The organism is Mycolicibacterium iranicum (assembly GCF_014190915.1).
Lineage (GTDB): Bacteria > Actinomycetota > Actinomycetes > Mycobacteriales > Mycobacteriaceae > Mycobacterium > Mycobacterium iranicum_B.
The window spans coordinates 340,460-571,145 of record NZ_JACHVU010000002.1; the positions used below are offsets into that span (position 1 = coordinate 340,460).

At 67.6% G+C, this 230,686-nt stretch carries 180 protein-coding genes, 4 tRNA genes, 1 pseudogene and 1 riboswitch (2 of these 186 cut by a window edge); of the genes and pseudogenes, 95 read left to right on the top strand and 90 right to left on the bottom strand.

Annotated elements, in window-relative coordinates; all coding sequences use genetic code 11:
- Positions 1–2,296 carry the 5' end (the start) of a RecQ family ATP-dependent DNA helicase gene (locus FHR72_RS05485; RefSeq protein ID WP_183466925.1) on the bottom strand. Its footprint begins 2,936 nt before the window's first position, so only the first 2,296 of its 5,232 coding nucleotides appear in the window; it begins with the start codon at positions 2,294–2,296; its stop codon lies beyond the left edge, outside the window.
- Between the two features lie 803 nt (positions 2,297–3,099).
- Here FHR72_RS05485 and FHR72_RS05490 point away from each other — a divergent pair.
- Genes FHR72_RS05490 through FHR72_RS05505 form a run of 4 tightly spaced genes read left to right on the top strand, consistent with a single transcriptional unit; the run spans position 3,100 to position 19,105 of the window.
- The gene (locus tag FHR72_RS05490; protein ID WP_311736063.1) at positions 3,100–5,880 is read left to right on the top strand and encodes a helicase-related protein; all 2,781 of its coding nucleotides are present in this window, start codon (positions 3,100–3,102) and stop codon (positions 5,878–5,880) included.
- Between the two features lie 9 nt (positions 5,881–5,889).
- A complete protein-coding gene (locus tag FHR72_RS05495; RefSeq protein WP_183466926.1) occupies positions 5,890–10,557 on the top strand; it encodes a DNA methyltransferase in 4,668 nt (1,555 codons plus the stop codon).
- Positions 10,558–10,559: 2 nt separating this feature from the next.
- The gene (locus FHR72_RS05500; protein WP_183466927.1) at positions 10,560–16,895 is read left to right on the top strand and encodes a DEAD/DEAH box helicase family protein; all 6,336 of its coding nucleotides are present in this window, start codon (positions 10,560–10,562) and stop codon (positions 16,893–16,895) included.
- Positions 16,895–19,105 carry a 3'-5' exonuclease gene (locus FHR72_RS05505; protein WP_183466928.1) on the top strand — a complete coding sequence of 737 codons (2,211 nt, stop codon included), beginning with the start codon at positions 16,895–16,897 and terminating at the stop codon, positions 19,103–19,105. Before FHR72_RS05500 ends, FHR72_RS05505 begins: the two co-directional genes overlap by 1 nt.
- Here FHR72_RS05505 and FHR72_RS05510 read toward each other — a convergent pair whose 3' ends face one another.
- Positions 19,106–20,593 (bottom strand): DUF726 domain-containing protein, encoded by a 1,488-nt coding sequence (locus FHR72_RS05510; RefSeq protein WP_260155830.1) that lies wholly within the window; start codon positions 20,591–20,593, stop codon positions 19,106–19,108.
- Positions 20,594–21,040: 447 nt separating this feature from the next.
- Between FHR72_RS05510 and FHR72_RS26715 the strand changes: the two genes are divergently transcribed.
- From FHR72_RS26715 to FHR72_RS05525, 3 genes are read left to right on the top strand one after another with little or no spacing between them, the layout of a single operon-like run.
- Complete coding sequence (locus tag FHR72_RS26715; RefSeq protein ID WP_311736064.1) at positions 21,041–22,273, top strand: DUF6361 family protein; 1,233 nt, start codon at positions 21,041–21,043, stop codon at positions 22,271–22,273.
- Positions 22,266–24,134: a phospholipase D family protein gene (locus FHR72_RS05520; protein ID WP_183466930.1), complete on the top strand. Its 1,869-nt coding sequence runs from the start codon at positions 22,266–22,268 to the stop codon at positions 24,132–24,134. Before FHR72_RS26715 ends, FHR72_RS05520 begins: the two co-directional genes overlap by 8 nt.
- Entirely contained in the window at positions 24,131–27,250 is a 3,120-nt protein-coding gene (locus FHR72_RS05525; RefSeq protein ID WP_183466931.1) for a helicase-related protein, read from the top strand. The genes FHR72_RS05520 and FHR72_RS05525 overlap by 4 nt, the downstream gene beginning before the upstream one ends.
- Before the next feature lie 133 nt (positions 27,251–27,383).
- Here FHR72_RS05525 and FHR72_RS05530 read toward each other — a convergent pair whose 3' ends face one another.
- On the bottom strand, positions 27,384–30,305 hold the full coding sequence (locus FHR72_RS05530; protein WP_311736065.1) for a helicase-related protein: 2,922 nt from the start codon (positions 30,303–30,305) through the stop codon (positions 27,384–27,386).
- Positions 30,306–30,378: 73 nt separating this feature from the next.
- On the opposite strand from FHR72_RS05530, the gene FHR72_RS05535 reads away from it, so the two are divergent.
- The 3 genes from FHR72_RS05535 (at position 30,379) to FHR72_RS05545 (ending at position 37,249) form a co-directional block, all read left to right on the top strand.
- Positions 30,379–31,308, top strand: coding sequence for a hypothetical protein (locus tag FHR72_RS05535; RefSeq protein WP_221193159.1), 930 nt, complete (start codon positions 30,379–30,381; stop codon positions 31,306–31,308).
- A 3-nt stretch (positions 31,309–31,311) separates the two neighbouring features.
- Positions 31,312–34,065 (top strand): AAA family ATPase, encoded by a 2,754-nt coding sequence (locus FHR72_RS05540; RefSeq protein WP_183466934.1) that lies wholly within the window; start codon positions 31,312–31,314, stop codon positions 34,063–34,065.
- A 91-nt stretch (positions 34,066–34,156) separates the two neighbouring features.
- Positions 34,157–37,249, top strand: coding sequence for a DUF3427 domain-containing protein (locus FHR72_RS05545; RefSeq protein WP_183466935.1), 3,093 nt, complete (start codon positions 34,157–34,159; stop codon positions 37,247–37,249).
- 357 nt (positions 37,250–37,606) lie between these two features.
- On the opposite strand, the gene FHR72_RS05550 is transcribed toward FHR72_RS05545, so the two are convergent.
- The 4 genes from FHR72_RS05550 to FHR72_RS05565 all read right to left on the bottom strand — a co-directional run bounded on the left by FHR72_RS05550 (position 37,607) and on the right by FHR72_RS05565 (position 40,969).
- Complete coding sequence (locus FHR72_RS05550; RefSeq protein ID WP_311736066.1) at positions 37,607–37,810, bottom strand: antitoxin; 204 nt, start codon at positions 37,808–37,810, stop codon at positions 37,607–37,609.
- A 102-nt stretch (positions 37,811–37,912) separates the two neighbouring features.
- Positions 37,913–38,557, bottom strand: coding sequence for a vWA domain-containing protein (locus tag FHR72_RS05555; protein WP_183466937.1), 645 nt, complete (start codon positions 38,555–38,557; stop codon positions 37,913–37,915).
- A gap of 22 nt (positions 38,558–38,579) precedes the next feature.
- A complete protein-coding gene (locus FHR72_RS05560; protein ID WP_260155831.1) occupies positions 38,580–39,086 on the bottom strand; it encodes a hypothetical protein in 507 nt (168 codons plus the stop codon).
- A gap of 122 nt (positions 39,087–39,208) precedes the next feature.
- Positions 39,209–40,969: an ADP-ribosylglycohydrolase family protein gene (locus tag FHR72_RS05565; protein WP_396888397.1), complete on the bottom strand. Its 1,761-nt coding sequence runs from the start codon at positions 40,967–40,969 to the stop codon at positions 39,209–39,211.
- A 175-nt stretch (positions 40,970–41,144) separates the two neighbouring features.
- Here FHR72_RS05565 and FHR72_RS05570 point away from each other — a divergent pair, with 175 nt between their 5' ends.
- Positions 41,145–42,698 carry an SIR2 family protein gene (locus FHR72_RS05570; RefSeq protein WP_183466938.1) on the top strand — a complete coding sequence of 518 codons (1,554 nt, stop codon included), beginning with the start codon at positions 41,145–41,147 and terminating at the stop codon, positions 42,696–42,698.
- Here FHR72_RS05570 and FHR72_RS05575 read toward each other — a convergent pair.
- From FHR72_RS05575 to FHR72_RS05585, 3 genes are all read right to left on the bottom strand, one after another.
- Positions 42,664–43,746 carry a DUF8808 domain-containing protein gene (locus tag FHR72_RS05575; protein ID WP_183466939.1) on the bottom strand — a complete coding sequence of 361 codons (1,083 nt, stop codon included), beginning with the start codon at positions 43,744–43,746 and terminating at the stop codon, positions 42,664–42,666. The two genes, FHR72_RS05570 and FHR72_RS05575, sit on opposite strands and share 35 nt — an antisense overlap.
- 123 nt (positions 43,747–43,869) lie before the next feature.
- Positions 43,870–44,478 (bottom strand): hypothetical protein, encoded by a 609-nt coding sequence (locus FHR72_RS05580; protein WP_183466940.1) that lies wholly within the window; start codon positions 44,476–44,478, stop codon positions 43,870–43,872.
- A 33-nt stretch (positions 44,479–44,511) separates the two neighbouring features.
- Positions 44,512–44,623: riboswitch (SAM riboswitch) on the bottom strand.
- 41 nt (positions 44,624–44,664) lie between these two features.
- Entirely contained in the window at positions 44,665–45,654 is a 990-nt protein-coding gene (locus FHR72_RS05585) for a metallophosphoesterase (protein ID WP_183466941.1), read from the bottom strand.
- Between the two features lie 163 nt (positions 45,655–45,817).
- On the opposite strand from FHR72_RS05585, the gene FHR72_RS05590 reads away from it, so the two are divergent.
- From FHR72_RS05590 to FHR72_RS05605, 4 genes and pseudogenes are all read left to right on the top strand, one after another.
- Complete coding sequence (locus tag FHR72_RS05590) at positions 45,818–46,471, top strand: NUDIX hydrolase (RefSeq protein ID WP_183466942.1); 654 nt, start codon at positions 45,818–45,820, stop codon at positions 46,469–46,471.
- A gap of 181 nt (positions 46,472–46,652) precedes the next feature.
- Positions 46,653–48,299, top strand: a pseudogene (locus FHR72_RS05595) (nuclease-related domain-containing DEAD/DEAH box helicase); the annotation flags it as partial.
- Between the two features lie 1,310 nt (positions 48,300–49,609).
- A complete protein-coding gene (locus FHR72_RS26465) occupies positions 49,610–50,308 on the top strand; it encodes a hypothetical protein (RefSeq protein ID WP_260155833.1) in 699 nt (232 codons plus the stop codon).
- A gap of 59 nt (positions 50,309–50,367) precedes the next feature.
- Positions 50,368–50,829, top strand: coding sequence for a hypothetical protein (locus tag FHR72_RS05605; RefSeq protein ID WP_183466943.1), 462 nt, complete (start codon positions 50,368–50,370; stop codon positions 50,827–50,829).
- A 9-nt stretch (positions 50,830–50,838) separates the two neighbouring features.
- Here the strand turns inward: FHR72_RS05605 and FHR72_RS05610 are convergent, their stop codons facing one another.
- On the bottom strand, positions 50,839–51,264 hold the full coding sequence (locus tag FHR72_RS05610; RefSeq protein ID WP_183466944.1) for a hypothetical protein: 426 nt from the start codon (positions 51,262–51,264) through the stop codon (positions 50,839–50,841).
- Between the two features lie 239 nt (positions 51,265–51,503).
- Positions 51,504–52,844, bottom strand: a complete 1,341-nt coding sequence (locus tag FHR72_RS05615) for a hypothetical protein (protein ID WP_183466945.1) — start codon at positions 52,842–52,844, stop codon at positions 51,504–51,506.
- A 440-nt stretch (positions 52,845–53,284) separates the two neighbouring features.
- Between FHR72_RS05615 and FHR72_RS26345 the strand changes: the two genes are divergently transcribed.
- The 3 genes from FHR72_RS26345 to FHR72_RS05625 all read left to right on the top strand — a co-directional run bounded on the left by FHR72_RS26345 (position 53,285) and on the right by FHR72_RS05625 (position 55,034).
- The gene (locus FHR72_RS26345) at positions 53,285–53,419 is read left to right on the top strand and encodes a VanW family protein (protein WP_221193063.1); all 135 of its coding nucleotides are present in this window, start codon (positions 53,285–53,287) and stop codon (positions 53,417–53,419) included.
- 131 nt (positions 53,420–53,550) lie between these two features.
- Entirely contained in the window at positions 53,551–54,339 is a 789-nt protein-coding gene (locus tag FHR72_RS05620; RefSeq protein ID WP_183466946.1) for a maleylpyruvate isomerase family mycothiol-dependent enzyme, read from the top strand.
- Positions 54,336–55,034, top strand: a complete 699-nt coding sequence (locus FHR72_RS05625; RefSeq protein ID WP_183466947.1) for a mycothiol-dependent nitroreductase Rv2466c family protein — start codon at positions 54,336–54,338, stop codon at positions 55,032–55,034. Before FHR72_RS05620 ends, FHR72_RS05625 begins: the two co-directional genes overlap by 4 nt.
- Before the next feature lie 470 nt (positions 55,035–55,504).
- On the opposite strand, the gene FHR72_RS05630 is transcribed toward FHR72_RS05625, so the two are convergent.
- Entirely contained in the window at positions 55,505–56,530 is a 1,026-nt protein-coding gene (locus FHR72_RS05630) for an EspA/EspE family type VII secretion system effector (protein WP_183466948.1), read from the bottom strand.
- Positions 56,531–56,824: 294 nt separating this feature from the next.
- Here FHR72_RS05630 and FHR72_RS05635 point away from each other — a divergent pair, with 294 nt between their 5' ends.
- The gene (locus FHR72_RS05635; RefSeq protein ID WP_183466949.1) at positions 56,825–57,157 is read left to right on the top strand and encodes a hypothetical protein; all 333 of its coding nucleotides are present in this window, start codon (positions 56,825–56,827) and stop codon (positions 57,155–57,157) included.
- Complete coding sequence (locus FHR72_RS05640) at positions 57,154–57,447, top strand: hypothetical protein (RefSeq protein ID WP_183466950.1); 294 nt, start codon at positions 57,154–57,156, stop codon at positions 57,445–57,447. The genes FHR72_RS05635 and FHR72_RS05640 overlap by 4 nt, the downstream gene beginning before the upstream one ends.
- 118 nt (positions 57,448–57,565) lie before the next feature.
- Here the strand turns inward: FHR72_RS05640 and FHR72_RS05645 are convergent, their stop codons facing one another.
- Complete coding sequence (locus tag FHR72_RS05645) at positions 57,566–58,558, bottom strand: hypothetical protein (RefSeq protein WP_183466951.1); 993 nt, start codon at positions 58,556–58,558, stop codon at positions 57,566–57,568.
- 118 nt (positions 58,559–58,676) lie between these two features.
- Here FHR72_RS05645 and FHR72_RS05650 point away from each other — a divergent pair, with 118 nt between their 5' ends.
- A complete protein-coding gene (locus tag FHR72_RS05650) occupies positions 58,677–60,425 on the top strand; it encodes a VanW family protein (RefSeq protein WP_183466952.1) in 1,749 nt (582 codons plus the stop codon).
- 29 nt (positions 60,426–60,454) lie between these two features.
- Here the strand turns inward: FHR72_RS05650 and FHR72_RS05655 are convergent, their stop codons facing one another.
- Both FHR72_RS05655 and FHR72_RS05660 read right to left on the bottom strand, forming a co-directional pair.
- Entirely contained in the window at positions 60,455–61,105 is a 651-nt protein-coding gene (locus FHR72_RS05655) for a hypothetical protein (RefSeq protein WP_183466953.1), read from the bottom strand.
- A gap of 444 nt (positions 61,106–61,549) precedes the next feature.
- Positions 61,550–62,470: a ribonuclease HI gene (locus FHR72_RS05660; protein ID WP_183466954.1), complete on the bottom strand. Its 921-nt coding sequence runs from the start codon at positions 62,468–62,470 to the stop codon at positions 61,550–61,552.
- 268 nt (positions 62,471–62,738) lie between these two features.
- On the opposite strand from FHR72_RS05660, the gene FHR72_RS05665 reads away from it, so the two are divergent.
- From FHR72_RS05665 to FHR72_RS05675, 3 genes are all read left to right on the top strand, one after another.
- The gene (locus tag FHR72_RS05665) at positions 62,739–64,886 is read left to right on the top strand and encodes an EAL domain-containing protein (protein WP_183466955.1); all 2,148 of its coding nucleotides are present in this window, start codon (positions 62,739–62,741) and stop codon (positions 64,884–64,886) included.
- 10 nt (positions 64,887–64,896) lie between these two features.
- Positions 64,897–65,592 (top strand): hypothetical protein, encoded by a 696-nt coding sequence (locus FHR72_RS05670; RefSeq protein ID WP_183466956.1) that lies wholly within the window; start codon positions 64,897–64,899, stop codon positions 65,590–65,592.
- A 67-nt stretch (positions 65,593–65,659) separates the two neighbouring features.
- Positions 65,660–66,625 (top strand): GGDEF domain-containing protein, encoded by a 966-nt coding sequence (locus tag FHR72_RS05675; protein ID WP_183466957.1) that lies wholly within the window; start codon positions 65,660–65,662, stop codon positions 66,623–66,625.
- A gap of 21 nt (positions 66,626–66,646) precedes the next feature.
- On the opposite strand, the gene FHR72_RS05680 is transcribed toward FHR72_RS05675, so the two are convergent.
- The 3 genes from FHR72_RS05680 to FHR72_RS05690 form a co-directional block, all read right to left on the bottom strand.
- The gene (locus FHR72_RS05680; RefSeq protein ID WP_221193064.1) at positions 66,647–67,882 is read right to left on the bottom strand and encodes an alpha-hydroxy acid oxidase; all 1,236 of its coding nucleotides are present in this window, start codon (positions 67,880–67,882) and stop codon (positions 66,647–66,649) included.
- 152 nt (positions 67,883–68,034) lie between these two features.
- Positions 68,035–69,435: an MFS transporter gene (locus FHR72_RS05685; RefSeq protein WP_311736067.1), complete on the bottom strand. Its 1,401-nt coding sequence runs from the start codon at positions 69,433–69,435 to the stop codon at positions 68,035–68,037.
- A gap of 26 nt (positions 69,436–69,461) precedes the next feature.
- Entirely contained in the window at positions 69,462–70,574 is a 1,113-nt protein-coding gene (locus FHR72_RS05690) for an FAD-dependent monooxygenase (protein WP_183466958.1), read from the bottom strand.
- Between the two features lie 131 nt (positions 70,575–70,705).
- On the opposite strand from FHR72_RS05690, the gene FHR72_RS05695 reads away from it, so the two are divergent.
- Positions 70,706–71,311 (top strand): TetR/AcrR family transcriptional regulator, encoded by a 606-nt coding sequence (locus FHR72_RS05695; protein ID WP_183466959.1) that lies wholly within the window; start codon positions 70,706–70,708, stop codon positions 71,309–71,311.
- 5 nt (positions 71,312–71,316) lie between these two features.
- Here FHR72_RS05695 and FHR72_RS05700 read toward each other — a convergent pair whose 3' ends face one another.
- The 3 genes from FHR72_RS05700 to FHR72_RS05710 all read right to left on the bottom strand — a co-directional run bounded on the left by FHR72_RS05700 (position 71,317) and on the right by FHR72_RS05710 (position 72,850).
- Positions 71,317–71,460 (bottom strand): hypothetical protein, encoded by a 144-nt coding sequence (locus FHR72_RS05700; protein WP_183466960.1) that lies wholly within the window; start codon positions 71,458–71,460, stop codon positions 71,317–71,319.
- 135 nt (positions 71,461–71,595) lie between these two features.
- Positions 71,596–72,174 (bottom strand): TetR family transcriptional regulator, encoded by a 579-nt coding sequence (locus FHR72_RS05705; protein WP_396888407.1) that lies wholly within the window; start codon positions 72,172–72,174, stop codon positions 71,596–71,598.
- A 70-nt stretch (positions 72,175–72,244) separates the two neighbouring features.
- The gene (locus FHR72_RS05710; RefSeq protein ID WP_183466962.1) at positions 72,245–72,850 is read right to left on the bottom strand and encodes a TetR/AcrR family transcriptional regulator; all 606 of its coding nucleotides are present in this window, start codon (positions 72,848–72,850) and stop codon (positions 72,245–72,247) included.
- A 342-nt stretch (positions 72,851–73,192) separates the two neighbouring features.
- On the opposite strand from FHR72_RS05710, the gene FHR72_RS05715 reads away from it, so the two are divergent.
- The 4 genes from FHR72_RS05715 to FHR72_RS05730 all read left to right on the top strand — a co-directional run bounded on the left by FHR72_RS05715 (position 73,193) and on the right by FHR72_RS05730 (position 75,917).
- Positions 73,193–73,861, top strand: coding sequence for a DJ-1/PfpI family protein (locus FHR72_RS05715; RefSeq protein WP_183466963.1), 669 nt, complete (start codon positions 73,193–73,195; stop codon positions 73,859–73,861).
- A gap of 2 nt (positions 73,862–73,863) precedes the next feature.
- Positions 73,864–74,175 carry a hypothetical protein gene (locus FHR72_RS05720; protein ID WP_183467244.1) on the top strand — a complete coding sequence of 104 codons (312 nt, stop codon included), beginning with the start codon at positions 73,864–73,866 and terminating at the stop codon, positions 74,173–74,175.
- Positions 74,176–74,234: 59 nt separating this feature from the next.
- Positions 74,235–75,197 (top strand): GlxA family transcriptional regulator, encoded by a 963-nt coding sequence (locus FHR72_RS05725; protein ID WP_183466964.1) that lies wholly within the window; start codon positions 74,235–74,237, stop codon positions 75,195–75,197.
- 69 nt (positions 75,198–75,266) lie between these two features.
- The gene (locus FHR72_RS05730; protein ID WP_183466965.1) at positions 75,267–75,917 is read left to right on the top strand and encodes an HD domain-containing protein; all 651 of its coding nucleotides are present in this window, start codon (positions 75,267–75,269) and stop codon (positions 75,915–75,917) included.
- On the opposite strand, the gene ilvD is transcribed toward FHR72_RS05730, so the two are convergent.
- On the bottom strand, positions 75,909–77,753 hold the full coding sequence (ilvD, locus tag FHR72_RS05735; RefSeq protein ID WP_183466966.1) for a dihydroxy-acid dehydratase: 1,845 nt from the start codon (positions 77,751–77,753) through the stop codon (positions 75,909–75,911). The two genes, FHR72_RS05730 and ilvD, sit on opposite strands and share 9 nt — an antisense overlap.
- A gap of 79 nt (positions 77,754–77,832) precedes the next feature.
- On the opposite strand from ilvD, the gene FHR72_RS05740 reads away from it, so the two are divergent.
- Positions 77,833–78,669 carry a helix-turn-helix transcriptional regulator gene (locus tag FHR72_RS05740; RefSeq protein ID WP_311736068.1) on the top strand — a complete coding sequence of 279 codons (837 nt, stop codon included), beginning with the start codon at positions 77,833–77,835 and terminating at the stop codon, positions 78,667–78,669.
- Here FHR72_RS05740 and FHR72_RS05745 read toward each other — a convergent pair.
- Positions 78,652–79,227 carry a TetR-like C-terminal domain-containing protein gene (locus FHR72_RS05745; RefSeq protein ID WP_183466968.1) on the bottom strand — a complete coding sequence of 192 codons (576 nt, stop codon included), beginning with the start codon at positions 79,225–79,227 and terminating at the stop codon, positions 78,652–78,654. The genes FHR72_RS05740 and FHR72_RS05745 overlap by 18 nt on opposite strands.
- Positions 79,228–79,331: 104 nt before the next feature.
- Entirely contained in the window at positions 79,332–79,685 is a 354-nt protein-coding gene (locus FHR72_RS05750; protein WP_183466969.1) for a hypothetical protein, read from the bottom strand.
- Positions 79,686–79,782: 97 nt separating this feature from the next.
- Between FHR72_RS05750 and FHR72_RS05755 the strand changes: the two genes are divergently transcribed.
- The gene (locus FHR72_RS05755) at positions 79,783–80,322 is read left to right on the top strand and encodes a TetR/AcrR family transcriptional regulator (protein ID WP_311736069.1); all 540 of its coding nucleotides are present in this window, start codon (positions 79,783–79,785) and stop codon (positions 80,320–80,322) included.
- Between the two features lie 5 nt (positions 80,323–80,327).
- Here FHR72_RS05755 and selD read toward each other — a convergent pair whose 3' ends face one another.
- Positions 80,328–81,332, bottom strand: coding sequence for a selenide, water dikinase SelD (selD, locus tag FHR72_RS05760; RefSeq protein WP_183466971.1), 1,005 nt, complete (start codon positions 81,330–81,332; stop codon positions 80,328–80,330).
- A 40-nt stretch (positions 81,333–81,372) separates the two neighbouring features.
- Between selD and FHR72_RS05765 the strand changes: the two genes are divergently transcribed.
- The 4 genes from FHR72_RS05765 (at position 81,373) to nhaA (ending at position 85,859) form a co-directional block, all read left to right on the top strand.
- A tRNA-Sec gene (locus FHR72_RS05765) sits at positions 81,373–81,467 on the top strand.
- An 87-nt stretch (positions 81,468–81,554) separates the two neighbouring features.
- The gene (gene selA, locus FHR72_RS05770) at positions 81,555–82,853 is read left to right on the top strand and encodes an L-seryl-tRNA(Sec) selenium transferase (RefSeq protein ID WP_183466972.1); all 1,299 of its coding nucleotides are present in this window, start codon (positions 81,555–81,557) and stop codon (positions 82,851–82,853) included.
- Positions 82,844–84,535: a selenocysteine-specific translation elongation factor gene (locus tag FHR72_RS05775; RefSeq protein WP_183466973.1), complete on the top strand. Its 1,692-nt coding sequence runs from the start codon at positions 82,844–82,846 to the stop codon at positions 84,533–84,535. The genes selA and FHR72_RS05775 overlap by 10 nt, the downstream gene beginning before the upstream one ends.
- A gap of 85 nt (positions 84,536–84,620) precedes the next feature.
- Entirely contained in the window at positions 84,621–85,859 is a 1,239-nt protein-coding gene (gene nhaA, locus FHR72_RS05780) for a Na+/H+ antiporter NhaA (protein WP_396888398.1), read from the top strand.
- On the opposite strand, the gene FHR72_RS05785 is transcribed toward nhaA, so the two are convergent.
- The 5 genes from FHR72_RS05785 to FHR72_RS05805 all read right to left on the bottom strand — a co-directional run bounded on the left by FHR72_RS05785 (position 85,853) and on the right by FHR72_RS05805 (position 88,564).
- Complete coding sequence (locus FHR72_RS05785; protein WP_183466974.1) at positions 85,853–86,869, bottom strand: TerC family protein; 1,017 nt, start codon at positions 86,867–86,869, stop codon at positions 85,853–85,855. The genes nhaA and FHR72_RS05785 overlap by 7 nt on opposite strands.
- Before the next feature lie 79 nt (positions 86,870–86,948).
- On the bottom strand, positions 86,949–87,203 hold the full coding sequence (locus FHR72_RS05790) for a lipopolysaccharide assembly protein LapA domain-containing protein (protein WP_183466975.1): 255 nt from the start codon (positions 87,201–87,203) through the stop codon (positions 86,949–86,951).
- 116 nt (positions 87,204–87,319) lie between these two features.
- The gene (locus FHR72_RS05795) at positions 87,320–87,490 is read right to left on the bottom strand and encodes a CsbD family protein (protein ID WP_183466976.1); all 171 of its coding nucleotides are present in this window, start codon (positions 87,488–87,490) and stop codon (positions 87,320–87,322) included.
- 103 nt (positions 87,491–87,593) lie between these two features.
- Positions 87,594–88,028, bottom strand: a complete 435-nt coding sequence (locus FHR72_RS05800) for a hypothetical protein (protein ID WP_183466977.1) — start codon at positions 88,026–88,028, stop codon at positions 87,594–87,596.
- Positions 88,025–88,564, bottom strand: coding sequence for an RNA polymerase sigma factor (locus tag FHR72_RS05805; RefSeq protein WP_183466978.1), 540 nt, complete (start codon positions 88,562–88,564; stop codon positions 88,025–88,027). Before FHR72_RS05805 ends, FHR72_RS05800 begins: the two co-directional genes overlap by 4 nt.
- A 136-nt stretch (positions 88,565–88,700) precedes the next feature.
- Here FHR72_RS05805 and FHR72_RS05810 point away from each other — a divergent pair, with 136 nt between their 5' ends.
- From FHR72_RS05810 to FHR72_RS05845, 7 genes are all read left to right on the top strand, one after another.
- Positions 88,701–88,850 carry a hypothetical protein gene (locus FHR72_RS05810; RefSeq protein ID WP_183466979.1) on the top strand — a complete coding sequence of 50 codons (150 nt, stop codon included), beginning with the start codon at positions 88,701–88,703 and terminating at the stop codon, positions 88,848–88,850.
- 76 nt (positions 88,851–88,926) lie between these two features.
- Positions 88,927–92,193, top strand: coding sequence for a formate dehydrogenase (gene fdh, locus FHR72_RS05820; RefSeq protein WP_311736070.1), 3,267 nt, complete (start codon positions 88,927–88,929; stop codon positions 92,191–92,193).
- A 29-nt stretch (positions 92,194–92,222) separates the two neighbouring features.
- Positions 92,223–93,128: a 4Fe-4S dicluster domain-containing protein gene (locus FHR72_RS05825; RefSeq protein ID WP_183467246.1), complete on the top strand. Its 906-nt coding sequence runs from the start codon at positions 92,223–92,225 to the stop codon at positions 93,126–93,128.
- Positions 93,128–94,099, top strand: a complete 972-nt coding sequence (gene nrfD / locus FHR72_RS05830) for an NrfD/PsrC family molybdoenzyme membrane anchor subunit (protein WP_183466982.1) — start codon at positions 93,128–93,130, stop codon at positions 94,097–94,099. Before FHR72_RS05825 ends, nrfD begins: the two co-directional genes overlap by 1 nt.
- Positions 94,100–94,116: 17 nt before the next feature.
- Positions 94,117–95,046, top strand: a complete 930-nt coding sequence (locus tag FHR72_RS05835) for an NAD(P)/FAD-dependent oxidoreductase (protein ID WP_183466983.1) — start codon at positions 94,117–94,119, stop codon at positions 95,044–95,046.
- Between the two features lie 21 nt (positions 95,047–95,067).
- Positions 95,068–95,616 carry a YceI family protein gene (locus tag FHR72_RS05840; protein WP_183466984.1) on the top strand — a complete coding sequence of 183 codons (549 nt, stop codon included), beginning with the start codon at positions 95,068–95,070 and terminating at the stop codon, positions 95,614–95,616.
- Positions 95,616–96,314, top strand: a complete 699-nt coding sequence (locus FHR72_RS05845) for an aspartate/glutamate racemase family protein (protein ID WP_183466985.1) — start codon at positions 95,616–95,618, stop codon at positions 96,312–96,314. Before FHR72_RS05840 ends, FHR72_RS05845 begins: the two co-directional genes overlap by 1 nt.
- Before the next feature lies 1 nt (position 96,315).
- Here FHR72_RS05845 and FHR72_RS05850 read toward each other — a convergent pair whose 3' ends face one another.
- From FHR72_RS05850 to FHR72_RS05870, 5 genes are all read right to left on the bottom strand, one after another.
- Positions 96,316–97,908, bottom strand: coding sequence for an MFS transporter (locus FHR72_RS05850; protein ID WP_183467247.1), 1,593 nt, complete (start codon positions 97,906–97,908; stop codon positions 96,316–96,318).
- A 333-nt stretch (positions 97,909–98,241) separates the two neighbouring features.
- On the bottom strand, positions 98,242–99,660 hold the full coding sequence (locus FHR72_RS05855; protein WP_183466986.1) for a hypothetical protein: 1,419 nt from the start codon (positions 99,658–99,660) through the stop codon (positions 98,242–98,244).
- A 361-nt stretch (positions 99,661–100,021) separates the two neighbouring features.
- Positions 100,022–103,384, bottom strand: a complete 3,363-nt coding sequence (locus tag FHR72_RS05860) for an ATP-binding protein (RefSeq protein WP_183466987.1) — start codon at positions 103,382–103,384, stop codon at positions 100,022–100,024.
- Positions 103,377–104,078, bottom strand: coding sequence for a DUF4194 domain-containing protein (locus FHR72_RS05865; protein ID WP_183466988.1), 702 nt, complete (start codon positions 104,076–104,078; stop codon positions 103,377–103,379). The genes FHR72_RS05860 and FHR72_RS05865 overlap by 8 nt, the downstream gene beginning before the upstream one ends.
- Positions 104,075–105,529, bottom strand: a complete 1,455-nt coding sequence (locus FHR72_RS05870; protein ID WP_311736071.1) for a DUF3375 domain-containing protein — start codon at positions 105,527–105,529, stop codon at positions 104,075–104,077. The genes FHR72_RS05865 and FHR72_RS05870 overlap by 4 nt, the downstream gene beginning before the upstream one ends.
- 379 nt (positions 105,530–105,908) lie before the next feature.
- Between FHR72_RS05870 and FHR72_RS05875 the strand changes: the two genes are divergently transcribed.
- The gene (locus tag FHR72_RS05875; protein WP_183466990.1) at positions 105,909–107,555 is read left to right on the top strand and encodes a hypothetical protein; all 1,647 of its coding nucleotides are present in this window, start codon (positions 105,909–105,911) and stop codon (positions 107,553–107,555) included.
- A 40-nt stretch (positions 107,556–107,595) separates the two neighbouring features.
- On the opposite strand, the gene FHR72_RS05880 is transcribed toward FHR72_RS05875, so the two are convergent.
- A complete protein-coding gene (locus FHR72_RS05880; RefSeq protein WP_183466991.1) occupies positions 107,596–108,558 on the bottom strand; it encodes an NAD(P)H-dependent flavin oxidoreductase in 963 nt (320 codons plus the stop codon).
- A 46-nt stretch (positions 108,559–108,604) separates the two neighbouring features.
- Between FHR72_RS05880 and FHR72_RS05885 the strand changes: the two genes are divergently transcribed.
- A complete protein-coding gene (locus FHR72_RS05885; protein WP_183466992.1) occupies positions 108,605–109,354 on the top strand; it encodes an alpha/beta fold hydrolase in 750 nt (249 codons plus the stop codon).
- Between the two features lie 7 nt (positions 109,355–109,361).
- On the opposite strand, the gene FHR72_RS05890 is transcribed toward FHR72_RS05885, so the two are convergent.
- From FHR72_RS05890 to FHR72_RS05900, 3 genes are all read right to left on the bottom strand, one after another.
- Positions 109,362–110,276, bottom strand: a complete 915-nt coding sequence (locus FHR72_RS05890; protein WP_183466993.1) for a quinone oxidoreductase family protein — start codon at positions 110,274–110,276, stop codon at positions 109,362–109,364.
- Positions 110,277–110,372: 96 nt separating this feature from the next.
- A complete protein-coding gene (locus FHR72_RS05895; RefSeq protein WP_183466994.1) occupies positions 110,373–111,233 on the bottom strand; it encodes a CHAD domain-containing protein in 861 nt (286 codons plus the stop codon).
- A 57-nt stretch (positions 111,234–111,290) separates the two neighbouring features.
- On the bottom strand, positions 111,291–112,415 hold the full coding sequence (locus FHR72_RS05900) for a baeRF11 domain-containing protein (protein ID WP_183466995.1): 1,125 nt from the start codon (positions 112,413–112,415) through the stop codon (positions 111,291–111,293).
- Positions 112,416–112,574: 159 nt separating this feature from the next.
- Between FHR72_RS05900 and FHR72_RS05905 the strand changes: the two genes are divergently transcribed.
- Positions 112,575–113,537, top strand: coding sequence for a prenyltransferase/squalene oxidase repeat-containing protein (locus FHR72_RS05905; protein ID WP_183466996.1), 963 nt, complete (start codon positions 112,575–112,577; stop codon positions 113,535–113,537).
- Here FHR72_RS05905 and FHR72_RS05910 read toward each other — a convergent pair.
- Positions 113,506–114,573, bottom strand: coding sequence for a threonine aldolase family protein (locus FHR72_RS05910; RefSeq protein ID WP_183466997.1), 1,068 nt, complete (start codon positions 114,571–114,573; stop codon positions 113,506–113,508). The two genes, FHR72_RS05905 and FHR72_RS05910, sit on opposite strands and share 32 nt — an antisense overlap.
- Before the next feature lie 64 nt (positions 114,574–114,637).
- Positions 114,638–116,980: an AAA family ATPase gene (locus FHR72_RS05915; protein ID WP_183466998.1), complete on the bottom strand. Its 2,343-nt coding sequence runs from the start codon at positions 116,978–116,980 to the stop codon at positions 114,638–114,640.
- Between the two features lie 44 nt (positions 116,981–117,024).
- On the opposite strand from FHR72_RS05915, the gene FHR72_RS05920 reads away from it, so the two are divergent.
- Entirely contained in the window at positions 117,025–117,345 is a 321-nt protein-coding gene (locus FHR72_RS05920) for a DUF732 domain-containing protein (RefSeq protein WP_183466999.1), read from the top strand.
- A 13-nt stretch (positions 117,346–117,358) separates the two neighbouring features.
- On the opposite strand, the gene FHR72_RS05925 is transcribed toward FHR72_RS05920, so the two are convergent.
- On the bottom strand, positions 117,359–118,066 hold the full coding sequence (locus FHR72_RS05925) for a TVP38/TMEM64 family protein (RefSeq protein ID WP_183467000.1): 708 nt from the start codon (positions 118,064–118,066) through the stop codon (positions 117,359–117,361).
- 40 nt (positions 118,067–118,106) lie between these two features.
- Here FHR72_RS05925 and FHR72_RS05930 point away from each other — a divergent pair, with 40 nt between their 5' ends.
- The 6 genes from FHR72_RS05930 to FHR72_RS05955 all read left to right on the top strand — a co-directional run bounded on the left by FHR72_RS05930 (position 118,107) and on the right by FHR72_RS05955 (position 125,799).
- Positions 118,107–118,739, top strand: coding sequence for a hypothetical protein (locus FHR72_RS05930; RefSeq protein ID WP_183467001.1), 633 nt, complete (start codon positions 118,107–118,109; stop codon positions 118,737–118,739).
- Positions 118,739–121,861 (top strand): helicase HerA domain-containing protein, encoded by a 3,123-nt coding sequence (locus FHR72_RS05935; protein WP_183467002.1) that lies wholly within the window; start codon positions 118,739–118,741, stop codon positions 121,859–121,861. Before FHR72_RS05930 ends, FHR72_RS05935 begins: the two co-directional genes overlap by 1 nt.
- Positions 121,858–122,925 (top strand): ketopantoate reductase family protein, encoded by a 1,068-nt coding sequence (locus FHR72_RS26720; RefSeq protein WP_183467003.1) that lies wholly within the window; start codon positions 121,858–121,860, stop codon positions 122,923–122,925. The genes FHR72_RS05935 and FHR72_RS26720 overlap by 4 nt, the downstream gene beginning before the upstream one ends.
- Positions 122,922–123,758 carry a sulfurtransferase gene (locus FHR72_RS05945; protein WP_183467004.1) on the top strand — a complete coding sequence of 279 codons (837 nt, stop codon included), beginning with the start codon at positions 122,922–122,924 and terminating at the stop codon, positions 123,756–123,758. The genes FHR72_RS26720 and FHR72_RS05945 overlap by 4 nt, the downstream gene beginning before the upstream one ends.
- Positions 123,759–123,916: 158 nt before the next feature.
- Positions 123,917–125,470, top strand: a complete 1,554-nt coding sequence (locus tag FHR72_RS05950) for an FAD-dependent oxidoreductase (RefSeq protein ID WP_183467248.1) — start codon at positions 123,917–123,919, stop codon at positions 125,468–125,470.
- Positions 125,467–125,799 carry a 4Fe-4S dicluster domain-containing protein gene (locus tag FHR72_RS05955; protein WP_183467005.1) on the top strand — a complete coding sequence of 111 codons (333 nt, stop codon included), beginning with the start codon at positions 125,467–125,469 and terminating at the stop codon, positions 125,797–125,799. The genes FHR72_RS05950 and FHR72_RS05955 overlap by 4 nt, the downstream gene beginning before the upstream one ends.
- Before the next feature lies 1 nt (position 125,800).
- Here the strand turns inward: FHR72_RS05955 and FHR72_RS05960 are convergent, their stop codons facing one another.
- Together FHR72_RS05960 and FHR72_RS05965 are read right to left on the bottom strand one after the other, a co-directional pair.
- Positions 125,801–127,099 carry an MFS transporter gene (locus tag FHR72_RS05960; protein ID WP_183467006.1) on the bottom strand — a complete coding sequence of 433 codons (1,299 nt, stop codon included), beginning with the start codon at positions 127,097–127,099 and terminating at the stop codon, positions 125,801–125,803.
- A complete protein-coding gene (locus tag FHR72_RS05965) occupies positions 127,096–127,926 on the bottom strand; it encodes a sulfurtransferase (RefSeq protein WP_183467007.1) in 831 nt (276 codons plus the stop codon). Before FHR72_RS05965 ends, FHR72_RS05960 begins: the two co-directional genes overlap by 4 nt.
- Before the next feature lie 222 nt (positions 127,927–128,148).
- Between FHR72_RS05965 and FHR72_RS05970 the strand changes: the two genes are divergently transcribed.
- The 8 genes from FHR72_RS05970 to FHR72_RS06005 all read left to right on the top strand — a co-directional run bounded on the left by FHR72_RS05970 (position 128,149) and on the right by FHR72_RS06005 (position 138,170).
- A complete protein-coding gene (locus FHR72_RS05970; RefSeq protein ID WP_183467008.1) occupies positions 128,149–128,991 on the top strand; it encodes a sulfurtransferase in 843 nt (280 codons plus the stop codon).
- Positions 128,992–129,002: 11 nt separating this feature from the next.
- A complete protein-coding gene (locus tag FHR72_RS05975; protein ID WP_183467009.1) occupies positions 129,003–130,412 on the top strand; it encodes an NtaA/DmoA family FMN-dependent monooxygenase in 1,410 nt (469 codons plus the stop codon).
- A 16-nt stretch (positions 130,413–130,428) separates the two neighbouring features.
- Positions 130,429–131,466, top strand: a complete 1,038-nt coding sequence (locus FHR72_RS05980) for an ABC transporter permease (protein ID WP_183467010.1) — start codon at positions 130,429–130,431, stop codon at positions 131,464–131,466.
- A complete protein-coding gene (locus FHR72_RS05985; protein WP_183467011.1) occupies positions 131,466–132,326 on the top strand; it encodes an ABC transporter permease in 861 nt (286 codons plus the stop codon). The genes FHR72_RS05980 and FHR72_RS05985 overlap by 1 nt, the downstream gene beginning before the upstream one ends.
- The gene (locus tag FHR72_RS05990) at positions 132,323–133,972 is read left to right on the top strand and encodes a dipeptide ABC transporter ATP-binding protein (RefSeq protein WP_183467012.1); all 1,650 of its coding nucleotides are present in this window, start codon (positions 132,323–132,325) and stop codon (positions 133,970–133,972) included. Before FHR72_RS05985 ends, FHR72_RS05990 begins: the two co-directional genes overlap by 4 nt.
- Before the next feature lie 146 nt (positions 133,973–134,118).
- Positions 134,119–135,738, top strand: coding sequence for an ABC transporter substrate-binding protein (locus FHR72_RS05995; RefSeq protein WP_183467013.1), 1,620 nt, complete (start codon positions 134,119–134,121; stop codon positions 135,736–135,738).
- Positions 135,722–136,705 carry an LLM class flavin-dependent oxidoreductase gene (locus tag FHR72_RS06000; RefSeq protein ID WP_183467014.1) on the top strand — a complete coding sequence of 328 codons (984 nt, stop codon included), beginning with the start codon at positions 135,722–135,724 and terminating at the stop codon, positions 136,703–136,705. The genes FHR72_RS05995 and FHR72_RS06000 overlap by 17 nt, the downstream gene beginning before the upstream one ends.
- A 118-nt stretch (positions 136,706–136,823) precedes the next feature.
- Positions 136,824–138,170, top strand: a complete 1,347-nt coding sequence (locus FHR72_RS06005; protein ID WP_183467015.1) for an aminotransferase class I/II-fold pyridoxal phosphate-dependent enzyme — start codon at positions 136,824–136,826, stop codon at positions 138,168–138,170.
- A gap of 48 nt (positions 138,171–138,218) precedes the next feature.
- Here FHR72_RS06005 and FHR72_RS06010 read toward each other — a convergent pair whose 3' ends face one another.
- Genes FHR72_RS06010 through FHR72_RS06020 form a run of 3 tightly spaced genes read right to left on the bottom strand, consistent with a single transcriptional unit; the run spans position 138,219 to position 142,196 of the window.
- Positions 138,219–139,568 (bottom strand): APC family permease, encoded by a 1,350-nt coding sequence (locus tag FHR72_RS06010; RefSeq protein ID WP_183467016.1) that lies wholly within the window; start codon positions 139,566–139,568, stop codon positions 138,219–138,221.
- A 10-nt stretch (positions 139,569–139,578) separates the two neighbouring features.
- Positions 139,579–141,219, bottom strand: a complete 1,641-nt coding sequence (locus tag FHR72_RS06015) for an amidohydrolase (protein WP_183467017.1) — start codon at positions 141,217–141,219, stop codon at positions 139,579–139,581.
- Entirely contained in the window at positions 141,216–142,196 is a 981-nt protein-coding gene (locus FHR72_RS06020; RefSeq protein WP_183467018.1) for a nitrilase-related carbon-nitrogen hydrolase, read from the bottom strand. Before FHR72_RS06020 ends, FHR72_RS06015 begins: the two co-directional genes overlap by 4 nt.
- Positions 142,197–142,270: 74 nt before the next feature.
- On the opposite strand from FHR72_RS06020, the gene FHR72_RS06025 reads away from it, so the two are divergent.
- Entirely contained in the window at positions 142,271–142,903 is a 633-nt protein-coding gene (locus FHR72_RS06025; RefSeq protein ID WP_183467019.1) for a TetR/AcrR family transcriptional regulator, read from the top strand.
- Here FHR72_RS06025 and FHR72_RS06030 read toward each other — a convergent pair.
- Both FHR72_RS06030 and FHR72_RS06035 read right to left on the bottom strand, forming a co-directional pair.
- Positions 142,900–143,661, bottom strand: coding sequence for an SDR family NAD(P)-dependent oxidoreductase (locus tag FHR72_RS06030; RefSeq protein ID WP_183467020.1), 762 nt, complete (start codon positions 143,659–143,661; stop codon positions 142,900–142,902). The two genes, FHR72_RS06025 and FHR72_RS06030, sit on opposite strands and share 4 nt — an antisense overlap.
- 19 nt (positions 143,662–143,680) lie before the next feature.
- A complete protein-coding gene (locus tag FHR72_RS06035; protein ID WP_183467021.1) occupies positions 143,681–144,694 on the bottom strand; it encodes an acetamidase/formamidase family protein in 1,014 nt (337 codons plus the stop codon).
- A 148-nt stretch (positions 144,695–144,842) separates the two neighbouring features.
- Here FHR72_RS06035 and FHR72_RS06040 point away from each other — a divergent pair, with 148 nt between their 5' ends.
- Positions 144,843–145,259 carry a pyridoxamine 5'-phosphate oxidase family protein gene (locus FHR72_RS06040; RefSeq protein ID WP_183467022.1) on the top strand — a complete coding sequence of 139 codons (417 nt, stop codon included), beginning with the start codon at positions 144,843–144,845 and terminating at the stop codon, positions 145,257–145,259.
- A 22-nt stretch (positions 145,260–145,281) separates the two neighbouring features.
- Here the strand turns inward: FHR72_RS06040 and FHR72_RS06045 are convergent, their stop codons facing one another.
- The 3 genes from FHR72_RS06045 to FHR72_RS06055 form a co-directional block, all read right to left on the bottom strand.
- Positions 145,282–146,304: an esterase family protein gene (locus FHR72_RS06045; protein ID WP_221193173.1), complete on the bottom strand. Its 1,023-nt coding sequence runs from the start codon at positions 146,302–146,304 to the stop codon at positions 145,282–145,284.
- A gap of 129 nt (positions 146,305–146,433) precedes the next feature.
- A complete protein-coding gene (locus FHR72_RS06050) occupies positions 146,434–147,150 on the bottom strand; it encodes a phytanoyl-CoA dioxygenase family protein (RefSeq protein WP_183467024.1) in 717 nt (238 codons plus the stop codon).
- 87 nt (positions 147,151–147,237) lie between these two features.
- On the bottom strand, positions 147,238–148,464 hold the full coding sequence (locus FHR72_RS06055; protein WP_183467025.1) for a multidrug effflux MFS transporter: 1,227 nt from the start codon (positions 148,462–148,464) through the stop codon (positions 147,238–147,240).
- 65 nt (positions 148,465–148,529) lie between these two features.
- Between FHR72_RS06055 and FHR72_RS06060 the strand changes: the two genes are divergently transcribed.
- Positions 148,530–148,976 (top strand): MarR family winged helix-turn-helix transcriptional regulator, encoded by a 447-nt coding sequence (locus FHR72_RS06060; protein WP_183467026.1) that lies wholly within the window; start codon positions 148,530–148,532, stop codon positions 148,974–148,976.
- Positions 148,977–149,024: 48 nt separating this feature from the next.
- Here FHR72_RS06060 and FHR72_RS06065 read toward each other — a convergent pair whose 3' ends face one another.
- Positions 149,025–151,550, bottom strand: coding sequence for a glycogen/starch/alpha-glucan phosphorylase (locus tag FHR72_RS06065; protein WP_183467027.1), 2,526 nt, complete (start codon positions 151,548–151,550; stop codon positions 149,025–149,027).
- 150 nt (positions 151,551–151,700) lie between these two features.
- On the opposite strand from FHR72_RS06065, the gene FHR72_RS06070 reads away from it, so the two are divergent.
- On the top strand, positions 151,701–153,593 hold the full coding sequence (locus FHR72_RS06070; RefSeq protein WP_183467028.1) for a sensor domain-containing diguanylate cyclase: 1,893 nt from the start codon (positions 151,701–151,703) through the stop codon (positions 153,591–153,593).
- Here FHR72_RS06070 and FHR72_RS06075 read toward each other — a convergent pair.
- From FHR72_RS06075 to FHR72_RS06095, 5 genes are all read right to left on the bottom strand, one after another.
- Positions 153,522–154,544: an NAD(P)/FAD-dependent oxidoreductase gene (locus FHR72_RS06075; protein ID WP_183467029.1), complete on the bottom strand. Its 1,023-nt coding sequence runs from the start codon at positions 154,542–154,544 to the stop codon at positions 153,522–153,524. The genes FHR72_RS06070 and FHR72_RS06075 overlap by 72 nt on opposite strands.
- Positions 154,541–155,056 carry an isoprenylcysteine carboxyl methyltransferase family protein gene (locus tag FHR72_RS06080; protein ID WP_183467030.1) on the bottom strand — a complete coding sequence of 172 codons (516 nt, stop codon included), beginning with the start codon at positions 155,054–155,056 and terminating at the stop codon, positions 154,541–154,543. The genes FHR72_RS06075 and FHR72_RS06080 overlap by 4 nt, the downstream gene beginning before the upstream one ends.
- A 2-nt stretch (positions 155,057–155,058) precedes the next feature.
- Positions 155,059–156,132 carry a type III polyketide synthase gene (locus FHR72_RS06085; protein ID WP_183467031.1) on the bottom strand — a complete coding sequence of 358 codons (1,074 nt, stop codon included), beginning with the start codon at positions 156,130–156,132 and terminating at the stop codon, positions 155,059–155,061.
- The gene (locus FHR72_RS06090) at positions 156,129–158,378 is read right to left on the bottom strand and encodes an MMPL family transporter (RefSeq protein WP_183467249.1); all 2,250 of its coding nucleotides are present in this window, start codon (positions 158,376–158,378) and stop codon (positions 156,129–156,131) included. Before FHR72_RS06090 ends, FHR72_RS06085 begins: the two co-directional genes overlap by 4 nt.
- Before the next feature lie 99 nt (positions 158,379–158,477).
- Entirely contained in the window at positions 158,478–159,212 is a 735-nt protein-coding gene (locus FHR72_RS06095) for a M15 family metallopeptidase (RefSeq protein WP_183467032.1), read from the bottom strand.
- A 162-nt stretch (positions 159,213–159,374) separates the two neighbouring features.
- On the opposite strand from FHR72_RS06095, the gene FHR72_RS06100 reads away from it, so the two are divergent.
- Positions 159,375–159,596, top strand: a complete 222-nt coding sequence (locus FHR72_RS06100; RefSeq protein WP_183467033.1) for a hypothetical protein — start codon at positions 159,375–159,377, stop codon at positions 159,594–159,596.
- A 27-nt stretch (positions 159,597–159,623) separates the two neighbouring features.
- Here the strand turns inward: FHR72_RS06100 and FHR72_RS06105 are convergent, their stop codons facing one another.
- Complete coding sequence (locus FHR72_RS06105; protein WP_183467034.1) at positions 159,624–160,190, bottom strand: TetR/AcrR family transcriptional regulator; 567 nt, start codon at positions 160,188–160,190, stop codon at positions 159,624–159,626.
- 94 nt (positions 160,191–160,284) lie between these two features.
- Positions 160,285–161,454: an acyl-CoA dehydrogenase family protein gene (locus FHR72_RS06110; protein WP_183467035.1), complete on the bottom strand. Its 1,170-nt coding sequence runs from the start codon at positions 161,452–161,454 to the stop codon at positions 160,285–160,287.
- Positions 161,455–161,588: 134 nt separating this feature from the next.
- On the opposite strand from FHR72_RS06110, the gene FHR72_RS06115 reads away from it, so the two are divergent.
- A complete protein-coding gene (locus FHR72_RS06115) occupies positions 161,589–162,248 on the top strand; it encodes an NAD(P)H-dependent oxidoreductase (RefSeq protein ID WP_183467036.1) in 660 nt (219 codons plus the stop codon).
- Positions 162,249–162,331: 83 nt separating this feature from the next.
- Here the strand turns inward: FHR72_RS06115 and FHR72_RS06120 are convergent, their stop codons facing one another.
- Genes FHR72_RS06120 through FHR72_RS06145 form a run of 6 tightly spaced genes read right to left on the bottom strand, consistent with a single transcriptional unit; the run spans position 162,332 to position 170,209 of the window.
- Positions 162,332–163,891: an MCE family protein gene (locus FHR72_RS06120; protein ID WP_183467037.1), complete on the bottom strand. Its 1,560-nt coding sequence runs from the start codon at positions 163,889–163,891 to the stop codon at positions 162,332–162,334.
- Between the two features lie 2 nt (positions 163,892–163,893).
- Positions 163,894–165,030, bottom strand: a complete 1,137-nt coding sequence (locus FHR72_RS06125) for an MCE family protein (RefSeq protein ID WP_183467038.1) — start codon at positions 165,028–165,030, stop codon at positions 163,894–163,896.
- Positions 165,027–166,571 carry an MCE family protein gene (locus FHR72_RS06130; RefSeq protein WP_396888401.1) on the bottom strand — a complete coding sequence of 515 codons (1,545 nt, stop codon included), beginning with the start codon at positions 166,569–166,571 and terminating at the stop codon, positions 165,027–165,029. Before FHR72_RS06130 ends, FHR72_RS06125 begins: the two co-directional genes overlap by 4 nt.
- Position 166,572: 1 nt before the next feature.
- A complete protein-coding gene (locus FHR72_RS06135; RefSeq protein WP_183467040.1) occupies positions 166,573–168,006 on the bottom strand; it encodes an MCE family protein in 1,434 nt (477 codons plus the stop codon).
- Positions 168,003–169,043, bottom strand: coding sequence for an MCE family protein (locus FHR72_RS06140; protein ID WP_183467041.1), 1,041 nt, complete (start codon positions 169,041–169,043; stop codon positions 168,003–168,005). Before FHR72_RS06140 ends, FHR72_RS06135 begins: the two co-directional genes overlap by 4 nt.
- Entirely contained in the window at positions 169,040–170,209 is a 1,170-nt protein-coding gene (locus FHR72_RS06145) for an MCE family protein (RefSeq protein ID WP_183467042.1), read from the bottom strand. Before FHR72_RS06145 ends, FHR72_RS06140 begins: the two co-directional genes overlap by 4 nt.
- A gap of 260 nt (positions 170,210–170,469) precedes the next feature.
- Here FHR72_RS06145 and FHR72_RS06150 point away from each other — a divergent pair, with 260 nt between their 5' ends.
- On the top strand, positions 170,470–171,699 hold the full coding sequence (locus tag FHR72_RS06150) for a cytochrome P450 (RefSeq protein WP_183467043.1): 1,230 nt from the start codon (positions 170,470–170,472) through the stop codon (positions 171,697–171,699).
- 2 nt (positions 171,700–171,701) lie between these two features.
- On the opposite strand, the gene FHR72_RS06155 is transcribed toward FHR72_RS06150, so the two are convergent.
- The 9 genes from FHR72_RS06155 to FHR72_RS06195 all read right to left on the bottom strand — a co-directional run bounded on the left by FHR72_RS06155 (position 171,702) and on the right by FHR72_RS06195 (position 186,747).
- On the bottom strand, positions 171,702–172,898 hold the full coding sequence (locus FHR72_RS06155) for an SfnB family sulfur acquisition oxidoreductase (RefSeq protein ID WP_183467044.1): 1,197 nt from the start codon (positions 172,896–172,898) through the stop codon (positions 171,702–171,704).
- Complete coding sequence (locus FHR72_RS06160) at positions 172,895–174,070, bottom strand: LLM class flavin-dependent oxidoreductase (protein WP_183467250.1); 1,176 nt, start codon at positions 174,068–174,070, stop codon at positions 172,895–172,897. The genes FHR72_RS06155 and FHR72_RS06160 overlap by 4 nt, the downstream gene beginning before the upstream one ends.
- A gap of 81 nt (positions 174,071–174,151) precedes the next feature.
- A complete protein-coding gene (locus FHR72_RS06165) occupies positions 174,152–176,539 on the bottom strand; it encodes a lysylphosphatidylglycerol synthase transmembrane domain-containing protein (protein ID WP_183467045.1) in 2,388 nt (795 codons plus the stop codon).
- A gap of 131 nt (positions 176,540–176,670) precedes the next feature.
- A complete protein-coding gene (locus FHR72_RS06170; protein ID WP_183467046.1) occupies positions 176,671–176,964 on the bottom strand; it encodes a hypothetical protein in 294 nt (97 codons plus the stop codon).
- Positions 176,965–177,072: 108 nt separating this feature from the next.
- Positions 177,073–178,749: an exodeoxyribonuclease V subunit alpha gene (gene recD, locus FHR72_RS06175; protein ID WP_183467047.1), complete on the bottom strand. Its 1,677-nt coding sequence runs from the start codon at positions 178,747–178,749 to the stop codon at positions 177,073–177,075.
- Positions 178,746–182,069 (bottom strand): exodeoxyribonuclease V subunit beta, encoded by a 3,324-nt coding sequence (gene recB, locus FHR72_RS06180; RefSeq protein WP_183467048.1) that lies wholly within the window; start codon positions 182,067–182,069, stop codon positions 178,746–178,748. Before recB ends, recD begins: the two co-directional genes overlap by 4 nt.
- Positions 182,066–185,368: an exodeoxyribonuclease V subunit gamma gene (gene recC, locus FHR72_RS06185; RefSeq protein WP_183467049.1), complete on the bottom strand. Its 3,303-nt coding sequence runs from the start codon at positions 185,366–185,368 to the stop codon at positions 182,066–182,068. Before recC ends, recB begins: the two co-directional genes overlap by 4 nt.
- Positions 185,369–185,390: 22 nt before the next feature.
- On the bottom strand, positions 185,391–185,987 hold the full coding sequence (locus FHR72_RS06190) for an HD domain-containing protein (protein WP_183467050.1): 597 nt from the start codon (positions 185,985–185,987) through the stop codon (positions 185,391–185,393).
- Positions 185,988–186,012: 25 nt separating this feature from the next.
- A complete protein-coding gene (locus FHR72_RS06195) occupies positions 186,013–186,747 on the bottom strand; it encodes a DUF3060 domain-containing protein (RefSeq protein ID WP_183467051.1) in 735 nt (244 codons plus the stop codon).
- A gap of 134 nt (positions 186,748–186,881) precedes the next feature.
- On the opposite strand from FHR72_RS06195, the gene FHR72_RS06200 reads away from it, so the two are divergent.
- Positions 186,882–187,985: an NAD(P)/FAD-dependent oxidoreductase gene (locus FHR72_RS06200; protein WP_183467052.1), complete on the top strand. Its 1,104-nt coding sequence runs from the start codon at positions 186,882–186,884 to the stop codon at positions 187,983–187,985.
- Here FHR72_RS06200 and FHR72_RS06205 read toward each other — a convergent pair.
- The 3 genes from FHR72_RS06205 to FHR72_RS06215 form a co-directional block, all read right to left on the bottom strand.
- Positions 187,963–188,955, bottom strand: coding sequence for a magnesium transporter CorA family protein (locus FHR72_RS06205; RefSeq protein ID WP_183467053.1), 993 nt, complete (start codon positions 188,953–188,955; stop codon positions 187,963–187,965). The genes FHR72_RS06200 and FHR72_RS06205 overlap by 23 nt on opposite strands.
- A gap of 106 nt (positions 188,956–189,061) precedes the next feature.
- Positions 189,062–189,763, bottom strand: a complete 702-nt coding sequence (locus FHR72_RS06210) for a crotonase/enoyl-CoA hydratase family protein (RefSeq protein WP_183467054.1) — start codon at positions 189,761–189,763, stop codon at positions 189,062–189,064.
- A gap of 44 nt (positions 189,764–189,807) precedes the next feature.
- Positions 189,808–190,527, bottom strand: a complete 720-nt coding sequence (locus tag FHR72_RS06215; RefSeq protein ID WP_183467055.1) for an MBL fold metallo-hydrolase — start codon at positions 190,525–190,527, stop codon at positions 189,808–189,810.
- Positions 190,528–190,640: 113 nt separating this feature from the next.
- Here FHR72_RS06215 and FHR72_RS06220 point away from each other — a divergent pair.
- The 11 genes from FHR72_RS06220 to rplA all read left to right on the top strand — a co-directional run bounded on the left by FHR72_RS06220 (position 190,641) and on the right by rplA (position 195,427).
- Positions 190,641–190,713, top strand: a tRNA-Thr gene (locus tag FHR72_RS06220).
- Positions 190,714–190,764: 51 nt separating this feature from the next.
- Positions 190,765–190,838, top strand: a tRNA-Met gene (locus FHR72_RS06225).
- A gap of 35 nt (positions 190,839–190,873) precedes the next feature.
- On the top strand, positions 190,874–191,041 hold the full coding sequence (gene rpmG / locus FHR72_RS06230) for a 50S ribosomal protein L33 (protein WP_003929651.1): 168 nt from the start codon (positions 190,874–190,876) through the stop codon (positions 191,039–191,041).
- 63 nt (positions 191,042–191,104) lie between these two features.
- Positions 191,105–191,584 (top strand): (3R)-hydroxyacyl-ACP dehydratase subunit HadA, encoded by a 480-nt coding sequence (gene hadA / locus FHR72_RS06235; protein WP_183467056.1) that lies wholly within the window; start codon positions 191,105–191,107, stop codon positions 191,582–191,584.
- Positions 191,571–191,999 carry a (3R)-hydroxyacyl-ACP dehydratase subunit HadB gene (gene hadB, locus FHR72_RS06240; protein WP_183467057.1) on the top strand — a complete coding sequence of 143 codons (429 nt, stop codon included), beginning with the start codon at positions 191,571–191,573 and terminating at the stop codon, positions 191,997–191,999. Before hadA ends, hadB begins: the two co-directional genes overlap by 14 nt.
- Positions 192,000–192,012: 13 nt before the next feature.
- Entirely contained in the window at positions 192,013–192,558 is a 546-nt protein-coding gene (gene hadC, locus FHR72_RS06245) for a (3R)-hydroxyacyl-ACP dehydratase subunit HadC (RefSeq protein WP_183467058.1), read from the top strand.
- A gap of 124 nt (positions 192,559–192,682) precedes the next feature.
- Positions 192,683–192,755: transfer RNA gene (locus FHR72_RS06250), tRNA-Trp, on the top strand.
- Between the two features lie 73 nt (positions 192,756–192,828).
- Positions 192,829–193,272 carry a preprotein translocase subunit SecE gene (gene secE, locus FHR72_RS06255; RefSeq protein WP_183467059.1) on the top strand — a complete coding sequence of 148 codons (444 nt, stop codon included), beginning with the start codon at positions 192,829–192,831 and terminating at the stop codon, positions 193,270–193,272.
- 53 nt (positions 193,273–193,325) lie between these two features.
- Positions 193,326–194,177 (top strand): transcription termination/antitermination protein NusG, encoded by an 852-nt coding sequence (nusG, locus tag FHR72_RS06260; protein ID WP_183467060.1) that lies wholly within the window; start codon positions 193,326–193,328, stop codon positions 194,175–194,177.
- 43 nt (positions 194,178–194,220) lie between these two features.
- The gene (rplK, locus tag FHR72_RS06265) at positions 194,221–194,649 is read left to right on the top strand and encodes a 50S ribosomal protein L11 (RefSeq protein ID WP_011895939.1); all 429 of its coding nucleotides are present in this window, start codon (positions 194,221–194,223) and stop codon (positions 194,647–194,649) included.
- A 64-nt stretch (positions 194,650–194,713) separates the two neighbouring features.
- Positions 194,714–195,427, top strand: a complete 714-nt coding sequence (rplA, locus tag FHR72_RS06270; RefSeq protein ID WP_183467061.1) for a 50S ribosomal protein L1 — start codon at positions 194,714–194,716, stop codon at positions 195,425–195,427.
- 267 nt (positions 195,428–195,694) lie between these two features.
- On the opposite strand, the gene FHR72_RS06275 is transcribed toward rplA, so the two are convergent.
- A complete protein-coding gene (locus tag FHR72_RS06275) occupies positions 195,695–195,991 on the bottom strand; it encodes a hypothetical protein (protein WP_183467062.1) in 297 nt (98 codons plus the stop codon).
- Positions 195,992–196,390: 399 nt separating this feature from the next.
- Between FHR72_RS06275 and FHR72_RS06280 the strand changes: the two genes are divergently transcribed.
- Positions 196,391–198,001 carry a PE-PPE domain-containing protein gene (locus FHR72_RS06280; RefSeq protein ID WP_183467063.1) on the top strand — a complete coding sequence of 537 codons (1,611 nt, stop codon included), beginning with the start codon at positions 196,391–196,393 and terminating at the stop codon, positions 197,999–198,001.
- Positions 198,002–198,070: 69 nt separating this feature from the next.
- On the opposite strand, the gene FHR72_RS06285 is transcribed toward FHR72_RS06280, so the two are convergent.
- From FHR72_RS06285 to FHR72_RS06305, 5 genes are all read right to left on the bottom strand, one after another.
- Positions 198,071–198,967 carry a cyclopropane mycolic acid synthase family methyltransferase gene (locus FHR72_RS06285; protein WP_183467064.1) on the bottom strand — a complete coding sequence of 299 codons (897 nt, stop codon included), beginning with the start codon at positions 198,965–198,967 and terminating at the stop codon, positions 198,071–198,073.
- A 140-nt stretch (positions 198,968–199,107) separates the two neighbouring features.
- Positions 199,108–199,983 (bottom strand): cyclopropane mycolic acid synthase family methyltransferase, encoded by an 876-nt coding sequence (locus FHR72_RS06290; RefSeq protein ID WP_183467065.1) that lies wholly within the window; start codon positions 199,981–199,983, stop codon positions 199,108–199,110.
- 110 nt (positions 199,984–200,093) lie between these two features.
- Entirely contained in the window at positions 200,094–200,996 is a 903-nt protein-coding gene (locus tag FHR72_RS06295; RefSeq protein ID WP_183467066.1) for an alpha/beta fold hydrolase, read from the bottom strand.
- Positions 200,996–202,360, bottom strand: a complete 1,365-nt coding sequence (locus FHR72_RS06300; protein ID WP_183467067.1) for an ABC1 kinase family protein — start codon at positions 202,358–202,360, stop codon at positions 200,996–200,998. Before FHR72_RS06300 ends, FHR72_RS06295 begins: the two co-directional genes overlap by 1 nt.
- A gap of 70 nt (positions 202,361–202,430) precedes the next feature.
- Complete coding sequence (locus FHR72_RS06305) at positions 202,431–203,429, bottom strand: oxygenase MpaB family protein (protein WP_183467068.1); 999 nt, start codon at positions 203,427–203,429, stop codon at positions 202,431–202,433.
- 93 nt (positions 203,430–203,522) lie between these two features.
- Here FHR72_RS06305 and FHR72_RS06310 point away from each other — a divergent pair, with 93 nt between their 5' ends.
- Together FHR72_RS06310 and FHR72_RS06315 are read left to right on the top strand one after the other, a co-directional pair.
- On the top strand, positions 203,523–204,131 hold the full coding sequence (locus FHR72_RS06310) for a TetR/AcrR family transcriptional regulator (protein WP_183467069.1): 609 nt from the start codon (positions 203,523–203,525) through the stop codon (positions 204,129–204,131).
- 192 nt (positions 204,132–204,323) lie between these two features.
- Entirely contained in the window at positions 204,324–204,623 is a 300-nt protein-coding gene (locus FHR72_RS06315; protein WP_183467070.1) for a hypothetical protein, read from the top strand.
- A gap of 81 nt (positions 204,624–204,704) precedes the next feature.
- Here FHR72_RS06315 and FHR72_RS06320 read toward each other — a convergent pair whose 3' ends face one another.
- Both FHR72_RS06320 and FHR72_RS06325 read right to left on the bottom strand, forming a co-directional pair.
- Entirely contained in the window at positions 204,705–205,304 is a 600-nt protein-coding gene (locus tag FHR72_RS06320; protein ID WP_183467071.1) for a DinB family protein, read from the bottom strand.
- Position 205,305: 1 nt separating this feature from the next.
- Positions 205,306–205,836 carry a DinB family protein gene (locus tag FHR72_RS06325; RefSeq protein ID WP_183467072.1) on the bottom strand — a complete coding sequence of 177 codons (531 nt, stop codon included), beginning with the start codon at positions 205,834–205,836 and terminating at the stop codon, positions 205,306–205,308.
- Positions 205,837–205,898: 62 nt separating this feature from the next.
- On the opposite strand from FHR72_RS06325, the gene FHR72_RS06330 reads away from it, so the two are divergent.
- Positions 205,899–206,849: a helix-turn-helix transcriptional regulator gene (locus tag FHR72_RS06330; RefSeq protein WP_183467073.1), complete on the top strand. Its 951-nt coding sequence runs from the start codon at positions 205,899–205,901 to the stop codon at positions 206,847–206,849.
- 15 nt (positions 206,850–206,864) lie between these two features.
- Here the strand turns inward: FHR72_RS06330 and FHR72_RS06335 are convergent, their stop codons facing one another.
- A complete protein-coding gene (locus FHR72_RS06335) occupies positions 206,865–207,206 on the bottom strand; it encodes a hypothetical protein (RefSeq protein WP_183467074.1) in 342 nt (113 codons plus the stop codon).
- A gap of 121 nt (positions 207,207–207,327) precedes the next feature.
- Between FHR72_RS06335 and FHR72_RS06340 the strand changes: the two genes are divergently transcribed.
- From FHR72_RS06340 to FHR72_RS06385, 10 genes are all read left to right on the top strand, one after another.
- On the top strand, positions 207,328–211,458 hold the full coding sequence (locus FHR72_RS06340) for a glycoside hydrolase family 38 N-terminal domain-containing protein (protein WP_183467075.1): 4,131 nt from the start codon (positions 207,328–207,330) through the stop codon (positions 211,456–211,458).
- Entirely contained in the window at positions 211,455–212,054 is a 600-nt protein-coding gene (locus FHR72_RS06345; RefSeq protein WP_183467076.1) for a DUF7158 domain-containing protein, read from the top strand. Before FHR72_RS06340 ends, FHR72_RS06345 begins: the two co-directional genes overlap by 4 nt.
- 16 nt (positions 212,055–212,070) lie before the next feature.
- Positions 212,071–212,979 carry an ROK family protein gene (locus FHR72_RS06350; protein WP_183467077.1) on the top strand — a complete coding sequence of 303 codons (909 nt, stop codon included), beginning with the start codon at positions 212,071–212,073 and terminating at the stop codon, positions 212,977–212,979.
- Positions 212,980–213,237: 258 nt separating this feature from the next.
- Positions 213,238–213,777 (top strand): 50S ribosomal protein L10, encoded by a 540-nt coding sequence (rplJ, locus tag FHR72_RS06355; RefSeq protein ID WP_183467078.1) that lies wholly within the window; start codon positions 213,238–213,240, stop codon positions 213,775–213,777.
- A gap of 39 nt (positions 213,778–213,816) precedes the next feature.
- Entirely contained in the window at positions 213,817–214,209 is a 393-nt protein-coding gene (rplL, locus tag FHR72_RS06360) for a 50S ribosomal protein L7/L12 (RefSeq protein WP_183467079.1), read from the top strand.
- A gap of 216 nt (positions 214,210–214,425) precedes the next feature.
- Positions 214,426–215,508 carry an ABC transporter ATP-binding protein gene (locus FHR72_RS06365; RefSeq protein ID WP_183467080.1) on the top strand — a complete coding sequence of 361 codons (1,083 nt, stop codon included), beginning with the start codon at positions 214,426–214,428 and terminating at the stop codon, positions 215,506–215,508.
- A gap of 403 nt (positions 215,509–215,911) precedes the next feature.
- Positions 215,912–217,648 (top strand): alpha/beta hydrolase, encoded by a 1,737-nt coding sequence (locus FHR72_RS06370; RefSeq protein WP_183467081.1) that lies wholly within the window; start codon positions 215,912–215,914, stop codon positions 217,646–217,648.
- 70 nt (positions 217,649–217,718) lie between these two features.
- Positions 217,719–219,548 (top strand): alpha/beta hydrolase family protein, encoded by a 1,830-nt coding sequence (locus FHR72_RS06375; RefSeq protein WP_183467082.1) that lies wholly within the window; start codon positions 217,719–217,721, stop codon positions 219,546–219,548.
- Positions 219,549–219,808: 260 nt separating this feature from the next.
- The gene (rpoB, locus tag FHR72_RS06380; protein WP_183467083.1) at positions 219,809–223,315 is read left to right on the top strand and encodes a DNA-directed RNA polymerase subunit beta; all 3,507 of its coding nucleotides are present in this window, start codon (positions 219,809–219,811) and stop codon (positions 223,313–223,315) included.
- A gap of 58 nt (positions 223,316–223,373) precedes the next feature.
- On the top strand, positions 223,374–227,324 hold the full coding sequence (locus tag FHR72_RS06385; RefSeq protein ID WP_183467084.1) for a DNA-directed RNA polymerase subunit beta': 3,951 nt from the start codon (positions 223,374–223,376) through the stop codon (positions 227,322–227,324).
- A gap of 80 nt (positions 227,325–227,404) precedes the next feature.
- Here FHR72_RS06385 and FHR72_RS06390 read toward each other — a convergent pair whose 3' ends face one another.
- On the bottom strand, positions 227,405–227,728 hold the full coding sequence (locus FHR72_RS06390) for a DUF732 domain-containing protein (RefSeq protein WP_183467085.1): 324 nt from the start codon (positions 227,726–227,728) through the stop codon (positions 227,405–227,407).
- A gap of 120 nt (positions 227,729–227,848) precedes the next feature.
- Here FHR72_RS06390 and FHR72_RS06395 point away from each other — a divergent pair, with 120 nt between their 5' ends.
- Positions 227,849–228,601: a deoxyribonuclease IV gene (locus FHR72_RS06395; protein WP_183467086.1), complete on the top strand. Its 753-nt coding sequence runs from the start codon at positions 227,849–227,851 to the stop codon at positions 228,599–228,601.
- A gap of 21 nt (positions 228,602–228,622) precedes the next feature.
- Here FHR72_RS06395 and FHR72_RS06400 read toward each other — a convergent pair whose 3' ends face one another.
- Positions 228,623–229,666, bottom strand: coding sequence for a class I SAM-dependent methyltransferase (locus tag FHR72_RS06400; protein WP_183467087.1), 1,044 nt, complete (start codon positions 229,664–229,666; stop codon positions 228,623–228,625).
- Positions 229,667–229,788: 122 nt separating this feature from the next.
- Here FHR72_RS06400 and FHR72_RS06405 point away from each other — a divergent pair, with 122 nt between their 5' ends.
- Positions 229,789–230,686, top strand: partial view of an acyl-CoA dehydrogenase family protein gene (locus tag FHR72_RS06405; protein WP_183467088.1) — the 5' portion only. 752 nt of this gene lie beyond the right edge of the window; only the first 898 of its 1,650 coding nucleotides appear in the window; its start codon is at positions 229,789–229,791; its stop codon lies beyond the right edge, outside the window.

Genomic DNA, 230,686 nt, shown 5'->3' on the forward strand with positions numbered 1-230,686 from the left:
CGAGGTAGTCGAAGCGTTGTTCCACGGTCAGCGTCGCTGAGCACAGCACAGTGGAATGGGTGTGGTCGACCACATGCTGCTTGAACTCGGGGAACACATGGATGGGTAGGCGTTCGTATGTCCAGGCTGCGGGGTCGTCCTCCTCAGCCGCGAGGCGATACACCCATAGGTGGCTGTCGGGCAGTGGTCCCAATGTCTCCAGCAGGGTGATCGCATTGTCGAGCCGCTCGGAGTAGCCGCGTAAGCGTTGCTTCGCCGAAGAAAGACCGCTGGTCTCGGCCAGCGAATGGCGAAGACTTGTCACTGCTTTGGCGAGTTGGATCAGCCAATAGCGCACGCCGGCAGCGCTCTGCCGCAGAGTCCGGAACTCGGGACGATTGCTCACCACGCCGGACTGCAGCACGACACCTGCGGCCTTGCCGGCGTATTCGTGGAGGTAGGTGGTGATGGCCTCGGCCAGTTCGTTGCCGGTGGAGCGGACCTGGCTAGACGCTGCGGTGATTGCTTCCAACGCTTCGGTCACGGCAGCGCCGCCTCGGGCGCGGATGTCGCGCATCAGCCGGGATCGGCGTGCGAGGCCGTTGACGAGGATCTCGAGTTCGAGGGCGTCGATGCGCTCGGTCCACGCGGCGGTGAGTGAATCTTCAAGTGCGTGAGCCTCATCGAAGACGAGGTCGGCGCGGCCTTCGTTGAGAACGTCGCCGGGGGCGGGAATCCCTTGTTTTTGTAGCTTGATCCAGCTGGCGACCAGGGCGTGGTTGACCGACACCACCCCGGGCTTCTTGTCGAGTTCCTTCAGCTGCTGCATCAGCGGGCAGACGGCTGCCCATGCGCAGTTCCGTCGGTCGCAGCCGCCTGAGTTGGTGCGTAGCCGTGCGCGCGTGCGTGCATAGCGGGCATCGGCGCTCCGCAGCATGTAATCGGTGACGTCATCCCAGGTGCCCGATGCCGATGTCGCTATGGATCGGATGGCGACGGCGAGAGCAAGCCCGGATGCATCGGAGTCGGACAGCACCCCTTCGAGTTCACGGGCGCACACATAGTTCCCGACCCCCTGGAGCTGCCGGAATGGTGCGCGCAGCAGTCCACTTTCATGGAGCTGGGCGGCATCGCTGCGCAGTTGGTTCTGGAGGGCCTTGGTTGCGGTCGCGACCAGCACAGGTCTGCCCGCCTGAGAGGCGCGGCCCAGGGCGGGGAGGAGGTAGGCGAGAGATTTACCTGTCCCGGTAGGTGCTTCGACGGCAAGCCGGCCACCGCGATCGAAGACTTCGGCCACGGCATGCGCCATTTCTTGCTGAGCGGGCCGGGGGCGAAGCCCGCGCTGCCGATGCAGGGTCGGGAAATCGTCTCGGGTGGCGGACCACGCGTCCGGTGCCGGCGAGCCGGTGGCCACCAACAGGGGATCAGACGGGCGGGCCAGGGCCGCCAGGTCAGGTGTCGAGGGCAGGGCGGGGAAGACCTTGGCGAGCGGATGGTCGTACGTCTCAAGTGTCGCGACCGCCAGCTGCCAGCTCGGCTCATTGATGTCGACGGAAGCGAGCATTGCCCGAATGACGGCTGCGGTTGCGGTGGCGTCCGACAACGCACGGGGTGGGTTGTCGTTGCTGATGTCGTAGGAGAGCGTCAGGTCGGCGAGCTGTCGATTGGGCATCGCGACATCCACCAACAGCGACAAATGGAGGCTGTCAGCTGTGGCGGGAAACGTGACCGGCCTGGCGCCTGCCCGTCGAGCTGCCTGGGACAGGAACGGCAGATCGAACGCAAGCAGATTGTGCCCGACGAGGAGGTCGAGGTCTTGAAGGTGCGCTTCCAGCATGCCGAGCGCGGTAGCTGTCGACACGATGTCGGCCGTGGCGGGGGTGGGGCGGGGAACGTCGTGGGGGAGCTCCACTGCCACGCTCAGCAACGGCGTGCCATCCAGCCGAACGAGGGCCACCTCGGTGATGAAGTCAGTCGAGGGATGCAGGCCCGTGGTCTCCAGATCGAGCACGCCGACGCGATCGAGCGGGACACGTTCGGGGCGGGGTTCATACCACTCCGACCTTTCAGACGACGTCTCGTCTTCGTCGTCCGTGTCCGCGCGGTCGGAGGCGGCGATCGTCAGACGCCCGTCGCTGGCGATCTGGAACCGTTGCGGGAATCGGTCGGGAAGCTGATGCAGCCGTTCTAGAGGTAGGTGAAATTGCTCTGCGCGGAGCAGAGCGCGAAGTTCGGTGGCGGTGAGGGGGCCATGTTCGGCGAGTATGCGGTGTGCAGCCTCCGGGGCAGGCGGGAGCGCCGACCTCGCTAAACTCATGGAAGGTCCGCGCGGATAGCCGACAACTCTTCAACCGGCGCGCAACCGGCAACAATCAGCATGAAACCCCCCGCCCCCGAGGCAAACCATCACAGTCGCTCGATGAGACCTGAGCGATTGCCCAGACACTACCCAGTTGCACCTGCAAATGTGCGAGGACAGCTAAGTAGCTGACGGCAATACGCTACTGGCCCGTGACGGCAGCGATAAGGTCTGTAGTGATGGGGGAGTTACCGCAGAGGCAAGCAGACCACCTGTCGCCAGGTCAACGTTCAGCGATCCGCCGGGCTGTTCAGACGGCGATCGACGATCACGGTGTCGAGTGGGCGATGCGCCACACCTGTGCTGAACTCGAAGCCAAGTACGGGATTTCGTACGACACCATCGACTACTTGCTGCACGACGAACTGCCCGAGGCGTTACCAGAAGAATTGCTGACGTCGGGGCAGCGGAACCGGATCCGACGAGACTTCCGTGCGGCGGTAGCGACCGCAGATCCGCATGGGGCGCAACGCGCCGTCAGAACGATGGTCACCCGCTCCGCGGAGTTCTTCGGTGTTTCGGAGGACACGATCCGCGCAGTTATCGGACCTGACTTGGGCACGCCTTCCCGGACCGGAGACGGGGACGAAGAGCCCACGCCGAATCCTCCCCAAACGCCCACAGCACCAGCACCCCGTCCCGGAGATGATGTGACGCTCACAGAGCAACCTGTCGCGAGACTAACGACGGATAGTGCCGCCTTCACCGCAGCACCCGGCTCAGTCGTGTTGGTCCGCGATGCCGAATGGCTGGTTACCAAGGTGGAGCAAGCCACCGACGGCTATTTCGTCCACGTCATCGGACTCTCGGAACTGGTGCGCGACACTGAGGCCACCTTCTCCACCGGCATCGAGAAGGTCGTCACTGTGGATCCGGCGAACGTCCGGGTAGTCCCGGACGGGTCGTCGAACTTCCGTCGGTCGCGGTTGTGGCTGGAGGCCACGCTGCGCAAGACGCCGGTCGCGGCGACCGATCCGGACCTGTCCGTGGCGCGCGGCGGATTGAGTGACCCGCTGGACTACCAGTTCAAAGCGGTGCGCAAGGCGCTCGACCCCGACAAGCTGCGCCCACGGGTGCTGCTGGCCGACGCGGTGGGCCTAGGTAAGACCATCGAGATCGGCATGATCCTCGCCGAGCTGGTGCGCCGTGGCCGCGGCGAGCGCATCCTGGTCGTCACACCCAAGCATGTGCTCGAGCAGATGCAGATGGAGTTGTGGACCCGGTTCGCGTTGCCGTTCGTGCGGCTGGACTCCACGGGAATCCAGCGCATCCGGCAGGTCCTGCCCGGCAACCGGAACCCGTTCACCTACTACAAGCGCGTGATCATCTCGATCGACACGCTCAAGAGCGACCGCTATGTCGCTCACCTACGTAAGCAGTGGTGGGACGCGGTTGTCATCGATGAGTCCCACAACGTCACGAACACCGCGGCGCTCAACAACCGGCTGGCCCGACTGCTGGCCGAACGCACCGACGCGCTGATCCTGGCGTCGGCCACCCCCCACAACGGCAAGGCGGAGTCGTTCGCAGAGCTGGTGCGGATGCTCGATCCCAGCGCCGTGGACCCGGCTGGTGAGCTGGACCTCGACCAGGTCGCCAAGCTGGTGATCCGTCGCCACCGCCACCACCCCGACGTCGCCGCCGAGGTGGGCTCGGACTGGGCCGAGCGGGAACCACCGCGCAACGTCACCGTGGCTGCCTCTGCCGCCGAGGACGCCGTCGCTCGCGAGCTGGAAGACGTGTGGCTGTGGCCGGGGCCGGGTGGCTCGCCGTACTCGGGCAGCACCGCGGCGCTGTTCCCGTGGGTCCTGGCCAAGGCGTTCCTGTCCTCGCCGGCTGCGCTGGCCGAGTCGATCCGCGAACGGATGCGCCGACTGGACGACGACCAACCCAAGGCGGCCACGGAACGTCAAGCGCTGCAACGGCTTTCCGAACTGAACGATAAGGTGCTCAAATCCGGGTCGGCCAAGTACGACGCGCTCCTGAGATACCTCGGCGACATCGGCGTGGCACGTGCCAGCGACCGTCGCGTCGTGGTGTTCGCCGAGCGAGTGGCCACCCTGACCTGGCTGGCCAAAGCCCTGGTGCAGGACTTAAAGCTCGCTGCGGATCAGGTGGCGGTTCTGCACGGCGGCCTCAGCGACAAGGATCAGCAGGACATCGTCGAGTCGTTCAAGCTGGAGTCCTCCCCGATCCGGGTGCTGGTCACCGGTGACGTCGCCTCCGAGGGCGTGAACCTCCACACCCAGTGCCACCACCTAGTGCACTACGACATCCCGTGGAGCCTGATCCGTATCGAGCAGCGCAACGGCCGGATCGACCGGTACGGCCAGCGGCACCGCCCGATGATCACCGCGCTGTTGCTCACCCCGTCCACCGACCGGTTCAGCGGCGACATCCGGGTGCTGACGCGGCTGGTGGAACGCGAGCACGAGGCCCACACCGCCCTGGGGGATGCGGCGTCGCTGATCGGTACCTACGACGTCAAGGCCGAGGAGGAGGCGGTGCGCCGGGTCCTCGAAGGGAGCGCCGACCTCGACGCGGTGGTGCGCAGCGTCGACGACGTCGGCACCGGCGGCGGGTTGGACGCCTTCTTCGCCGGGCTGTCCACCGGCGCCATCGGTCAGCCCACTGTCGAACCCACGACTCCGCCCGCACCCGACCACAACGGCGTCTACGACACCGACTTCGCGTTCCTCGCCGACGCGGTCGACGAGTTCATCACCACCCCCCAGCAGGCGCCACCCAACGGAATCAAATGGCAAGTGCACAAAGCACATTCGATCGCCTCGCTGGTGCCGCCGCCCGACCTGCGGCAGCGGCTGCAGGTGTTGCCCCAGTCCTATTTGCGGGACCGCAAAGTCGTCGAATCCTTCAAGCTCGCGCTGACGCCGGCGCGGGGCCGCGACGAACTGGTGCAGGCCCGCTCGGGCACCTCGCAGTCCACTTGGCCCGAGGCGCACTTCCTCGCACCGCTGCACCCGGTGATTGAGTGGGCGGCCGACCGGGCACTGGCCGAACTGAGCCGCGACGAGATCTTCGCCGTGCGCGGCGATGTCGCGTCGCCGACGGTGCTCCTGCTCGTCACCCAGTCGAACCTGCGCGGGCAGGTGGTGGCCGCGTCGTACTACACCGTCGAGTTCCCCGACCCGAAAGATCCGGCGGTCGGGTTCGCGACCCCGCATGCCAGCGCCCATGACGCAATAAACACGCTGAGCCTTAGCGCGATCAACGCCGGCGACCTGACCGACGTTTACAAACTACAGCCCCTGGTGGCCACCGCGGTCACCGCCGCGGACTCCGCGGCCGAGCAGCACGCCGAGGCCATCCGCGCCGACACCGCCCAACGCATCCAGGACTGGTTGCACCGCACCCGGCAGTGGAAACAGCAGGCGCAGAGCATGACTCAGCACATCGGACTGCGCCATCGCACCCGGCGCATCGACGACGAGCAGGCGCTGGCCCAGGACATGAACCCCGACCGTCGGCTGGTCCGGCCGCTGATTGTGGTCGTGCCCACCGACTTCACCGGCGGAAACTAAAGGATCACGATGGCCACCTCCGACGCACTGATCCTCGGTGAGGACTTCCTCAGCGAGCACTACTTCACCACGGACGCGCGCTCACAGTCGTTCCAGGCCAAGGTGACCGAGCGCCGCAAAGGCTGGGACACCGAACGAGAGCAGGGCCAGCCCACGCCGCGGTCGCGCTACACCGAGGCCCGCGGCGACCTCGGCCGCGTGTTCATCGGCCTGGCCGAAAACGCCGACCCCGATGTCCTCGACGTGCTCTACGGCCGGCTGCGCGACGTCCTTGGCTACGACAACCCGGTCCGCTGGGAGACCCACCGCATCGGCGGCCGCGACGACGAACCCGGCCCGGCGCTGGCTGTGCGTACCCGCGGGCTGACCGGTCCGGCGCCGCTGGTGATCGTCGAGGCCCGCGGCGCGCTGGCGCTCGAGGATCTGCTCGCCAAGGACGAGAAGACGCTGCTGCGTACGTTTCGCACCGACGACGAGGAGATCGTCTCGGCCGCGCGGCTGCTCTCACACCTGTTCGTAGCCGACGACGGCCCGCAATTCGCCTTGGTGCTGGCCGGTGAACTGGCGCTGATCACCGAACGGGAACGCTGGCCCGAAGGCCGCTATCTAGTGGTCAACCTGCAGCTGGTTGGCGAACGCAACGACGACAGGCGCGGCGGTGAAATCGACCACGCGCTGACCTGCCTGGCCGCCGACTCGCTCGCCCCCGACGCCGAGGGCAACCTGTGGTGGTCGACGGTCATCGACGAGTCGATAAAACACACCGTGGGCGTGTCGGAGGATCTGCGCGAGGGTGTGCGGCTGTCCATCGAGATCATCGCCAACGAGGTGGTGTACCGCCGCGCGGAACAGGACCTGCCGCCGCTGCCCCCCGAGCAGGCCCAGCCGCTGGCTCGCCAGTCACTGCGGTTTCTGTACCGAATCCTGTTCCTGCTCTACGCCGAAGCCGCCCCCGAACTCGGGGTGCTGCCGGTCGGCGACCCCGCCTACGAACGTGGGTACAGCCTCGACCGGTTACGTGAGCTGACCCTTACCGAGCTGGTAACCCCGCGGGGGCGCAGCGGCACCCACCTCTACGAGTCGCTGCACGTGCTGTTCGGACTGGTGGACCGCGGCCACGACGGCAGCGGCGACGACCCGGCCGCCGCCGAGGGCCTGACGTTCCGGTCGCTGCGCGCCGACCTGTTCAAACCCGAGGCAACCGCGCTGATCGACGCGACAAAGCTCGGGAACGCCGCCCTGCAGCAGGTGTTCCGCCACCTGCTGCTGAGCAAGGAGGTCAGAGGCCGCGACCGCGGCTTCATCTCCTACGCCCAGTTGGGCATCAACCAGCTCGGCGCGGTGTACGAGGGCTTGATGAGCTACACCGGGTTTTTCGCCACCGAGGACCTCTACGAGGTCGCCAAGAACGGCGACGCGTCAAAGGGCTCGTGGGTGGTGCCGGCCACCCGCATCGACGGCATCTCCGAGAACGACTTCGTGCGCACCCTCGACGAGGACACCAAGGAGAGCAAGCCGGTCGTTCACGAGCGGGGCACCTTCGTCTACCGGCTGGCCGGCCGCGAACGCCAGCAGTCGGCGTCGTACTACTCGCCCGAAGTGCTGACCCGCTTCGTCGTCGGTCAGGCGCTGGCCGAGCTGCTCGACCAGGACGGCCAGCGCACTTCCGCACGGGACATTCTCGAGTTGACGGTGTGCGAACCTGCCCTGGGCTCAGGGGCGTTCGCCGTCGAAGCGGTGCGCCAGCTGGCTGAGGAGTACCTGTCGCGCCGCCAAGATGAACGGGGCGAACGCATCGACCCGGACCGGTATCCCAGCGAGCTGCAGCGGGTAAAAGCCTACATCGCGCTGCACCAGGTCTACGGGGTCGACCTGAACGCCACGGCAGTGGAGTTCGCCGAGATTTCGTTGTGGTTGGCGACCATGGGTGAAGGTCTGGCAGCACCGTGGTTCGGCCTGCACCTGCGGCGAGGCAACTCGCTGGTCGGAGCGCGGCGCGCGGTCATCACTGCCGCCTCGCTGCGCGAAAAAGGTTGGTTACGGGCCACTCCCGTCGAAGAGCCGCTTTCTACGCTCGGCGACGACCTCGCCAGCGGTGTGCACCACTTCTTGCTACCCACTGACGGCTGGGGCAGTACCGCCGACGCGAAGGAAGCGAAGGAACTCGCATCGGAAGCGCTGGAACGGGTCAAGGACTGGCGAAAGTCGCTGCGGCCGAAGCTGACCAAGACGCAAATCTCCACACTCGCCGCAATGGCACGCCGCACCGACAGGCTTTGGCAACTCGCGCTGCGGCGGCTGGAGATTGCCGAGTCGCAGATCCGCCGGCCCATCGACGTCTGGGGCGCCGCTGACCTGCCTGTCGGCGGCAAGGTCACCCGCGAGCAGATCGAGGAGTCACTGGCGGACGAGCGCGGCGCCTATCGGCGGCTACGGCGGGTAATGGATGCTTGGTGCGCGCTGTGGTTCTGGCCGTTAACCGATGAGATCGCGACTGTGAACGGGCAACTCGTCGGGCCACCAAGCGTGGATCAGTGGATAGAAGCACTGCAGCAACTGCTCGGTGTGGAGCTGAAGGTGCGTGCCCGCGACGCCGACCAACACAGCCTCATCGATATCAACGACTGGCATGACCTCGACGTCGCGGAGTCAAACGACCTCGCGTTCGCGCAGGCAAAAGGTCCCGCCGATGTACTCGCCGCTCACCCATGGCTGGTGGTCTGCGAACGCCTTGCCGAGCGGTACGGTTTCTTCCATTGGGAGTTGGACTTCCCGTCGGTATTTGCGCGCGGAGGCTTCGATCTGCAGGTGGGGAATCCGCCGTGGGTGCGCCCTGACTTCGACGAAACGTCAGCGCTAGCTGAGTTCGACGTTACTTGGGCGCTTGATACAAAGGTCACTCCTGATCAAGCTAGGTCTCGTAAGAAGTCGACGCTCAGTATGGACCGCGCGAACAGTTTTTTTGCCGACGAACTAACAGCCGCTGTCGGAACTCGCGCCTTCCTGTCTGACGCCGGCAACTACCCGCATCTCACAGGGCTCAGGGCAGATTTATATCGGTGCTTCATGGAGCAGACTTGGCGAAATATGTCTTCGGCGGGGACGATATCGCTGATGCATCCAGAAACTCATTTTACCGACGAAAAGGCTGCAATTCTAAGAGGCGCTACGTACCGCCGCCTGCGGCGCCACTGGCAGTTCGTCAATGAGTTGCAATTTTTCGAGATCGATCATCACGTCTCTTACGGCGTCCACGTGTACGGGCGCCCGCAGGACCCGAAATTCCTCAACGGGTCTTCTCTTTATCACCCCGATACAGTGGTCCGGTCATTAACTCACGATGGGAGTGGCGCTGAGCCGGGTATCAAGGATGCACAGGGTAAGTGGGATCTTCGTCCGCACCGCAGCAGAATCCTGGTAGCCAATACACAAACGCTTCGCGTATGGCACGAGCTTATCGAGGAGACGACGACGCCGACTTCCCAGTCTAGGATGTTATACACGGTAAATAAAGCATCCGCTCTGGTCCAAGAGAAAGTTGCGACCGCTTCGCGGTTGAAACAGTACGACCTTGAGTTCTTTCTTGGGCTTGACGAGACGCTCTATCGCAGAACTGGCGTGATAACTGTGGACTGGGGCAGACCGGCCTCCTGGGATGGTGTGATCCTGCAGGGACCGAATTTTCATATTGGGTCGTCGTTCAACAAGTACCCAAACGAGTCGATGGCAAACAATTTGGACTATTCACCAGTTGATCTAGAGGCCCTCGGGCCTAACGAGATTCCGGTTACCGCATATAAGCCCGGCTCACAACGACATGCTTTTGACCGGGCGAACCCACGACTGCGATCTGACGACATGACGCCTTTGCGGGACTTCTACCGCGTCTTGTGGCGCAGTATGGCGGCCACCACCGGAGAACGAACTCTGATCCCGTGCATTGTGCCGCCGGGGACATCGAATCTGAAACAGAACAGCTATGGGCTTGCTTCCATAAGAAGAGGGCCAGCGGCACTCGGGTTGGCAGTGGCAACCCTCTCGTCATTAGTCGCAGATTTCATGGTTCGTGCTACACCAAAATCGAGCATTCCTCGCAGCGTTGTCGAGCGCCTACCAACCATCGACCTTGACCATAAGTTGGCCCCTTTGCTGTCACACCGGAGCATGCGACTGAACTGCTTAACATCCGCATACTCGCAGCTTTGGGCAGACGTCGCGCCAACTCTTGTGTCATCCGACTCCTGGGTCGGCGGGCTTGATTATGCTGGTCGACCACCGCTAGCGCCCGTTGTGATGAGCTGGGACAGTTCCACGCCCCTTCGCCGCGCAAGCGACCGACGCCAAGCCCTGGTGGAGATCGATGCCCTAGTTGCCCTTGGGCTTGGCTTGACCGCTGACGAGTTGTGCACGGTGTATCGCACCCAGTTCCCCGTGCTCTACGGCTATGACCGTTACACCTACCTCTATGACGCGAACGGCCGCCTGGTGCCGCAGGAGGTCCTCAAAGTATGGCGCAGCAAGGGGGACAACCTGAGCGTCGAAGAACGCACCGCAACGAACCAAGCCGGTAACACCTACACCTACGAACCGCCGTTCCAGTTCCTCGACCGCGAGGCCGACATGCGCGCCGCCTACGCCGAGTTCGAACGACGGCTCGCCGCAACAGGTTCGGTCTGACCGTGGCGGAGCTGCTTCCCCTGGCCCAAGCCGATGCGATCTCCCACAGCCTGCTCGACTACCTAGGCACCACGTTCGCCCTCGCCGACCCCGACGCGCGCCGTGTGCTCGCCGAGTTCCTGCAGCACCCCGAGACCGGCATGTTCCGCGGACCCTTCGTGCGCGTTCGGCTTCCGTTCCGACCTGCTGCCGAAGGCTGGCGCGAGCACCTCGAGTGGTACGAGGGCTTCTCGCCCTACGGACACCAAGCCGCCGCGTTCGCTCGCCTCAGCAGCTACCGGCTGACCCCCGAGCGGCCCCGCCCGCAGCCCACTCTCGTGACAACCGGCACCGGATCCGGCAAGACCGAGGCGTTCCTCTACCCAATCCTCGATCACGTCCAGCGCGCCAAACGCGACGGCGTGACCGGCATGAAGGCGCTCATCCTCTACCCGATGAACGCGCTGGCCAACGACCAGGCGCTGCGACTGACCAGCCTGCTCACCGAACACGCCGCCCTGGCCGGGGTGACCGCCGCCCTCTATACCGGTGAGGCCGGCCCGCAGCGCACCAAGGTCACCGCCGACGGACTCATCACTGACCGCGCCGTCATCCGCGACCTTGCCCCCGACATCCTGCTCACCAACTACAAGATGCTCGACCAACTGCTGCTGCGCCCCGCCGACGCCGACCTCTGGCGCCAAAGTGCGCACAGTCTGCAGTATCTGGTGCTCGACGAGTTCCACACCTACGACGGCGCTCAGGGCACCGACGTGTCGATGCTGCTGCGCCGCCTCGGTCTCACCCTGAAAAGCCACTGGGTACCCGGCGGTCCCGCCCTGACCGACGAGGACTGGCAGCGCCCGCTGGGCCGCATCACCCCCGTCGCGACCTCCGCCACGCTTGGAGACGGCGGTGACCCTACGGCGATGCTCGACTTCGCCGCGACGGTGTTCGGCGACACCTTCACCCCCGAAGCCGTGATCACCGAATCACGCCTCACCGTGGCCGAATGGGCAGGCGACGCCGCCGCACGACTGCGGGCCACCGGGTGGCAGCCCGCCGACCTTGACGAGAACCGAATTACCGACGTCGCCGAAGCGATTCCCCCGCAGGCAAATCCGTCGGTGCGCGCGCTGGTGGTCCTGTGCGGCCTCTACGACGGCGGTGACGACACCGCGCTGACGTCGGCGATGACCGACAACAGCCCCTTGGTGCTCGACCTGGTCAAGGCGCACCCGGTGTTCGGCCAGCTCGCCGAGAGGGCCTCCGCGGCCACCGCCATCGACGAGCTGAGCCGCACGCTCTTCGCCCCCGTCCGCGACGACCCGGACGACATCGCCCGCAGACAGGCAGTCACCACCGCACTCGTCGACACCCTCAGCCATGTCCGCGCCCGCCACGGCCGGAGCGCCCTGTCGGTCGACGTGCACCTTTGGATCCGCGAGCTGACCCGTATAGCCCGCGCCGCGACCGGGTCGCCGCACTTCATCTGGGAGGACGACGGCGTCCACATCGGCGAAACCGACCACGCTGCAGCCTATCTGCCCGCCCTGTACTGCCGGCACTGCAACCGTTCGGGCTGGGCCGTCACGCTGGCCCCGACCGGGTGGGACTTCGACGCCGACGACACCACCATCCGGCGGCGCAAGCTGCGCAACGACGACCGCTTCCGCGCCCTCATCCACGCCCCGGTCGAGGCCGACAAGTACGCCCCCGCCGACGAGGACGCCCACCGCAACGCGCCGTCACGGTTGGGCTGGCTGATGGTGACCGAACGCCACATCACCTTCACCATGCCTGCGGAGGACAAGCTCGCCGAGGGCGCCGCGCTGCCGGTCCTGGTGCATAGTTCCGATACCGCCGGCGACGATTCGGTCAACGACACCTGCCCGTCCTGTCGGCAACGGGACGGTATCCGCTTCCTCGGCTCGGCGATCGCCACCATGCTCTCGGTGTCGCTGTCCACCCTGTTCGGCACCCCCGACCTCGACGCCGCCGAGAAACGCGCACTGGTGTTTACCGACAGTGTGCAGGACGCCGCGCACCGCGCCGGATTCGTGCAAGCCCGCTCCCACGCCCTGACCCTGCGCACCCTGGCCCGGCAGGCGCTCGACCGCGGCGAGACCGACCTGGCCTCACTGGCGCACCGGATGATCGACCTCGCGGGTAACGATCCCGGCGCGCGCTACCGGCTGCTTCCTCCCGAACTTGCTGAGCGCGAAGCATTTTCGTCGTTCTGGCAACCGCGCACCGTGTCGGCCAAGACCCGCAACCTGGTGCGCCGCCGGCTGCTGCTCGACGTCCAACTCGAATTCGGTCTGCGTGCCGGAGTGGGCCGCACCCTGGAAACGACCGGCAGCGCCGTCGCGCACGTCGACGTTGCCGCATCGGTGCTGCGCGCCTGCGCCGCCGAAGCCCTGCAGGCCGCGCAGATCCAGCTGAGCTTCGACGAGTTCGACGACACCGCCTTGACCGCCTGGGTGCGCGGCGTGCTGGAACGGATGCGCACCCGCGGCGCGGTGGAGCACGAGTGGTTCGACAAGTTCCGCCGCGAGGACGGTAACCGGTGGTGGGTCACCGGCGGGCGGCGCCGCGACCAGGGCATGCCTGGCTTCGGGAAGGGCAACTCGGCGCCGGGGTTCCCGGTGTTGGGCGGCTCGGCGCGCGACACCGATCTGGAACCCGTGAGTGCCGCGCGGGGTTGGTACCCCGCATGGACCGCCAAGGTCCTGGGCGTCGGCACCGGTGAGGCGGCGGTGCTGTCGCGGCTGCTGTTCACCCGGCTGCGGGCCCGCGAGATTCTCGGCGAGGTCGTCACTGCCTCCGGCGGGCAGACCTTCCACCTGCCCGCCAGTGCCGTGGTTGCCCGCGTGGTCGACGACGCGGAGATCGAGTCCGACGCGATCTCGCTGATCTGCGACACCTGCCGCAACACAGTGCACAGCTACCCCGAGACCATCGGCCAACTCGACACCGCACCGTGTCTGGTGGCCCGGTGCGTGGGCACCATGCGCCGCCAGCGCGTCGAGAACAACTTCTACCGCCAGATGTACGCGGCCACCGATATTCGCCGCGTCGTCTCCCGCGAACACACCAGTCTGCTGCCGTCGGAGACCCGGTTGCTCTACGAATCGCAGTTCAAACAGACCGATCCGCCGCCGGACGCACCCAACGTGCTGGTGGCCACCCCCACGTTGGAGATGGGTATCGACATCGGTGACCTGTCGGCGGTCACGCTGTCCTCGCTGCCGCGGTCAGTGGCGTCCTACCTGCAGCGCGTCGGCCGGGCCGGCCGGTTGACAGGCAACGCCCTGGCCCTGGCGTTCGTCACCGGCCGCGGTGATCAACTCCCTCGGTTCAACCATCCCGGCCGGATCATCAACGGCTCTGTCCGGCCGCCGGCGACCTACCTCGACGCCGAGGAGATCCTGCGCCGGCAGTTCACCGCATCGGTCGCCGACGTACTCGCCCGCCGCCCGGGCGCCCCGCATCCGCGCAACACCCCGGAGGCGTTGCGCGCCACCACCGCCGGAAGCTACCTGGGCGCGCTCATCACCGAAGCCGAGACCCGCTGCGAGGAGCTGGTCGACAGCTTCTTGTCCGGTATGCCGCCGTTGGACAACGACGTCGTTGCGCGGCTGCGCCGCTTCCCCCGACCCGGCGCCAACGGCGTCGGAACCAGCGAGTTCGCCGTGCGCTGCCACGTCGCCAGCCAGGTGTGGAACCGGCGCATCGAAACCCTGACCCACCGCAAGACCGCCGCCGAGAAGGCGCTGCCGACCCTGCTCGAACGCGCCACCTCGCCAGCGGCGACGGACGACGACAAACGCGAACTACGCACCGCGCAGGCATCGGTACGGCTCATCGGCAAACAGCTGGCCAACCTGCGCTCGGAATACTGGATCAGCGCGCTGGAATCATTCGGCCTCTTGCCCAACTACACCCTGCTCGACGACTCCGTCACGCTGTCGGTGTCGGTGAACTGGCAGAACCCTGAAACCCAGGAATACGAACATTCCGAGTTCGAGCTCACCCGCGGCTCGGCCCAAGCGCTGCGCGACTTCGCCCCCGGATCCACCTTCTACTCCAACGGTTTCGCGATCGCCATCGACGCGATCGACCTCGGCCCCGAAGGCGACCAGGTCGGCTCCTGGGCGTGCTGCCCGCGCTGCGGGTACGTCCGAGAGCTCGAGGCCCACGGCACCGACACCCCCACCCATTGCCCGCGCTGCGGCTCCCACGGCATCGCCGACATCAGCCAGCGCCTGCCCGTCGCCGAACTGACCAGCGTGTCGGCCATCATCCGCCGCGAGGAAGCCACCATCGACGACGGCTCCGACGAACGCGCCCGCGAACGCTTCACCGTGCAGTCCCTGGCCGACATCGACCACGCCCACGTCACCAAACACTGGTACGTGCAGTCGCACGGCTTCGGCGCCAAGCATTTGCGCAACGTGACGATCCGCTGGGTCAACCTGGGCCGCAGCGGGGTTGGCGGCGCCAAACGGGTCATCAGCGGCGACGAGGTCGACGCCGCGTTGTTCCGGGTGTGCTCGGAGTGCGGCAAGCTCGACACCGCCAGCGGGTCCAACCACCGGCGCGAACACCGGCCCTGGTGCTCGCGGCGGTCCTCCCACGAGGAATCGGCCACCGAGCTGGCGTTGGCGCGGCGCCTAACCACCGAGGGGCTAGTACTTCGCCTGCCGCAGTCGATCACCCTCGGCGACGCGTTCGCGATCCCGTCGCTGTCGGCCGCGGTGCTGCTCGGATTACGCGAACAGATCGGCGGCGACCCCGACCACCTGCAGATCATCACGATCGTCGACCCCGCGCCCAGCGGCAACACCGAACACGCCCTGCTGCTGCACGACGTGGTGCCCGGCGGCACCGGCTACCTCACCGACTTCACCGACCCGACCACGGTATGGGACCTGCTGCACCGCGCCTGGACGATCCTGCGCGACTGCGAGTGCCGCCACGACGGCCGGTTGGCCTGCGAACGCTGCCTGCTGCCGTTCGCCGCCCCCGCCGACGTCACCCACACCTCACGCTCGGTGGCCGAACGTCATCTCGCCGGCCTGCTGATCGGACGCGACCCTAAACCCGGCGAGGACGCCGAGGTGCCGGACGCGATGCCGTGGACGCTAACCACCGAGGAACCCGGCATCAACGACCCGGAATCTAACCTGGAGAAACGGTTCCGCGTCGTGCTCGCTAAACGGCTCAAGGCACTCGGAGCCGCGATCACCGAGAAGCCCACCGACAGCGGCGTCGCCTGGGACATCGCGCTGGGCTCCACCCACCGCTGGACCTTGCGTCCCCAGGAGTACGTGCTGGGCTGCCAACCCGACTTCATCCTCACCTACGCCGGGGGCGGGATCGCGCCGACGGCGATCTTTACCGACGGCTGGCTGTACCACGCCTCCCCGTCCCACAACCGCCTCGCCGACGACGCGGAGAAGCGCCGCAATCTGCGCGACGCCGGATACCAGGTCATCGGCGTCACCCATGACGACGTCAACGACACACCCCTGATGTCGCCGGCGTTGCGCACTGACGTGCAGGCCGCACTGCTCACCACCGCAGGCGACCAATTGTCCCGGGGAATGGTCGATTTGGCGTTCGGCACCGCGATCGACCTGCTCGTCGCGTGGATCCAGCAGCCGCAGCGCGACGCCCGCCAGCGACTCGCGAACTGGCTGCCGGCGATGGGCCTGCTCAGCACAATGCAGACCGGCACCCGCACCACCGACACCGAGCCCCTGACCACGCTGGCCCTACAGGCGCTCGACGGCGGACCCGTCGCGAACCCGTCGGGCAACACGTCGGTGTGGTCATTCGGCGGCTTCGCGTTCGCAGTTCGTATGACCGGTCAACCGTATTCAGCCGAAGCCGCGATCGTCGTCGACGACAACGACGCCGCACTGCACAGCGACAGCAGGGACGCGTGGCGGGAATGGCTGCGCTGGTCAAACCTGCTGAACTTCCGGTCGGTGCCGCCCATCATCACCACCCGCCGCCATGCCGCGCAAGCGGTGCCGCTACAACCGGCGACGCCCACGGCCGAAGTTGTTGCAGAGGGCGCGCTTTCGGGGGCTTGGCGGGAGGCCTACGAACAGGCCGATGCCGCCGGCCGGGAGCTGATCATGCAGCTGGCCGAAACGGCCCTGCCCGTACCCGACGTCGGCGAGGAAGTCGACGGTATCCCGGTCGAGATCTCCTGGCCCACCCGCAGAATCGTCGTCGACCTCGGTCTCGACGACGACGAGCGTCGCCACTTCAGCTCGGCAGGCTGGACGGTGTGTACGGCGGATGCGGACAACCTGGCCGCGGTTCTATCAGACGGAGGTGCCTAGTGCCCCAGATCATCCTCGGGCCCGGGCTGAAGAAACTCGACGGCAGTCTCCAAAAGGCCACGTACAGCTTCCTCACGAAGCTGGCCGCCGACGACACCGCCCCGGGGCTGCACATCGAGCCGATCAACAACTCCGCCGATCCGCGCGCCCGGACCGGACGGGTGGACCTGTCGTTCCGCGCAGTGCTATTCAAACTGCAGGGCAGCCAGGATGAGGCGTCCTACGTCTTCGCCGGAACCTACCCGCACGACGAGGCGATCGCTGTCGCGCAGAAGTCCAAGATCAGCATCAATCCGCGCAACGGTGTCGCCGAACTGATTCCCGTCGACGAGTTCACACCGCCGCCGGCGCCCACAGCCGAGCCGACGATCGCCCCCGCGGCGACCGAGGTCGCTGAACCCAGTCTGCGCCAACGTGAATACAATCTCGACGACCTCGTCGATCTCGGTATCGACGCCGTCTTCGCCGAGAAGGCGCTGGACCTCGTTGGCGAGGACTCCGTACTTGAGTACGCCGAATCCGCCCCGGCATCCTGGCAGGGCTACGCGATCATCGATCTCTACCTCGGCGGGTCGTTCGACGAAGTCCGCGAGAAGTACCAACTGTCCGAGCCTGCTTCGGTCGACACCACCAACGACGATGCGGTGCTCGCCGCGATGCAACACCCGGCTGCCCGAATGGAGTTCGCGTTCATCGAGGACAACGCCGACCTGCGGGCCGCGATCGAGAACCCCGACTTCGCGGCGTGGCGCATCTTCCTACACCCCGAGCAGCGCATATGGACCACCAAGGTCACCACCGGCGCGTTTCGCCTGACCGGCGGTGCAGGCACCGGCAAGACCGTTGTGCTGTTACACCGTGCTCGAGAACTCCAACGTCGCAATTCGGACGCACGAATCGTGCTCACGACGTTCAATCAGACTTTGGCGCAGAGCCTCGCCGAACAGCTCAGGATCCTCGACGCCGACATCGCGGTGGCAGACGACCTCGGCAGCCCCGGGGTTTACGTGGCAGGCGTCGACACCATCGCCCGCCGGGTCCTGGTCACCGCGTCGGGGCTCGGCGGCGGCAACGGACAACCCGGGCCGGTGGCGGAGGTGCTGGGTCCGCGAACCGCCGAGGTGCTCAGGGTGACATCTGCGCAAGCTTGGCAGGCCGCGGCCGAGCAACATGCCGGAGAGCTCCCGGACGCGCTGCGCTCGGTCTCCTTCCTGGAGGCTGAGTATGCGACCGTCATCCTGCCCAACCACGTCGTCACCCGGGAGCAGTATCTGAAAGTGCGGCGGCCCGGCCGCGGCGTCGCGCTGAACCGGTCACGACGAAACGCAGTGTGGGACATCATCGAGACCTACCGCGCGGGCGCAGCCGCCGAGGGCGCGACCGACTTCGACGAGAAGGCGGCGATCGCGGCGCAGGTCCTCGACAGCAGTGCCTACCGGCCGGCCGACCATGTGCTGGTGGACGAGGCGCAGGACCTGAGCCCATGCCGATTGCTGTTGATGCGGGCGCTGGTCGCCGCCGGCCCCGACGACCTGTTCCTCGCCGAGGATTCCCACCAACGCATCTACGGTCAACGAATCACGCTGAAGAGCTACGGGATTAACATCGTGGGCCGGTCGCGGCGGTTGACCCTGAACTACCGCACTACGCAGGAGAATCTGCGCTACGCACTGGGCATCCTGTCGGGTGAGCAGTACTCCAACCTGGACGAAGAACCCGAGAGCACCACCGGTTACCGGTCGGCGCGGCGCGGGCCGAAACCCACTGTGCTAAAGGCAGAGTCACTGACCGACCAGTACCAGAAGGTCGCGGGCCTCGTGCAGTCCTGGATCGATGGCGGCACGGCACCCGAAAGCATCGGTCTGCTCGTGCCAACCCGCAAGGAGGCTGAAAGTCTGCCGCGTGCACTGGGAGACCGAGACGTGACGGTGGCCTTCGTCGACCGGGACAAGGCCGGGCCGCCAAAGACCCCGGTCGTCATGACGATGCACCGTGCGAAAGGCATGGAATTCGCGAAGGCGGTGCTCGTCGGTGTCGGTGAGAAGTCGCTGCCGCGCAGCTATCTGATGGGTGCGGTTCCCGATGAGGAGCGCGCAGATGTACTGCGCCGGGAGCGTTCGCTGCTCTATGTGGCCGCTACCCGGGCACGCGATGAGCTCGTCGTTGTTTATGTCGGTGAGCCGAGTGAATTGCTGCCTGAGCACGGTTGATTACGCCAACCGAACTTCCCGGAAATAGTCGGAATGACCTTTCACCGTTTGCGAAACATCCCGGTCCTTAATGTTCGCGAACTTACTGGTAAATCCGCGTAGCCCCACGGCCACGCTGCCGGCTTGAGCGGCGGCGTAGGCGAACTTCAAGACTGGATCGTTGACTGAGTGGTAGTTGTAAACCGTGCCGGTGACAGCCTCGCTTAAGGGCCGCCAGTCGCCCTTCTTGCCTTCCGCGGCACCAAGTAGATGGATGGTCTCGATGCAAGGGGTGGTTTGACTGGTACCGAGGGTCTCGGCCGCTGTGATCATGGCACGGCCGCCCAGGCTGTGGCCCACCAGAATGAAGCTGTCTGTTTTCGTACGCGCCAGAATTCCGGCTAGCGCTGCGCCGGTCTTATCTGCTCGAACCATCGCGGTGTGCCAAGGGTTCTTGGCGGCATCTGCGAGCAGTAGAGCTGGCCCGATGGGACCGAGCTTTTTCGCCGCAGTGCGTCCCGCGCGCGCCGCGAATCCCGAGGCAACTCCCATCGCTTGTCTAGCGCCGACATTCTTGATGCCGAGCGCGAGCAAGGTTCCAAGTTCCTTGCTACCCCAATGCAGACGGTAGATGGGTGAGTCTGGGTACCGTCGCTCGACCGCTTCCACGGCATAACGCCAGTTTTGATCGACCTCCGTCATGAAACCCCTCGCGATGATGACGGGCGTGCCATCACCGGCACGAAACTTCTCGATCTTGAAGGACTTGTCCTCGCTGATATAAGCGTTGGTGATACTCGCGCCCAGCGCTGAGCCGAGCGCCGCTCCCGCGGCAGCGACGACGTAGGTGCCACCCACCATTCCCAAACCGCCAGCCGATAGCGCGCCGCCGCCCAGCAACGCAAGGCCGTAGCTGGACGCTGCCGCTCCCGTGTAACCGCCGACCAGGGTGCCTACGGCGCCGCCCACCGCAGGTGCCGCCATCAGACCGCCGGTACCGACGACACCAGCGGCGAGTACTCCGGTGAGGGCAAGCCGAGAACCCCGTGCGAGGTTCCGTTTGCCGAAGACCCTCAGCTGTTCATACTCATCCAACGATGAGACCTTGTCGCTGGCGCGTTCGAAACTCGGAAGCTCGTGCCGGTGTTCAGCACAGAATCGCGGTATGCGGATTGGCCCAAATCCCCGTGTCGCCATACTGCTGCAATGCGGCGCTGCGCACTTGAGCGTCGGCGAACCACACGTCGCACAGAGGTAGACAGGGATGGTGGTCGGAGTTTTGGTGACCTTTCGGTGGTCGGTTCGGACGTAACAGGCGGAACACCAGCCGTTCCGAGTCGTCCGCCCCACAAGGTCGATGAGTTCAGCTATCTTTTCGGCTGTTTCAGCGTGGGCGTCCGCCTGTTTACGATGACTGGCCCGCTTCTCTTCGTTCTTGAACTTCCGGTACTGCTTCTCGTGTTTAGCGTAGGCCCAAGCGTTGTGAATTAGCGCCGGGTTCGCGAGCATTGCCTCATCGCCCTCGGCCTCGGGTTCGATGGTCGCTAGCGTCCCGCTCAGTCGGAGAAAACGCCCCTGGGGTGATCTAACTTCACAGACCATCCCATCGTGTGAGACCGGGTTGAACAAAACCGCCGTTGACCCCATCTGAACCCCTGATTCGCTTGTTCGGAAAGACATTAACCCCTCGATACGACATGGTGGACTGTTTGCTGGCTTTCTGAAGTGCCAAGAATGGTCGAGTTACCCTTTCGTTGGCTATCGCTTGCAACTGCGCGGCCTAACGACCGACCGACAGTCGTATGCCGCTGTTAGCCTCGGGGTCGTGGAGTTTCACGGGGAGCTTGCGGATGGCAATAAAGTTGCTGATACGTCGGCCGGACGCAGGGTTGCAGTCGCGCGGCGGCAGCCGATGGCTGATCTGCATACCGTTGACGCAGCGGTCCAGAGGCATCCGTGACCGCCCTCATCGCATGGCTTGACGCGTCGAGCGAGGATCAGCGGCGCATGCGTGAGATCGTCAACCTGTTCAGCGAGCGTGAGAGCCGCGACGAACTCGGAATCGGCCAAGTCCGCGACGCGCTCAGTGACGCACTTTGGCCAGGTACCTCAACGCTGTTCACCCGTGCGCGTTACTTCCTCTTTATCCCGTGGTGCTACCGAGCGGCAGCTGAGGCGCGGAACGACATCGATAATGCTGCTGCGCTCGCAGACCAGAACGAGCGGCGTCTCATCCGCGGTCTCATCGACGCCGGTGAGAAGGATGGCGTGATCGGGGGGAGCGTCGGGGTAGCAGTGAAGAACTTGCCGTCTGCCCTGTACTGGGGAGGAATGCGCACACACGGCATCCTCGTCGACGCGTCCCTGAGTAGGGAGGATGCGATCGCCGCTGAGATCGACCGCGTTCAAACTCGTCGTCCGGTCACTGTCGAGTACCAAGACGAGGCGTCGGCGTGGCACGGCGGCGGGTTCCATCCGACATTGCCCCCTGTGCCCGAGCGGTTTCCGACGGAGGTGCCAGCCGGATTCGCGATGCCATTCAGCGAAGCGACATGGCTTCGTGATCGGATGCTCGCCAGTTCGCCCGACACACTGCTCGAGTACGCGCTGCAGCATCGCCCGGACGTCGAGAGCGCGGTTCCGTGGGAGGACTCGGTCCTAATGAAGGCCGACGGTGAACGCGCGGGGGTGCTCGATGATGCGAGGCGATTCTCGATTCTCATGAACAGCGCATCGTTGATGTACAACCTGATGTTGGCGGAGGCCTACGAGCGCGAGGGGTTCGACCGTGTGGAGAACCCGGTCGACGCCTACCGCGAACGTCTCGACAGGTGGGGCGAGCAACCCGGCCTGGCGAGCGACATCGCGACGTGGGACCGCGGTGAATTCTGGCGTCGTGTGCTCGAGCGGAACCCCAACGTCAACACCCGGTCGCGCCGATTCATCAACGACTGGTTGGATCTGCTCGGCACGGTTAACCTGTCTGATCTCGCCGACAACAGCAGGTTGAGATCATTCATCGGTCGTCGCGAACGCGAGCACAAGCGAACGCAGGCGAGACTTACGAACAAGCGCCTGCTGCAGGCGTGGCTCGGATCGTCGGGAAGCCGTCCCCTCGTTTATCGATGGACTCAGATACGCCCGATCATCCACGACATCCACGACGGCCTGGAGCGTGCGAATGCTTGAGCCCGACGGCCGTGCCGCGCTCACCGAACAGCTCCGCGCACCCAGCGGGTTCAGACTCGCGCACGCGGTGGCAACTACATTCACACTTGACTTGACCACCGCTCTATCGGTGCCACTTGCTTTCGCGGCGCACCGCGTGCGCGAGAGCCACGACCCGATCGCCATCCTCGACGCTGTGCGACGTGCCGCCGACAAGATTGATCTCTTCGCCCAGGCGGGTCAGGTCTTCGAACCGCGGGTGCCCTCCGACCTGTTTGCCCTGCTCGAGCCTATGATCCACCCTGCCTCAGCGCCCCGTCCGGGCATGCTCTTCCATCCCAAGGTCTGGGTTCTCGAATATGCAGACGGAGATGCGCGGAGCTATCGGATGCTCTGTGCCAGCCGCAATTTGACCAATGACCGTAGCTGGGACCTCATCGTTCGCCTGGATGGAATGGCATCCGATAAGCCGGTGGAGCAGAGCGCGACTCTTGCGGCCTTCGTGCGCGCCCTGCCCGCGATGTCGGTGCAGCCGCTCGCTGCCCATCGCGCAGAGCGGATCACGAACCTCGCGAACGCGGTCGCCCGCGTCGAGTGGGAGCGACCCGCGGACGTTCGAAGTCTGCGATTTCACCCGTACGGCATCCCCGGCATCACTTCGGAACCGCTGCACGAAATGTTTGACGGGATACGCCACGGGGTCGTCTCGCCCTTCCTCAGCGACGAGGGCATACGCCGGATCATTCCGCCCAGGTCGGAATCGGTCGTCATCCTGGCGCGTCGGGAGCAACTGGAACGGTTGGATCGTCACACGCTTGAGCACATTGATGCCCTAATCCTCGACGACGCCGCTAACGACGACGACGTCGCGATGGAAGGGGCGAGACTGCAGCCAGGAGTAGCGGACACAACGACGACCCCGCCGTCGGATCCCCTCATTGGTTTGCACGCGAAGGCGTACGTTCTCGATCGACGGACCGGATCGCACCTATTCGTCGGGTCTGCGAACGCAACGGAAGCCGCATTCGGCGGCAACGTGGAGATGTTGGTGGAGTTCGAAGGCACTCAGCCCAAACTCGGGGTGAAAGCCGTTCTCGGGGATGACTCGCGCTTGCGTGTGCTCACGATTCCGTTCGAACCCGAGGGCAACGCAGAGGTACCGCCGGACGAAGTGGCGGACCACGCGCTGGAGCAGGTGCTCGGCTTGCTGGCCGCTCGGCGATACTACGCGGAAGTTGTGGTGGATACGGACGCACCCTGTTGCGGTGACAGAACCATTGAGGGCCTCGAAAACGTCTATCGCATCGAGCTTTCCGCAGAGGAGTCGGTGAGGGTTCCGGAGGAATTGAGCGCGCGAGTCACCCTGCTGACGCGTCCGGCCAACGCCGGCTTGGTGCCGGGCGATCCCGTCGTCTTTGATCGGTTGGCGCTCACCGACATCACACCGTTCATTGTCATTCGGGTCACGGACGCCCGCGACGTCACCAGATCGACCGTGGTCGCTGCTGCCCTTGAAGGCGACATTCCCGGCCGACAGGATGCCGTGATCGCTCGACAACTCGGCGACCGGTCGGCATTCATGAAGCTGTTGGCGCTGCTCCTCGCACTCGAGGGCGGAGACGGCATTTTCCAGTTCGACCCATCAGGTGTCGCGGTTGCGGGCTGGGCGGAGAACGGCAATGGACTCTTCGAAACCCTCGTCAGAGCGATCGGTGTCGAACACGGTGGTCTGGCCGATGTTCGGAGAATCATCGAACACGTGAAGACCGCGGATGGTCGCCGCCCCATGGGCTCCCCGTCGGTGCTGCCCGACGGCTTCGATGAACTTTGGGAATCGGTCTGGGCGGCATACTCTGCGGGGACTCGGGTGGTCAGCGAATGAACGCACCTGATGTCGAGCGGATTCTCGCTGGACTAAAGGGATTTCAGCGCGACGCCGTCGAGCACATAGTAAACCGAATCCATCGAGCGCCTAATTCCAGTGGGCGGTTCTTGGTTGCCGATGAGACAGGCCTGGGAAAGAGCGTCATCGCGCGTGGCGTCATCGCGTCCACCATCGCCGAGCTGCAGGACGCAGACCACATCAACCGGATCGACGTGGTCTACATTTGTTCGAGCACTGACCTGGCGAAGCAAAACCTTCGCCGGCTGAACGTCACGGGTGACCCACACCTTGGCATCACCAGCAGGCTGACGATGCTCGCGTTGGAGACTAGGCATCTCGCGTCTGATACCTCACTCTCTGGGAAGAAGGTCAACCTCGTATCCTTTACTCCTGGAACGTCCTTCGATTTGGGATGGCAGACCGGATCGCAGGAGGAGCGACAACTGCTGCACATCCTCCTCAACGGTATTGACAGCGCCGATGCAGCGGTAGAGCGAGCATCTGCGTTGTTCTTCCAAGGTGGAGTCGCCTCAGTACATCGTTTTCAGGCTGGTATCGCGGGTATGAGGACCACTCTCGGCGATGGGCCGGATCCCGTGATCCAGAGGGAGTTCACCGCCGCGATCCAAGCCAGCGGTCTACGTGAGCAGTTCGAACTCGTCCGTGATCAGCTGCGCGGTCTCGATGTTCTCCAACCCGAATTGCGCCGCGAGGTGAATCACCTAACCGCCCGGATGCGTGGCGCCCTCGCAGCCGCGAGCGTTGAGTCGCTCGAGCCAGACCTCGTGATCCTCGACGAGTTTCAACGTTTCCGACATCTGATCGACCCGAAGAGCGGAAGCGCAGCGAGCGAATTGGCTCACCACCTCTTCAACTATCGCGATGCGAAGGTTCTGTTGCTCTCGGCGACACCCTACAAGCCATATACGACGGTCGCAGGTGACAGCGAGGACGACCACTACCGCGACTTTATGACGACGCTGGAGTTCTTGACCGGAGGCGATGGTCCTGCGCTGGAGCGAATCCGCAACGGGTTCCGCAACTATCGTCATGCCGTCATCGCAGGCTCCGACGCGTTTCGAGAGGCAGCAGAACTGCGGAAGAGTCTGCTGCCCTACATGAGTCGTTCTGAGCGGCCGCGGCTCGAGGAGGGGCGAGATCTGCTCGTCCGCCGCGTCGTGAGCGACGTGCCCACATCCGAGGACCTGCGCGACTATGCGGCCTTGCAGAGTTTCGCCCGAGTGATCGACTCACCCGTGAGCTTGGACTACTGGAAGTCCATCCCGTACTTCGCCAGCTTTATGGAGGGCTACAGACCCGGGGAGAGGGCCCGGCAACAGCTGGAAAGCGGTGTGGCAACACCTGAACTGGCGACATCTATCGCCCAGCTCCGGTCGATTCAGCCACAGGCAGTCAGGCAGTACGAGCACGTCGATTACGCCAATGCCCGATTGCGGGCCTTCGCCGCGGAGACGATCGACAAGGAGTGGTGGAAGCTCCTGTGGGTCCCGCCGTCGATGCCGTACTTGACTCCAGGCGAAGTGTATTCGCCATTTTCGGATGGTTCGGTCACGAAGCGTCTGATCTTCTCGGCATGGTCGAGCGTGCCGACGTCGGTAGCGAGTCTGCTGAGTTACGCGGCCGAGCGGCGGATGGTGGCGCGATCCACGATGACCGAGAACACCGCGGAGGCCAGGAGGGCAGTATCATCGCGACTCGACTACGTCACTAGGGACGGGCGGGCGGCGAGCATGTCCACGCTCGCCCTCTTCTGGCCGCATCCGGTGCTCGCCGAAGTTGGTGACCCGCTCACTCTTCTGGACCAAAGTCCTCACTTGTTGGTCGCTGATGAGGCGAGAAGGCGGGCCGATGAACGCATCTGGGCTCTGACTGGAACGCCGGCAGATGCGCGGCATGAGGCAGTATGGGAGGCATTCTTCGCTTTGCCAGGCAGCTGGCCCGAGGGTGTGCACCGGCGCGCAGACGCCGCCGCCTTCTGGCTCGCGGGGCGTGGCGGTAGGAGCACTAACGAAGACACCGACTCGGGCGGTGCCCTGAAAGAACACGCTCGGCTTGCCTTGACACAATTGGGGCCACCCAGCTGGCATGAGGATCTCGGGGGGCTAGCGGTGCATAGCCCAGGAAACATCGCTTATCGAGCGCTCGCACGGATCTGCGGTGAACTCGACCGAAAACTGCGGCCGGACCTGTGGCGTGCTGCTGCTCGCCTGGCCAATGGCATTCGGTCACTCTTCAATCGCATGGATGTACAGTTCCTCCTCGACCAGATCTACGGGCACCAGCAGCCCTACTGGAAGTCGGTGCTCCAGTACTGCGCCGATGGAAACCTTCAATCTGTCCTCGATGAGTACTGTTTTCAACTCAAGCTCGAATTGGCCGGTTCCGGCGTTGACGCGCAAGCGCTTAGCCAGATTGCGGACCGAGCAGTCGAAGCGCTGACCCTCCGCACGTCGCGGTACAACGCGCGAGCCGCCGATGAACAGCTCACGAAGATTCCAATCACGGTGCGGTTCGCCCTGAGGTACGGGAGTGGTGTGGGTGACGTCGAAAGTGTTCGAGCTCCGGAAGTCCGGAACGCGTTCAACAGCCCCTTCTGGCCGTTTGTTCTCGCATCGACGAGCGTCGGCCAGGAAGGGATCGACTTCCACTGGTGGAGCCATTCCATCGTGCACTGGAACTTGCCATCGAACCCCGTCGACTTCGAACAACGCGAGGGCCGAGTCAATCGCTTCGGCGGGCATGCGGTGCGGAAGAACGTCGCGTCAGCGCATGGTCGGAATGCGCTCGCGACCGTGCGGCCAGGAGAACACCCGTGGCAGAAAGCCTTTGACGCCGCGGTCGACCGCACTGAACTCGGCGAGTTCTCGCCGTGGTGGATTTACCCAGGTGCTGCTCGTGTCGAGCGGATGATCGTGCACTTCCCGCTCAGTCGCGAGGAAGTGCAATACGAGGTGCTCCGCGACTCGCTCACGCTCTATCGGATGATGCTCGGCCAGCCTCGACAAGAGGACATGATGGAACTTCTGCGGCAGCGGGGTGTGAGCGAGAGTGAGGTGGCCCAGCTTGACTTGAGGCCGCCCCGTCGTCGCTGATTCCCGACTGCGCCTGATGCGTGAGCGAGCTGTCCTGGGTGGCAAAATCCAAGATTGGTGACGTAGTTGACTGATCGAGGGCGCCGGCGGTTCGCAGTCGTGGATCGGCCTCGCATGGCATCACGTCCGGGAATCACGGTGGTTGTCGAACGGAGTCTGCGTTGCGGTACACGCGGTATCTACTCTCAACATTCGAGGCCACGTGCTTCTCAGCGCGTCTCCGCTCCATCTCGCCCGGCGGAGCAGCCGACCAGAAAGTGATTTCGTCGGAACCTGTGGTGAAATCCCAACCTTGACCGGGTAACGCTGCTACCGGATCAAGTCCCTCCGCGGTGAGCTCACGGTGCAACTGCTCGCGTGCTGTACGCCAGGCGGCCGCGACCGATGGGCTTGCAGATCCGCGCACGTACGCAATTGCGGTGATGTCGCGGTCCGGGCGACCTTCGCTGACCGCACTAGCAGCCGACTCCGCTGCGGCAACCTCATGCAATTCGGGGACTGGCGCCATCGTGAGGTCGGTGTACAAGCTGGAACTCACCTCCTGGCGGTCGCCCCTGGGGGTCACGGCGTAGGTGGCGACTATCGATGCGGCGCTGCCCGAGGTCGATACCACGGTCACCAGCACGTAGTCATCACTGGACCGACTGTCGGACAGCACAATCCCATCACTCAGCGACGATTCGAACTCCCCACCGACAGCTTCAATAAGTGCCGACAGCAGCGGGTGCCCCGGTGCTATCAGCTCGGGCGGGTCAGTCGCAAAGATCTGACTGTCAGCGTGCTCGAACGCCACCCGGTCGTAGTGGGGCATCAGCGATGAGCCGAACAGGTCACGCAGCTTTGTCGGGACGTACGCGATCTGCCACGCATTACCTCGCTGGGCGATGTCGACATGGAAGATGGGCGCAGCCCGCAGCACGAAGTCGCGGACCACATGCGGCTGAAAGCTCATGGCCCTCGCCAACTCCATCTCATGACGGAGCGCCGAGAGTTCCTCAGGCGTCAGCGTGCTCACCGATTCGGTACGCTTCGCGACCGCCCGCTCCAAACGTCCTGACACCGAATCGAGTTCAGCGTTTATCTCGTCGGTAGCTGCTTCCCTGGCGACGGCCCGCGTGAGCAGCTGACTGAGGCTCATCTCGGTCAGCACGTCACCGAGAACATCGAACACTTGGTCGCCGAGCGCCTCCCGCTGCACCTCCAGCTTCTCAAGAAGGGTCCGGAAGACGTCGCCTTCCCGGGTATCGGCCGCGACGAGATTCCACAGGTGGCACGTGTGGCGCTGACCGATTCGATGGATCCGGCCGAATCGCTGTTCGAGGCGATTGGGGTTCCACGGGACGTCGTAGTTCACCATCAGGTGCGCGACTTGCAGGTTGACGCCCTCGCCTGCAGCATCCGTCGCGATGAGGACGGAGCTGGCCGGCTCGCCAATGAAGCTCGCCTGCGCGCGGCGACGATCGGCCCAGGGCATTGCCCCGTGAATCACCTGGACGTCGACGCTTCTCGCGAGCAACTCAGCGAGTCGGTCCTCGAGATAGTCGAGGGTGTCGCGATTCTCGGTGAAGATGATGATCTTGCGTCTGCGCCCGTCGGGCTCGTACATCGCACTGCTCGTAAGCAGCTCGGCGAGCGCGCCCCACTTCGCGTCGACACGCGCCGAATAGACGGCCTCCGCCTTCGTGACGAGCTGATCGAGGACAAGGATCTCCGCTTCGAGCTCTGCGGGTGTGCGTGCGTTCGTGGCGGCACTCACCACTTCGTCCTGATAGGTCTCTGCCTGCAGGCTGCTCATCTCATCAGGATCGTCAGTGGCAAGTCCCAGAGTCGCGGCCAAACGAGCGGCAAGTTTTTCGTCGGCATTGCGCGTCTGGTCGGCTTGCGCGCGCAGCCGATCCCGCCGACGGGTGAGCGACCGCAGGATTGCTTGAGGCGAGGACGCCAGCCGGCGCTGTAGAACAACCAGCGCGAAGCCCACGCTGCGCCTCGTGTCGTCGTCGGAGACCTTGTTCATCTCCTCGCGCACGTACTCACTGACCGCCTCATAGAGCTCGGTCTCCATTGAACTGAGCTTGTACGGGACGGTGTTGGCGCGACGCTCGGGAAACAGCGGCGATCCGTCCAGATGGACTAACTGCTCTTTAACGAGGCGGCGCATCAACCGGTCACCGGCAGGGTCGTTGACGGTGGGCTCATCTGCAGATCGCAGGAGGTCAAGGAAAGCCCGGTAGTCCGCGTCCTTGCCGTTGTGTGGAGTGGCAGTCATGAGCAACGTACTCGGGACCGAGTCACGAATCGCCTCAGCGAGTTGGAAGCGTTTCGTCTTCGTGACTGTGCCGCCCCAGGCGCTGACCGCTAGCTTGTGCGCTTCGTCGAAGATCGCCACGTCGTACCTCCCGTCGACCGTCAAGGACTCAAGGTGCTTACTCCGACTGAACTGGTCGAGTCGGGCGATCAGGAAGGGAAACGGTTGTAGCGACTCATCCTCTGGATCACTGAGCAGGGACCTTTCAAAGATCTCGAAATGGAGTGCAAACTTGTCCCGCAGCTCGTTCTGCCACTGTTCGACGAGGCTGCCGGGCACGACGATCAGGCATCGCCGTACCCAGCCGCGCGCGAGTGCTTCTTTGATGAATAGCCCTGCCATGATGGTCTTTCCAGCGCCAGGGTCATCGGCGAGCAAGAACCGTTTGGGATGCCCGCTGAGCATGTAGTCGTAGACAGCCTGCACCTGGTGCGGTAATGCCTCGACGTTGGACGACGAGACGGCGAGCAGCGGTGTGAGCGCGGACGCGTGCCGCAACCGCAGGGCCTCTATCGCGAGCCAGAACTGATTGGGATCGGCCGCGAGGGTCGGGCCGCCGCCGCCCAGTGGCCGAACGTCCGTCAGCTGGTCCGCCGAGAATAGTCGCGAGTCCTCGATTCCGAATTCGTCGCGGAAGCGGACAAAGGCGCCGACGCCCGCCCTCGTGATGTCAATGATCTCGACGACTGCGCCGGGCACCAGCCCTTCAACCTTGACCCCCGGCGTCAGGTGAGCGAGCTCGTTCTGCACCGCGGTCTCCGATCTTCCGGGATGGCTATCCGCATGATAAACAGCAGTGGGGAGGGATACGGCCGTGGACGTCATGATTGTGAGCGGGGTGAATCTCGACCACGCATGGACTGGTCTAGGACCTCGCTACGGATCCGCTCTACGCGACTGGTCCCGCCAGCTCCTGGCGCTTGTCGTCGAGGAGGCCAATCAGCGGGGCGCAGGCATACTGCTCGTCGCGGGTGACCTCTTCGACCGCGCGTACGTGGTACCTGCGACCGTTGATTATGCGTCCCAAGTCCTCGGCACGTTCCGCGGCGAGGTACACATCGTTCCTGGTAGATCCGATTGGATCGATGCGACCAGCTTCTACACCACCCACGACTGGGCGCCGAATACGTCGATCAGTTCGTTTTCGGACTACCGACCTTGTTCCAGTGCGCCGACGGTGTGGTTGAGCGCAAGGACGTCGCCAGGAGGATCTGCCCCGCGCGTTCCGGTCGTGGCTGAACCCCATGTGCTCATTCGCGCCGGGACTGTCGATAATGGTGACGCGGTAGTCAACGTCCCGGCCCTCGTCCATGACCCACGGGAGCCCGAGGGATTCGCTCTCCTTCTTGACAGTGCCCAACCCGATGCGCCCGCCCGCCGGATTGATCTGCCCAACCAACCTGGTGCGATGGTGGACGTCGATGTCACGGGTGCGATGAGCACTGATGCGCTCGCTGCCGCACTAGCGGCGGCCGCGACGCCCGACAGTCCGCTACTGCTGCGACTGATGGGCACGCTCGCACCCGGAGTTCTGCTGCCCGGTTTCTGGGGATCGGACCGGGACCTTTCCTCCGACATTGTGCTCGACTTTGATGGACTGACCTTCGCGACGCCACCAGTGGATTCGAGTGACCACAGCGCCCGAGCGGAGTTTCTTCACGCGATGGCGTACGCGAATACCCCTGACTTACAACGGCATCAGGCCACCGCGCTAGGCCTCGCTGCCCTCGACGACTCCGTCCAGGGGACTTGATACATGTACATCACCAAGGTAGTTGGAACGGCGTTCGGCCCCTTCCGTGGCGAGACCCTTGAATTCGCGCCGGGTCTCAACGTCGTACATGGACCTAACGAAGCGGGCAAGTCGAGTTGGTTCAACGCCATCTACACAGGCCTCGCCGGCCGCCGCAAATACAAAGGCAAAGGCACAGCCGCGGAGACCGACTATAAGAACCGGCATAAGCCATGGTCGGGATCCAAATGGGGGGTGGGGCTTGTGGTCACGCTCGATGACGACCGCGTGCTGGCGATTGAGCAGGACCTCGCAAGGGGCGAGTGGCGGATCACCGACGGAACTACCGCGAAAGCCTTTAGCGACACCGGCTTGCTCACCGAGGGTAGCTTCGATGGCACCCGGTTCCTGGGCCTTAATCGCCAGTCGGCGCGATCGACCATTTTCACGGGGCAAGCCGACATCCTACGAGTTCGAGACGATGCAGGCGCGCTTCAGGAGCTGCTGGAGAGGGCCGCGTCGACCGAAGCGGCGGATGCCACCGCCGACGTAGCGATAGCGTGGCTCAAGGACCGGCGACGTGAGTGGGTGGGGGTGGCACACGGGCGGAAGCCCCTCGGACTGGCGCTGGAGACGTTGAATACCGCACGGGCACAGGCTGAATTACGCAGGGACGATCGCAGCGAGCTGCTTGAACACATCGTCAATCGGCAGAAGCTTGCCGCAGCACTGGTGGACGCACGCGCCAAAGTGGATCTCGCCAACCGACTCGTGAAGTGGCAGAGCGTGTATGAGCTGCGTGGCCGCGTCGAAAAGGCAGTCGCGCTCTCCGCCGGATTGGCTGAATCAAGCGAAGCGGACTTAACAATCGATGAGACGAAACTTGCCGCAGCGGCTAAGGCCTTGGTGGTGTTCGACGACGGGGCTGATGTCGCGCCGTTGGAGGGGCCGACAGCGGCCGACCTGCAGCGCCAGATAGACGAGCTACCGCAGATGCCGGAGGGCGACCTCGAGCCGCGTCCGGATGTTATCGCCGCCCACGGCGAACTGGTCAACGCTCAAACCGTTCTCGACACCCACATGCAGGCCGCACCGCCGGAAGTTCCGCAGACTCCGCCGACGACCCTCTCCGCCGACGAGCTACGCACGGTTGCAGATATTCTCGCGTCGAAGCCGCCCGACGTTGACACGGCCGCAGTAACAGAGTTCCAGCGAACTAAGGAGGCGCGCGCTGCGCAGTTGGAAGCCCTCCAGCAAGGCGTTGATGAGCGCAACACCGCATACCAACAGGTAAAGGCGGATATCGACGCCTCGGTGCAGCGCGGGGCGCAGGCCGGGGAGCTCCTGGCACTTCACAATGCTGAGCGATCGGCCGCTGACGAGGTCATCGCGGCCACACGCAGGCAGTCTGAATACCTCGGTGAGGCGCTCGCGTCACAGGAAATCCAGGCGGGAGTGATGGCGCAGGAGGTCGCACTACACCAACATCAGGAACGCGTCGGCGCTGCGCGTGCCCGGGTGCTCGCGGAGTCACTTGAGGCCGAACCCGAAGCGCTCAAGAGGATCGCACGCGCGATCGATGAGACCGGCGCTGCACTGGAACGGGCGGCGACGCACGCGGAGCGTACGACGGAGCTTCGTGCGATCCGGGATGACCGTGCTCGCGTCCTTTTTCAACTGCTCGGTGTGGAGGGACACGCCGAGATGGCGGAAGGATCAGTGGAACAGGCTATTCAGCTGTTCTTTGAGTACGTCGAAGCCTGCAAAGGCCGTGCCGAGGTTGCGCAGCTCGCCGCTCGTCGCCCTGATCTCGCTGAGACACAGGCCCAGCGGCAGCAAATCGAAGTGCGTCACCAGCAGGCGCTCGCTACGCGCGAGGCGCAGCGTCGCGATGTCGTCGAGCTGGTAGCCGTCGTCGGCCTGAATGCGGAGTCTGCCGAAGGTGCGGCCGACCAGTTGCGTCAGTGGGTGAGTGAGCAAGAGGAGAAGCGGGCGGCGCTGACCAAGCGGAAGACGGATGTTGCTTTGCTCGAACAACTGCTAGGCGGACGAGGGGTGCGCGACCTGGAGTTGGACCTCGCGACCCAGACGGCGTATGCCGGCGAGGAGCCGGACGCGCCGATGCCACCGGATCTGAACGCTTTCGTCACTGGCGCGAAAGACCAGCATGACAGGATGATCAACCTCGACGGCCAGATCAAAGGCAGAATCCAAACCCTCGGAAGCAGTCTCGGCTCTGTGGCGGAGGCTGTGGAGGCCGAAGCCGATGCGCTGCGGGCAGTGACCCAGGTACAAACATTGCAGTCCTGTCTGGATGCTGCGTCCGTCGAACTCGAGAAGGCCAAGGAGCGGGCCAACGCCTCTATTGCACCGGCTCTCGCGAACCAGATGCGGCCCTGGCTGCCCAGGGTGACCAACGGCCGCTATCACGATGTCAGCGTTGATCCGGCCGACCTCACAATTAACGTGACGGAGCGGACTGGCCAAGTGCGCCGAGCGGATCGACTCTCGCTAGGCACCACCGAGCAGATCTATCTCCTTCTTCGGGTGACCCTGTCGCAGGTACTCTCCGGTGGCGCCGAGACCGCTCCATTGATCTTCGACGACGTCACCACCCAGTCCGACAACACGCGCACGGTAGCGGTGATGGAACTGCTCCATGAGCTCAGCACTGAGCATCAGGTCATCCTGTTCACGCAGGAGGAGGAAGTTGTCGAATGGGCGCAGCAGAACATCGAACCCCCGAGGGACAAGACCATTGCGCTGGTGGCGCCCTGAACCTCCAGCTGACTACGAGGCACTTATATCCCGAGAATGAGGTTTTCTGGATCGACGAATTCAAAGGACCGCTTAGACCTAGGCTGAACCCGTGACGGGACTCAGCCCTGGGATCTACGAGGTACTCGTCACCGAGGCGCTGCGCGCCCGCCTTGCCCCCCTCGCGAGTTCCTCTCGCCCGTCACGACCCTTGCACAAGGCCGAAGCTGCCGATCGGATCGCCCTGCACCTGAGCCGACAGATCGAGCAGTCCCTCGCGGCGGTCAGCGAGGACAGGCGAGTCCACGTGGGAATCGAAGTGGCGCAAGCCCTCATCGCACGGCTCGCCGAGTTGATCAACGTCGACACAACCGACACCCCCGTCGAACCGGGCGAAGTGCTGCACGCGATCCTTGAGCAGCGCCCAGACGGGACACCGCGCCCCATCGCGGAACCGCTGATCCCGCTCCTCGATACCACCCTCTTGACCAACGCCCCGGGCGAGCCGGGCCTGCTGAACCAACTCGACGCCGAGATCGACTCAGCGGACGCGATTGACGTCGTCATGGCGTTCATCCGGCGCAGCGGCATCAACCCGCTTCTGGGGTCACTGCGCCGGCATCGTGAACGAGGCAGACCGCTACGCGTCCTCACCACCACCTACACTGGTTCCACCGAACGTGCTGCGCTGGACCAACTTAAAGGACTTGGCGCCGAGATTCGAATCTCCTATGACCTCAGTACGACTCGTCTGCACGCCAAGTCCTGGATCTTCCACCGCCGCTCGGGCTTCTCCACCGCGTACGTTGGTTCGTCAAACCTCACCCACTCCGCGCAGGTGACCGGCCTCGAATGGAACGTCCGCGCCTCCTCAGCGCGGAACCCCGACATCCTCGCGAAGTTCGAGGCAGTCTTCGAAAGCTACTGGCGGGGAACTGACTTTGTCGCCTACGACCCGAAGCAGTTCGACGAGGAGCTACGACGCGTGGGCCGAACCGACACCGGACCGACCGTCATTCTCAGCCCGATCGAGCTTCGCCTCGAGCCATTCCAAGAACGCCTCCTCGAGCAGATCGAACTCTCCCGCGAACGCGGCCACCACCGCAATCTGCTCGTCGCTGCCACCGGCACCGGCAAGACCGTCATGGCCGCCGTCGACTATGCCCGCCTGCGTGCAGAATTGCCGCGCTCCCGGCTGTTGTTCGTGGCCCATCGCAACGAGATCCTCGATCAGAGCCTTGCCACCTTCCGCTATGCGCTGCGCGATGCATCGTTCGGAGAGAAGTGGATTGGAGGTTCGCGACCAGTTCACTTCGATCATGTCTTCGCTTCGGTGCAGAGTCTTAACGCCGCGAACCTCGATGACCTGCAGCCGCATCACTTCGACGTCGTTATCGTCGACGAGTTTCACCACGCAGCGGCACCCTCATACCGCAAACTCCTCGATCACCTTTCGCCTGTGGAGCTGCTCGGTCTCACTGCTACGCCGGAACGTAGCGACGACCTCTCGGTCCTGCATTGGTTCGATGACCGCATAGCCGCGGAACTGCGGTTGTGGGACGCCATTGACCAGCAGCGTCTTTCGCCGTTCATGTACTTCGGCATCCACGACGGGCTGGACCTCACCCAGATTCCCTGGCGCAGGGGTCACGGCTATGACCTCGAAGCGCTCAGCAGCCTCTACACCAGTACCGACGCCTGGGCCCGCACCGTCCTTCAAGAGGTCCTCCGCCTCGCCGACGACCACAACAACATGCGGGCCTTGGGGTTCTGCGTCAGCATCGACCACGCAAAGTTCATGGCGAAGCACTTCAACAGGGCTGGCGTGCCCGCTGTCGCGGTTTGGGGTGACAGCCCGCAGCCAGACCGTCAGGCGGCGCTAAGAGACCTTGCCGTCGGCAAAATCCGCGTCGTCTTCTCGGTCGACCTCTTCAACGAGGGTGTTGATGTGCCTACCGTCGACACCGTACTGATGCTGCGCCCGACCGAGAGCCCCACGCTGTTTCTTCAACAACTTGGGCGAGGATTACGACGCGCGAAGGGCAAGACCTTTTGCACTGTGCTGGACTTCGTCGGTACACATCGCCGCGAGTTCCGCTTTGACCGGCGCTACCGCGCGCTTATCGGCGGCACCCGCCGCGACATCGAACGCGCTGTGCAGCAGGGGTTTCCTTTTCTGCCGGCCGGGTGCTACATGCACCTTGACGCTAAAGCCTCCGAGATCGTGCTGCGCAGCTTGCGTGAGGCGATTCCCACGCGGTGGCCCGCCCGGGTGGAAGAACTCAGAGTCATCCACTCGAAGTACCCCGACGTCACGCTGTCGAAGTATCTCGCCGAGTCCGGACTCGACTTGCCTGACGTGTACGACGGTTCGCGAAGTTGGTCGGATCTGTGCGTGGCCGCCGGGGCGCCGACCGAACCGGCGGGGGAGCACGAAAAGCCGCTGCGTAGGGCGCTCGGACGGCTACTCCATATCGACGACGATGAACGCATCGCCACCTACCGGCGATTCCTCGAATCTCCCGCGCCGGCGGACGTTTCCGAATTGTCAGAGCGGGACCGACGCCTCGTCCGGATGTTGGTCGCCAGCACAGGCGATCAGGTGCTGGCCAAGGACACCTCTTTGCAGGACGCCGTCGATCTCGTCTGGGCACACCCCCAGGTGCGCGCCGAACTCGCTCAGCTGCTGATCGAACTCGACGCCCGGGTGGACCACCTCCATGGCGCGCTCGGTCATCATCCCGACGTGCCACTTCAGGTGCACGCCCGATACAGCCGATTCGAGATCCTGGCTGCGTTCGGCATCGGGGGAGGAGCCACGGTGCCTCCTTGGAGGGAAGGCGTGTACGAAGCCAAGAACGCAAACGCCGAGCTGTTCGCCTTCACCCTCGATAAGAGCAGCGGCGCCTTCTCGCCGACCACCCGCTATCGCGATTACGCCCTCAGCCCCTCGCTCATTCATTGGGAGAGCCAGTCGCTGACCCGAGCTGACAGCGACACCGGTCTGCGCTACCGGAACCACGAGCGTGACGGGCGCTCGATCATGTTGTTCAGCCGGCTGCGCGCCGACGACCGCGCTTTCTGGTTCCTCGGTCCAGCCACCTACCGTGGCCATGTCGGCGAGAAACCGATGGCCATCACCTGGGAACTGCACACGCCGTTATCGGGCGACCTGTACCAGTCGTTCGCCGCCGCGGTGGCTTGACATAGTGACGCTACCGCCACGACATCGTTTGCTACCGTCGCCGATTCCCGAAGCGGCGACGGCTTTACCTCAGTCCACCATGCGGATGCCCAGGATCAGGGCGAGCGCGCGTTCGATCTAGCGCATGGTGTCGGGGGCCAACGTTCCGAGCGGCTGCAGCAAACGGCTGCGTGCGATGGACCGCACTCCTCGGCTCACCGCGACACGTGCGGTATCCACGCCTTCCTCGGCCGAGATCCGCGGTCGACTCCAGCGAGCAGGTCGTTGACGGAGATGACGACAGCCGGTCAGTGCTTTCCGGGCACCCCGGTGCGTGCGGCACCCAGCGCTACCAGCCAGAGGTCCCCACGCTGTGGTTCAGCCGATGCCGTCATCAACACCGCGGTCCCAGTCGAGGTCCTCGGTTCGTGCGTCCTCATTGGTCGCTTCAGCGCGCGTGGCGTCACGCTCGGCGCGGAAGGCCGCCTCGTGCTCGGCGCGTGCGGCCAGCTCCGTGAGCAGAGTCGCTATGGATGCGCCCCTCGCGCGCGCTTGAGCGGCAAGCCGATCACGTGTGGGCACTGGGACCCTGATTGTCGCCGGCTGGGTAGACATGAAATTACGATACTTATGTCGCCGCCATTCAGCGCCTGGAATGTGGCTAGCTCTGTAGTCGGTAAGCCGTCAGTCTTCTGACAACTCCGACCGCTGCTCCTCGCTGAACCCCGGCATGGCGGCCTGCGCATCCACGATCCGTGCGCTTCGATATCCCCGCACATTCCCGGACATGGCTGTCATGGCCTCTCGGGACTTTCCCCGGCTGTAGGTTACGGCTTGTTCAGCCTTGACCCCGAGGTCCTTCCCGACCTCGACCGCGTCCTGGTCTGCACCCATATACAGGAACTCCCAACCGAATTCGTTGGTCTGCTGTTCGACGAGGGACTTGATGGCGGGTCGACTCCACTCCTGGCTGGCGTTCTCCAGGCCGTCGGTCATGATCGCGATGACGACCGTTCCCGGCTTGTCGTCCTCGGCGAGTGCGGCGATCTCCGCAGCGGTATCGGTGATGAGCTTGCCCATCGAATCCAGCAGTGCAGTGCTGTTGCGGGGATTGAGCACTAGGGGCGGCACCTCGTTGACGGGCACCGCCCGGTAGACGACCTCGTACTCGTCGTCGAACTGCGCGAGCGTCACCCGGCAGTCGCCGTCGCCCGCGCGCTGCTCTGCGAGGAACGCTTCGAAGCCACCGACCACGTCGGACTTGATGGACTGCATCGATCCGGAGCGGTCGAGCAGGAAGGCGATGAGGGTGAGGTTCTGGTTCGACATGGTCGGTCCTTTCGGTTGTTCGCTAGCGAGGCTTGCTTTTTCGGCGTGGTTTAAACCGCATCGGCTCTACGGGGTCAGCGGGCGGCAGGGGATTGCGGGCGTGCTTGTCGTTGCGGGCGCGTTTGACGTCCTCGGCGGTGATCCGGGCACCGCTGGTGACATACGGGTTGAGGCGGGGCGTGCTCGCGAGGCGAGGGCCGACCGCGTTCTCGGTGAGGCCGGCGCTCTTCCCGGCCGCCGCGATCGACATCTCGTCGTCGACGACGGCGCGGGCCAGTTGCTCGTCGAGCAGCTGGCCGACTTCCGTCAATACCGACCGGAGGTGTTGTAGGGCTTGATCTGCGGATGTGGCAGTCTCGGCCTGTGTGAGGTCTGCGCGGATGCGGTCGTACCGGTTGGACATGAGCCACCATACCGCAAAATGTGCGGAATCCGCAATAACTGCGGATAACTTCAGCCATCCACCAGTCGACAGGCTCGCTAGCAGTGCTGTCTTCTCATGCGCGAGATAATGTGCGAGGAACAACATCAATCCCGGTCGACAGCCACACCCCCGAAACCGCGGGCAGGCAAGGCTCATCCCCGGGTCATTTCCCGAGAGCCCACCGGTCGCACCTGAGCGGAACCCGGGCCGGTGCGATGGCAGAACGACTACGACCGCGGCGGTCTCAGGTACCGCGCGCCATCCGCGCGACACCGATGCCGTTCGACGAGAACGTCAAACGGGGTTCGCCCCTTCGCATCCCGTAACGACCTGACCGCACCGTGCCGAATCAACCCCGCGACGATGCCGGCAGGTGCACCGTGCCATGCCGCCTGGTGTAGCGCGGTGAACCGAGCCGAGCCACCCGGCCGCACCCCGTTGATGTCGACCCGCGTCCGCGGGTCGTCGAGCATCGCGAACACAGTCACCCAGTCACCGGCCTTCGCCGCATCGGCGAACCGGTGCTGGGCACCGACCGCATACGCAGAAGGCGTTCCGGGATGCAGACGCTGCAACGCCTTTCGGAAGGCGACGTTGGGATGCGCGGCCGGCAGTGCTTCCTGAACGTCGGTCAGTGCCCTATCGACGCTGACGCCTCGTAGCCGTGCCCCGTACAACGCCCCCACGGTCGGTGTGCGGCTGTACGCGCCGACACAATGCACCAGCACGGTGCGTCCATCGCCGCGTAGCTGCTCCACCGCGCGCACCGCATCGAGCAGAACAAAGTCGAGGTGCGGGTTCTCGTCGTCGGCGACTCGGTCGATCAAACGCACTTCCACGTGCGGCATACCCGCGGGAACGTCGCCGTCGGCCACCCGACACAACGACACCACCGCGTCGACATCCGCCGGTAGTCGGCGCAGCACGCCGATCCCGCCCAGCACCACACCATCGTCGTACGGATGGCGCGCGACCGTGCCGATCGGGGAACCGGGATAGGAGAAGTCGAACTGGTCCGGTTCACCACCACGGTGGATCGCAGACGCCACGTCGACGAGGCCGCGTGCCGTGATGCCCGGCCATCCGTGCAGCAACGCGCGCCACCGCACGGGCACTGCGGAGGCACCGTACGCCGCGCCGAGCAGCCCTCCGGCGATCGCGGCGATGGTGTCGGTGTCATGCCCCGCCCGCACTGCTGCGTCGAGCGCCAACCGGAGATGGTCGGCACGAAACACCCCGGACGCCGGGTCGTCTACGGGCACGGGCGTGGTGCTGATCGCCGACCATGCCGCCTGCAGCGCGGCCACCACCCAACCGTTGTGCGCGAACGACGACGGGCGTCCCGCCTCCGCCGCGTCCAGCCGCTCCTGCCACACCTTGCGGCGGCTCCAGTCGATGTGGCGCAAACCGATTCGGACATCGAGCTGTGCGGTGAGCACCGCGTGCCGGATCGCGCAGCACCAGAGCACGCAGGCGTCACCGGCGTCAGGGTCGAAATGGGTGAGTTCGCTCAAAGCACCCGCCGCTTCAACCATTGCGTCCTCGTCGTCGAGGTAGGCGAGCGCTACCGGCGCGGTCCGCATCAGCGAACCGTTGCCCGCCGTGCGGCCGGTGCGCTCGTGCAGTCTGGCTGCTGCTTCACGGGCCCACGCCGCCGTAACGCCACCCGGCTCCGCGGCGGCTATAAGCACCGAGCGGGTCTGGATGCCGACATCCTTCGCCTGCAGCGACCATACGTGCCAGCGCGCGACGATCTCATCCTTTGCTTCCGGTGCACGCAGGTCTGCGCCGGTCGCGGCCACCTCGGCGATGGCGATGGCCATCGAGGTGTCGTCGGTCCACTCGCCGGGCTCCCATATGCCACCCCCGACCATCGCGACGTCGAGTTGAGGGCCACGCGGCGGGCCGAACTCATACGGCGCGCCGAGCGCGTCACCGGCTGCGGTGGCCAGCAGGACACCCTCGATGCGGTCGTGCAAAGACGTCATGACGTCCCCCTCCGCTCACTTTGCGCATATTTGCGCTAATTAGCTTTTACTGTACTCCACGGCGCCGACGTCCACCACAGACGTCCCGAGCCGCAGCGGAGGGACGGCCGCGGACTACCCGCCGAAGCGCAGATTCGAGCCTCGAATGGCACCGTCCGTCGCTACAGTCACGGTGGTGGGACATCTCTTCGTCACTCGCGGTGACCTGACCAAGCTCGCCTGCGACGGGATGCTGATTCCGTGTGACTCGGCGGGGCATGTCAACCCCGGCTGGAGCGACGTGCTTCCTCCCGGCCTGCCACGGTCGGACGCGTATCCCGAGTGGCTGGTTCTCGACGGCCGGCCGAACAACGCCGGCCTCGTCGCCCTTCCCGCCGTCGACGGCCGCGCGGTATGGGCCTTCGCCTCCGTGGACATCGACCGCGATGCCACGCCGGAGGACGTCGTCGACCGGACGTGGAAAGCTCTGACGCACGTAGCCGGCCATATCGCCGCTCGTGAGGGCCGCGCGGCGCCGTTGATCGGCCTCCCGCTACCGGGTGCCGGCCATGGCGGACTGGGGACTCGACGAGCCGAGGTCATCAAGTCGCTGCTGCAGCGTTATCGTGACGCCTCACTGACGGCCGACGTGGCGCTCGTGCTGTGGGATCGTCGCGACTTCGCCGCGATCCAGGAGCGTCGGAATGACGACGACTGGTGCGAGCTCTCTGACGAACTCCGCTCTGAGGCAGATCGATTGGGCAAGCTGGCCGCGGAGGGCGAGCTATCGTTGTTCCTCGGCGCCGGAGTGTCCACGCCCGTCGGGCTGCCGAATTGGTCGCAGCTGTTGAACGCGCTGGCCGAGGAGGCGGGACTCGACGCCCCACCCGATGACGCCGACCCCTTCAAGGCCGCCGAACCGATCGCCGAGAAACTGGGGGACGGGTACCACGAGGCCGTCCGCCGTCGGCTCGCGCATCGGCTTCACGGCGTCGGTCACGCGCTCCTTGCCAGCGTCGACGTCCAACGGATGGTGACCACGAATTTCGACGACTGCATGGAGACAGCGTTGAAAGCGCCGATGGGCGAAACCTTTCGCGTGCTCACCCGCCAACTGGCGGCGGGCGGGTCGCGCTGGCTGCTCAAGATCAACGGCGATGTCGAACAACCGGGCTCCATTGTGCTGACCGAAACTGACCTCACGCGTCATCCTGACGAGCGGCGCGCCCTTGAGGGTGTTGTTCAGAGCTTGTTGCTGACCAGTCATCTCCTGTTCGTCGGGTTCAGCCTCACCGACAAGAACTTCCTCGCCATGGCCGAAGCGGTGTCGAAGGTCCGCGCGAGGGCGCAGGGCGCAAAGCCGTCGAAGTCGGGGACCGCGCTCGCGCTCACGACCCGAGGACGCGACCGAGCGCTCTATACCGATCTGCGGATGTTGTCGATGGGGGCGGAGTCGTCCGCTGAGGGCGCGCGCATCCTGGAGATCTTTCTGGACCGAATGGTGTGGACCGCCGCCACGCAAAGCACACTCGCGGGCGAGTACCTGTTGGACAACCGCTATTCGAGCGGACTGTCCGGCCCCGACGCTGCCCTCCGGGACCTGCTGATCGCGATGACCGAAAAGGCAAGTGCTGAAGCGAGGTCGAGCAACGGATGGAACCGAGTCGCCGACTGCCTGCGCAGCCTCGGCGCAGACGATGCGCTGGTTCCTCGCGTCACCTCGGATCGATCCACCACGGCGGAAAACTGATGTCCAGGCGTTCACTTCGCTTGTAGCCCGACCACGTCGGCACACCTGTAGGCTGACCGCGGAAAACACCCCGGGCAGCGGCAACCACTCGCTCACGCTGCGTCGGCCACTGCAACTCTGCCGCAATGCCCTCCAGCGCCGACAACCGTGTGCCGTCGAGCGCACGGTCCATCAATGCCATCGCGGGCAGCGCATTGCTCTTGTCACCGTTGCATCGTCGGCAGGCCAGAACCAGATTGGCCAGACCGTCGATTCCCACCAGCGACCACGGCAACACATGGTCGATCGGATTGTCCGGCGGAAGGTGCGTCCCGCAGTAGAAGCAGTGCGGTCCGAACGCATCCTTGAACGGGCCTCTGACTGCCGCCAGCGCGGTACGTTCCCGCCCGAAGAGGTGCCCAGCGACATCGGGCACGTCTGATTCGAGGAATTTGTTCATCCGCCGCACGTCCTCGACCCACATGATCTCGAGCGCCGGCTTCAGCAACCCGGCAAGCCGCGCCAGTCCGTAGGCAACGCCGGTCTTCAATTCGATGGCGTCGCCGTGTGCCCGAACCGCGGACCGCGACACGTTCTCCCCGAGGAACGAGTCCTCATACAGGAACGGGTCGCTCACTGAGGCGCCGGGTAGCTTCTGCAGTCGGGGCAGTGGCTGCTTGATCAGGGCGATCGCGATGTGGTCGATGGCCGCCGCGTAAGCCGCGGGTGCGCGCAGCATCGCAATCTCGAGCGACGTTCGGCTGTTCCCGACCCTTGCCGCTGCCCGGAACGCCTTGGTTGCGTCGATGATTCGCGTTCTGGTTCCGGTGCGGCGCTGGGCGAGGTCATGCCCTTCGAACGGCCGGACCTGGTGCCAGTAGAGCGCAAGGACGCGGTGGGCAATGTCCGGGATCGGCACCGTCAGCGGATCGTCGTCCCGCGGCGGCAGATTCTCGATCGAATGCTCGATCAACGCCATCAGTGTTGCGAGCTTGTATGTGGCGTCTCGTTGGCCATGCTCGAGTATTGCGATGACACGCTGGCCGAGCAGGAGTGGATCAGGCTCCATGGCTCGGCCACCTCACCTGGTGGTAACTCGGCACGTGTCCATTATCGGCCGGAGCCGCCTCGATCCTGTCGATTTTCGTGCGACCGTCGGCAGGTGGCACGGTCCGCAACCTGCGGTAGTGCACTACTGCAAAGACAGTGGGTACTCCGGACCGATCAACCGAGCGAAGGCGTCCTGCGAGGCGCGACGAGTGGGCGGCCATCCCTGCTGCCATACGCGCAGCGGCACGTCGGCCTGCGGATCGAACCTGCTTGCCAGCCGGCGGTACTCCTGGTTTCGCCATCCCCATAGACGGCGGTGACCGTTCGCGAACTCCGCCAGCCGCTCGATCTGCTGCCGTTGCACCTCAGGCAGGGCACGGCCCTGCACGCCGATTCCGTTCATCACGCTGTGCCGACCCAGGGCAAAGGGGCGAAAGCCCCACGCGGTCTCCACCGCCGAGTTGACGGCCCGGCAGTTCTCGCAAGCCAGCCACGACCAGCGCGAGCGGCCGCCGGCTGTCGCCCGAAGGCAGATGATGCACAGGTCGTGTTCCCGAGAGACGTCGGCGTCCTCCCACGTGACGGGGGAGTCCTCATCGCGGCAGGACTGCCATCGCGCAGCGCCATCCGAATGTGATTGCGTGAATTGCGGCAGCGGCCCGCGCAGCCCGCCGCACGGAATGTGCACGGACAGTTCTCTGATACGTTCGCGCAGGGCCGCATCGGTGGCACTCAATTCGTGGTGCGTCATTTCTCGTCGCTCCTGGCGACGCCACCCTCGGGCGTCCACCGCTTGCACGCGTCGCGTGCCGGCTCTTCCCCTGGGGCACCGTGCGGCGGTCGCGCGGTTGCCGGGACGACGGGCCAGGTACCCGAACGGTCGTCCGCTCGTGAGCTGCGTCCAGAGTATCTGAGGACTCTGACAAGTCGCCGGAGCTCATGCGCGCTGGACGAAGTTCTCGGCGCGCACCTCGCTTTCGCCCGACCACCGGTACGCCGTCAACGCCTCACCCTTCACAGCGCTGAAGTCCAGACACGCGGTCCGGGCCGTCCAGTCGACGAGATGCTCGGGAGTACCACCTCGCCAGTAATGGCCGAAGAAGACCGGCACTGGCCCGTCGTAGCCATAGGAGTGCGATGCTGCCGGCGCCGCGACGTGGTTCAGCGGGGGGTAGGGCGATCCGTCCTCGGTGGTGAATGTGCTTTCCACCAGGACGGTTTCACCCAACGATGACGCCGTCTCGCCCCACCATCGAACTCTGGCGCTCGTCCGAACCTGGCCGTCCTTGTCCCGGTATGCGGGTTGTCCGTGCTCCGTCAGGCTGAGTTCCGGGCCTTTGAGGAGTGTCTCGATTGCCTGGTAGAGCGGCTCGCCGTCCGTCGTCGCGCGCACCAGTTGATCAATCGAGGTGAACCGGTTGCCACCGAGTTCGGCCTGCACGACGGCGACCGACTCGGGGTGCCAGCACGCGTGGACGACGCGGAGCCCGTCGAGGTCCAGCCACAGCGGCAGCGTCATGAACCAGTCCAGGTAATGAGCGCGCTGGACGTCGGAGAGCTGCTCCAGAAACGCTCGGTGCTGGTGATCGTTCTTGTCAGTGTGCGGTCGCAGATAGTTGCCGCTCTCGGCCGGCGATTCAGTGGCGTAGGCGATCGCGTTGAACTCGTGGTTGCCCATCACGACCTGTGCGGTGCCGGCGTCGGCCATCGCCTTCGCGACCTCAAGCACGCGCAGTTGTTCTGGGCCCCGGTCGATCAGGTCACCGACGAAGATGACGGTGCGGAGCGGGTGTCGGTACGCGCCGTTCGGAGCGTCAGGTCGGTAACCGAGGTCGACGAGCAGCGCCTCCAGCTTGGCGGCGCACCCGTGGACATCACCGATGATGTCGTAACCTCGCGTACCGCGCTCGTCCAACGTTGCATCCATGCGGGTCTCCTTCTGTAGACCGTTTGTGGCTTCGCGACAATGATGCGGCCCGTCGGTGCGATCAAGGCGCGCGGCCCGAGCTTCCTTGGATATCGATGGCGCTCAATCCCGAATGATTAGCGCACATCTGCTCTATATGTCCACGGTAGCATCTGAACCCGACATGAATGACCGCATCTATCGAGACAGCAGCGGAAAGACCCTTGACGCCTACCCACGTCCATCGGTTGCCGTCGACACCGCGCTGCTGACGCTGGCAGGCGACCTCGGACTGGTTGTGTTCGAAGTTCGTCGCAACAACGGCAGAGGCTGGGGCCTGCCGGGCACATTCCTGCACGAGGGCGAGACGCTCGCCAAAGCTGTCGACCGTTCGTTGCGCGAGAAGGGCGGGGTCGCTGGGTTCCATCCGCGACAACTACATGTGTTCGACGACCCCACGCGCGATGAACGGGGGTGGGTCCTGTCCGTCGCTCACGTCGACGTCGTGCAGATCGACCGCCTGGCGTCTCGATATGTGGATTCGACGAGGCTGGCCCCGGTGAGTGCTCCGGGACGGCTGCCTTACGACCACTCCGACATCATTGCCCTTGCGGTCGAACACATTCGGTCTCGCTATGCCGATACACCGGACCCCGACAGGCTCCTCGGTGAAGAGTTCACCATGCTCGAATTGCGGACAGCCCACGAGGCAGTCGCGGGGCGTGGCCTACAGCGCGACCGATTCCGGCGCACGATGGAACCCCAACTTGTGGCAACCGGTGCGGTGGCCGCCGGCACTCGCGGCCGACCCGCTGAATTGTTTCGACGACGCCCCTAGCGCGGCTGCCCTATGAGTTCCGGCCGCCGCGGGGCCCCGAGCCGCCGGTCGGCATGGTCGGCGGCGGGCCGCAACCGTTTCTTGCGCCGGTGCGCTCACCAGCAGCGCTGCGTGCAACCGATCGGCTCATAACTGCGGCCGAACTCGCTACCATCCCCTCGACGGAGGGGAGACGTCGACGATGACGATCACTGTCGCTGAGACACCACGCCTGGCCAACGGCGCCGAGCGCAGGGTCTATCAACTGCTGATCGATCAACTCGAACCCGGTGACCTCGTGATCCCGGGCAAGCGCGTCACCGACCATCTCAAGGATCATGAGGTCGACTTCTTCGTTGCGATCGAAGGTGCCGGCATCATCTGCCTCGAGGTCAAGGGCGGCGAGCTTTGGCACGACGGGCAGACCTGGTGGCAGAAGCGCCGGGGTCACGAGCACAGGATTGATCCCGTCCGCCAGGCCCGCGAAGCCTGCTACGCGCTGCGAGACTTTGTCGAGAAGGACCCTCGCTGGTCTCAAGGGCGGTTGCGCTGGGACCACGTCGTCGTCCTGCCCAACACCGACCTGCCGGAGGACTTCGCACTGCCCGAGTGTCCCCGCTGGAAGGTCATCGACCGCACAGACCTGCCCGACATGGTCGCCAAACTGCGGCACATCCTGCACGCGCAGCAGATCGACCGTCCATTTCTCAGCCGTAACGGCATTGCACAACTCGGCGAGGCACTCGGCGGACGTGGCCTGCCGCAGCGGAGCGTCGTCGCCCGCGCCCTCGAAAACGAAGACGCGGCAGACGTTCTCACCGAACATCAGTCGGTGATTCTTGACGCCGTCCGGCTGCTGAACCGGGTGGAGGTTCGCGGCGGTGCCGGCAGTGGCAAGACCTTCTTAGCCATGGAGCAGGCCCGCCGCCTCGCCCGTGCGGGTCAACGGGTGGCACTGGTCTGCTACTCGCACGGCCTCGCGTCGTACCTAGAGCGGATCACAGAGACCTGGAACCGGCGACAGCGTCCCGCCTACGTCGGTGAGTTCCACGACCTCGGCAAGACCTGGGGCGCTCCGGAAGGCCCGGACGAGTCGCTCCGCAACGCGAGCACCATCCGGTTCTGGGAACACGACCTACCCGCCCAAATGGCAGACTTGGCAGCTCAACTCGAACCGGGGCACCGATTCGACGCGATCGTCGTCGATGAAGCGCAGGACTTCGCCGACGCCTGGTGGGATCCGCTGCTTGCCGCGCTCAAAGACGATGAAACCGGCGGCCTGTACGTCTTCTCTGACGAAGGGCAGCGTGTATTCAATCGGCATGGTTCGCCGCCGGTGCCGCTCGTTCCGCTGATGCTCGACCACAATCTGCGCAACACCCGCCAGATCGCCAATGCTTTTCAACCGCTCGTCGATCATCCGATGCGGTTCCTGGGTGGCGAAGGACCCGCCGTCAAATACGTCGCCTGCTCGGCTGCCGACGCAATGGACGCCGGTGACGACGAGGTGGAACTGCTTCTCGAACAGGGTTGGCGTCCCGAGGATGTCGCACTGCTGACCACCGGGACACGTCACCCGGAGCAGCGAGAGCGGCAGGCAGCGGGGAGTGCCGCCTACTGGGACAGCTTCTGGGACGCCGATCAGGTCTTCTACGGTCATGTGCTCGGGTTCAAGGGACTGGAGCGTCGGGCCGTCGTGCTTGTCGTCAACGAAGAGTCCGCGTTCGAGCGGTCACGGGAGCGTCTATACGTCGGATTGTCCCGCGCCCGGGACCAACTGGTCGTCTGCGGGGATCCCGACTTCCTCCGCGAGGTCGGCGGACCGGACCTCGCGCGGCGGTTGTCTATTACGCCGACTTTGGCCAGCCCTCCTCGTAGCGGGGGTTTCATTAAGGCCCCGTCCCGCACTTCCGTTGCTGCGGCCGAGATGAAGCCACGACGGAGCAATCTCCTGCCGGTACCGGAGCCTGAATTTGTGCGGGGACGGCCTAACATCTACGGCGTTTATTATCCGAATGTCGACGGCTGGTACATCGGAAAGAACGAGACCGGCCTAGCCAACTACATGGGTTCTCCGGAACGTGAAACACGTAAAGCGATCGACGACGCACACGCGGCTACCGGTGCGGAACAAGTTCCGGAGAAGCACATCCTGTGGTCGCCACCGGATGCGACCGTCCAAGAATGCAGGAACCAAGAATGGATTTGGATTGCACGGTTTCGTGCGGAGCACCACGGGCCGACCTTTAACGTCTTCCCGACCCGCGACTGGAGCAATCACTTTCGCTGGGAACATGATCCGGTTACCCACGTCGACCGGGCAACCAACAGTCGATGGCCCGTCGTGTACATGAAGCTCCAGGCGAGATGCGACGAGAACGGTAATTGCTCAGGTGGTGACTATTCGCGCATCTGTGGTCGTCCTTGGGGAACACAGACGCGGGGCCTCTTCTGGTGCAAAGTCGTGTCGCCGGACGGTACCGAGCAGTGGTTGATGCCGCCCTCACCGAGGGGTAATCCCTACAACGCCTTCCGCGATCACAAGTTTTCGATGATTCATGAGGAAAAAGGTGAGTAGCGGCGCGCGACCGCGAATGGCCGTGAGCCGTAGATCGCGTCTAGTCGACTGAACGTTCGCGGTGGAATCGAGTGGTCGATCGGCAGGTAAAGACCAAGGTTCCCCAGGTTCGCGCGGCCGATCGCGTCGGTAAGTAGCCGCTGCGTGCATCTACGACGTCGATGGTATTGGCCACGAATTCCCGGAACCTCTGCGGCCGACCGTTCCAGCAGCGCCGCGCAGCCGGCGAAGGGGTCCTAGCCATTTAAGGGAACCGGCCTGCTGAGGCAGGTCGTTCTTCTGACTGACCAAATAACAAAAGCTTGGCATCTAGGCGTCCTGCTCGTGTGTCGTTTCCAGGCGTTGCAGTCCAGTCGGACCGGCCAATAGCTCGCAGGGCTGCAGGCTTCGTGTAGCTGCGCGGCTGTCGTATTTGTCACACCCCACTGAGATAATAGGTTGTGTCGCAAAGGGTCCACCATCGTCTCCACATTCTCGAAGCCGCCGACTGGAAGGCTGGCGCCATCAGCCTGTTGAACCCGGATTCGCCGTACCGGCCGTGGCGCTACGCGTTCGGCGAGACACGACCCGGTGACTACGCCATGCTGGTGCTCGGCACCGATCCTGCATCGGTGCTCACTGTCCTCGCCCGCATCGGAGACGAACCGGGCGGCATATTGAACCTCAGTCGATTCAGCGCCGACGTCGTTGATCTGACCACCCTGGCGATGCTGCTCGACCTTCCTCACGCGTTCACCCGCTGGCGCCTCGATGACGACGACGCCGAGCGGGTCATTCTCGCTCTGCACGAGAGCCGTGTCCATGGTCGACCGTCCTACAGGTGGGGTCACTCGTCAGTGGTCGCGGCCCGCACTCTGTTGCATTCCGACGGGGACTGCGACGGCTGCGGCACCCCCATTGACCTGAGTGGCCACGACGCCGTCGACAACGTGCACGTCCACACTGCAGACCCGGTGTCGAGGCCTGACCCAGAACCGCCGATCCGCACGGCAGACACGCCCGGTCACCGATGGCCGTACGCCGCCTCGCTGCGCTCTGCGGTCGAAGACTGGCCCGCCGTGCTGTGCCGTTCGTGTCACCGCCGCATAGGGGACACGAGCTTTGTCGCGTATAAGTTCGCCCAACATCCTGCATGTCCGGAATGCGGCGGCGCGCGCACGCAATCCATCGGCTACGGAATGCCTGCCGATCCCGACGCGTGGGGACCGTGGCTGTACATGGGCGGGTGCATCCTGAAGTCGCAGAAGTGGCACTGCGGATTCTGCGACCACACGTGGTAATGAGCGCGCGCACGCAAATCGGTGGCCGGCGCTATCTGTCCTGTCGGTACGATCGACACATGGGCACGGGGCAAATGGAGGCGCCGGACCCGCTGTCGGCGCGCGAGAAGATCCTCGTGGAAGGTCGGGACGACTGGGTCAAGCTCTGGGATGTTCACCGCCATGTCGCGGAGGAGAACTCGTCAGCCAGCCTTCTTGAGGTTCAGCGCAGGACACTCGAATTAGTCCGAGCACTCGTAACTGAGCGCTTGGCGGAGATAGGTGACCTTCGTGACCATGGCGCACAATTCGAGCCGTGGACGGTCGGACCGGATGAATCCATGCAGCGCTTAGCGGCGCAGTACGTGGACCATTTCGATGACCGTGCTGGATGGCCGTGGACGCTCTGGCTGCGAATAACGGACGAGGGCAAGCGAATCGGTACTATTTTTGAAGCTGCCTACCAACGCTGGCTGACCGAACTGCGAGAACAAGATCGAGAATTTCAGGCATTACCGGACAGATTTTTACCGGGTTCCTGAAGCTCGCACCTAAGTTTCGTTGTGCAGATAGGGCTTACAAGCTTCCGCTGCGGCTTCACGCTCAGGGGCTAGGATGGTAGTCGTCAGTGGCGTCTGAGCGTAGAGACTGGCAATCAGTGCGGAACGCACCCCCTCGCTCAACTGCGTGATAGAGGTTCGGAGTCGGTTTCGTGCTCGATCCTCGACCAAGATGGAGTGTTCGACGAGACCGCTATCACCAGTGGTCGTCACCACATAGTTGGTGACCTGCGCCCAAATGCCGCTGCCCAATACGCAGTTACCTCTACTACGCATCGCCACCACCCCCGAATCTGCGGGCATCCTCACGCGGTATGTGATCGGATCGTTCCCGCCAAGTACTCGAAGCGAGTTTGCCGTGCCGGCCTTGAGGATTTCATCTGTCACGTCGCCGCTGAAGCAGAACAAATTGATCACATCGCATCCGGTCCAGCCGCTAACGGCGCCGTCAGCGCACCGGGTTAGCACGCGGGAGGGTCCTGTTCGTACGTATCCCGCAGGCACCGAGTTCCATCCCGTCGGGATACAGAGGTTCGGTAGCCACCGCGATACGCCCTCTGCCGGAACAACCCTGAAACTGGAAGCTCGTTGACGAATTTCTTCGGCCACCGACGAGGCCACCCGCCGGCTCTTCATTTGGGGATTACCGGGAATCATCAGTACGTCACCTTCGGTGTGCCAAGCCACCCTAGGAACGCCAGCAAGCCGCCGAAAAGGAGGGTCCCGATTCCCACCTGCTCATCTGGTGTCGGCGTGGGCACGGACGCATGTGGGCCCCAGTCAGGTGCAAGTCCTGCCGGTGGCGTTACCGGTGATGGCTCGGGCGTAGCAATACCGACACCCGGCGGTAGCTCACGTAGATCGAACGGGCCTTGCGGGACACCTGATGGTGTCTGCGCCCACGGCGGTATCAGTCCTGGCACCGGCGGATGATCTATCACCGGCAAATCGGGCGGCGAAGCGATGACTGGCGCCTCGCCCGGAGTGGGGGGAGTCGGTGGAGGCGGGGCCGGCGGACCCGGTGGTAGGTGAACTTTGTCGGGCCCACTCACACCAGGCGGATAACTGACGTCGAGCGTCGGCCCATGGTCATTGCTTTCTCGAACACCAATGATGGTTCCATCGGGCAGTACACGCCGGTCGTAGTAGTTGTCGGGCGTTGGCAATGGTGTGCCGCCTCTCGCCAATTCTTCGTACAAGTCAAAAATCTCCTCCTCGGAGTCGACCTCGCTGACTCCTCGGTTCAGGCCCTTGCGAAGTTCCCGTAGGCGCTCTGCGATCTGTTCGCCCGATGAAGCGTCCTTATCCTGTGAGTCCGTGTCGTAGGCCTGGACATCTCCTTCGTCGTTCGATGCTTGACGAATCGACGTCTGATCCTGCAGCCAGGCCGGCGGGACCATCGCTGAAAGCTCGGCTGCGCCTGCCGAGAGCTCGGAGCCCACACGGACGTCTTCGGATACGAGACCGCCTGCGCGCATGACGATGTAGCTGTGATGAGTGGCGGCCATGGCCCTACGCGCTTCGTACACACATGCCTGCTGTGCTGTGTACCGCTGCGAATCGGTGACCGTTAAATCGCTCTCCACACAAAACCCGTCAGCCTCGGCTTGAGCGATCGCGTCGAGCGCAAGATTCCGACACTGCTGGATGCTGCCGCCGCCGAGGCTGGCCACTTTTCTCATTCGCCGCAGGAGGTCCGCGGCTTCGTAGACAACGCCGCGGTCCGAATATGCCTGCTGCTGCGCAGCGTGGGCCGCATCTCCTTCCCAGTCGGTACCTCCGGGCGTCAGCATCTGTTGGACATGTGTATCCGCAGTGACCTCGATTTGGTTGGCCGCTGCTGCAAACACCTCAGACGAATAGGAGAGTTCTTCGACTACCGACGCCCAATCAACGATCTCCGATCGTGATGGAACACCTGCAGTAGGGCCGCTGGACACTTTGGCCGTTGACGCCGGCACGCGAAATAGCTGCGCAGCAGCCTCGTTGGCGATCACGCCAACGAGATATTCAGTGCCGCGTTCTCGTCCGATGCGGAGTAGCAAGCAGCCGCCTGGATTATCGAGACACTATGCCTCGTCAATCGAAATCCGTAAGCAGCAGTGAATGCCTCCACCGCGGTGCGGACGTCAGCTGCTCCCGCAACCGAGGGCTTATCACCGACCAAAGCGGCTGCACGAGGATGAGACACATCACGCGCCTCGCCTTCCAAGCTGACAGCTGCAGCGTTCAACCCGACCGGGTCGACAGACAAGCGCTCCAGCACCGCTAGATCCCCCCTCCGTGGTCTGCTCCGCTCTCCATGGACTTTAGTCGGGACTGATGGCACCTAAAGGCGCAATCTTTCCGCGCTTCGTACCGCTCACCGTCGATGCATCAATGCCCTTGCGTCCATCGCGGTCATCGCCGATTTCGACCCCGGGTTGACGTACATTCCGTGGTTGATATCGAACGCGCCGCCGCGGTGATCAACGGCACCGTCGTCGCGTCGGGAGAGACGTTCGGCCTCACGTGCCCTTACCCGCGCAACGCGGCCAACGGTTGCATCGATGCTGACGAGCACGGGCGATGACGCTGTCGCCGAGCCGGGCCACACGGCTGCGACCCGCCGACATTCGCGACCGTCGGCCGCGGTTCAGGACACCGCGCTCGCCGAGAGTGGCAGGCTATCCGTGCGGCCGGGATTCAACGTGAGGAGAGTGCATGGGTAAGCCCAATATCACGAGTGCCGCGGAGGTGCGCCGCGCGCTGGAGCACTGCTTCGACACCTACGAAGCGCTGTGCGCGGACCTCAGCGACGACGAATGGCAGACGCAGTCGCTCTGCCCGGACTGGACGGTCCGCGGTGTCGTCGACCACGTCACCAGCATCGCGGCCGCCATGACCGGCTGGCTGCCCGAGGACGACACCACGCCGCCACCATTCGAGCGTGCGGGGGAGTTCCTCGCCGACCCCACGCCCTACCTCGATAAGGTCCGCGGCGTGTACGACGCGAGACGTCGCGACCTGGCGGCGTTGTCGGACGACGATTTCCGCCGCCCGTCCTGGACGCCCGTCGGTCCCGGCACCTACGGCGGGTTCCTGGCGATTCGCGTGTTCGACTTCTGGGTCCACGAGCGTGACATCACCACGCCCCTTGGGCGGGCGACCGAAGATTCAGGCATCGGCGCGGAGCTGTCGCTGGCCCAGGTCGAGAACTCCATCGGCTACATCGTCGGGAAGAAGATTGGCGTCCCTGACGGCAAGAGCATCACCTTCGACCTCACCGGGCCGATCACCCGCAAGCTTCATGTCGCGGTCACCGGGCGGGCGGCCAGGGTCGATCAGCTCGACAATCCGGATGTCGTGGTGACGACCGATTCGACGACGTTCATCCAACTCGCCTGCGGTCGGATCGATCCGCAGGCGCAGATCGATTCGGGGAAGATCAGCTGGACCGGCGACAACGAGCTCGGTGACCGTGCAGCCCGCAACCTGAGGTTCACGATGTGACGAATTCTCCTGTTTCCGTTGACTTCCACTTCGATGTGATGTGCCCATACGCCTACCAGACGTCGCGGTGGATGCGTGCCGTGCGCGACCAGACCGGCCTCGCAGTGAACTGGCGCTTCTTCAGCCTCGAAGAGATCAACCGCCAGGAGGGCAAGAAGCACCCGTGGGAGCGGGAGTGGTCCTACGGCTGGTCGATGATGCGGATCGGCGCGCTGCTGCGCCGTCAGTCGATGGCCGACGTCGACGCGTGGTACGAACGGGCGGCGCGGGCGTTGCACGTCGACGGGCACAAGCCGCACGAAAAGGCTGTGGCACAACACCTTCTCGATGAGCTCGGCTTCGATCCGGGGCTCGTCGACCAGGCGATTGCGGACCCGACTACGAGTGACGAGGTGATGGCTGATCACAACCGCGTCGTCGATGCCGGCGGCTACGGCGTACCCACCCTCTTCTTCCCCGACGGGCAGTGCCTGTTCGGTCCGGTGCTGATCGACCCACCAACCGGTGACGCGGCGCTACGGCTGTGGGACGCCGTCGCGACCTGGGTGGAATTCCCACACCTCTACGAGTTGCAGCGGCCCAAGACCACCGCTGATAAACAGGCCATCGCTGAGACGTTCCGCCCTTACCTAGAAGCCAGAGACTGGGTTTCGATCAACCGCGGCAAGGTTGTCGGCTTCGACGATCTGCGGTGAGGCTTTCCTAGCTGGTGGCCGGCGGATCGGCGTATCGCCGAGGTGCTGGCCCTGGATCTACTGTCGGGGGTTCGGGCAGCCCCGCCCCGGTGTACCGATACGAGTCCGGAACCTCGGAAAGGGTCTGCGGCAGAGGCTGTTCAGAGTGCCCGAACCACCAAATGTTCCCCCGCGCATCCGAGCCGCCAGGTGACGAGGACGGCTGATTCTCTTCGAAGTCGACGAGGAAGTAGTATTGCGCAGCTTCGTCCGCATCGGGCCATGGGCCCGAATCGATGATCGACTCCCGGGTGTCGCGTGCGAGACCCCATGTTTGGGCCGAGGGCGGTGCTGTATAGACGACGCGGAGGGCGGGTCCCTCAGTCCACGCATGCGAGACCACGAAGGGCGCACGGCCAGCCTGTGGGGTTGCGATGCGGGACAGCAGCTTTCGCAGCACCTCGGCGGCGAACTGTGCGTCACCGGGGGTATCAGTTGATGGGGACATTGTTGTTCACCCATGGTGGTATGAGGGAACAGCCGGGCTGCAGCTCGACCACTCCACTGCCGCCGGCCAGTGGATACATCGAGATGACCCCTTTCTGTCCCCCGTCAGGGATGTCCGGGCGACCTTCGTTGACATTCACCACAATCCTCATCGTTACGCTTTCCCCTGTGTCCTGGCAATGAGGTAGTCCGAGGAATCCCTTTGTGCAGTGCACTCGGTTGATGGGCACCTCGTAGAGCAGGGTTCCGTTGTCGTTGCTGACCGGTCGGCTATGCGAGATCACGTCGGTGAAGACGTTGGGATTGACGACGTGGTGTCTCCAGTACGCTTTGTCCCAACCGAAACCCCGTTGCGTGGTGGCGTCGCAATAGCCGCGACGCAGGAGGACGTGATTGCCGTCAAGGTCTCTTGCTTCTGCGATGACATCGTGGATGGGATAAGAAGTCGGCGGCGGTGCCTGTGGCACGTCAAATGGCTGCACCTCCTCGTCGCCGGCGGCCTCCCCGCTGAACCGGCGGCCAGTGCCGAGTGCCTGATACTCGGCACCGATCTTTCGGATATCGTCTGCAACTGAACGCAAATCGCTGTTCGCGCGAGTCACGAGTTCAACCACGCGATCGAGACCGGCACTGACTATCGGGGACAGCATGTGTTGACCGGCCGAAGAGTTCGGCACGAGCGCAGCGGCATCAACGACCCACTGGCGTGCCGCCGCGAGATCAATCCGTCCGTGTGTCACGACCTGAGCAGATCGGTCAACCTGTGCGGAAAGACGTTGATCTAGAGATCCGAATGCGCCGACAATCCGTCGGTGCTCAGCGTGCACGCGCGCGTATTGAGATGCCGCAGTTCCGGACCAGTGTTCGTCAGGAATTGCGGCATCAAGATCGTCGCGCAGCCTGCTGACTTGTTCGCTCTGATCGAAGACATCACCGGATTCCGGAGTTCCCACACCGAACGTGGTTCGAGCACCTAACCACGTGGACAGGAACGCATCCAGCACGCTCATCGTCGCCGCCTGCCCAGCATGAATCTCAGTATCTCGCCGGCTTGGTGGTGCTCTCATCACCAATCTTGCCCCGTAAAGGAGAGTAACGAGCGTCTCGCGGCGGCCGCGATGACTGAGAAATGTACCGGGAGGGCTGACGGACTTTCACTGATCCTGGACCCACATTGGTGTTCTGCGGTATGTGTGCGACGCCTTAACGTATGAACATGCCCGACTCTTTCGACAACCTGGAAAGTTGTTGTGATCGTGCACCCGTGTGGTGTCAGCGGAAGCAGACTGGGGCTTGAGCGCACGATGGATTCGACCGTCAACGGTGTACGCGCTGGCAGCTACGACTCACGCGTGTGGTCGACGGCGACATGGTCGGCGCCCGTCGTCGTCCAACTCATTCTTGCGCTCGTAATCGTCATTTCATGGCGCCTCGGTAAGGCGCTCACCGGTGTCCACGGGCCTGTCCAGTTCCTCCTCGCTGCCGCGATCGTTGCGTTGCTCTGTGCCGCTGTGTCCGTACCCCTGCTGAGGTCGGGAGCGCCCCGTGCCCGCGGGCTCGGCCTCAGCATTGCCGCATCCTATGCCGTGGTGTTCTTCGCCATTGTTGTCTTTGGATATTGGATCCTCGAATGGTGAAGCTGTCCAGTACCGAGTCCCGTTACGGGCCTGCATCGTTCGGCGCTGCACTGGCCAACATCGTGCTGATTGAATTCACTATGTGGGTATTTACGCCATGGTGGCTGCTCGCGGTCTACATGCTTCCGCTGCTCTTGGTGAACCTGGTTCTCGCGGTGTTGCTCGAGAGGCGCGGAGGGATCCCCGGTCAGATCGGGAGGGGGATGTTGATCGGATTGCTTTCGGTGCCCGCGGCATTGGTGCTTTTCCTGCCGGGGTTCATGCTTGCTCTAGGTCTCAACCTCGTATGAGTGCGCGCCGCAGTTCGTCACATCGCTGTGGGTGAGCCGTTTCTGTCCCATCGCGGAAACTCGTCGGCTTCAGCGTCGCGGGCGATCGGATTTTCGTGAAACCCCGTCCAGCACAGCCCTAATCACCCGTGATCGCATCCAGCCGGTTGAGCAGCCGCGTATAGCGCTTGTCATCGATGGTGAGGTACAGACCCAGCGTTCCCATATCGACGGTGCCCTTCGCGTGCTCGAAAACCCTCGGCAGCGCCTTGATCAGGTCGACGAAATCGCCGATGAACTCCTGGTAGCTCGCCAGCGGACCGTAGAGGATGAGCGCGCACTCGGTCACGACGTCGACGTGCCGCGACCGCACCGACATCGCACGGCATCGCTCGGAGAGCTCCAGGAACCGCTCGAAGAAGTCCATGGTGCGGTTCGCGATGTGTTTGATCGCCTCGGCATCGGGTTCCCCGTCGGCCGCGGAGGTGAAGGCCGCCATGAACGCCGGCGCGCACATAAAGTTTGTCACCTGCTGCTCGGTCGCCATCATCTCGTCCACCAACCCGACCACCTCGGACGCCACGTGGCGCGGCGACATCGTGAAGCCGGTCGTCGGCACCATAAAACCCAGCTCGGCGTCCCGCACCCGCGGCAGCAGCGGCGTCAGCCGTTGCACCAGGACCGACACGAAGAGTGCCTGCGGCCACGCCGACGGCTTGTCCCGCACCAGCGCATTCAGTCCGCTGCGTGTGGTCGCGATCTCGGCGACCGGGAAGTCCTCGTCTGCGGCCTCGTCGTGGTCCTGGGCCTGGTCCTTGGCCACCGCGCGCCGCGCCGCCGCACCGTCCTCGCCGTAGACGGCGCGCTCGTCGCCCATCAGTGTCCACCGACGCTGGCGCTCGGCGCGGCGGGTCCGCTCGAACTCTTCGTCCGACTCCTCTTCGAGCTCCTGCTGGTGTTCCTGCTCCAGCTGACGCAGGAGCGCACGGCACGCGAAGAACACACCTACCAACACCGCGGCGCCGACGAACCACCAGATGTATTCGATCACCACACCGACGAGAAACAGCAGCCCGAGGATGCCGGCGAACACCGAACCGTCACTCGGTGTGGAGTAGTGCCGCGCTGCCATGGATAGACGGTACGAACGGCCACCGACAAGTCGGCCACGGCGCGAATTCCCGCCAGTCGATAAGCTGGCTTACGGCGTGTTTGCCGACGCGCGGAGCGATGTGCGAGGAACGAAACAGATGCCTCTCGAAGGGCGCACCACCGGGACACCGGGCGGCAAAGCGCACCCTCAGGTCATTGCCGGAACCAACCCTGCCAAGCCTCGGCGGTTCCGCCGCCTGTGGCTGTTGATCACCGCCCCGTTCGCGGTCCTGGCGAGCCTCTACCTCGGCGATCTACTCTTCAGCTCCGATCGCGTGCCCCGCGGCGTCACCGCCGCCGGTGTGCCGATCGGCGGGTTGACGCTCAGCGATGCCGAGGACCGACTGCGCATCGCCGTCGAGCCCCGCACGACCCGGCCCGTCCCCGTCACCTTCGGCGGTGAGAACGGCGAAATCGACCCGGGATCGGCCGGCCTCACGATCGACTGGGCCGCCACCGTCGAGCAGGCCGGCGCCCAACCCCTGAGCCCGGTAACCCGGCTCACGTCGTTCTTCAGTACCCGCGAGATCGGCGTGGTCTCCACCGCCGACGACACGGCGCTCACCGCCGCCCTCGATCAGCTCGGCGAAGCCATCGCCAAAGACCCGGTTGAGGGCTCGGTGCGTTTCGACGGCGGCGAACCCGTCGCCATCGATCCGGAGAACGGGCGAGAACTCGACGTCGACGGCTCCGCCGAATTACTCAAGCGCACCTGGGTCGCCGGCACCGTCGTCGACCTCCCCGTCATCGAACGTGAGCCCACGACAACAGCTTCCGACGTCCAGGCCGCCATCGACGATGTTGCCGCCCCGGCCGTCTCCGGCCCGCTCGTCATCACCGGCGACGACGACGCGCGGGCCGTCATGTCCGAGGATGTCATCGCCGCAGCCGTGACCTTCGGCGTCGAGGACGGTGACATTGCCGCGAAAGTCGACGAGAACGTCCTCGCCGACGCCGCTCGACCCCAGCTGGCGGCGTCCGAGTCGCCACTGCGCAATGCCACGATCGATTTCGCGGCATCGCCGCCGGCGAAAGTGCCGTCGCAGGACGGCCGGGTCATCGACTATGACGAGACGCTCGCCGACGTGCTGGACGTCCTCACCAGCACGGGCGAGCGGGAGATCTCCGCGGTCTACGTCGACGAGCCTGCGACGTTCACCACCACAGATATCGACGCGCTCGGACCCGTCGAGGTGATCGGCGAATTCCAGACTTCCGGCTTCTCGGGTGACTCGGGGGTGAACATCAAACGCGCGTCCGGGGCGATCGACGGCATCGTCGTGGCACCGGGGGAGACGTTCAGCCTCAACGGGGCCACCAACCCGCGCAACGCCGCCAACGGCTACGTCGAGGCCGGCATCATCCTCGACGGCCGACCCGACAGCGGTGTCGGCGGGGGCGTGTCTCAGGTGGCCACGACGCTGTTCAATGCTGCGTACTTCGCTGGCATGGAACTCGTTGAGCATCAAGAGCACAGCTACTACATCAGCCGCTACCCGGCGGGCCGGGAGGCCACCGTGTTCGGTGACGTCATCGACGTCAAGTTCCGCAACGACGGCCCCACCCCGGTGCAGATCCAGACCAACTGGACGTCAGGATCGGTCTCGGTTCAGATCGTCGGCATCAAACGGTACGAGGTGTCGTCGGCGCAGAGTCCACGGTCGGCGCCCACGAGTCCGAGAACCATCAGGATTCCCGACGGCGAATCCTGTAGTGCCAGTGGCGGAGCGCCGGGGTTCACGATCACCGACACCCGCACGCTGCGCGACATCGCCACCGGTGAGACCCGCACGGAATCCCACACTGTGCGCTACGACCCGATTCCCAAGGTGATCTGCGGAGGCTGAGCCTCACATGTCGACGGTGTCACGCCACTTCAGCCCGCGCATATGGATTCACGCGTGCCATCGTCGAATTGCAGCGTCCGGTAGGCGCGTACACCTCCGCAGGTGGCCAGATCGCTGGCGGTTAGCTTGACGGGCCTCGGAGGCTCGCCGCGCGAGCGAGAACCGGAGTTCTGACACCAGGTACCGGTGCCGGTGGCTACAGGGGCACCCCAGTTGTCCCACGAGATAGACTCAACTGTGTTTCCGCACAGGCTATTTGTTGATATGCGATCGGGTCGACGTGTGCCGTATCCAACTGAATATTCATCGCCTGGGGCTCCGAGGACTGCAGTCTCATCGCCGGCGGGCTGCTGTCTCGCCACCGGTGGCGTCTGTTCAGATGCCGGCGAAACCGGGGTGTATTGAAATGAATATCCCTTGCTGGAGAACGTGAATCCATAACCGGTCTGATCATTGCGGCAAGAGATGCCGGTTTCGGCAGTGTTGCAGGTGTGACCGAGGCCGTGCAGTTCGCGACCGTACTCAAGTACGGGCGTGGGGCCCTCAGGTCGTTTCAAGTACGGCTGGCCGAGTTTGATGAACTCCGCGGGCTTTCCTGGCTTGAGGACGAGCGAGCTGGGCGGCACCATGTTGCGTTTATCGTCATTGGCGGGCACCAACGGTGCTCCGGCCACGGCCATCGTCCTGCTCTGCGCCGCCTCGCATCCTGCGCCGATTCCATCGTAGAAGTCCTCGACGATGGCGCAAACCCATTTGCCGCTGGGGGTTTGGAAGAAATACCCGGAGCTGCTTCCCGAGGTCGTCGTCCAGCCGCTGTACCAGTAGACCGCCGAATCGGCTTGAGGAACCGGTTCGGGTGCGGGCGGTGCTGTCGGAATCGGCGCCCTGTCCGTTAACGAGCTTGGGGGCACTGTCGACGTCGAGGTTTGGTCGGATCGGACATCCGGGTGACCCGAACACGCGGCGACCAACGAGCCCACTAAGACAGCACAGAAAATCCCCCGAGTTCCCACAGACGGATCATAGCGGCGCTGATACTTGAGAGGTCGGGGCCGCGCTGCTGGATATGGACATCGAGAGGCGTCCGTCGAATCGAAGAGGTGAGAAAGGCAGGCGGACTGACCTCAGGCCGAACGCGCCCGCGAGAATTCTCGCGAGAACGTCGTTGCCAATTCGACGGCCCGACGGTGGTATTCAGGTCCGTCGAGCATGCTGTCGCCCGCCGCGAATCGTGACGCCAGCCGCGCCAGGGCATCGGCGCCCTCGTTGAGCGGCTCGCCCCGGTGACCCTTCACCCATCCGGGCGTGATCCTCTCGCGCTCCTCGAAGATCATCTGCCGAGCGCGGACCAGCCCCGGCGTCCTGCCGCTCTCGCGGTACGCCGAGTAGCCCTCCGGCAGCACGTCCTCGCCGTCCATCCAGCGCTTCACCATCCACACCGCCAGCTTGCTGTCGCTGAGAACCGTCATGTCGCGGCCCTGCAGCTTCTGCACCGCGGCACCGATGGCACGCAGTTCGGCGACCAGCACCACCTGCGGACCGACCAACCGCACCGAATGCCGAAAGCCCTGCAGCCCATACTCACCCGACGACGCCAGCCACCCGTAGCCGGTGATCTTGCCTCGCACGGAGCCGTCCGTCGCCACGACCACCGGCGCGGCCGCCAACGTGGCGCGCAGCCCCGCATGAGCGTGACGCACCAGTTCCTCGTCGGTGAACCGCGGCCTCTCGATCCACACACCGGGCATGAGGAGCGCCACCTCGTCACGCAGCGCCCAGAGCGTGCTGCGTGCGGGGAGGGGGACCAGGAACTTGATCCGCTCGATGTCGGAGCAGCTGCGGATGTGGCGGATGACGTCGAGCGCTGCGGTGTCGGCGGATTCGGCCTCGACGGTCCCCGCCCACCGCTGCTCCTCCGAGCAGGCCGCGTACGCGAACGTGGACCCGCCGCGATGGCCGAGGGCGAGCGCCACTGACATCACCGGCCGCGGCCGCGCCGCAACGATGTCGATGGACCGTCGACAAGCCACAGGTTTCGGTGCCATATCCGTCTCCTCCCAGGGGTCGTGAGACGTGACTGTAGGAGCGGGGTCCGACAACCAGGTCTGGAGAAACGGCATCGTCTTTGCCGCTGAAAGGAACGGGCACCGACGCCGCGGCACGCCCGATGCGTTTGGCAGCAACTGCCATTTCGTCACCGCGCAAACGCGTTCCCGCTGGCTGGGAGGCCGCTCGTGGGACGGCCCGTAAACCACGTCCTTAACGCTCCAATGAGCAGCGCTTCTCCGTTTACGCCGTCTACAATTTTTTGCTATGTCGGTCGATGAGGTGGGCGGGCGCCTCGTGGAAGACCAACCCGAAATCCCCGCTGACCTGGTCCGGACGCTGCTGAGCGTATTGCGGCAGCGCCTCGGCCTGGACGCGGCATGGCTGTCGTCGTTCCAGGACGGGAACCAGGTCGTCGAGGTTCTGGACGGCAACACCGACACGCTGGGCCTCTCACCAGGGCTGCGGTCGCCGCTGGCGGACTCCTACTGCATGCGCGTGATCGACGGTCGGCTGCCCGCCGTCATCCCCGACACCTCGGCCAACCAGACCACCGCGGCCCTGTCCGCCACGCGCGACCTGGGGCTCGGCGCCTACGTCGGCGTTCCCGTCCTCAGCCCGTCCGGCGGGGCGTCGGGCATGGTGTGCGTGGTCAGCCACGAGCCCAAGCCCTACCTCGGTGACGACGACCACCGCCTGGTCAAGCAGGTCGCCGACCTTATCGGCACCCTGATCGAATCGCCGCTGCGCCGCGCGAACTCCGCCGATCAACGCGCCGCGATCCGGCAGGTCGTCGCCGAGCGCGACTTCGACGTCGTCTTCCAGGCCGTCCACGACGTCGCCCAGGGCAGGGTCGTCGGGCTCGAAGCGCTGGCCCGCTTCCCCTGCGAACCCTTCCGCCCCGACGCGTTCTTCGAACAGGCCGCACAGCTGGGCCTGGGCATCGAGCTCGAAACCGCGGTCGTCAGGCGCGTCGTCTCGCTGATCCCCGAGCTGCCCGACGACGTCTTCGTCGCCATCAACCTGTCCCCGGCCGCCGCGCTGAACGCGCGATGGGACGAGCTGCTCGTCGACGTCGACCCGGCGCGGATCGTCCTGGAGATCACCGAGCACGACGCCGTGCCCGACTACGCCGCCCTTGACGACGTACTGGAGGCCTGCCGGGCGCGCGGTATGCGCGTGGCCGTCGACGACGTCGGCGCCGGCTTCGCGTCCTTCTCCCACGTCCTGGAACTCGGGCCCGAGTTCGTCAAGATCGACCAGTCGATCACCCGCCACGTCGATGTCGACGACGCCCGGCGACGGCTCGCACAGGCCATCGCCCAGTTCGCCGCCCAGATCGGTGCCACCGTGGTCGCCGAGGGCGTGGAGAGCCAGGCCGAGCTCGACGCGATCGCCTCCGCCGGGATCACCCTGGCCCAGGGTTACTACCTGAGCAGGCCGACCGCGCACACCAACGGCTTTCCACCCGCCGTGGTCGCCGCGTCCGAGATCGACGCCCTGCAGCCGGCCGCCGTTGACCTGCTCGGTGAGCGCAGATTCGAACTGGCGCTGGCTCATTCGCCGATCGGCATGGCCGTCATCGGTCTGGACGGGACGTTCCTGCGCACCAACCGGGCCCTGCGGGCGATGTTCGGTTACAGCCGACGGGCGCTGTCCAACCTCACCTTTCAGGACATCACCCACCCCGACGATCTCGAATCCGACCTCGCTCTGGTCAACGAATGCCTGGAGGGCAAGCGGCGCTCCTTCCGGATCGACAAGCGCTACATCGCCGCCGACGGACACGTCGTCTGGTGCGCGTTGACGGCCGTGCTGGTCCATGCCCCCCGCGACCGCCCGCAGTGCTTCGTCTCGCAGATCGTCGACGTGACGTCCGACCGCGTCCGCGAAGCCGAACTGGCCCGCCGCGAGGCCACCGACCCGCTGACCGCCATCGCGAACCGCGCCGCCGCGTGGACCCGGCTGGAGCAACTCAACGCCTGCAGTGACGGATTCGGCGTGCTCTTCTGCGACATCGAACGATTCAAGGCCATCAACGACCAGCGTGGCCACCACGCCGGCGATCAGTTGCTCGTCGAGGTCGCCGCGCGCCTGCTCGCCGCCGTCGAAGCCGACGACATGGTCGCCCGGTGGGGCGGTGACGAATTCCTCGTCGTCACCGATTCCGTCGAAGAGCACGTGCTGGCCATGCTCGCCGACCGCATCACCGACCAGTTCGACAACACGCCCGTGGTGCTACCCGACGGCACCGAGGTGCCGGTCACGATGACCATCGGCTATGCGGCGCACCGCCCGGGCGACGGCCGCTCCATCGACGCCGTCCTGGACCGCGCCGACGACGCCATGTACGAACAGCGCCGCCGCCGGGCCCGCGTCGGACGCCGCCGGCACGGCCTCTCCCGGCGCGGGTAGCGTCTCGGGAATGAGCGACTCGGACGCGAACGACACTGTCGAGGAACCCCAAAACGGCGACGAGACACCACTTCTGGACGAAGTCGCCGAGGCCCTGGCCGGCGGCCGGCCGCTGGACCTGCTCGGCTTCGCCAGTGCGCTGATCGACGCGGGAACGCGCGGCGGTGGTCTGGAACGCATCGTCGACAGCTTCGTCGACGTCCCTGTGCGGGAGACGACCGCGCTGCTCGCCGTGCTCTCCGAGCTGCTCGACGACGACACCCTGCGCCGGCAGTGCCGGCGTGAGCTCGACGGACGCAATGATTCGCTGCCGCAGTGGATCACCGCCCTGGACGCCGTCGATGTCCATGCGGCGCAGCGGATGACCCACAGCAGCGCCGAGCAGGAGGAGATTCTGCTCGGCGCCAGGCTGAGCGGTGGCGGTGAGCTGACCTGCTGCGTGCTCGTCGACCACACCCTCGGGTCGGCGGTCAAGGATGCGTTCCTCGTCCCGGCGCCGCTCGCCTCGGTGGTCGACGTCGCCCTGCAGCAGAACACCGATCCGGAGACGAGCTTCGGCGAGATGAGCCTCGCCGACGCGCGAGCCGGGATCGAGCGGGGCATCGACGCGGACTCCGGCCTGGAGGATTCCGACTCCTGGCCGGGCAGCCGACCGCTGGTGCTGTGGCTGCTGCGGCACCTTCCCTCACACGACACCGCCCGCTGAATCACGGCGTCCGGCACGCGGCTCCGACCGCTACCATGAGCGCCGACTCAGCAAGAAGGACACTGCCATGGATCCACCCCGTTCGGCTGTCGGCGCGGGCCGTCGGCGGGTAACCCTGGGGCAGGTGCGGCCCCTGCGGATCTACCTGGCCGCCACCACTTTTCTGTATGCGGCGGGCGTCCTGTTCACCTTCTTCCCCGTGCGCCAGGGCATCACGCTGTCCAATCCGACCGGCGGCATCATCGCCGTCGTCCTGGGTGTCGCAGCGCTCCTTCATCTCGCAGTACGTCCGCACCGGCCGCTGCCCGCCGTGCTCGCGGCGATCGTCGCCACCCCGATCGTGATGGCGTTCCACAAACTGACCATCGCCGAATTCTCCTGCCTGATGGCGGCGATGTTCCTGGCGATGCACCTGCGGGCGTTCTACCGCTCCACCCATGCCTGGGTTCTGATCAGCGTGCTGAGCCTGGCGTGTCTGATCGGGCTGACCGTCGCGCCGGCCCCCAAGGCCGCGACGACCTACCTCATCATCCCGATCGCGATCGTCGGCGCCGCCGAGGCCTTCGGGGTGGTGGCCCGGTCGCTGATGGCTGCGGCGTGCACCGATCCGCTGACCGGGGTGCTCAACCGTGCGGGATGGGAGATCTCGTGCGCCGACCTGCTCGCCCGGTCCCGCTCCGCGTCCGTCGTCGTCACGGTGATCGCCCTGGATCTCGATGGCTTCAAACAGATCAACGACACCCACGGCCACGCCGCGGGCGATGCGCACCTGGTCGACCGCGCCCGGCAGTGGTCGTCGCTGATCCCACGCCACGCCGTGTTGGCCCGTCTCGGCGGGGACGAATTCGCCGCCTGCATCGCCGGACGCGATCGCTCCGCCGCGCAGGCGTTCGTCGACAGCGCGCGCGAACTGACCCCGGACGCGAGCATCGGTTCGGCGTCCGCGCCGGGCGACACCGCCGACCTGGCCGAGTTGTGGGAGCGTGCCGACGCGGCCCTGTACGCCGAGAAGGGCACCGACCGCCGCACGTAGGACGATCCGGTCAGGCGACCGTCAGGGCCGGGGGCGCGGTACCAGCCGCTCGAACTGCGTCACGTGACCGGGCGTGAGCTCGTCGAGGGATGCGACACCGAGCAGTCGCATGGTGCGGGTGATCTGCTCGGTCAGGATCGTGATGGCGCGGTCGACGCCGGCCTCCCCGCCGGCCATCAGGCCGTAGAGATAGGCGCGCCCGATGAGGGTGAAGCGGGCGCCCAGCGCGACCGACGCGACGATGTCGGCACCGGACATGATGCCGGTGTCGAGGATGATCTCCGTGCGGTCGCCCACGGCCGCGGCCACGTCGGGCAACAGGTGGAACGGGATGGGCGCCCGATCCAGTTGGCGACCACCGTGATTGGACAACACGATGCCGTCGACACCGAGGTCGGCGACCGCGATCGCGTCCTCGACGGTCTGGATGCCCTTGACCACCAGCTTGCCCGGCCACTGCGATTTGATCCACGCCAGGTCGTCGAACGTGACCGTCGGGTCGAACATCGTGTCGAGCAGTTCGGCGACGGTGCCCGACCAGCGGTCCAGCGACGCGAACGCCAGCGGCTCGGTGGTGAGGAAGTCGATCCACCACTGGGGGCGAGGAATTGCGTTGAGCACCGTCCTGGCGGTCAGCGCAGGCGGGATGGACATGCCGTTGCGCTTGTCGCGTAGGCGTGCCCCGGCGACCGGCACGTCGACCGTGACCAGCATCGTGTCGAAGCCGGCCGCCGCGGCGCGCTCCACCAACGCCATCGACCGGTCGCGGTCCTTCCACATATACAGCTGGAACCAGTTGCGGCCGTGCGGGTTCGCGGCCTTGACGTCCTCGATGGAGGCGGTCCCTATCGTCGACAGCGAGAACGGGATCCCGGCCCGGGCAGCGGCGTGGGCGCCGGCGTGCTCACCCTCGGTCTGCATCATCCGGGTGAAGCCCGTCGGGGCGATGCCGAACGGCAGCTCCGAGCGGCCGCCCAGGATCGTGCAGCTGGTGTCGACCTTCGACACGTCCCGCAGGATCGCCGGGTGGAACTCGATGTCCTGGAACGCCTGCCGGGCGCGCGCGATGGACAGCTCGGCTTCCGCCGAACCGTCGGTGTAGTCGAACGCGGCTTTCGGCGTGCGTCGCTTCGCGATGGCGCGCAGGTCCTCGATCGTCAGGGCCCGGTCGAGTCGCCGCGTGCGCGCGTCGAACTCAGGCTTCTTGAACTGCATCAGCGGAGCCAGGTCCTTGACGCGGGGAACGCGACGTTTCATCAGAATGCCCTTCCTGCCCTGATCGTCGTTCGGGCTGCGGTCCGCGAGGACCGGGACGTAGCGCTGCGGGAAACCTCGCTGCGACCGTGTCCCGTAACACTTCCAGATCGCCGTCGATCAGGCCATGGGCTCGGCGGTGACGTACGCAATCGCTACGCGGCGCTGCGGCCCAATCGACCACTGCGCGTGGTCAGCGGCGAACGATCGCGCACCAGGATCGCCGCGGGCACTGCCGCGAGCGCGAACAGTGATCCGGCGATCACCACGTACAGCAACACACCGGTTCCCGTCCCGGCCGGCGGCCCCGGCCCGTCGCTCTGCGTGGCCTTCAGCACCTCACCACCGAGGACCGTGACGACCACTGAGCCGAGCGCCATGGCAACCGACACGAGTCCGGCGGTCGTCCCCTGCCGTTCGGGCTCGTCAGCGTCCGAGGTCATGCTGAACCCCGAGGCCGCGACGGCTCCCGCAGCGATGCCGAGGAGGGCTCCACAGACGATGGCCAGCGGGAGATGGGAAACGCCGAGCAGCATGCCGAAGGTCGCCGCGGTGCCGAGGACGATTCCACCCAGCAGCGGCAGCGCCGGACCCGCTCTCCCCGCGAGCCATCCAGCGCAGGTACCACCGACGACGATGCCGGCATTGGGTGCGGCGAGCAGCGCGGCCAGTCCTTCGCCGGAGCCGAGCCCGTAACCCAGCCCTCTCTCGGGCGTGACCTGGGCCACGAGGCTGGTCAGATGCAGCATGCTGCGGAAGGAGCCCGCGGCGAGGGCCACGGTGACCAACGTCAGCACGATCGTCGGGCCGAGGGCTCGGATGTCGACGATGGGCTCGTCGGTCCGCAGTGCGAAGTAGACCCAGCAGGCCAGCGCAACGGCCCCGGTCGTGAGCAGAGCGACCATGCCTGCGGACAACCACCCGCTGTCGCTCCCGAGGCTGACGTAGCCGAGCACCGCGGCAAGCCCGCCACCGAGCAGAAATGCTCCGCGCCCGTCGATGCGACCGGGCCGTCGAACCGGCGACTCGGGAATCACCACGCGGACACACAGCGCGGCCGTCCCGGCGAGCAGTGCCGCCGCGACGAACACGCTGTCGGGGCCGAACGCTTCGATCAAGGGCTGCATCACGAACGGCTCGACGATTCCGACCACGGAGGATCCGGACGTCACCAGACCCACCACGGTCATCGCGACGGCGGGGGTGCAGATCTGGAGGACGAGGGCCACCGAGAGGAAGACCGTTCCCAGTGCCGCACCCTGAAGAAGGCGCCCCACGACGAAGACCCAGATGTTGGGAGCGGCGAGACAGATCAGAGCGCCCGCACCGGCGAGCAACAGCGTGCTCACAAGGACCCGGCGCTTGCCGAAGATGTCAGCACTCCTGGCCAGCACGGGCGACCAGATCGCCCCGGCCAGCATCACGCTCGAGGTGACCCATGCGGCCTGATCGGTACCCAGGCGGTCCAGCAGCTGCGGGAGGGCCATCAGCGGCGACCCGACAGCCACATCGGCCAGGACGTTGGCGAGGATGAGAACCGCGGTCCACGAAGCCACGTGTGTTGTCCGGCAGGGCCTTTCGCTCACGCGGTGTTCACGCGTGCCCGGAGTTCCGCATCGCGCGCGGCGATGGCGTCCCAGGTGTCGGGCAGTATGCGAGCGCGGCCACTCTCCACGGTGTTCTGGGCGTGCGTGACGTCGGGACGTAGCCGCCTGTCGTACGCGGAGAACGCGACGCGGTGATCACCCTCCGATCGCGCGAGTTCCTCGGCCAGGACGCGCGCGCCCTTGAGCGCCAACGACGTTCCGCGTCCGGACAGGAACGCGGGACAGTACCCCGCATCTCCGACGAGGACGACCCGTCCCCGATGCCAGCTCTGAAGACGAATCTGGCTCGCGGCAGTGAAGTAGAAGCCGGGGTCTGCCAACGCCGCGTCGAGCAATTCCGGGATGCGCCACGACACGCAGCCGGAGAACACGTCGGCCAGTATGCGCTTCTGGGCGGCCAGGTCTCGGTAGTCGTATTCGATTGGCTCTGACAGGAATTGGAATACCGCGACAGTCTTGCCCTGGTATCGGAAGATGCCTGCCATGCGGCCGGGGACGTTGTGGAGGCGGTTCGGTCCGTCCGAATCCTCGTCGTCGGGGATGTCTGCTAGAGCGGCATACACGCCGAGATGCCGCAGGTGCTCCCCGTCGGGCCCGAAGACCATCCTGCGTACTGCAGAATGCTGCCCGTCGGCGCCGAGGACGAGGTCGTAGCGTCCGGTTCTCCCGGACCGGAAATGCACGTCGACGCCGTCTGTCGTGTCGGTCAGTGATTCGATGCAGTCCTCGAAACGGACGGTGGCCGTCGCGGGTAGGTCATCGGCAAGGATGCACATCAGGTCTTCGCGAAGGATTTCGATGTCGTCGTCGGAGTCGCCCATCTCCGCTATCGGGAGCCAGGCCACCGGCTCGCCCGCGCTGTCGACGAACTGGGTGAACTCCGACATCCTGATTCGCCGTTCCAGGATCGCGGGCAGTAGCCCCATGTCGGCCGCGGCCTGGATCGCACTCCCGCGAATGTCGATCGGTGTTCCGGCCAGCCGTAGGTCGCGTCCGGACTCCACGACGGTGACGTCGTGGCCCTGCCGACCAAGTTCACGCGCCGAGGCGAGCCCGGCGATGCCGGCTCCCGAGACGAGGATGTTCATATGGTGCCTCCAGCTCATTAAAGCGACATTTAGTCGCATTAAGTGCGAGGCTACGCAACGTCCGCTTGCACCGCAACGCCGCGTCTGCCGACAATCAGGACCGGACGGGGGAGAGGAGGCGGAAAGCGACTGTGAGCGATGCAACCGCTGATCGCCGGCCCGCCAAGCGCCCGGGCGGGCGAAGCGCGCGGGTACGGGATCAAATCCTTTCCGCCACAGTGGAATTGGTGGCGCGCGACGGCATCGCCGGCTTTCGCTACGAGGACGTCGCCGAGGTCGCCGGTGTGCACCGGGCGAGCGTCTACCGGAATTGGCCCGATCGTGACGAGCTGGTGGTCGAGGCCGTGCTGCGATATGCCGAGGAGCTGGCGTCGATCGCTGACACAGGCGACATCGACCGAGACCTCGCCGACTTTCTGCTGGGCCTCGCGGGCGGGCTGCAGACACCGTTCGGTCGCGCGCTGGAACAGGCCGTCCAGCCTGCCCGCCAGGACACCACCGTCTCGGCGCTCACCAGGATTCTCGAAGAGCGCCAGGCGATGCTGCGCCGGCGGGTCGACGCCGCAGTCGACCGGGGTGAACTCCCTCCGGTCGACAGCGCCCTGCTGGGCGAACTCATCTCCGGCCCGGTGCACGTCATCGTCAACCGCGGAACGCGCCCGTTCACCCGGGTCGATGCGGAGCGCATCGTCGCCGTGGTCTTAGCCGGTATCCGCGCTGGAACTCCCTGCCGCTGAGGCTTTTACCTCTGGTCACCCGTGACGGCCGTGAGGCTGCCGGGCTGCGGGGAGCCGCCCAGGTCACCGCGATGGGCGTGGGCGAAGAACGCGGCGGGGATACCGCACAACACCCACAGGATCACTACCACGATCATCGTCGCTGTCATGTCGGCAAACGTAGGTTTCGCCGCCGGCTACCGATCCCAAGAGTGCGTGGCGAGCGCGCGCAAAAGCCCGCTTTGCGCTGCGTGTTGCCGTGCAGACACGCGCGCTCGCGGTGCGGGTCGTGCGGGGCGGGGCTGTCAGTGCAGGCGCTTGCTCAGGATCGTCAGCGACTCCTCCAGCGCCTGGCCGGGCATCGGGGTGTCGTGCGATGCGGCGATCAGCACGCCGACGATCGCGCCGGCGATCACCCGACGCTCCATGGGATCCTCGGGGGCGTCCGGCCGCGACGCCAGCGCATCGGTGATAAGCCCGATCAGCCGGACGTACTCGGAGTACAACATCCCGCACGCCTCGGGGATCTCGTACATCATGCGTTGGCCGGCCGCGGCGTCCTCGCGTTGCTCCAACGTCAGCCGGCTGAACACCGACGCCACTGCGTGCCGGTAGGCCTCGACGATCGGCAATTCGCGCGGAGCATCGGCGAATGCCTGCACAATGGGGCCGATCTGATCGTCGGACAGCAACAAAGCTTCTTTCACACCGAAATAGCGATAGAAAGTGCGCGGAGAAACATTGGCGGCATCGGCGATCTGATCGATGGTGGTATTCGTATAGCCGTGTTTGACGAAAAGCCGAAATGCCTCGCGGCGAATGGCCAGGCGCGTCTGAACCTTCTTGCGCTCCCGCAGGCTCTGCGGGGACATGGGTTCCGACATCAACCAAGTGTCCCTTAATCGCGGCGCGTCCGGCAAAGGCCTGACAACGCTGTAATGACTTTTCCTCGCCTCAGGAACCCGCGTCGGCGAGTGCACGCTCGGCAAACGTCAAAATGGGTTTTTCCAAGGCAAGGATCGCCTCGGCGTCGTTGTCCACGAGTGCGGTGGTGACGAGGCTGGAGACGGCCGCCACCAGCGCCTGGCAGGCGAACCGATCCGCTTTGCTGCGGGCCTTGAAGACCTTCGCGACACCGTCGACGAATTGCTGCTGCAATTCCATCCGCCGGCGCAGGGCGTCGGGGCCGGCGGCGTAGACCTCCAGCAGGTACAGCCGGGCGGTGGGCGGATCCAGGGCCATGAAACCGAGGTACCTGTTCAGCATCAGACCGAATCGCTGCATCGGAGTGCCGGCGGCGGGCACGTCGAGAATGGCATTGATGACGTGGCCCTGCATGCCGGCATAACCGGCCATGAAGCAATCCTGCTTCGAGTCGAAGTGCTGATAGAACGTCGCGCGGGAGACGCCGGCGTGCTTGATGAGATCGTCGACCGTCGTATTGCTGTAGCCCCGGGTGCCCATCACCTCGGACAGCGCCTTGAAAAGCCGTTGCTTCTGGTTGGTCGCCACTTCGTCGCGACTGAGACGGTGACGGCCGGACGCGAGCCGCTCGGCCATGGTGGCCTCCTCTGCCAACTGCTGCCTCGCAGTATAGGGCGCGCCACCTGCGGCTTCAGGCGTTCAGCAACCGTTTTTCCGACCGCCGATTGGTTCATCAAGAACAGAACCGTTTATGTACGATAAGCCCGGTTGCGTCCGGCGGAACGTGCCGAGGTCCGCGCATTGAGGGGTTGAGCGGCCTGCGGGGACACGTCGGCTTCTGGTGAGTCGCGGGAGGGCGGATCACCAGAGGCCGACGGCCCCGACGACGAGGCCGGCTGGTCGCCCCTGGCCACATCCCGGCGCACCGTGGCCGGATGGCCGCTTTCCGTCGAGCGGCCCGCCGCTGACGATGGCACCATGCACGCACAGATCCTGCTGTTCGACGGGTTCGATCCGCTCGACGTCATCGCGCCGTATGAGGTGCTGGTCGCCGGCAGCGACGCCGTCGGTGGCGAACTCGCGGTCGAGCTGGTGTCGGCCGAAGGCGCCCGTCCGGTCCCCGGCGGAACCAGTGTCAACGGCAGCAGCCTGACGCTGCAGGCGACCGGCCCCCTGGACCCGACCCTGCCGGGGTTCGTGGTGGTCCCGGGCGCGTTCGGTCCGATCGCCGGGGATCCCGACGACGGCGTGGAGACCATCCCCGTGCTGCTCGCGCGCTTCGGCGAGACCGAGGCCGTCCCGCTGATGCGCCGGGCGCTGGAGAACCCCGACATCACCGTGGCGACGGTGTGCGGCGGATCCCTCGCCCTCGCGATGGCCGGTCTGCTCGACGGACGTCACGCCAACACCCATCACCTCGGCGTGGACTTCTTGGAAGCCACCGGCGCGGTGCCGGTCAACGCCAGGGTTGTCGACGACGGCGACGTGGTCAGCGCCGGCGGGGTGACGTCAGGGCTGGACCTCGCGCTGCACCTCCTCGAACGTGCCTACGGGCCGCGGATCGCCCTGGCCGTCGAGCAACTGTTCGCCTACGAGCGGCGGGGCATCGTGTGGACCGACGCCGGCCGGCACCCGCAGGCGGTATGACCGTGGGCATCCTCGGCGACTGGGACCTGCGCATCAAGACCCCGATCGGGACGCTGCAGACGGTGTACCGGTTCACCGGCAGCGACGGCGCCATCAGCGCGACCGCAACCTCGAAATCCGAGACCGTCCCGCTCGTCGACCTCCAGATCACCGAAACCCTTGACGGCCAACGGGTCACGTGGCGGCAGTCCGTGACCAAGCCCATGCGGCTGACCCTCGATTTCGAGGTCGACGTCCATGGTGACCGCATGTCCGGCCATTCCCGCGCGGGCCGCTTGCCGCGGTCCGCGGTCACCGGCGTGCGCCGTGGCTGAGTGGCCACCACCCGGCGACGTGGGTACATCTGGCCACGCCCCCTGTTAGGTTGATCTCCATGCATTCTGTGGCCGTCCTCGCGGTCCCCGACGTCATCGCGTACGACCTGACCATGGCCGTCGAGACCTTCGGTCGCGTGCCGCTCCCCAACGGGGACAACGGGTATCAGGTGCGGGTGTGCGGCACCCAGCCGGTCGTCACCGCCGGGCCACTGCGCATCGGCACCGACCACAGCCTCGACGACCTGGCCGGGGCGGACACCGTCATCGTCCCCGGCCGCAACGACGTGTCCGCCGAGACGCCGCCCGAGGTGATCGCCGCGCTGCGGGCCGCGCACGAGGCCGGCGCCCGGATCGCGTCGATCTGCGCCGGCGCGTTCCTCCTGGCCGCCACCGGACTGCTCGACGGCAAGCGGGCCACCACGCACTGGGCGGCCGCGGACCTGTTCCGCCGCGCGTTCCCCGCCGTCCGCCTCGACGCCGATGTGCTCTATGTCGACGAGGGCCAGATCGTGAGCTCGGCCGGCGCCTCCGCAGGACTCGACCTGTGCCTGCACCTCGTGCAGCGCGACCACGGCGCCGCCGTCGCGGCCACCGCCGCCAAGATCGCGGTCGCGCCGCTGCATCGCAGCGGGGGTCAGGCGCAGTTCATCGTGCGTAATCAGTTGCCGCTCAGTGCCATCGGTGGTGCCACGGACCTCGACACGGTGCTGGCCTGGATCGAGCAGAACGCCTGCCGGGAGCTGACGCTGGCCGACATCGCGCGTGAGGCGTCGATGAGTGTGCGGACCCTGAGCCCCCGGTTCCAGGCGGAGACCGGTCAGTCGCCGATGCAGTGGCTCACCGGGGTTCGCGTGCGCCACGCGCAGGAGATGCTGGAGAGCACCTCGCGCAGCGTCGAACGCATCGGACGCGACGTGGGTTTCTCGTCGGCGGCGAATTTCCGCGACCAGTTCCGCCGTCTCAGCGGGGTACCGCCCGCGGTGTACCGCAGCACATTCCGGGAGCGCGCCGCGTCCTGACCGGATACCGGCGACGGTTGGCCGACCGGCCACTGGTGACGTCCCCGCAGGTTTGCCAGGCTGGACCGTATGGACGACACACTCACCTGGAACCTTCCCGACACCGAGATCTGCTCGGCAGCATGGCAGCTCGCCTTCGAGGTTTCCCCGGACGTGCTGGTCAACCACTGCGTGCGCAGCTACCTGTTCGCCCGCGAGCTCGCGGCGGCCGACGGTCTGCGCGCCGGCGCCGACTACGACGACGAACTGGTGTTCCTGGGGTGCCTCCTGCACGACCTCGGCCTGACCGAGATCGGGCGCGGGGAACAGCGTTTCGAGGTGGAGGGCGCCGACGCTGCGGCCCGGTTCCTGCGGGAGAGGGGACTGGCCGAGGAGCGCACCACCGTCGTCTGGCAGGCCATCGCGCTGCACGCCAGTGTCGGCCTGGCGCACCGCTTCGGCGCCGATCAGGCCGTCACCTTCCGCGGGATCACGCTGGACATCGACGGACGGGAGGCCGACCGGTTGTCACCCGGGTTCGTCGAGCGGGTCCATGCTGAATGGCCACGCCACGACTTCGGTTACGCGCTTGCCGACCTCATCGCCGACGGCACCAGGACCGACCCGAGGAAGGCGCCACCGTTCTCGCTGCCCGGTCATCTACACGGACTGATCAACGGCGAGCCGATCACGTTCTTCGACGTTATCGACGGCGCGCCCTGGGGTGACCGGTCACACTGAGTCCACGTCGCGCACCGCACCCTTGTCCGCCGAGAGGGCTAGCGCGGCATAGGCTCTCAGCGCCGTTGACACCACTCGGTGCCGGTGGCGCGGCCGGTATCCGCCCGTGGCCTCCAGCGCTGCGCGGCGGCGTTCGAGTTCGTCGTCGGCGACCTCCACGTCGATGGTGCGCTGCGGGATGTCGATAGTGATGCGGTCGCCGTTCTCGACGAGCGCGATCGTGCCCCCCGCGGCGGCCTCGGGCGAGATGTGCCCGATCGACAGCCCCGACGACCCACCGGAGAACCGTCCGTCGGTGACCAGGGCACACACCCCGCCCAGCCCGCGGCCCTTCAAGAACGAGGTGGGGTAGAGCATTTCCTGCATACCGGGGCCACCTTTCGGGCCCTCATAGCGCACCACGACGACGTCGCCCGCTGCCACCCTGCCGCCCAGGATCGCGTCGACGGCATCCTCCTGGGACTCGACCACCACGGCCGGGCCGGTGAACGTCAGGATGGACGGGTCGACACCCGCGGTCTTGACGATGCAGCCGTCCACCGCCAGATTGCCGCGCAGCACCGCGAGCCCACCGTCCTCGGAGTAGGCGTGTCGCACGTCGCGGATGCAGCCGCCGGCGGCGTCGGTGTCCAGGGTGTCCCAGCGCTCGGATTGCGAGAACGCCGACGCCGAGCGCACGCATCCCGGGGCCGCGTGGAACATCTCGACTGCCTCGTCGGAGGCGGTACCGCCGCGGATGTCCCAGCGCCGCAGCCACTCTGATAGCGACCCGGCGTGCACGGAGTGCACGGTGTCGTGCAGGTGCCCGCCGCGCCACAGCTCGCCGAGGATGGCGGGGATGCCGCCGGCGCGGTGCACGTCCTCCATCAGGTAGTGGCCGTTGGGCGCGACCTTGCACAGGCACGGGATCGCCCGGCTGCGCTTCTCGATGTCTTCGAGGGTGTAGTCCAGTTCGGCTTCGCGGGCCGCGGCCAGCAGGTGCAGGATCGTGTTCGTCGAACCGCCCATCGCGATGTCCATCGCCATCGCGTTGTCGAACGCGTCCCGGTTCGCGATCGCCCGCGGTAGCACGCTCGCATCGTCCTCGTCGTAGTACCGCCGGCACAGGTCCATCACCGTCGCGCCCGCGTTCTCGTACAGCGCGCGGCGAGCGGTGTGGGTCGCCAGCACGGAGCCGTTGCCCGGCAACGCCAACCCCAGTGCCTCGGTCAGACAGTTCATCGAGTTGGCAGTGAACATGCCCGAACACGATCCGCACGTAGGGCAGGCCGACTCCTCGATGCGCGCGAGATCGGGGTCGGACACGGCGGCGTCGGCCGAGTCGGCGATCGCGCTGATGAGGTTCAGGCGGGTCCGCACCGTGCCGTCGACCAGCACCGCCGTGCCGCCCTCCATCGGCCCACCGGAGACGAACACCGTCGGGATGTCCAGCCGCAGCACAGCCATGAGCATGCCCGGAGTGATCTTGTCGCAGTTCGAGATACACACCATCGCATCGGCGCAGTGGGCGTTGACCATGTACTCGACGGAGTCGGCGATCAGCTCGCGGCTGGGCAGCGAGTACAGCATGCCGCGGTGACCCATCGCGATGCCGTCGTCGACGGCGATGGTGTTGAACTCCCGCGGCACCCCGCCGGCGGCGGTGATGGCCTCCGACACGATCCGGCCCACCGGCTGCAGATGGGTGTGCCCCGGCACGAACTCCGTGAAGCTGTTGGCCACGGCGATGATCGGCTTGCCGATGTCGGCGCCGGCCACCCCCGCGGCGCGCAGCAGCGACCGCGCGCCCGCCATGTTCCGTCCGTGTGTGACCGTTCGCGACCTCAGTTCCGGCATGTCCTCCAGGGTGAATCGGGCAGCCGGTCAGCGGAAGTCGGCGCCGATACTAGTAGTGGTACTACTACCCTCGGATACCGTGGCTCCTACGGACAGGCGCGCGCAGCAACGCCTCGCTCTCGGCGAGTTCCTGCGCGCCCGCCGCGAAGCGGTCCGGCGCTCGGAGGTGGGTCTGCCGGAACTGCCGCGGTCGCGCACCAGCGGCCTGCGCCGCGAGGAGGTCTCCGTGCAGGCCGGCGTCAGCGTCACCTGGTACACGTGGCTGGAGCAGGGACGCGACATCAACCCGTCCAAACAGGTGCTCGACGCCGTCGCGCGCGCCCTGCGGTTGTCGCCCGGCGAGCACGAATACGTGCTGAGCCTCGGTGGTTACGTCGTCGACCCGTCCCTGCCAGACGGTCCGCTGCCGCCGCAGATCCAGCACTTCCTGGACGCGCTGGCCGGCTATCCGGCGTTCGCGATCCGACCGGACTGGAGCATCGCGGCGTGGAACGCCGCCTACGTTGCGCTGTACCCCCACATCGAGCGGGTGCCCGAAGACGAGCGCAACCTGCTGTGGCTGGTGTTCATGGACCCGCACATCCGTGAGCTGTTGCCCGACTGGGATAACGACAGCCGACGGTTCCTGGCCGAGTTCCGTGCCGACACCGGCCCGCGGGTGGGGGAGCCGTCCCACACCGCGCTGGTGTCCCGGCTGGTGGATTCGAGCCAGCATTTCGCCGCGGCGTGGCGTTCGACCACCATCGAGCGGTTCACCTCACGCGAGCGGCGCTTCCGGCACCCGGTGGCCGGCGAGCTGCGCCTCGAGCATCATCAGGTGGCGCCGGTCGACGTTCCCGACGTGCAGATCGTCGCCTATCTGCCGGAGCCGGGTTCGGTTGCGGCAGAGCGGCTCCGGCTACTGATCGACGGTTGAGACGGCGCGGCAGACCAGGTCGGCGACCGTCTCGCAGTACGCGTCGTCCACCGCCTCGCCGGTGTACAGCGCCCGCATGTTGATGGGGGCGAAGAGCAGCTCCAGCGCGGTGGCGTGGTCGACGTCCTCGCGAAGCTCGCCGCGCCGCCGGGCTTGGTCGAACACCCGGCCCAGGCTGCTCGCCCGGGTCCGCCACGCCGTGCGCCGGACGCCGACGCTGGCGATGTGGGTGTCGGCGATGAGATGCCCGCCGTGGAGTTTGCGCCCCTCCTCCGACGTCACCATCCCGGCCATGCGTTGGGCCAGCGCGAAGAGATCGGTGCGCAGCGAACCGGTGTCGGGCAGCGGGGTGTCGTAACCCGGCCGCTGGGCCAGCGCATCGAGGATGAGGTCCTCCGGATCGGGCCAGTGCTGTCGGATCACCGCCAGGTCGAGCCCGTGGCGGTCGGCCATCGCGCCGGCGTCGAAGCGGTCGATGCCCCATCGAGCGAGCTCATCGTGGACGGCGGCGACGATCCGGTGTCGATCGTCGTCCGCCAATGAGTGCTCGACCGTCATCAGTGCATGCCTCCCCTGGGTAGGTTCCGCATCCACGATGCCACAGCGCGGTACGCGCGCTTTCCGCTTTTTTGCTGAGCCGCGGTACAGCGGTATCCCCGGACCTATGCCGCCAGCCGCTCGGGCAGGCTACTCGGCTGTCGGGCCGCGATCTCCGACTTCTGCACGGCGGTGGGGCGATAGGCGGCGAGGTAGCGCGCGATCTGAGCTGTCTTCACCGGCTGCGCCCAGATGTTCGCGCCTTCGAGGGGGGTGTCCCCCTCGTGCGTTGCTGCCGTCGTCCTGGCGCCGGCGCGGAAGCCGTACGCGGCGGCGACGAGGAGGACGGCGAGTGCGCCGCCCACGGCCCCGGCCAGGTAGCTGTCGACGGCGAGGGCGTACACGAACGTGCCGAGCGCCACGAAGCTCAGCAGCAGGCACAGGTAAGCGATGTAGGTCAGCGACGGGCGTCTGGACATGGAACCTCCTTCAGAACAACGCTACGCGTATCGTAGCGCTACGCTAAGTGTAGCGTTGCGATCTCCGGAGTTATTCCGATGGCGGAAGGGCGGACGTGTGCGACGCAACGTCGAGGACGACATCAGCGAGACGACGTTGGAACTGCTGCGCACGAAGGGGCCGCGGTCGGTCACCGTCGAGGCCGTGACAGCACGCTCAGGCATCGCGAAAACCACGATCTACCGTCGGTACAGCGATCGCCGGGCCATGCTGTCGGCGGCGCTGTCGGCCGTCGCGGCACCCGAATCACCGGACGAGAACAGCGATCCGGCCGACCGGGTCCGCTGGGTGATCACGAACGCGGTCAGGGCGGTCGAGGACGGCATCGGCTTCGGCGGTTTCGCCGCCCTCCTCACCGACGAGGACCCCGAGTTCACCGCGGTGTTCCGGAAGATCCTGGCCGACCAGAGGGCCGAACTGGAAGCGGTCATCGACGCGGGCAGGGCCGCAGGCACCCTGCGTGCGGACGTGGACGCCGCAACGCTGATCGACGCGGTGGTCGGCGCCTACTCCGCGGAGCGGGCACGTACCGGCGCGGTTGCCCCGGGCTGGGAGAAGCGACTGTTCGCGCTCTTCTGGCCCGCCGTGCGGGTCTGACCGACCTAGCGGACGACGATCGTGTGCTCCCCGCGCGGACGCAGCTCACCGATGACCGGCGCCCCGGGGATCTCGCCGGCGATCAGCAGGCCGCCCGAGGTCTGTGCGTCGGCGAGCAGCAGCGCCTCGTCCTCGCCGATCGCGGACAGGTCGACGTGCGGTGCCACCCACTCGAGGTTGCGGCGGGTCCCGCCGCTGACGTAGCCGGCGGCGAGGGCCTCGCGGGCGCCGTCCACGTAGGGCACCGCCGACGCGTCGACGACCGCCGTGACACCGCTGGCGCGCGCCAGCTTGTGCAGGTGGCCAAGCAGGCCGAAACCCGTCACGTCCGTGGCGCATTCGGCACCTGCGCGCAGAGCGGCCGCTGAGGCCTCGGCGTTCAGTGTGGTCATCACGGCGATGGCCTCCTCGAAGCGCTCACCGGTGGCCTTGTGCCTGCTGTTGAGCACGCCGATACCCAGCGGCTTGGTCAGCGACAGCGGGATGCCGGGCCGTCCGGAGTCGTTGCGCAGCAGCCGATCCGGATCGGCGATACCGGTCACGGCGAGGCCGTACTTCGGTTCGGGGTCGTCGACGCTGTGCCCGCCCGCGAGGTGGCAGCCGGCGCTGGAGCAGATGTCGAGGCCGCCGCGCAGCGTCTCGGCCGCCAGCTCGAACGGCAGCGTGTCCCGCGGCCAGCCCAGCAGATTGACGGCCACCACCGGCCGGCCGCCCATGGCGTAGACATCCGAGAGCGCGTTGGCCGCCGCGATGCGGCCCCAGTCGTAGGCGTCGTCGACCACGGGGGTGAAGAAGTCCGTCGTCGCGATCAGCGCCGTCCCGCCCTCGATCCGCACCGCGGCAGCGTCGTCACCGTCGTCGAGGCCCACCAGCAGCTCGCCGACCGGGTCCACGGGGGTCGCTCTGGTCAGCCCGCGGACCACCTCTTCGAGCTCACCGGGCGGGATCTTGCAGGCGCATCCGCCACCGTGCGCGAACTGGGTGAGGCGATAAGTCGCTGGGGAAGCCATGGCGTCCATGCTGCCCTGCCATGATGGACCCATGGCCCAGGGAGGCGTATTCGGTCTGGTGACCGGCACGATCTTCAAAATCGCTGAGCGGCAGTTTCTGTCGCTGGCGGGTTCGATTCCCGTCCGCCTCCGCCATTTCCCCGCGATTTCGGTGTACTCGGTCACGCTCACGTTGACCAACGACACCGAAATCCCGGCGGGGGACGAGCGGGTGGAGGCCGCGTGACCGACGCCCGCCGGCGCGTGCCGCGCACCGATGCGCTGCTGGCCGACCCCCGCCTGGCCGACGCCGAGCGCAGACTGGGCCGGGCCTTGGTCAAGCGTGCGATCACGACCGCCCAGCAGCAGGCCAGGGCGGGCGAGATCAGTCCCGAGGAGGTCGCCGACCGCGCCGTGGCCGCGCTACCGGTCAGCGCCGCGAGCCTGCGGCCGGTCATCAACGCGACGGGCGTGGTGGTGCACACCAACCTCGGCCGGGCACCGCTGTCGGCCGCCGCCGTCGAGGCCATCGTCACCGCCAGCGGCGCCACCGACGTCGAGTTCGACCTCGACACGGGCAGACGGGCCCGGCGCGGCCGCGGCGCGTTGGCCGCGCTGGCCGAGGCCGTGCCGTCGGCCGGGGGTGTGCACGTGGTGAACAACAATGCCGCCGCGCTGCTGCTGACAGCGATGACCCTGGCGCCGGGCCGCGAGATGATCGTCAGCCGCGGCGAGCTGATCGAGATCGGCGACGGATTTCGGCTCCCCGCACTGATGGAGTCGACGGGGGCCCGCATCCGCGAGGTCGGCACCACCAACCGCACCCATCTGCGCGACTACGCCGACGCCCTGGGCCCCGACACCGGCTTCATCCTGAAGGTGCACCCGTCGAATTACCTTGTCAGCGGCTTCACCTCGCAGGTCACCGTCCGCGAACTGGCGCAACTGGTGCAGGGTGAGGGCGGAGGTGCCGTGCCGCTCGTGGTCGACATCGGGTCCGGACTGCTGACGCCGCACCCGCTCATGCCCGACGAACCCGACGCCACCACCGTGCTGCGCCACGGCGCCGACCTGGTGACCGCGAGCGGGGACAAATTGCTCGGCGGTCCGCAGGCGGGGCTGCTGTTCGGTGCCGCCGAGCTGATCGAGAAGCTGCGCCGCCACCCCGCCGCCCGCGCGCTGCGGGTCGACAAGCTGACATTGGCCGCGCTGGAGGCGACGCTGCTCGGGCCGCCCGCACCCGTGGCGCAGGCGCTGGACGCCGACGTCGCCGACCTGAGGGCCCGCGCGGCGCAGCTGGCCGACCAGCTGCCCGACGCCGAGGCCGTCGACTGCATCGCGGCCGTCGGCGGGGGTGGGGCACCCGGTGTCGAATTACCCAGTGCGGCAGTGAGTCTGCCGGAGCGCTATGCGGCGGCGCTGCGCGCCGGTGCCCCCGCGGTCGTGGGACGGCTGGAGAACGGACGCTGCCTGCTCGATCTGCGGACGGTCGCACCCGAGGACGACCCGACCCTGATCGAGGCCGTGCGGGCATGTTCGTAGTCGCCACCGCCGGACATGTCGACCACGGCAAATCCACTCTGGTGCACCGGCTTACCGGAATGTGGCCCGATCGGCTCGAAGAAGAGCAGCGCCGCGGCCTGACCATCGACCTCGGTTTCGCGTGGACGACTATCGCTGGGCGGGAGATCGCGTTCGTCGACGTGCCGGGCCACGAGCGGTTCGTGACCAACATGCTCGCCGGATGTGGGCCGATGCCCCGGGAGAGTGCGGTGCTGTTCGTCGTCGCGGCCACCGAGGGGTGGATGCCGCAGTCGGAGGAACACTTCGCCGCCCTGCAGGCGCTCGGTGTCCGGCACGCCCTCGTCGTCGTCAGCAAGGCCGACCTCGCCGACCCCGCACCGGTCGTCGCGGATCTGACGGGACGCTTCGGAGGCGCGCCGGTCGTGCTCGGCACCGACCGCGACCGGGTGCGGGCCGAGCTCGTCGCGCTCACCGAGCGGCTGCCCGAGCCCGACCCAGTTGCGGATGTGCGCCTGTGGGTGGACCGTTCGTTCACGGTGCGCGGAGCGGGCACCGTGGTCACCGGGACGCTGGCCGCCGGCACCTTGAGGGTGGGCGACGACCTCGAGCATGACGGGCGGCGTGTCACCGTCCGGGGACTGCAGTCACTGGGCCGGGGTCGCAGCGAGGTGCGCGCCGTGGCCCGGGTCGCGGTGAACCTGCGCGGCGTGGACCGCGAGGACATCGCCCGCGGCGACACCGTCAGCACGCCGGGAGCATGGCTGCGAACCGACGAGATCGACGTCGCGTTCCGGTCGCCCGGCACGCTGCACGAGCAGCTCGTGCTGCACGTCGGGTCGGCGGCGGTGCCGGTCCGGGTACGCCCGCTCGGCGACGCGGGCGCGCGGCTGCGGCTCTCGCGGCCCCTGCCGCTGCGGATCGGCGATGTCGGACTGCTGCGCGACCCGGGCGAGCATCGCATCGTGGCCGGGGTCGACGTGCTCGACGTCCGGCCGCCGGCCCTGCGGCGCAGGGGTGACGCACGCGATCGTGGGGCGCAGCTCCGCACCGGAGAGGTTGCACCGCCCGTGTGTGTGCGATGGAAAGAGCTGCGCGCCATGGGGTTCGATACACGAGGACTTCGTATCGGGGAGTGGGTGGTCGACGAGCAGTGGTGGGCCCGGCGTCGTGAGGCGGTGGTGGGCATCGTCGAACGGTGGGCCGCCGAGCACGACGTCGCGGCAGGCGTGCCGTTGGAGACCCTGCGTCAGCAGACCGGGTTGCCCGCGACGGAACTGGTGTCGCCGCTGCTGGCCGGGACCGGCTTCGAGGTGTCCGACGGGCGGGTCCGCCGCCCGGGCGCTGAGCTACCGCAGCGCGTCGACGAGGCGGTGCGCGTCCTCGAGGGGCGGCTTGTGGACGCGCCGTTCCGGGCGCCGGAGGCCGCGGAACTCGCAACACTGAGCCTGGGCGCCAAGGAACTCGCGGCGGCGGTCCGGGCGGGACGGCTCACGAAGCTCGCCGATGGTGTGGTGCTCGGTCCGGCTGTCGTGGATCAGGCTCGCATTGTGCTGCAACGACTTCCGCAGCCGTTCACCGTCGCCGAAGCCAAGCGGGCGCTGGACACCACCCGCCGCGTGGCGGTACCTCTGCTCGAACTGCTTGCACGACAACGTGTTACGCGAGCGAACCCTGATGGGACGCATTGCGTGGCGGGGTGACCCGGCCGTCACTGTGGTAGCCTGGAGTCCGGAGCGCCGGGAAGCCTGGTCGGCATGTCTTGTCAACATGCCCGAAAGGTGTACCGTGCACAGGGTTTTGGTGTTTTCTCACGCCACCGTCGGCGACGAAGCGACGGTGCGGCATCCTCGTAAAAGAATCTCGCAACTCGGCGACGTACTGCGTCAGGACGTCGTCGGCGGAGTGCTCCTGCTCTTGGCGGCCGTGACTGCACTGGTGTGGGCGAACTCCGGGTGGTCAGAGCACTATCACGATCTACGGGCCTGGACGTTCGGCCCCGAGTCTCTCCACCTGAACCTGTCTCTGGCCGCCTGGGCCGCCGACGGTCTCCTGGCGATCTTCTTCTTCGTGGTCGCTCTTGAGCTCAAACGGGAATTCGTGCACGGCGAGCTGCGGGACTTGCGTCGCGCAGCTGTCCCGGTGCTCGCCGCGATCTGCGGAATCGCCGCCCCGGCCCTGGTCTACGTGACCGTGAACGTGGCTGCGGGCTCGAACGCGCTCGACGGGTGGGCCATCCCCGCGGCGACCGACATCGCGTTCGCCCTGGCGGTGCTCGCCGTCATCGGGCGCAACCTGCCGTCGAGCCTGCGAATCTTCCTGCTCACCCTCGCCGTCGTGGACGATCTGATCGCGATCACCATCATCGCCGTCGTCTACACGAGCTCGCTGAGCTTTGCGCCGCTCCTGGCGGCGGTCGTGCCGCTGGCGTTGTTCGCCTGGCTGGTGCGGCGGTATCCGACGCGGTGGTGGCTGCTGATCCCGGTCGGGCTCGTCATGTGGGCACTGGTGCATGCCGCAGGTGTGCACGCCACGATCGCCGGTGTCGCGCTAGGCCTCGTCGTACCCGCCGCGCAGTGGTGTGAGCGTTACGAACATGCGGTACGGCCGATCTCGGCCGGTTTCGCCGTGCCGGTGTTCGCGTTCCTGGCCGCCGGGGTGACCGTGGGTGGGTTGTCCGGGCTGATGGGATCGCTGTCCGAACCCGTGACACTCGGCATCGTGGGCGGTCTGGTGCTCGGCAAGGTCGTCGGCATCGCCGGGATCACGCTGCTGATCAAGCGGTACACCCGCTCGGCCTCCGACCTCCATCCCGCCGACGTGTGCGGAATCGCCCTGCTCGCCGGAATCGGGTTCACGGTGTCGCTGCTGATCGGCGACCTGGCCTTCGACAGCGGCGCGGTCTCCGATCAGGTCCGGATCGGCGTGCTGACCGGCTCCCTGATCTCGGCGTTGTGCGGCGCGGCGATCCTGGGCATCCGCAACCGGGCCTACCGGCGCCTCGACGAGACCCGCACCTCTCAGTGAGCGGCGTCGGGCCGTTCTCCGTCCCGGCGGCGCGACGCGCGCAGGGAACCGGGGTGCGCCTTGGCCGACGGGTCGTTGCGCGTCTTGATCAGGCTGGCGATCGTGACCACGGCGAGGATGCCGATGATGACCACGAGGCTCACGTAGGTGTTGATCTCGGGGATGTTCGGATTGATGTCGACGTGACCCCAGTGCAGGATCAGCTTCACACCGATGAACGCGAGGATGATCGACAAGCCGGTCGACAGGTACACCAGCCGGTCCAGCAGACCCTTGACGAGGAAGAACAGCGCGCGTAATCCGAGCAGGGCGAACGCATTCGCGGTGAACACGATGTAGGGCTCGCTCGTGACGCCGAACACCGCCGGGATCGAATCGAGCGCGAACAGCAGGTCGACGCTGCCGATGGCGATGAGCACCGCGAGAAGCGGGGTGGCCATGCGCCGGCCCTCGCGCCGCGTCAACAGCTTGCCGCCGTCGTAGTCGTCGCTGATCGGCAGGACCTTGCGGGTCGCGCGGATCATGATGTTGTTCTCGACGTCGGGGTCTTCGTCACGGTGCCGGAAAAGCTGAATGGCCGTGTAGATCAGCAGCGCGCCGAAGATCAGGAACATGAACGAGAACAGCGACAGCAGTGTCGCGCCGACGGCGATGAAGATCGCCCGCATGATGAGGGCCAAGATGATGCCGAACGTCAACACCTTGTGCTGGTGCTCCTCGGGCACCGCGAACGTCGTCATGATGATGACGAACACGAACAGGTTGTCGACCGACAGGCTCTTCTCGACGATGTAGCCGGCGAAGTACTGCGTGCCGAAGTCCCCGCCGTAGGTCATCGCGAACCACACGCCGAACCCGACCGCGACGGCGATATAGAACACCGACCACGCCGTGGCCTCGCGGAAGCCGACCTTGTGCGGCCGCAGAGCGGCCAGGATCAGGTCGACCGCCAACAGGGCGATGATGACGCCGATCGTCACGCCCCACGTCAGGGGACTTATCTCCAGCATGTGTTCACATCACCTCGCGGTCGCGGTTTCTCAAGCTGTCGGTTTCCTGTGAACCGAGTTTATCGGTGCCGGACGCGTCCTAGCGGACAGCTCGGCGCAGGCGCACCGCCGCGCTGACGATCAAGGCGATCACTGCGCCCACAGCCGCGGCGCCGAGGAGCGAGACACCCTGTGCCACACTGAAGTTCCAGCCGACGAAGTTGATCTGCGTATGGGTCGTGTTCTGGGCGACGAAAAGAAGCAACGCGACGACCAAGCCGAGGGCGACGCCCAGGGTGAGCTTGGCGGCGAGGCCGCCGCCGGTGCGTCTGTTTCCTGTGCCTGAGATGGTCATGAGATTCCTTTCCGGAAGGGCTTGCGGATGAACAGCTCTGGTGACGGATGCTGCAGAAGTGGGCGGCCGCCACCGCGGGCCGCGCCACGAATAGAGGTGGCCCGGCCCGCGCACGGTCAGCTCAGCTTGTCCTTGATGTTCTCGCCGGCCTTCTTGACGCCGGACACGCCCTGATCCTTCTGGCCCTCGGCCTTCAGGTCGTCGTTGCCCGTGATGTCGCCAACGGTCTCCTTGACCTTGCCCACGGCGTCCTCGGCAGCGTTCTTGGCCTTGTCAACGATTCCCATGTCAGTTCCTTTCTGTTCGGGCGGTTCTTGTGCCGCCATGTGTGTAGACGACCCCATCGGTAGAAACCGAATGCGCCGTCGCTGTGATCTGCGTAACGCGACATCAGTGCACGTCGCTGACGTGGAGATGGATCGGTACATCCGTCGAAGCGCCGATCGCGTCGGCGACCACCGCATGGCACCGCGCCCGCACCCGGTTCACCACCGGCGAGAACTCGGCCAGGTACCGGGCGCTCAGGTCGATCGAAATGCCGTGCAACCGGTCGTCGTCGACCGTCAACTCGATGTCCGTGACCGCGTAGTCAGGATCTTCGGCCAGTGCACGACTCAGCAGGGCGCCGAGGACGAGTCCGCTCACCCGCAGGATTCCTGCATCAGTCCCGGGACGCGGATCCTCGACGAGGATCGGGCGGCCGCCGCGCAAGGTCGACCGCACCGCGTCGATCACGGCGTCCCGGATCTGAAACCATCCGGGTTCGGGCTGGGCCTGCAAGACACAAGCCGCGCGGTTGGTGACGTCATTGTCGTTCTCGGTCATCGCCACTGCACCAAGCGCTGCCGCAGGGTCGCCCGAGCGCGGTGGTGGTGTCCGCGGGCCCCGTCCGGGCTCAGACTCAGAACGGTGGCGATCTGCGGGAATGTCATCCCCTCGACTTCCCGCAGCATCCAGACGGCGCGCTGACGTGGCGGCAACTCAGCCAGCGCCATTTCCATCGCTTCCAGGAACGCGCTGTTGGACGCCGACGCGAACGGATCGTCGTCGGGGGCCGCGGCAGGTGGTTCGATCAACCGATCGTCGATGGGGATGGCCCTCTTGACGCGGTGCGAATCGACGACCTTCCTGGCACAGATCGCGAACAGCCACGTGCGTACGGCAGAGTCGCCGCGAAAGGTGCCGATCTGCCGCCAGGCCGACACGAACGTTTCCTGAACGATGTCGTTGACGGCGTCGGCGTCGGCCGTCATACGGCGTGCATATCGGTACAGCGCCGGGCCGTGTCTGCGGACCAGGCATTCGAAGGCGGTCTCGTCGCCCGCCCGTGCCGCCGCAGCCAGCACATCGTCTTCGGACACAGCCGGCTTCTCCTGAACCGTTCATGCGGCCGACCACGCCGGGCGTCGCCAATGGGTTACCCCGTACCGACGGTGGAAAAGGTGACGTAATGGGGACGTCGAGTGGGTATGCCCGGAGCAACCCCAGGAGGATCACGTGACCCAGCCCGATCATGCGGAGAACACCGGCGACAATCTCCGCCATGCCGCCGAGGTGCAGCAGCAGGCCCGCGACGACAACGCCGACGGCGACGCGGTGAACGAACAGAGCGCGCCGGTCGAGGGGCTGCCGGATTTCAACACCTAGACCCGGTTCGATGTCGGCTTGCCGGGTATTCGGCGCCGACACGTCGTAACGTCGAGCACGGCGGAAGGGGCGATCGGTGGACATCAGAGGTCTGTTTCAGTCTTGGCCGGTCTATCGGCAGCTCACCGGTGAGGACACACTCGGTCGCGGGGCTGCGGCGCGGTCGCGGCGCAGCCTGAATCTGACGCCCCGCACGGCCGAGGCCGACCACGTCGCGCACTCGGTGTGCCCGTTCTGCGCGGTCGGTTGTGCGCAGAAGGTGTACGTCAAGGACGAGAAGGTCGTCCAGATCGAAGGCAACCCCGACAGTCCCATCTCGCGGGGGCGGCTGTGCCCGAAAGGGTCGGCCAGCAAGCAACTCGTGACCGGTCCGCAGCGCCTCACCAAGGTCCGGTACCGAGCCCCGTATGCCACCGAGTGGCAGGACCTCGACCTCGAGACGGCGATGCAGATGGTCGCCGACCGTGTGCTCGACGCCCGGGAGAAGGGCTGGCAGCAGTTCGACAAGGACCGCAACACCCTGCGCCGCACGATGGGCATCGCCAGCCTCGGGGGCGCCACGCTGGACAACGAAGAGAACTATCTGATCAAGAAACTCTTCACCGCCCTGGGCGCCTTACAGATCGAGAACCAGGCGCGTATTTGACACAGCGCCACGGTTCCCGGTCTGGGAGCCTCCTTCGGTCGCGGCGGGGCGACGGACTACCAGCAGGATCTCGTCAATTCCGACTTCATCGTCATCATGGGGTCGAACATGGCCGAGGCCCATCCGGTCGGATTCCAGTGGGTGATGGAGGCGAAGTCGCGCGGGACCGGGGTCGTGCACATCGATCCGCGCTTCACCCGCACCAGCGCGCTGGCCGACCGGCACGTGCCGCTGCGGGCCGGCAGTGACATCGCGTTCCTCGGCGGCGTCATCAACTACATCCTGAGCAACGAGCTCGACTTCCGGGAGTACGTCACCGCGTACACGAACGCGTCGTTCCTCGTCGACGAACGCTTCGTCGACGCCGAGGATCTCGACGGCCTGTTCTCCGGGTACGACGACGCGACCGCGTCCTACGACCCGTCGACGTGGCAGTACGAGACGACCGATCCCGAGGCCGGTGGCGCCGAGGCCAAGGAGGGCAGCGCCGCCTACGAGTCCGGGTCGGGCGGACCGCCGATCGAGGGCGGAGCCGGCGACATCCCCAACGATCCGACGCTGCAACATCCGCGCTGCGTCTACCAGATCCTCAAGCGTCACTACGCCCGGTACACCCCGGAGATGGTGGAGCGGGTCTGCGGCGTGCCCGCCGCGGAATTCCTTGCCGTGGCCCGCAAGTGGGCGCAGAACTCCGGCCGCGACAAGACCGCCGCGCTGGTGTACTCCGTGGGCTGGACCCAGCACACGCTGGGTGCGCAGTTCATCCGCGCCGGGGCGATCATCCAGCTGCTGCTCGGCAACATCGGCAGGCCCGGCGGGGGAGTGTTCGCGCTGCGCGGGCACGCCAGCATCCAGGGTTCCACCGACGTGCCGACGCTGTTCAATCTGCTGCCCGGCTACCTCGCGATGCCCAAGGCGGGCCACGAGACGCTGGCCGACTATCTCGACGACATCAAGAGCAGAAATCAGAAAGGCTTCTGGCGCAACGCCGATGCGTACATGGTGTCACTGCTCAAGGAGTACTGGGGCGAGCATGCGACCGCCGACAACGACTTCTGCTTCGACTACCTGCCCCGCATCAACGGAGACCACGGGACCTACCGCACGGTGATGGACATGGTCGACGGGAAGGTGTCCGGATACTTCCTGCTCGGGCAGAATCCGGCCGTCGGTTCGGCGCACGGCCGGCTGCAGCGGCTCGGAATGGCGAATCTGGACTGGCTGGTGGTGCGCGATCTCGTGGAGATCGAGAGCGCGACGTTCTGGAAGAACGCCCCCGAAATCGAGACCGGGGAGATCTCCCCGGAGACGTGCCGCACCGAGGTGTTCCTGTTCCCGGCGGCCTCCCACGTCGAGAAGGCCGGCACGTTCACCCAGACCCAGCGGATGCTGCAGTGGCGCGAACAGGCCGTTGAACCGCCGGGCGACGCCCGCTCGGAGCTGTGGTTCTTCTATCACCTGGGACGGATGCTGCGCGAACGGCTCTCGCAATCCACGGATGAGCGCGACCGTCCGCTGCTCGACCTGTTCTGGGACTACGCGATGGTGGGCGACGAACCTTCCGGTGCGGATGTGCTGCGCCGCATCAACGGTGTGGATCTGACCACGGGGCGCGCGGTGAACGGCTACCCCGACCTGAAGGCCGACGGGTCGACGGCGTGCGGCTGCTGGATCTACTCCGGTGTCTACGCCGACGAGGTGAACCAGGCCGCCCGCCGCAAACCTCACACCGAACAGGGGCCCTACGACAACGAGTGGGGCTGGACGTGGCCGCTCAATCGCCGCGTCTTGTACAACCGGGCGTCTGCCGACCCGCAGGGCCGGCCGTGGAGCGAGCGCAAGAAGCTCGTCTGGTGGGACGAGAAGAAGGGCGAGTGGACCGGTTACGACATACCGGATTTCGAGAAGACCAAGCCACCGGACTACCGGCCTGCGCCCGAGGCGGTCGGCGTCGAGGCGTTGCGTGGCGACGATCCGTTCGTGATGCAGGCCGACGGCAAGGCGTGGCTGTTCGCGCCCAACGGGGTGCTCGACGGGCCGCTGCCCACCCACTACGAACCGCACGAGTCGCCGGTTCGTAACCCGCTCTACCCCCAGCAGGGCAATCCGGCGCGCAAAGTGTATGGGCGAGCGGACAATCCGTCGAACCCGTCCTGGCCGGACGCCCACGGGGAGGTGTTCCCGTTCATCTTCACCGCGGCGCGCCTCACCGAGCACCACACCGCGGGCGGGATGAGCAGACAGCTGCCGTATCTGGCTGAACTGCAGCCGGGACTGTTCGTCGAGGTGTCCCCGGAGCTGGCGAAGATCCGCGGGCTGACGCACATGGAGTGGGCGCACGTCGTGACGAGCCGGGCCGCGGTGGACGCGAGGGTGTTCGTCACCGACCGGATGCGGCCGCTGCGTATCGAAGACCGTGCCGTGCACCAGATCTGGATGCCCTATCACTGGGGCAACGTCGGCCTGATCGACGGCGACGTGGTCAACGATCTGCTCGGTGTCGTCGCCGACCCGAACGTGTTCATCCAGGAGAGCAAGGTCGCGACGTGTGACATCCAGCCGGGGCGACGGCCGCGCGGACCGCAGCTGCTGGAGTACATCAGGGCCTACCGGGAACGTGCGCAGATCACGCCGGCCACCGGTACCGATCTCGACACCACCAAGCCGTCGCGGGACCACACCGAGGAGAAGTCATGAGTGCCAACGGGAAACGCCCCGGGTCACGCATCAATTCGGCCAGCTTCTACGGCCCACTGCACGACGTCGCGGGCGACGCGGGATACGACGAGGCCCCGCCGCGGGTGGGATTCTTCACCGACACGTCGGTGTGCATCGGCTGCAAGGCGTGCGAGGTCGCGTGCAAGGAATGGAACGAGGTGCCCGTCTCCGGTGAGGGGGACGGATTCAACCTGCTGGGCATGTCGTTCGACAACACCGGCAACCTGGGCGCCAACTCGTGGCGTCACGTCGCGTTCATCGAGCAGCCGGCGCAGACCGAGACCGTGGAACTGGGCATGCCCGGCTTCGAGCGGCCCGGTGATGCGTCCGGCGCCGAGACGCGCCAGGATTTCCGGTGGCTGATGGCCTCCGATGTGTGCAAGCACTGCACCCATGCCGGATGCCTGGACGTGTGCCCGACGGGTGCGCTGTTCCGCACCGAGTTCTCGACCGTGGTTGTGCAGCAGGACATCTGCAACGGGTGCGGCTACTGCGTGTCGGGCTGTCCGTACGGGGTGATCGAGCGTCGCGAAGGCGACGGCCGGGCGTGGAAGTGCACGCTGTGCTACGACCGGTTGCACGACGGGCTCGAACCCGCCTGCGCCAAGGCGTGTCCGACGGACTCCATCCAGTTCGGCGTCCTCGACGAGCTGCGTGAACGGGCGGCCCTGCGCGTGGACCAGCTGCACGAGCGCGGCTTCACCGAGGCCAGGCTGTACGGCCACGACCCGGAGGACGGCGTCGGCGGCGACGGTGCGTTCTTCCTGCTGCTCGACGAGCCGGAAGTCTATGGGCTGCCGCCGGATCCGATCGTGCCGACGCGCGACGCCGGGGCGATGTGGCGCTACGCGGGGATGGCGGCTTCCGCCCTGGTGGGTGTCGCGGTGTCGGCCTTCGTCGGACGACGGTCCTGATGCCCCGCGAACATCTGGCCGTCCCCCGGGCCGAGTTCCGGTCCTACTACGGCAGACAGATCCTCAAGACCCCGGTGTGGAACTGGATGATCGCCGCGTACCTGTTCAGTGGCGGACTGTCGGCCGGATCGGCGCTGCTGGCCGCCGGCGCGGACCTCACCGGCCGCACCCAGCTGCGCACGGTGTCCCGGCTCGGCGCGTTGGTCAGCCTGCTGGCGAGCATGTACTTCCTCATCGGCGATCTCGGCCGGCCCGAGCGCTTCCACCACATGTTGCGCGTCGCCAAACCGAGCTCACCGATGAGCATGGGCACCTGGATGCTCGGGGCGTACGGACCGGGGGCCGGTCTGGCTGCGATGGCCGAGCTGATGCCGCGGCGGCTGCGGGGGACGCGACTCGGCCGCCTCCTCGGCTGGGCGGCCCGCCCCGCCGGGCTGGAGGCGGCGGCCGTCGCCCCGGGGGTGGCGTCCTACACCGCAGTTCTGTTGTCGCAGACAGCGGTTCCGGCCTGGCACGAGGCGCACCCCTATCTGCCGTTCGTGTTCACCGGATCGGCGGCGGCCAGCGGGGGCGGGTTCGGCATGCTGCTCGCCCCCGTGTCCGAGAGCGGGCCTGCACGCCGGATGGCTGTCGCCGGGGCGGCGTTGGAGGTGGCGGCCTCGCGCACGATGGAGCGCAGGCTCGGCATCGTCGGTGAGGCCTACACCACGGGACGGCCGCACACCCTGCGCCTGTGGTCGGAGATCCTCACGGTGGGCGGGGCGGTCGGCGCGGTGGTGTCCGGGCGACGCCGGTGCGCCGTCGCTGCGTCGGGCGCGGCACTGCTCGCGGGCAGTGCGCTGCAGCGCTTCGGGGTCTTCGAGGCGGGTGTCGCGTCGACCAAGGACCCGAAGTACGTCGTGGTGCCGCAGCGACAGCGTGCCGACGCCCGGCGAGAAATGACGTTTTCTGGACGTTCAGAGGTGAACTGAGCGGGAATCACTGCGGCGTGGAATGGGAATGTGCAGTCGTCGGCGCCGGTGCGGCAGGTCTGAGTGCCGCGTTGGTGCTGGGCAGGGCCCGGCGCACGACGATCGTCATCGACTCCGGCGATCCCAGCAACCGGGCCTCACCCGTGATCGGCGGGCTGCTGGGCTTCGACCGGCGCCCGCCCGACGACCTCTATGCGACCGGGCGCGAGGAGCTACAGGCCTATCCTACTGTCGAATACCGGCGAGGTGAGGTCCTGAGCGGTCGCACCGTGGATCGCGGATTTGAGCTCGACGTCGCCGACGGAAAGCCGATCCGGGCCAAACGGGTGCTGCTGGCGACCGGAATGTCCTACTGCCCACCGCAGCTGCCCGGGCTCGCCGAGCTCTGGGGCACGTCGGTGTTCCAGTGCCCCTTCTGCCACGGGTGGGAGGTGCGCGACCAGAGACTCGCGGCACTGGCGTCCGGCGAGGCGGGCATGCACGGCGCGCTGATGCTGCGCGGGTGGACCGACGACGTGGTGTTGCTGACCGACGGCCGCAAGGATCTCAGCCCCGACGAACTGCGCGTGCTGGAGGGCGCCGGTGTGCGGGTCGACGACCGGCGGATCACCGAATTGGCCGGCGCGGACGGGACGCTGACGCACATCGCCTTCGCCGACGGAACCACCTTGGAGCGCGACGCGTTGCTCGTCGAGGCCCCGGTGCGGCAGCGCACCCCGCTGGCCGAGCAACTCGGCGCCACGTGCACCCCCGGGCCGCTGGGAACCGAACCCCTCACCATCGACGACATCCACCGCACCAGCGAGGGCGGCGTGTTCGCCGCCGGCGACGTCTGTACCGAGCAGCCGCACATCGCCGGTGCGATCGCGTCGGGATCGCAGGCGGCGATGATCATCGTGCAGAGTCTGCTCTCCGACGAGTTCGGCCTGCCGTACCCGCCGGTGTAGCGGGGTCGATACCCTCGGCCGATGGCCGACACCGAATGGGACATGGACTCCTCCGACGGAGAGCTTCTCGTCGAGACCGGTGTCGAAGGCCCGGCGGCGAAGATGGGCCACCGGTTGACGCTGTCTGTTCCGTGGCGGGCCGCCGTGCGGTGGCGCTCCGGACAGCCCGTGGCTGTGGAGCTGATCGCCGACACCGGCGCCCTGGAGGTGCTGCGGGGTGATGGCGGCGTGACGGGGTTGTCCGGACCGGAGAAGGTGCTGGCCCGCTCCAACGCACTCAAGAGCCTGAATGCGAAGCGGTTCCCGCGCATCGTCTTTCGCACCGACGACGTCGATCATGTCGAGGGCGGCTACCGACTCGGTGGCACCCTGGAGATTCACGGCACGGTGCGCGAGCGCGTGGTGGATCTTCGGGTGCAGGATCTCGGGGAGCTCTGGCGGATGTCCTGCGACGCGCCGGTCCGTCAGTCAGACTTCGGCGTGAAGCCCTATTCGATGATGCTGGGTGCGATGAGGGTGGCCGACGAGGTCCACGTGTCGTTCACCGCGCAGCGTGCGAAGGATCTGTGATGCGGACACTGGGATTGATCGGCGGGATGAGCTGGGTCAGCACCGCCGAGTACTACCGCCTCCTCAACGAGGAGGTGGCGCGCCGTTGCGGTGGACTGCATTCTGCGAAGATCCTGCTGGCCTCCGTCGACTTCGCCGAGATCGAGGAGCGCAAGCTCGCGGGGGACTGGGACGGCGTGGCCGCGCGACTGTCGGACGCCGCCGCCCGCCTGGAGTCTGCCGGGGCAGATGCGATCGTGTTGTGCACGAACACGATGCACTACGTGGCGGCGGCCATCGAAGGCGCGGTGTCGGTGCCGTTCTTGCACATCGCCGACACCACCGCGCGGGCCGTCGCCGCCTCGGGTCTCACGCGGGTGGGTCTGCTGGCCACCGCGTTCACGATGCAGGAGGCGTTCTACGTCGAGCGGTTCGCCTCCCACGGCGTGGAGGTCGTCACACCGGCGGCCGACGATCGGGCCGAGGTCAGCAGGATCATCTACGAAGAGTTGTGCCACAACGATATTCGCGATGAGTCGCGCGACTTCTATGTCGGTGTCGTCGAACGCATGGGTGCCCCCGGCGTCATCCTGGGCTGCACCGAGGTCGAGCTGCTGATCCGTCCCGGCGACGTCGGCGTCCCGGTGTTCCCGACGACGCAGCTGCACGTCACGGCGGCAGTCGATGTCGCGCTCGCGGAGGTGCCACGAGCGGGCTGAGTCACCGCGGGTCGTGCACCGCGAGGTAGTGCTGCGACACCGCTTCGCCGTCGATGTGCCGTTCGACCGCCTGCTCGATCAGCAGATCCTGGCCCGTCAGGCGTGTGTAGTGCTGGTGCAGGTGCTCGCCCCAGGACCGCACGACGAACGTCTCGACGAACGTCTGCTCGTGCTCCACGCTGCGGAACAACCGCCACTGCGACGCGCCGGTCCGCTGCCGCGACCGCCCCAGCACGGCCATCGCGGCCAGGAAGCCCTCCTCGTTTTCCGGCGTGACGTGGTAGGAGGTCAGCACGAGGACGGGCCCGTCGAGCGGCTCGGGTTCGAAGACGAGCATGGGCTCCGGCCAGTGCGTCGACGGTGTCAGGTCGAGGTTGCCGGTGTTGGCGTGCAGCGGCCACCACAGCGCGGACAGGCCGCAGACCAGCAGCAGCGTCATGCTGACCAGCAGGCTGGTGACGCTGCTCGTCGCGCCGGCGAGCAACCCCCACACCAGCGATCCCAGCGCCTGACCGCCCATGAACACCAACTGGTACACCGACAGCCCGCGAGCCCGCACCCACGCGGGCAGGCTCAGCTGCATCGAGGCGTTGAGCGTCGACAGCGACAACAACCACGACGTGCCGCCGATCACCAGCGCCGCCAGCACGACGGCAAAGTTGTGCACCAGGGCCAGGACCGCCGTCGCCATGGCGAAGCCCGCCGCGGACACGGTCAGCAGGGTGTTCTGCCCGAACCGCGACCGCAGGCGGGAGAGCAGCAGCGCGCCCAGGACCGCTCCGACACCCAGCGCTCCCAGCAGTAGCCCGTAGCCCGACGACGACAGCCCCAGTTGGTCGGCGGCGATGACGGGCAGCAGCCCCCACAGCGCACTTCCGGGCGCGATGAACAACGCCGCGCGCAACAGGATTCGCCGCACGATCGGGGAACTTCGGATGAAGCGGCCGCCCGCGCTCAGTGCCGCCAGCGCGCGTTCGGGCGGGTAGTTGCGGTCGACGGCCGGCCGTCGCCACCAGACCAGGACGGCCACGATGCCGACGAACGACACCGCGTTGAGCGCGAAGACGAGGGTGGGCCCCGTCAGGGACACCAACGCCCCGGCGATCGCGGGCCCGATCGCGCGGGCCAGGTTGATGCTCATGCTGCCCAGTGCGGCAGCGGCCGGAATCTGTTGCGAGGGTACGAGATCTGGCTGGATGGCCTGCCACGCCGGTGCGACGAGCGCCTGTCCGCAGCCGATCACGAACAACAGGGTCAGCAGCACCGCCGGTGTGGTCAGGCCGGCTCCGGTGAGCGATGCCAGCAGGCCGACGCCGGCGGCCATCGCGCCCTGGGTGGCGATGAGCAGCCTGCGCCTGTCGATCAGATCGGCGAGGACGCCCGAGGGCAACGCGAGCAACATCACCGGCAGCGTCGTCGCCGTCTGGACCAGGGGCACCAGCAGCGCGGCCCGGGAATCGCCGACCAGCATCCACTGCGCGCCGACCGTCTGCATCCACGTCCCGAGATTCGAGACGAACTGCGCGATCCACAGCGCCCGGTAGACCGGCGATCGCAGCGGCGCCCACGTCGAGATCGACTGCGTCGACGTCATCGCCACCCCCGTTTCGCGTGCCCCGTCGTTGTGCTCTGCCACTGTAGGTCCGCGACGGGCTACCCGGGGGTGGGCCATTTCATGCGGGTGCAGGTCAGCGGCGGTAGCGCAGCGCCTCGGTCGGGGCGGACGGATCCACTCTGAGGCCCGGGGTACGTCCGACCGGACCGTCGCGGGTCAACGCCCAAATGTGCTCGTCGACGGGCTTGGATTCCCTGCTGGCGGCCGCGGGCAGTTCGTTCCAGCGAGGACCCGTGGGTGAACGAGTAAATACGACGGCCCCCTCGTGTCCGAGGGGGCCGTCGCTACTGAGTGAGGCGTGGTTGCGCGGAACTACTCGTCACCACCGCCGGTATCGCCGGACTTGTCGCTGCCGTCGTTGTCCGCGTCGGCTGCGGTGTCGGCGGAGCCGTCGTCAGCCGCACTGTCGTCGGAGCCTTCGTCGGTCGAGCTTTCGTCGGTCGCCTCGGTGGAATCGTCGTCCGTCACGGTGTCGGCGGGTTCATCGACGACCGTGTCGTCCTCGGAGCCTTCGACGGCGGGGATGACGGTCGCGTCGTCCTCGGAGCCTTCGACGGCGGGGATGACGGCCGCGTCGTCCTCGGAATCGGCGGCGGGGATGACGGCCGGCGTACCTTCGGCCGGTTCGGCGCCGAGGGACGCCTTGTCATCACCGGTTGAGGTCTGGGCGTCCCCGCTGTCGAGCGAAAGGGTGACCAACTGGCCCGATGCGGCGATATCGGATGACGAGACCTTGGAGAGGGCACCAGCTGTCGGATTGGCCGGGGCCGGGTTGACCAGAGCCTTCAGTGCCTCGGGGATGCCGACCAGGAAGCGGTCGATCGGACCGCCCGCGGAGAGCAGACCCGGCATGAAGTACTGGGGCTCGTCCGGGAAGTACTTCAGCTGGATGCCGTTGAAGAACGCACCCGTCACCTTCGCGGGGGCATTGATCAGCTCACTGACCAGCGTCTCGAAGTCGCCGGCCTTGACCGCGTCGACGACGCTCTCGAAGACCTCGGTCGCCGCGAACAGAGCGCCGACCGCCGGGGCCAGCGCCGACTCGGCGTAGCCGCTGACGACGCGGCCCGTCAGGATGCCGTCCAGGACCCGCTTGAGGTCGGGGGAGCCGAGGGCTGCCGCCACATTGCCGGGGATCGTGAAGATGGTCCGGATCGGTGTGAAAGCGCGGAGCGCATACACCGCGTACACGTCGAGACGGTGGACGAACCCGAAGATGTCGCCCGCCTCCAGCTTGGCCGTCGCCTCTTCCCACGCCACGGGGAACAGATCGAGCTGGCCCTTGATGGCCGCCGGGGTGTTGGCGATCGCGGACCTGACGACCTCCGCGAAACCGGGGATCGCCTCCATGAGGGCCCGACCGGCGGCGGGATCGGTCAGCAGATTGCGGACGACGTCGTTGATATCAGCCTGAAGGCCCGGGCCGCTGGCGATCAGCGCCGGGATGCCGCGGGTGAAGATGTCCTCGGTGCGGTCGCGAAGGTTGGTGGCCCCCGTCGAGATGACGTTCTGCCAGGCGGTGAACGGGTTCTGGAACGCGCTGAGCTCCACCGCATGCTCGGCTACCGCGTGCAACGCCGGGACGGCGGGGTCCACCGCGACGGGAACGCTGAGCACGGTTGCTCCCGCCAGCGCGATGCTGGCGACCATGAGTTTGCCCTCGCCCCCGGAGGGCGCGGTGGACGGCGACCAGAAACGGCGCTTCTGCTCGACGTGGACGGCTGATTGCACGATGTCTCCCGATTTAGATGAGGTAAGGCTGGCCTAAAGCCGTCCGTACATTAGCTGAGGCTCACCTTATCTCGCAATAGAATCCTCAGATACCTACGTAAGCGCTTTGCGGACGACCGAAGCCCCCGGCGTCCCACTGCGGAGCCCGGCGCGGTCAGGTATTTGAGACGGAGTCAGAACAGGGTGCGTGAGAGCTACCGGCGCCTCGGCGTGTGTTGGTGATGCCCTGCGGTAGCTGTACGCCGATGCCGCCGACGGGGTACGGCACGTCGAAAGAAGCAGGCCGTGATGCAGGCGCGCAGCATCGTGACGCCGGACGCATTCGCCGTCTGTCCCGCGCTGAGGGCGCCCCACGCGGTGGTTACACGCCGACGGGCACTTTCGCCCCGGCGCGCATCTCGCGGCGAAGCTCGCCGAACTCGGAGATCGTGCGGGTTGCGACCGTGGCCACCGGTCGCGCATTGCGGCCCGTCGCCTCGGTCTTGCTGACCATGACCACACTGTCGATGTAGGGCTGGATCGTCGTCGCGTTCTGCACGGTCGCGACGATGACCAGTTGAAAACCGAACTTGCGGAAGGCCTGCAGTGCCTGCTGGGCGAACTGCGGATCGGACTTGCTGAACGCCTCGTCGAGCATCAGCTGGGCGAAAACCGGTCTGTTGTCTGCGCTTTCGGGGCTGGCCAGGTTGAAGCTCAATGCCCCGGCCAGGCAGAACGCCATCAGCTTCTCCTGCTCGCCGCCGGAGTTGTCGCCGGCGTTGCTGTGCGTGCGGATCAGCTCCTCGCTGCTGACATCCCATTCCGCGCAGTCGAACGTGAACCTGTTGCGCACATCCAGCGCGTCCCGCGTCCACGCCTTGTCCTCCGGCGCCGTCGACGCCAACCGGTTACGCAGCCGCAGGATGTCGGCGTACTGGTCCAGGATCGCCTGCTTGTCGCCCAGGCCCACCTCGGCAATGCGCCGCGAGATGGCCCGCACGATCTCGGTCAGCTCTGACACCGCGCTCAGGGCGCGCGGTGTGGCCCGCAGCGTGAGCCGGGTGCCGCGATTGAACTCCACCGCGCCCAAACCCGTGTTCACACGGTCGATCTGATCGCTGATGCGCCGGGCCTCCTGCTCGGCGACCCGGTGCAGCGTCAGGATCGCGTCCGGTGCCTGCTCGGTGACCAGTCGCATCATCCGCTCGTAGGCCTCGGGCAGCTCGCGCTCGTCGATGTGGCGGCACAGCGCGACGTAATCGTGCACTCGCTCATCGAAATTGTCGCTGTCGTTGGGGATCGCGTCGGGGAACGTGGTGTCGAACGTGTTGAGGATGCGGGCCAGTTCGTCGTAGGACCGGCGCCGGCTCTCGCGCAGCTGCTCGCGTTCCTTCTTGATCGCCGAGAACAAAGCGTCGCGGTGCGGCTCGGGGGCCAGCAGCTCCAGGCTCACCGGGACCTGTCCGGCGTAGCGGTCGAGCAACTCGGTCAGCGGCTCCGACACGAACCCCGGTTGCAGACGCTCGGACAGCTCCAACAACCGCGTCCGGCGCTCGTCGAGGTCATCGCGGCGGGTCTGGATGGAACCCCTGCGGGTCATCAGTTTCTGTATCTGCGACCAGCATTCGTCGGCGCGGGCGTTCAGGGCCTCGATGTCGGGATGGTCGGCCAGCAGCAGCTCGTACTGCTCCCGCAGCCGGTCGGCGTGCCCGTCGGCGGTCTCGATGTCGATCTGACTCCACTGCGGGAACTGCTCGCAGATCGCCTTGCACGCCGCGGCCCGGTCGCGCCACTGCTGACGCTGGGCGGCGATGTCGTCGGCGACGCGACGCGCCTTCTGATAGGTCTCCTCGGCTGCCGCCAGATCCACGGTCAACGCGTTGATCTTCGCCGAAACGTCGCCCTGATACAGATATTCGGACTGTTTGAGCGGGCGGCGATCGTCCTTGATCGCCAGCCGGTCGGAGTCCTTGTAGAGGCCGGTGTCGGTGACCGCGCGACGGAACCGTGCGAACACGTCGGGAGTGTCGACGCAGACGTGGTCGCCGGCGGCGGTGATCACGTCGACGGCCTCGGCGGCACACGGATGGCGCGAGTCGACGGCGAATAGCCTGCCCGCCAACGTGTTCGGTTCCGGGTCCACCGGTTCGGCACCCAGCAGCCTGGCCCGCACATGATGGAGTTGCAGCCGTCCCCGCATGTTCGTGTCGTTGACGAACGCGAGCACCTTCGTCCAGTGCTGATCGGGCACCATCAGCCGGAGCCCCACGCCGCGGAGCACCTTCTCCACCGCGGTGCGCCACCGTGTCTGGTCGGCCCGCAGGTCCATCAGCTCGGCGATGTAGGGCAGGTCCGCGGCATCGACGCCCACAGCGGCGCAGATCTGATCGCGCATCGTCAGCGCGAACTCCGGCAGTGCCGACCCGACATGCTCGACGCGTTTGAGTTCCTTGGCGGCCTCGTCACGGGCTAGGCGCGCGGCCTTCTGCGCGTACTCGGCGTCGGTGGAGGCCTCCCGGTGGCGTTCCACTTTGGCGAGGAGTTCGGTCGCCTCGCCGAGGAGCTTCTCACGCAGATTCCAGAACTCGTCGGCGGTGTCCGGGATCGTGATGTCCTGCGCGGTCAGCAGGTCCTCGTAGGCCTGCCTGCGCCGGGAGATCTGCTCGGACTCCGTCTCGGCGGCCGTCACCTGCGACTGCAGCGGGCCGATGCTGGCGCTGGAGCCGCTGATCTGGGCGTTGAGCGAATCCGCCTCCGCCTTGGCCAGATTCAGCGACCGGGTGACGTCCTCGTACTCGTTGTCGAGCTGGTCGATCGTGGTGTCGAGCTGGTCGATCTGCGCCGGACACTGCGCGAGCCGCACATGGTCGGTGTAGGCCCGCACCATCGGCAGGTCCACCAGGTCGATGATCCCCAGATCGGTCGACTCCGAGGCGTAGCGCTGCTGGATCTTCTCGATGTCGCCGAGGATCTTGCGCTTCTTCTGCGCGATGGCGAGCAGCTCGCGCGCCTCGACCAGCGGGTCGATCTGCTTGAGGGCCTCGGGTAACCGTCCCACGCTCTCGGGCTCGTCGAGCATGAACTCGCGCACGAACTGCTCCAGCCCGCCCACGCTCTTGAGCGACTTCGCCTTGCCCAGCAACTGCTGTGCCGCGTCGGAGGCCCGGATCCCGATGGTGGCGTACAGCTGCGCCAGATACTGCGATTCGACCTTCGTCGTGAACCGCCAGCCGTGATCCTTGAACACGCCCGTGTCGAATCGTCCCGCCGCCCAACGGTTGCAGACGTCCTCGATGTCCAGATCCCCGTCCCCGAGCACGAAGCGGCTCGACGAGTCGTTGCGGGATTCCCCGGTCAGCCACTTGAGCACGAGACCCGTCACGGTGCGCCCGGAATCGCTGGAATACGTGACCGCCACCGCCGACCACGCGGTGCCGTCGCCGCGCAGATACATGACCCGGCTGGTGCCGCCGTCGCTGCGCTGCCCCCACGCACCGCGCACGTACTTGTCGACGGTGCGCCTGCCGGCGCTCGAACCCGCGGCGGTGTTGTCGCCGGAGGCGTTGAAGTTGCGCCGGTTGAACGGCAAGAAACCCAGCGAGATCGCGTCCAGCAGAGACGATTTGCCGCTGCCGGAGGCGCCGGCGATCAGGGCTCCGCCCTCGCTGAACGGGATGTCGTGATAGCCGTCGAAGACGCCCCAGTTGATGACCTGCAGCCGGGACAGGTGGAATTGCTCAGTCAAGGTGAACCTCTACCTCCGGTGTCGCACCGTTGAGCAGCAACTCGAACTGCTGCTGCAACTCGGTGATCACGCTGGCCGTCATCACGGCGGTGATCACCGGGCTGATCGTGTAGCTGTCCTCGTCGTCGCGGCTCCTGCGCAGGATCTCGAGACCCGTCAGGCGCGCGATGGCGGCGTCGATCCGTCCTGCGAACGTCACGGCGTCGCGGTCGACGTCGTTGAGCACCCCGGAGAACAGACCGTGCATCTCCTCGCGGGAGATGAGCACACTCTGCCCGCCCGCGGCGCGCATCATCTGCGCCAGGTGCAGGGCCAGGATCGAGTCGTAGGTGCCGAGCGGTTCACGACGCAGGAGCTTGACGCCCTTGGCGGACTCATAGCGGGCCTGCTCGATGAACGCCACTCCGTCGCCGTCGAAGCCGCCGTCGACCACGCGCAGCAGTAGGTCGAGTTCGGAAAGCCGGACCGACAGCGCAGTGCGGTACTCCAGCACCCACGCGTAGATGTCGCTGTCCGCCTCGGCGCTGATGTAGCGGCGGGTCAGCAGGTGCTGCAGCGCCCAGCAGGCGCGGTCGGGCAGCTCGGAGACGTCGCCGTCGAAACGGGGCCTGCGCTGGTGCGGCGGGCGGGCGTTCTGGTCGACTTCGGGCAGCGCGGAGAACGCGGCGAAGTCGGCGTCGTGTTCGGTGGTCACTGGGTGGCTCCGACGATGGTGGTGATCGGTTCGGTGAAAGTCAGGTCGGGAACCGCGATTTCGCGGTCCCTGCCGTCGAGCGAGCGGAATCGGACGGTGGTCGACCGCCCCGTCTCGCCCGCGGGTTGTTTGAGGGCCCACGACCACAGCACGATGACGTGGCCCAGATAGGCGCCCTGGCCGGACCGGCCGAGGAGGTCGACGGCCTGCTGCAGCGACACCGGACCCTGCCGGACCGCGGCGTTGATCATGTCCGACATCGCCGGCGCGTCGACCTGCGTGGTCAGCGCCGCGAAGCTCGCCAGGTCGACGTCACCGTCGGCCGCCACCGCCGGCTTCGGTGCCGACAGATCACCGATCTTGAAGCTCAGTGCGCCGACGGAGCTGATCGCGTGGCGGGCCAGCGGGAGTTCGATGTCGAGCCGGGAATCGATCAGGCTCGACCGGAGCAGGTTGCGGGCTGCGCCGATGGCCTCGTTGAGCTGACGGGCGACGCCGCGGCTCTGCTCCAGCGTGCCGAACGCGGTGAACCGCTTGACCCGCTGGGCGCAGCGCTGCTGGATGCGTTCGACCTCGTCGATCTGGTGGCCGACCAGCTCGAAGAAGCCGGCCATGACCTTGCGCAGCGCCGGATCCAATGCGGGCAGCGCGTCGGCGACCGCGGCCACGTCGGCTTCGAACTCGGCGCGCTGGTCCGGGTCGTTGATCATCCGCAGGAAGGCGCGGTGGCTGTCGCGGCCCTGAGAGTCCCAGGCGGCCTGGTAGTCGGCGTACATCTGGCGCTGCCGGTCGCGGTAGGCGACATTGCTGTCGATCGGCTCGTCGAGGGCGGCGGTGGCCTGCTCGATCATGGTGCCGTACTGGCCGATGTCGGTGATGAGGCGTTCCATCTGCAGGGCGATGGCGCGGGCTTCGTCGTAGGCGTCGGTGACGTCGGGTTCGGGGCGGTGCCCGCTGTCGAGTTCGTCGAGCTCCCGGTGCAGCGCCTCGATCTCGGCTTCGATGCTCTTGCGGATGCGGGCCGGGTCGTTACCCACACGGATCGCGACCTGCTTGAGGCGCGAGGCGATGCCGTTGATGGAGCCGCCGGTGGCGATGGTGTCCTGACGGCGCATGCCCCGCAGGAAGTCGAGGGCACGCCGGGCGTCCTGGGTCAGGTAACAGACGTTCTGGTCGCTGCGGGCATCGACGATGCGGTGCAGCCAGCCCTGACTGGCCCAGGACTTGATCAACGCAAGCCCCGGCTGCGGGTCGCCGAGGTCGTCGAGATCGCGTTCCAGCCGGACGACGAGCGTGCTCTCAGGAGTGACGCCGTCGGCGAGGTGCCGCTCCATCAGCGTCGCGTACAGGCCGAGGTTCGTGGTGGCGAGCAGTCTGATCGCCCGCGAGCCCTGCAGGTCGCGATTCAGCTCGAGCAGGTCGACGGCCGAAAGCTCTGTTCCGTCGTCCACCTGCCCCCTTCGATCCGTGTCCGTCTGCGTCTCCGGCGGCGCCTGCGCGTCGCCGGAGGCCCCAACATAGGCCACCGCGCGGACTTCTCCGGGGTGGGGGAGGCGAGTGTCGCGGCCTTTCCTCGCGGGCCTGTGACGCATGTGACCAGCGGGATTGCAGTGCGTCGTGGGGTTTTGCGTGGGCCCGTTCCGGGTCGTGCTGCGGCGAACATCACGACCCTGGATGCACATGGGCGAGTGCGGCCCGGGCGTCGGCGCAGAGCCGCCGGATGACCTCGGCCGCGGGCTCGCTTCTTCCGACAGTTTTAGGGATTCCCCCGATTCCTCGGCGATGCCCTCCGAATTAACGTCGGCGCAGATCAGCTTACGGAGGGGACCAATGAGCAACGTTGCCGAAATGAAAACGTCCGAGGCCGGCGGCCGTCACGTTGGACGCGTCGGTGCGCTTGCGCTCGCGTTGGGGGTGGGTTTCGCTGTCGCAACGGCGACATCAACCAGCGCGTGGGCGGAGGACGGGAGTGCCGCGGCGGGCCCGTCGGCATCGTCGAGTGGCACGGCCGATGCCGGCGCCGGAACGGGCGACGAATCCTCGGGGTTCGCGGCGCATAGGGACGAATCCGAGGACGACGGGGACGATGAGGCCCCCGACGCTGGACTTCTCGACGATGATGTTGAACACCTTGATGACGAAGACGAAAACACTGACGTGCGCGCGGCGTCGTCGCCGTCGGGTACATCCGACGACACGCACGATGAGGAGCTCGCTGACGATCAGGAACAGGAAGCAGAGCAAGCGGTCACGACTGCGGAGGATTTTGGCCCGACGCCGGAACCAGAAGAGTTGCCGGCCGAACCGACTTTCGCGGGATCGGAAATCGTGCCTATCGGCGAGGCCGCTGCAGACCCCGAGGCACCGATCGAACCCACCACGCCAGCCACCAACGCGATCCTGCAAACCATGCTCGCCGGATTCAGGCGCGAGGTCAGCGGCGCCAGCCAGGTTTCGAAGGGGCTCGCAGCCGCGGGCGCCATGGCGCCTACCGCAGTGGGCCTGGTTTCCGAGCGGGTGCCCGAGCCTGGGTCACTGCAGCTGTTCATAGACGAAATCGTTAGAGACCTCGGTGGTTTCGCATTCGCGTCCGGGATTGGCTACCAGATCAACACCCGCGATACGCCCGAAGGATATACGCAGACTTCGGTGTGGGAAAGGCAATGGTGGGACTATCCGGATTCCGACATGTACATCATCACGACTCGCCACGATTGGCCGGAGGGTGCATGGTTCGGCAATGACATCATCACCAAGATCGAAGTCATCGCACTGAACCAGACGATTACCGCCGAGATCGGCAACTATGGCACCCACCAGATTTCTATGTGGGCCGTTGCCCTTCCCGAGGGCTACTTCCCGACCGAGTTCGACAACCCCCTCGACACTGACGGTGACGGGATTCCCGACAGCAAGGATCTCGACGACGACAACGACGGCGTGCCGGATTCAGAGGAGGAAGACGACGACGCCGATGACGACGGCACCCCTGACGAAGACGACGAGGACGACGATGGCGACGGCACACCTGACGACGAGGACGACGACGCCGACGGCGATGGTGAGCACGACGGCGACCAACTGCCGTTCCCGCTCAACCTGTTGATCACGCTCCCCGACGAGAACAATCCCGAATGGGAGGCGGCGTTCGAAAATCTGGTCACGACAGTAAGTTTCGTCCCCTTCATCGGCAGCGTGCCAGCCAACGCCTTTGCGTTGCTGATCGATACCGGACAGCTGTTGGGATCGTTGGCAGCCGGTGATCTGGACGAGTCTTGGGACGAACTGAAGGACATCACCGGAGACTTCGTCGGGATCTTCATTCCGACCGTTGGCAAGCCCTTAGTGAAGGGGATCTGGAACGGACTCAAGAACGTCGCCAACAGGTCCGCCTCGGATCTCGAACACGCCAAAGTTTCCGGCAGGTTCGGGGCGGGTGGCTCGGATTACATCTGGTACTTGGAACCGAAGGCGTAGGCGTCGCGAGCGCGCAGTCAGGGTCTTGCTGCGGCGAACATCACGACCCTGGATGCACATGGGCGAGTGCGGCCCGGGCGTCGGCGCAGAGCCGCCGGATGACCTCGGCCGCGGGCTCGCTCGCGGTGACGTCGCCGACCCCCTGGCCGGCGTTGACCGGGGCCATCGACACGTCGTCCTCGGCGATCGCGCGGCGCAGCGTCTCGCGGGCATCGGCGCCGAGCCGGTCCTCCCGTCCGTCCCAGGCGTCGGTGAACGCGTTGCGCAGCACCCGTTCGGGCAGCGTGTCCGGCCACGGGTAGCCCAGTGCGACGTCGAACGCCCGCGTGGTCATCGTGTCCTCGGCGCGTGCGGCCAGCATCGCGTCGCGGGCAGGTGCGGCGAGCAGCGATTCGGTGCAGGGGGCGAACGCGGTGCCGATCCAGGCGCCCGCGGCTCCGGCGGCGAGCACCGCGGCCAGGGCGCGCCCCGACGCGATGCCTCCGGCCGCGAGCACCGGCACCGAGACGTGGTCGAGGATTTCGGCCAGCAGCGGCAGGGTCGCGATGCTGGGGCGGCCGTGCCCGCCGGCTTCCGCCCCGCGTGCGACGAGGACCTGCACCCCGGCATCGGCGGCGTCGCGCGCCGCGCCGAGGTCGGCGACCTGGGTGGCGGTGACACAGCCGGCGTCGCGGGCGGGCTGCACCCACGACCAGTCGTCACCGAAGCTGACGCACAGCAGCGCCGGCCGAGCGTCCAGGGCGACCGTCAGGAGGGTGGGGTCCTGTCGCATCACCCAGTCGACGAGGCCGATACCGAAGGGCTGCACCAGGTCTGCGGTGTGCGCGAGCTGACCTTGGAGTAGGGCCCCCGATCCGGCGCTGCCGCTGCCGATCATCCCGAGACCGCCGGCGCGGCTGACCGCCGCTGCGAGCGCACCCCCCGCGGCGCCACCCATCGGTGCGTTGACGATCGGTGCGTCCAGGGCCATCGTCGCCGACCAGGGCGTCGTGAGCGGGTCCATCTCGCCTCCCGCCGGTCATTATCGCCGTCCGTGCCAGGATGAGGGCATGACGGTCGTCTTAGTCCATGGCAATCCCGAGACCGAGGCGATCTGGGGGCCGCTCGTCGCGGTCCTCGGACGCGACGACGTGGTGCGGCTGTCCCCGCCCGGGTTCGGCGCGCCGCTGCCCGACGGCTTCGGCGCGACTTTCCTCGAATACCGGGACTGGCTCGAGAGCGAGCTGGAGAAGCTCGACGGGCCGATCGACCTCGTCGGCCACGACTGGGGCGGTGGCCACGTCGTCAACGCGGTCATGCACCGGCCCGAGCTCGTCCGCAGCTGGGCGACCGACGTCATCGGCCTCTTCGACCCGGACTACGTCTGGCACGACATGGCACAGGTGTGGCAGACACCGGGCGCCGGCGAGGAACTCATCGAGAACATGATGGGCGGTGGGCTACCCGCCCGCACCGAACTCATGGCTTCCCTTGGCATTCCGGAGGACATCGCCGCAGCCGTCGCCGAGCACCAGAACGACGATATGGGACGGGCGATCCTGGCGCTGTACCGCTCGGCGGCACAGCCCGCGATGGCCGAGGCCGGCCGCAACCTGGAGGCGCTGGCCGCGCGGCCGGGCCTGTCGGTGCTGGCGACCGAGGATCCCTACGTCGGTGTCAACGACAACCGCCGACGGGCCGCCGACCGGGCGGGCGCCCGCACCACGGTGCTGGAGGGTCTCGGACACTGGTGGATGGTGCAGGACCCGCAGCGGGGTGCTGCGGCGCTGACGGAGTTCTGGCAGACGCTGGACGCCTGAAAGAGACTCAGCGCGGCGTGATCCCGATCTTCACATGGGGTCCGTTGGCCTGGGCCTGCCAGGCGGCCTCGGCTTCGTCGAGACCGTAGCGGACGGTGTCCACCGAGAGACGCTTGTCCGCGGCGAGGCTGGTCAGCTCCTGATAGCCCTGCCGCATCACGCGGGCGGGGAGCAGATTGTTGTTGTGGCCCACGTGCGTTCGGCCCATCAGACGTGCGAACGGCACCGCGGGTGCGCTGCCGGCGCCCTGGCCGACGGTGATCAGCGTGGCGCCCACCGCGGAAGCCTCCAGCGCGGCGAGGAACGGCTCCCCGTAGACCAGGTCGACGACGACGTCATAGCCGTTCTGGGTCTCGGCCTTGAGTGCCGCGGCGTCGTCGTCGCCGCCGAGTTCGACGATGGCGTCCGCCCCGAGATCGCGAGTCTTGTTCAGCGAATCCAGGTGCCGGCCTGCGGCGACGACGCGGCCCGCGCCCAGGATCTTCGCGGCCTGCACGGCGATGCTGCCGACCACCCCCGTCGCCCCCAGGACGAGCACCGACTGCCCGGAGGAGACGTCGGCGTGGCGGGTGAGCGGAAGCCACGCCGCCAGACCCGAGATGCCCAGGGCCACGGCCATGTCGTCGTCCACGGTCGCCGGCACGGGGAACGTCCGGTCGGGATCGAAGCGGGCGAGTTCGGCCCAGGACCCGAAGGGTGCCATCGGCCAGTTGAAGTACACCCGCGTGCCGTCAACGGTGTAGCCGACGCCCTCCTGACCGACGACCCGCGGCACGTCGCACTCGCCGGCCTTGCCGGAGGCCAGAGCGAGATCGACGGGGTTGCATCCGGCGAGGCTGACCTGCACCACATCGCGGTCGGGCTCCTCGAAATCCCTGACGGTCGGCGCCTGCCCGGCCTGTTCCAATACCGCTGCGCGCATGGCGGCCCCTCCCGTTCCTCGGTGACAAACGTGCGGGCTACCCGTGCCGGGGTTGTCGAAACGGACACAGGCCCGCCCGTCACCTTCAGATGGCGGTCACAGCCCGGCGGCGTCGCGGCGGCACTGCTCGGCGAGCTGCTCCTGCCGGGCGTACAGCAGTCCGAAGGTGAACCCGTTCTCGCCCGGCGTCGTCCCTGCGGCGGCACCCATCTGCCGAAGCACCGTGCGGGCGACGACCGTGTCCTGCAGGTCGCCCAGCACCGTCTGAATGTGCTTGTAGCGCTTCTCGATCGCAGTGGTCTTCTTCGTCGGGGAGTGCCACTGGAGGAGTTCGGCCGCGTAGCGCGCCCGCTTGGCCGCCTTGCGGGCCCGGTGCAGTAGATCGTCCTCGCCGCTTGTCACGGCTTCGGTGAGGCGCTTGTCGGCTTTCTTCCAGGCTCTCTGCGCGCGGGCCTGCAACTTCTTGCGGGTGCTGCCCGGCCGGATGGGCGGATCGGCCCGCCAGCGCTGCAGCTCGGAGGCCAAATCTCGATAGCGGGGTGACTCCATGGCCTCGGCGACTCTCTCGCGCGCCGGCTTCTCCAGACCGCGCAGGTCGAGATTGATCCGTGAGCCCACCGGTCCGAGCACCAACTCCTCGGGCAGTTCGTCGAGCGCCGCGCGCAGCCGCTGCTGCTGCACCTGCGGGTCCCGGACGTCACCGAGCACCCCGGCGAACCACTTGAGTTCGACTTCGAAGGCGTGGGCGGCCTCGGCGTCGAGCAGCGCCACGAAAACGCGCAGCGTGCTGCGGGTACGCCTGATGGCCACCCGGGTGTCGTGGATCGGATCGGTGCCCTCGCGCAGCGCGGCCAGCCCGTCGAGCACCAGCCCGATCTGCTCGCCGAGGTAGCCCCGGAGCGGGGACTTGTGCTGCGCGCTGCGGGTGTCTCCGGTCGACGTCGTCTGAGTACTCATTCGCTATGAGTACCCGCGGCCGAAGATCAGCATCCGGGGGTCCGGCCGGAAACGCGGTCAGGTGAGCGGGAAGCGGAGCGCAGCGACGGCTGTGCCGTTCCAGATGTCGGCGGTGACCTCCTCCGGGCGCACCGCAACCACGTCGCCACCCTTGTCGAGGACTGTGATCGCGATGCGTGACAACAGGTCATAGCCGCCCGCGTCGTAGGACACCCGGCCGTTGGCGTCGTTGAACCGTCCGATGACGTCGACCGTGAAGTTGTACACCAGCGTCGAGACCGCGCCGGCGACGGCGGCGCGGCCGATGTCGGCGACGTCGGCCGCGACCAGGCCGCGGGCGACACCGTCGCCGATGCTGTCGACGAGTGCGTCGACGCGGCGGGCGTTGAGCTCGCCCAGCGAAGCGCGAATGGTCTGGTCGATCTGGTCGGGCCGGAGTTCGTCGGGGGCGCCCGGTACCGCGATGACCGCATGCTTGGTATCGAGTCCGCTGAAGATGCTGAGCAACGGGTCGGCGGCAAACAGGAACAATGGCCGCTGCCCGGCCGGGTCGACGTGCCCGAGTTCCGCCCCGACGGCCTCGGCCACCCGCTTGGCATAGGTTTCCAGCAGAACCTTCTTTCCCTCGTCACCGACGAGACGACGGACATGGTCGCGGTCGCGGACGGTGGCGCGGTTGGTCGCATCCGCGACGTCAGAGGGGTAGTCACCCACAAGCGCCATCTCGTCCGCGCGGGCGGCGGCCGTCGCCTGCCAGAGATTCCAGCCATTGGCCGACAGGGTCAGGGCGTAGGCTTCCTGCGGTGTGGTCACGGCCCGTACCAACTGGCCGATGTCGAAGTACGCGCCCATCTGCGACTGATTGAGCAACGCATTCGGCAGCACGTACACCTCGTGGAAGTCGTCGGCGATGAAGATCGCCAGAGATCGCGAAAGGCGCAGCCACACATCAGAATCAGCGATCTCTGCCCAGCGGTTTCGCAACCGATCGACGACAGCGGGGGCCGTCCCCCGTTCGCGGATGTCGCGCAGTATGCGGTCGACGGCGCTCTTGGCGCTGAGATGGCTGGTGCTGCGCTGATCGGGCGCGGGGGAGGTTTCCACATAGACCGTGATGGCCATCTCGTGTGGCTCACCGAGCCTTCGTAGGTCGTTGATGTCGGGCAGTTGATATCGCGTCACCACTCACTCCTTTGTGTCCGGTGTGTCTTCCACACTAGAGAAGCCGCCTCGACGAAATGCTCTGGGAAAGCAGCTCTTTGGAGTTAGTGTGTTGTGTCGCATGAGGGTTCGCTGAGAGCGAAACCCGGGCCGGGTCGCCGGCGGGGTTAGAGTCATGACGTGGTGGCCGACGGGGTGATCGAGTGGCTGCTGGACAGTGATCCGGCATTGCGGTGGCAGGTCGAGCGTGAGCTCTGCGGGGCCCCGACCCAGGTCTGGGAGGCCACCCGGGCGCGCGTCGCGACGGAGGGGTTCGGCGCCCGGCTGCTCGCCCTGCAGGATCCCGACGGCCAGTGGGCCGGCGGCGCCTACTTCCCGGCGGGCTTCGACTTCGACACCGTCGAGTCCGAAGGGCAGCCGTGGACGGCAACGACGTGGAGCCTGAATGCATTGCGGGAGTGGGGCGTCGACGCCTCGGTCCTCCAGAAGCGCCGCACCGTCGAGTTGCTCACGACCAACAGCCGGTGGGAGTACGACGACCTGCCGTTCTGGGACGGGGAGGTGGACTGCTGCATCAACGCGTGGACGCTGGCCAACGGCATCTGGCTCGGCGCGGACGTGGCGGGGATCGCCGACTGGTTCGTCGAGCATCAGCTCGGCGACGGCGGGTGGAACTGCCTGTGGGTCGAGGGCGCCACCAGGTCGTCGTACCACTCGACGCTGAATGCGCTCAAAGGTCTGCTCGCCGTGGCTGACGCGGGTTTCGACACACCCGAGATCCGGTCCGCCCGCGCGGCGGGGGAGGAGTACCTCCTGCAGCGGGATCTGTTCCGGCGCTTGTCCACCGGCGAGCCGGTGGGCCCGTGGGTGGACAACTTCACCTACCCGTTCCGGTGGCGCTACAGCGTGCTCACCGCGCTCGACTACTTCGCTGCGACGCGGCGCCCGCCCGATCCGCGGATGGCGTCCGCGGTCGACATGGTTCGCGCTGCGCGCCGGCCCGACGGCACCTGGGCGCAGGGTCAGCCCGATCCGGGCAGGGTGTGGTTCGATGTCGACGTGGCCGCCGGTGCGCCCTCAAAATGGTTGACCCTCCACGCTTCTCGCGTGCTCACGTGGTGGGACGCGCACGCAGCGCGCTGAGGGCGGCGTCGACGTCGTCCTCGGTGGTGGCCCAGGACGTCACGAACCGCACGACCGGTACACCGTGGTCGGGCTGGTGCACCAGGTAGGACCTCGACAGGTGCCGGTGCACCTTGGTGTCGAGTGTCACGAACACCTCGTTGGACTCCGCGGGCGAGGCCAGCTGAAATCCCTGTGATTCCAGGCCTGCGGTCAGGCGACGGGCCATCGCATTGGCATGGCGGGCGTTCTGCAGCCACAGGTCCTCGTCGAACAGTGCGGTGAACTGGGCGGCGATGAAGCGGTGCTTGCTCGCAAGATGCCCGATCTGCTTCTGTATCCAGTGGATTCCGTCGAAGTGCTCCGGACGCCGGACGAGGATGGCGTCGCCGAACAGCAGCCCGTTCTTCGTGCCGCCGACGCTGACGATGTCCGCGTCCGCGATGGCCGCGGATGGTGAGACATCGAGCGCAGCAATGGCATTGGCGATCCGTGCGCCGTCGACGTGGACCAGGAGACCGAGCGAGTGCGCCCGGTCGACGAACTCGGCCAGCGCCTGTGCCGTCCACACCCGGCCGCTCTCAGTCGACTGGGTCACCGAGACGATGCGCGGCTGGGAATGGTGCACGGCGGACGAGCGCTCGCGCGAGGACCCGGTCCACAGGCGCCCCCGCACCCGGCGTTCCAGCTCATCCGGGTCGATCAGTCCGTCGACGCTGGGCGGGCGGGTGAGCTGGGCGCCCGACATCCGGACGGGTCCGCCGGCCTCGTCGACGAGGACGTGCGCCACGTCGCTGCAGTAGATCTCGTGCCACGGCCTGGCCGCCGCGGCCAGGGAGATCGTGTTGGCCGCGGTACCCGTGAACGCGAACAGCACCTCGGCCTCGGGGCTGTCGAACGCGGCACGCACCGCGTCGGCGGCCTGCGCGGTCACCGGGTCGTCGCCGTAGGACGCGGCGGGTCCGTCGTTGACGCGCAGTAGGGCTTCGAGGACCTTCGGGTGCGCGGGGGCGGCGTTGTCCGAGGCGAAGGCGGCGGAGGCGGGCACGCGCTCCATTCTGCCTGCGTCGCCGAGCCGGGCGTGAGGGTCGTCATCGACGCCCGGATCGCGACCGGGAATCTCAGTTCGGCGCGTGGGTGGCGAGCCAGGTGAAGAAGTCGTCGGCGCACAGCACCGGCTTGCCGTACTCCTGCGCCTTGCGGGCCTTGCCCGACTGCGTGCCCGCCTCGGCCGTCACCAGGACGTCGCAGCGCGTCTTGGTGACCGTCTTGACCGGGGCGAGGCCCGCGCCGAGGGCCAGGCGTTCCATCTCGTCGCGTTCGACGATGCGGCCCGTCGCGTCCTGCGCGGTGCCGGTGAAACAGACCCGCGCCCCGGGCGTGAGGATGTCGCCGATGTCGTGCTGCACGAGAAGCTCTGCACCCGAAAGTATTTCGACGCCGAGGAGGTCTTCGGCCGCGTGCAGCCGCTCGACCACCTCGTCGGTCAGCTGCACGCGCTGCGCCGCGGCCCGGAGTTGATCGGCGACGGACTGCCGCGCGCCCGCCTCCCACCCGGTCGCATCGTCGCGAGGTGGGGCCTGACCGCCCAGCAGCACGGTCCCGACGTCACGGCTGATGCGCAGCAATGCGGACAGGCCGGGCAGGTGCTCGGCCACCGGGGTCGGCACCGAAGAGTCCCGGCTGACGAGAAGACCTGACACCTCGACCGATTCGGGGTCGTCGAACGCCGACGAGCCCGCCTCGGCCTCCGAATCCCGGTGGCGGTCCATCGCCGACCGCGCCCGCTCCAGCGCTGTGCGCCCGGACACCCGCGTGCCGCGCAGTTCCACGCCGAGGGGCATCGCCGTGACATGGCCCAGCCGCTTGAGCTCGAAGTCGAGCAGTCCCAGCTGTTCGTCGACGCCGACACCCACCGGCGTGCACCCCGCGAGCATCGGCGCGATCACCGCCCAGGCCTCCCGCAGCGTCGGCGCCAGCAGCACATCGGAGACGGTGATGCCGAACGCCGTGCGCGCGTCGGCCAGATCCCGTTGCGGATTGACCAGCGTGGTCAGCGCGGTGCCGTCGTCGAACGCGACCGCCAGCTCGACCGGCCGGGGGCGCGACATGCGACCCTCGTCGCCGACCGTCAGCATCCCGATCGCGCAGTAGCGGCGCGCCCCGGTGTGTCCCGAGGAGGTGCGCAGATAGCGTGCGATGCGCCGGTCGGTCTTCAGATCCTTCGGCAGCACAGGACGTTTGAGTACCAGGCCGGCCAGCGACGTGCAGCGGCTCAGCGCCACGTACAGCTGCCCGGTGGAGAACATGCCGCCGGTCAGGTCGACGACGACGCGGTCGAGCGTCTGGCCCTGGCTCTTGTGAATCGTGATCGCCCACGCCAGCTTGAACGGCAGCTGCGTGTAGCTGCCCACGACCTCGCGGCTCAGCGACGACCCGGACATCACCGGCCGCGTGACCTCCCACGTGAACGGGGAGACCTCGGCGGTGGTGCCGTCCGGGAACTCGACCTCGACGACCGCTCCGTAGCGGTCGTACCCCACGCCGGCCACCCGCCCGACCGTGCCGTTGACCCAGCGTCCGCCCTGGTCGTTGTTGAGCATCATCACCTGCGCGCCGACCTTGAACCGCAGGGTCTCCTCTACGGGCGCCTCGAACATGGCCAGGTCGCCGGAGGCCTTCGCGTGACGGACCATCTCGTCGCCGGGCAACCGCTCGAGCTGCTGGCGGTTGCGTGCGGTGACCAACCGGTTCGTCGGCGCCAACGTCAGCCAGAACTCGTCGGCGGGCGGTACGAAGTCCTTGTCGGCGCGCGCGTTCAGTTGCTCCTGGGCGTGTCCGAGCAGCACGCCTTCGCGAATCTCGTTCAGAATGGCCGTCATCCGGTCGTCGCCGAGCTGACGGAACACCGTCGTCAGCGACACTGTCGGAAAGTCCTCGCGATGAAAGGAGCGCGCCGAGAAGAAGTACGGCGTCTCGTAGGTGGTGGAGAAGTACGCCGCCTCGTCCTCCCGGACCACGGGCGGCAGCTGGTACAGGTCGCCGACGAGCACGATCTGCACGCCGCCGAACGGCGTGTCCGGGGCCGGGCCGAACCGCTCGAGGGCGGCGCACACCATGTCGAACACGTCGGCGCGCACCATCGACGCCTCGTCGATGATCAGCGTCTCCAGCGACCCCAGCGTCTTGGTGAACCGGCCCGGACGGTAGTCGCCGGCGCGGATGTCCTCCAGCGTCGTCGTCGACCGGAACCCGAACATCCGGTGGATCGTGTAGCCGTCGACGTTGAGCGCCGCGATGCCGGTCGGCGCCACCACGACGACGTTGCGGTCGGTCTCGGCCATGAACCGCCGGACCAACGTCGACTTGCCGGTGCCGGCCTTGCCGGTGAGGAACACGTGCCTGCCGCCGGCCAGCAACGCCATCGCCTCCCGGAACTCCTCGGTGAGGACGACGGCGGCCATGGTTGCCCAGGCTAGCGCCGCACCGGTGGGGCAGGATGGCTGCTGTGACGTCGCTGAAGATCCGCCTCGCCGGCATGACGGCCGTCCTGGGCGCCGCCGCGCTGATGACCGCCGCGCCCGCCGCCGCGGACGACCAGATGTTCCTCGACGTGCTCGACATGATGGGTGTGCCGGCCGCCGACCCGGCCGCCGCGGTGGAGATGGGCCACGCCGTGTGCGCCGGACTCGACCAGGGACAGTCGCTGCATGTCGTGGCCGACAGCATCGCCGCGGCCAACGGTCTGACCCCCGAACAGTCCGGCATGGTCGTCGGGGCGTCCGTGGCGGCCTACTGCGACCAGCACCGCGCGCTCGTCGGCGGCTGAGCCCGCCGCGACGTCAGTCGGCGTCCGACGGGCCGTCGGTGCGGCTCGCACGCCAGGACCGCAGGCCCCGGTGCACGGCGAAGGCGCCGATCACCGCGGTCACACACCAGACGGCGATCGCGGCGGCGGCCAGCGGCGCCGAGAACTCACCGATCGACGACCCGAGCGCGGTGTAGACGAACGCGCGGGGCATCGACCCGATGAAGGCGCCGGCGGCCATCTGCCACAGCGGAACGCCGAACGCGCCGAACGCGTAGGAAGCCAGCGCGTCCGAGATGCCCGGGACGAATCGCTGACCCACCACCGCCCAGAGCCCGCCGCGCACGATCATCCGGTCCACCCGCTCCGCGCGCTCCTGCCCCAGCAGCGTCCGCGCGCTCTGCCGGCCGGCCCGGCGGCCCGCATACCCGGAGATCATCGCGTTGCCGACGGTGGCGCCCAGCGTGACGACCGTCCCCAGCGCCGGACCGAACAGATAGCCGCTGCCCGCGGCCAGCAGCGGACCCGGCACCAGCAGGGCGCCCAGGACCGCCGAAACGACCACGTAGGTCAGCGGCGCCAGCGGACCCGTCGACGCGACCAGGGCTCGGACCGCCTCCACGTCGATGACACGCGCGACGGCCGTGAGGTAGAACAGCAGCGCCAAAAACGCGACGACCAGCACCAGCCGAACGAGTGCACGCCGTTTCGACGTTTCGGGAACACCGATGGGCTCAACCATGTCGAACGCAATCCTGCCGCACCCCGTTAAGTTGGCAGACGTGAGTGTGACCGCGGGGGAGCTGACGGGGACCGAACGGGCGGTGCTGCTGGTGCTGATGGCCGCGGCACGACCGGTGCCCAATTCCGAGCTGGCGGTCCTGGGTCCAGCGCTGGACAAACGCGGCCGCGACACCCTCAACCGCCTGGGCCTGATCGAATCCGAACGTGTCGGAAACAGATTCGTCCACGAACTCACCGACCGGGGCTGGCGACTGTGCCGCGAACTCATCGACGCCGGCCCGCCACCGCGCTCGACCGGCCCGGCAAAGACCCTGTACACGGTGCTCGGCGCGCTGGGACGCCATCTGGACCGCTCGGACCTGAGTCTGGCCGACGTCTTCGGCGCCGTGGCCCCCGCACCGGCGCCGGCCCCGTCCGGCATCGAGGAGCGCGTCCGCGCCGTCTACCGGGATCTCGCCGAGCGCCCCGGCGGCTGGGTGCCGTTGACGAAGCTGCGCGCCGAACTGGACGTGCCGCGCGCCGATCTCGACGCCGCACTGCGCACGCTGCACCGCACTCCCGGTGTCTCCGTCATCCCGCAGGAGGACCAGAAGGTGCTGACCGCCGAGGACCGGGCCGCGGCCGTCGTCATCGGCGACCGCCCCAAGCACCTGATCGCCATCGAGGCGTGATGGACACCCTGCAGCGCGACGCGCTGGCCTCGCTGCGGCTGACCTGGGCGCCGACTTCCGACGACCTGTGGCGTCCCCAGGCCGCCACCCATGTGAAGGGGCTCAACGAGCACGCCGTCGACGAGGTGATGGGCGCGTTCGGCGACGCCCTGCGCGACGAGGCGTCCGCGCCGCTGGGTGTCGTCATCCGCGGCCCCGCCGGGTCGGGAAAGACGCACCTGCTGGGCCAGATCCGCGAACGCGCCCAGGCCGACGGTGGCTACTTCTTCGTGGTCGAGTTGCTCGACGCGGCCAGCTTTTGGCAGTCGGTGCGCAGTGGCGTGCTGGAGAGTCTCGGCCGGCCGGGAACACAGCGGGAGACCCAACTCAAGGACCTGCTGTGGGAGCTGTCGTCGTTGGCGCACGTGTCGCGCGCCGACCGCCGCGCGATCATCGGCGATGACGACCTCGACGCCGAGACGCTGTACCGCTTCATCAAAGCGCTCTCGCTGGTGGCCAAAGAGACTGTCCGGCAATGCCATCAGGTGCTGCGCGCGCTGGTGCTGCTGGCGTCCAACGACTTCATCGCCCACGACATCGGCGAAGGCTTCCTGCAGGGCAGCGAGGAATTCAGCGTCGAGGAGCGCGGGCCGTGGGGGCTGCGGTCGGCGCCGACGTCGGCGCAGGAGTGCGTCCGCGACGTCTCCCGGCTGGTCGCTCTGGCCGGGCCGTCGGTGCTCGCCGTGGACCAGATCGACACCCTGCTGGCGCAGTCGCTGGCGGGCGACACCGGTGACGGTGTGCTCGAGCAGGTCGCCCACGGCCTGATGTCCCTGCGGCAGACCATGCGGCGCACCGTTCCGGTGGTGGCGTGCCTTCCCGCGGTGTGGGAGCACATCCAGCAGCGTGCGGCCGCGAGCGTCGCCGACAGGTTCCGGATGACGGGCGTGCTGTCGCCGCTGCCCAGCGCCGACGTCGGACGGGCGATCCTGGAGCGCCGGTTCGCGGCCAGCTACGCCGGGGCCGGGTTCGCGCCGCCGTACGCCAGCTGGCCGATCGCCCCGGTCGCGTTCGACGAGGCCCCGTCCTACACGCCGCGGCAGTTGCTGATCCGCGCCGACACCCACGTGCGCGAATGCCTCAAACACGGCGAGGTCGTCGAGCTGGAACATCTCGGTGCGGAAGCGCAGCCCACGTGGGAACCGCAGCGCGACAACGACAGTGGCTCGGTGTCCGCGGTGCTGGATCGCCGCTTCGCCGAGTATCGGCGGCGTGCAGTGCCCGAAGCGGCCCTCGCCCACGACGGCGAGGACATCACGATGCCCGAGCTGCTGTCGGCCGCGCTGACGGCGTGGATCGCCGAGCGCGACGGAGAGCGCACGTTCGTGTGCGATCCGCCGCCCGGCACGCACGTGACCCTGCACGCGCGCCTGCGCGAGAGCCTCGACGACACCACCGAGGACGAGCGGCACTGGGCGTTTCGCGCCATCTCGGCGACCAATGCCAGCGCGGCTCTGAGCCGGGTGCGCAAAGCGGTGGACGCCAGCGGTTTCAGCGCGGAGTCCGACCGGCGGCAGCTGTTCCTGTTGCGCAACGCCCCGTGGCCGAGCGGGAAGAAGACCGCCGAGGAGATCGAACAGTTCCACGCCGCAGGCGGGCGTACCGTCCCGCTGTCGGTCGAGGACATCCGGACCATGACCGCGCTGCGGGATCTGTTCGCCGACGACGACCACGAGCTCCCGGGGTGGCTGCGAGCGCGCCGTCCCGCGCACGGCCTTTCGCTGTTCGCCGAGGCGCTCGGGGACGGCCGGGAAGCCGCCGTGGACCTCCCGACCGCGGAGCCGGCCGACTCGCCGGAGCCCGCGGCAGAGCCCGAACCCGAACCCGTCGCCGAGTACGACGTGCCCGACGGTGCCATGCCGCTCGGTCTCGATCTGCGCACCGAAGCGCCTGTGACCGTTGATCTCTCGGCGCTGCGCAAGCACGTCGCGATCTTCGCCGGCTCCGGGTCGGGCAAGACGGTGCTGATCCGGCGCCTCGTCGAAGAGTGCGCGCTGCGCGGTGTGTCCTCGATCGTGCTCGACCCGAACAACGACCTGTCGCGGCTGGGCACCGCCTGGCCGCAGCTGCCGCCGGGCTGGCGTCCCTCCGACAGCGAGCGCGCCGACGACTACCTGCGCCACACCGAGGTGACGGTCTGGACGCCTCGGCGCACCAACGGCCGGCCGCTGGCGTTCCAGCCGCTGCCCGACTTCGCCAGTGTCCTCGACGACCACGACGAGTTCACCGAGGCGGTCGAGTCGGCGTGCTCGGCGCTGGAACCCCGCGCGCTGATCACCGGCAGGACCCAGAAGGCCACCCGAGCTCGGGCAGTGCTGCGAGAAGCGTTGCAGCACTATGGGAGAACGCCGTCACCGACACTGGAGGGTTTCATCCGGCTGCTGGCCGACCTCCCCGAGGACGCCAGCGACATGGCCGACGCGCACGGCATCGCCGGCGATCTCTCGCAGAACCTGCGGGCCGCGATGGTCAACGATCCGCTGTTCGGCGGCGCCGGAACACCCGTCGACCCCGGTGTGCTGCTGACGCCGTCCGACGGCTACCGCGCCAGGGTCTCGGTGATCAGCATGATCGGGCTGCCCTCCGACGAGCAGCGACAGAGCTTCGTCAACCAACTGCAGATGGCTTTGTTCGCGTGGATCAAGCGCAACCCCGCCGGTGAGCGGCCGCTCGGTGGACTGCTCGTCATGGACGAGGCCCAGAACTTCGCACCCGCACGGGGTTTCACCCCCTGCACGCGCAGCACCCTGGCGCTGTCGTCGCAGGCTCGCAAGTACGGGCTCGGCCTGGTGTTCGCCACCCAAGCGCCCAAGGGCATCAACCTGAACATCCCGGGCAACGCGGCCACCCAGTTCTACGGCCTGCTCAACGCACCGGCGCAGATCGAGGCCGCCCGTGAGATGGCCCGGGCGAAAGGCGGTCTGGTCGACGACATCAGCCGGCTGCGTGCAGGCAACTTCTACGTCGCCACCGAGGGGGAGTCCTTCCACCGCATCGTCGCGCCGTGGTGCCTGTCGTATCACCCGCCGAGCCCGCCGTCGGCGGAGGACGTGCTGCGGCTGGCCCAGGCTCGGCCACTGTGACCGCCCGGAGTCCGGGGTCGGGTTCCCGCCGCTACGTCGTGATCGGCGCCGGCGCCGTCGGCGGCACGGTCGGGGGCGCTCTCGCGAGGGCGGGAGCCGACGTGCTGCTGGTCGCGCGCGGCGAGCACGCGCAGGTGCTGGCGGCGAACGGATTGATTCTGCGCACCCCCGACGGCGCGTTCGAGATCGACGTGGCGGTCGCGTCCTCGCCCGAGGACGTGCGACTCACCGACGACGACGTGCTGGTGTTCGCCACCAAGACCCACCAACTCGATGCGGCCCTGCAGGACTGGGCGGATCAGCCGGTCCACGGCGGGGCCGGTGTGATCGGCACGGCGGGCGAGCGGCTGCCGGTGCTGACCGCCCTCAACGGTGTGGTGGCCGAGGAGAGGGCGCTGCGCCTGTTCGCCCGCGTGTTCGGGATCTGCGTGTGGATGCCGGCCGCGCACGTCACCCCGGGTGAGGTCATCGCGAAATCCTGGCCCGTCGCCGGGCAGTTCCACATCGCGCGGTGGCCCGCCGAGCTGGCGTCGGCCGAGGACGCCGACCTGCTCGACGAAGTCGCGCGCACCTGGACGGCCGCCGGCATCGTCGTGAAGCTGCCGGCCGACGTCGCGCCGTGGAAATACAACAAGCTGTTGAGCAACCTCAGCAATGCCGTCGTGGCGCTGACCGGATCGGCCCGCGAGGGCTTTGTCGAGACCGCTGTCGTCGACGAGGGGAAAGCTGTTCTCGCACAGGCGGGTATCGACTACATATCGTTCGACGTGTCCACGGCCGCGCGTGCCGACGGGCCGACGCTGCGTCCGGTCCCCGGGACCGACGAGGTCATCCCGAATTCGACGTGGCAGTCGCTGGCCCGCAGCACGGGCAGCGTCGAGACGGACTTCCTCAACGGCGAGATCGTCCTGATCGCCCACCGGTGCGGCGCCGCCGCCCCGCTGAACACCGCGCTGGCACGTCTGGCCCGCGAGGCCGCGAAGAACGGGCGCGGCCCCGGAGAGTTCACCGAAACCGAACTGGCGCAACGTCTCGGGATCGCCGCCTCGCCGGAGGAATCATGAGCGATGTGTTCATCACCGCCGACGAGTTGGCGCGGCGGCTCGACGCCGAGGAGCCCGTCACGCTGCTCGACGTCCGCTGGTCGCTGCCCGAACCCGACGGCACCGCAGCCTACGAGGCGGGGCATCTCCCCGGCGCGGTGTACGTCTCGCTCGACGACGACCTCTCCGACCACACCGTCACCGGCCGCGGGCGTCACCCGCTGCCGTCCGGTGCGGCGGTGCAGGCGGCCGCGCGACGCTGGGGCGTGCGCGACGGGGTGCCCGTCGTCGTCTACGACGACTGGAATCGCGCCGGCTCGGCGCGTGCGTGGTGGGTGCTGACCGCCGCCGGCATCGCCGACGTGCGGATACTCGACGGCGGGTTGGCCGCCTGGCCCGGCGAACTGCACACGGGCGCAGTGACTCCGGAGCCCGGAGACGTCACCGTGGCTCATGACGACCTCTACGCCGGCGCCCTGCCGACCATCGCCGCCGACGACGCACTCGACACCCCGACGCTTCTCGACGCCCGCGCCCCGGAGCGCTACCGGGGCGAGCACGAACCCGTCGACCCGGTAGCGGGCCACATCCCCGGGGCCGTCAACGTGCCGAGCACCAGCCTGCTTTCAGAGGACGGCACCCTGCGCGCGGACCTCACCGAGATGTTCGGCGCGCGCGGCGTCGGCCCCGGGACGGATGTCGCGGTGTACTGCGGGTCGGGCGTGACCGCCTCGGTGGTCGTCGCGGCGCTCGCGCACTCCGGCGTCGACGCCGCCCTGTTCCCCGGGTCGTGGTCGCAGTGGAGCGCCGAGCCCTCGCGCCCGGTGGCCGTGGGGCCGTCTGCCCCGGAATAGCATTCCCGGTCGCAGAACCCGGCCCGACGACAGCCGGGAATGCTATTCCGCGAAGAAAGAATCGTCGCGATCGCATCGGTGGCGTGGGGCGGACCCTTCGGGCAGGCTCGCTCGGTGCGTAGCGAACGACCGCAGCGGAAATCGGGAAGGCGGCTCGTCTGAACGCGCCGCCAGAAGCCGAGGCCCTCAATGCCGACGTTCTCGTCCTCGGTGGTGGGCCTGCGGGAACGTGGGCGGCGATCAAGGCGGCCGAAGCGGGGGCTGCTGTCGTCTTGGCCGACAAAGGCTTCACCGGCGCGAGCGGCGCGACTGCGTCGGCCGGCACCGGGGTCTGGTACGTCCAGGACGATCCGGAGCTCCGCGAGGCTGCAATGGCCAGGCGCGAGAAGGTCGGCGCGGGCCTGACCGACCGGGCGTGGATGTCGCGGGTACTCGACGACACGATTGTCCGGATGGACGAGCTCGCCCGCATCCAGCGCTATCCGTTCCCCGTCGACGGCCGTGGCCGTCAGATCCGCGAGGACCTGCAGGGCCCCGAGTACATGCGTCGTCAGCGTATCCGCCTGCAGCGCCTCGGGGTTCGCATTCTCGACCACACCCCGGCACTGGGTCTGCTCACCGACGGCGACGGAGTGGTGTCCGGGGCCACCGCGGTGCGCCGCGCCGACGGCCTGCCGCTGCGGATCACCGCAGGTGCTGTCGTGCTCGCGACGGGTGGTTGTGCGTTCCAGTCCAAGACCATGGGCTGCGACACGAACACCGGAGACGGCGCGCTGATGGCCGCAGAAGCCGGGGCGGCGCTCTCGGGCATGGAATTCTCCTGCGCGTATGCGCTCGCGCCGAAGAACACGTCGATGACCAAGAACGCGTACTACGCATGGGCGACGTTCTACAGAAGCGAAGGAACGTTTCTCGAGGCGCCGGGTGCGACGAAGGACCGCACGCTGATCGCAGAGACACTGTTGAACGAGCCGGTGTACGCGCGGCTCGACCTTGCGCCCGAGTCCGACCGGGCCACGATGCGCACCGGCCAACCCAACTTCTTCCTGACGTTCGACCGTCTCGGGATCGATCCGTTCACCGAGATGTTCGAGATCACGCTGTTGTGCGAAGGCACGGTGCGCGGCACCGGTGGTGTGCGTATCGCCGAAATCGACTGCGCCACAGATGTTCCCGGGCTGTATGCGGCCGGTGACGCCGCGACGAGGCAACTCATCGCCGGTGCTTACACCGGGGGTGGCGCGCACAACGCGTCGTGGGCGGCATGCTCAGGTGCCTGGGCGGGTCGCGGTGCTGCACAGTTCGCCCGCGCGCGAGGCGGGCCGCCGACGCACACGTCCGACGCCGGTGGGGCCGGAGCGGTATCCGTGGAGGCGCTGCCGGAGATCCAGCGGCTGTGCACGGCCTACGACATCAACTACCTCCGCCACGCCGAACGGCTGAAGCCGGCTCTGGCCGAACTCGACGCGCTGTGGGGTGCGGCCCGTGGCGGGAGCGGACTGCGCGCCCGCGAGGCCACCGCCATGCTTGCGCACGGCCGCTGGATGTACCACGCGGCGTTGCATCGCCAGGAATCTCGGGGTATGCACCAGCGGGCCGACTTTCCCGCAGGGGACTCGGCGCAGCAGCACCGCCTGGTGACCGGCGGCCTCGATGAGCTGTGGACGGTCCCCGAACCGCAGTGGCTGGCCGACGGGAAGCGTGCCGCGTGATCGAGATCGTCGACAGGCAACGGTGCATCACCTGCGACAAGTGCATCGAGGTTTGCCCCACAAGGGTTTTCGACCGCGGTGCCGACGGCGTGCCGGTGATCGCCCGGCACGACAGCTGCCAGACGTGTTTCCAGTGCGAGGCCTACTGCCCGGTCGATGCGCTCTTCGTTGCGCCGCTGGTGCATCCCGCACCCGCGGACTCCCGGTTCCGCGATGTGGATGCGCTGCGGGAGGCGGGCCTGATCGGGGGCTACCGCGCCGCTCTCGGGTGGGGCCGCGGGCGATCCCCCGGAGCCCGTGACGCGGTGCAACCGCAGGCGCCGCAGTAATTCACGGCTGCGGGTTCTCGGCGTCGTAGTCCTTGAACGCTGGTGTCCGGCGGGTCAGCACCCACGTCAGCAGGATCATCACGAGGCCGCCGGCCAGCAGCGGGCTCCAGAGGAACAGAGCGCTCGCCACCACACCGCTGACCACGTCACCGATTCGCGGGCCGCCGGTGACCACCAACGTGTACAGACTCTGCACCCGCCCGCGGATATTGTCCGGGACCGCAGCCTGCAGCATGGCCATCCGGTAGATCGCGCCGATGTTGTCCACGGCGCCGCCGACGGCCAGCACCACAGCGAGCGCGGCGATCGCCGCGACGTTCGTGCCCCCGGGATGTGGGCGCAGGGCAGCCACCAGCACAACGGCACCGGCGGCGACGACAGTGACGCCGTAGACATAGGTGACCACCAGGATGGCTTGGCCCTGCCGGCGAATCGAGCCCGTCCACCCGGAGAAGAATCCCATCAGCATCGTTCCCGCTGCCGCAGCTGCCGCCAGCACGCCCACCGTCGTGACCCCGCCACCCATCGTCACGGCGCCGAGCGCGGGGAACAGCACGCGTGGCTGGGCCAGGCCCATCGCGATCGCATCGAGTGTGAGGCTGAACCTGACGTTGCTCGCCCGGCGCAGAAACGACAACCCGTCGGCGACCGCGCGCAGCGGACTCGACGGCGCCGCATCGACCGGACGCAGCGCCGGCAGCGTGAACACTCCGAGGAACGCCGCACAGTGCAATGCGACGTCGATCAGGTAGGCGGTGTGGAACCCGCCGGCGTTGACCGCAGTCGCGCCCAGCAGGGGGCCCAGCGTCGCCATCAGGCCCAGGTTGATGCCGTTGAGGGCGCCCGCGGCGGGCAGCAGCTGCTGCGGGAGAAGCCGCGGGATGATCGCGCGCCGGGTGATGCCACCGACCGTGCCCGCGGCCGCGTTGACGGTGGCGGCGGTGTACAGCAGCCACAGCGACGTGCCGCCGAGCACCGCGTGCACCGCGAGCACGACGATCGCGACCCACGAGATCACCGACGCCACCCACGCCACCCGGCGCCGGTCGAATCGGTCGGCCAGCGTGCCGCCGTACAGACCGCCGATGATGATCGGCCCCAACGCGATACCTGCGATCAGCGACACCGCGAACGTCGACGAGGTGATCGCATAGACCTGCAACGCGACGGTGACGACGGTCATCTCCTGGCCGATGCTGCCCAGCGCCGTACCGACCCACAGCCGCGTGAACGCGCGACTGCTCCGGAACGGCGTGACGTCGAGGAGAAGTCGGCGTTTCCGCTCGGTGGGCGGCGTCACCGCACGAGCACGCGGGACGGATCGGCGACCCACTCGGAGGCGGAGCCGACGTAGAGCCGTGCCCGCACCCCGAGCACGGACAGAACGAACACCTCGAGGGCCGCGGCCACACCGGTGCCGCAGTAGGACGCCGGTTCGTCGCCCGCGGCGATCCCGAGCGCGGTGACACGCTCGCGGAGCTGATCGTCGGGCAGCAGAAAGCCTGCGGTGTCGAAGAACTCGGCCACCGGGACGCTACGGGCGCCAGGGACGTGTCCGGCCTCCGCGTCGCTGGGGTGGGAGAACTTCGCGGCGGGGCGGGCGTCAAGGAGCAGCCCACGGTCGGCGAACGACGGGACGTCGGCTGCCTCGACCACCGGCAGGCCGCCGGGGCGGATGACGAACTTGCTCTCACGGGGTTCGTCGGCCGCGCCGGAAGCGAGATCGCCGTGCCATCCGTCCCACCCGCCGTCGAGGAGACGCACCGACTCGACACCGGCCCACTTCAGCAGCCACCAGGCCCGGGCCGGGGCGGGGGAGCGCGAAGCGCCGTAGACGACGACGGGTGTGACGGAGTCGATGCCCCAGCGTCGTACCGTCTTCTCGAACTCGGCGGGGCCGGGGAGCGGACGCTGACCGTTGCGTCCGGTACCCGCGCCGGCCAGGTCGGCGTCGATGTCGACGAACAATGCCCCCGGCACATGTGCCGCCTCGTACGCGTTCGGATCCGCGCGGTCGGTCGGCATGCTGTGGCGGACGTCGAGCACCACCGTCTCGTCACCCCCCGCGAGCCGCGACTGCAGCTCGGTCGGTCCGATCAGATGGGTGGACCTACCCGCCTCACTCATCCTGTGCTCCCTGTGTGTTTGTGCCACGAGTTATGTTTCATAACACAGCGATCGGGCCGCTCCGCGATAAAAGCTACGCCTGACTCAAACTGTTCCTCCTACCGCGCCGGTAATTATTCTCGCGGCAAGGGAAATTATGGACGCCCCTGCGAGCCGGGTCTTTAATGTGCTTGCACAGCAACAGTTTTTGTATCAATCGCATTTGTCACAAAGGGACAGCCCATGAGCCTGATCACGCGGAGTGTCGTCTCCGTCGACGACCTCGACGCGAGCCTCGACGATCCGAACCTCGCGGTGATCGAGGTGTACGCCGCCCCTCCGGGCGAAGCCGTGATCCCCGGTGCGCGGACCGCCTTCTGGAAAGACCTCGCGTGGCATCCACTCGAACGGGAACTCGCCAGTGGAGAGGAACTGTCGGAGCGCCTCTTTCGACTGGGCGCCGGAGAGGGCTCGCGGATCGTGCTCGCCGGGGAACCCACCCAGTTCGCCGCCTACGTGCTGTGGACGCTTCGGGTGCGCGGATACACCGACATCGCCTATCTGGACGGCGGACTCGAGGCGTGGAAGGCAGCCGGCCTACCCACCGGCGGATCGGTCCGGCGGGCTGCACCTGCCGCGCCCCTGACGGTGCCGGAGCCGACCGCCGAGCAGGAGCGGTTGCGCATCGGTCGCGACGAGGTCCGTGCCCTGCTCGGCCGCGACGACGTCGTCCTGCTCGACTACCGGACCCCGCAGGAGTACAGCGGTGCCCGTGTCAGCGGCCCCAGCGCCCCGATCGACCACGGCGCCGAGCGGCACGGCCGTATTCCCGGGGCCAAACACCTGTTCTTCCGTGACCTGCTCGACGAGCACGGCCGACTGCGCGACCGTGGCGAGCTGCAGCGCATCGTCGACGAGAAGGTCAGCGACTCAGCCTCTCTGATCGTCAACTATTGCCGGCTGTCGCACCGCTCCACGCTGGGCTGGATCGCCCTGTCGGAGGTGCTGGGCTTCGACAACGTCCGGGTGTACGACGGCTCCTGGACCGAATGGGGAAGCATCGTCGGCTTCCCGGTAGAGCGATGAGGAAAGCGACCATGACGTTCCCCCACAATTCGATCACCCTGAACCTCAACCTGATTCCGGGCGGAGTGTTCCCGGGCGCGTGGCGTGCCGGCGACGGCGACACCCGGCAGTACAGCAGCCTCGAGCACTACATCGAGGTCGCCAAGATCGCCGAGAGAGGCCTCTTCGACGCGGTCTTCCTCGCCGATACCCCGGTGTGGCGCTACCGTGGCGAGTACCGGCCGTTCCGCGGGCTCGACCCGACCTTGGCCTTCGCCGCCGTTGCGCAGCACACCAGCCACATCGGACTTGTCGCAACGGCTTCCAGTTCGTACAACTCGGCCTACAACCTGGCGCGGCGGATCTCGACGCTCGACCACATCAGCAACGGCCGCGCCGCATGGAACATCGTCGCGACCAACGGAGACGACGTCGCGCGCAACTTCGGCCACGAGCACGGGCTCGACCACGACGCGCGCTACCGACGCGCGCACGAGTTCGTCGAAGCCGTCCTCGCGCTGTGGGACGGCTGGGCCGACTGCGCGTGGGTCGCCGACCGCGACACCGGAACCTACGTCGACGAGGCGCGCATCCGGGCCGTCGACTACACCGGTGAGTACGTGAACACCGCAGGGCCCCTGCCGCTGCCACGTTCCCCGCAGGGACACCCCGTGCTCGTGCAGGCCGGCTCCTCCCCGGACGGGATCGGCCTGGCTTCGCGGTTCGCCGACGCCGTCTACACGGTGCAGCCCACGATCGAATCGGCGATCGCGTTCCGCAACACCGTCCGCAAGCGCGCCGCGGATTGGGGCCGTGACCCTGACACCGTCCGTGTGTTGCCCGGCCTCATCACCCTCGTCGCTCCCACCGAAGCCGAGGCCCGCACGCGCGAGATCGAGCTGCGCGAACTGCACACCGAGCGGTTCGCGATCAACGCATTGGCGCTGCAGATCGGCGTACCCGTCGAGGCGTTGGAGCTCGACAAGGAGCTGCCGTGGAATCTCGTGCCCGCCGACGGCGAACTCGGCGCGTCCGGTGGCCATTTCGCGGCGCTGATCGGCACCGCACGCCGCGAGAAGTACACGGTGCGCCAGATCCTGGCCCGTCAGGGCGGTGGCCTGACCCACGTCACCGCGATCGGCGCGCCCGAGCAGGTCGCCGACCAGATCGAGACCTGGGTGCAGGCGGGCGCCTCCGACGGTTTCAACATCATGGCGGCGCAGCTGCCCGACGTCGCCACCGAGTTTGTCGACCACGTCGTACCGCTGCTGCAGCGCAAGGGGATCTTCCGTACGGAGTACCCGGGGTCGACGCTGCGCGACACGCTGGGGCTGCAACGTCCCGGCGACGGCTTCGAGAACTCTGTGTCGAACGGTGGGGGCTTTCACACCGCAGGTACGGACGGGGTGGAAAAGATCCGGCAGGAGGCAGCGTTCGGCTGACGCCGTCGCGAATCCCATGGCCGTCCTTGAGACCTCGCACACCAGTCTGCCCGGCGCCGACGCCGCGGTGGCCCAGGATGCCGCGCGGGCCGCCCCGCCGCGGCGCGCGGGCCGCTGGGCAGGTGTGGCGTTCCAGGCACGCTACATCGCCGAGAAGCTGATCGCGGCCGCGGTGGTGCTGTGGCTGGCGGCGTCGGCGGCGTTCCTGGCCGTCCACCTGTCACCGGGGGACCCGGTCACGCTGCTGATGGGCGAGTTCGACACCCCCGAGCTGCGGGCGACCATCGAGGCGCAGTGGGGGCTCGACAGGTCGTTGCCGTTGCAATACTGGGACTTTCTGACCCGGCCGCTCCAGGGCGACTTTGGGATGTCCTACGTACAGCGGGTGCCGGTCAGCGACATCCTGTTCAGCCATCGGCTGGTCGCCAGCGCGCAGCTGACCACCGCGGCCACGATCATCGCGGTGACCGTGGCGCTGGTGGTCTCGGTGGTGAGCGCCGGCCGCACAGGAATCGGGACACGGATCACCTACCTCGGTGAGCTGACCTTCGCGTCCATCCCGACGTTTTGGCTGGGCATCGTGTTCATCACCGTGCTGTCGTTCCAGCTGGGTCTGTTGCCGGTCGTCGGGGGCTCGAAACTGGAGAACCTCGTCCTGCCCAGCCTGACGCTGGGGCTGCCGCTGGCGGCCGTGCTGTCGCAGGTGTTGCGCGAAGGCATCGAGCGATCGCTCGAACAGCCCTACGCCGTGTCGGCGCTCGCGCGCGGAATCACGCCGTGGCAGCTGAAGATCCGGCATGGTTTGCGGCACGCCCTTGTTCCTGCGGCGACGCTGGCAGGCTGGTCGGTCGGCGGTATGCTCACCGGAACCGTCATCGTCGAGCAGGTGTTCGGCCGGCCGGGAATCGGGCAGGCCACCGTCGTCGCGGTGACGCGCCAGGACGTCCCGGTGGTGCTCGGCATCACTCTGCTCGCCGTCGCCCTGTACGTGGCCGTCAACACCATCGTGGACATCGTCTACCTGTGGATCGACCCGCGACTGAGGGTGCGCTGATGGCGACGACTTTCGCATTCCCCGGGCGATCACTGTCCTCAGGGTTGGCCGGCCTCCGGCACACCGGATTGCTCGTCGCCGTGGCCATCCTTGCGCTGCTGCTGCTCGCGGTGGTGTTCCCCGGACTGTTCACCGGCCGCGACCCGTTGGCCAGCGACATGTCGGATGCGCTGGCAGCGCCCAGCTTCGAGCACATCTTCGGCACCGACCACCTCGGCCGTGACGTGTGGTCACGCGTGGTGCACGGGGCTCGCTACTCCATCCTGATCGGCGTCGCCTCGACTGCGCTGGGAGTCGTCATCGGCGTCCTCTTCGGACTCATCGCCGGTGTCTCACACCGTCGCATCGACGAAGCGATCTCGCGGGTGTTCGACGCCGTCGGTGCGTTCCCCGACCTGCTGTTCGCGCTGATGCTGATCACGCTGACCGGCCCGGGCACCGGGAATGTGATTGTCGCCATCGCGATTGCGTCGGCGCCCCGGTACGGCCGAGTGGTACGCGCCGAGACCCTGCGGGTGCGGGAGTCGGACTACGTGGCACAGTCGCGGCTGGCCATCGCCTCGGCCGCACGCCGAACGGTCCGTCACGTGCTGCCGAACGCGCTCGGCACCGTCCCGGTGCTCGCGACCCTCGGCATCGGCACGGCCATCATCGGCGCGGCCGGACTGAGCTTCCTGGGCTTCGGTCCCACACCGCCGCTGCCCGAATGGGGTTCGATGCTCTCCGATGCCCGCCAGGACCTGCGTATCGCGTGGTGGGTCGGCTTCTTCCCCGGCCTGTTCATCACGATCTCGGTGGTGAGCGTGTCTATCGTCGGGCGGCACCTGCAGCGGCGTTTCGAGCGGAGGGCGCAGCCGTGACCCTCGCCTCGGAGATCACCGCCCCACCTGAGGGCGATGCCGGAGACGTCCTCGTCGACATCGCAGGCCTCACGGTCTCGTTCGACAGCGTGCGCGACGACGACGGCACGCCGCTGCCGGTGGTCAGCGATGTCGACGTCACCCTCCGCCGCGGACGCGTCCTGGCGATCGTCGGAGAATCGGGTTCGGGCAAGTCGGTGACCGCACGCAGCCTCGTCGGGCTCGCCGGAGACGGGAGCAACGTCACCGCAACGACTTTCCAGGTCGGCGGCTCCGATGCCCGCACCTACGCCGAGAAGGACTGGCGCAGAGTTCGCGGCGCCCAGATCGGTTTCGTGTTGCAGGACGCACTGACATCGCTGGACCCGTTGAGAACCGTGCAGGCCGAGGTCGGTGAGGCGTTGCGCCTGCCGCGTCGGCAACGTGTCGCTGCGGTCGAAGAACTACTCGGCTCGGTCGGCATCCCGGACCCGGCCTATCGCAGGCGCAACTACCCGCACCAGCTCTCCGGTGGACTCCGCCAGCGCGCGCTGATCGCGTCGGCGCTGGCCGGGCGGCCTGACGTGGTGATCGCCGACGAGCCGACCACCGCACTCGACGTCACGGTGCAGGCCCGCATCCTGGCGCTGCTGCGCACGCTGGCCGACGAGGGCCGCGGTGTGCTGCTGATCAGCCACGACCTCGCCGTGGTTTCCCGGATCGCCGACGACGTGATCGTGATGCACCGCGGCCGGGTGGTCGAGCGAGGCGCCGTCGCGCAGGTGATCCACCACCCGCAGCACGAGTACACCCGCAAGCTGGTCGCCGCGGTACCCGGGCGTGCCACCCGGGGCCGGCGCCTGAGTGCTCTCGATAGTGATGCACCGCCGTCTGTATCGCCGGGCGCCGAGGTCGTGGCGGACGTCGCGGGAATCGGCAAGTACTACCGGCAGGGGCGACGCCAGCAGTTCACCGCCGCCGACGGCGTCACGTTCGCGATCCATCGCAGCGAGATCCTCGGACTGGTCGGCGAATCCGGTTCGGGCAAATCCACGGTGGCGCGGATCGTGACCGGACTGCTGGCCCCCGACACGGGCCACGTCGAGATCGACGGCCGCCGCTGGACCGGCCGACGCGGTCACCGGGGGCCGCGATTGGGCGCCGTGCAGCTCGTGGCACAGGACTCCGTCGGATCCTTCGACCCCCGTTACACCGTGCGCGAGATCATCGGCGAGACCGTCGCCCTCGGACATCGTGACAAACACCTGCAGAGCGGCAGGATTCGTGAGTTGCTCGACCTCGTGCACCTGCCGGCCGGCGTCCTCGACCGACACCCTCGCTCGCTGTCGGGCGGCCAGCGGCAGCGGGTGTCCATCGCCCGTGCACTCGGCTCCGATCCCGAGCTCCTCGTCTGCGACGAAGCCGTCTCCGCGCTCGACGTGTCCATCCAGGCCCAGATCCTCGACCTGCTGCTGGAGATCCGCGCAGCGAAGAACACCGCGCTTCTGTTCATCTCCCACGACATCGGTGTCGTCCACCATGTGGCCGATCGGGTGCTGGTGATGCACCGCGGCCGCGTGGTCGAACAGGGCACCGCCGACGACGTGTTCGACAACCCACAGGACGAGTACACGCAGGCCCTGCTGAAGGCGGTGCCGGTCCTGTGAGCTGTTCCCCCTTCTGTCGCGTCTGACGCGCTGAACCCCGTAAACCTCCGGCCGCACACGGTGTGCGGTCCCTTCACGAACGGAACGACGACATGATTCACCACAGAAGACCATCGCTCCCGGCCTTGCGCTGGTTGGCGTTCGCCGTGGCTGCGCTGCTGGCGCTGACCGCGTGCGGCGGTGACTCCGGAGGTGGCGGCGGCACCGGCGAACCCGTGCGCGGAGGCACGCTGACCGTGGCACAGGCCGACTTCCCCGAAGAAGGTATGAATCCGCACGTGCGTGGCTGCTGCACCGAGGTTCAGGTGCTGCGCAACGCCTACGACAGCCTGGTGGCCATCGACTACGACGAGTCGATCCACCCGTGGCTGGCTGAACGCTGGGAGCGGTCACCCGACGGCCTGGTGTACACATTCACGCTGAAGCGGGGCGTGACGTTCCACGACGGCGAACCGTTCAACGCCGCCGCGGTCAAGGCGAATTTCGACAAGATCGTCAACGACAAGGAATACGCGCCATCGGTGGCCAAAAGCACGTTCCAGACGCTGAAGTCGACCGAGGTCGTCGACGAGTACACCGTGCGCACCGTGCTGTCCGAGCCGACCGCGAACTGGCTGAACACGCTCGCCTCGCTGCAGGGGTCGCAGATCTCCCCGAAGTCGCTGCAGAACCCTGACGTCGCCGCCGGCGGTGTCGGTATCGCGGGCACCGGGCCGTTCATCCTGACCGATGTGGTCGAGGGCTCCGAGCTGCGTTTCACGCGCAACGACGCTTACAACTGGCCCTCTGCGCTGGCCAAGCATCAGGGCGCCGCCTACCTCGACGAGCTCGTCGTCAAGATCGTTCCCGAGCCGAATGTCCGTGCCGGACTGTTGACGTCGCGGGAGGTCGACGCGATCTCGCAGGTCGCGCCCGCTGACATCGCCCAGTTCGACGGCGTCGAGGGATTCCAGTTCGAATGGAAGCCGTCCAACGTCTCACCGTGGTCGCTGTACTTCAACGTCACCGGCGACAACACCAAGGATGTCCGTGTGCGGCGCGCGTTGCGCGAGGCCGTCGACCTCAACCCGATCATCGACACAGTGCTGCAGGGCAGCTCGGACCGGGCGTGGAGCGTCGTCGGTCCACAGAGCCCGTACTACGACGCGAAGTACGAGAACGCCTACGGCGGCAACGTCGATCTGGCCAACAGACTGCTCGACGAAGCCGGCTGGACCGGGCGTGACAGCGACGGCTACCGCACCAACGCCGCAGGGCAGCGGCTGGTGATCCGTCTCATCGCCACCGAACCGAAGCCGCCGCTGTCGACGGTCCTCGAGGCCTACCAGGCCGAGCTGCGCACCAACGCAGGTGTCGAGGTCGATCTGCAGTTCCGCGACGAAGGCACGGTCGACGTCGTCCGCGAGACCAACACCTACGAGGCGTTCCCCCGCGCTGTCGGCGGCGTCGACATCGGCGTGGTGCTGGAGAAGATCTACGAGACCGGTGGCGCGATCAACGGGCCCAAACTCGAAGACCCGCAGGTGGATTCGTGGCTGGCCGACGGCAGGACGGCGTTGGACGAGCAGGACCGGAAGGCGGCCTACGACAAGGTGGCCCAATTCGCGCTGATCGACGACGTGACGACGCTGCCGCTCTACACCGAGCGGTACAACACGGCGGCGACGAGCAGGGTCAACGAGATCGAGCGGTGGCTGGACGCACCGCGCGGCATGCCGAACTTCTGGGCTTACGACACCTGGTTGGGCGATGATGCAGCCACCTGAGCACCGGCCGACGCCCGCGGGCCCTGAGTACGGCATCTTCTTCCGGCTCAACGACACGGAGGCCGATCCCGTCCGGCAATATCACGACGGACTCGACCTGATCGTGCACGCCGAAGAACTCGGCCTGGCGACCGCGTGGATCACCTCGCACCACTTCCGGTCCGACAAGGGCACCATCGCCTCGCCACTGGTGTTCCTCGCGGCGGCGAGCCAGCGCACGACGCGCATCCGGCTCGGCGCGGGCGTGGTCGTGATCACGCTGGAGAATCCGATCCGGGTGGCCGAAGACGCCGTCATCGCCGACGCACTCTCGGGTGGTCGCCTGCAGCTGGGCCTCGGTTCGGGGCTGGAGGACTGGGCATTCGGCCCGTTCGGTGTCGACTGGGACGACCGGCTGCGGGTGTACGCGGACAAAGCGGCGCAGTTGAGGTCGGTGCTGGACGGCACCGATCTCGGCGGTGGCCGGCGGCTCTATCCGCCGGCCGGAACGTTACGGCAGCGGCTGTGGCGTGTTGCCAGCGATCCCGAGCATGCCGGAGAGATCGGGAAGGTCGGGGACAACCTGCTACTCCGGTCGTCGAAGGCTCTGACGTTCGAAGGCAACCTCGTCCGTCACAGCGAGGCGATCGACGCGTTCCGGTCCAACGCCGGTCCGCGCCAGCGCATCGCGGCGTCCCGTACCGTGATCGTCGCCGAGACCGTCGCTGAGGCGCGAAAGCTGGCGGGGCAGCACGCGATCGACCTGCACGTGAAGAACGGAAACGGCGAACCGTGGTACGGCGACCCGGAGCTGGTGCAGGACCGGCTGCTCAACGATCCGGAGCTCGCCCATGTCGACGAGGTGCTCCTGCAGGTTGCACCAGCGAAGTTGACTCTCTCGCAATGGAAATCGAGTTTGTCGTTGACGATGTCGGAGGTTCTCGACCCGGTGCGCACGAAGGGCCGCGCCTATGCCCGGGTCTCGTGACCGTCCTTCCGGCCGCAACCCCGGAGGGCCCCACGCGGTACGAGTACGGCAAGCCGCTGCCGCGTCACGGGTCGCCGACCTATGAGTCGCCGTCTCGACCTGCCGGAGTGGACCTGACGTGGCCGAGTACGTCGATGCGGCTTGGCTTGCCCAGCGCCTGCACGCCACATCGTCCAAAGACCTCGGGCACGGGCTGACGCGCCTCATCGACGGTGGGGAACTCACACCGGGGTCGCATCTGCCGACGATCCGCGACTTCGCCCGCGCCGCCGGTGTCAGCCCGGGCACCGTGATGACGGCGTGGAGTCGCGTGCGCGATTCCGGGCGGCTGCACACCCGCCGCCGAGGCGGTACTGTCGTCGTCGACCCGAACCTCCCCGCTCCGTCTCCGATCGGCCGGGTGGACTGGGCGCGGATCGAGATGGCGCTCGTGACACCGGATCCGCAGCTGCAGCCCGACCTCGCACCGGCGCTCGCTGCTGCGGTCTCCGAGACTCACGACCTGCACAATCCCGCACGGGCCTTCCTCAGCGAACGCCTCCGGCGCAGCGTAGAACCCGGCTGGCCTTTTCCGGCGCAGGCGTGGAACTGCGTGGGCGGGGGCAGCGAGGCGGTCGTGCTGGCGACCGCCGCCGCGGCGTCCGGCGGCCCGGTCGGCGTCGAAGAGCCGGTCAGCCCCGGTTATCTGGACATCCTGCGCCGACTCGGCATCGAAGCGGTCGGGGTCCGCGCGGACGAATACGGTCCGACGGTCTTGTCTGTCACCGCGGCGCTGCGCCGCGGCGTGACGGCCCTCGTGCTGCAGCCCAGCGGAGCGTACGCGATCAGCGGGGGGTTGACCGTCGAGCGGGCAGCCGCCCTCGCCGCCGCCATAGGTCCGGACACCTGGGTCATCGAGGATGACAGCGCCGGCCCGCTCGCGTCATCGGAGCCGCCCTCTCTGGGAGCGCACCTGCCGGACCGTGTGCTGCGAGTGCGCAGCTACTGCAAGGCCTACGGCATCGACCTACGCACCGCGGTGCTCGGGGGCAGCGCCGAGCTCGTCGAGCGCACCGTCCGGCTGCGCAGCTTCGGGATGGCATCGAACAGCAGAGTGCTGCAGAACGCGCTCGCGCACCTGATCGACGACTCGAACGTCACAGACGCAATGACCCGGGCCCGCGGTCGTTACCGGGTGCGACGGCGGGCGGCGTTGGACGCGTTCACTGCGGCGGGACTGCACGCCTCGGCGAGTGCGGACGGTTTCGTCGTGTGGGTGCGGGTACCGGACGAGACGTCGACTTTGATCAACCTCGCGCGCCAGGGCATCGTCGCGGCCGCAGGGGCCAAGTCGTTCGTCACCAAGACGGAGGGAATGCTGCGCTTCTCCATCCTGCAGCTTCCCGAGGAGCGCCACCGCCTCAGCGAGCTCGCCGAGGCCCTACGGGCGGCCGTGCACTCTTCCGAGCGGGAGTATTTCGACTAGCGATTTTGGTGTAGTTGGTCAACGTGAGCGCGACCAACTACACCGAAATCACACGGTTTCGTCGAGGTCGAGGACCGGGGTGGGGCGGCGGAAGCCGCGGGTCACGCCCAGCAGCCAGACGAATCCGATGGCCAGCCAGATCAATCCGATCATCAGCGCCTCGCCGGACAGGCTGGTCCACAGCCACGCCGTCAGCAGGAAGCCGATGGCCGGGGCGATCAGATTGAGCAGGACGTTGCTGCGGTCCTTGAGGTCGATGAAGTAGTGCTTGATCACCGACAGGTTGACCACCGAGAACGCCACCAGCGCACCGAAACTGACCACCGAAGCCAGAATCGCGAGGTCGATGACGATGGCCAGCAGCGAGATCACGCTGACGAAGAGGATCGCGTACACCGGGGTGCGGTACTTCACCGACACGTGGCCGAAGACCTTGCGCGGCAGGATGCCGTCGCGGCCCATCGCGAACAGGATGCGTGCCACGGAGGCCTGCGACGTCAGCGCCGAACCGGTGGCCCCCGCCACGTACGCCGCGGTGAAGAACGTGTTCAGGAAGGTGCCGCCGCCGGCGACCATGACGTCCAGCGATCCGGAGTCGACGTCGGCGAACTCGTTGGACGGGAACACCAGCTGCGAGATGTAGGACAGCAGGATGAAGATGGCGCCCGACACCAGGGTCGCGATCATGATCGCCTGCGGCACTGTGCGTCTGGGGTTCTTGGCTTCCTCCGAGAGCGTCGAGACCGCGTCGAACCCCAGGAACGACAGGCAGAGGATCGCCGCGCCGGCGAGCACCGGGCTCATGCCGCCCGCCGAGCCGTCCCCGGAGAACGGCGCCAGCAGGTCGACGGTGCCGTAGCCGGCGATCTTCACCACGCACAGGACGACGAACACCACGATGAACACCGCTTGTATCGCGATGATCAGGAAGTTCGCGCGGGCCACCGACACGATGCCGACGATGTTGAGGACCGTGACGATCGCGATGGTGACGATCACGATGACCCATTCGGGCAATGCCGGCACGGCCGCATTGAGGTACAGCCCGATGACGAGGTAGTTCAGCATCGGCAGGAACAGGTAGTCCAGCATCAGCGACCACCCGGCCAGGAAGCCGACCGGCGCACCGAAGGTCCGCTGCGTGTAGGTGTAGGCCGAGCCCGCCACCGGGATCGCCGCGGCCATCCGGGCGTACGACAACGCGGTGAACACCATCGCGACGAGTGTCACGATGTAGGCCAACGGCAGTCGGCCACCCGAGGTTTCGGTGACGATGCCGTAGGTGGTGAACACCGTCAGCGGCACCATGTAGACCAGACCGAACAGCACCAGCGACGGCAGGCCCAGCGCCCGTTTGAGGCTGCCTTCGTCGGTGTCGGCGATGAATCCCTGGGTCATGTTCCGCCTCTCAGTCCTCGGCCCCGTGCATGAGCACTCCGCGAAGATACGTCGCCTGGATGCCCGCCGTGGGCAGATCGAGCGGCGCGGTGGCCCGCGGATCCCGTTGCAGCCACACCATGTCGGCGCTGGCGCCCGGCGTCAGTACCCCCCACGTGTTCTCGGCGAACGCCTGCCGGGCCACCCCTGCCGTGTAGGCGGTCAACGCCCGTTCGATCGGCAGCACCTCGTGTGGCGTCCAGCCGCCCTGCGGTTCACCGTCGGCGGTGCGGCGAGACGTGGCCACCGCGATGCCGTCCAGCGGCGCACCGGAGGACACCGGCCAGTCCGACCCGAAGCTCAGCGGTGCGCCCGAGGTGTCCAGGGTGTTGATCGGATACTGGCGGTCGGCGCGCTCGGCGCCGAGGCGGGGGATGGTCAGCACCGTCATCAGCGCATCGAGCTGAGCCCACAGCGGTTGCATGTTCGGGATCACCCCAAGGGCGGCGAAGCGGGCGAGGTCGGCGTCGTCGACGAGCTGACAGTGCGCGATCACCGGGCGGCGGTCGCGCGGAGGGTTCTGCGCCACAACGTATTCGATGGCGTCGAGTGCCTGGCGGACCGCGGCGTCGCCGATCGCGTGGATGTGGATCTGCAGCCCGAGCTCGTCGACACGGCGTGCCGCCTCGGCCAGCGAATCGCCCTCCCAGTTCTGCATGCCGCGGTTGCCTCCCGCCGCACCGTCCCCGTGACTGTGCAGCCCCGAGCAGTAGGGCTGGAGCAGCGCCCCGGTCTCGTTCTCGACCACGCCGTCGGCGAAGAACTTCACCGTCTGTGCGGTGAGCAACGGGTTGCCCGCATCCTCCACCAGCCGTCTCTGTTCGGCGAATCGCGTGACTTGCGTGTCGAAGTGGCGTGGGTCGGCGTACAGCGCGAGGTTGAAGCGCATCCGCAGCGCATCCCGGCGGGCGGCTTCGACGTAGGTGGCGACGTCGGCGGGCTCGACCCAGGCGTCCTGCACCCACGTCACGCCGTGCGCCAGGTAGTAGTCGGCGGCGGTGCCGAGCGCATCGATACGCATCTGCTCGTCACGGGGCGGCATCACGTTCATCACCAGGTCGACTGCACCCCACTCGCGCAGCGTTCCCAGCACGGAGCCGTCCTCCCGGTGCGGGATCTCGCCGAGCGCGGGATCGGGTGTGTCGGCGGTGATCCCGGCGCGCTCCAGCGCCACGCTGTTGCACCAGACGGTGTGGTAGTCCCAGGCGCGCAGGACGACGGGCCGGTCGGGCACCGCGGCGTCGAGCCACCGCGCGTCGAACAGGCCGCCCTCGGCGAGGCTGCCGTCGTAGGAGGCGCCGACGATCCATTCTTGCTCGGGGTTGGCTTCCGCGAATTGCCGCACGGCCGAGACGATCTCGTCGACCGAGGTGCATCCGCGCACCGCCGGGCCGACGGCCTCCAGGCCGCCGTAGAGCGGGTGGGCGTGCCCGTCGCCGAACGACGGCATCAGGAAGCCGCCCCGGAGGTCGACCGTCGCCGCGTCCGGTGCCGCGTCGTGTGCGTGGGCGGCCTCACCGATCGCCGTCACGACCCCGTCGACGACCAGGAGTGCGGCGGTCTCCTCCCGACCGGTCCAGATCGTCCCGCCGGTGTAGAGGGTGGCACTCACTTGACCACCGCCGTGGCCCGGTGCCCGGCGCCGTACGGGTGTTGCGGGTCAACGGGTTCGGTCAGTGGGCTGTAAGTCTCCGGTCGGCGGGTCAGCAGGAACGGGAAGAGTTCCAGCCAGTCGCGGCGCTGGTCGAGGTCGAGGTCGGCGACGAGGACCGCCTCCTCGTCGCGCGGCGCCTGGACCAGTACCCGGCCGTACGGGTCGGAGATGAACGACGACCCGTAGAACGTCACCGCGCCCTCGTCGCCGACGCGGTTCGGCACGATCATGAACAGCCCGCTGCTGATGCCGTTGGCGACGATGACCTGCTGCCAGAGCGGTCGGGTGTCGAAGTCCGGGAAGACGGGCTCGGAGCCGATCGCAGTCGGATAGACGACGATCTCCGCACCGCCGAGCGAATAGCTGCGCGCGACCTCGGGGAACCACTCGTCCCAGCACGTGGGCAGTCCGATGCGGGCACCGAGACCCTCCGGTGCGTACACCGGATACGGCTCCTCGGCGGGGCCGGCGCGGAAGTAGGTGTCCTCGTAGTAACCGGCTGAGATCGGGATGTGCAGCTTGTGCGTCGCGGCGACCAGTTCGCCTGCGGGAGAGACCATTATGGCGGTGTTGAGGCCCAGGCCGTCGTCGGCGGGGGAGCGCTGGTACAGCGAGGCGTGGACGAAGATCTCGTGGGTGGTCGCGGCCTCGGCCGCCAGCGCGAACGTCGGCCCGCCGGTCAGGTCCTCCGCCAGGGCGTCGGCATTCGCGCCGCCCGGCTGGTCGGCCGGGTACCGCAGCAGCGTGATCTCGGGCAGGAACACCGCGGTGGCACCCGCACCGGCGGCGGCGGCGATGCTGTCCCGCAGCACCGCCGTCAGTTCGGCGGCGTCCTCACGCCAGCGGTGTTGGACGAGACCGACGCGCAGCGGGTCCCGGTCGGACTCCGTGGACCGCGACAGCGGCGGCGCGGGTGGGGCGGTGAGGACGATCATCCGGCTCCTAAAACGAATGGGGTTCGTTTATTGTGAACCCGGTCACCCCCCGTCGCAAGAGGAGGAGCCGGGAAATGGGGCGGCCGCCGAAGCCCATCCTGTCCGTCGACCTCATCGCCGACGCCGCACTCGACCTCGTGCGCACGACCGGCGGCTTCACCATGCCGGGCATCGCGCGCAGGCTGCGGGTCCAGCCGTCCTCGCTCTACAACCACGTGCCCGGCCGCGACGCCATCGTCGAACTGCTGCGGGAGCGCGCGATGTCGGAGGTGCAGCTTCCCGTCGACGACCCGGACGTGCCGTGGCGAGACGTGGTCGCCGACATCGCCCGCTCCTACCGGTCGAGCTTCGCCCGCTACCCGAATCTCATTCCGCTGCTGACGGCGTACGCGGTGAACAGCACCCAGGCGATGACGATGTACAACGCGCTGGCCGTCACCCTGCGCCGGGCCGGGTTCGCGCCGGCGGACACGCTGCGGGTGATCACGCTCGTCGACAACTACGTCCTCGGATCAGCCCTCGATGTCGCCGCGCCCGATCAGCCGTGGCGCACCCGCGCCGAGGTGGGTCCGGAACTCGCGGCCGCACTGGCGACCGGCGCGCCGAAGCCGGCCCGCGCGGACGACGCGTTCGAATTCGGCCTCGCGGTGTTGCTGCGCGGGCTCTCCCCGACGGCGGGGGAGAGCCCGACGGCAGGGGAGAACTAGAGCTGCACGCCGCGGGTCAGTGCGCCGTCGACCACCAGGTTGGTGCCGGTGATGAAACTGGCTGCCCCACTGGACAGGAAGACCACGGCGTTGGCGACCTCCTGGGGTGTGGCCATCCGGCCCGTCGGGTTCAGCGCCAGTGCGGTGGCGAAGAGCTCGGGATTGTTCTCCTCGATCGACGTCCACACCCCGCCCGGGAAATAGGTGTTGCCGGGGCTCACCGAGTTCGCGCGCACCCCCTGGCCGGCCAGCGTGTGCGCAAGCCCCTGCGTGTAGTGGATGATCGCGGCCTTCATCGTGCCGTACGGTCCTGCGGCGAAGTCCACCTCGCGCCCCGAGACGCTGGAGATCGTCACGATCGACCCGCTGCCGGAGGCACGCAGATGCGGCAGCGCGGCGTGGACCAGACCGACGGTGCCCATCAGGTCCACCTCGAACGTGGTGCGCCAGTTCTCCGGTGTCTCCGGGATCGCCAGCGCGCTGACGTTCGCGACCACGCCGTCGAGGCCCCCGAACCCCTCGGCCGTCGCGGTCACCCACGCCTCCAACGCTTCTGGGTCACCGACGTCGACCGCCGACCCGACGGCCGTCGCGCCGTGCGCCGTCAGTTCCGTCTGCGCCTCGGCCACCGCCGCGGGGGTGCGGGCGCAGTAGGCCACCGACGCGCCCTCGGCGAGCAGACCTTCGACGACGGCACGCCCGATCCCGCGGGTGCCGCCGGTGACCGCGAAACGTTTACCTGTCAGGCCCAGATCCATGCTGTCTCCTCGTCGCGCGTCAGTAGGTGATGGTGCCCAGCGACCGTGCAGCCGTGCGCAATTCGTCGTGGATGCCGCCATAGGCGGGAGCCGGGGGCAAAAGCCGCTTGTCGATCTTGGTGACGGTGCTGTAGTTGGTGTCGACGACATTGGCGATCGGCGCCAGCGAGATCTGGGTCAGCAGCTGGTAGGCGTCGAGTCGGTCGAGGCCGTGGAGCTCACCGAGCCAGGTGATCATCTCGACCTGCCCGGCGCGCCACGCCTCCTCCATCGGGCGGCCCGACCCCACGCACATCAGATGGGTGTCCGTCTCCAGCCGCGGCCAGGCGGAGTTGCCGCCTTTGATCAGCTCCACGATGGCGGTGACGTGCATGGCGCCTTCGACCGCGGTCCCGCAGGATTCGCCCTCACCCTGCCGGTAGTGCCCGTCGCCGAGCGAGAACAGGGCACCCGGCACGTTGACACGCAGGTAACACGTTGCGCCGGCGGTCATCTCGGGAGTGTCCATGTTCCCGCCGAAGATGTCGGGCACCAGCGAGGTGCGGACCTCGCGGCGGGCGGGTGCCACCCCGACCGTGCCGAGCATCGGATTCGACGGCAGCGCGATGCTGAAGTCGCTGCCCTGCGCGCAGAAAGCCAGAGTCCTTGCCGTGGAGTCGTATTCGTAGATCCAGGTGCGCTCGGGCAGCGGGTCCTGCAGTGTCGGGCTCACCGGGACGCTGGTCAACCCGCCGAAGAACGGGATGAGCGTCGAGGCCCCCCAGCTGCGGGCGGGCGTGAGGTCCACCAGGTGTATCGCCAGCGTGTCGCCCGGTTCGGCGCCCTCGACCCAGAACGGTCCGGTCTGCGGATTGAGGTCCTCGGTGTCCAGCGCCGTGGAGGCCACCGAGTCGGTGCTCGTGATCCGTCCCCCGTAGGCGTCCTCGGCCCACAGCGTCAGCACCGTGGAGGGACGGATCCGCAGCACCGGCTCCACGCCGCCGAACGTGTAGCGGTACTGCTCGGGCGTCGGGATGAACGTGACGTGCTCCATGCCGACATCTTCGTCGCGACCGGCTCCGGGCGCAGGGCGGTTGGGCGAACAATCAGGCCGCGCCCGAGCGCGACGCCTCAGCTGGCATCGCCTGGCGTGTCCCGGGGCCGTGGGAATGTGACGCGGCTCGCATCGGTTGGCAACGGACATGGCGACGATGACGAGCGACGAACGCGAACGGTATCTGTCCGAGGTCCACGTCGGTGTGGTGGCGGTGGAGCGCCCCGGGCGGGCTCCGCTGGCGGTGCCGATCTGGTACGGCTATGAGCCCGGTGGCGAGGTGCTGTTGTGGACGGAGTCGGATTCGGTCAAGCACCGGCTGATCCGGGATGCCGGCCGGTTCGCGATCACGGTGCAGGATGAACAGCCTCCGTACCGATACGTCACCGCTGAGGGCGACGTGACCGCCATCGACCCCGCCCGCGACGAGGAGGTGCGCGCCATCGCCGTGCGCTATCTCGGAGAGCAGGAGGGTGGGCAGTTCACCGACCAGAACCTCACGTCGACGTCGGTCATCATCCGGATGCGTCCGCAGCGCTGGCTGAGCACGGATTATTCGAAGTAGCCCGGGCCGCTACTGCGGGTAGCTAGCGGGCCGGTGGTGGCGGCGGCGGTGCGGGGGCCGGTGCCGGCGCCCCGGGCGGCACGGGTGCCCCGGGGGGAAGGGGCAGCGGCGGCGGCGGTGGTGGCGGAGGTGTCGTGAGCAGGCGGACGATGTCAGGTTTCATCGCCTGCAGCTGCGCGCCCCAGTATCCCCAGCTGTGCGTCCCGTTCGGCGGGAAGTTGAAGACCGCGTTGCGTCCTCCTGCGGCCAGGTACTTGTCGCGGAACTCCCTGTTGGTGGCGATCGTGATCGTCTCCAGCGACCCGGCGCTGAGGTTCACACCGAGGTCGGTGCCGGTGTCCAGATCGGAGGCGACTCCGTTGCCGCAGTAGATCCACAGCGCGGTGCGGTTGGCGACGAGACGGTTGATGTTGAGCATCGGGTCGGCCCGCAGCCAGGCCGCCGAGCCCGGTTTGCCCCACATGTCGAAGGAGTCGAAACCGCCGGCATCCTGCATGGCGATGTCGATCAGCGGAGGCCAGAACTTCTGCGACGGAGCAAGGTATCCCGACAGCGACGCGGCGAACTTGTACTGGCGCGGGTGGTAGGCCGCCATCGTCAGCGCGGCGCCCCCTGACATCGACAGCCCCACGACGGCGTTGCCGAACGGATCCTGACCGCGGTTGGCTGCCAGCCAGGTCGGCAGCTCGTTGGTCAGGAACGTCTCCCACTTGTAGGTCAGCGTGCCGTTGCGGTTCTTCGCCGGGCGGTACCAGTCGGCGTAGAAACTCGACTGCCCGCCGACGGGCATGATCACCGAAACCCCGGACTCGAAGAACCATTCGAACGCCGCGGTGTTGATGTCCCAGCCGTTGAAGTCGTCCTGGGCGCGCAGCCCGTCGAGCAGCAGCACCGAATGTGGTCCGCCGCCCTGGAATTCGACGCGGATGGTGCGCCCCATCGACGGCGAGGGCACGTCGAGCTGTTCGATGGGCAGGCCGGCGCGCGAGAACGCCTGCGCGTGCGGTGCCGGCCCGGCGACGAGCAAGCCCGCGGCAAGGAGCATCGCGGCACTCAGGCAGGCGCCGACTCGGCTGAGTCGCTGGGCGAAGGACGTCACGCGCGCGAAGTTACAAGCGGGTCGGCCCGGCTACGGCGGGGCGCGCGGGCCGGTGACCGGGTCGTTATCGAGCCGTCACCGGAACGCTGCCGCCAGCGGAGAGGCGGTGGCCGGGGTGAGTGGGGTGGTCAGCAGTATCGGTGCCTGGGCCATGAATCGCGGTGTGGTGCCCCGATGTTCGTCGGCGGCGTGCACTGTGAACGGATGGACCAGGTACATGTCGCCGGGACGGCCCGTGGCGTGGTGAACGGTTCTGGCCGAGCTGGCGGCGTCCACGAGGGCACCGGCCGTCACCGCGTCGACATGTCTGTCGCCCAGTGCGGCTGCGGTGTCGCGGTGCGAACCGGCACGCAGCAGCGTCGGCGCGTCGTCGGCCGTCACCTCCGACAGCAGCGTCAGCAGGAGCAGCGTGTGCGGCCGCCCGCTGACCACCCAGGAGCCGTCGGGCGCCGGGGTGTTGAGGTCGATGTGCCACCCCCGGTCGTCGGCGGCGGGGGAGACGGGGAACCGAATCGGGATGTTGCCCAGGGCTCCTCGGGGCAGCCAGCCGCCGGCCCCGCAGATCCGGTCCAGCGCCTCGGCCAGTACCGGGCTGCGGGCGATCTCTCCGAACGGGCCCTCACCGGTCAGGTCGGCCGTCCGCTCCACCGGCTGCGTCCACGTCGCGGGGTCGTCGGGTGCCGCGGCGATGCGCTGCCACAGCAGCGCCCGTGCGGCGTCGGCGGTCTCACGCGGCGCGGCCTGCTCGAGCGTGACGTATCCGTCGGTGACGAACGCCTCGACATCCACCATGCCGCCACCCTGACACGGTTGCCGCAGGGCAGGCCAATGGTTTTCAGCGGCGACTTCGGTGCCGCCGGTCAACCCCAACGTGACCGACTACACCGACATCGCGCGGGGGCGGGCGACGGCGAAACCGGCGCAGGCGATCGCGGCCGCGCAGACCATCACGACACCCAGCGGCGTGGCGGAATGCTCACCGCCCAGGCTGACCAACGGCGAGACCGCGGCCGCCAGAAGGAACTGCGTGGCGCCGAGCGCCGCCGACGCGGTGCCCGCGGCGCGGGGTGCGGCCGACAACGCCAGCGCGGTCGTGTTGCCGAAGATCAGGCCCATGCCTGCGACCGCCGCGAACAGCGGCAGCGCCAGCCACCCTGACGCCACGCCGGACAGCGAGAGCGCCAGCACCGCGACGCTCGACGCGGCGATGATGCCCAGTCCGGTGCCGGCGATGGGGCGGGGGTCGCGGCGCGCGGTGAGCCGGGCGCTGAGGGCGCTCATCAACAGCAACCCGAACGCGTTCACGCCGAACATCGCGCCGTACTGGGCCGAGGACAGCCCCATCATCGTCTGGTAGATGAACGGCGACGCCGAGATGTAGGCCATCATCACCGCGAACGCGAAGCCGAACGCCAGCAGGTGGCCGACATACTCCCGTCGCAGGAGATCACGCAACGGCGAACCGGCCGTGGCCTTTTCGGCACGCAGCCGCGCGCGCCGCTGCTCGGTGTGCGTCTCGCGGATGACGGCGAGCGCCGCGACGAGCATGGCGACGACCAGCGCCAGGATGACCGCCAGCGCACCGCGCCAGCCGAGCGGTTCGACGAGGAAGCCACCGGCCAGGGGAGCGGCGATCGGGGCGACGCCGCCGACGATCATCATCAGGCTGAATGCGCGTGCGGCGGCACGGCCGGTCGCGAGATCGGAGATGATCGCGCGCCCGATCACCATGCCTGCGGCGCCCGTCAGACCCTGGGCGAGGCGGGCGGCGATGAGCACTTCGATGCTCGGGGCCAGCACGGCCACCAGGCTCGCGACCACGCACACCACGGCGCCGATCGTCAGCGGCTTGACCCGGCCGAACCTGTCGGAGAGCGGACCGAAGACCAGCTGCCCTGCCGCCAGCCCGATCAGGAACGCCGTCAGGGTCAGCTGCACGCTCGTCGGCGATGTCTGGAGGTCGTCGACCATCTGCGGGAACGCCGGCAGGTACAGGTCGGTGGCGAACGGCGCGACAGCGGAGAGCAGGGCGAGCGTGACGAGCAGCCCCGCAGTGATCCGTGGCGCGGTGTCGGGCCCGGTCCGGGCATCGACGGTCGAGGTCATCAAAACTCCATAGTAGTTATCTATTGATAGTTATCAGTACATAACTATCAGGTAAGGTGGGTGCCGTGCAAGCGCGAAAGTCCGACGCCGCCCAGTTGGCCGACCTCGCCGACCTGGTGATGACGGTGGCTCGCGCGGTGAAGATGCAGACCGTGAGCGATCCGTCCGTGCTGGACCTGTCCGCGACCGAAGTGACGGTGCTGCGCTACCTCGATCACCATCCCGACGTCAGCCCCAGCACCGTGGCGGCGGCGACCGGTCTGCAGCGCAGCAACATGAGCCGCGCGCTGCGCGATCTCGAGGGCAAGGGACTGGTGCAGCGCACGCCAGCGCCCGCCGACAGCAGGCAGACGCTGCTGCGCTCGACCGCGCTGGCCGCGGACAACCTCGCGCGGGTGCGGGGCATCTGGGCCCGAGTGCTCGGCGACGCGCTCGACGGCGCCGGCGACGAGCACGACGTGGCGTCGGCGCTTCGGCTGCTCGGCGCGCTGGAGCGTGGCCTTTACCGGTGATTCGGGTGTCGTCGGTCAGTGTGAGCGTGACCGACGACACCGAATTCGCTAGTCGAGGTCGACGGACATGGGGCGGACGCCCCAGATCTCGTCGCAGTACTCCCTGATGGCCCGGTCCGACGAGAACTTGCCGCTGCGCGCAGTGTTGCGGATCGACATCCGCGACCACGCGTCGCGGTCCAGCCATGCCCGCGACACCTCGGCCTGGCAGGCCATGTAGGAACGGAAGTCGGCCAGCACCAGGAACGGGTCGTGGTGCAGCAGGTTGTCCACGATCGGGCGCAGCACCTCGGTGTCGCCCCCGGTGAACTCGCCGCGCGCGATGAGCTCCAGCACCCCGGCCAGCTCGGGATCGTTCTCCACGTGCTGCAGCGGGCGGTATCCCTCGGCCTTGGCGCGCTCCACCTGGTCCTCGGTGAGCCCGAACAGGAAGAAGTTCTCCGCGCCCGCCTCCTGGCGGATCTCCACGTTGGCGCCGTCGAGCGTGCCGATCGTCACCGCGCCGTTGATCATGAACTTCATGTTGCCGGTGCCCGACGCCTCCTTGCCGGCCGTCGAGATCTGCTCGGACAGGTTCGCCGCCGGGTACACCAGGTGGGCGTTCTTGACGTTGAAGTTCGGCAGGAACACGACTTTCATGCACCGGTTCACGCCCGGGTCGGCGTTCACGGTGTCGCCGACGGCGGTGATCAGCTTGATGATTCGCTTGGCCATGAAGTACCCGGGTGCGGCCTTGCCGCCGAAGAGGAACACCCGGGGCGGGATCGTCAGGCCGGGGTTGTTCTTCAGCTGCCGGTAGAGCGCGATGATGTGCAGCACCATCAGGTGCTGGCGCTTGTACTCGTGGATGCGCTTGACCTGCACGTCGAACATCCACGTCGGGTCGAGCTCGATCCCGGTCGTCGAATGGACGAACTCGGCGAGACGGGACTTGTTGGCGCGCTTGACGTCTCGCCAGCGCTGCCGGAACGACGGATCGTCGACGAAGGACTCCAGGCCGTGCAGGCGTTCCAGGTCGGTCAGCCAGCCGGGTCCGATGGATTCGTCGATCAGCTCGCGCAGGCCGGGGTTCGACAGCGCCAGGAACCGCCGCGGCGTCACGCCGTTGGTGACGTTGCCGAACCGCTCCGGCCACATCTCGTAGAAGTCCTTGAGCACGCTGGCCTTCAGCAGCTCCGAGTGCAGCGCCGCCACGCCGTTGACGGCGTGGCTGCCGACGGTGGCCAGGTGCGCCATGCGCACCGACTTGCCCCCGTCCTCGCCGATGAGCGACATGCGGCGGATCCGCTCCTCGTCGCCGGGGAACCTGTCACGCACCTCGTCGAGGAACCGGTCGTTGATCTCGTAGATCAGCTCGAGGTGGCGCGGCAGCGCCTCACCGAACAGATGCAGCGGCCACGTCTCCAGCGCCTCGGGCAGCAGCGTGTGGTTGGTGTAGCCGAACGTGCGCACCGTCAGGTCCCACGCGTCGTCCCAGGACAGCTGGTGCTCGTCGATGAGCAGCCGCATCAGCTCGGCCACCGCGATCGACGGGTGCGTGTCGTTGAGCTGGATCGCCCACTTGTCCGGAAGCGTCCGCAGTGGCAGGCCGGCGCGCTGCAGGTGAATGTTGAGGATGTCCTGCAGCGAGCAGGTCACGAAGAAGTACTGCTGCAGCAGGCGCAGCCGCTTACCGGCTTCGGGCTCGTCGTTCGGGTAGAGCACCTTGGACACCGTCTCGGAGACGACCTCCTCGTCGACGGCCTTGTAGAAGTCGCCGGTGTTGAACGCCTCCAGCGCGAACGACTCGACCGCCCGGGCGCTCCACAGCGTGAGCGTGTTGCAGGTGTTGACCCCGTAGCCCTGGACCGGGGTGTCGTACGAGACGCCCTGCAGTACCCGCTGCGGTACCCACCGCACCCGCAGCCGGCCCGTCACGTCCTCGTACTGCTCGGTGTGGCCGCCCCAGTTCACGACGTAGCTCGCGTCCGGCTTGTCGATCTCCCAGGGGTTGCCCCGCACCAGCCAGTTGTCGGTCTTCTCGACCTGCCATCCGTCGGCGATCTCCTGCCGGAAGATGCCGAACTCGTACCGGATGCCGTAGCCGATCGACGGCCGTTCCAGCGTGGCCAGCGAGTCCAGGTAGCAGGCCGCCAGCCGGCCGAGCCCGCCGTTGCCCAGGCCCGGTTCGCCCTCGCAGTCCAGGATCTCGTCGAGGTCCTGGCCGAGGTCGGCCAGCGCGGCGCGGGCTTCGTCCTCGATACCGAGGTTGAGCAGGTTGTTGCCCAGCTGCGGGCCCATCAGGAACTCCGCCGACAGATAGCAGGTGACCTTCGCCGACAGGTCGAGCCAGTCCTGCGTCGTGGCCATCCACCGCTTCTGCATGCGGTCGCGGACCGCCAGCGATAGCGCGCGGTAGTAGTGCTCGGGGCCTAGCACGGCGGCCGGCCGGGCGATCGAATAGACGAGGTGGTCCTTGACGGCCGCGCGCAGCGCGTCGGCGGTCATGCCGGAGCGGGTCTGACCGGTGGGCCCCACCTGCGCTCCGTTGACCTCGAGGGAAGGGCCCGGGGCGGGGTTGGCGACGTCGGTCACGGTGTCTCCTGCGGTCGGCGGCGGCGCGGACCCGCCATTGTGCCGCCTGCGCATTTCGGATCGAGGTCGGGAGTGTGAACGCGGGGTTCATCCCCAGCCGTAATGGCTCAGGGATTGCCGTGGGGAATATTGACGATGTTGACTGTATGAATGGCGATCGGTGGGGACCGCGCAACTGTGCTGCGCGCGTACACAGCCGACGCCATGCCGCCCCTGACCCGGCTGATCGGCTGGACGGTCGCGGTGGGCGCGCTGTGCTTCCTGGTGCGCACGCTGGTGTATTTCGACAGCTGGTCCTACGCGATGGTGTGGCCGGCGGTGGCACCGCAGCTCGTCGCGTTGCTGACCTCGCCCCGGCGGCAGTGGCCGGTGTACCTGGCGTCGTTCGCCGCCATCCAGATCATCCCGGCGCGGGCGTTCCTGGACATCTCGCCCGAGGTCGGTGTCGCCTCCACGATGACCGCCGTCCTCGTCGCCGCCGTGATGCTGCACCGTGACCGGGACTGGGTGAGCGGCCGCAGCGACTCGCTGCACAGCTGGCAGCGGTTCCTGTTCTACGGCGTGTTCCTGGCGCCGCTGCTGGCCAGCCCCCTCGGCATCGCCAGCCTGATCTGGAACGGCGAGATCGAGACCACGGCGTACTCGATCGTGTACGCCGCGATGGCCTGGTATCTGACCGAGGCCGTCGCGATCGCGTTCCTGGTACCGCTGATGCTGCGCTGGCAGCACTACCGACAGCCGCACAGCTGGCGCGAGGTGGCGTGGTTCGCCGCGATGACCGCGCTGACGGTCGGGTTGTGCGCCGCCTCGGCGACCAAGTCGAGCTTCGTGCTCGTCTTCCTGACCGGTCTGCCGGCGCTGCTGGTGTTGATCAGGTCCGGGATCGCCGCCGCTTTCGCCGAGATGGCGGTCGGCTCGGGGCTGGTGCTGGGCAGCACCTTCGCCGGCTACGGTCCGTTCGCGTCCTCGCTGGAGTCCCCGGGCCAGGCCATGGTCTCGGCTCAGGTCTTCGTCCTCGGTGCGTTCACGATGGTCGTCATGGTCGCCGCGGCGCTCGAGGACCGCATGCGGCTCGCGGCGCTCGACAACGCGAGCTACAAGGCCTACGAACTGGTGGCGGAGCTGACCGGTGACGTCGTGATCCTCGTCGACGCCGACGGCAACCTGCTGCGGCGCGCCTCGCCGGGCCACGAGATCCTCGACCTGCCCGACGGCCGGGTGACCAAGGAGATGTGGCTCGATCAGGTCCACCCCGAGGATCGCGCCGCGCGCGCCGATTTCCCGGAGGCCGGCGGTAACGGGCCCTCCGACCCGTTCCGCATCCGCAAGCGGGACGGCACATGGGGCTGGTACGTCGTGCACAGCAGGCGCACCGCCGACGGGCTGACCGCCGCGCTGCTGCGCGACGTGACGCTGGAACGCGAGGTGCAGGACTCGCTGACCGACATGGCGCACACCGATCCGCTGACCGGGCTGGCCAACCGGCGCGGCCTGGCGCGCCGCGCCGCCGACATCTGGTTGCGGGCCCGGACCGACGGTGAACAGGTGACCGCGCTGTTCATCGACCTCGACCGGTTCAAGTCGTTCAACGACCTCTACGGCCACCAGGCCGGTGACGAATGCCTGCGCCAGATCGCCGACGTGCTGCAGAACCTGGCCGACCCGGCGCTCTGCGTGTCGGCCCGTTACGGCGGCGAGGAGTTCGCGGTGGTGCTCTCGGGCTGCGACGCCCCGCGCGAGTTCGCCGACGGACTGGCCGCGGCGATCCGTGCGCTGCGGATCCCGCACCTGGGTTCGGACTCGGGATCGGTGACCATCAGCGCCGGCGTCGCGACGCTACGGCCCTGGCGCACCGAGGGGGCCGACCCCGACGCGGCGGTCGCCGAACTGCTCGACCGTGCGGACAAGGCGCTCTACGTCGCGAAGTCCAACGGCCGCAACGCGGTCTCGATCTACGGCGACGAGCCGGTGCTAATCGGCGAGCAGGTTCACCGCGCCGGTGAACACCCGCGGGAGGCCACCGGCGGCGGGCACGATGAGTGACCGCAGCGGCGACGTGCTCGCGTGCAGCATTCCGGCGGTCATCAGCCGGTAGCGCCGGGTCGCGCTCCGCCATCGGCGTTCGTAATCGGCGGGACGGTCGGCGATCACGGCGTCGACCAGGAGCCGTGCCGCGGCGAACGACAGCCCCAGCCCTTCGCCGGTGAGCGCGTCGACATAGCCGGCGGCGTCGCCGACGAGCAGGACCCGGCCCGCGACCCGGCTGCGGACCCGTTGCCGCAGCGGGCCCGCGGCGCGGTCCGGTGCGTGGGGCAGGCCCTCGATTCGCTCCCGCAGCGCCGGGAACGCGGTGAGGTGCTGGTCGAACCGGCCCTGGCGCGAGGTCAGGATCGCGATGCCCACGCAGTCGTCGGCGACGGGGGTCACGTATGCCTCCCCGGCCTCCGACCGGCCCGACCAGTACACCTCGACGACGTCGCTCCACGGGGGCACGGTGATGTGGCGCTTGAGGCCCCAGCGCCGCGTCCGACCGGCAGGCAACTCCAGCCCGAGCGCGCCGCGGATCGGCGAGTGCAGACCGTCGGCGGCCGCGAGGTAGCGAGCGCGTATCCCGTTGACCGTGACCGATCCGGCGTCCTGGGTGACGGGTCCGGCCTTGTCGTGGACGAGCGTGACGCCGGCCCTGTCCGCTTCGGCGAGCAGCGCGGCGTGCAACGTCCGGCGCCGCACGCCGAGGCCGCTGCCGCCGTCGAAGGGCGCGGTGACACAACGCTTCTCATCGAGATAGGCGACACCGCGGAAGTGCCGGCCGGCGGGCTGCGCACCGAGCAGTCGCAGCTGTCGCACCGCATGCGGCATGAGCCCCTCGCCGCAGGCCTTGTCGATCGGGCCCGTGCGCTTCTCGATCACGACGGTGTCCAGGCCCGCGCGGGCCGCGTGGATGGCAGTGGCCAGCCCCGCGGGCCCACCGCCGGCAACCACCAGGTCGATCATGCCGGGGCGGCCGACAGCGACCGAAGTGCCTTGTTCTCCACGGAGATCCGCGCCCACAGCAGGAGGGCGTTGAGGACGGTGAACACCAGCGCGGTCACCCATGCGGTGTGCACCAGCGGCAGGGCGATGCCCTCGATGACGACGGCCACGTAGTTGGGATGGGACAGGAACCGGTACGGCCCGCCGGTGACGCGGCCTGCGTGGGGTACGACGACGACGCGGGTGTTCCACTGCCGCCCGAGGGTTGTGATGCACCACCAGCGCAGGCCCTGCGCGACGATCACCACGGCGAACATCGACCAGCCCAACACGGGGACGAACTCGCGGTGGGCGGCCTCGTACAGGCAGCCGACGAGCAGCGCGGTGTGCAGCACCACCATGACGGGGTAGTGCGACGCGCCGAACTCGACACCGCCGCGGGCCCTGCTCCATGTCAGGTTGCGTTGCGAGACAACCAGTTCGGCGACGCGTTCGATCGCGACGGCGGCGATGAGGACGGTGTAGGCGATCATCTCTACCGCCAGCGCAGCAGGACGAGTTCGGAACAGAAGCCCGGCCCCATCGCCATCAGCAGGCCCGGTTCGCCGGCCGGCGGCTTCTTGGCGCGGGTGTCCCGCAGCACGTGCAGCACCGACGACGAGGACAGATTGCCCACCTCGGCCAGCGAGCGCCACGTCAGCTCCAGGGCGTCGTCGGACAACCCCAGCGTGGCGGTGATGGCCTCGATCACCTTGGGCCCGCCGGGGTGGCTCACCCAGGCGGCGATGTCTGCGACGCCGAGGCCGTGCTCGCCGAGGAAACCGGTCATGTCGTCGGCCAGATAGCGGTCGATCAGCTCGGGCAGGTTCGGCGACAGGATCAGCTGGAAGCCGGTGTGGCCCACCTTCCATCCCATGGTGCCCAGCGAATCCGGATACATGCGGCTGCGGGAGTCGATCACCTCGGGCCCGGCTGCCCGGATCGCATCGGCACGGTTCTCGCCGACCGCGACCACGGCGGCGGCGCCGTCACCGAACAGCGCGCTGCCGACCAGGCTGGCCATGGTCGGCTCGACGGCCGGGTAGGTCAGCGAGCAGAGCTCGACGGACACCAGCGCCGCGACGTGGTCGGGGGCGCCACGCAGATAGTCGTGCATCCGGGCCACGCCCGCGGCCCCGGCGACGCAGCCGAGCCCGAACAGCGGGACACGACGCACGTCGGGGCGCAGGCCCAACCGGCCGGCGATCCGGGCATCCAGGGACGGCACCGCGATCCCGGTGACGGTGGTGGTCATGATCATGTCGAGATCGCCGGGTGTCAGCCCCGCCTCGTCCAGAGCGGCGGTCAGCGCCTCGCAGGCCAGGTCGAGTGCGTGCTCGACGTACAGGTCGTTGGCCTCGCCGAAGTCCTTGAGGGTGGGGTAGCGGTCCAGGGGGAGCACGAAGTGGCGTGCGTTGACCTTCGAGTTGGCGTGCAGGCCGCGCACCACATCGCCGAGCTCGGCGAATGCCGGTGCGGCGAGGAAGGTTTCGGTGATCTCGGCCTGGCTGTAGCGGTGTGGCGGCAGCGCGCCCGCGACGCCGGCGATGACGCTGACGGGATTGGTCATGTGGTGGTCCGTTCGGTCTTTGTGGAGTCGTCGGGTTTCGCCGCGGGTTCTTCGCTGAAGCCGAGGCGGTGGTGGACGCGGGTGAGAAAGCCGGGGGCCCACCAGTTCACGCCGCCCATCAGGCGCATGAACGCAGGGACGAGGACCATCCGGACGAGGGTGGCGTCGACGAGCACGGCCAGGGTCAGGCCGAGGCCGAACATCCGCATGAACGACACGTTGGCGGCGATCAGGGCCGCGAACGAGATCGACATGATCAGGGCCGCGGCGGTGATGATGCGCCCGGTGTGCGCGATGCCGAGTGCCACGGCCTCGTCGTTCGGGTGGCCGTCCAGCAGGAACTCGCGGATGCGGGCCACGAGGAACACCTCGTAGTCCATCGACAGGCCGAACGCGATGCAGAACAGCAGCACCGGCATGTTCGCGACGAGCGTGCCGGTGGGGGTCGTCCCGAGGCCCCCCAGGTGCCCGTCCTGGAAGATCCACACCAGCGCGCCGAACGCGGCGGTGAGGGAGAGCAGGTTCAGCACAAGGGCTTTGAGCGGTACGACCACACTGCCGGTCAGCAGGAACAGCAGCGCGAACATGATCACGGCGATGACGCCGAGGACCAGGGGCAGCGTGCCGGTGATGGCGTCGACGCTGTCGCGGTTGATCTGCGCGGTGCCGGTGAACTGCACGTCTCGCCCGCCGGGCCCGGCAACCGCGTGCAGGCGGTCGAGCTGGGTCTCGGAGGCCCCGGAGAACAGCGGCGCGGTGCTCGCCACGGTCAGGAACGCGCTGCCGTCGCGTTCGCCCGCGGGTGCGGACGGGGGCCCGGCCCTGGTGCCGGCGACGAACGTCCCGGTGGGCGCCGACACCGCCGGAACGTCCGGGACACGCGACAATTCGGCCGCGTAGGCCGACAGGTCGGCCGGTGTCAGGCCGGCGCTGTCGGGCACCACGACGGTGACGGCGGTGTCGGTGTTGTCGGCGAATTCGGACCGCAGTTGATCGCCGACCTGGTGGGCCGACGCCGTCTGAGGCAGCACCCGGTCGTCGGGGAAGCCCCACTTCACCCCGAGGAACGGCGCGCCGAGCAGGAGCAGCAGCGCCACCACGGCCAGACCCAGCGGCGCGGCGCGGCGCATCACCGACGTGGCGCAGCGGTACCAGAACCGCTGCTCGACCGGTACCGGTTGCGGTTCGGGTCTGCGCAGCACGCGGCGCGCGAGCCTGCGGACGTCGAACGCGTCGAGGCGGTCGCCGAGCAGGACGAGGGCGGCCGGTGTCACGACGACGGCGGCCGCCGCGGCGAAGGCGACGGTGGCGACCCCGGCGTAGGCGAACGATTTCAGGAAGTGCATCGGGAACAGCACCATCGCAGCCATCGACAGCGCGACCGTTGTCGCCGAGAAGATCACGGTGCGCCCGGCCGTCGTCATCGTGCGCCTGATCGCAGCGGAACGGTCGGCACCCGAGGCGAGTTCGTCGCGGTAGCGAGACAGGATCAGCAGCGTGTAGTCGATCGCCAGCGCCAGTCCCATCGCGGTGGCGAGATTCAGCGCGAAGATCGACACGTCGGTGGTGAAGGTGACCAGCCGTAGTACGGCCAAGGCGCCGATGATCGCCATACCGCCCATCGCCACGGGAAGTGCGGCGGCGAGCAGTCCGCCGAAGACCCAGATCAGAACCAGGAAGCTCAGGGGGATCGCGAGTCCCTCCATGACCAGCAGGTCGCGCTGCGACTGTTCGGTGATCTGGACGTTGACCATCGCAGTGCCACCGGTGCGCACGACGATGCCGTCCTGGTCGCGGGAGACCCTCTCCGAGATCTCCTTGGCGTAGGTCTGTTGCTCGGCCTCGGTGCCGACGATGCCCGCCACGATCAACCCCGCGGTGCGATCCCGGCTCACCAGATCCGCGGCGGCCGCGGGTGGGGTGGTCCACGGCGAGGAGACGGCGGCGACGTGCGGATCGGACTGCAGGAGAGCGGCGACGCCGGTGCCCACGTCGCGTACGCGTGCGTCGTCGATACCGTCGGGCGACGAGACGACGACGAGCATCTGGACGTCGCCCTGGTCGAACTTCGTGGTGAGAAGCGAAGCCGCGTGGGCTGATTCGGAGCCGGGGTCGGAGAAGCCGCTCGGTGAAAGGCTCTTGGCCACCGGCACCCCGAACACACCGAGGGCGACCGTCAGCAGCACCGCGGCGACCAGGATGCGGCGCGGCGCGGCGAGTGCGAGAAGGGCGATTCTGTGAAGCAGCGAAGTCTCCAGTCCGAGGGAAAGCGCCTCAATTTACGACACGGAAGACACCCCGTGGGGGTTCACCTCGTCGACACATTCGGACCGGGGTCCGGGCGGTCAGCGCATCTCGAAATGCTGATAGTCCAGCGGGCTGCGCCAGTGGCCACCCCATCGCCAGCCCCGGTCGGTGAACGCGAGCACCGCGGCGTCGCCGTCGTGGAGCATGCCGGGGTCGGTGCGGCCGCGGTCGACCCATGGTGTGGCGTTCGCGGGCTCGGGGACTCCGCTGCTCGGGATGTAGGGGTTCAGCTTCGGGTTGACGTCGACGGCGCGGCCGTAGGCGTGCAGCGACCAGCTGTCACTGCCGGGGATGCCGCGGCAGTTGAACGCCGAGGTGTTGTTGTCGCGCATCGACAGCTCGTCGTCGGCGCCGGGATAGCCGTCCACGGTGTGCATCTTCTCGATCGGATACCGCAGTTCGTGCAGGCGCGCGAAGACCTCGGTGACGTCGTCGGTGAGGTCCCGGTGCACCACCAACCGGCCCCGGTGGGTCTGGCCGTCGAAACCCCAGTAGTCCAGATCGACCCGGCGGAGTTCGTCGGGACCCGCAGGGCACCCGGGTCGCCAGGTCGCCCCGAGCTCCGCGGTGGTCACGGGCGACACCTCGGCGGGACGGGGCGGCATTGCCGACGGGGGAACCACCGTGCGGACTGTCTCCCGGGGTGGGGCCGACGCGGGTGACGACGGGCGCGTCGAAGGTTCCGAGGCGGGAGGCGACTGGCTCGGCGCCGGTGCGCATGCCGCCAGCACCGCCGTGATGACCGCCAGGGCGGCGGTTCCGGCAACTCTCACCGACGCCAACCTACCAACGCCCACCACCCGGTTAGTAGCGCTAATCAGTTCTGTTAGTTGAGCTTTCGAAATTGACAGTTAGATCACAACCTGCCCGTCTTGCGTGTGACCTACGCCATTGCCGCGTTATATTGTGTCCGTCATCACAGAGGAGGACGAATCATGGTCGGAATCGGAGACGGCGCGATGCTGCCCCAGGCTGTCGATGCGCCTCGTGTGACGCACCCGAACAGCTCGGTGAACTGGGTGATGGCATTCCTGATGCTGACCATCCTGATCGCTGCGATCGCCGGCGTCGTGGTCGCCCTCGTCAGCGGGATGCCGACTCTGGCGCTGGTGATTGCGCTGGTCACGGGCGCAATATTTGCCGGGGTGGCCTGCTAGCGGTTTCCCGCGCCCGTCTCACCCGTCTCAGGGGCGCAACATGAAATCGACCAACTCCTGGCGCCGGGTCAGGGAGAACTGTGGTGATCTCGAATTCGACAGATGCAGCGCGCCGACACCCATGGCGAACAGCCATTGCGATCGCTGCTCGGCGACGTCCGCGTCGAATCCGTAGTCGACAAATGCCTGGCGAACCGAAGTCCGGGCTCGCCGATCGGCCGCTCTGACCGCGCGTGCCGCCGCACGGTCCGAACGAGCCCACTCCCGCATCGCGCGTTCGAGCATCCACTGACGGGGGCTGACGAGGAACGCTGTCATCTTGATCAAGCGGCTTCGGGGCGGCAGCGCATCCAATTCGCTGAATCGGCGGTGGTCTTCGTCGCGCCACTGGGCCCATGCCGACACGAGCGCAGACTTATAGGCCGCCATGTCGGTGAAATGCCAGTAGAAGCTGCCTTTTGTCATGCCTAGCCGCGCCGACAGGGTGTCGATCTTCAGCGACGTGAAACCGTCCTCGGCCAGGAGCGCGAACCCGGCCTGCAACCATTCGTCGGGGGTGCTGCGCCCCGCTGCGCGGCGCTCGGGTCCTGGCACCGCGTCAGCTTAAGGCCCCGCAGCGCCGGTCGGCTGGACTGTCCGCCGATCGACCGGCCTTCACCCGCGCCGGCGTCCACGGGTCCGGCACCGATCACAACATCGCGATCGGCGAGATCGTGCCACCTACCTGCAGGGCCCCGTCGAGCTCACGGCTGACGTCGTAGTCGAAGACGGCATGCCCGGCCACGATGTCGACGTCCCGTTTGGCTCGCTGCAGCGGGTTGTCCAGGAATTGGGCAGACGCACCGGCGGCGCCCACCACATCGCCGATCACGGCACGGCAGCCGTGCACCACATAGGCGGCCGTAGAGCGCGCACGTGCTCGGAGACGGAGATCGGCGGCGCCGTCGCGGCGTACAGCGCTCTGGATGGTGTCGGCGACCGAGAACACCAGCGTGTCCAGTGAGGCCAGCCGCAGCCGCGCCTCGGACAGACGCATCTGTGCGGCCGGCTGATCGCGCTGAGCCGTGCTGCCATAGGACAGCATCCGCTCGCCGAGACGCTCGGCGAACAGGTCCACGACACGTTCGGCGGTGCCGAGAACCGGCATGCACGCCGCCAACGCCAACGCCGACACGATGGGCCATCGGTAGGTGTCGCTGTCGTGGAGGCGTGCGCCCGGGCTCGTGCCGGCGTACACCTGAGCGACCGCGACGATCCGATGCTGGGGCACGAACACGCCCTCGACGATCACGTCGTTTGATCCGGTGCCGCGCATGCCTGCGGTGTGCCACACGTCTTCGACGGTCACCTCGCCGACCGGTATCGCCGCCAGCGCCGGGAACATGGACTCGCCGGAGCCGAGCAGGCACCCGACGATCACCCAGTCGGCATGCATGATGCCCGTCGCCCAGGACCAGCGTCCGTCGACCAGGTACCCGCCGTCGACGGGGGTGCCGCGACCTGACGGTGCCAGCGGCGCCGGTGCCAATACCGCCCCTGCGCTGAAGATCTCGTCCTGCGCCTGTTCGTCGAACAGCGCCAGCATCCAGTTGTGCAGCGCGAAGAAGCCCAGTGTCCACGCGCTGGATGTGCACCCGTGTGCCAGTCGTCGGATGGGCTCGAGGAGCGCCGGGAATGGAGCCTGCTGACCGCCGTAGCGCTCCGGCAGCAGGATGTCGAACAGGCCGCTGCGGCGTGCGTCCGCAATCGTCTCGGCGGGCAGCTGCCTCAGCTGTTCGGTGGCGTTCGCACGCACGGCAAGTCGGTCGACAAAGTGGGTGTCGACGGCGAACCGCGGGCTGGTCGTCGCGCTGGTCATGCCGGGAACGCTACCATACTTTCGAGTATGTTATGCCCCCCAGGCTGTAGCGACGTGTATACGTTTTCGTATGGTAACTTCGAGCGAATGATTGCTCATGAGACCGTGACTCATTCTCGACGACGGCCATCTTCGTGACGCGCACACTGTGGATCGAGGCATCACCGAAGGGTGAGCAGTCGCTGTCGTCGGCGGCCGCGCGGGCGTTCGTGGACGCGGCGGGTGAGGCCCGCATCGGCACGGTGGACCATCTCGATCTGTGGTCCGATGACGTACTGACCTTCAATCGTGAAGCGGCACTGATGAAGTTCGCGCCGCTGTTCGGTGAGACGCCGACCAGTCGACAGCAGGCGGTCTGGAGGCGCGTCGAGGCGGAGATCGAGCGTGTGCGACGCTGCGACCGGGTCGTGGTGTCGGCACCGATGTGGAACTGGTCAATCCCTGCGCCGCTCAAAAATTGGATCGACGTGGTGGTGCAGCCGTTGCTGTCGTTCACCCTCGACGGCGACGGCCGCCATGTCGGCACCCTCGGTGAGGGGCGGCCTCTACACCTGGTGTTGACGCGCAGCAGCGCCTACGACGGTCGGCATCCGGAGCTACGCGACTTTCAACTGCCCTATCTCGAGTATGTGGTCACCCTCCTGGGTTACGCCGTGGACTCCATGGTGTTCGAACCGACAACGCGATGGACCGCGCAGGAGCGCGAACAATTCCGGCGAGAGTCTGTGACTGCGGCCAGGCAATGGGGTGCGGCGCTGCCGAGTCGCTCGTCGATGTGGGCGCGAGACTCCTGACATCAGGCGCGGTGTGCTCCTGGGGTCTGCCGATGCGGGGTGTTCCGGCACACCGCGCGAGAGTGACGTACACGTGCGGCTCCTCAGCTCGATCCAGGAACAGCAGGAGCGAGCATGTCCTTCCACTCCTCGCCCGTCGGCGCCGGGGAGCTCACCGTGAACCGGGTGCCGTCGCCGGCCACCACCTCGCCGCGCGACACGTCATAGATCGCCGACGGGATGTCGGCGGGCGTGTAGGTGCACTGCACCGGTTGCTGGCCGCTGCACTGCGTCGTGCCGCCGCGCGGTGCCGTGACCGGGTCGCTCCTGGGGGGAGGCGAGGGTGACAACGCGTCCGCCGGTGCGGGATTGAGACCGTTGTTGACGCTGGGCGCCGGAACGACCATTCCGGGGACCACCGGCTGATCGCAGCGTGCCCCCGGCGCGGGGCACGCGACGATCTGGTTCGGATCGCCGTACCAGGGGTTGGTGCCGGTCGGTATGTAGGGCTGTTCGCTGCGGCACTCCTGGGGATTGGCGGCCCGCTTGCCGGGCACGTCGGCGCAGGGATAATTGCGCGCCCCTCGAACGACATTGGCCTGGAAGTCCTTCGGAACCTTGCAGTAGGCCCGCACCGGCGGGTCGATGGTGGTGGTCTCGGCCGGGGACCGCCACTGCGAGGCCGGGAGGAAACCGGTGAGGCACGGCGGCGGTTCGTTGATGGCCAGGCGGAAGTCCAGCGCGGCGGCGTCGGGAAACGGCGCGACGACGGTCTGGGCGATCGACGCGCCCTGCGGCAGGAACACCAGGCCCTGCTCGACACCTGCGTTGTAGCGCTTGAGCATGTCGAACACGACCGCGGTGTTGGCCAGCACCTGCGGAAGCGCTTCGCGCACACCGCCGAATACCGTGCCGAGCTGTTCTGCAGTCGGTGCGGCGGTGTCCAGGATCTCGCGCACCGCCGCGTCCTGCTGCGCGCTCTGACGCGCGAGATCGCGGACGTTGCGCGCCCACCGGTTGATCGCGGCACCGGTCGACACCTGACTCTCCAGCAGCGGGCCGGAGTCGTCGATGAGGGCGTCGAGCGCGTCGGCGTTGGCCGCGAGATCGCCGCCGAGTGCCTGAGCAGAGTCGACCAGCCGCTGCAGCGACGGGCCCAGACCTCCGACCGCGGTGGAGGTTTCCCTCAGCAGCGCGGCCAGCTTGTCCTGGGGTAGGGCGTCGACGGCGCGGTTCGCGGAGTCGATGAGAGGGCCGATGGGCTGTGGCACGGTGCTGTCGGTGATCGTCTCACCCTCGGTGAGATATCGGTCGGTGGCGCCGTCGGCGACGAGGTCCAGGAACTGCTCGCCGACTGCGGAGACCGAATGCACGTTGGCGACCGCATCGACAGGCACCCGGAATCGATCGTCGATCGAGAGCGTCGCGCGCACCGCTCCACCGATCGGCTCCACCGAGGTCACCTTTCCGATCGTCGTGCCGCGGTAGGTGACATTGGCAGTCGGGTAGAGACCGCCGGATGAGGGCAGCTCGACGTCGAGCGTGTAGTGGCCGATGCCCGCGAGTGCGGGCAGGCGCAGGTAGTAGACCGTGAGAACACTGATCGATATGACGGTCAGTATCGCGAAGATGATGAGTTGCACGCGGCGGCCCCGGGTCAACATGTCTAACGCCCCCGCTCCGGAGGCAGGTCCGCCGGGTTCGGTGTGTAGCGGACGTCCGGGATCATCGTGGCCGGGTCGCGGCCCCAAGCCTGCTCCAGAGCGCGCAGTGCGCCCGAGAATCCGGTGCCGCTCAACAGCGCGTTGTCGATGGCGCTGAGGGTGAAGTCGAGGGTCGCCGAGATGTTCACATAGTCCCCGCGGACGACCTTGGGCACGTCGTCGATGTTGAACGGCGCAGTGAGAAGCACTTTCAGGGCGCCGAGCACATAGGGCGCCGCGTACCCCAGCTGTGTCAGCGGCCGTTGCAGCAGCCGCAGATTGTTCTCCAAGTCCGCGCGGGACGCCTCCAGGGCATCACCGGTGACCCTGGACAGCCGCCCGAGCGCGGTCGTGGCGTCTGCGAACAGCTCGCGCTTGTCGTCGAAATGCTCGATGAGTGGCGGCAGTTCGGTGAGGGCCGCGTCGACGACGTCGCTGCCGGCGGCGAGAACCTTGAGCAGTCCGTTCGTGGCGTCGAGGGCCCGGGTGATCCCGTCGCGCTGGCCGTTGAGCTCGGTGACGAAGGTGTCGAGCTGGTTGAGGAACTCCCTGATCTGGTCGGCGCGGCCGGTGAACAATCGGTCGAGTTCGGTCGAGATGGTTTCGAGGTTCGAGATCCCGCCTCCCCGCAGGACCATGGCGATGCTGGCCAACGTGCGTTCGGTGGTCGGGTACGCCGCGGTGCGCGACAGCGGGATCGTGTCGCCACTGACGAGCGGCTGCGGGGATGCGTCCGGCGGCGCCTCCAGTTCGACGTGCTGGCTGCCCAGGACGCTGGTCTGCCCGACCTTGGCCGTCGCGTTGCGCGGCAGCCGCACGCCGTTGTCGAGGTCGAGAGTGACCAGCGCCTTCCACTGACGCAGCTCGATCTTCGAGACCCGGCCGACGAACACGTCGGCCACGCGAACGCGGCTGTTGACGTTCAGCGCCAGGGTGTTCCGTAGCTCGACGAAGATCGTCCAGTGGTCCTTCCCGGTCCCGGGCCCGCCGGGCATCGGCACGTTGGCCAGCCCCCGCCAGGAGCTGCACGCGCTGACCAGCAGCAGGCAGCACAGCAGGCTGCCGATCCGCACGGCCGTCCTGGTCCCACGGCGGCTCATGGCTGTCCTCCCACTTCGGCGGCAAGGGGTGGGGCCGTGGGCTGCAGCGGGGCCGGGGTCGGCGGCGGCTGCGGATACCACGGTGGTGGAAGCGGATTCGACTGGTCGTAGGCGTTCGGAGGTGCGCCGCCGCGGACCCCGGCGGGTGGCGGGGCCGGGTCCGGGCCGCCGAGCAGCGCGCCGAGTGACTCCGGGGTCAGCATCCGGGCGGTGAGGGGTTGCACCTGCAGGCCCTGCATGCCAGGGGCGACTATCCAGCCGGGCTCGTGGTTGCCGTGGGAGAACAGGGTGTCCCGTGCCCACAGGCCGGGAACGGTGGTGTCCTTGTAGCCGGGCGGGGGGCGGAGCCGCTCTTCCGAGTAGGCCACATATTTCGGCAGCGTGCTGGCAGTGGTCAGCGGCTGGATCCCGAACGGGGGGTAGTTGAATTTGATGGCATCGAGGATCGGCGCGAGGTACTGCGCGCACAACTCCGCCGATTCCTGGTAGCCCAACCGGCTGCCGGCCTGGATCGAACTGCACAGCAGCTGTATCGGATTCGCGAAGTTGTTGAGCACGGGCACGGCGGTCAGGGCCCCGTTGACCGGTGAATAGATGTTGACGAAGTTCCCGCCGAAGGTCGGCAGCACGTGCAGGGTGTTCTCCAGACCCTGCAGCGCCTCGGGTTGCAGGAGCGCATCGGTGACCTCCCGCAGGTTGTTGACGTCGGTCACCGCCACGTCCGCGTTGTCCTCCAGGAAGTCGCGGGTGGTGTTGAGCAGCGTGCGGAAGGACTCCACGCCACGGGCGAGCTCGGCGTCGGAATTGTTCAGAGCCCCCGTCAGGGTCGCCAGGTCGGTGTTGAACGCGCTGAACTGCTGATCGCTGGTGCGCAACGTGCTGACGAACAGCGCGAGGTTGCGCAGCACCGCGAACAGGTCCCCCCGGCCCTTGTTCAGTGCCTCCAGGGCGTTCGAGAGGCTGGTGAACGTCGTGTTGAGCTGCTCGCCCTTACCGGCCAGGCCGTCGGCGAAGGCCGACACCGCGTCACCGACGGGCCCCTGCGGTTGGTCCGGTGTAGGGCCGAGCCCGTCGAGTGCTGTGGCCAGCTGCGCGCGCAGGTCGTCCCACTCGGCGGGGATCCGGGTGCGGTCGACCGGGATGACGGCGCCGTTCTGGAGGGCCGGCCCGCCGGCTGCGGGGGGCGACAATTGGATGGCCCGTGAGGCGACGAGGCTCGGGTTCAGGATCGACGCGGTGGCGTCAGCGGCGACCTCGACCGATTTGTCGAAGTGCAGAACGACTTTGGACTGTCCGCCGTCGGGCTCGACCGAGTCGATGGTGCCGACCCGCACACCCATCACCAGGACGCGGTCGCCCGGGTAGAGCGCAATGGTGCTGGGGAAGTAGGCGGTGACCGTCGTGGTGGTCGACTCGCGGTAGACGCGGTATCCGACGACGGCCGCGCCCAGGATCGCCACCGCGATCAGGACGGCGACGACGGCGAGAACGACCATCGCCTTCGGGGTCCGGAACCGCTGTAGGTCCATGGTTGTGGTCACCTCACTGTCCAGTCGGGGCAGGCGGCGTCGCCGCCGTGCGGGCGCCGGGCGGAGCGTCGGGCAGGGGGACCGGGGTGCCGGGAACCGGCGGCGGCGGTTGGCCGGGCAACGCGGCGGCCGGAACCCCTGGTGCGGGAGCCGAGTCGGGCTGCGGTGTGGACGCATCGACCCTGGGAGGGCCGTAGTTCGGCCCGTAGGGGTTGTCGCCGAACGGCCCGGTCGTCTCGCGGCTGCAGGGCAGCGGATCGCCGGGTGTGGGCAGGGCGCCGACGGCCGGCGTGTACGAGCACGGTGAGCCCTTCTCCACCGCGGGCCCGGCGGATTCGGGCGTCCCCTCCCGCGGTGCCGGGGCTGGTGGTGGCGCGCCGTTGGGGAAGCGCTGACCGTTGGGGTCGGGGAACTGGAAGGCCGGCAGGCCCGCGTCGCCCCAGAACTTCTGCGGGTCGATACCGCGGTTCTTGAACGCGGCGTCGATGAACGGTTGCAGGAACTGCCCCGGAAGCAGGTTGGCCACCATCACCTTGAAGTAGGGCCCGGATGCCACCGCCTCCGAGATCGCGCCCACGAAGCGGTCGACCGTCGCCAAGGTCCGGGTCAGCTCCGTCTTGTTGTCGGCCAGCGTCTGCGTCAGTGTTCGCAGCTGGACCAGTACCGCGTTCAGGTTCGGGTTGTCGGCAATGACGCCCGCCACCTGCGTGGAGACCGCAGCGACGTTGCCCAGCAGCGCATCGATCTCAGCTTCGCGGGCGTTGAATTTCGCCAGCAGGGCCTGTGCGTTGACGATCAACTGGTTGATGTCATCGCTGCGATCGCCTAGGATCGCGGCCACCTGGTCGGCGTTGTCCAGCAGGTCGTTGAGCTGATCGTCGCGGGTACCGATGGTGTCGGAGAACTCGGCGACGCCGTCGAGGGCGGCCGACAGCTGGGGGGAACTCGCGGTCACGGTGTCCGACAGCACATTCAGTGATTCCCTCAGGCTCTCGATGTCCCAGCCCCCGGTCGAGCGGGCCAGATCGTCGAAGGCGTCGTAGATCTGATAGGGCGTGGTGCTCTGCCCCAGCGGTAGCGTGTCGTTGGCCCTCAACGCCGTCGACCCCTGGGGGTCGACCTCCAGAGTCTTCTTTCCCAGAATGGTGTCGGTGCGGATGCTCAGCCGGCTGTCGGTGCCCACGATGGTGGCGCCGAGGGTGAAGCCGACACGGACACGGTCGTCGTCGACCTTGATCGACGTCACCGACCCCACGTCCATCCCGTTGAGGCGGACCACATCTCCGGTGTTGAGACCGCCGGCCTCGCTGAACTCTCCGTAATACTTCGGCAAGGCGAAGAGCATCGGCACCGTGGTGAGGCTCTGTCCGACGCCTATCGCCAATACGGTGAGCACGACACCCATGAGGCCGTTGCGCACCCGACTACCGGTGGTGAGCGTTCTCATTTCGGCGTACACCTGCCCGAAGGTTGTCCGATGAGCTTGACGGTGCGGACCGGGCCACCGGGTTGCAGACCGTTCAGTTTCAGGCTCGCGTCACACAGATAGAAGTTGAAGAAGTCGCCGTAGATCCCGCCCGACCGAGCCAGGATCGCCAACGCGTCCGGGAGTTGATCGAGGAGACCGGCCAACTGGTCGCGCTGGCTCACCAGGGGCTGCTGCACCGTCTGCAGTTTCGTCACGGTGCTTTGCAGAATCGGCCGGTTGTCCGAGAGCAGGTCGGCCAGAGTGCCTGCGGTCTCGCTGATGTCGGCCACCCCGGCGGCGATCGCGTCGCCGCGTTCGTTGAGCCCGACGACGAGGTTGCGGAGATCGACCACCATGCCGTCGAGTTCCTGCTGGTGGACCGCGGTGGTGCGCAGCACGACGTTCAGATTCGTGATCACCTCTCCGATGACCTGGTCACGCTGCGCCAACGTCTGCGTCAGCTGAGCTGCCTGGTCGAGGATGTCGTTGACGGTGCCGCCCTGACCCTGGAAAACGGTGATCAGCGACTGCGCAATCGTGTTGACCTGGTCGGGCTCCAGGGAGTTGAACAGCGGTTCGAAGCCGCCGATGAGCGCGTCGAGGTCCAGCGCGGGCTGCGTTCGTTCCAGGGGTATGACGCCGCCGGGAGGCAGCGGACGCGTCGTTGCGTCGACCGTCCCCTGTTCGAGCTCGAGGAAGCGGTTTCCGATCAGGTCCGCGTAGCGGATGCGGGCGCGGGTGCTCTCGTCGAGGGGCAGCGACTCGTCGACACTGAACCCTACGACGATGGTGTGGCCGTCGACGTCCAGGCGGATGTCGTCGACCTTGCCGACCTCGACACCGGCGGCGCGCACGAACTGACCGGGCCGGATCCCGCTGGCGTTGCTGAACTTCGCTTCGTAGGCCTGCGTGCGGTCGAAACGGAGCTGACCGAACACGACGATGATCAGCGCGGTGAAAGTCAGCAGTACCACTGAGGTCACACCGAGTTTCACGGCGGTTCGACTGAATGTCACGGGTTCACTGTGTATTCGCCGACCTGGCGGCCCCAGACGTACTCGTTGAGTAGGGGTTGGCCCAGTTCGAAGTGGTTGTAGGGCGCTACGGACGCGCCCGTGTCCATCACCAGTGCCGGGGCGGGCCACAGATCGCGCGTGATCGGCTGCCAGCAGCCCGGGGCGCCGCCGGGACCACCTGTGGCATTGGTCCTGGGCAGATTGTCGGGATAGATGTACGGGGCGGCACCGCCGAGCAGTTCGGTGGCAGTGACGGCAGCGTAGCCGTTCTTGCCCAGCGCTGCAGACACTTTGGGGGCGACATCGTGATAGTTGCGGATCGTGCACAGCAGTGCCGGTGAGTACTCGTCGAGAAGTTGCGCGGTCGGCGTCAGGTCGGCCTGACCCCTCGTCAGGAACGGGGTCGACTGCTCGACGGTGTCCGCACCGGTCTGCGCGAAACCCAGAGCCGCGAGGAGGGCCGCGTCCAGGCTGTCGCGTTCGCTGTGAAGGGTCCGGGCCGTGGTGACCGCGTCACGGAGTCCCTCCAGGAGTGGCTGCGCGGCGCCCTGGTAGATGTCGGCCAGGTCGGCGAGGCGGTCGATGTCCCTTCGGATGGCCGGCATCCGCGGGTTGACGCGCTGCAGAACGGTTTTCGCATCGACCAGGGATCGTCCGAAGTCATCGCCCAGTCCGGTCAGCGCGGTCGCGGTCGCTCGGAGGGTCATGTTCAGCTCGATGGGGTCCACTTTCTCGGCGATGTCGGTGACCGCTTCGAACAACGTGTTGAACTCCGTGGTGACGGACCCCTGGGCGACGTAGAGCACCTCGCCCGGGGTGACGGGCCTTCCGGGGTCGGGCGGCGACCGGAAGGACACGTACTTGTTGCCGAACACCGTCGACGCGGTGACCGTGGTTTCGACATTTACGGGCAGCAAACTCAAGTATTGCGGCTTGACGTCGACCAGGATCTGCGCCGACGGGACGTCGCCGTCCTGGACCGAGTTGACGGCGACGACCCGTCCGATCGGCACGCCGTCGAGTGTCACCTTCGACCCCGGATCCAGCACCAGGCCCGCACGGGGCGAGAGCACCGTGAGTCGCACGGTGGGGGCCAGCTCACCCCGGAACTGCATGTAAACCAATGCCACCAGGGACAATGCCAGAATCAGCAGGACCGCACCCATCAATTTGTAGGGCCGCCGCCGTCGCGTTCCGGCAGGGGCAGTCACCGGCGTGCCATTCGGTCAGCACGCAGGTGACGTCGGTCCGTCTGCCCGTCGAAATTCATGGTCACCCCAGGGTCGGGTTCTCGGTGCGCCGCCGACGGTAACATACTCTGACGTATAGATTCCGGTTTCTGGCAATCGGGACATATGACGGCGATGCGCCCCGGATCAACCCGCCGATGGATACAATTGATGGCGCCTGTGCCATACTTTTGAGTATGGAAATCGCTTCCGATGCACATCAGCGGCTGGCGGACCCGTCAGCGCTCAGCCCATTCTGGGACGGCGACATCGAGACCCGTCTGGCGGATTTCGCGGCACAGCGGAAGCGCAGCGGGGGAGTCGAATTCATCCCCCAGAGCCGGGGCCCGGGGTTCTGGTCGGTCACGTCCTACGCCGCGGTGCGTACTGTGACCCGCGATCCGGCGACGTACACGAGCACCCGGGGGTTCTCCCTCGACGACATGCCGCCCGAACTCCTAGAGATGCTGGGATCCATCATCGGGATGGACGACCCGCGTCACGGCCAGTATCGGCGCCTGGTTCAGGTCGCCTTCTCACCCCGCGCCATCCGCCAAATGACCGCATACGTGCGCGAACTCGCCGACGCGATCGTGGCGGACATCAGGGAGCGGCGCGAGTTCGACTTCGTGGAGACGGTGGGGGCCAGCCTTCCCTTTCAGGTGATCGCCGATCTTCTCGGCATCCCGCAGGTGGACCGGCCTCGACTTCGGGAGTTGATCGATCTGATCCTCGGGGTCGATGACACCGAGGTCAGTGACGTCGAGACCAGCCTCAAGGCCGTAGCGGAGTTCTTCGAGTACACGATCGACCTGGGCCGGGAACGCCGCAAGAACCCGGGTGACGACATCACCTCACAACTGATGCACGCGGAGGTGGACGGAAAACGCCTGACCGCGGCTGAATTCGGGTCGTTCGTGATTCTTCTCGCCGCAGCGGGCAATGACACCACCCGGACGGGGCTGACTTGGGCGATGCACCTCCTCAGTGAGCATCCCGACCAAAAACGGTCATTGGAAGCACATTTCGACGAACTGAGCACCAATGCCATCGAGGAGGTGCTGCGCTGGTCGTCTCCGGTGCTGCACATGCGCCGTACCGCCTCGGTCGACACCACCCTCGGCGGGCACGCCGTCGCAGCGGGCGAGAAGGTTGTGGTCTGGTACCTCGCCGCAAACCACGATCCGAGTGTGTTCGCCGAACCGGGCCGGTTCGACATCCATCGCGCCAACGCCCGCGATCACGTCGCGTTCGGCGCGGGCGGGCCGCACTTCTGCCTCGGTGCAGGCCTGGCACGGATGGAGATGCGGGTGGTGCTCGGCACGCTCTTGGCGGCATTCCCGGGCCTGCACGCCACCGCCGCGCCCGACCCGCTGCGGTCGGTGTTCGTCCACGGCATCAAAGCCCTGCCGTGCGCGATCGATTGAGCTCAGAGTTGGCCGTGGCGCGGTGGATGGGCGCCGGTCAGAGTGTGGCGACCGATGTGCTGCAGCTTCCACCTGGTGGGGTCGTGCAGCGTGTGGGTGCGCGCGTCCCGCCAGTACCGCGACAGATTCGCCGAGTGTGACGCGCTGCGGGTTCCGCCGAGTTCGAACAGCACGTTCGAGGCCTCGAGCGATGCCCGCACCGCGGCGACCTTGGCCACCGCGACCGCCACCGACGCCTGCGCCGCGGACTCTTCGTCGAGGTCTGCCGTCGCCGCGTCGACCCGTCGCGCCGCGTCGACCAGCAACGCCTGGGCGGCCCGCACCGACACGGTGAGTTCGCCCGCGACCGCCAGCAGTGTGGGGTCGTCGGCGGCGACCGTCACCCCCGCCTCGAAGTGCGGCCGCGCCCGCTCGGCCTGGCGGACGCCTTCGCGCAGCGCACCGGTGGCGATGCCGACGTCGATCGCGGTGTGCCACAGCTGTGCCCGGGCGCCGTACGTCGTCGGACGGGTGAAGATCGGCGAGAACGGCACCACGTGCGCGGCGGGAACGTCGACGGCGTCGAGCGTCACCGTCCCCGACGCGGTGGTCCGCTGTCCCATCCCGTCCCAGTCGTCGACGATGTCGAGTCCGCGGGTGTCGCGGGGCACGAACGCCAGCGCCTTGGGGGTGGACGCCGTCGGCGCGTCGTCGGATCCGCCGGTCAGCGATGCCCGCACGACCACCCAGTCGGCGAACAGTGCGCCCGTCGAGTAGTACTTGCGGCCCTGGAGCAGGTAGCCCCCCGGGTGCGGCGTCAACGAGGTGCTGTCGACGTCGACGGCGTGGGGTCCACGCTCGGACTGGGCGTTGGCGAACAACAACCCGTCCCACACCAGTCCGGAGAAAAAGGTCTGCTGTTCGCGTGTGCCCTGCAGCCGGACCGCTTCCAGGAACACGAAGTGCGAGTGCGGTATCTGGGCCAGCGACGGATCGGCGTCGGCGATCACCCGGAAGACCTCGGCGAGCACCTCGGCCGGTACGTCCAGCCCCCCGAACCGCCGGGGAACCGTCAGTGACAGCAGCCCGGACTCCTTGAGCGCCTTCACCTGATCGTGGGGGAGCGTGCGATCCGCGTCGCGTGCGCCGGCCTGCGCACCGAACTCTGCGGCGAGCTTTGCGGCGACGCGTAGCGCCTCGTCGGCCGACGTCAGCGTCATCGCGCCGCACCGAGGAACGGAATGGACGCCGACGCTGTGCTTTTCGTCTCGCCGGCGAACAAGCCGCGCTCGCGCAGCAGCGGTACGACGCCCTCGCCGACCCAGAACAACTCCTCCAGGTGGGGATATCCGGAGAAGATGAACTCCTCGATGCCGACCTCGGCGTACTCGGCGATCCGATCGGCGACCTCGGTGTGGCTGCCCACCAGCGCGGTGCCGGCCCCGCCGCGGACCAGGCCGACGCCCGCCCACAGGTTGGGGGCGATCTCCAGTGCGCGGGCGTCGTGCCAGCTGCCGTTTGCGCGGTGGGATTCGTGCAACGCCAGCATGCGCTTCTGACCCTCGGATTCGCTGCGGCCCAGACCGTTCTGCGCAGTGCGCACGGTGTCCTCGTCGAGGGCCCCCACCAGCTTGCCGGCCTGAGACCAGGCTTCGTCGGCGGTGTCGCGGGTGATCACGTGCAGCCGGATGCCGAACCGCACCTGCCTGCCCTCCTTGGCCGCCTCGCCACGAATCCACTCGACCTTCTGGGCCACCGCTGCTGGGGGCTCACCCCAGGTCAGGTACACGTCGGCGTGCCGCGCCGCGACCGGCCCGGCGGCCGCGGAACTGCCGCCGAAATACAACGGCGGCACAGGATCGGGCAGGGTCGGCAGTGACGCCTGCTCGACCTGGATGTGGTCGCCGTCCAGCGTGACGGTCTGGCCGTCCCACAGTCGGCGCACCACCTCGAGGAACTCGTCGGCGCGGGCGTAGCGGCTGTCTTTGTCGAGGTGATCTCCGAATGCGCGCTGCTCGTGGGCTTCCCCGCCCACCACCACGTTGAGCAGGAGCCGCCCCGGCGCGTGGCGGGCGAACGTCGCGGCCATCTGCGCGGACAGCGTCGGGCTGACCAGACCTGGACGGAACGCGACCAGGAATCCCAGAGAGGTTGTCTCCCTTGCCAACAACGCTGCGGTGATGAATGCGTCCTCGCACCATGCGCCCGTCGGGATCAGAGCCCCGGTGAAGTCGAACGTCTCGGCGGCCCGCACGATCGACGCCAGGTAGTCGAGCGAAGCGTCGCGGTCGCTGCGGGCCGCGCCGGCCGGGGTGCCGTGCCCGCCGCCGACGATCGACCGGCTGTCGCCGTAGGTCGGAAGGAACCAGTGCAGTTTGAGCGCAGGAGTCACCACGGGAGCGTGCCTGGTGATCTGCGGTACGTCATGGGTTTGCCTCAGCGCGAGCTTTACCCCCGGGGCTGCCGGGGTGGACTACACCATTTCCTTCTGTGTCAGCCAGCGCATGATCGGCCAGCCGATGAACACCGGCAGCCAGCAGGTGAGGATGCGGTACAGGAGCACGGCGGGCACCGCGACGGCTGCGGGCACTCCGAATGCCGCCAGCCCGCCGATGAGCGCCGCCTCCACCGCCCCGACGCCGCCGGGGGTGGGCGCCGCCGAGGCGAGCGTGCCGCCGACCATCGTGACGATCGTGACGGTGATGAAGCTGACGTCCCCGCCGAACGCGGCGATGCTGGCGTACAGCGCCAGTGCGGCGCCGAGAGTCGTTGTCGCACAACCGAGAATGATCAGGGCAAGGCGCTTGGGTTCGCGGGCGAGCAGCACGAGGTCGTCGAGCACCTCCTTCAACCGCGGGCGCACCGCGGTGGCCAGCCAGTGCCGCAGCTTGGGGACGAACAGCGACACCCCGACCGCGCCGAACACGACACCGGCGATGAGGTACAGAACCGTGGCGCTCGGCACGAACCGCGACAGGTCGGCCGAGGCGCCGGCGACCGCGCTGAAAAAGATCAGCAGCGTGACGTGGGTCATCACCTGGACCGACTGCTGCAGCGCGACCGCCGTGGTGGCCCGCAGCGCACCCAGCCCGCCTTTCTGCAGGAACCGCGTGCTCAGCGCCAGCCCGCCCACGCCCGCGGGCGTCGTCGTCGCGGCGAAGGTGTTGGCCACCTGCATGATCGTCAACGTCCGGAACCTGACCATGCCGTCCGCGCACGCCCACAACGCCGCCGCGGCGCCGACGTATTTCAGCGCCGACACCAGCAGCCCGGCCAGCGCCCACCACCAATTCGCCGTGCGGAGCTCCGAGAAGAACACCGGCGCCGAGCTGATGAACGGGTAGGCCACGTAGACCAGCGCGACCAGCAGCACCATCTGGATCAGCTGGTTGCGGCTGAATCGCGTGATGGTCTCGGGCTTGATCTGGTCGGCACCCGTCTGGACCTTGACCTCGTCGCGCACCGTGGACAGCGCACTTCCCGCGTCGCGCACCTTGTCCCGCACCCGCTTGGGCACAGCCGCCTTCGTCAGGCGGCGCGACGCGGCCAGCACCGCGTCGTTGCCGAACACCGTGATCGCGGCCGCGACCGCCTTTGGAGCGCCGTACAGATCCGCTGTGGTGACCAGCAATTGGGCGATGTCGGTGGACAGGCGGCTGTCGGAGGCGCCGTACTCGGCCTGGGTGAAACCGCCGAACAGCGGCGTGCCGTCGACCACGGTGATCTGTTGGCAGTGCAGGTCGCCGTGAGAGATCTGCTGGCTGTGCAACACACCGAGCGAATCCCACACCCGTGCCACCGGGGTCTCGTCGGCACACCTGTCGAGCGTGGTTCCCTGGGCCGGCTTGTGGGCGTAGACGGTCCAGCCGCGGTCCAGCGTGGCGACCGCGATCGGCGACGTGTTGGCCATACCGAGGTTGCCGACGGCCAGCGCCATCAGCGCGCGGTGCTCGACCGCGCGACGCAGCGAGGTCTGCAGCGGCGCCGTCTCAGCGTCGCGCAGGCGCAGCTTTCCCCAGAACTGGCGCAGGAACCCGCCGCCGCGCTGGTGCGGTCCGTACAGCTCGACGACGGCGACGTCCGGGGCCGCACCCCCGGTGCCCTCGACGGTCGCGTGCAACACCATCGGCCCCTGCCCGGCGGGACGGACCACCGTGAGCGCCGTGGCCGGGAAGCCGCGCCGCGTCATCGCGCGGATCGCGCCGTCCAGCGGCACCTCCAGCGCAGGTGTCCCGCTGACGAGCACGACCAGCGCGCCGACGAACCAGCCCACCGCGAGGCCGAGCAGGGAGCGTGCCGGTACGACCGCGCTGACGACCAGGTGGATCGGCACGAACGCCAGCAGCAGCGCCCACCACCAGTGCCGCCACCGGGCGGGCAGCCACGGCCCGGACACCGTCAGCACCGCAGCCAGCATCGCGATCCAGCGTGGATCGTCGAGGAACTGCGACAGCACGGTGTCGAGCCGCACGGTGAGGTCGAAATGCCACTGGGGCGCGGCGATGCCGTTGCCGGTGATCGAGAGCGCCAGGATCGCGATGACCCCGGCCGCGGCGTAGGCGCCCAGCAGCTTCCACTGCCGCGCCGCGATGAGCCCGATGAGGATGAAGAAGGGCAGCGCCAGGATCGCGATGCCGTAGATGAGATAGACGGTGTTGGACTGCGCGGGGCTCAGCACGCCGACGATGCCCGAGATGGAACGCTCGAGTGCTTCCCACTCGTAGCGGGTGATCAGCGAGCTGGTGACGATGACGACGAGGAAGACACCGGCCAGCGACAGCCGCACGATGTCGTTGGTGCGGCGGGTCAGCGGCTGGAGCAGGCTGCCCGATACGGCGACGTCCCGCCCGTCAACTCGCATGTCGCAACGATCTCTCCGATTGGGTCGTGAAGCGTTGTCGGCTCACCGACAAAATAGCGACTGTTCGATGACGATCGGTACACGACGACGAAGGGGCGCCCTTTCCGGACGCCCCTTCTCTGTGCTGTGAACTAGCGGACGGTCACGTAGACGACCTGACCGGTGGAGGCCGGTCTGCCCGCATCGGCGTCCCAGGCCATCTCCTGGACGGCCGCGCCGGGACGGACGGAGACCACCGAGGCCTCCGGCAGCGGAGCCTCCGAGAGCCTGTCGACGATCACGGTGTTGCCGAGCTGCTCCAGCGCGCTGATGGTCTCGCTGGCGTTACCGGGGCCAGCGGGCGCGGCGGACGCGACGCCGGCCAGCCCGAAGGCCGCGGCGCTGAGTCCGACGGCGAGGCCGGTGGCGACGGTGAGGTACTTCATGGGTGTTTCCTGCTCTTCCCTGATCGGGTCGGAGCCGTGGAGCGAATCGCGCGGTCCTGACATTGCACTGTGTTCAACCGTCAGGTGCGGGATTTCATTTCAGCGCGCTCACCGGGAGCTCAGCCGCCGCGCCAGGCCCGACGCGCGGATGGCGCGGCGTCCGGCCGCGGCGCGGACCGACGACTCGGTGCCGACGACGCGGACGCGCCTCTTGGCGCGGGTGACCGCGGTGTAGAAGAGCTCGCGGGTCAGGAGCCGGGAATCCGGAGGGGGCAGCAGCACGGTGACCTCGTCGGCCTGGCTGCCCTGGCTCTTGTGGATCGTCATCGCGAACATCGTGTCGACGTCACCGAGCCGGCCCGGCGCGAACTGCAGGGAGGCGCCCGGGGAGCCGATGTGGGCCCGCAGCCCGTCGGGGGCCGCGACCATCACACCGGTGTCGCCGTTGTACACACCGAGCCCGTAGTCGTTGGCGGTCACCAGCAGCGGCCGGCCCGGATACCACTGCGACCAGGTCGGCTGCCCGGTCGCGTCGGCCAGCCAGCGTTCGACGCGCCGGTTCCAGTGCGTCACCCCGAACGGCCCGTTGCGGTGCGCGCACAACAGCCGGTGGCTGTCCAGGATGCCCAGCGCGGTCCCGGCATCGCCGAGCAGCGCGGCCTCGCGCAGGTCGACCGCGCGGGCCACCAGCGTGGGACGCAGCTGCTCGGCGGGATCGTCGGTCTCCAGCCACTCGACCGCGGTGCCACCGCCGCGCAGCAGCGCCACGGTCGCGTCGGCGTCACCGGCGCGGATCGCCTGAGCCAACGCGCCGATCGTCTCACCGAACCGGTGCGGGGTCTTCAGCTCCACCACCCCGGCCTCACCCAGCCCGTCGACCAGATCGGCGAGCACCGCACCGGCATCCACCGACGCCAGCTGGTCGGGATCGCCGACGAACAGCAGGCGGGCGTCGGGGCGCACCGCTTCGAGCAGGCGCGCCATCATCGTCAGCGACACCATCGACGTCTCGTCGACGACGATCACGTCGTGGGGCAACCTGTTGCCCCGGTGGTGGCGGAACCGCGACGACGTGTCCGCGCGGCTGCCGAGGAGCCGGTGCAGCGTCGTCGCGCGCAGCCCGGCCAGACGCTCCCGGTCGACGGCGGTCAACTTGCTCACCTCGGCGGCCACCGCGTCCTGCAGGCGCGCAGCCGCTTTGCCGGTGGGTGCGGCCAGCGCCATCCGGGGCGGCGGTGCGCCCGCGGTGGCCGCCTGGTCGGCGATCGCGGCCAGCAGCCGCGCAACCGTCGTGGTCTTCCCCGTGCCGGGCCCGCCGGTGAGCACCGTGAGCGATTGCGTGAGCGCGGCGTGCGCCGCGGTGCGCTGTTCCTCCCAACCGGCGGGGAAGAGACGGTCCAGGCCCGTCACCGTGGTGCGCCGCGGCGAGGACAGCAGAGCCAGGACGTCGTCGCACACCTGTTGTTCCTCGCGCCAGTACCGGTCGAGGTAGAGCAGGTCGCCCGCCGCATCCGAGTAGATCCGCAGCACCTGCTTCCCGGCCAGCGGGCTGTCCCGCACCGCCTGCAGCCACTCCTCCGGCGCCGGCCACGGCAGCTCCGGCATCCCGGCCTGCGCGGCGACCGAGCGCAGGTCCACGCACACCGACCCGCTGCGAAGGGCCCGCACCGCCAGCGCGACCGCGAGCGCCACCCGCTCGTCGGTGTCCTCGCCCAGGGTCGTCAACCGTTGCGCGACATGCACATCGGCCGGTTCGAACAGCTCGGAGAACGCCTCGATCGTCACAGTGCCGCCGCCCCGGCGTCCAGCAGATCCGACAGAGCCTCGATCAGCGCGGCGGGCGGCCGCCAACTGAAGACGCCGGCGGGATGCCCGTCGAAGACGGGGGTCGCGGCCCCGCACATGCCGCGCACGAACAGGTAGAGCACCCCGCCGATGTGGCGGTCCGGGGAGTAACCGGGGACCCGCCACCGCAGGAAACGGTGCAGCACAACGCAGTACAGGAGAGCCTGCAGCGGATAGTCCGAATGCAGCATGGCCTCGGCGAGCCGCGCCGGGGAATAGTCCGCCGCGGTCAGCTCGGCGCCCGGGTCGCCCAGCCAGTTGGTCTTGTAGTCGACGACGAGGTAGCGCTCGCCGGTACGCAGGACCGCGTCCAGTGACCCGTTCAGGTATCCCTTGAGCGACTGGGTCGACAGGGCGCTACCCGACAACCGGGCGGCGTAGGGTGCCAGCGGATCGTCGGCGGACAGATGCGCGGCCAACAGCCGTCCGACATCGGCGAGCGTGATCTGGGGGGCCTGCCCGCGCCGGTCCCCACCGGCCAGCGGGAACTCGAATTCCAACTCCCGCAGTCGGTCTCGCAGACCGATGTCACGCAGCGTCACTCCCGGCGCCAGCGGCCCCAGCGGGGTGTCGTGCATCGGGACCATGGCCGCGGCGAGGTCGGCGGCGGGCACGTCGACGGGCCACCACAGGGAATGCTCACCGATGTTGGCCTCCAGCTCTGCGGCCAGGTCGGCGGCCAGCGGGTCAGCGGTTTCCAGCACCGCGTGCACCAGGGTGCCGAACTTCGCACCCATCGGCAGCGCCGCCATCGGTGAGGGGACGTCGGCGGCCGCGGGCATGGGCTCGTCGGCCTCGGGCAGCGGGACCTCCCCGGCCTCGTCGTCGAGCTCGACGACCTCCGGCTCGCTGGTCACGCCCGGCTCCTGTTCGGCGGACCTGATCAGTCCCGAGTAGGAGGTGCGGCGCCACGAGGTGTCGATGCGGCGATGGAAGTGGCGAACGTCGATTTCGGCCGCAGGCCCGGGCAGCGGGACCTCCCCGGTGGTCGCGATGATCGAGTCCTCCAGGGACGGCCCGCCCTGCTCGGACCATGCGCGCAGTAGAGCTTTGGCATCGGCGTCGTCGATCCGCGGCGGTTCGCAGCGGTCCGGGACCACCGGGTCGCCGGGCGCGCGGCCGCGAAGCAGCCGCGACAGGCCGCCGTTGGGCTCATCGTTGGACGGCGCCCACCACGCCACCACCTGCGACTGGGCCCTTGTCATTGCGACGTAGGTGAGGCGCACGTCGTCGCCGGCCGCCTCCCGCCTGCCCTGCTGCTGCACGGCGGCGAAATCTGGGCTCTGCTCGCCCCCGATGTGCAGGCAGCGGATGTCGCCGGCGGGGGAGGACTCGTGGAACATCACGACGTCGCGTGTCTGGATGTTGCGGTTGAACGCGAACGGCAGATAGACCACCGGGAACTGAAGACCTTTGCTCACCCACACCGTCATGATCTGCACAGCGGCCGCGTCGCTGTCGAGACGACGGTTGCGTTCCACGTTCCCGGTGCGTTCCTCGCGCTGGGTGCGCAGCCAATCCCGCAGAGCGGGCAGGCCGTAGTGCTCCCGGTGGGCGATGTCGTGCAAAACCTGGGTCAGGTGCGCCAGGTCGGTCATGTGGCGCTCGCCGTCGAGCCAGGACAGCACCCGCGCTCCCATGCCGCTGAGCTGGGCCGCCTCGAACACGGCAGCGACACCACGCTCGCGTGCGAAGTCGGCCCACTGGCGCAGCGTCTCGGCCACCCGATCGGTGAGCGAATCGCCCTGCGCAGAGAGCTCTCTGGTGGTGTTGCCGAAGAACATCGTGGTCGCCGCGGCGCGGACGAGACCGGAACGGTGGGGCTGGTCGAACGCCTCCAGCAGACACAGCCAGTCGTCGGCGGCAGGGGAGGTGAACACGTCGGAGTCGCCGGTGTAGACGGCCGGGATGCCTGCGTCGGTGAGCGCGTCGAAGCAGGCGTGCCCGTCGCGGTGGCTCTCCACGATCACGGCGATGTCACCGGGCTGCACGGGCGTGTCGCAGAACGTCGCGCCGCTGGACAGCAGGCCGGCGATGTCGGCTGCCATGTCCTTCGGAATATGTTGGCGCAGTGTGTCTATCGGGATGACCCGGTCGGGCCGGGTGCCGAACTGGTCGCGGGTGACCACCCGGAGCCGGAACGGCTCGTTGTGGGGCGCACCCTGGAGCCGGTGTTCGCGGTGGTGGGCCTCGACCCTGTGGGCCACGATCCGCGGGTCCCCGAGCTGGGCGTCGCGCATGACGGCCTGCAGCGCGTCCACCAGCGGCCCGTCGCTGCGGTAGTTGGTGCCCAGCGTTCTGCGCTGCCCCGCCGACGACGCGGCATGCAGGTAGGTCACGATGTCCCCACCGCGGAACGCGTAGATCGCCTGCTTCGGGTCGCCGATCAGGATCACCGTCGCATGGCCGGTGAAGGCGCGGTCGATCACCTGCCACTGCACCGGATCCGTGTCCTGGAACTCGTCGACCATCACGATCGACCACCGCCGCTGCATCCGGGCCCGCGCGGGCGAATCCGGTGACTCGAGCGCGTCGGCGAGCCGCGAGAGCAGATCGTCGTAGTGCAGGATGCCGAGCTTGCGCTTGCGCGTCTCGAGTTCGGCGCAGACGGCTCTCGCGAACTGCACGCGAACCGCGGGATCGAAGCCCGGCGGCGGGTCCGTGGGCCGCAGCTCGGTGTGCGCGTTGCCGACCACTTCGCGTGCCAGGCGCAGCGCCGCGTCGTAGGACAGCAGCGGCTCGTCGCGCTCCTGCCCGAAGTGGGCGAGGTACAGGTCGTCGACGATCTCGGCCACCAGATCGTCGAGGTTCTCCACCAGCTCGACGCCGGAGTCGGTGTCACCGGCGACGCCCAGGGACCGCAGCACCAGCTGGCAGAACTGGTGGGTGGTGGCGATGGTGGCGGCGTCGAAGCCCGCAAGCGCGTCGCGCAGCCGACGCCTGCGGTCGGCGATCTGCTCCTCGGTGCCGGCACGCAGATGGGCGACGAGTTCGTTGGCGGCCGGTCCGGCCGGGTCGTCGAGCATCCGCAGTGCCTGCAGGATCTGGGACCGCACCCGCTCCCGCAGCTCCTGGCTGGCCGCACGCCCGAACGTGATCAGCAGCATCTGGTCCAGGGTGGCGACGCCCTCGGCCACGTAGCGGGTGACCAGACCGGCCAGCGTGAACGTCTTGCCGGTGCCCGCGCTCGCTTCCAGAACGGTCGTCGTCTGCTCGGCGGGCAGCGGGCCGAGCAGGTCGAAGGACGCTGTTTCCGTCACAGCCCGGTCCTCTCGGCCTGCAGCATCGGCAGCCACAGGCGGGCGGAATAGGCTCCGAGACGCGTCTTCTCGTCGTCGCACTCCTCGCCGGCACGCACCGGCGTCATCAACGCCTCCACCGGGGAGCGCCTGCCCCAGACGAGTTCGTGCGCGGGCTGCTCGTTCTCACCGGGGAACTTGCCGGTGTTCCACTTGTACCGCGCGTCGCGCTCCGGCCAGCCCCGGCTGTGACGCGCTTCGGCCCAGGCGTAGGACGTCTTGAGCGGCAACGGGATCGGCTCCCGGCGTCCCGCGTCGTACATCGCCACGAGATCGCGCAGGACCCCGGCCGCGGATTCCGGCGGCCCGAGCACCCTGGTCCTGGTCTCCTCGCCTCTGCCCCCGCCGCCCCTGCGGCCCCTGCCGATGCACACCGCCAGCCATTCGGTGTCCGGATAGCGTGCGGTCAACGCCGCCAACCGGATCCATGACGTCAGCAGGTGCCGACCGTCGAGCTTGCTGTACGTGACGTCCACCGTGCGGTCACCGTATAGGCGGGGGACGGTGCCGGTGAGACGGCGTGCGGGGCCGAGGGCGACGTCGATGTCCACCGCCTTCGGCTCCCGGGTGCGGTGCTGCTGCGCGGCGGCCGCGAGCGCTGCCGAGCGCGTCGCGATCTCCTGGGCCCTGCGCCAGCCGAGCCGCCCCGGTGGCAGCGACCCACGGCGCCACTCCGCCTGCTGGGCCTCCGCGGGCGCCATCCCGCGCAGCATGTCGTCGAGCATCCGGTCGCCGATCTTCCACTCCTGCAACGCATCGATGTCGACGGGCATCGCGTCCTCGACCGCATCGACGTCCCACGGCAGCGTGTAGTCCAGCGAGCGGAAGAAGCCCTTCACCGGATCTTTGAAGAAGCTGATCAGGTCGTCGAGTGCGACGTCGCCGGGCGCCGGAGCCGGCAGTGGTTCGCCGAGCAGCTCGGGGCGCTGGGCGCGATGCCCGGCGGCCACCCGCGCCGCCGTCAGCGCGGAGGGATCGAACGTGAATGGTTGCGCGGCAGGCATTCCGAGCTTGCCGGGCGTCACGTTGTCGATGTCGAAGGGCTGCAGCGGGTGGCAGACGTGCACGCGGTCGCGCACCGGGGCGTCCGTGGTGGCGTCGAGGGTGTCGAGCAGCTCCACCACCGGCACCGCCGGAGGCTTGCGTTGTCCGCTGTACTGGTCGGCGCCGGTGTAGGTGATCACCAGTTTCTCGGTGGCCGCGCCGATCGCGTCGAGCAGCAACTGCCGGTCCTCGGAACGGAGGTCACGCTCCCCGGTCATGGGGTCGCGAGCCAGCGCGTCGTCGCCGTCGATCACCCCGAGGCGGGGGAAGACACCGTCGTCGAGGCCGACCAGGCAGACCACGCGGTGCGGCACCGACCGCATCGGCACCATCGTGCACACCGTCAACGTGCCGGTCCGGAAGTTGGCGCGGGTGGGCCTGCCCGCCAGCCGGCGATCCAGCAGCGCCCGCACGTCGGACAGGCGCAGTTCGATGCCGTCGTGCGGACCGGCGTCGGCGAGGATGCCGTTGAGCTCGCGCTCCAGTTGACTGCTCTGCCACTGGTCCTCTCCGGAGACGGCGGTGAGCGTGGCGATGCCGGAGGCCAGTCTGGCCAGCCACTCGCTCAGAGGCGCCGTCCCGGTGAGTGATTCGGCCGCAGCGTGCAGCAGACCGACGTACTCGGCGAGCCTGCCCGCGAGCTCCACCCGGTTGCTGCTGACATCGTCGAGCGGGAGTGTGGTGTCCAGCCAGGCGTGTGAGTCCTCCGACATCGCGACCCCGGCCAGCACGCGGTCGATGCCGAAACGCCAGGTGTTCTGCACGAAGTCGACACCGTAGGGGTGGCGGTGGTCGCGGTCGAAGCCCCACCGGATGTTCGCTTCGCGGACCCAGTCGCCGATCGCGTCGAGGTCGTCGTCGGAGAAGCCGAACCGGTACCGCACCGGGCCCGCCTCGGCCAGGTTCAGCACCTCGCTGGCGGTGGCTCGCCCGCCGGCCAGACCGAGGAGCTGGTTGGCGACACCGAGCAGCGGATTGGTCTGGGTCAGGGCGCGATCGGCGAGCTTGACCCGCAACTGGTGGGCCGGATGAGCGCCCGTGACGACGTCGCCGAGGCCGAATCCGGCCACGATGAGCGGCGCATAGGTCTCGATGTCGGGACACATCACCAGGATGTCGCGGGGCTCCAGCGTCGGATCGTCGGCGAGCACACCGAGGAGGACCTCGCGCAGCACGTCGATCTGGCGGGCCGGGCCGTGACAGCTGTGCACCTGGACCGAGCGGTCGGCTTCACTGTGCGAACGCCCTTGCGGCCGAACGGCATTCGCGCTGAGGTCGGACTGCAACCAGCCCAGGAGGCTCTCGGGGCGCTCCGCCGAACCGAGGGATTCGTCGACGGCCGCCGCCGGGGGCAGTGCGCGTTGCAGCTCACGCAGATCGCGGCCCAGTGTGGCGAGCAGCGGATGCCCGACGTCGCGGTGCGAGGTGTCGGCGCGGCGGGGCACGGTGCCGTGCACGCCGGTCAGCGACGACCACAGGTCGTCGCTGGGGTGCGGGAGCCACAGATGCAGCTCGTGGTGCGTGCTCAGTGCGGCGAGAAGCTCGATCTCGGTGACCGACAGGCGGGTGTGGCCGAACAGCGACAGCCGGTCGGGGAGTTCGGCACGCGAATGCCGCAGGCGCGCAACGGTGTCGGCGTGGCGCACCGGGGGCGGGTCGGCGGCCACACGTGCGAGCAGCGCACGGTAGAGCTCGGGCTGCCAGTGCAGGTCCTCGTCGACCCCGCCGGTGCCCCCCTCGGCCCAGTCGACGAGCAGCTGCGGTCGCTGGCCGGCATAGGAGGCGAACAGCCCGGCGAGCCGGCGTGCGACCGCGTAGCGCCTGCCCTGGCGCAGCTCGCGCTCCTCACCGTCGGCGAAGTGGCCGAGGTGCGTGGCCAGCGTGAGGCACCACGGCTGGTCCACGCACGTGTCGATGACGTCGAGCAGCGGCCACACCATCGCATCCGGCGACCACGGATCGTCGTCGTCGGTCCCGGTGAGTTCGGCGATCAGGGACCGCGGGTGGCGGAACGTCACCCCGGCGCAGATCCCGTCGCCCCCCGGACCCGCGCCCAGCACGTGCGACAGGCGCTGGCTCAGCCAGCGCTCGGTGCCGCGCGCGGACACCAGCACGAGGTCCTCGGCGAACGGGTCGGCGGGCGGGATGGCCAGCATCGCGCCGAGGCCGTCGGCGAGCAGATCGGTCCGGTCGGCCCGATGGAGGTGGAGGGCCATCGGCGGTCAGACTACTCGGCGGTCAGACGGAGACGGCTCTGGACAGTTCGGCGACGACCCTGTCCAGCTCGTCGACCATCCAGCTGGTCAGGCCGCGTCGCCGGTACGCCGCGATCAGCTCGCCGTAGTACCAGAGATGATCGGCGGGATCGGTCACCGAGAACCGCTCCCACAGCCGCGCGCCGACCTCGCGGTGGTCGCGCAGCATCGAGCGGGCGTTGTCCAGTTTGTCGGCCACCGACACCAGCAGGGTGTCGTCCCCGACGTCGGCGAGGTGGTCGAGGTAGCGCTGCTTGCGCTCTCGCCACGGCGGTTTCGGGGTCTCGTCGGTGTCGCTGCACTCGTCGACCATGCGGGCCACCTCGGCGCCGAAGTTCGCCTCGATCTCGGCCAGGGTGGGCGGGCCGCCGGCGTCCTCCACACAGTCGTGCAGCAGGGCCGCGATCGCCTGCGCCTCGGAGCCGTCGTCGCCGATCACCAGGGCGGCCACCGACAGCAGATGCCCCGTGTAGGGGATCTCGCTGCCCTTACGGGCCTGGTTGTGGTGCTTGAGTTCGGCGTAGACCAGCGCCTTGGAGAACTGTCCGGACAACCTCGGGGCGGTCGTGCGTTCGCTCATGGTCTCCTTCGGGGAGAGGTGGTGGCTAGCCCTGTTCGACGACGTTGCCGGTGCCGGAGGTGCTGATCTCGGGGTCCCCGCCGCGGTAGGTGACCCGGTTGTCGAAGCCGGAGGTGTCGATCGAACCCGAAGACTCGATCGTGACGTTGTTCTCGACTCCGGAGACGTGGATGACGGCGCACGACCCCTGGACCTCGATGCTGTTCTGGACGCCGCTGATGTTGACCGTGCCGTCGTTGCAGACGATCGTCTGGACCTTGTCGACGCCGCCGATGCTGACCGAGCCACCCGCCTCCACGGTGATGACCTCGTCCGTCGCACCACCCGGCGGATCGATCTGCGGGATCGGCGGGATCTGCGGGACGTCGGGCACCTGGGGCCCGTCGAGCTGGCCGCCTCCTCCCGAGATCGTCGGGCTGGGGCCGGGGCTGCCGAGGCTGAAGAACAGGACCATGGCGACGACGCCGGCCCCGATGATCGCGATCACGACCAGCGGAATCAGCCAGACGGCCGTCTGCGAGCGTTTGTGGACGACCTGCTGCGGAGCGGCGTAGTAGGGCGACCCGTACTGGCCGTAGGGCTGCTGGGTGGGATAGGGCTCCGCAGGCGGCGGAGTCCCGTACTGGTAGGCCGGGGCGGGTTCGGTCGGCGGTGGTGGCGCCTCGTACGCGTGCGTGCCCAGCTCGTTGGAGTGCGCTTGATCTGCGAGGGGGCGTTCGAGGTCCCGAATGCGGGCCTCAGGATCGCCATAGGGCTCCATGCGCCGATGTTTGCACACCTGATCTTGGCGCTCAACGGTCGACACTCCACCGGATCACAGCGAATATGGCCGGAGCCTGACGGCCGGGGACGCCGAAAAGATTGATCTTCCCGAGATGGTGGTATCCCCGCGCCATGGCGGCACCGGGATTTCTGGCCATCGGCAGTGGTCCGGCGGGGGTGAGCGCCGCCGAGACGTTCCGCCGACGGCACCCTCACATCCCCGTGCGCATCCTGTCCGCCGATCCCGCACTCCCGTACGCCAAGCCCCCTCTCAGCAAGGAATTCCTCGGGGGCGGCCACACGAACCTCGATCTGCACAGCGCGGGCTGGTTCGCCCGGCACAACATCGATCTGCGGCTCGGGGTCACCGTGGAGCGTATCGACGTCGACGCCCAGGAGGTCGTGACCGTCGGTGGGGCGCGCTACCCGTACTGGCACCTCGTGCTCGCGTCGGGGTCGGCGGCGGTTCCCCTGGCCGTACCGGGCGGACAGTCCGCGCAGCCGCTGCGCTCCTTCGCCGACGCCGTCGCCCTGAAGATGGCCGCCCGCTTCGGTGACACCGCCGTGGTGATCGGCGGCGGGCTGATCGGCTGCGAGACCGCAAGCTGTCTGGCCGGGCTGGGCCTGGCCACCACCCTCGTGATCCCGGAAGCCGCACCGCTGCTGCGCAGGTTCGGCGTCGACGTCGGCAAGCGGGTCGCCGAGATGCTCGCCGACGCGGGGACCCGGGTGCTGACCTCGACGACCGTCGACGCGATCGACGACAACGGCGTCACCCTCATGACGGGGGAGCGCGTCGACGCCGACGTGATCGTCGCGGCGACCGGCGTGCGGCCCGACATCCGGCTGGCCACCCGCGCGGGGCTCGCCACGGACCGGGGCCGTGTCGTGGTCGACGAGCGCATGCGCACCTCGGTCCGCAACATCTACGCGGCCGGGGACATCGCCATCGCCCACAATGTCGCCGCGGGCCGGCGCGTGGTGTCCGAGCACTGGCGCGACGCCGCCCAGCAGGGGCTCGTGGCGGGCCTCACCGCGGCGGGCGCGGCGGCCGCCTGGGACAAGATCCCGGGATACAGCGGTGTGATCGGCGCGTTCACGCTCAAATACCGGGGATGGGGGTCCGACTACGACTCCTCGGACCTGATCGAACGTGCCGACGGGTTCTCGGCGACCTACCGGCTCGGCGACAAGGTCGTCGGAACACTCACCGTCACAGCCAATCCCGCTTCTTGAACGTCAGGTAGAGCACCACGACGAGCACCAGGATGACGGCGGTGCTGGTGACGAAACCGCCGACCGTCTCGATGCCCGGGTAGTTCACGTTCTGGCCGTAGAAACCGGTGACCGCGGTCGGCACCGCGATGATCGCGGCCCATCCGGTGAGCTTCTTCATCACCATGTTCAGCCGCGCGTCCTGTAGCGAGAGGTTGGTCTCGAACACCGTCGTGACCATGTCGCGCAGCGATTCCGTCCATTCCGAGGCGCGCAGCACGTGGTCGTACAGGTCGGCGTAGAGGGGGTCGAGCTCGGCGGCGGTCTTGGCGTCCATCCGGCGGTGCTGGATGGCCGTGACCACCTCGCGCATCGGCAGCACCACGCGCCGCAGGGCCACAAGGTCCTTACGAAATTGAAAGGTTCTGCGCTGCACGTTGTTTCGTGGAACGCTGTCGGCGAAGAGCTCGTCTTCGAGATCCTCGATGCCGTCGTCGAGGGCCTGCACCGCGGCGAAGTGGCCGTCCACCACGACGTCGAGCAGGCCGTGGACGAGCGAGCCGACCCCGTACTCCTGCCCGCCGAGCTCGTCGAAACGCCGGGACACCTCGTCGATGTCGAACTCCTTCGACAGCCGCACGGTGATCAGACCCCGCGGCAGGACGAAGCCGGAGATGCGGTGAGCCGCCAGCTGGGAATCGGACACGTCGGCAGGGGGTGGCTCCTGCACCGACACCCCGTAGACGGTGAAGAACGTGTGCGTCTTGTAGACAACGGCCTTCGTGCGCTCGGAGTCGCCGAGCGCGTCCTCCACGGCCCACGTGTTCAGCGACAGCTCCTGGGCGAGCTCGTTGAGAATGGCGTGGTCGGGATCGTAGATGTCGCACCACACCAAGGTGTCCTCGGAGTCGAGGTAGTCCGAGATCGACGAGAACTCGAACTCGTCGGTGGGTTTGCCTTCGCGCCAGATCCGGCCGCGGACGTGGGTCACGCGTCCATCCTCGCACTGAGACGGCGCCGCGAGTGAGAGGCCACGGCTGTGGGTCGGGTGGGAATCACGACCTGGAATGCTATTCCGCGGCGGGAGGTCGGGCGACCTAGCTGAGCGCGAATTCTGCTGCCAGACCGTCGATCCCGGCCCGGATCGCATCCAGGGCCGGCTTGCGCGCCTTCAGTTTTGTGGCCAGGTGGGCACCGGCGTGCAGCGTGGTCGCCGCCTCGGTCGCCACCTGCTGGGCCCGTGCGAGAACCCGGTCGACGTCCACGATCTCGTCGAGCCAGCCCGCTGCGATCGCCTCGTCGCCCACGAAGGTGGCCGCCAGTGCGGTGCCGCGTTCGAACGCCGCCGGTGTCAACCGCATGCGCATGATCTCGATCGCCGAGATCGGGATCGTCATCCCGATGGCGACCTCGATGGCCTGACAGCGCGACTTCGGCTGCCCCACGCGGTGATCCGCCGACAGCAGCAGGAAGGAACCCATCGCGATCGCCGGGCCCGTCGCGGCGATGACGACCGGGACCGGGAACGTCAAGGTCCGCACGGACAGCTCGAAACCGCCCGAGAGCATGCCCAGCGCGGCGGCCGCGTCGCCGGACTGGAAGACGGCGAGGTCGAAGCCCCCGCTGAAGACCCGCGAATTACCGGCCAGCACCACCGCTTTGGCCTTGTCCGCCTCGGCGCGGTCGAGTGCCTCGTTCAGCGCGGCCTGCATCGCGGGCCCGAGCACGTTCACCTTGCCGTCGTCGAGGGTGATGGTGGCCACGGAATCCGCGAGCTCATAGGACACGGTGCTGGTCATGGGTCGAACGTAACAGCGCTGCCGGCAGGTCCGTCCGGCCGGGCTCAGCCGCCCATCAGCATGCGCCACTGGTCCAGGTTGCCCGCGCGGTAGACGTAGTTGCTGCCCCGGACGTCGGACAGTGCCGCGCTCGGCTCCGCGGAATACCAATGTCCCGGGAAGACGGTGGGGTCGCCGGGCAACTGCGCCAGCGCCTGCAGGCTGCGGAACATGTCGTCGACGTTGCCGCCGGGAAAGTCGGTGCGTCCGCAGCCTTCGAGGAACAGGGTGTCGCCGGCGACGAGCCGCCCGTCGAGCAGGAAGCACTGGCTGCCGGGCGTGTGGCCGGGGGTGTGCAGCAGCTCGATGTCGACGGCGCCGACGGAGACGGTGTCGCCGTGCTGGTGGGAGGTCAGCTCGCTGCCCGCGATGCCGGTGATCCGCGAGACCCAGTCCGCTTCGTGGGCGTTGACGTGCACCGGGACGCTGACCCGCTCCAGCAGCTCGGCGAGGCCCTTGAGCTCGAAGCCCATCATCGATCCGCCGACGTGGTCGGGATGGTGGTGGGTGACGAGCACACCGGACAGATGCATCCCGTCGGCCTCCAGCGCGTCCACGAGGTCCTGCGCGGCGTAGGCCGGATCCACGACGACGGTGTCGCCGGTCTCGCGATCGCCGATCAGGTAGGCGAAGTTGCGCATCTGCTGGGCGATCATGTCCCCGGCCGCGAAATCGCGGCCCGACAGCAGCTGGCGGAAGTAGAGGCGGTCGGGTTTGTCGGCCATAGCGGTCAGCGTAGGCTCCACAGGGGTGGAACGGCGCCAGTGACCAGCGGTTTGGCGCCGGAAACCCGGAGAATGTACCCTCTTTAAGGCTCGCGGCACTCGCGCGGGTGCACGCCCCCTTAGCTCAGTCGGTAGAGCGTTTCCATGGTAAGGAAAAGGTCAACGGTTCGATTCCGTTAGGGGGCTCGGTGGAAACGGGCGGAGCGCCCCGACAGCGCCCAGCCCGGATCTGTCCGGGGCGGTGTAGCTCAGCTGGTTAGAGCGCACGACTCATAATCGTGAGGTCGGGAGATCGAGCCTCCCCACCGCTACAAGAACGCGACCGTGGAAGAAAGAGACGACTGACGTGGCCTCCAGTACTGACGTACGGCCCAAGATCACCTTGGCCTGCGAGGTGTGCAAGCACCGCAACTACATCACCAAGAAGAACCGCCGCAACGATCCCGACCGCCTCGAGATCAAGAAGTTCTGTCCGAACTGCGGCAAGCACCAGGCCCACAAAGAGTCGCGCTAGCCAGCGCGCCGTGGACGCCGTCGATTCACAGTTGCTGAGGTCGGCTAGGTAGGTTCATCTTTCGTGTCGTTTCTGGATAACTACGTCGGGTCGCATTTCCGCTACCCCGACCACTACGTGGTGGGGCGGGAAAAGATCCGTGAGTACGCCGTAGCGGTCAAGAACGACGACGAGGCGTTCCATGACGAAGAGGCTGCCGCCGAGTTGGGCTACGACTCGCTGCTGGCGCCGCTGACCTTCATCTCGATCTTCGGCTACATGGCCCAGTGGGCGATGTTCGCGGCCCACAACATCGGCATCGCGGACGCCAAGATCGTCCAGGTGGACCAGTCCCTGAAGTTCGTGCGCCCCATCCAGGCGGGCGACGAACTGCACTGCGACGTGTGGATCGAGTCGATCCGCAAGGCCCACGGCACCGACATCATCGTCACGAAGAACATCGTCAGCAATTCCAAGGGCGATGTCGTTCAGGAGTCCTACACCACGCTCGCAGGGCGTAGCGAAGAAGACGGAGAGAGTGGCTTTTCACATGGCACTGCGTGAATTCAGTTCGGTCAGCGTCGGCGATCAACTTCCCGAGAGGGTCATCCCGCTGACGCGGGCCGACCTCGTCAACTATGCGGGCGTGTCCGGCGACCTCAACCCGATCCACTGGGACGACGAGATCGCCAAGCAGGTCGGCCTCGACACCGCGATCGCCCACGGCATGCTCACCATGGGCCTCGGCGGCGGGTACGTGACGTCGTGGGTCGGCGATCCGGCCGCGGTCACCGAGTACAACGTGCGGTTCACCGCCGTGGTACCGGTCCCCAACGACGGTGTGGGCGCGCAGATCGTGTTCAACGGGCGGGTGAAGTCCGTGGACGCCGACTCGAAGTCCGTGACGATCGCGCTGAGTGCGACCTCCGGGGGCAAGAAGATCTTCGGTCGCGCCGTCGCCGTCGCGAAACTGGCGTAGGCGGGTTCGGCAGATGGCACTGAAAACAGACATCCGGGGGATGGTCTGGGAGTACCCCGACGCTTTCGTCGTCGGTCGCGAACAGATCCGTCAGTATGCGAACTCGGTGAAGTCGAAGGACCCGGCGAGCCATGACGAGGACGCCGCCACCGAGCTCGGGCACAGCGGGCTCGTCGCGCCGCCGACGTTCATGTCGATCTTCGCGGTGATGATCCAGAACCACTTCTTCCAGCACGTCGACGTCGGTCTGGAAACCCTGCAGATCATCCAGGTCGACCAGAAGTTCCTGTTCCACCGCCCGATCCAGGAGGGCGACCGGCTGCGCGGCGCGCTGACCATCCTGACCGTCGACGAGCGGTTCGGCGCCGACATCGTCACCACCCGCAACGTCCTGACCGACGACACCGGCGCCGTCGTCATGGAGTCGTTCACCACGCTCATGGGCCACGAGGGCGACAATTCGATCTCCGCCGGCTGGGACCCGGAGACCGGGCAGGTGCTGCGCAAGCCGGTTCAGCACGAGGACACGCAGGACGCCGCCGCGACGGGAACGGATTAGTAACTCCGACCTACGGCGCGCTACACTCGGGTTTCGGGTTTTCCCAGTTAAGCGCGCTGTCCGTCGGCTCAGATCGACCGAACGGGGAGCGCGCGAATTGTGTGAGCCCTGCAGGGTCCCCTGAAGGGGCGTAGCTCAACTGGCAGAGCAGCGGTCTCCAAAACCGCAGGTTGCAGGTTCAAGTCCTGTCGCCCCTGCGCAACTGAACACTCGAGGAGTGTGGACACTGGAAGGTGACCACACAGAACACGACCAGATGGGAAGCATGCGGTGAGCGACGAGCGCGACGGTGTCAGCTCCGCGGACACCGACAGCGGCACACAGCCCGACGACGGTGACACCCGCGGTCAGACCGCCGTGGTGACGCGGCCCCTGCGACCCACCGGCAAGCGGACGCGACGCGTCGCCGAGGTGGACACCGACGAGTCGCCCGAGACCGACAGTTCGGGTTCGAAGGACGACGACGGCAGCGGCCCCAAGCCCAAGAAGAAGACCGCGAAGAAGCCCAAGGACGGGCCGTCGCGCAACCCGATCACGTTCATCATCAACTACCTGCGGGAAGTTGTCGGCGAGCTGCGGAAGGTCATCTGGCCCAACCGCAAGCAGATGGTCAGCTACACGACCGTCGTGCTGCTGTTCCTGATCTTCATGGTGGCGTTGATCGGCGGGGTCGACCTGGGCCTGGCCAAGCTGATCACCTGGGTCTTCGCCTGACCGACCCGGGACCGGGCCGCAGGCCGCTGATGATTTTGAGAGAGGACTGACACGTGACGAGCTTCGACGGCGACGCGCCTTCGGGCGAGCTCGTCGACACCATCGATGTCGACGAGACCAACGCCGAGGATGAGGCTGGTGCCGAGGCCGGTTCCGACCTGGGTTCTGAGGCGGTGGGCAGCGACGAGGACGCCGCGCCCGCCGAGCTGACCGACGTGGTCGAGGGTTCTGATGCCGGCGAGCCCGCCGACACCGCGGCCGAACCGGCTCCGGAAGAGGACGAGGACCCCGCCGTCGCGCTCAAGAAGGAGCTGCGCCTCAAGCCGGGCGACTGGTACGTGATCCACTCCTACGCCGGCTACGAGAACAAGGTGAAGGCCAACCTCGAGACCCGCGTGCAGAACCTGGATGTCGGTGACTACATCTTCCAGGTCGAGGTGCCCACCGAAGAGGTCACCGAGATCAAGAACGGCCAGCGTAAGCAGGTCAACCGCAAGGTGCTGCCCGGCTACATCCTGGTGCGCATGGAACTGAACGACGAGTCGTGGGGCGCGGTGCGCAACACCCCCGGTGTGACGGGCTTCGTCGGCGCGACGTCGCGTCCGTCGCCGCTGTCGCTCGACGACGTGGTCAAGTTCCTGCTCCCGCCTGCCGCGGCGAAGAAGCCCGGCAAGGCCACCGCCGCCTCGACCGCGGCCGCCGAGGTCGGTGCCACCGAGCGTCCGGTCATCGAGGTGGACTTCGAGGTCGGCGAGTCGGTCACCGTCATGGACGGCCCGTTCGCGACGCTGCCCGCCTCGATCAGCGAGGTCAACGCCGAGCAGCAGAAGCTCAAGGTGCTGGTGTCCATCTTCGGACGCGAGACGCCGGTCGAACTGACCTTCAACCAGGTCGCCAAGATTTAACTGGGCATCACGCCCGCCAAGAGAAAAGAAGGAACACCCAGCTATGCCCCCGAAGAAGAAGGTCACCGGGCTGATCAAGCTGCAGATCCAGGCCGGGCAGGCCAACCCCGCCCCGCCGGTCGGTCCCGCGCTCGGCCAGCACGGCGTCAACATCATGGAGTTCTGCAAGGCGTACAACGCCGCGACGGAGTCGCAGCGCGGCAACGTCATCCCCGTGGAGATCACCGTCTACGAGGACCGCAGCTTCACGTTCGCGCTGAAGACCCCGCCCGCCGCCAAGCTGCTGCTCAAGGCCGCCGGTGTGCCCAAGGGTTCGGGCGAGCCGCACAAGACCAAGGTCGCCAAGGTGACCTGGGATCAGGTGCGCGAGATCGCCGAGACCAAGAAGGAAGACCTGAACGCCAACGACATCGATCAGGCCGCCAAGATCATCGCCGGCACGGCCCGGTCCATGGGCATCACAGTCGAATAGTCCGACACCTGTGGGAGGGCCAGCTTCGGCCCGCGACCACGACCTCTGAACCAAGGAGAAAACAATGAGCAAGACGAGCAAGGCATACCGGGAAGCCGCCGAGAAGGTCGACAAGACCCGCCTGTACACGCCGCTGGAGGCCGCGAAGCTGGCCAAGGAGACGTCGTCGAAGAAGCAGGACGCCACCGTCGAGGTCGCGATCCGCCTGGGCGTCGATCCCCGTAAGGCCGACCAGATGGTGCGCGGCACCGTGAACCTGCCCAACGGCACCGGCAAGACGGCGCGTGTGGCCGTGTTCGCCGTCGGCGACAAGGCCGAAGCCGCCGAGGCCGCCGGCGCCGACATCGTGGGCAGCGACGACCTGATCGAGAAGATCCAGGGCGGGTTCCTCGACTTCGACGCCGCGATCGCCACCCCCGACCAGATGGCCAAGGTCGGTCGCATCGCGCGCATCCTGGGCCCCCGTGGCCTGATGCCGAACCCGAAGACCGGAACCGTCACCCCGGACGTGGCCAAGGCCGTGACCGACATCAAGGGCGGCAAGATCAACTTCCGCGTCGACAAGCAGGCCAACCTGCACTTCGTGATCGGCAAGGCGTCGTTCGACGAGAAGAAGCTGGCCGAGAACTACGGCGCCGCGCTCGACGAGATCCTGCGCGCCAAGCCGTCGTCGTCGAAGGGCCGCTACCTGAAGAAGGTCGTCGTCTCGACGACCACCGGACCGGGCATCCCGGTCGACCCGTCCGTGACCCGCAACTTCACGGAGGAGTCGGTCTGACCCGACGCCTCGACAAGAAACCCCGCACCTTCCGGTGCGGGGTTTCTTCGTATCGAGACCCTGGGGCTCTTCGGTCGCCGACTCCGACCTGCCTGAAGCACTGTCCCCCACGAACATTGGATCAGGCGTCCGGTCGGACGTCGACGATATCCCCCCTGGTGAACCGCAACGCGGCGACCGAAGAGCACCCTCGCGCAGCAACATAGCATCGGGTCCGTCAATTACGGCGCCGAATGATCAAACACACTCGCAGCCGGCGCGGGGACGTCACGCCGCCCCGGACACGATGCGGGCGACAACGTCGGCGGACAGCCGCTGCTGAGGGGATCCGGCGCGTTCGCAGGCAGCGGCGACGGCCTCGGGAGAGTCGGCGTCGAACACCCCGTAGAGCACCTCGTCGGTGGGGACGGACACCGTCGCGACCAGGCGGACGCTGGCACCTTCGTCGCTGAGGACTGCGGCCGCCGCCCGGACGCGCGCCACGAGATCATCGACCGTCTCCTCCGCCAGGTCCGGCAGGTACCACTCTGCGAGGAAGTTCATCGTGCTGCGGCCATCGCCCATCACCCGACGGTATCCACGGCGACGCCCCGGACGAATCGGGTGTTTCCCTATTTCTCACGCGCGTCAGTCGGCCGTCGGACACGTGCCGGGGCTGGGCGGGCAGTAGCCAGCCCGCAGGCCGGTAGCCGGACCCGAGCCGATGGCGGGGCCGCCGCGCCCACGGCGGCGGCGGGGCCTATCGCCGGTGGCGTGCTGCAGCACCGGGTGTCCGAGCGGGCGGCAGGCCTGCGGCCGGACACCTCAGGCGGCGCTTCCCGTCGGACAGTGCGCCGCATTCAGGCAGCGGTGGACGGGGACGCCGCGGCGCCGCCCGAACGCGTGGCCCCGGCCGGCGAAACGTCACGAGAACAGTTTGCTGAATGCCCGCCGCCGCCGCGCCGCCTGTGTGATCGTTAACGCATGCGTCACCAGCTTCGCGCCGTCGTTCTCGTCATCGTCTCCCTCGTCGCCGCCATGTCCCTGGCGGTCGCGTCGGCCTTCGTCTCCGCGCTGGCCTACGGCGCCACCGCGCTGATCGTGCCGGGGACCGGAACCCCGGACGCCGACGCCATCGGGAGATACCGCGAGAACGCCTGGAGCCGGTACATCGACGGTGTCGCGTGCACCGATCCCGTCGAGTGCGCGAACCCGGACCTGGTCGGCATCCCGTATCCGGCGTCGTTCTGGCCGCTGAGCATCCTGCCCGGCTGGTGTGTTCCGGGCCGGTGCGAGAAGTGGGACGTGTCGGTCGACGAAGGAGTCGAGAACCTGATGGCGGCGCTGTCGCCGTTCCTGACCGCGGAATCCGACGAGGACGTCTTCATCTTCGGCTACTCCCAAGGCGGCGCCGTGGTGGCCAACGCCCTCACCGAGCTCGCAGCGCTGAACCTGTCCGACGACGTCCTGGACCGGCTGAAGGTCGTCACGATCGGCGGCATCGAGAACCCCGACGGCGGCCTGTGGCAGCGGCTGGCGTGGCTGCGGTACTTCCTCGGCAACCCGATCCCCATCCTCGACGTGTCGTTCGACCCCGCCATGCCGGTGGACACCGGGATCGACACCACCTCGATCGGGTTCGAGTACGACCCGGTGGTCTACGCACCCAAGTACTGGGGCAACATCGTCGCGGTCCTGAACATGATCGCGGCGTTCGACACCGTGCACGGGTACTACCTGGACCCGACGGACAAGGATCCCGAGGACGAGATGCCGTACGGGTACACCGACGCCACGCTCGCCCAGCAGCTCGACTGCGACCGGAATCCGGGCAACTGCCGGACCGACGGCTTCGGCAACACCTACATCATGATCCCGGCGACAAGCCTGCCGCTGATGGATCTTGTTCGCTCGCTTGCGGATTCACTGCGTCTGGGTTGGCTCGCCGAACCTTTCATCGACCTCGCCGAGCCGGTGGTCCGCGAAATGGTCGACCTCGGCTACGACTGGAGCGGTGACCCCGGCGTGCCGAGCCGGTCGACGATCCTGCCGTTCAAGATCTTCCAGAACTGGCTGAAGGTCGGCGTCGATTTCGCCGTCGCCGCCGTGCAGGGCATCGAAGCCTTCATCAGGAACTTCATCCCGGCACGCGAGGAGACGCGACTGGAGGACACCGGCGACGGCGTCCAGACCTCGGTCGAACCCGCCGACGCGGACGCCTCGGTGTCACCGCTACATCGCACGGCCCTGCGGGACGAGACACCCGCCGCGGCCGTCGACGACGGCGTCGACGCGGCTGATGAGGAGACGACCCCGACGCAGGAGGCGCCCGCCACCGTGGTCGGCGGCGACGCTGCAGCCGGCGACGAGGAGGTCGCGGCCGACGAAGAGCCCGTCACCGACATCACAGACGGCGCCGAAGTCACCGATGTCACCGACACGATGGACACCGACGACGCGACGGACATTACCGACGGGACGGACGCCACCGAAGCCGGCGATGAGGAGGCCGAGGACCAGGGTTCTGTCGGCGAAACCGCAGACGGGGACGACGAGGGCAGCGATACTGTCAGCGGCACCCAAGCTGCGGCCTAAGGGCCACCATGGAGAATCCCCCGCATTCAGGCGTGCGGGGGATTCTTCGTTTCCAGGTGCCGGTGGTGCCTAGGCGGCGACGGCCGGCTTCAGGTAGGTGACGAGGCTGACATCGATCGACTCGTCGATGAAGTAGTACTGGCAGCCCTTGAGGTAGCGCATGTACCGGTGGTAGTTCTCCTCGTCGGTCGCAGCGATCGCCGCTTCCTTGTTCTGCTCCAGGCGGTCGGCCCAGATGCCGAGGGTCTTGATGTAGTGGTTGCGCAGCGACATCGCCTCGGGGACCACGAAGCCGGCCTTCTCGCCGTGCTCGATCATCATCTCGGTGGTGGGCAGACGCCCGCCCGGGAAGATCTCGGTGATCATGAACTTGATGAACCGGGCCAGCTCGAACGTCAGCTTCTTGCCGCGCTCGGCGAGGTTGTACGGGTGGTACCCGACGCTGCTCTGGATGGTCATCCGGCCGTCCTCGGGCAGGACGTCGTAGCACATCTTGAAGAAGTCGTCGTAACGCTCGAAACCGAAGTGCTCGAACGCCTCGATCGAGACGATGCGGTCGACGGGGGAGTGGAACTGCTCCCAGCCCTCCAGCCGGACGTCGAACGTGCGCTCCGAGTTCAGCTTGCCCAGCAGTTGGTCGCAGTAGGCCTTCTGGTTCTTCGACAGCGTCAGGCCGATGACGTTGACGTCGTACTTCTCCATCGCGCGCTGCAGGGTCAGTCCCCACCCGCAGCCGACCTCGAGAAGCGTCATTCCGGGCTTGAGATCCAGCTTGTCGAGGTGCTGGTCGACGTTGGCGATCTGCGCTTCCGACAGGGTGCAATTGGGCCCGGTGAAGAATCCGGAGCTGTACTTGCGGGTCGGGTCCTGGAAAACGCCGAAGAAGTCGTCGGACAGGTCGTAATGCGCCTGGATGTCCTCGAAATGAGGCGTCATATCCTTGGTGCCGGTGGATTGATCAGACATTTTCTTCTGCTCCGTGCTTCCCGTCGTATCAGATTGTGGAAGACCGTACCGAAGACGCGACCCGGCCTTCGACAAACACGCGTCTTGAAGACGTCAGCGTAGCGTTCTGCCTGTCGAAGGAGCCAATCCGCTCCCGCGCGTCACTTGACCAGAGTGAATTGATTGACGTCGGTGTAGCCCTTGCGGAACGAATCGGCACAGCCGGTCAGATAGTGCATGTACCGGTCGTAGACCTCTTCGGACTGCACGGCGATGGCCTCGTCCCGGTGGGCTTCCAGGGCCGTCGACCAGTGGTCGAGGGTGCGGGCATAGTGCGGCTGCAGGGACTGCTCGCGGGTGAGGGTGAAGCCGGCCTTCCCGGCATGCTCACCGACCAGTTCGATCGTCGGCAGATAACCGCCGGGGAAGATCTCGGTCAGGATGAATTTGATGAACCGGGCCACCGAGAAGGTCAACGGGATACCGCGTTCGATCATCTGCGGGATGGTGAGTGCGGTGATGGTGTGCAGCAGCATCACGCCGTCGTCGGGCAACACCCGGTAGGCCATGGCGAAGAAGTCGTCCCAACGGTCCCTGCCGAAATGCTCGAAGGCGCCGATCGAGACGATCCGGTCCACCGGCTGGTCGAACTCCTCCCAGCCCTGCAGCAGGATCCGCTTGCTGCGCGAGTCGTTGCTGGCGGCGAAAACCTTCTCGACGTGCGCCTTCTGGTTCTCGCTGAGTGTGAGACCGATGACGTCGACGTCGTACTTCTCGACCGCGCGCATCATCGTCGCGCCCCAGCCGCAGCCGATGTCGAGCAGCGTCATGCCGGGCTCCAGGCCCAGCTTGCCCAGGGCCAGGTCGACCTTGGCGAGCTGGGCCTCTTCGAGAGTCATGTCGTCGCGCTCGAAGTAGGCGCAGCTGTAGGTCTGCGACGGATCCAGGAACAACCGGAAGAACTCGTCGGAGAGGTCGTAGTGGGCCTGGACGTCATCGAAGTGAGGCTTCAGGGTCCGGGTCTTTTTGGTAGCCATGTTTGGACCTTCCTGCGGACACAGCCCGAAGAGGATCTCCTGTTAGGCGGTGACCATGTCCCAGTCGGGGATGCTACGCGCATCCGTGAGGCGGTGAATTGACGTGAAAGTCAGGGGGCTTCGGCGAAGGTGGTCTTCAGCTCGCCGACGATGTCGTCCCACAGCGGTTCCGGCAGCTCGTGGCCCATACCGTCGAACAGCACCAGCCGGGCGTTCGGGATCGCCCGCGCGATCGCCCGTCCGCCGGACGGGCGCATCAGCTTGTCGGCCTTGCCGTGGATGACGACCGTCGGCGCGGTGATCTGCCGGTCGTACCGACGCAGGCTACCGCTGCCCAGGATCGCCGCGAACTGCCTGCCGATGCCCGCGGGGTAGTAGCTGCGGTCGTAGCCCTCGATCGCGTCGGCACGCAGCCGGTCCTCGGAGGCCGGGTAGCCGGGGCTGCCGATGATCCGGGACACCCGCACCGCGTTGTCGATGATCGCGTCGCGCGACGTCCCCTTGGGTTTCTGCAGGATCGCGAGCAACTGCTGGTGTCCGGGCGGCGGCAACGCGGCCTGGTTGTTGCTGGAGAAGATCACGCCGAGGGTCTTGGTGCGGGTGCGGTGGCGGGCGCCGAAGACCTGGGCGATCATCCCGCCCATGGACGCTCCGACAACGTGTGCCTGCGCGATGTCGAGGTGGTCGAGCAGTGCGGCGGCATCGTCGGCCATGTCGTCGAGCGTGTAGGGCGCCGGGCTGCGCAGCCCGACGAACGACCGCGCCATGCGGGGCAGCAGCGGCGCCGCCGACGACTGGCCCGACAGCTTGCTCGACAAGCCGACGTCGCGATTGTCGAACCGGATGACCCGCAGGCCCTGGTCGACGAGCTTCTCGCAGAACTCCTTGCGCCACAACAACAATTGCGCGCCCAGGCCCATGATCAGCAGGACGGCCGGATCGTTCGGATCGCCCATGTCCTCGTAGTGGATCTCCAGCTCCCCGGACGGGGCGATGCCCTCTCTGGTCTGCACTACGCGTCCAGATCCTTGGTCGCGGCGTTGTGTTCGCGGGTGACCTCCACCATGAAGTTGGCGAAGTAGCCCGTGAGTGCCGGGTCGCTCATCATCTGCCACTTCGGGGCGAGCAGCTTCATGTAGCGCTCCACATACAGGAACTGCTTGCCGATGAGCACCAGCTCGCGCGGCAGTTTCACGTCGTAGGCGTCGGCGAGCGCGGAGAGCTGCTTGCCGATCTCGGCGTAGCTCAGGTCGCCCAGCGACGTCAGCGTCAGCGGGGTCGCGAACTTCTCCAGATCCTTGGCGGCCTCGGCCTCGGGACGCATGGTGCCGACCGCGCCCATCAGCACGACGATCTTGCCCGCGGCGGCGTGGTCCTTCTTCACCAGCAGCGCGTGGACGAGTTCGCGCAGCAGCCACCGCGTGCGAGGGTCGATGCGGCCCATGATGCCGAAGTCGAAGAACACGATCTTGCCGTCGTCGTCGACGTACAGGTTGCCCGCGTGCAGGTCGCCGTGGAACAGGCCGTGACGCAGACCGCCCTCGAACACGCTGAACAGCAGCGCCTTGACGAGTTCGGTGCCGTCGAAACCCTTCTGGCGGATCGCGGCGACGTCGTCGATGCGCACGCCGGTCACGCGCTCCATCGTCAGGACCCGCTCGCTGGTCAGGTCCCAGTACACCTGCGGCACACGGATGTTCTCGCCGAGCGGGGAGGCGTGCATGTGCGCCACCCAAGCGTCCATCGACTGCGCCTCCAACCGGAAGTCGAGCTCCTCGGCGAGGTTGTCGGCGAAGTCGGCGACCACGTCCTGGGCCGACAGGCGCCGGCCCAGCTTGGCCAGCTCGACGAGCTGCGCACCGCGCTTGAGGATCTGCAGGTCCGCGGCGACGCGTCGGCGGATCCCGGGCCGCTGGATCTTCACGACGACCTCTTCGCCGCTGTGCAGCGTCGCGTAGTGGACCTGCGCGATGGACGCGGACGCGAACGGCTTCTCGTCGAACGACTTGTACAGATTCTGCGGATCGTCGCCGAGTTCCTCACGGATCAGCTTGTGGACGGCATCGCTGTCGGCGGGCGGAACGCGGTCGAGCAGTCCGCGGAACTCGCGGCTGAGCGGTTCGCCGAACGCACCCGGGCTCGACGCGATGATCTGCCCGAACTTCACGTAGGTGGGGCCGAGGTCGGCGAAGGTCTGCGGGATCTGCTTGGCGACCTTCTGCTGCAGCGTGCCGCGCCCACGCAGCGTGGAGACCACGCGCGCGCCCGTCCGAGTTATCTGCCAGCCGGTGACGCCGATGCGGGCTGCCTCGACCGGAAGGGGGACCCGGTCCAGCCTGGCAACCTCGCGGTGTGGTGACTTTCGCGGTGAACTCATGAACGCAGTGTCTCAAAACCGCCGGGGGGAAGGAAAAATCGTGTGGACCAGCTCACACAGCGTCGAGCTATCAGGCGAAGGCGTCTTCCAGCTCGGCGCGGGTGCGCACCGGATCGCTGCCCGGCCGGTACGTCGGCAGGGTGTGCGGCGCCAGCTCCGGATCGACGCCGCCGGCCACCCGCGCCGTGGCCTGTTCGAACTCCGGCATGGCGCCCGAGGCGGCGTGCAGGCCGTTGATCACCGACCACACCGCGGCGCGCCGGGCGGTGCGCTCGACGATGTTCGGATCCCGGTGCTGGATCAGGCCTTTGGCCCAGGGCGGCATGGTGTCGCGCACGGCCCAGTTCAGCGCGGCCTGGGGCAGCGGGAGGTTCGGACCGGTCGCCATCGCCGTGCCGTAGGTGACGGCGAGCTTCGGAAGGTAGGACTTCAGACAGTCCAGCGTCTCCTGCTTGGTGGCCGGTAGATCGGTCCCGCCGAGCGCATGCCCGACGCGGACGAACTCGCCGTAGTACCGGTCGAGTTTCCTGCCGCGCAGCGGTTGCGGGTGGTAGAGCTCGTGGGCGGTGGCGATGCCCCACACCACGGTGGCGTAGTTCCAGCGCAGCCACTCGGGGTCGTCGGCGTCGTAGCGTGCCCCGTCCGGACGGGTGCCCTTGATCGTGTGGTGCATCGCGCGCACCGTCTGCGCCAGCCGTTCGGCGGTCGGCGTCGAACCGTAGGCGGTCCCGATGAAGAAGGCGACCGAGTGCCCGAGCCGCACCGCGGCGCCCTTGTGGTCGATCTCGGGCATCGGGTTGGCGCGGCTCTCGGGCTTGACGAGCCGGGAATGGTGGACGCCCATCCAGTAGATGGACGGGTCCAGCCGTTCCAGGTAGGCCGCGCACTGCAAGCCGAACACCAGCGACTCCAGGTGCGAATGCACATGCCAGACGGCGCTGCCGGGGCCGAACCAGCCAGGGTCGCCGAGGGGGCCGGCGAAATCCATGCCGCGGAAGAAGTGCTTGCGGATGCCCGAGTCGATCCGCTTGGTCAACTCGTTCCCGACGATCTGGTGCGGCAGAAACATCGATGCCTCCAAAGATTGGTCACAGCCGTTACCAGAATAGCGTTTGGGTACGGATGTGGCCAGAACTCGGCGGCGGCGAATTAGTCTGTAGCGATGTCCGGTGCGGCCACGAACCCCACACGGTGGGCCGGGGTGCCGCTCACCGACCGGCGCGCCGAACGTCGCGCCCTTCTGGTCGACGCCGCCTTTCGGCTGTTCGGCGACGGCGGGGAGGCCGCGCTGTCGGTGCGGTCGGTGTCGCGCGAGTGCACGCTGAACACCCGGTACTTCTACGAGAGCTTCACCGACACCGACGACCTGCTGGGCGCCGTCTACGACCAGGTCAGCGCCGAGCTCGCCGAGGCCGTCGCCGACGCGATGGCCCGGGCCGACGATTCGGTGCGGGCGCGCACCCGGGCGGGGATGGCCGCCGTCCTGCACTTCAGTTCCGCCGACCCGCGCCGCGGCAGGGTGCTGTTCACCGACGCCCGCTCCAACCCCGTGCTGACCCGGCGCCGCGCCGCGACCCAGGATCTGCTGCGCGAGGCGGTGCTGACCGAGGGTGGCCGGCTGCAGCCGGACTCGGACCCGGTCGCTGCTGCCGTCGGCGCCGCCATGTACACCGGGGCCATGGCCGAACTCGCGCAGCAGTGGCTCGCCGGGAATCTGGGAGACGACCTCGACGCCGTCGTCGACCACGCGCTGGGGCTCGTGCTGCGCTGAGGCGGCCGCACGACGCCAGAATCCCTGGCGCATGGTCACTTTCCTGCCATCGGCCGGTCAATTTCTGCCAGTGGAATTATTGGGGTGAGCTGCGGGTTTAGGAGATCAGATCACCACGATCTGAAGACACCGACAGTCGAAACCGCGCGACCCGCTCCACGGCTCCGACCCGATACAGGGAAGAGCAAGACCATGAAGAAGTTCACCCTCGCCACCGCCGCCGCCACCGCCCTGACCGCCGGGATGCTGGGACTGGCCGCACCGGCGCTGGCCGCCCCGATGGGTGGCAGCGCCGACACCACGATCTCCGAGCTCGAAGCGCAGGGCCACCGGGTGGTCGTCAACCGCCTCTCCGATGCCCCGCTGTCGGAGGCCAGCGTGGTCAGCGTCAAGCAGGGCGGCGCCATCCGCGGCACCGTCCAAGACCACTTCGGCGACCGCACCTTCCAGCAGTCCGTCACCGGCTACGTCTACTACGTCGACGTCCGCTGAGCGGACAATCGGACCGAGTCCGGTAGCTGGTGTTGCACGACCGAGGGGCACCTCCCACCGGAGGTGCCCCTTTTTCGTGGCTCAGGCCCCGGCGGGCGTGAACGGCGTGAGCCATTCCGTCGCAGGCCAGCCCTCCAGGCCCGCCAACAGCTCGTAGAGCGTTGCGCCGTCGATACTCTCGCGGATGATGTCGCCCTGGCCCGCGTGCCGGGCGAGCTCCTCGATCAGGTGGAATAGGACCCAGCGCACCGACCACGCCGGCACGTCCTTGGGGAACCACGGCACGTGCTGGGGGATCGGCACCGCCGCGCCGAGATCGACCGACTCCACCAGCCTCATGGTCTCGGCGTTCTGCCGATCGAAGGCGGCCAGCACGTCAGCGAGCGTCTCGTCGTCGCGCATCACGAACTCGTCGCCGTAGTCGGCCGCCTGATCCTCCATCGGCCGTTTGTCGCTCTCGCACAGGTCCGGCGCGGCCGCCACGCGTTCCATCCAGCCCTGCTGGCAGTGGGTGACGTGCTTGATGAGCCCACCGATGGAAAGCGCACTGACGGTCGGCGCGGACCGGGCCTGCTCGTCGGTCAGCCCGAAGGCGATCGCGTGGAACGCGTACTGCTGTGCAGCCAGGTACTCCTTGAGCCCGGCGCGCTCGTCGGCGATCGGTGGGGGCATTGCGGGCATGTCAGTTCTCCTCATCGGTGGTGTGGACGTACAGGTCACGAAGCAGAGCGATCTCGGCACCGTGATGGATCACTTCACGGTTGATGTGCAGTACTAGCGCGGTCATCGGCTTGTCCGCATAGGGGCCCTCGGCCGGACCGCACGGCGCGGCCAGGGCGGTGTCGTCGAGGGCGCGCACACCTGCCATCCAGCCGGCGTAGGCGTCGTCGAGCTGGCGCAGCGCGGTCTCCGCGTCGGTGGCGTAGGTCCAGCTGCCGTAGTCGGCGGGTGGGCCGCCGAAGTGGGAATGGGTTCGCATGGCCAGGACGCCGACGATCACATGCGCGAGCCGCCAGGCGATGGTGGTGACGGGATCCGGCTGCGGCGGTGGGTCGCTGAAGTCGACCCGGCCGTCGCGGTGGACGGTCCAGCAGCCCGGCACAGGTTCCCAGAAGTACTCGTCGTCGGTGAGCCCGTCGAGGCGTGGGCGCAGCTGGACCGACCAGTGCCAGTCGAGCTGTTCTGCGAGTTGAGAGGCCAGTCCGTTGCTCATGGGGACCACTCTGGCACCCATTGAGGACAGTTTCGGTCCTAAAAGTCGGGCAGACTGTCGACATGTCCGAAACGACAGGCCGCGTGCTCCAACTCCTGGGTCTGCTGCAGTCCCGCCGGGTGTGGAGCGGTGAGGACCTCGCGGACCGACTCGGCGTCACAACGCGCAGCGTGCGCCGCGACGTCGACCGACTGCGGGAGCTCGGCTATCCGGTGCACGCGAGCACCGGGCACGGCGGTGGCTATCAGTTGGGTGCGGGTGCCGCGCTGCCCCCGCTGCTGCTGGATCCCGAGGAGGCGGTGGCCATGGCCGTGTGCCTGCGGGTGGCGGCCGGTGGCAGCGTGGCCGGCGTCGGCGAGTCGGCGCTGCGGGCGCTGAGCAAGCTCGACCAGGTCATGCCGGCCCGGCTGCGGTCGCAGGTGGCGGCCGTGCACGACGCCACCGTGACGCTCGGCGCGGCGACCGACACCCCCGTCGAGCCCGACGTGCTGATGACCCTGGCCCGGGCCAGCCGCGACCGCGAGCACATCACCGCCGAATACGTCGATATCCGCGGCAACGTCACGCAGCGCCGGCTGGAGCCCTATCAACTGGTCACGACGGGCCGGCGCTGGTATCTGCTGTGCTTCGACCGGGACCGTTCGGATTGGCGCAGTCTGCGGCTGGATCGCATGTCGCAGGTGCGTGCGGTGGGCTCCACCTTCACGCCGCGCGACGCGCCCGACGCGGCGTCCTACGTTCGGCGCGCCATCACGTCCTCGCCCTACCCGTACGTGGCCCGGGTGCGCTACTTCGCTCCGCACGACGTTGTGGCACAGACGTTCTCGGCGGCGTCGGCGGACATCGCACCGGACGGGCCCGATGCGTGCATCGTGACCGTCGGCGCCGACGACCCGGAGCGCATGGTTCCGTGGCTGGCCATGCCGGGATGTGCGTTCGAGGTGCTCGAGCCGCCCGAGGTCGTCGCGGCGGTGCGGGTGGTCGCCGACCGGATCGCGCGCGCGGCGCGGTGAGCGCGGCGCCTCAGATCACCAGTCGCCGATGGCGGGACCGGAGGGGAACCCTCCGCGGAACGGACGCGGGCCGCCGCGGACCACAGCCTTGGTGGAGTCGCGGACCTCGCCCTGAGCGTTGACCACGCCAGCATCGCCCACCCGTGCTTCGGAGATCCCGCGGGCGATACCGAAGTCGTTGATCCGGATGACGGAGTTCTCCGAGGCCTGTCGGCTCGTCACCGTCGGGCCGGGGCCCACCTCCTCGACGTCCGCGCTCGCCGTCCCGCTGCCGAGCCCGATCAGCACGGCCGCCCCGAAACCGGCGATGCCCAGCGTTTTCGCGCTGCGGACGAGGATCGGGGCGGGGGCACTCATCGGAAATCTCCTTGGTTCACGGGCAGGTCGTGTGTCGTCGTCGTGCTGAGGGCGATGCTGTCACACATCTCGGGTCGCACAAGGGGCCCCTCTCCGGCTGGAGAGGCCGTACGGTTCTGACGTGGAGGTCATGTCCGCCGAGTCGACCGAGTTGTTCACCGGACCGCCGGACGCGCCGCGGCAGGTGGTCAGGGTCGACTACCGCGGGTGCACCGCCCCGACCCCGGTGCGCGTCGACGGCCCCGGCCTCGCCACGATCGGCGAGGCCGTCGCGCAGCCGGACGGGGCCTCGGTCGAGATCGCGGTGGAGGTCACCGACCCCGTCGTGGGCGAGCGACGCGCAGCGGTCGTGGCGACCGACGACGGCACATCGGCCAGATTCGCGTTCGACTTCACCGTCGCCGAGCCCGGCTGGACGATGTACATGGTCAGCCACTTCCACTACGACCCGGTGTGGTGGAACACCCAGGCGGCCTACACGAGCCTGTGGACCGAGGATCCGCCCGGGCAGTGCCGCCAGACCAACGGCTTCGAGCTTGTCAGCGCGCACCTCGAGATGGCGCGCAGGGAGCCCGAATACAGATTCGTCCTGGCCGAGGTCGACTATCTCAAGCCGTTCTGGGACACCCATCCGTGGGAGCGCGACGACCTGCGACGGCTGATCCGCGAGGGTCGCGTGGAGATCATGGGCGGCACCTACAACGAGCCGAACACGAACCTGACGAACCCCGAGACGACCATCCGGAACTTCGTGCACGGCATCGGTTTCCAACGGCACGTGCTCGGCGCCGAGCCGGCCACCGCCTGGCAACTGGACGCCTTCGGCCACGATCCGCAGTTCCCGGGCATGGCCGCCGACGCCGGACTGACCTCGAGCTCGTGGGCGCGGGGTCCGCACCACCAGTGGGGGCCGATGGCGGGCGACGGCGACCCCGAACGGATGCAGTTCGCCAGCGAGTTCGAGTGGATGGCGCCCTCGGGCCGCGGACTGCTGACCCACTACATGCCCGCCCATTACGCGGCGGGGTGGTGGATGGATTCCGCGGCGTCGCTGCGCGAGGCCGAGGACGCCACCTACGCGCTGTTCACGAAGATGAAGCGAGTTGCGTTGACACGCAACGTGCTTCTGCCGGTGGGCACCGACTACACGCCGCCGAACAAGTGGGTCACCGACATCCACCGCGACTGGAACGCCCGCTACACGTGGCCGCGGTTCGTCTGCGCGCTGCCCCGCGAGTTCTTCGCCGCCGTCCGCGCCGAACTCGCCGAGCGCGGTGCCCGTCCGTCCCCGCAGACGCGGGACATGAACCCGATCTACACCGGCAAGGACGTCTCCTACATCGACACCAAGCAGGCGAACCGGGCCGCGGAGGTCGCCACGCTGGAGGCCGAGCAGTACGCCGTGTTCGCGGGTCTACTGACCGGTGCCACCTATCCGGAGGCCGCGCTGGCGAAGTCGTGGGCGCAGCTGGTCTACGGGGCCCACCACGACGCGATCACCGGGTCGGAGTCCGATCAGGTGTACCTCGATCTGCTCACCGGCTGGCGCGACGCGTGGCAACTCGGCAGCGGCGCCCGAGCCCGCGCACTGGAGCTGCTGTCGGGGGCTGTCGACGGAACGGTGACGGTGTGGAACCCGCTGGCGCACAAGCGTTCCGACATGGTGACCGTGCACCTGCCGGAGGGCTTCGCAGGGCGCGTGGTCGACCACGAGGGATGCGATGTCGCGGTGCTCGCCGGGCACGGCGGACGGTCGTTGACGTGGCTGGCGCGTGACGTCGCCTCGCTGGGCTGGCGTTCCTACCGCCTGATTGCCGGCGAGCCGACACTGGGGTGGGAACCGTTGGACGGCAACACCATCGCGAACGATTGCTACCGCGTACGTGCCGATCCCGCCCGGGGCGGTGCGGTGAGCTCGCTGTCGACGGGCGGGCGGGAGCTCCTCGCCGACGGGCGCGTGGGCAACGAGCTGGCCGTCTACGAGGAGTACTCCGCCCACCCCGCCGCCGGCGAAGGTCCGTGGCATCTGCTGCCGAAAGGTCCTGTGGTCACGTCGTCGCAGCATCCCGCCTCGTCGGTGCGGGCCTACCGCTGCGCACTCGGGGAGCGGCTCGTCGTCACCGGCGAAATCCCCGGACTGCTGCGGTACACCCAGACCGTGACGCTGTGGCACGGCGTCGACCGGGTGGACTGCCGAACCGTCGTCGACGAGTTCACCGGCGCCGACCGCCTGCTTCGGCTGCGCTGGCCGTGTCCGGTGCCCGGGGCGATGCCGGTCAGCGAGGTCGGCAACGCGGTGATCGGGCGCGGGTTCGCCCTCCTGCACGACCGGGACTCCGGTGAATCCGTCGACACCGCAGCCTTTCCCTACACCCTGGACAACCCCGCCTACGGCTGGTTCGGTCTGTCGTCGGCGGTGCGGATCCGTTTCCGAGGAGGCGCCGCGCGGGCGGTGTCCGTGGCCGAGGTCATCTCACCGACCGGCGCCGAGCCCGAGGTCCGCGAGCTGGTGGCAGCGCTGGCACGGGCCGGGGTGACCGCGACCTGCACGGCGGCGGGTGCCCCTCGCTACGGTGACCTGTCAGTCGACTCCAATCTGCCGGACCTGCGGATCAGCATCGGCGGTCGTCATGAGAACGCGTTCACTGCAACGATTCTCGGTAACAGACCGGCCGGGGATCGCGCGTGGGTTTCCGCCACCGCGCCACTGCGTGAGGTGTGGGTACCCGGCGCCGACCTGCGCGACCCCGCGGCGCTGCCCGTCCTGGTCGTCGGCGCGGACGGCGATGCGACGAACGCGCTTGCCGCGCTGATCGACGATCTGGCCGACGCCGAGGTGTTCGTCGACCAGGACGCCGACGAACCGTTCGAAGCCCGCACGGTCGCGGTGGTCAACCGCGGGGTGCCCGGCTTCGCCGTGGAGTCCGACGGAACCCTGCACACCTCGCTGATGCGCTCGTGCACGGGCTGGCCCTCGGGAACCTGGATCGACCCACCGTGCCGCACCGTACCCGACGGGTCGAACTTCCAGCTCCAGCATTGGACGCACACGTTCGACTATGCCGTGGTCGCGGCCGACGGTGACTGGCGCGACGCTCAGATGCCTGCCCGCAGTGCCGAATTCAACCAGCCGTTGACCGCCGTGGTGGCCCACCACGACGCGCAGAGCGGCGGTCTTCCGCCGTGGGGCTCCCTGCTGGAGGTGCACCCCGAGCGGGCCGTGCGGATCGGGGCCGTCAAAGCGCTCGGCAACCCGACTGCGAGCGCCAGCGCCGTGGCGGCGGATCCGTCGCGCGGGGTGGCGATCCGCATCGTCGAGACCCTGGGGCGCGCCACGGAAGCCTCGGTGCAGTCGGGGCTGCGCGACATCTCGCACACCCAACACCTCGACCTGATCGAGGAACCCCTCGCCGAGAGCTCCGGGGTGGCGCGCCTGCACGGATATGAGATGTGCACGCTGCGAACACAACTCAACCTCCCGCGGGTGCATGACGCCGAGCAGGTGTCGCTGGCCCCCGACGCGGAGCCGGTGCAACCCCTCTATGCCAGATACTGGCTGCACAACCGCGGGCCGGCGCCGCTGGGCGGTCTGCCCGTCGTGGCCCATCTGCATCCACACCGTCGTGTCGCCGAGGGCGGCGACACCGTCGGGTTACGGCTCACCGCCGCCAGCGACGCCACCGGTACTGCCGTGCACGGCCGGGTGCGGTTGGTGGGGCCGCCCGGGTGGGGGATCAGCGTGGACGAGCTCCCGTTCGTGCTGCCGCCCGGCGGTCATCTGGAGTCGGCGGTGGAGCTGGGGGTGCCCGAGGGCGCTGCGCCCGGCCTGTATCCGGTGCTCGCCGAGCTGGCAGCCACGGGCGCCGCCATCCCGGCGTCGTGGCATCAAACCGTCGAAGACGTCGCCGTGCTGTCGGTCGGCCGGCACGACGACGTTCTGCTGCGCGTGGTGCACGACCCGCACCCTGTCGACATCGCGGCCGGGGAGATCGCCCGGCTCAGCGTTACCGTCGGCACCGACGCGTACGCCGATCTGACCGTGGAGGCCCACGTCATCTCACCCTGGGGCACGTGGGAATGGTTGAGCCCCAACATCGTCGGCGGCATCGTGCCCGCGCGGGGAACCGTCGAGCTGAGGTTCGAGGTCGCACCGCCGCCCTGGACCGAGCCGGGACGCTGGTGGGCACTGGTTCGCGTGGCGTGCGCGGGCGCACTGCGCTACTCGGAGTGCGTGCCGGTGGTCGTGCGATGAGCGCCGTGGCGGCGACGGTCGGCGCGGAGGTCGTCACGGTCGCCGAGGTCGACGCCCGCGAACGCGCCCTCAGGGCCGGTGGCGGCGGGCATGCGCTGCCGCGTCCGGGTACCAGCGAAGCGCGGCAGCTGCGCCGCTGGCTGACCCAGCTGCTCATCGCCGAACGGGTCGTCGCCGCGGTGCCCGCCGACGGGGCGTGCCTGCCGACGGAGGACGACCTGCTGCCCGACGCCGTGGCGCGCATGGAGGTCGGCAGCATCGCGGCGGCAACTCTCGCGACATCGCACGCCCGCGCGGTCTACGCCACCGTGACCGCAGAGGTCGTCGTGCCCGCCGAGGCCGTCGCCGACTATTACGTGCGCAACCCGAAGCGGTTCGCCGTCGCCACGGCCGGGCCAGGAGGGTGGCAGGCCTCAGCGCCCGCTCCGACGTTCGACGAGGTGCGCGACACGATCCATGCGCACCTGCTCGCCGCCGCCCGCCGCCGCACCTACCGCCGCTGGCTCGATGCCCGGTGCGCCACGCTGGCCACGCCGGCCCCCGGTTACGAGCATCCGGGGGACCCGAGGCAGCCCGACAACACCCACAGGCACTGAGGAAGCGAGGGTCCCGATGAGCGATCTCACGCTGGCGCTGGATGTGGGCGGTACGAAGATCGCCGCAGGCCTCGTGCGCGCCGACGGGACGCTCGCGCACCGCCGTCAGCTGCCGACACCCGACGGGGACGCCGACACGGTGTGGGCCACGGCCGCGGCGCTGCTGACCGACACCCTGGCCGAGGCCGACGGACCGGTCGGAGGTGTCGGCATCGGCTCGGCGGGTCCGATCGACGTGCCGAACGGCACCGTCAGTCCGATCAACATCGTCGAATGGCAACGCTTTCCGATCGTGGAGCGGGCGGCCGCGGTCACCGGGCTTCCCGTGCTGCTCGGCGGCGACGGACTGTGCATGGCCCTGGGGGAGTGGTGGCGTGGCGCCGGACGCGGGGCGGGTCACCTGTTGGGGATGGTGGTGTCGACGGGGATCGGCGGGGGCCTCGTCGCCGACGGTGTGCCGTTCCACGGCAGGACGGGCAATGCGGGCCATGTCGGTCACGTCGTCGTCGAACCGGATGGCGCGTTGTGCACCTGCGGTGGACACGGGTGCATCGAGACCGTCGCCTCGGGTCCGCACCTGGCGCAGTGGGCCCGCGAGCAGGGGTGGGTCGCGCCACCCGGCGCCGATGCGAAGGAACTCGCCGAGGCGGCCGCGCGCGGCGACGCGGTGGCGCGGCAGGCGTTCCACCGCGGAGGCGACGCGCTCGCGCGGATGATCGCGTCGGTGGCCGCGGTGTGCGACCTGGACCTTGTCGTCGTCGGCGGTGGGGTCTCCAGGGCGGGGGCGATACTGTTCGAGCCGCTGCGCGAGGCGCTTGCCGCGTACGCCGGGCTGGACTTCATCCGGGGTCTGCGCGTGGTGCCCGCCGAACTCGGTGGGGACGCCGGCCTGGTCGGTGCTGCCGCGCTGGCGCGTTTTGGCTGATCGGGCCGCGACGCGCTATTCTTTCCGGGTTCCACCGAAGACCGTCGGTCACCGATGAGCGCTCGTCGCTCGTGAATCGGTTGAAGGTCCGGGATTCCCCGGCGGCCCACGCAGGAGGACGAGGCCAGTACGTGTCACACGTGCTCAGCGCTTATCGAGAAGTGCGCCCCGACCTGTCTGCGTCGGGGCGTTCGTCATTTCCGGCCCCTCGTTTCCGTCGTCGTTGGTGGACATCCCAACCATCACGAGGAGGCAAGCATGGCCAAGGCTGACAAGGCCACCGCGGTCGCCGACATCGCCGAGAAGTTCAAGGAGTCGACGGCCACCGTCGTCACCGAGTACCGCGGCCTGACGGTGTCCCACCTTGCCGAGCTGCGTAGGTCGCTGGGGACATCCACGACCTACACCGTTGCCAAGAACACCCTGGTGAAGCGTGCGGCAGCCGAAGCCGGCATCGAGGGGCTCGACGAGCTCTTCGCCGGCCCGACGGCCATCGCGTTCATCGAGGGTGAGCCGGTCGACGCTGCCAAGGCGATCAAGAAGTTCGCCAAGGACAACAAGGCGCTGATCGTCAAGGGCGGCTACATGGACGGTCGCGCACTGTCCGTCGCCGAGGTCGAGAAGATCGCCGACCTCGAATCGCGCGAGGTTCTGCTGTCCAAGCTGGCCGGCGCGATGAAGGCGAAGCAATCCCAGACCGCGGCGCTGTTCGCAGCTCCCGCGTCTCAGATCGCTCGCCTGGCCGCAGCTCTGCAAGAGAAGAAGGCCGGCTCGGACGACTCCGCGCCCGCCGCATAACCCCATACCAACCAAGAAGTAACTAGGAAGGACCATCACATGGCCAAGCTGTCCACCGACGAACTGCTCGACGCGTTCAAGGAAATGACCCTGCTCGAGCTCTCGGAGTTCGTGAAGCAGTTCGAGGAGACCTTCGACGTCACCGCCGCGGCGCCCGTCGCCGTCGCCGCTGCCGGCCCCGCCGCCGGTGGTGCCCCGGCCGAGGCCGCCGAGGAGCAGTCGGAGTTCGACGTCATCCTCGAGGCCGCCGGCGAGAAGAAGATCGGCGTCATCAAGGTCGTCCGCGAGATCGTCTCGGGCCTGGGCCTGAAGGAAGCCAAGGATCTCGTCGACAGCGCGCCCAAGCCGCTGCTGGAGAAGGTCAACAAGGAAGCCGCCGACGACGCCAAGGCCAAGCTCGAGGCCGCCGGCGCTTCGGTGTCCGTCAAGTAAGACGACATTGTCGTCGGCTTCAACCGCCGACGTCAGCTGTGGGGCCGGTCTGGCAAACAGACCGGCCCCGCCGTTTTTTCTGTCAGAATGTGCGTCGCACTGTTCTCACTGTGTTCGCAGACCGTGTGTGGCGCTGCGGGCGGGTAGGTTACAGTGACTCAAGCCACAGGCGGGGTACCTGTGACGAAGCGTTCGGCGTTGGCGAGAGGATTTCGCGTGGGTATCGGCATTCAGGTGGAGGGGCTGACCAAGTCCTTCGGATCCCAGCGAATCTGGGAGGACGTCACCTTCGATCTGCCCGCAGGTGAGGTCAGTGTTCTCCTCGGCCCGTCGGGTACCGGCAAGTCGGTGTTCCTGAAGTCGCTGATCGGGCTGCTGCGGCCCGAGCGCGGCAAGATCGTCGTCGACGGCACGAACATCATCGAGTGCTCGGCCAAGGAGCTCTACGAGATCCGCACGCTGTTCGGCGTGATGTTCCAGGACGGCGCGCTGTTCGGATCCATGAGCCTGTACGACAACACCGCGTTCCCGCTTCGTGAGCACACGAAGAAGAAGGAATCGGAGATCCGCCAGATCGTCATGGAGAAGCTCGACCTGGTGGGTCTGGGCGGTGACGAGGACAAGTTCCCGGGTGAGATCTCCGGCGGTATGCGCAAGCGCGCAGGCCTGGCCCGCTCGCTGGTGCTGGACCCGCAGATCATCCTCTGCGACGAGCCGGACTCCGGTCTGGATCCCGTGCGTACCGCCTACCTGTCTCAGCTCCTGATCGACATCAACGCCCAGATCGACTGCACGATCCTCATCGTGACGCACAACATCAACATCGCCCGCACGGTGCCCGACAACATGGGCATGCTGTTCCGCAAGCACCTGGTGATGTTCGGTCCTCGCGAGGTGCTGCTCACCAGCGACGAGCCCGTCGTCAAGCAGTTCCTCAACGGCCGCCGAATCGGGCCGATCGGTATGTCCGAGGAGAAGGACGAGTCGACGATGGCCGAAGAGCAGGCCATGGTCGACGCCGGTCACCATGACGGTGGCACCGAAGAGATCGAGGGCGTGCCGCCGCAGGTCATGGCGACCCCCGGTATGCCCGAGCGCAAGGCCGTCGGGCGTCGGCAGGCCCGTGTCCGCGAGATCATGCACACGCTGCCGCCGGCTGCACAGGAAGCGATCCGCGCGGATCTCGACGGCACCAACAAGAACTCGGCGAACGGCTACGGCGGCGAGACAACCACGCCGCACCAGCGTCACGACGACGAGACCCCGACCGGGCGTATCCCGGTCAGCGGCGAGCGCTGAGCTCTCACCCACCGACACCCCTGACACCGCCCGGCACTGCCGGGCGGTGTTGTCGTCTGTGCCCCGGCAGCGCGAATTCAGCAACGCCGGATGCCAGGCGTTCCGTGACATGGTGAAATCAGTGGGAATATTGTGACTGCCGTTGCTGAACCTAGGCACCTGCGTACGGAAATTCTTTTGCAGTGCCTAGCAAAACTGGAACGTGTTCTTTACCAAGGTCATTGCGTTGTCCGCGAACAGTCCCTTTGAGCAGCTCCGGCGCTGACGTCAATTTCGTCTCGTTCGATCTTGAACTTTGGTCTGACTGGCTATACAGTTTGCCAGAATCGCGCGTCCGTGCGGAAAAGCCCAGGTTGAAGTCCTCTGCCCGGTGGAACCCCGCGATCACTACACCAGGAGAGACATGGTCGACCGCTATCGGGTCTGGTTGGGGGCAGGCGTACTGGCGGGGGGAATGTCGGCAGCAATGCTGACGGGCACGGGTGTGGCGGCGGCCGATGACGGCGCGGCGTCGAACGCCGGGAGCCAGGCGGCCGCAGGTTCCGATGGGGATGAGCCGTCCGGCTCCGCCGGTGAGCAGGCGGATGCGTCGGGATCCGAGGGCAGCGGCGCGGACTCCGAGGCCGACGATCAGGACGACACCGCCGGCGACGCTGACGAGCACGCTGACGACGACGCTGACGAGGACAGTGCAGACGCCGGTGAGGATGCTGAGGAGGTCGACGGCGGCGAAACCCCGACCGTTGACCCGGACTCCGACGAGGGATCGTCAGACCCGGCAGGCGAGAACCCCGCGACGGAGCCGGCGGGCACGGACACCGATGTCACCCCGGTCGTCGAGGACGGCCAGGAGGAGTCCGTCCAGGATCCCAAGGAGTCGACCCGTCCGGCCACCGAGACCGGCCCCGAGACCGGGACCGATCTGGCGGACGACCCGGCGTCCGACGGCGACTTCCTCGGGGCTCCGTCCCCGTTCGTGACGAGCATCGAAACCGACCTCTCGTCGCGCGCCGGTGCCGCGGTCATGCAGACGGCGGCGGTGCAGTCGCCCGGGATCGTGACGGGCCTGCTGAATCTGCTCGACACGCTCAACGACATCGGCACCGCGTTCTACAACTTCTATACCGGCGCGATGCAGTTCCTCGCCGGTCCCGCGCGGCCGCCGTTCGGCAGCCGCGTGCGTGTCGAGAGCTCGTCGCTGACGATCGGCAACGGCGTCGTCGTCCCCGTCGACTGGTACTTCCCGCCGGGCAACGCCGAACCCAAGGGCCTCATCTATCTGCAGCACGGCATGCTCGCGACGTCGGCGTTCTACGGTGCCACCGCGGCCTACCTGGCCGAGAAGACACACAGCATCGTCGTCGCCCCGACGCTGACCTGGAACGTCTTTGACCTCGAGAACTATCCGCTGATGCTGTCGCACACCCACCAGGCGATCGCCGACCTGTTCACCGGTGACCGGGCAGCGTTGACCGCCAGCGCGCGGACCGCCGGATACACCAAGGCCCTTCCGACCAAGATCGTGCTGGCCGGGCATTCGGCGGGTGGCGGGCTGGTGGTCGGCACCGCGCGCTACATGGTCGAACGCGGTCTCGGGGCCAACCTGGCCGGGGTCGTGATGCTCGACGGAGCCGGCTTCGGCAGCCTGAGTGCGGATCTGGCGAAGATCCCCGACTCCATCCCGGTCTACAACCTCGCCGCGGATCCCGACACCTGGAACAGGTTCGGGGATGCGACCCGCCGTCTCGAACAGGAACGCCCCGACGCGTTCACCGGCATCGTGATCGTCGGGGGACGGCACTCGGACTCCATGCAGAGCTGCAGCATGCTGGTACAGCTCGCCGCATACTTTGCGACCGGATTCTCCTCGCCGTTCAACATCGCGATCAACCAGGTCCTGGCGTCGGGGTGGATCGGCGACATGCTCAACGGCACCCATACCCCCCGGCTCTACGGCTCGTCGGGATCCGCGGCGAACATCGCCGCGGGCATGCTCACGGGGGCGCGCACGACCTCGGTCACCGTGGTGTCGGCGTCCGGAACCGGCGCGGCCGACGTTTGCGTGGACGACCGCCCGGGATCGGCCTGCTCGGCGTCGCCGAACGCGAAAGCGGCACGCCTGAACGCCCTCGGCGTCTGATTCGGGCAAAGCGCTCCCGGCCCTGCGGTGCCGCGATACGGTTTGCCGGGTTTCGGAGGAAGGGGTCGTGATGGTCGACCGGCTATCGGCTCTGGTGGGCGCAGGCGTGATCACCGCGGGTGTGTCGGCGGCGATGCTGGCCGGCGCCGGGGTTGCCGTCGCAGATCCCGACGCGGCAACCGGCGGGGGTGACACCACCTCGAAGGTCGAGTCGACGGATCCGCCCGCGGCCGACGGCACGGACACCCCGGATACGACCGACGACTCCACCGACACCACCGAAGACACCGACGAGGCCGACGAACAGAACGACGAGCCCGACGACGGCGCGGAGGACACCGGGGACGGCGGCGACGACAGCACCGCCACCGACACCACCACCACCACCGACAACAGCACTTCCGACAACAGCACCACCGACAACAGCGCCATCGACAACAGCGACGCTGACGCGCCGGCGCCTGCCGCCCCCGAAGGCCAATCCGCGGTCGACGAATTCGACGAGGCGCCGGCCGACGGCATTGCTGTCGACGAGGCGCAGGCCGACGAGAAGGCTCCCGCCGCCGAGAGCCCCCTCGACACCGCGGACCCGTCGAACCTCGACACAGCCGAGCTCACCCCCGCGGCTCTGATCGCCCCGTCGTCGACCTCGAAACCCCTCGCGACGTTGCGCGCGCTCGACACGGTGTCCGAGGCGGCGGCCGCGCCCGCACGCCAGACGCTGCTCAGCCTCATCGGCACCGTTATCTTCAACATCTATTCGGTTGCGATCCGGGTGCTCGGCGGCCCGCCGATCCTGCCGGCCGGCAGCACCGTCACGGTGCGCAGCTCGTCGCTGACCATCGACTGCGGCGACGGCTACGACGTCCCTGCGGACTGGTACGTCCCCGAAGGGCCGACCCCGACGCGGCTGATCTACTTCCAGCACGGCTTCATGGCAGCAGGGCCGTTCTACAGCTACACCGCCGCGCGGCTCGCCGAGGCGACCCACAGCATCGTGGTGGCCACCTCGCTGACGTCGAATTTCCTTGCCTGCGACGGCTGCTGGGTCGGCGGCTCGCCGATGCACAAGGCGGTGGCCGACCTGTTCGCCGACGGCAACACCGCACTCGCGCAGAGCGCACTGGCGGCCGGTTACAGCAGCACGCTGCTGGACGGGATCGAGAAGATCGGGCTCACCGGGCACAGCGCGGGCGGCGGGCTGGCTGCGGGCGCCGCGGGCTTCATGACGCAGAACGGCTCGTTCGACAAGCTCGCCGGCGTCGTCATGCTCGACGGCGTCGGGTTCGGTGACGTCACGCCGGAGGCGCTGGCGAAGCTGCCCGCGGACTTCCCGATCTACAACCTCGCTGCGAGGGCCTACTACTGGAATCTGTCCGGGACGACGAACACCGCGCTCGAGGAGTGGCGGCCCGGCGTCTTCAACGGCGTCAAGCTGGCCGACAGCTCGCACGGCGACGCCATGCTCGGTGGCAACGTCTTCGTGCAGATCGCGATGAACCTCGTCACGGGCTGGCCGCGTCCGGAGAACGTCAAGGCCGCCGAGGTGATCAGTGCCGCCTGGTTCAACGACATGTTCACCGAGACGGCGCCGTCCCCGGAGTCCGGCTTCTACGGGGCGCCGGGCGCCGTGCTGAAGATCGAGACCAGCCGCGGGACTGCGACCGCCCAGGTGCTGCCGGGGGACACCGAGCGGGTGACGTTCCTCGATTGGCTCTTCACGTTCGGCGCCAAGTTCCTCTTCGGCATCGACTTCGCGACCTGCGCCGCCGAACCGGTGCAGCGCACAGCCGGATCAGCGGAGACGCTGGAACTGTTTTCTGCCCCCGACACGCTCCTATCTCTTGACGGAAGGACGAAAGCGGGCCAATCTATTGGCCAGCAATGTGTGGTCGCGTAAGAACAGATCGGGTCGCCAGCCAGCGCCCTTGTGCTCTGCCGTCCGGATGTTGAGGAATGTGCCGTCCTGCGCTACTGTTGGACGTTGCGCTGGCTGCATCCTGCCCACCTCACCCGCACTTGACGCCGTAGACCTAGCCTGAGCTCTGCTCAGTGATCTAGACGCGTGCCGTGCGTCCGGAGGGCTGGTGAAGCCAGCCGAACCGACGCAGATATAGCGGCCGACGGTCCGGATTCCCGGCAACCAGACAGTCGCATGAGGTGCTGGAAGGATGCATCTTGGCAGGGTCCCGCCAGATCGAGTCAGTAACCACCAATAACTCCGTTCCCGGAGCACCAAACAGAATTTCTTTCGCAAAGCTCCGTGAGCCGCTGGAGGTTCCGGGGCTTCTCGACGTCCAGACGGAGTCGTTCGAGTGGCTCATCGGCGCCGAGGACTGGTTCCAGAGGGCCGTCGACCGCGGGGATGTCGACCCCAAGGGCGGCCTGCAGGAGGTCCTCGAAGAGCTGTCGCCGATCGAGGATTTCTCCGGCTCGATGTCGCTGTCGTTCTCCGATCCGCGCTTCGACGAGGTCAAGGCGCCGGTCGACGAGTGCAAAGACAAGGACATGACGTACGCGGCACCGCTGTTCGTCACGGCCGAGTTCATCAACAACAACACCGGCGAGATCAAGAGCCAGACGGTCTTCATGGGTGACTTCCCGATGATGACCGAAAAGGGCACCTTCATCATCAACGGCACCGAGCGCGTCGTGGTGAGCCAGCTCGTCCGTTCGCCCGGCGTGTACTTCGACGAGAGCATCGACAAGTCCACCGAGAAGACGCTGCACAGCGTCAAGGTGATCCCGGGCCGCGGCGCCTGGCTCGAGTTCGACGTCGACAAGCGCGACACCGTGGGTGTGCGTATCGACCGCAAGCGCCGTCAGCCCGTCACGGTGCTGCTCAAGGCGCTCGGCTGGACCAACGAGCAGATCGTGGAGCGCTTCGGCTTCTCCGAGATCATGATGAGCACGCTGGAGAAGGACAACACCGCCGGCACCGACGAGGCGCTGCTGGACATCTACCGGAAGCTGCGTCCGGGCGAGCCCCCGACCAAGGAGTCCGCGCAGACCCTGCTGGAGAACCTGTTCTTCAAGGAGAAGCGCTACGACCTGGCCCGCGTGGGTCGCTACAAGGTCAACAAGAAGCTCGGTCTGAACGCCGGTGAGCCCATCACCAGCTCCACGCTGACCGAAGAGGACGTCGTCGCGACCATCGAGTACCTGGTCCGCCTGCATCAGGGCGACCAGACGATGACCGCACCCGGTGGCGTCGAGGTTCCCGTCGAGGTCGATGACATCGACCACTTCGGCAACCGCCGTCTGCGCACCGTCGGCGAGCTGATCCAGAACCAGATCCGGGTCGGCCTGTCGCGCATGGAGCGCGTCGTGCGTGAGCGCATGACGACCCAGGACGTCGAGGCGATCACGCCGCAGACCCTGATCAACATCCGTCCCGTCGTGGCGGCGATCAAGGAGTTCTTCGGCACCAGCCAGCTGTCGCAGTTCATGGACCAGAACAACCCGCTGTCGGGTCTGACCCACAAGCGCCGCCTGTCGGCGCTGGGCCCCGGCGGTCTGTCCCGTGAGCGCGCCGGCCTCGAGGTCCGCGACGTCCACTCGTCCCACTACGGACGCATGTGCCCGATCGAGACCCCTGAGGGTCCGAACATCGGCCTGATCGGTTCGCTGTCGGTGTACGCGCGGGTCAACCCGTTCGGCTTCATCGAGACGCCGTACCGCAAGGTCGTCGACGGCAAGGTCAGCGACCAGATCGACTACCTGACCGCCGACGAGGAGGACCGCCACGTCGTGGCGCAGGCCAACTCGCCGCTCGACGGTGACGGCAGCTTCGTCGAGGACCGCGTGCTGGTCCGACGCAAGGGTGGCGAGGTCGAGTTCGTGTCGGCCTCCGAGGTCGACTACATGGACGTCTCGCCGCGCCAGATGGTGTCGGTCGCGACGGCGATGATCCCGTTCCTCGAGCACGACGACGCCAACCGTGCCCTGATGGGTGCCAACATGCAGCGCCAGGCGGTTCCGCTGGTCCGCAGCGAGGCTCCGCTCGTGGGCACCGGCATGGAGCTGCGTGCCGCGATCGACGCCGGCGATGTCGTGGTCTCCGAGAAGGCCGGTGTGGTCGAGGAGGTCTCCGCCGACTACATCACCGTCATGGCCGACGACGGCAGCAGGCACACCTACCGGATGCGCAAGTTCGCGCGCTCGAACCACGGCACCTGTGCCAACCAGCGTCCGATCGTGGACTCCGGTCAGCGGGTCGAGGCCGGCCAGGTCGTCGCCGACGGGCCGTGCACCGAGAACGGCGAGATGGCGCTGGGCAAGAACCTGCTCGTCGCGATCATGCCGTGGGAGGGTCACAACTACGAAGACGCGATCATCCTCTCCAACCGCCTGGTCGAAGAGGACGTGCTCACCTCGATCCACATCGAGGAGCACGAGATCGATGCCCGCGACACCAAGCTGGGCGCCGAGGAGATCACCCGGGACATCCCGAACGTCTCCGATGAGGTGCTGGCCGACCTCGACGAGCGCGGCATCGTCCGCATCGGCGCCGAGGTCCGCGACGGCGACATCCTGGTCGGCAAGGTCACCCCGAAGGGCGAGACCGAGCTGACCCCGGAGGAGCGCCTGCTGCGTGCCATCTTCGGCGAGAAGGCCCGCGAGGTCCGCGACACGTCGCTCAAGGTGCCCCACGGTGAGTCCGGCAAGGTCATCGGCATCCGTGTCTTCTCCCGCGAGGACGACGACGAGCTGCCCGCCGGTGTCAACGAGCTGGTCCGCGTCTACGTGGCCCAGAAGCGCAAGATCTCCGACGGCGACAAGCTCGCCGGACGCCACGGCAACAAGGGCGTCATCGGCAAGATCCTGCCCGTCGAGGACATGCCGTTCCTTCCGGACGGCACCCCGGTGGACATCATCCTGAACACCCACGGTGTGCCGCGTCGTATGAACATCGGCCAGATCCTGGAGACCCACCTCGGGTGGGTCGCCAAGGCCGGCTGGAACATCGAGGTCGCCGGTGGCACACCGGACTGGGCCTCGAAGCTCCCCGAGCAGATGCTCTCGGCCCCGGCCGACAGCATCGTGGCCACGCCGGTGTTCGACGGTGCGCAGGAAGGCGAGCTGCAGGGCCTGCTCGGTGCGACGCTGCCGAACCGCGACGGCGAGACCATGGTCAACGCCGACGGCAAGGCGGTGCTCTTCGACGGCCGCAGTGGCGAACCGTTCCCGTACCCGGTGACGGTCGGCTACATGTACATCCTGAAGCTGCACCACCTGGTCGACGACAAGATCCACGCGCGTTCGACCGGTCCGTACTCGATGATCACCCAGCAGCCGCTCGGTGGTAAGGCGCAGTTCGGTGGTCAGCGATTCGGCGAGATGGAGTGCTGGGCCATGCAGGCCTACGGCGCTGCGTACACGCTGCAGGAGCTGTTGACGATCAAGTCCGACGACACGGTCGGTCGCGTCAAGGTCTACGAGGCCATCGTCAAGGGCGAGAACATCCCCGAGCCGGGCATCCCGGAGTCGTTCAAGGTGCTTCTCAAGGAGCTGCAGTCGCTGTGCCTCAACGTCGAGGTCCTGTCCTCGGACGGTGCCGCGATCGAGATGCGTGACGGCGATGACGAGGACCTGGAGCGTGCCGCTGCCAACCTCGGAATCAACCTGTCGCGCAACGAATCCGCATCTGTCGAAGATCTGGCCTAAATCACGGCTCGCCGTGGTGCTCAATAGTTTCTAGTCCCGAAAGGGGAAAGGGAGTTACGTGCTAGACGTCAACTTCTTCGATGAACTCCGCATCGGTCTCGCGACCGCGGACGACATCCGCAACTGGTCTTTCGGCGAGGTCAAGAAGCCGGAGACCATCAACTACCGCACGCTCAAGCCCGAGAAGGACGGCCTGTTCTGCGAGAAGATCTTCGGACCGACTCGCGACTGGGAGTGCTACTGCGGCAAGTACAAGCGCGTGCGCTTCAAGGGCATCATCTGTGAGCGCTGCGGCGTCGAGGTGACCCGCGCCAAGGTGCGCCGTGAGCGGATGGGCCACATCGAACTGGCCGCTCCGGTCACGCACATCTGGTACTTCAAGGGCGTGCCGTCGCGGTTGGGCTACCTGCTCGACCTGGCTCCGAAGGACCTCGAGAAGATCATCTACTTCGCGGCCTACGTGATCACCGCGGTCGACGACGAGATGCGCCACAACGAGCTGTCCACTCTCGAGGCCGAGATGGCCGTCGAGCGCAAGGCCGTCGAGGATCAGCGTGACGCCGACCTCGAAGCCCGCGCTCAGAAGCTCGAGGCCGACATGAAGGAGCTCGAGGAGGAGGGCGCCAAGTCCGACGTGCGCCGCAAGGTGCGCGACGGTGGCGAGCGTGAGATGCGCCAGCTGCGCGACCGGGCCCAGCGTGAGCTGGACCGGCTCGACGAGATCTGGACGACGTTCACCAAGCTGGCTCCCAAGCAGCTGATCGTCGACGAGCTGCTCTACCGCGAGCTGCAGGACCGCTACGGCGAGTACTTCGAAGGCGCCATGGGCGCCGAGTCGATCAAGAAGCTCATCGAGAACTTCGACATCGACGCCGAGGCCGAGTCGCTGCGCGACACCATCAAGAACGGCAAGGGCCAGAAGAAACTGCGTGCGCTCAAGCGGCTCAAAGTCGTCGCGGCGTTCCAGACCAACGCCAACTCGCCGATGGGCATGGTGCTCGACGCCGTTCCGGTGATCCCGCCGGAGCTGCGTCCGATGGTTCAGCTCGACGGTGGCCGCTTCGCGACCTCCGACCTCAACGACCTGTACCGCCGTGTCATCAACCGCAACAACCGTCTCAAGAGGCTGATCGACCTCGGCGCCCCCGAGATCATCGTCAACAACGAGAAGCGCATGCTTCAGGAGTCGGTCGACGCGCTGTTCGACAACGGCCGCCGCGGCCGTCCGGTCACCGGACCGGGCAACCGCCCGCTCAAGTCGCTGTCGGATCTGCTCAAGGGCAAGCAGGGTCGTTTCCGCCAGAACCTGCTCGGCAAGCGTGTGGACTACTCGGGCCGTTCGGTCATCGTGGTGGGCCCGCAGCTCAAGCTGCACCAGTGCGGTCTGCCGAAGCTGATGGCGCTCGAGCTGTTCAAGCCGTTCGTGATGAAGCGTCTGGTCGACCTGAACCACGCGCAGAACATCAAGAGCGCCAAGCGCATGGTCGAGCGTCAGCGTCCGCAGGTGTGGGACGTCCTCGAGGAGGTCATCTCCGAGCACCCGGTGCTGCTGAACCGTGCACCCACGCTGCACCGCCTCGGTATCCAGGCCTTCGAGCCGCAGCTGGTGGAGGGCAAGGCCATCCAGCTGCACCCGCTGGTGTGTGAGGCGTTCAACGCCGACTTCGACGGCGACCAGATGGCCGTACACCTCCCGCTGTCGGCGGAGGCGCAGGCCGAGGCGCGCATCCTGATGCTGTCGTCGAACAACATCCTGTCTCCCGCGTCGGGCCGTCCGCTGGCCATGCCGCGTCTGGACATGGTGACGGGTCTGTACTTCCTGACCACCGAGATCGAGGGCGACAAGGGTGAGTTCACCCCGGCCGCCAAGGATCAGCCGGAGTCCGGTGTGTACAGCTCGCCGGCCGAGGCCATCATGGCGATGGACCGCGGGGCGCTGTCGGTGCGGGCGAAGATCCGGGTGCGACTGACGCAGTTGCGTCCGTCCGCTGAGGTCGAGGCCGAGCAGTTCCCCGACGGCTGGAACATGGGCGACGCCTGGACGGCGGAGACCACCCTGGGCCGGGTGCTGTTCAACGAGCTGCTGCCGCGGGGCTACCCGTTCGTCAACAAGCAGATGCACAAGAAGGTCCAGGCCGCGATCATCAACGATCTGGCCGAGCGCTACCCGATGATCGTCGTCGCGCAGACCGTGGACAAGCTCAAGGACGCCGGCTTCTACTGGGCCACCCGTTCGGGTGTCACCGTGTCGATGGCCGACGTGCTGGTGCCGCCGGAGAAGCAGGACATCCTCGAGCGCTACGAGGCCGAGGCCGACGGCATCGAGAAGCAGTACCAGCGCGGCAAGCTCAACCGTGACGAGCGCAACGAAGCGTTGGTGAAGATCTGGCAGGACGCGACCGAAGAGGTCGGTCAGGCGCTGCGGTCGCACTACCCGAAGGACAACCCGATCATCACGATCGTGGATTCGGGCGCGACGGGTAACTTCACCCAGACGCGGACGCTGGCCGGCATGAAGGGTCTGGTGACCAACCCGAAGGGTGAGTTCATCCCGCGTCCGATCAAGTCCTCGTTCCGCGAGGGCCTGACGGTGCTGGAGTACTTCATCAACACCCACGGCGCCCGTAAGGGTCTGGCGGACACCGCACTTCGTACCGCCGACTCGGGCTACCTGACCCGTCGTCTGGTCGACGTGTCGCAGGACGTCATCGTGCGCGAGACCGACTGTGAGACCGAGCGCGGCATCAACGTCACGCTGGCCGAGCTGCAGAACGAGGCGCTGGTCCGCGACCAGCACATCGAGACGTCCGCCTACGCGCGGACGCTGGCCACCGACGCGGTCGACGCCGACGGCAACGTCGTCGTCGAGCGTGGGCACGATCTCGGTGACCCGGCGATCGATGCGCTGCTGGCCGCCGGCATCACCGAGGTGAAGGTCCGCTCCGTGCTGACCTGCGCCACGGGTACCGGCGTGTGTGCGATGTGCTACGGCCGTTCGATGGCGACCGGCAAGCTGGTCGACATCGGCGAGGCCGTCGGCATCGTGGCCGCGCAGTCCATCGGTGAGCCCGGCACGCAGCTGACCATGCGTACCTTCCACCAGGGTGGCGTCACCGGCGGTGCCGACATCGTCGGTGGTCTGCCCCGCGTGCAGGAGCTGTTCGAGGCGCGCGTTCCGCGTAACCGTGCCCCGATCGCCGACGTCTCCGGGCGGGTCCGCCTGGAGGAGAGCGAGAAGTTCTACAAGATCACCATCGTTCCCGACGACGGGGGCGAGGAGGTCGTGTACGACAAGCTCTCGCGTCGTCAGCGCCTGAAGGTGTTCAAGCACGATGACGGCTCCGAGCGTCTGCTGACCGACGGCGACCACGTCGAGGTCGGGCAGCAGCTGCTGGAGGGTTCGGCCGATCCGCACGAGGTCCTCCGCGTGCAGGGCCCCCGCGAGGTGCAGATCCACCTCGTCAAGGAGGTCCAGGAGGTCTACCGCGCCCAGGGTGTGTCGATCCACGACAAGCACATCGAGGTCATCGTCCGGCAGATGCTGCGTCGCGTCACGATCATCGATTCGGGTGCGACGGAGTTCCTGCCCGGCTCGCTGACCGAGCGTGGCGAGTTCGAGACCGAGAACCGTCGGGTCGTCGCCGAGGGCGGCGAGCCCGCGGCCGGTCGCCCGGTGCTGATGGGTATCACGAAGGCATCGCTGGCCACGGATTCGTGGCTGTCGGCGGCGTCGTTCCAGGAGACCACCCGCGTGCTCACCGATGCGGCGATCAACTGCCGCAGCGACAAGCTGCAGGGTCTGAAGGAGAACGTGATCATCGGCAAGCTGATCCCGGCCGGTACCGGCATCAACCGGTACCGCAACATCCAGGTTCAGCCGACCGAAGAGGCCCGCGCCGCGGCGTACACGATCCCGTCCTACGAGGATCAGTACTACAGCCCGGACTTCGGCCAGGCCACCGGCGCCGCGGTGCCGCTGGACGATTACGGATATTCCGACTACCGGTAGTCCCCGCTATCGGCGCACGAGAGAAAGCCCCCGCTCCCACCTCGGGAGTCGGGGGCTTTTTCGTGCCGCGGGGCCGGATGTCAGCCCGGCGCCTGCGTGCACATCGTGGACCGTGCCGAGTTCACCAGACCGGCGGCCTGGGCCGGGTTCGCCCCGTACTGGCCGGCGGTGGCGTCGATGACGGCTTGCGCGGGCTGACCGGTGTACAGCAGCCGGCACGCCTGCTTGCCCGCGAGCAACAGTTGATCGTCGTTGCCGGGGAAGTTCCCCCGTACCCCGTTGAGGAAGTTCACCTCGTCGGCCGACAACGGAATGGGCCAGGCAGCGGCCGGGGCGGCCACCGCTGTCGCCACCGCCGCAGCCGCCAGGGTCGCCGCGATCATTCGAAAGCCCGTGGTCTTCATGCGTGTCTCCTCGCTGGTATCCGTCGAGCCTAAGCCGGGCCACGGACCCCTCGGCGCACGAATGTTTCTCGCCGGGCCACCCGTTCGCCGGTGTCACAAGGCCCGCCTAGACTCGGCGGCGTGCTGATCGGTTCCCATGTCCACGGTGATGACCCTCTGGCGGCTGCGGAGGCCGACGGCGCCGACGTGGTGCAGTTCTTCCTCGGCAATCCGCAGAGCTGGAAGAAACCCCCGCCCCGGGACGACTCCGACGTCCTCAAAGCCGCGTCGATGCCGATCTACGTGCACGCGCCCTACTTGATCAACGTCGCGTCGGCGAACAACCGGGTGCGCATCCCGTCGCGCAAGATCCTGCAGGACACCTGCGACGCGGCCTCGGCCATCGGCGCTGCGGCCGTCATCGTGCACGGCGGCCACGCCGACGACAACGACATGGAGGCCGGGTTCGAGCGCTGGGCCAAGGCGCTGGACTACCTGGAGACCGACGTGCAGGTGCTGCTGGAGAACACCGCCGGCGGCGACCATGCGATGGCGCGGCACTTCGACACGATCGGCCGGCTGTGGGACCACATCGGCGACACCGGGATCGGGTTCTGTCTCGACACCTGCCACGCCTGGGCGGCCGGCGAGGCGTTGGTCGATTCGGTCTCACGCATCAAGGCCATCACCGGGCGCATCGATCTCGTGCACTGCAACGACTCGCGAGACGCGGCCGGCTCCGGGGCCGATCGCCACGCGAACTTCGGCACCGGACAGATCGACCCGCAATTGCTGGTGGCAGTCGTCGAGGCTGCCGATGCGCACGTCATCTGCGAGACATCCGACGACGGCCGCAAGGACGACATCGCGTTCCTGCGGGAGCACCTCGGCTGACGTCGCCCGCTGTCACGTCGCTCAGCGCGTTTTCTCGTAGACCAGCCAGCGCATCTCTATCGGGGACTGCTCGCGGGGCAGATCGAAGACGTCGAGGCCGCTGACCCAGTCGGCGTACCAGCCGGTGGGCGGCCAGACTCCGGCCGGCAGATTGGCTTTCTCGTAGTCGAAGACCGAGTCATTGGTCTGCAGGCGCAGCCCCAGCCCTGCGGCGGCACGGTCGATCTCGTCACCCGTGAACAGCCCTGTGTACACCTGCTGGGCGAGTTGCTGCACCGCCTGTCCCAGTTCGCGGTCATCGTCGGTGAGACAACCCGGGCGGGGCATGAAGATGTTGAACACCAAGTGGCCGCCGGGGCGCAGGCATTCGGCGGCGAGCTCGAAGACGGCCCGCAGCTGCTCGGAGGTCCGGAAGTCGGACGTCACCTCGGAGAGCAGGATGAGCTGGTAATCCTTCTGGAGGTCGTCCAGGGTCTCGAAGATGTCGCGGTCGATCACTCGGACGTCGAGCAGATGCTTGTAGGACTCGGCGCGCAGGATCTCGGCGAACTTCGGGGTCAGCTCGACCGCGTCGACGGGATGGCCGCGGCGGGCCAACGCCAAGGCGTTACGGCCTGTGCCGGCCCCGATGTCGAGGACACGGGCTGCGCGGGGATCATCGATCGCCGCGGAGAGTGCCCATACGCGGGCGTCGGGGGTGGTGCCGAACAGCGGGGGAGTGCGGGTCGCGACCCAGTTGTCATAGGTATCGGCCAACGACGTCCATTCAGGGCGGATGTGGTAGTTCAACACCGAGCCGATGGGGGCGTCATAGGAGATCACGATGTTGGATCGATTCGAGCCCGCGAAGGCGTTGGCCAGTTCTTTGGCCAGCAGACTGCGGAGGTGATCGAGTTCGCCCCGGGAGAATTTGCAACCCAGTGCGCTGAAGATCTTGTCGCACAGAGCGACGTAGTCGTCCACCATCCCTGGCACCGCGGGCAGCGTCATCTGGCCGCTGGACACTCCCCGTCGCAGTAGTCGTCGGGCCATGGCTTCGCGAATCGTGGCGGTATCCATCGACATGGACCCCACCCTCGCACGCCGGGCGCCAAAAGAACGGGCGCACACGAGCACTGGCGGCTCTGCAGCGGACAGGTCCCATTACAGTTCTTGTGCAATCGTCTGGCATCTGTAACAGTGAGGGCATGCCGGACACGCATGTCGTCACCAATCAGGTTCCGCCGCTCGAAGACTTCAACCCCGCCGCGTCGCCGGTGCTCTCCGAAGCACTGATCCGCGAGGGCGGCCAGTGGGGGGTTGACGAGGTGTGGGAGCTCGGCGCTCTGGGCGGTTCGGCGCGCGCCCAGCGGTGGGGTGAGCTCGCCGACCGTCACCGCCCGGTCCTGCACACCCACGACCGGTACGGCCACCGTGTGGACGAGGTCGACTACGACCCGGCCTACCACGAACTGATGACCGCCGCGGTCGGTCACGGCCTGCACGCGGCGCCCTGGGCTGACGACCGCGAGGGCGCACACGTCGTGCGCGCGGCCAAGATGTCGGTGTGGACGCCGGAACCCGGCCATGTCTGCCCGATCTCGATGACCTACGCCGTCGTGCCCGCGCTGCGCCACAACCCCGATCTCGCCGCGGTCTACGAGCCGCTGCTCACCAGCCGCGTCTACGACCCGCAGCTGACGGTGCCCACCACCAAGCCCGGCATCACGGCGGGCATGTCGATGACCGAGAAGCAGGGTGGCTCCGACGTGCGCGCCGGCACCACGGAGGCGACCCCGAACGGCGACGGCACCTACTCGCTGCGCGGCCACAAATGGTTCACGTCCGCCCCGATGTGTGACGTCTTCCTGGTCCTGGCGCAGACGCAGGGCCGGGGCGACCGGGAAGGTGGAGGCCTGAGCTGCTTCTTCCTTCCGCGCATCCTGCCCGACGGCACCCGTAACCGGATGTTCCTGCAGCGGCTGAAGGACAAGCTGGGCAACCACGCCAACGCCTCGAGCGAGGTCGAGTACGACGGGGCCACGGCATGGCTGGTCGGCGAAGAGGGCCGGGGTGTCCCGACGATCATCGAGATGGTCAACCTGA

Excerpts from the sequence above, each read along its gene's own strand:
- FHR72_RS05495 (WP_183466926.1), top strand. The coding sequence starts at position 5,890 with ATGGCCACCTCCGACGCACTGATCCTCGGTGAGGACTTCCTCAGCGAG.
- FHR72_RS05510 (WP_260155830.1), bottom strand. The coding sequence starts at position 20,593 with ATGCTCGCGAACCCGGCGCTAATTCACAACGCTTGGGCCTACGCTAAA.
- FHR72_RS05520 (WP_183466930.1), top strand. The coding sequence starts at position 22,266 with ATGCTTGAGCCCGACGGCCGTGCCGCGCTCACCGAACAGCTCCGCGCA.
- FHR72_RS05525 (WP_183466931.1), top strand. The coding sequence starts at position 24,131 with ATGAACGCACCTGATGTCGAGCGGATTCTCGCTGGACTAAAGGGATTT.
- FHR72_RS05535 (WP_221193159.1), top strand. The coding sequence starts at position 30,379 with ATGATTGTGAGCGGGGTGAATCTCGACCACGCATGGACTGGTCTAGGA.
- FHR72_RS05540 (WP_183466934.1), top strand. The coding sequence starts at position 31,312 with ATGTACATCACCAAGGTAGTTGGAACGGCGTTCGGCCCCTTCCGTGGC.
- FHR72_RS05555 (WP_183466937.1), bottom strand. The coding sequence starts at position 38,557 with ATGTCGAACCAGAACCTCACCCTCATCGCCTTCCTGCTCGACCGCTCC.
- FHR72_RS05560 (WP_260155831.1), bottom strand. The coding sequence starts at position 39,086 with ATGTTGTTCCTCGCACATTATCTCGCGCATGAGAAGACAGCACTGCTA.
- FHR72_RS05565 (WP_396888397.1), bottom strand. The coding sequence starts at position 40,969 with ATGACGTCTTTGCACGACCGCATCGAGGGTGTCCTGCTGGCCACCGCA.
- FHR72_RS05575 (WP_183466939.1), bottom strand. The coding sequence starts at position 43,746 with ATGGAGCCTGATCCACTCCTGCTCGGCCAGCGTGTCATCGCAATACTC.
- FHR72_RS05580 (WP_183466940.1), bottom strand. The coding sequence starts at position 44,478 with ATGACGCACCACGAATTGAGTGCCACCGATGCGGCCCTGCGCGAACGT.
- FHR72_RS05585 (WP_183466941.1), bottom strand. The coding sequence starts at position 45,654 with ATGGATGCAACGTTGGACGAGCGCGGTACGCGAGGTTACGACATCATC.
- FHR72_RS05590 (WP_183466942.1), top strand. The coding sequence starts at position 45,818 with ATGAATGACCGCATCTATCGAGACAGCAGCGGAAAGACCCTTGACGCC.
- FHR72_RS26465 (WP_260155833.1), top strand. The coding sequence starts at position 49,610 with ATGCTGGTGCTCGGCACCGATCCTGCATCGGTGCTCACTGTCCTCGCC.
- FHR72_RS05605 (WP_183466943.1), top strand. The coding sequence starts at position 50,368 with ATGGGCACGGGGCAAATGGAGGCGCCGGACCCGCTGTCGGCGCGCGAG.
- FHR72_RS05620 (WP_183466946.1), top strand. The coding sequence starts at position 53,551 with ATGGGTAAGCCCAATATCACGAGTGCCGCGGAGGTGCGCCGCGCGCTG.
- FHR72_RS05630 (WP_183466948.1), bottom strand. The coding sequence starts at position 56,530 with ATGAGCGTGCTGGATGCGTTCCTGTCCACGTGGTTAGGTGCTCGAACC.
- FHR72_RS05635 (WP_183466949.1), top strand. The coding sequence starts at position 56,825 with ATGGATTCGACCGTCAACGGTGTACGCGCTGGCAGCTACGACTCACGC.
- FHR72_RS05645 (WP_183466951.1), bottom strand. The coding sequence starts at position 58,558 with ATGGCAGCGCGGCACTACTCCACACCGAGTGACGGTTCGGTGTTCGCC.
- FHR72_RS05650 (WP_183466952.1), top strand. The coding sequence starts at position 58,677 with ATGCCTCTCGAAGGGCGCACCACCGGGACACCGGGCGGCAAAGCGCAC.
- FHR72_RS05655 (WP_183466953.1), bottom strand. The coding sequence starts at position 61,105 with ATGGCCGTGGCCGGAGCACCGTTGGTGCCCGCCAATGACGATAAACGC.
- FHR72_RS05660 (WP_183466954.1), bottom strand. The coding sequence starts at position 62,470 with ATGGCACCGAAACCTGTGGCTTGTCGACGGTCCATCGACATCGTTGCG.
- FHR72_RS05665 (WP_183466955.1), top strand. The coding sequence starts at position 62,739 with ATGTCGGTCGATGAGGTGGGCGGGCGCCTCGTGGAAGACCAACCCGAA.
- FHR72_RS05670 (WP_183466956.1), top strand. The coding sequence starts at position 64,897 with ATGAGCGACTCGGACGCGAACGACACTGTCGAGGAACCCCAAAACGGC.
- FHR72_RS05675 (WP_183466957.1), top strand. The coding sequence starts at position 65,660 with ATGGATCCACCCCGTTCGGCTGTCGGCGCGGGCCGTCGGCGGGTAACC.
- FHR72_RS05680 (WP_221193064.1), bottom strand. The coding sequence starts at position 67,882 with ATGAAACGTCGCGTTCCCCGCGTCAAGGACCTGGCTCCGCTGATGCAG.
- FHR72_RS05690 (WP_183466958.1), bottom strand. The coding sequence starts at position 70,574 with ATGAACATCCTCGTCTCGGGAGCCGGCATCGCCGGGCTCGCCTCGGCG.
- FHR72_RS05700 (WP_183466960.1), bottom strand. The coding sequence starts at position 71,460 with ATGACAGCGACGATGATCGTGGTAGTGATCCTGTGGGTGTTGTGCGGT.
- FHR72_RS05705 (WP_396888407.1), bottom strand. The coding sequence starts at position 72,174 with ATGTCGGAACCCATGTCCCCGCAGAGCCTGCGGGAGCGCAAGAAGGTT.
- FHR72_RS05710 (WP_183466962.1), bottom strand. The coding sequence starts at position 72,850 with ATGGCCGAGCGGCTCGCGTCCGGCCGTCACCGTCTCAGTCGCGACGAA.
- FHR72_RS05715 (WP_183466963.1), top strand. The coding sequence starts at position 73,193 with ATGCACGCACAGATCCTGCTGTTCGACGGGTTCGATCCGCTCGACGTC.
- FHR72_RS05725 (WP_183466964.1), top strand. The coding sequence starts at position 74,235 with ATGCATTCTGTGGCCGTCCTCGCGGTCCCCGACGTCATCGCGTACGAC.
- FHR72_RS05730 (WP_183466965.1), top strand. The coding sequence starts at position 75,267 with ATGGACGACACACTCACCTGGAACCTTCCCGACACCGAGATCTGCTCG.
- ilvD (WP_183466966.1), bottom strand. The coding sequence starts at position 77,753 with ATGCCGGAACTGAGGTCGCGAACGGTCACACACGGACGGAACATGGCG.
- FHR72_RS05745 (WP_183466968.1), bottom strand. The coding sequence starts at position 79,227 with ATGACGGTCGAGCACTCATTGGCGGACGACGATCGACACCGGATCGTC.
- FHR72_RS05750 (WP_183466969.1), bottom strand. The coding sequence starts at position 79,685 with ATGTCCAGACGCCCGTCGCTGACCTACATCGCTTACCTGTGCCTGCTG.
- selD (WP_183466971.1), bottom strand. The coding sequence starts at position 81,332 with ATGGCTTCCCCAGCGACTTATCGCCTCACCCAGTTCGCGCACGGTGGC.
- FHR72_RS05775 (WP_183466973.1), top strand. The coding sequence starts at position 82,844 with ATGTTCGTAGTCGCCACCGCCGGACATGTCGACCACGGCAAATCCACT.
- FHR72_RS05785 (WP_183466974.1), bottom strand. The coding sequence starts at position 86,869 with ATGCTGGAGATAAGTCCCCTGACGTGGGGCGTGACGATCGGCGTCATC.
- FHR72_RS05790 (WP_183466975.1), bottom strand. The coding sequence starts at position 87,203 with ATGACCATCTCAGGCACAGGAAACAGACGCACCGGCGGCGGCCTCGCC.
- FHR72_RS05795 (WP_183466976.1), bottom strand. The coding sequence starts at position 87,490 with ATGGGAATCGTTGACAAGGCCAAGAACGCTGCCGAGGACGCCGTGGGC.
- FHR72_RS05800 (WP_183466977.1), bottom strand. The coding sequence starts at position 88,028 with ATGACCGAGAACGACAATGACGTCACCAACCGCGCGGCTTGTGTCTTG.
- nrfD (WP_183466982.1), top strand. The coding sequence starts at position 93,128 with ATGCCCCGCGAACATCTGGCCGTCCCCCGGGCCGAGTTCCGGTCCTAC.
- FHR72_RS05840 (WP_183466984.1), top strand. The coding sequence starts at position 95,068 with ATGGCCGACACCGAATGGGACATGGACTCCTCCGACGGAGAGCTTCTC.
- FHR72_RS05845 (WP_183466985.1), top strand. The coding sequence starts at position 95,616 with ATGCGGACACTGGGATTGATCGGCGGGATGAGCTGGGTCAGCACCGCC.
- FHR72_RS05850 (WP_183467247.1), bottom strand. The coding sequence starts at position 97,908 with ATGACGTCGACGCAGTCGATCTCGACGTGGGCGCCGCTGCGATCGCCG.
- FHR72_RS05875 (WP_183466990.1), top strand. The coding sequence starts at position 105,909 with ATGAGCAACGTTGCCGAAATGAAAACGTCCGAGGCCGGCGGCCGTCAC.
- FHR72_RS05880 (WP_183466991.1), bottom strand. The coding sequence starts at position 108,558 with ATGGACCCGCTCACGACGCCCTGGTCGGCGACGATGGCCCTGGACGCA.
- FHR72_RS05885 (WP_183466992.1), top strand. The coding sequence starts at position 108,605 with ATGACGGTCGTCTTAGTCCATGGCAATCCCGAGACCGAGGCGATCTGG.
- FHR72_RS05890 (WP_183466993.1), bottom strand. The coding sequence starts at position 110,276 with ATGCGCGCAGCGGTATTGGAACAGGCCGGGCAGGCGCCGACCGTCAGG.
- FHR72_RS05895 (WP_183466994.1), bottom strand. The coding sequence starts at position 111,233 with ATGAGTACTCAGACGACGTCGACCGGAGACACCCGCAGCGCGCAGCAC.
- FHR72_RS05910 (WP_183466997.1), bottom strand. The coding sequence starts at position 114,573 with ATGGAGCGCGTGCCCGCCTCCGCCGCCTTCGCCTCGGACAACGCCGCC.
- FHR72_RS05915 (WP_183466998.1), bottom strand. The coding sequence starts at position 116,980 with ATGGCCGCCGTCGTCCTCACCGAGGAGTTCCGGGAGGCGATGGCGTTG.
- FHR72_RS05925 (WP_183467000.1), bottom strand. The coding sequence starts at position 118,066 with ATGGTTGAGCCCATCGGTGTTCCCGAAACGTCGAAACGGCGTGCACTC.
- FHR72_RS05935 (WP_183467002.1), top strand. The coding sequence starts at position 118,739 with ATGGACACCCTGCAGCGCGACGCGCTGGCCTCGCTGCGGCTGACCTGG.
- FHR72_RS05945 (WP_183467004.1), top strand. The coding sequence starts at position 122,922 with ATGAGCGATGTGTTCATCACCGCCGACGAGTTGGCGCGGCGGCTCGAC.
- FHR72_RS05965 (WP_183467007.1), bottom strand. The coding sequence starts at position 127,926 with ATGAGTGAGGCGGGTAGGTCCACCCATCTGATCGGACCGACCGAGCTG.
- FHR72_RS05970 (WP_183467008.1), top strand. The coding sequence starts at position 128,149 with ATGAGCCTGATCACGCGGAGTGTCGTCTCCGTCGACGACCTCGACGCG.
- FHR72_RS05975 (WP_183467009.1), top strand. The coding sequence starts at position 129,003 with ATGACGTTCCCCCACAATTCGATCACCCTGAACCTCAACCTGATTCCG.
- FHR72_RS05980 (WP_183467010.1), top strand. The coding sequence starts at position 130,429 with ATGGCCGTCCTTGAGACCTCGCACACCAGTCTGCCCGGCGCCGACGCC.
- FHR72_RS05985 (WP_183467011.1), top strand. The coding sequence starts at position 131,466 with ATGGCGACGACTTTCGCATTCCCCGGGCGATCACTGTCCTCAGGGTTG.
- FHR72_RS06000 (WP_183467014.1), top strand. The coding sequence starts at position 135,722 with ATGATGCAGCCACCTGAGCACCGGCCGACGCCCGCGGGCCCTGAGTAC.
- FHR72_RS06010 (WP_183467016.1), bottom strand. The coding sequence starts at position 139,568 with ATGACCCAGGGATTCATCGCCGACACCGACGAAGGCAGCCTCAAACGG.
- FHR72_RS06020 (WP_183467018.1), bottom strand. The coding sequence starts at position 142,196 with ATGATCGTCCTCACCGCCCCACCCGCGCCGCCGCTGTCGCGGTCCACG.
- FHR72_RS06025 (WP_183467019.1), top strand. The coding sequence starts at position 142,271 with ATGGGGCGGCCGCCGAAGCCCATCCTGTCCGTCGACCTCATCGCCGAC.
- FHR72_RS06030 (WP_183467020.1), bottom strand. The coding sequence starts at position 143,661 with ATGGATCTGGGCCTGACAGGTAAACGTTTCGCGGTCACCGGCGGCACC.
- FHR72_RS06035 (WP_183467021.1), bottom strand. The coding sequence starts at position 144,694 with ATGGAGCACGTCACGTTCATCCCGACGCCCGAGCAGTACCGCTACACG.
- FHR72_RS06040 (WP_183467022.1), top strand. The coding sequence starts at position 144,843 with ATGGCGACGATGACGAGCGACGAACGCGAACGGTATCTGTCCGAGGTC.
- FHR72_RS06045 (WP_221193173.1), bottom strand. The coding sequence starts at position 146,304 with ATGCTCCTTGCCGCGGGCTTGCTCGTCGCCGGGCCGGCACCGCACGCG.
- FHR72_RS06050 (WP_183467024.1), bottom strand. The coding sequence starts at position 147,150 with ATGGTGGATGTCGAGGCGTTCGTCACCGACGGATACGTCACGCTCGAG.
- FHR72_RS06055 (WP_183467025.1), bottom strand. The coding sequence starts at position 148,464 with ATGACCTCGACCGTCGATGCCCGGACCGGGCCCGACACCGCGCCACGG.
- FHR72_RS06070 (WP_183467028.1), top strand. The coding sequence starts at position 151,701 with ATGGCGATCGGTGGGGACCGCGCAACTGTGCTGCGCGCGTACACAGCC.
- FHR72_RS06075 (WP_183467029.1), bottom strand. The coding sequence starts at position 154,544 with ATGATCGACCTGGTGGTTGCCGGCGGTGGGCCCGCGGGGCTGGCCACT.
- FHR72_RS06080 (WP_183467030.1), bottom strand. The coding sequence starts at position 155,056 with ATGATCGCCTACACCGTCCTCATCGCCGCCGTCGCGATCGAACGCGTC.
- FHR72_RS06085 (WP_183467031.1), bottom strand. The coding sequence starts at position 156,132 with ATGACCAATCCCGTCAGCGTCATCGCCGGCGTCGCGGGCGCGCTGCCG.
- FHR72_RS06100 (WP_183467033.1), top strand. The coding sequence starts at position 159,375 with ATGGTCGGAATCGGAGACGGCGCGATGCTGCCCCAGGCTGTCGATGCG.
- FHR72_RS06110 (WP_183467035.1), bottom strand. The coding sequence starts at position 161,454 with ATGACCAGCGCGACGACCAGCCCGCGGTTCGCCGTCGACACCCACTTT.
- FHR72_RS06120 (WP_183467037.1), bottom strand. The coding sequence starts at position 163,891 with ATGTTGACCCGGGGCCGCCGCGTGCAACTCATCATCTTCGCGATACTG.
- FHR72_RS06125 (WP_183467038.1), bottom strand. The coding sequence starts at position 165,030 with ATGAGCCGCCGTGGGACCAGGACGGCCGTGCGGATCGGCAGCCTGCTG.
- FHR72_RS06135 (WP_183467040.1), bottom strand. The coding sequence starts at position 168,006 with ATGAGAACGCTCACCACCGGTAGTCGGGTGCGCAACGGCCTCATGGGT.
- FHR72_RS06145 (WP_183467042.1), bottom strand. The coding sequence starts at position 170,209 with ATGGGTGCGGTCCTGCTGATTCTGGCATTGTCCCTGGTGGCATTGGTT.
- FHR72_RS06150 (WP_183467043.1), top strand. The coding sequence starts at position 170,470 with ATGGAAATCGCTTCCGATGCACATCAGCGGCTGGCGGACCCGTCAGCG.
- FHR72_RS06155 (WP_183467044.1), bottom strand. The coding sequence starts at position 172,898 with ATGACGCTGACGTCGGCCGACGAGGCGCTACGCGTCGCCGCAAAGCTC.
- FHR72_RS06165 (WP_183467045.1), bottom strand. The coding sequence starts at position 176,539 with ATGCGAGTTGACGGGCGGGACGTCGCCGTATCGGGCAGCCTGCTCCAG.
- FHR72_RS06170 (WP_183467046.1), bottom strand. The coding sequence starts at position 176,964 with ATGAAGTACCTCACCGTCGCCACCGGCCTCGCCGTCGGACTCAGCGCC.
- recC (WP_183467049.1), bottom strand. The coding sequence starts at position 185,368 with ATGGCCCTCCACCTCCATCGGGCCGACCGGACCGATCTGCTCGCCGAC.
- FHR72_RS06190 (WP_183467050.1), bottom strand. The coding sequence starts at position 185,987 with ATGAGCGAACGCACGACCGCCCCGAGGTTGTCCGGACAGTTCTCCAAG.
- FHR72_RS06195 (WP_183467051.1), bottom strand. The coding sequence starts at position 186,747 with ATGGAGCCCTATGGCGATCCTGAGGCCCGCATTCGGGACCTCGAACGC.
- FHR72_RS06200 (WP_183467052.1), top strand. The coding sequence starts at position 186,882 with ATGGCGGCACCGGGATTTCTGGCCATCGGCAGTGGTCCGGCGGGGGTG.
- FHR72_RS06210 (WP_183467054.1), bottom strand. The coding sequence starts at position 189,763 with ATGACCAGCACCGTGTCCTATGAGCTCGCGGATTCCGTGGCCACCATC.
- FHR72_RS06215 (WP_183467055.1), bottom strand. The coding sequence starts at position 190,527 with ATGGCCGACAAACCCGACCGCCTCTACTTCCGCCAGCTGCTGTCGGGC.
- hadB (WP_183467057.1), top strand. The coding sequence starts at position 191,571 with ATGGCACTGCGTGAATTCAGTTCGGTCAGCGTCGGCGATCAACTTCCC.
- hadC (WP_183467058.1), top strand. The coding sequence starts at position 192,013 with ATGGCACTGAAAACAGACATCCGGGGGATGGTCTGGGAGTACCCCGAC.
- rplK (WP_011895939.1), top strand. The coding sequence starts at position 194,221 with ATGCCCCCGAAGAAGAAGGTCACCGGGCTGATCAAGCTGCAGATCCAG.
- rplA (WP_183467061.1), top strand. The coding sequence starts at position 194,714 with ATGAGCAAGACGAGCAAGGCATACCGGGAAGCCGCCGAGAAGGTCGAC.
- FHR72_RS06275 (WP_183467062.1), bottom strand. The coding sequence starts at position 195,991 with ATGGGCGATGGCCGCAGCACGATGAACTTCCTCGCAGAGTGGTACCTG.
- FHR72_RS06280 (WP_183467063.1), top strand. The coding sequence starts at position 196,391 with ATGCGTCACCAGCTTCGCGCCGTCGTTCTCGTCATCGTCTCCCTCGTC.
- FHR72_RS06285 (WP_183467064.1), bottom strand. The coding sequence starts at position 198,967 with ATGTCTGATCAATCCACCGGCACCAAGGATATGACGCCTCATTTCGAG.
- FHR72_RS06290 (WP_183467065.1), bottom strand. The coding sequence starts at position 199,983 with ATGGCTACCAAAAAGACCCGGACCCTGAAGCCTCACTTCGATGACGTC.
- FHR72_RS06300 (WP_183467067.1), bottom strand. The coding sequence starts at position 202,360 with ATGAGTTCACCGCGAAAGTCACCACACCGCGAGGTTGCCAGGCTGGAC.
- FHR72_RS06305 (WP_183467068.1), bottom strand. The coding sequence starts at position 203,429 with ATGTTTCTGCCGCACCAGATCGTCGGGAACGAGTTGACCAAGCGGATC.
- FHR72_RS06310 (WP_183467069.1), top strand. The coding sequence starts at position 203,523 with ATGTCCGGTGCGGCCACGAACCCCACACGGTGGGCCGGGGTGCCGCTC.
- FHR72_RS06315 (WP_183467070.1), top strand. The coding sequence starts at position 204,324 with ATGAAGAAGTTCACCCTCGCCACCGCCGCCGCCACCGCCCTGACCGCC.
- FHR72_RS06320 (WP_183467071.1), bottom strand. The coding sequence starts at position 205,304 with ATGCCCGCAATGCCCCCACCGATCGCCGACGAGCGCGCCGGGCTCAAG.
- FHR72_RS06325 (WP_183467072.1), bottom strand. The coding sequence starts at position 205,836 with ATGAGCAACGGACTGGCCTCTCAACTCGCAGAACAGCTCGACTGGCAC.
- FHR72_RS06330 (WP_183467073.1), top strand. The coding sequence starts at position 205,899 with ATGTCCGAAACGACAGGCCGCGTGCTCCAACTCCTGGGTCTGCTGCAG.
- FHR72_RS06335 (WP_183467074.1), bottom strand. The coding sequence starts at position 207,206 with ATGAGTGCCCCCGCCCCGATCCTCGTCCGCAGCGCGAAAACGCTGGGC.
- FHR72_RS06345 (WP_183467076.1), top strand. The coding sequence starts at position 211,455 with ATGAGCGCCGTGGCGGCGACGGTCGGCGCGGAGGTCGTCACGGTCGCC.
- FHR72_RS06350 (WP_183467077.1), top strand. The coding sequence starts at position 212,071 with ATGAGCGATCTCACGCTGGCGCTGGATGTGGGCGGTACGAAGATCGCC.
- rplJ (WP_183467078.1), top strand. The coding sequence starts at position 213,238 with ATGGCCAAGGCTGACAAGGCCACCGCGGTCGCCGACATCGCCGAGAAG.
- rplL (WP_183467079.1), top strand. The coding sequence starts at position 213,817 with ATGGCCAAGCTGTCCACCGACGAACTGCTCGACGCGTTCAAGGAAATG.
- FHR72_RS06370 (WP_183467081.1), top strand. The coding sequence starts at position 215,912 with ATGGTCGACCGCTATCGGGTCTGGTTGGGGGCAGGCGTACTGGCGGGG.
- FHR72_RS06375 (WP_183467082.1), top strand. The coding sequence starts at position 217,719 with ATGGTCGACCGGCTATCGGCTCTGGTGGGCGCAGGCGTGATCACCGCG.
- FHR72_RS06390 (WP_183467085.1), bottom strand. The coding sequence starts at position 227,728 with ATGAAGACCACGGGCTTTCGAATGATCGCGGCGACCCTGGCGGCTGCG.
- FHR72_RS06400 (WP_183467087.1), bottom strand. The coding sequence starts at position 229,666 with ATGTCGATGGATACCGCCACGATTCGCGAAGCCATGGCCCGACGACTA.